This window comes from Rhizobium sp. CB3171, from assembly GCF_029714265.1.
Lineage (GTDB): Bacteria > Pseudomonadota > Alphaproteobacteria > Rhizobiales > Rhizobiaceae > Rhizobium.
In genome coordinates this window covers 2,935,001-3,159,171 of sequence record NZ_CP121652.1, presented here as the reverse complement: position 1 = coordinate 3,159,171, position 224,171 = coordinate 2,935,001, and the positions used below count along the sequence as shown (strand labels likewise).

General features: G+C 60.8%; 226 protein-coding genes, 2 tRNA genes and 1 pseudogene (2 of these 229 running past the window's edge). 134 read left to right on the top strand and 95 right to left on the bottom strand.

Features of this window, described 5'->3' with window-relative positions:
- A protein-coding gene (locus tag QA648_RS15395) for an NCS1 family nucleobase:cation symporter-1 (protein WP_104824667.1) crosses the window boundary here: on the top strand, positions 1–1,235 show its 3' portion. It extends 220 nt beyond the left edge of the window; only the last 1,235 of its 1,455 coding nucleotides appear in the window; its start codon lies off the left edge, out of view; the stop codon is at positions 1,233–1,235.
- Between the two features lie 90 nt (positions 1,236–1,325).
- Here QA648_RS15395 and QA648_RS15390 read toward each other — a convergent pair whose 3' ends face one another.
- The 6 genes from QA648_RS15390 to ffh form a co-directional block, all read right to left on the bottom strand.
- Entirely contained in the window at positions 1,326–1,976 is a 651-nt protein-coding gene (locus QA648_RS15390; protein WP_283047862.1) for a VOC family protein, read from the bottom strand.
- A gap of 191 nt (positions 1,977–2,167) precedes the next feature.
- Positions 2,168–2,860: a tRNA (guanosine(37)-N1)-methyltransferase TrmD gene (trmD, locus tag QA648_RS15385; RefSeq protein WP_283047860.1), complete on the bottom strand. Its 693-nt coding sequence runs from the start codon at positions 2,858–2,860 to the stop codon at positions 2,168–2,170.
- A 7-nt stretch (positions 2,861–2,867) separates the two neighbouring features.
- Positions 2,868–3,440: a ribosome maturation factor RimM gene (rimM, locus tag QA648_RS15380; RefSeq protein ID WP_104825250.1), complete on the bottom strand. Its 573-nt coding sequence runs from the start codon at positions 3,438–3,440 to the stop codon at positions 2,868–2,870.
- 121 nt (positions 3,441–3,561) lie between these two features.
- Entirely contained in the window at positions 3,562–3,921 is a 360-nt protein-coding gene (rpsP, locus tag QA648_RS15375; protein WP_004107969.1) for a 30S ribosomal protein S16, read from the bottom strand.
- A 48-nt stretch (positions 3,922–3,969) separates the two neighbouring features.
- On the bottom strand, positions 3,970–4,278 hold the full coding sequence (locus QA648_RS15370; RefSeq protein WP_104824664.1) for a chorismate mutase: 309 nt from the start codon (positions 4,276–4,278) through the stop codon (positions 3,970–3,972).
- 18 nt (positions 4,279–4,296) lie between these two features.
- Positions 4,297–5,859, bottom strand: coding sequence for a signal recognition particle protein (ffh, locus tag QA648_RS15365; RefSeq protein ID WP_283047857.1), 1,563 nt, complete (start codon positions 5,857–5,859; stop codon positions 4,297–4,299).
- Positions 5,860–6,184: 325 nt separating this feature from the next.
- Between ffh and QA648_RS15360 the strand changes: the two genes are divergently transcribed.
- The 7 genes from QA648_RS15360 (at position 6,185) to QA648_RS15330 (ending at position 12,778) form a co-directional block, all read left to right on the top strand.
- Positions 6,185–7,207 carry an MBL fold metallo-hydrolase gene (locus tag QA648_RS15360; protein ID WP_283047855.1) on the top strand — a complete coding sequence of 341 codons (1,023 nt, stop codon included), beginning with the start codon at positions 6,185–6,187 and terminating at the stop codon, positions 7,205–7,207.
- A gap of 75 nt (positions 7,208–7,282) precedes the next feature.
- Entirely contained in the window at positions 7,283–8,188 is a 906-nt protein-coding gene (gene dapF, locus QA648_RS15355) for a diaminopimelate epimerase (RefSeq protein ID WP_283047854.1), read from the top strand.
- Complete coding sequence (gene mtaB / locus QA648_RS15350; RefSeq protein WP_283047853.1) at positions 8,185–9,459, top strand: tRNA (N(6)-L-threonylcarbamoyladenosine(37)-C(2))-methylthiotransferase MtaB; 1,275 nt, start codon at positions 8,185–8,187, stop codon at positions 9,457–9,459. Before dapF ends, mtaB begins: the two co-directional genes overlap by 4 nt.
- A 23-nt stretch (positions 9,460–9,482) precedes the next feature.
- Complete coding sequence (ftsY, locus tag QA648_RS15345) at positions 9,483–10,958, top strand: signal recognition particle-docking protein FtsY (protein WP_283047852.1); 1,476 nt, start codon at positions 9,483–9,485, stop codon at positions 10,956–10,958.
- Positions 10,955–11,671: a septation protein A gene (locus QA648_RS15340; protein ID WP_283047850.1), complete on the top strand. Its 717-nt coding sequence runs from the start codon at positions 10,955–10,957 to the stop codon at positions 11,669–11,671. Before ftsY ends, QA648_RS15340 begins: the two co-directional genes overlap by 4 nt.
- A complete protein-coding gene (locus QA648_RS15335) occupies positions 11,671–12,261 on the top strand; it encodes a DUF2585 domain-containing protein (RefSeq protein WP_283047849.1) in 591 nt (196 codons plus the stop codon). The genes QA648_RS15340 and QA648_RS15335 overlap by 1 nt, the downstream gene beginning before the upstream one ends.
- Before the next feature lie 121 nt (positions 12,262–12,382).
- Positions 12,383–12,778, top strand: a complete 396-nt coding sequence (locus QA648_RS15330; RefSeq protein WP_283047848.1) for a Rap1a/Tai family immunity protein — start codon at positions 12,383–12,385, stop codon at positions 12,776–12,778.
- 153 nt (positions 12,779–12,931) lie between these two features.
- Here QA648_RS15330 and QA648_RS15325 read toward each other — a convergent pair whose 3' ends face one another.
- The 5 genes from QA648_RS15325 to ccmA all read right to left on the bottom strand — a co-directional run bounded on the left by QA648_RS15325 (position 12,932) and on the right by ccmA (position 16,035).
- Positions 12,932–13,543: a DsbE family thiol:disulfide interchange protein gene (locus tag QA648_RS15325; protein ID WP_104824657.1), complete on the bottom strand. Its 612-nt coding sequence runs from the start codon at positions 13,541–13,543 to the stop codon at positions 12,932–12,934.
- Entirely contained in the window at positions 13,540–13,713 is a 174-nt protein-coding gene (gene ccmD, locus QA648_RS15320; protein WP_104824656.1) for a heme exporter protein CcmD, read from the bottom strand. The genes QA648_RS15325 and ccmD overlap by 4 nt, the downstream gene beginning before the upstream one ends.
- A 1-nt stretch (position 13,714) precedes the next feature.
- Positions 13,715–14,476 (bottom strand): heme ABC transporter permease, encoded by a 762-nt coding sequence (locus QA648_RS15315; RefSeq protein ID WP_283047847.1) that lies wholly within the window; start codon positions 14,474–14,476, stop codon positions 13,715–13,717.
- Positions 14,477–14,534: 58 nt separating this feature from the next.
- Entirely contained in the window at positions 14,535–15,194 is a 660-nt protein-coding gene (gene ccmB / locus QA648_RS15310; RefSeq protein ID WP_283047845.1) for a heme exporter protein CcmB, read from the bottom strand.
- A gap of 193 nt (positions 15,195–15,387) precedes the next feature.
- Positions 15,388–16,035, bottom strand: a complete 648-nt coding sequence (gene ccmA, locus QA648_RS15305; protein WP_283047843.1) for a heme ABC exporter ATP-binding protein CcmA — start codon at positions 16,033–16,035, stop codon at positions 15,388–15,390.
- Between the two features lie 263 nt (positions 16,036–16,298).
- Here ccmA and acnA point away from each other — a divergent pair, with 263 nt between their 5' ends.
- From acnA to QA648_RS15290, 3 genes are all read left to right on the top strand, one after another.
- On the top strand, positions 16,299–18,989 hold the full coding sequence (gene acnA / locus QA648_RS15300; protein WP_283047841.1) for an aconitate hydratase AcnA: 2,691 nt from the start codon (positions 16,299–16,301) through the stop codon (positions 18,987–18,989).
- A 262-nt stretch (positions 18,990–19,251) separates the two neighbouring features.
- Positions 19,252–19,995: a thioredoxin family protein gene (locus tag QA648_RS15295; protein WP_104824651.1), complete on the top strand. Its 744-nt coding sequence runs from the start codon at positions 19,252–19,254 to the stop codon at positions 19,993–19,995.
- A gap of 328 nt (positions 19,996–20,323) precedes the next feature.
- Positions 20,324–20,725, top strand: coding sequence for a DUF2794 domain-containing protein (locus QA648_RS15290; RefSeq protein WP_104824650.1), 402 nt, complete (start codon positions 20,324–20,326; stop codon positions 20,723–20,725).
- Between the two features lie 15 nt (positions 20,726–20,740).
- Here QA648_RS15290 and QA648_RS15285 read toward each other — a convergent pair whose 3' ends face one another.
- The 4 genes from QA648_RS15285 to QA648_RS15270 all read right to left on the bottom strand — a co-directional run bounded on the left by QA648_RS15285 (position 20,741) and on the right by QA648_RS15270 (position 25,640).
- Positions 20,741–21,298 (bottom strand): GNAT family N-acetyltransferase, encoded by a 558-nt coding sequence (locus QA648_RS15285; RefSeq protein WP_283047838.1) that lies wholly within the window; start codon positions 21,296–21,298, stop codon positions 20,741–20,743.
- Positions 21,299–21,420: 122 nt separating this feature from the next.
- Positions 21,421–22,161: a Bax inhibitor-1/YccA family protein gene (locus QA648_RS15280; RefSeq protein WP_104824648.1), complete on the bottom strand. Its 741-nt coding sequence runs from the start codon at positions 22,159–22,161 to the stop codon at positions 21,421–21,423.
- A gap of 225 nt (positions 22,162–22,386) precedes the next feature.
- Positions 22,387–24,930, bottom strand: a complete 2,544-nt coding sequence (locus QA648_RS15275) for an ABC transporter permease (protein WP_283051360.1) — start codon at positions 24,928–24,930, stop codon at positions 22,387–22,389.
- Positions 24,930–25,640: an ABC transporter ATP-binding protein gene (locus QA648_RS15270; protein ID WP_283047837.1), complete on the bottom strand. Its 711-nt coding sequence runs from the start codon at positions 25,638–25,640 to the stop codon at positions 24,930–24,932. Before QA648_RS15270 ends, QA648_RS15275 begins: the two co-directional genes overlap by 1 nt.
- Positions 25,641–25,714: 74 nt before the next feature.
- On the opposite strand from QA648_RS15270, the gene QA648_RS15265 reads away from it, so the two are divergent.
- The gene (locus QA648_RS15265; RefSeq protein WP_104824645.1) at positions 25,715–26,365 is read left to right on the top strand and encodes an arylesterase; all 651 of its coding nucleotides are present in this window, start codon (positions 25,715–25,717) and stop codon (positions 26,363–26,365) included.
- A gap of 68 nt (positions 26,366–26,433) precedes the next feature.
- On the top strand, positions 26,434–27,030 hold the full coding sequence (gene thpR, locus QA648_RS15260; RefSeq protein WP_104824644.1) for an RNA 2',3'-cyclic phosphodiesterase: 597 nt from the start codon (positions 26,434–26,436) through the stop codon (positions 27,028–27,030).
- Here thpR and QA648_RS15255 read toward each other — a convergent pair.
- Positions 26,961–27,443 carry a low molecular weight protein-tyrosine-phosphatase gene (locus QA648_RS15255; protein WP_283047835.1) on the bottom strand — a complete coding sequence of 161 codons (483 nt, stop codon included), beginning with the start codon at positions 27,441–27,443 and terminating at the stop codon, positions 26,961–26,963. The genes thpR and QA648_RS15255 overlap by 70 nt on opposite strands.
- A 36-nt stretch (positions 27,444–27,479) precedes the next feature.
- On the opposite strand from QA648_RS15255, the gene QA648_RS15250 reads away from it, so the two are divergent.
- The 5 genes from QA648_RS15250 to QA648_RS15230 all read left to right on the top strand — a co-directional run bounded on the left by QA648_RS15250 (position 27,480) and on the right by QA648_RS15230 (position 31,070).
- A complete protein-coding gene (locus tag QA648_RS15250; RefSeq protein WP_104824642.1) occupies positions 27,480–27,785 on the top strand; it encodes a 4a-hydroxytetrahydrobiopterin dehydratase in 306 nt (101 codons plus the stop codon).
- Between the two features lie 66 nt (positions 27,786–27,851).
- On the top strand, positions 27,852–28,241 hold the full coding sequence (locus tag QA648_RS15245; protein WP_104824641.1) for a YkvA family protein: 390 nt from the start codon (positions 27,852–27,854) through the stop codon (positions 28,239–28,241).
- Between the two features lie 332 nt (positions 28,242–28,573).
- Positions 28,574–29,137, top strand: a complete 564-nt coding sequence (locus QA648_RS15240; RefSeq protein WP_104824640.1) for an invasion associated locus B family protein — start codon at positions 28,574–28,576, stop codon at positions 29,135–29,137.
- 263 nt (positions 29,138–29,400) lie between these two features.
- Entirely contained in the window at positions 29,401–30,636 is a 1,236-nt protein-coding gene (rlmN, locus tag QA648_RS15235; RefSeq protein ID WP_283047832.1) for a 23S rRNA (adenine(2503)-C(2))-methyltransferase RlmN, read from the top strand.
- Positions 30,637–30,641: 5 nt separating this feature from the next.
- Complete coding sequence (locus QA648_RS15230; RefSeq protein WP_283047831.1) at positions 30,642–31,070, top strand: hypothetical protein; 429 nt, start codon at positions 30,642–30,644, stop codon at positions 31,068–31,070.
- On the opposite strand, the gene QA648_RS15225 is transcribed toward QA648_RS15230, so the two are convergent.
- Both QA648_RS15225 and QA648_RS15220 read right to left on the bottom strand, forming a co-directional pair.
- Complete coding sequence (locus QA648_RS15225) at positions 31,054–31,695, bottom strand: LysE family translocator (protein WP_104824637.1); 642 nt, start codon at positions 31,693–31,695, stop codon at positions 31,054–31,056. The two genes, QA648_RS15230 and QA648_RS15225, sit on opposite strands and share 17 nt — an antisense overlap.
- A 65-nt stretch (positions 31,696–31,760) precedes the next feature.
- Positions 31,761–32,615, bottom strand: coding sequence for an SDR family NAD(P)-dependent oxidoreductase (locus tag QA648_RS15220; RefSeq protein WP_104824636.1), 855 nt, complete (start codon positions 32,613–32,615; stop codon positions 31,761–31,763).
- Between the two features lie 122 nt (positions 32,616–32,737).
- Between QA648_RS15220 and QA648_RS15215 the strand changes: the two genes are divergently transcribed.
- The 3 genes from QA648_RS15215 (at position 32,738) to QA648_RS15205 (ending at position 34,602) form a co-directional block, all read left to right on the top strand.
- On the top strand, positions 32,738–32,947 hold the full coding sequence (locus QA648_RS15215; protein ID WP_283047828.1) for a type II toxin-antitoxin system ParD family antitoxin: 210 nt from the start codon (positions 32,738–32,740) through the stop codon (positions 32,945–32,947).
- Entirely contained in the window at positions 32,944–33,255 is a 312-nt protein-coding gene (locus QA648_RS15210; RefSeq protein ID WP_283047827.1) for a type II toxin-antitoxin system RelE/ParE family toxin, read from the top strand. Before QA648_RS15215 ends, QA648_RS15210 begins: the two co-directional genes overlap by 4 nt.
- A gap of 123 nt (positions 33,256–33,378) precedes the next feature.
- Positions 33,379–34,602, top strand: coding sequence for an argininosuccinate synthase (locus QA648_RS15205; protein ID WP_104824634.1), 1,224 nt, complete (start codon positions 33,379–33,381; stop codon positions 34,600–34,602).
- A 76-nt stretch (positions 34,603–34,678) separates the two neighbouring features.
- On the opposite strand, the gene QA648_RS15200 is transcribed toward QA648_RS15205, so the two are convergent.
- Positions 34,679–35,161 (bottom strand): MarR family winged helix-turn-helix transcriptional regulator, encoded by a 483-nt coding sequence (locus QA648_RS15200; protein WP_104824633.1) that lies wholly within the window; start codon positions 35,159–35,161, stop codon positions 34,679–34,681.
- Positions 35,162–35,320: 159 nt separating this feature from the next.
- Between QA648_RS15200 and QA648_RS15195 the strand changes: the two genes are divergently transcribed.
- Together QA648_RS15195 and QA648_RS15190 are read left to right on the top strand one after the other, a co-directional pair.
- On the top strand, positions 35,321–35,962 hold the full coding sequence (locus QA648_RS15195) for a LysE family translocator (protein WP_104824632.1): 642 nt from the start codon (positions 35,321–35,323) through the stop codon (positions 35,960–35,962).
- 100 nt (positions 35,963–36,062) lie between these two features.
- Positions 36,063–38,126: a M3 family metallopeptidase gene (locus QA648_RS15190; protein WP_283047825.1), complete on the top strand. Its 2,064-nt coding sequence runs from the start codon at positions 36,063–36,065 to the stop codon at positions 38,124–38,126.
- Positions 38,127–38,221: 95 nt separating this feature from the next.
- On the opposite strand, the gene QA648_RS15185 is transcribed toward QA648_RS15190, so the two are convergent.
- Entirely contained in the window at positions 38,222–38,686 is a 465-nt protein-coding gene (locus QA648_RS15185; protein ID WP_283051359.1) for a MarR family winged helix-turn-helix transcriptional regulator, read from the bottom strand.
- 119 nt (positions 38,687–38,805) lie between these two features.
- Between QA648_RS15185 and QA648_RS15180 the strand changes: the two genes are divergently transcribed.
- From QA648_RS15180 to ppa, 4 genes are all read left to right on the top strand, one after another.
- Positions 38,806–39,489 carry a glutathione S-transferase family protein gene (locus tag QA648_RS15180; protein WP_283047823.1) on the top strand — a complete coding sequence of 228 codons (684 nt, stop codon included), beginning with the start codon at positions 38,806–38,808 and terminating at the stop codon, positions 39,487–39,489.
- A gap of 238 nt (positions 39,490–39,727) precedes the next feature.
- Entirely contained in the window at positions 39,728–41,545 is a 1,818-nt protein-coding gene (typA, locus tag QA648_RS15175; protein ID WP_104824628.1) for a translational GTPase TypA, read from the top strand.
- Between the two features lie 207 nt (positions 41,546–41,752).
- Positions 41,753–42,259: a GNAT family N-acetyltransferase gene (locus tag QA648_RS15170; protein WP_104824627.1), complete on the top strand. Its 507-nt coding sequence runs from the start codon at positions 41,753–41,755 to the stop codon at positions 42,257–42,259.
- Positions 42,260–42,370: 111 nt separating this feature from the next.
- Positions 42,371–42,904, top strand: coding sequence for an inorganic diphosphatase (gene ppa / locus QA648_RS15165; protein WP_028751314.1), 534 nt, complete (start codon positions 42,371–42,373; stop codon positions 42,902–42,904).
- Here the strand turns inward: ppa and QA648_RS15160 are convergent, their stop codons facing one another.
- Both QA648_RS15160 and QA648_RS15155 read right to left on the bottom strand, forming a co-directional pair.
- Positions 42,905–43,219: a DUF167 domain-containing protein gene (locus QA648_RS15160; protein WP_283047820.1), complete on the bottom strand. Its 315-nt coding sequence runs from the start codon at positions 43,217–43,219 to the stop codon at positions 42,905–42,907.
- Complete coding sequence (locus QA648_RS15155) at positions 43,216–43,509, bottom strand: YggT family protein (RefSeq protein WP_028751312.1); 294 nt, start codon at positions 43,507–43,509, stop codon at positions 43,216–43,218. The genes QA648_RS15160 and QA648_RS15155 overlap by 4 nt, the downstream gene beginning before the upstream one ends.
- A 136-nt stretch (positions 43,510–43,645) precedes the next feature.
- On the opposite strand from QA648_RS15155, the gene QA648_RS15150 reads away from it, so the two are divergent.
- Genes QA648_RS15150 through QA648_RS15135 form a run of 4 tightly spaced genes read left to right on the top strand, consistent with a single transcriptional unit; the run spans position 43,646 to position 47,057 of the window.
- Positions 43,646–44,902 carry an MFS transporter gene (locus QA648_RS15150; protein WP_283047819.1) on the top strand — a complete coding sequence of 419 codons (1,257 nt, stop codon included), beginning with the start codon at positions 43,646–43,648 and terminating at the stop codon, positions 44,900–44,902.
- 48 nt (positions 44,903–44,950) lie between these two features.
- A complete protein-coding gene (locus QA648_RS15145; protein WP_283047817.1) occupies positions 44,951–45,961 on the top strand; it encodes an HlyD family secretion protein in 1,011 nt (336 codons plus the stop codon).
- Entirely contained in the window at positions 45,958–46,356 is a 399-nt protein-coding gene (locus QA648_RS15140) for an FUSC family protein (RefSeq protein WP_283047815.1), read from the top strand. Before QA648_RS15145 ends, QA648_RS15140 begins: the two co-directional genes overlap by 4 nt.
- Complete coding sequence (locus QA648_RS15135) at positions 46,353–47,057, top strand: FUSC family protein (RefSeq protein ID WP_283047813.1); 705 nt, start codon at positions 46,353–46,355, stop codon at positions 47,055–47,057. Before QA648_RS15140 ends, QA648_RS15135 begins: the two co-directional genes overlap by 4 nt.
- A gap of 27 nt (positions 47,058–47,084) precedes the next feature.
- Here the strand turns inward: QA648_RS15135 and QA648_RS15130 are convergent, their stop codons facing one another.
- From QA648_RS15130 to hemC, 6 genes are all read right to left on the bottom strand, one after another.
- Entirely contained in the window at positions 47,085–47,816 is a 732-nt protein-coding gene (locus QA648_RS15130; protein WP_283051358.1) for a glutamine amidotransferase, read from the bottom strand.
- Positions 47,809–48,294 carry a TerB family tellurite resistance protein gene (locus QA648_RS15125; RefSeq protein WP_104824622.1) on the bottom strand — a complete coding sequence of 162 codons (486 nt, stop codon included), beginning with the start codon at positions 48,292–48,294 and terminating at the stop codon, positions 47,809–47,811. Before QA648_RS15125 ends, QA648_RS15130 begins: the two co-directional genes overlap by 8 nt.
- Positions 48,295–48,306: 12 nt before the next feature.
- Entirely contained in the window at positions 48,307–49,911 is a 1,605-nt protein-coding gene (locus QA648_RS15120; protein WP_283047809.1) for a heme biosynthesis protein HemY, read from the bottom strand.
- 13 nt (positions 49,912–49,924) lie between these two features.
- On the bottom strand, positions 49,925–51,196 hold the full coding sequence (locus tag QA648_RS15115; RefSeq protein WP_283047808.1) for a mitofilin family membrane protein: 1,272 nt from the start codon (positions 51,194–51,196) through the stop codon (positions 49,925–49,927).
- A 79-nt stretch (positions 51,197–51,275) separates the two neighbouring features.
- Complete coding sequence (locus tag QA648_RS15110) at positions 51,276–52,007, bottom strand: uroporphyrinogen-III synthase (RefSeq protein ID WP_283047807.1); 732 nt, start codon at positions 52,005–52,007, stop codon at positions 51,276–51,278.
- A gap of 6 nt (positions 52,008–52,013) precedes the next feature.
- A complete protein-coding gene (hemC, locus tag QA648_RS15105; RefSeq protein WP_104824618.1) occupies positions 52,014–52,943 on the bottom strand; it encodes a hydroxymethylbilane synthase in 930 nt (309 codons plus the stop codon).
- Positions 52,944–53,027: 84 nt separating this feature from the next.
- Here hemC and tsaD point away from each other — a divergent pair, with 84 nt between their 5' ends.
- The 7 genes from tsaD to QA648_RS15070 all read left to right on the top strand — a co-directional run bounded on the left by tsaD (position 53,028) and on the right by QA648_RS15070 (position 57,363).
- On the top strand, positions 53,028–54,125 hold the full coding sequence (tsaD, locus tag QA648_RS15100) for a tRNA (adenosine(37)-N6)-threonylcarbamoyltransferase complex transferase subunit TsaD (RefSeq protein WP_283047804.1): 1,098 nt from the start codon (positions 53,028–53,030) through the stop codon (positions 54,123–54,125).
- Positions 54,122–55,111 (top strand): NAD(P)H-dependent glycerol-3-phosphate dehydrogenase, encoded by a 990-nt coding sequence (locus QA648_RS15095; RefSeq protein ID WP_283047803.1) that lies wholly within the window; start codon positions 54,122–54,124, stop codon positions 55,109–55,111. The genes tsaD and QA648_RS15095 overlap by 4 nt, the downstream gene beginning before the upstream one ends.
- A gap of 60 nt (positions 55,112–55,171) precedes the next feature.
- A complete protein-coding gene (locus QA648_RS15090) occupies positions 55,172–55,471 on the top strand; it encodes a hypothetical protein (RefSeq protein WP_104824615.1) in 300 nt (99 codons plus the stop codon).
- Positions 55,468–55,902 (top strand): PIN domain-containing protein, encoded by a 435-nt coding sequence (locus QA648_RS15085; protein ID WP_283047800.1) that lies wholly within the window; start codon positions 55,468–55,470, stop codon positions 55,900–55,902. The genes QA648_RS15090 and QA648_RS15085 overlap by 4 nt, the downstream gene beginning before the upstream one ends.
- 67 nt (positions 55,903–55,969) lie before the next feature.
- Positions 55,970–56,263 (top strand): YciI-like protein, encoded by a 294-nt coding sequence (locus tag QA648_RS15080; RefSeq protein ID WP_283047798.1) that lies wholly within the window; start codon positions 55,970–55,972, stop codon positions 56,261–56,263.
- A 2-nt stretch (positions 56,264–56,265) separates the two neighbouring features.
- Positions 56,266–56,697: an EVE domain-containing protein gene (locus QA648_RS15075; protein ID WP_104824612.1), complete on the top strand. Its 432-nt coding sequence runs from the start codon at positions 56,266–56,268 to the stop codon at positions 56,695–56,697.
- A gap of 15 nt (positions 56,698–56,712) precedes the next feature.
- On the top strand, positions 56,713–57,363 hold the full coding sequence (locus QA648_RS15070) for a methyltransferase (RefSeq protein ID WP_283047796.1): 651 nt from the start codon (positions 56,713–56,715) through the stop codon (positions 57,361–57,363).
- Positions 57,364–57,369: 6 nt separating this feature from the next.
- Here the strand turns inward: QA648_RS15070 and QA648_RS15065 are convergent, their stop codons facing one another.
- On the bottom strand, positions 57,370–57,873 hold the full coding sequence (locus QA648_RS15065; protein WP_245463904.1) for a hypothetical protein: 504 nt from the start codon (positions 57,871–57,873) through the stop codon (positions 57,370–57,372).
- Between the two features lie 311 nt (positions 57,874–58,184).
- On the opposite strand from QA648_RS15065, the gene sdhC reads away from it, so the two are divergent.
- From sdhC to QA648_RS14970, 19 genes are all read left to right on the top strand, one after another.
- Positions 58,185–58,583 carry a succinate dehydrogenase, cytochrome b556 subunit gene (gene sdhC / locus QA648_RS15060; RefSeq protein ID WP_104824610.1) on the top strand — a complete coding sequence of 133 codons (399 nt, stop codon included), beginning with the start codon at positions 58,185–58,187 and terminating at the stop codon, positions 58,581–58,583.
- 64 nt (positions 58,584–58,647) lie between these two features.
- Positions 58,648–59,028, top strand: a complete 381-nt coding sequence (sdhD, locus tag QA648_RS15055; protein WP_283047794.1) for a succinate dehydrogenase, hydrophobic membrane anchor protein — start codon at positions 58,648–58,650, stop codon at positions 59,026–59,028.
- A 6-nt stretch (positions 59,029–59,034) separates the two neighbouring features.
- Positions 59,035–60,891, top strand: coding sequence for a succinate dehydrogenase flavoprotein subunit (gene sdhA / locus QA648_RS15050; RefSeq protein WP_283047793.1), 1,857 nt, complete (start codon positions 59,035–59,037; stop codon positions 60,889–60,891).
- A 17-nt stretch (positions 60,892–60,908) separates the two neighbouring features.
- Entirely contained in the window at positions 60,909–61,688 is a 780-nt protein-coding gene (locus QA648_RS15045; protein WP_104824606.1) for a succinate dehydrogenase iron-sulfur subunit, read from the top strand.
- Positions 61,689–62,076: 388 nt separating this feature from the next.
- A complete protein-coding gene (locus QA648_RS15040) occupies positions 62,077–62,595 on the top strand; it encodes a protease inhibitor Inh/omp19 family protein (RefSeq protein WP_104824605.1) in 519 nt (172 codons plus the stop codon).
- 61 nt (positions 62,596–62,656) lie between these two features.
- The gene (gene zapE, locus QA648_RS15035) at positions 62,657–63,820 is read left to right on the top strand and encodes a cell division protein ZapE (protein ID WP_104824604.1); all 1,164 of its coding nucleotides are present in this window, start codon (positions 62,657–62,659) and stop codon (positions 63,818–63,820) included.
- 180 nt (positions 63,821–64,000) lie between these two features.
- Complete coding sequence (gene mdh, locus QA648_RS15030) at positions 64,001–64,963, top strand: malate dehydrogenase (protein ID WP_283047790.1); 963 nt, start codon at positions 64,001–64,003, stop codon at positions 64,961–64,963.
- Between the two features lie 27 nt (positions 64,964–64,990).
- Entirely contained in the window at positions 64,991–66,184 is a 1,194-nt protein-coding gene (sucC, locus tag QA648_RS15025; protein ID WP_283047788.1) for an ADP-forming succinate--CoA ligase subunit beta, read from the top strand.
- Between the two features lie 5 nt (positions 66,185–66,189).
- Positions 66,190–66,681, top strand: a complete 492-nt coding sequence (locus QA648_RS15020; RefSeq protein WP_283047786.1) for a DUF1579 family protein — start codon at positions 66,190–66,192, stop codon at positions 66,679–66,681.
- A 12-nt stretch (positions 66,682–66,693) separates the two neighbouring features.
- Positions 66,694–67,596, top strand: a complete 903-nt coding sequence (gene sucD, locus QA648_RS15015) for a succinate--CoA ligase subunit alpha (protein ID WP_104824600.1) — start codon at positions 66,694–66,696, stop codon at positions 67,594–67,596.
- A gap of 176 nt (positions 67,597–67,772) precedes the next feature.
- A complete protein-coding gene (locus tag QA648_RS15010) occupies positions 67,773–70,757 on the top strand; it encodes a 2-oxoglutarate dehydrogenase E1 component (protein ID WP_283047784.1) in 2,985 nt (994 codons plus the stop codon).
- A 26-nt stretch (positions 70,758–70,783) separates the two neighbouring features.
- Positions 70,784–71,146, top strand: coding sequence for a YciI family protein (locus QA648_RS15005; protein ID WP_283047783.1), 363 nt, complete (start codon positions 70,784–70,786; stop codon positions 71,144–71,146).
- Entirely contained in the window at positions 71,136–72,365 is a 1,230-nt protein-coding gene (gene odhB, locus QA648_RS15000) for a 2-oxoglutarate dehydrogenase complex dihydrolipoyllysine-residue succinyltransferase (protein WP_283047782.1), read from the top strand. Before QA648_RS15005 ends, odhB begins: the two co-directional genes overlap by 11 nt.
- Positions 72,366–72,379: 14 nt before the next feature.
- Positions 72,380–73,129 (top strand): DUF4241 domain-containing protein, encoded by a 750-nt coding sequence (locus QA648_RS14995; RefSeq protein ID WP_283047781.1) that lies wholly within the window; start codon positions 72,380–72,382, stop codon positions 73,127–73,129.
- Between the two features lie 20 nt (positions 73,130–73,149).
- Entirely contained in the window at positions 73,150–73,656 is a 507-nt protein-coding gene (locus QA648_RS14990) for a hypothetical protein (RefSeq protein ID WP_283051356.1), read from the top strand.
- Positions 73,653–74,408, top strand: coding sequence for an SDR family oxidoreductase (locus tag QA648_RS14985; protein ID WP_283047780.1), 756 nt, complete (start codon positions 73,653–73,655; stop codon positions 74,406–74,408). Before QA648_RS14990 ends, QA648_RS14985 begins: the two co-directional genes overlap by 4 nt.
- Positions 74,409–74,426: 18 nt before the next feature.
- Positions 74,427–75,065, top strand: coding sequence for a LysE family transporter (locus QA648_RS14980; protein ID WP_283047777.1), 639 nt, complete (start codon positions 74,427–74,429; stop codon positions 75,063–75,065).
- A gap of 29 nt (positions 75,066–75,094) precedes the next feature.
- Positions 75,095–76,501 carry a dihydrolipoyl dehydrogenase gene (lpdA, locus tag QA648_RS14975; protein WP_283047775.1) on the top strand — a complete coding sequence of 469 codons (1,407 nt, stop codon included), beginning with the start codon at positions 75,095–75,097 and terminating at the stop codon, positions 76,499–76,501.
- A gap of 23 nt (positions 76,502–76,524) precedes the next feature.
- Entirely contained in the window at positions 76,525–77,172 is a 648-nt protein-coding gene (locus QA648_RS14970) for a DUF2867 domain-containing protein (protein ID WP_349254294.1), read from the top strand.
- Here the strand turns inward: QA648_RS14970 and QA648_RS14965 are convergent.
- Entirely contained in the window at positions 77,150–78,241 is a 1,092-nt protein-coding gene (locus QA648_RS14965) for a TraB/GumN family protein (protein ID WP_283051352.1), read from the bottom strand. The genes QA648_RS14970 and QA648_RS14965 overlap by 23 nt on opposite strands.
- A 117-nt stretch (positions 78,242–78,358) precedes the next feature.
- Positions 78,359–79,294 (bottom strand): tyrosine recombinase XerC, encoded by a 936-nt coding sequence (locus QA648_RS14960; RefSeq protein WP_283051350.1) that lies wholly within the window; start codon positions 79,292–79,294, stop codon positions 78,359–78,361.
- Positions 79,295–79,539: 245 nt separating this feature from the next.
- Here QA648_RS14960 and QA648_RS14955 point away from each other — a divergent pair, with 245 nt between their 5' ends.
- From QA648_RS14955 to QA648_RS14920, 8 genes are all read left to right on the top strand, one after another.
- Positions 79,540–80,496 carry a 1-acyl-sn-glycerol-3-phosphate acyltransferase gene (locus QA648_RS14955; protein WP_104824590.1) on the top strand — a complete coding sequence of 319 codons (957 nt, stop codon included), beginning with the start codon at positions 79,540–79,542 and terminating at the stop codon, positions 80,494–80,496.
- Between the two features lie 137 nt (positions 80,497–80,633).
- Positions 80,634–82,865, top strand: a complete 2,232-nt coding sequence (locus QA648_RS14950) for a primosomal protein N' (protein WP_283047773.1) — start codon at positions 80,634–80,636, stop codon at positions 82,863–82,865.
- Between the two features lie 108 nt (positions 82,866–82,973).
- Complete coding sequence (locus QA648_RS14945) at positions 82,974–83,357, top strand: DUF4345 family protein (protein ID WP_104824588.1); 384 nt, start codon at positions 82,974–82,976, stop codon at positions 83,355–83,357.
- A 262-nt stretch (positions 83,358–83,619) separates the two neighbouring features.
- Positions 83,620–84,186, top strand: a complete 567-nt coding sequence (locus QA648_RS14940; RefSeq protein ID WP_104825243.1) for a F0F1 ATP synthase subunit delta — start codon at positions 83,620–83,622, stop codon at positions 84,184–84,186.
- On the top strand, positions 84,186–85,715 hold the full coding sequence (gene atpA, locus QA648_RS14935; RefSeq protein ID WP_104824587.1) for a F0F1 ATP synthase subunit alpha: 1,530 nt from the start codon (positions 84,186–84,188) through the stop codon (positions 85,713–85,715). Before QA648_RS14940 ends, atpA begins: the two co-directional genes overlap by 1 nt.
- Positions 85,716–85,744: 29 nt before the next feature.
- Positions 85,745–86,629: a F0F1 ATP synthase subunit gamma gene (locus tag QA648_RS14930; protein ID WP_104824586.1), complete on the top strand. Its 885-nt coding sequence runs from the start codon at positions 85,745–85,747 to the stop codon at positions 86,627–86,629.
- A gap of 23 nt (positions 86,630–86,652) precedes the next feature.
- Entirely contained in the window at positions 86,653–88,083 is a 1,431-nt protein-coding gene (atpD, locus tag QA648_RS14925; protein WP_283047771.1) for a F0F1 ATP synthase subunit beta, read from the top strand.
- Between the two features lie 75 nt (positions 88,084–88,158).
- On the top strand, positions 88,159–88,566 hold the full coding sequence (locus QA648_RS14920; protein WP_104824584.1) for a F0F1 ATP synthase subunit epsilon: 408 nt from the start codon (positions 88,159–88,161) through the stop codon (positions 88,564–88,566).
- A 75-nt stretch (positions 88,567–88,641) separates the two neighbouring features.
- Here the strand turns inward: QA648_RS14920 and QA648_RS14915 are convergent, their stop codons facing one another.
- Positions 88,642–89,547: a LysR substrate-binding domain-containing protein gene (locus QA648_RS14915; RefSeq protein ID WP_283047770.1), complete on the bottom strand. Its 906-nt coding sequence runs from the start codon at positions 89,545–89,547 to the stop codon at positions 88,642–88,644.
- Positions 89,548–89,615: 68 nt separating this feature from the next.
- Between QA648_RS14915 and QA648_RS14910 the strand changes: the two genes are divergently transcribed.
- From QA648_RS14910 to QA648_RS14900, 3 genes are read left to right on the top strand one after another with little or no spacing between them, the layout of a single operon-like run.
- The gene (locus QA648_RS14910) at positions 89,616–90,809 is read left to right on the top strand and encodes an iron-containing alcohol dehydrogenase (protein WP_245463996.1); all 1,194 of its coding nucleotides are present in this window, start codon (positions 89,616–89,618) and stop codon (positions 90,807–90,809) included.
- A gap of 1 nt (position 90,810) precedes the next feature.
- On the top strand, positions 90,811–92,310 hold the full coding sequence (locus QA648_RS14905) for an aldehyde dehydrogenase (protein WP_283047768.1): 1,500 nt from the start codon (positions 90,811–90,813) through the stop codon (positions 92,308–92,310).
- 19 nt (positions 92,311–92,329) lie between these two features.
- Complete coding sequence (locus QA648_RS14900) at positions 92,330–93,451, top strand: mandelate racemase/muconate lactonizing enzyme family protein (protein WP_283047766.1); 1,122 nt, start codon at positions 92,330–92,332, stop codon at positions 93,449–93,451.
- A gap of 40 nt (positions 93,452–93,491) precedes the next feature.
- On the opposite strand, the gene QA648_RS14895 is transcribed toward QA648_RS14900, so the two are convergent.
- A complete protein-coding gene (locus QA648_RS14895; protein WP_283047764.1) occupies positions 93,492–94,742 on the bottom strand; it encodes an acyltransferase in 1,251 nt (416 codons plus the stop codon).
- Between the two features lie 192 nt (positions 94,743–94,934).
- Positions 94,935–95,510, bottom strand: coding sequence for an NAD(P)H-dependent oxidoreductase (locus QA648_RS14890; RefSeq protein ID WP_104824580.1), 576 nt, complete (start codon positions 95,508–95,510; stop codon positions 94,935–94,937).
- Between the two features lie 74 nt (positions 95,511–95,584).
- On the opposite strand from QA648_RS14890, the gene soxR reads away from it, so the two are divergent.
- The gene (soxR, locus tag QA648_RS14885) at positions 95,585–96,043 is read left to right on the top strand and encodes a redox-sensitive transcriptional activator SoxR (protein ID WP_104825240.1); all 459 of its coding nucleotides are present in this window, start codon (positions 95,585–95,587) and stop codon (positions 96,041–96,043) included.
- A 109-nt stretch (positions 96,044–96,152) separates the two neighbouring features.
- Here the strand turns inward: soxR and glpD are convergent, their stop codons facing one another.
- Entirely contained in the window at positions 96,153–97,664 is a 1,512-nt protein-coding gene (gene glpD, locus QA648_RS14880) for a glycerol-3-phosphate dehydrogenase (RefSeq protein WP_283047762.1), read from the bottom strand.
- 117 nt (positions 97,665–97,781) lie between these two features.
- A complete protein-coding gene (locus QA648_RS14875) occupies positions 97,782–98,555 on the bottom strand; it encodes a DeoR/GlpR family DNA-binding transcription regulator (RefSeq protein WP_104824578.1) in 774 nt (257 codons plus the stop codon).
- A 98-nt stretch (positions 98,556–98,653) separates the two neighbouring features.
- Between QA648_RS14875 and QA648_RS14870 the strand changes: the two genes are divergently transcribed.
- The 10 genes from QA648_RS14870 to QA648_RS14825 all read left to right on the top strand — a co-directional run bounded on the left by QA648_RS14870 (position 98,654) and on the right by QA648_RS14825 (position 109,321).
- The gene (locus QA648_RS14870) at positions 98,654–99,424 is read left to right on the top strand and encodes an SDR family oxidoreductase (protein ID WP_104825239.1); all 771 of its coding nucleotides are present in this window, start codon (positions 98,654–98,656) and stop codon (positions 99,422–99,424) included.
- Between the two features lie 101 nt (positions 99,425–99,525).
- On the top strand, positions 99,526–99,864 hold the full coding sequence (locus QA648_RS14865) for a metalloregulator ArsR/SmtB family transcription factor (RefSeq protein ID WP_104824577.1): 339 nt from the start codon (positions 99,526–99,528) through the stop codon (positions 99,862–99,864).
- A 179-nt stretch (positions 99,865–100,043) separates the two neighbouring features.
- Positions 100,044–100,259: a hypothetical protein gene (locus QA648_RS14860; RefSeq protein ID WP_104824576.1), complete on the top strand. Its 216-nt coding sequence runs from the start codon at positions 100,044–100,046 to the stop codon at positions 100,257–100,259.
- A 225-nt stretch (positions 100,260–100,484) separates the two neighbouring features.
- Positions 100,485–101,381 (top strand): LysR family transcriptional regulator, encoded by an 897-nt coding sequence (locus tag QA648_RS14855; RefSeq protein ID WP_104824575.1) that lies wholly within the window; start codon positions 100,485–100,487, stop codon positions 101,379–101,381.
- A gap of 117 nt (positions 101,382–101,498) precedes the next feature.
- On the top strand, positions 101,499–101,978 hold the full coding sequence (locus QA648_RS14850; RefSeq protein WP_283047758.1) for a formate dehydrogenase subunit gamma: 480 nt from the start codon (positions 101,499–101,501) through the stop codon (positions 101,976–101,978).
- Positions 101,975–103,531 carry an NADH-quinone oxidoreductase subunit NuoF gene (locus tag QA648_RS14845; RefSeq protein WP_283047756.1) on the top strand — a complete coding sequence of 519 codons (1,557 nt, stop codon included), beginning with the start codon at positions 101,975–101,977 and terminating at the stop codon, positions 103,529–103,531. The genes QA648_RS14850 and QA648_RS14845 overlap by 4 nt, the downstream gene beginning before the upstream one ends.
- Before the next feature lie 6 nt (positions 103,532–103,537).
- Positions 103,538–106,417, top strand: coding sequence for a formate dehydrogenase subunit alpha (fdhF, locus tag QA648_RS14840; RefSeq protein WP_283047754.1), 2,880 nt, complete (start codon positions 103,538–103,540; stop codon positions 106,415–106,417).
- A 52-nt stretch (positions 106,418–106,469) separates the two neighbouring features.
- On the top strand, positions 106,470–107,297 hold the full coding sequence (gene fdhD, locus QA648_RS14835) for a formate dehydrogenase accessory sulfurtransferase FdhD (protein ID WP_283047753.1): 828 nt from the start codon (positions 106,470–106,472) through the stop codon (positions 107,295–107,297).
- The gene (locus QA648_RS14830) at positions 107,287–107,544 is read left to right on the top strand and encodes a formate dehydrogenase subunit delta (RefSeq protein WP_104824570.1); all 258 of its coding nucleotides are present in this window, start codon (positions 107,287–107,289) and stop codon (positions 107,542–107,544) included. Before fdhD ends, QA648_RS14830 begins: the two co-directional genes overlap by 11 nt.
- A 118-nt stretch (positions 107,545–107,662) precedes the next feature.
- Complete coding sequence (locus QA648_RS14825) at positions 107,663–109,321, top strand: OFA family MFS transporter (RefSeq protein WP_283047749.1); 1,659 nt, start codon at positions 107,663–107,665, stop codon at positions 109,319–109,321.
- 85 nt (positions 109,322–109,406) lie between these two features.
- On the opposite strand, the gene QA648_RS14820 is transcribed toward QA648_RS14825, so the two are convergent.
- The 3 genes from QA648_RS14820 to rocF all read right to left on the bottom strand — a co-directional run bounded on the left by QA648_RS14820 (position 109,407) and on the right by rocF (position 112,175).
- Entirely contained in the window at positions 109,407–109,883 is a 477-nt protein-coding gene (locus QA648_RS14820) for a chemotaxis protein CheW (protein ID WP_104825238.1), read from the bottom strand.
- Positions 109,884–110,017: 134 nt separating this feature from the next.
- A complete protein-coding gene (gene rocD, locus QA648_RS14815) occupies positions 110,018–111,220 on the bottom strand; it encodes an ornithine--oxo-acid transaminase (protein WP_260303182.1) in 1,203 nt (400 codons plus the stop codon).
- Positions 111,221–111,239: 19 nt separating this feature from the next.
- Positions 111,240–112,175: an arginase gene (rocF, locus tag QA648_RS14810; protein WP_283047746.1), complete on the bottom strand. Its 936-nt coding sequence runs from the start codon at positions 112,173–112,175 to the stop codon at positions 111,240–111,242.
- A 197-nt stretch (positions 112,176–112,372) separates the two neighbouring features.
- On the opposite strand from rocF, the gene QA648_RS14805 reads away from it, so the two are divergent.
- On the top strand, positions 112,373–112,801 hold the full coding sequence (locus tag QA648_RS14805; protein ID WP_028751246.1) for an Lrp/AsnC family transcriptional regulator: 429 nt from the start codon (positions 112,373–112,375) through the stop codon (positions 112,799–112,801).
- A 222-nt stretch (positions 112,802–113,023) separates the two neighbouring features.
- On the opposite strand, the gene QA648_RS14800 is transcribed toward QA648_RS14805, so the two are convergent.
- The 3 genes from QA648_RS14800 to QA648_RS14790 form a co-directional block, all read right to left on the bottom strand.
- Positions 113,024–117,214 (bottom strand): translocation/assembly module TamB domain-containing protein, encoded by a 4,191-nt coding sequence (locus QA648_RS14800; protein ID WP_283047742.1) that lies wholly within the window; start codon positions 117,212–117,214, stop codon positions 113,024–113,026.
- Between the two features lie 63 nt (positions 117,215–117,277).
- The gene (locus QA648_RS14795; protein WP_283047739.1) at positions 117,278–119,203 is read right to left on the bottom strand and encodes an autotransporter assembly complex family protein; all 1,926 of its coding nucleotides are present in this window, start codon (positions 119,201–119,203) and stop codon (positions 117,278–117,280) included.
- A gap of 367 nt (positions 119,204–119,570) precedes the next feature.
- Positions 119,571–119,867 carry a glycine zipper domain-containing protein gene (locus QA648_RS14790; protein ID WP_104824564.1) on the bottom strand — a complete coding sequence of 99 codons (297 nt, stop codon included), beginning with the start codon at positions 119,865–119,867 and terminating at the stop codon, positions 119,571–119,573.
- Between the two features lie 301 nt (positions 119,868–120,168).
- Between QA648_RS14790 and QA648_RS14785 the strand changes: the two genes are divergently transcribed.
- The 4 genes from QA648_RS14785 (at position 120,169) to hemA (ending at position 125,326) form a co-directional block, all read left to right on the top strand.
- On the top strand, positions 120,169–120,657 hold the full coding sequence (locus QA648_RS14785) for a (2Fe-2S)-binding protein (RefSeq protein WP_283047738.1): 489 nt from the start codon (positions 120,169–120,171) through the stop codon (positions 120,655–120,657).
- Between the two features lie 83 nt (positions 120,658–120,740).
- Positions 120,741–123,086, top strand: a complete 2,346-nt coding sequence (locus QA648_RS14780) for a xanthine dehydrogenase family protein molybdopterin-binding subunit (RefSeq protein WP_283047736.1) — start codon at positions 120,741–120,743, stop codon at positions 123,084–123,086.
- A 19-nt stretch (positions 123,087–123,105) separates the two neighbouring features.
- Positions 123,106–123,900 (top strand): xanthine dehydrogenase family protein subunit M, encoded by a 795-nt coding sequence (locus QA648_RS14775; RefSeq protein WP_283047734.1) that lies wholly within the window; start codon positions 123,106–123,108, stop codon positions 123,898–123,900.
- 214 nt (positions 123,901–124,114) lie between these two features.
- Positions 124,115–125,326, top strand: coding sequence for a 5-aminolevulinate synthase (hemA, locus tag QA648_RS14770; protein ID WP_104825237.1), 1,212 nt, complete (start codon positions 124,115–124,117; stop codon positions 125,324–125,326).
- 129 nt (positions 125,327–125,455) lie between these two features.
- Here hemA and QA648_RS14765 read toward each other — a convergent pair whose 3' ends face one another.
- From QA648_RS14765 to dxr, 3 genes are all read right to left on the bottom strand, one after another.
- Positions 125,456–126,085, bottom strand: a complete 630-nt coding sequence (locus QA648_RS14765) for a LysE family translocator (protein ID WP_283047732.1) — start codon at positions 126,083–126,085, stop codon at positions 125,456–125,458.
- Positions 126,086–126,245: 160 nt separating this feature from the next.
- Positions 126,246–127,160 carry a pyridoxal-phosphate dependent enzyme gene (locus QA648_RS14760; protein WP_283047730.1) on the bottom strand — a complete coding sequence of 305 codons (915 nt, stop codon included), beginning with the start codon at positions 127,158–127,160 and terminating at the stop codon, positions 126,246–126,248.
- 38 nt (positions 127,161–127,198) lie between these two features.
- On the bottom strand, positions 127,199–128,392 hold the full coding sequence (gene dxr, locus QA648_RS14755; protein WP_283047728.1) for a 1-deoxy-D-xylulose-5-phosphate reductoisomerase: 1,194 nt from the start codon (positions 128,390–128,392) through the stop codon (positions 127,199–127,201).
- A gap of 205 nt (positions 128,393–128,597) precedes the next feature.
- Between dxr and QA648_RS14750 the strand changes: the two genes are divergently transcribed.
- Positions 128,598–128,864, top strand: a complete 267-nt coding sequence (locus QA648_RS14750) for a BON domain-containing protein (protein ID WP_283047727.1) — start codon at positions 128,598–128,600, stop codon at positions 128,862–128,864.
- Positions 128,865–128,914: 50 nt separating this feature from the next.
- Here QA648_RS14750 and QA648_RS14745 read toward each other — a convergent pair whose 3' ends face one another.
- From QA648_RS14745 to QA648_RS14725, 5 genes and pseudogenes are all read right to left on the bottom strand, one after another.
- Positions 128,915–129,415, bottom strand: coding sequence for a flagellar protein FlaR (locus tag QA648_RS14745; RefSeq protein ID WP_283047725.1), 501 nt, complete (start codon positions 129,413–129,415; stop codon positions 128,915–128,917).
- Positions 129,416–129,508: 93 nt separating this feature from the next.
- Positions 129,509–129,823, bottom strand: a complete 315-nt coding sequence (locus QA648_RS14740; protein ID WP_283047723.1) for a BrnA antitoxin family protein — start codon at positions 129,821–129,823, stop codon at positions 129,509–129,511.
- Positions 129,817–130,067, bottom strand: a pseudogene (locus QA648_RS14735) (BrnT family toxin). Before QA648_RS14735 ends, QA648_RS14740 begins: the two are co-directional and overlap by 7 nt.
- A 594-nt stretch (positions 130,068–130,661) precedes the next feature.
- Positions 130,662–130,738, bottom strand: a tRNA-Arg gene (locus QA648_RS14730).
- 118 nt (positions 130,739–130,856) lie between these two features.
- Positions 130,857–132,017 carry a M20 aminoacylase family protein gene (locus QA648_RS14725; RefSeq protein WP_283047722.1) on the bottom strand — a complete coding sequence of 387 codons (1,161 nt, stop codon included), beginning with the start codon at positions 132,015–132,017 and terminating at the stop codon, positions 130,857–130,859.
- A 265-nt stretch (positions 132,018–132,282) separates the two neighbouring features.
- Here QA648_RS14725 and QA648_RS14720 point away from each other — a divergent pair, with 265 nt between their 5' ends.
- Both QA648_RS14720 and QA648_RS14715 read left to right on the top strand, forming a co-directional pair.
- On the top strand, positions 132,283–133,401 hold the full coding sequence (locus tag QA648_RS14720) for a D-alanyl-D-alanine carboxypeptidase family protein (RefSeq protein WP_283051349.1): 1,119 nt from the start codon (positions 132,283–132,285) through the stop codon (positions 133,399–133,401).
- Between the two features lie 13 nt (positions 133,402–133,414).
- Positions 133,415–134,602 carry a GTP-binding protein gene (locus QA648_RS14715; protein WP_283047719.1) on the top strand — a complete coding sequence of 396 codons (1,188 nt, stop codon included), beginning with the start codon at positions 133,415–133,417 and terminating at the stop codon, positions 134,600–134,602.
- A gap of 221 nt (positions 134,603–134,823) precedes the next feature.
- Here QA648_RS14715 and QA648_RS14710 read toward each other — a convergent pair whose 3' ends face one another.
- The 5 genes from QA648_RS14710 to QA648_RS14690 form a co-directional block, all read right to left on the bottom strand.
- Positions 134,824–135,057, bottom strand: a complete 234-nt coding sequence (locus tag QA648_RS14710) for a sulfurtransferase TusA family protein (protein ID WP_283047718.1) — start codon at positions 135,055–135,057, stop codon at positions 134,824–134,826.
- Positions 135,050–136,327 (bottom strand): murein L,D-transpeptidase family protein, encoded by a 1,278-nt coding sequence (locus QA648_RS14705; RefSeq protein ID WP_283047717.1) that lies wholly within the window; start codon positions 136,325–136,327, stop codon positions 135,050–135,052. Before QA648_RS14705 ends, QA648_RS14710 begins: the two co-directional genes overlap by 8 nt.
- Positions 136,328–136,558: 231 nt before the next feature.
- Positions 136,559–137,512, bottom strand: coding sequence for an acetyl-CoA carboxylase carboxyltransferase subunit alpha (locus QA648_RS14700; RefSeq protein WP_104824547.1), 954 nt, complete (start codon positions 137,510–137,512; stop codon positions 136,559–136,561).
- 63 nt (positions 137,513–137,575) lie between these two features.
- Positions 137,576–138,532: a site-specific tyrosine recombinase XerD gene (xerD, locus tag QA648_RS14695; protein WP_283047714.1), complete on the bottom strand. Its 957-nt coding sequence runs from the start codon at positions 138,530–138,532 to the stop codon at positions 137,576–137,578.
- A gap of 14 nt (positions 138,533–138,546) precedes the next feature.
- Positions 138,547–138,714: a hypothetical protein gene (locus QA648_RS14690; protein ID WP_028754795.1), complete on the bottom strand. Its 168-nt coding sequence runs from the start codon at positions 138,712–138,714 to the stop codon at positions 138,547–138,549.
- A gap of 160 nt (positions 138,715–138,874) precedes the next feature.
- On the opposite strand from QA648_RS14690, the gene QA648_RS14685 reads away from it, so the two are divergent.
- Genes QA648_RS14685 through QA648_RS14675 form a run of 3 tightly spaced genes read left to right on the top strand, consistent with a single transcriptional unit; the run spans position 138,875 to position 141,902 of the window.
- Positions 138,875–139,465, top strand: coding sequence for a shikimate kinase (locus tag QA648_RS14685; protein ID WP_283047712.1), 591 nt, complete (start codon positions 138,875–138,877; stop codon positions 139,463–139,465).
- The gene (gene aroB / locus QA648_RS14680) at positions 139,462–140,595 is read left to right on the top strand and encodes a 3-dehydroquinate synthase (protein ID WP_283047711.1); all 1,134 of its coding nucleotides are present in this window, start codon (positions 139,462–139,464) and stop codon (positions 140,593–140,595) included. Before QA648_RS14685 ends, aroB begins: the two co-directional genes overlap by 4 nt.
- On the top strand, positions 140,592–141,902 hold the full coding sequence (locus QA648_RS14675; RefSeq protein WP_104824544.1) for an HlyC/CorC family transporter: 1,311 nt from the start codon (positions 140,592–140,594) through the stop codon (positions 141,900–141,902). The genes aroB and QA648_RS14675 overlap by 4 nt, the downstream gene beginning before the upstream one ends.
- 4 nt (positions 141,903–141,906) lie before the next feature.
- Here the strand turns inward: QA648_RS14675 and QA648_RS14670 are convergent, their stop codons facing one another.
- Positions 141,907–142,194, bottom strand: a complete 288-nt coding sequence (locus tag QA648_RS14670; protein WP_104824543.1) for a BolA family protein — start codon at positions 142,192–142,194, stop codon at positions 141,907–141,909.
- 105 nt (positions 142,195–142,299) lie between these two features.
- Here QA648_RS14670 and QA648_RS14665 point away from each other — a divergent pair, with 105 nt between their 5' ends.
- The 4 genes from QA648_RS14665 to QA648_RS14650 all read left to right on the top strand — a co-directional run bounded on the left by QA648_RS14665 (position 142,300) and on the right by QA648_RS14650 (position 147,333).
- Positions 142,300–142,920: a J domain-containing protein gene (locus QA648_RS14665; protein WP_104824542.1), complete on the top strand. Its 621-nt coding sequence runs from the start codon at positions 142,300–142,302 to the stop codon at positions 142,918–142,920.
- Positions 142,921–143,229: 309 nt separating this feature from the next.
- Entirely contained in the window at positions 143,230–144,219 is a 990-nt protein-coding gene (gene cobS, locus QA648_RS14660) for a cobaltochelatase subunit CobS (protein WP_104824541.1), read from the top strand.
- Positions 144,220–144,237: 18 nt separating this feature from the next.
- The gene (gene cobT / locus QA648_RS14655; protein ID WP_283047707.1) at positions 144,238–146,130 is read left to right on the top strand and encodes a cobaltochelatase subunit CobT; all 1,893 of its coding nucleotides are present in this window, start codon (positions 144,238–144,240) and stop codon (positions 146,128–146,130) included.
- A gap of 186 nt (positions 146,131–146,316) precedes the next feature.
- On the top strand, positions 146,317–147,333 hold the full coding sequence (locus tag QA648_RS14650; protein WP_283047706.1) for an esterase-like activity of phytase family protein: 1,017 nt from the start codon (positions 146,317–146,319) through the stop codon (positions 147,331–147,333).
- 25 nt (positions 147,334–147,358) lie between these two features.
- Here the strand turns inward: QA648_RS14650 and QA648_RS14645 are convergent, their stop codons facing one another.
- Entirely contained in the window at positions 147,359–148,135 is a 777-nt protein-coding gene (locus tag QA648_RS14645) for a zinc-binding alcohol dehydrogenase family protein (protein ID WP_283047704.1), read from the bottom strand.
- A 236-nt stretch (positions 148,136–148,371) separates the two neighbouring features.
- Between QA648_RS14645 and QA648_RS14640 the strand changes: the two genes are divergently transcribed.
- Both QA648_RS14640 and QA648_RS14635 read left to right on the top strand, forming a co-directional pair.
- Positions 148,372–148,866: a MarR family winged helix-turn-helix transcriptional regulator gene (locus QA648_RS14640; protein WP_283047702.1), complete on the top strand. Its 495-nt coding sequence runs from the start codon at positions 148,372–148,374 to the stop codon at positions 148,864–148,866.
- Positions 148,867–148,873: 7 nt separating this feature from the next.
- Positions 148,874–149,068 carry a hypothetical protein gene (locus tag QA648_RS14635; RefSeq protein WP_283047700.1) on the top strand — a complete coding sequence of 65 codons (195 nt, stop codon included), beginning with the start codon at positions 148,874–148,876 and terminating at the stop codon, positions 149,066–149,068.
- Between the two features lie 78 nt (positions 149,069–149,146).
- On the opposite strand, the gene QA648_RS14630 is transcribed toward QA648_RS14635, so the two are convergent.
- Positions 149,147–149,797 carry a queuosine precursor transporter gene (locus QA648_RS14630; protein ID WP_283047698.1) on the bottom strand — a complete coding sequence of 217 codons (651 nt, stop codon included), beginning with the start codon at positions 149,795–149,797 and terminating at the stop codon, positions 149,147–149,149.
- A gap of 117 nt (positions 149,798–149,914) precedes the next feature.
- Entirely contained in the window at positions 149,915–150,217 is a 303-nt protein-coding gene (gene rpmB / locus QA648_RS14625; protein WP_104824537.1) for a 50S ribosomal protein L28, read from the bottom strand.
- Positions 150,218–150,454: 237 nt separating this feature from the next.
- Between rpmB and QA648_RS14620 the strand changes: the two genes are divergently transcribed.
- Both QA648_RS14620 and QA648_RS14615 read left to right on the top strand, forming a co-directional pair.
- The gene (locus tag QA648_RS14620) at positions 150,455–151,231 is read left to right on the top strand and encodes a DUF3108 domain-containing protein (protein WP_283047695.1); all 777 of its coding nucleotides are present in this window, start codon (positions 150,455–150,457) and stop codon (positions 151,229–151,231) included.
- A gap of 48 nt (positions 151,232–151,279) precedes the next feature.
- Positions 151,280–152,179: an EamA family transporter gene (locus tag QA648_RS14615; RefSeq protein ID WP_283047694.1), complete on the top strand. Its 900-nt coding sequence runs from the start codon at positions 151,280–151,282 to the stop codon at positions 152,177–152,179.
- A 21-nt stretch (positions 152,180–152,200) separates the two neighbouring features.
- On the opposite strand, the gene QA648_RS14610 is transcribed toward QA648_RS14615, so the two are convergent.
- The 3 genes from QA648_RS14610 to gloB form a co-directional block, all read right to left on the bottom strand.
- Positions 152,201–153,313 (bottom strand): esterase, encoded by a 1,113-nt coding sequence (locus tag QA648_RS14610; protein WP_283047692.1) that lies wholly within the window; start codon positions 153,311–153,313, stop codon positions 152,201–152,203.
- 174 nt (positions 153,314–153,487) lie between these two features.
- On the bottom strand, positions 153,488–153,913 hold the full coding sequence (locus QA648_RS14605; protein ID WP_104824533.1) for a cupin domain-containing protein: 426 nt from the start codon (positions 153,911–153,913) through the stop codon (positions 153,488–153,490).
- On the bottom strand, positions 153,913–154,683 hold the full coding sequence (gloB, locus tag QA648_RS14600; protein ID WP_104824532.1) for a hydroxyacylglutathione hydrolase: 771 nt from the start codon (positions 154,681–154,683) through the stop codon (positions 153,913–153,915). Before gloB ends, QA648_RS14605 begins: the two co-directional genes overlap by 1 nt.
- A 53-nt stretch (positions 154,684–154,736) precedes the next feature.
- Here gloB and QA648_RS14595 point away from each other — a divergent pair, with 53 nt between their 5' ends.
- From QA648_RS14595 to QA648_RS14585, 3 genes are all read left to right on the top strand, one after another.
- Positions 154,737–155,516 (top strand): class I SAM-dependent methyltransferase, encoded by a 780-nt coding sequence (locus QA648_RS14595; protein ID WP_104825233.1) that lies wholly within the window; start codon positions 154,737–154,739, stop codon positions 155,514–155,516.
- 103 nt (positions 155,517–155,619) lie between these two features.
- Positions 155,620–156,729, top strand: coding sequence for a histidinol-phosphate transaminase (hisC, locus tag QA648_RS14590; RefSeq protein WP_104824531.1), 1,110 nt, complete (start codon positions 155,620–155,622; stop codon positions 156,727–156,729).
- A complete protein-coding gene (locus QA648_RS14585; RefSeq protein ID WP_283047690.1) occupies positions 156,726–157,655 on the top strand; it encodes a prephenate/arogenate dehydrogenase family protein in 930 nt (309 codons plus the stop codon). Before hisC ends, QA648_RS14585 begins: the two co-directional genes overlap by 4 nt.
- Positions 157,656–157,699: 44 nt before the next feature.
- Here QA648_RS14585 and QA648_RS14580 read toward each other — a convergent pair whose 3' ends face one another.
- Positions 157,700–158,713 carry a DUF2125 domain-containing protein gene (locus QA648_RS14580; protein ID WP_283047689.1) on the bottom strand — a complete coding sequence of 338 codons (1,014 nt, stop codon included), beginning with the start codon at positions 158,711–158,713 and terminating at the stop codon, positions 157,700–157,702.
- A gap of 51 nt (positions 158,714–158,764) precedes the next feature.
- Between QA648_RS14580 and QA648_RS14575 the strand changes: the two genes are divergently transcribed.
- A complete protein-coding gene (locus QA648_RS14575) occupies positions 158,765–159,298 on the top strand; it encodes a gamma-glutamylcyclotransferase (RefSeq protein ID WP_283047687.1) in 534 nt (177 codons plus the stop codon).
- Here QA648_RS14575 and QA648_RS14570 read toward each other — a convergent pair.
- The 4 genes from QA648_RS14570 to ftsE form a co-directional block, all read right to left on the bottom strand.
- Entirely contained in the window at positions 159,295–160,095 is an 801-nt protein-coding gene (locus tag QA648_RS14570; RefSeq protein WP_283047685.1) for a 1-acyl-sn-glycerol-3-phosphate acyltransferase, read from the bottom strand. The two genes, QA648_RS14575 and QA648_RS14570, sit on opposite strands and share 4 nt — an antisense overlap.
- A 99-nt stretch (positions 160,096–160,194) precedes the next feature.
- Entirely contained in the window at positions 160,195–160,917 is a 723-nt protein-coding gene (locus tag QA648_RS14565) for a YdcF family protein (protein ID WP_104824527.1), read from the bottom strand.
- 69 nt (positions 160,918–160,986) lie between these two features.
- The gene (locus QA648_RS14560; RefSeq protein ID WP_104824526.1) at positions 160,987–161,934 is read right to left on the bottom strand and encodes an ABC transporter permease; all 948 of its coding nucleotides are present in this window, start codon (positions 161,932–161,934) and stop codon (positions 160,987–160,989) included.
- A gap of 91 nt (positions 161,935–162,025) precedes the next feature.
- The gene (ftsE, locus tag QA648_RS14555) at positions 162,026–162,685 is read right to left on the bottom strand and encodes a cell division ATP-binding protein FtsE (RefSeq protein ID WP_199773495.1); all 660 of its coding nucleotides are present in this window, start codon (positions 162,683–162,685) and stop codon (positions 162,026–162,028) included.
- Positions 162,686–162,895: 210 nt separating this feature from the next.
- Here ftsE and QA648_RS14550 point away from each other — a divergent pair, with 210 nt between their 5' ends.
- From QA648_RS14550 to QA648_RS14540, 3 genes are all read left to right on the top strand, one after another.
- A complete protein-coding gene (locus QA648_RS14550; protein WP_283047683.1) occupies positions 162,896–163,561 on the top strand; it encodes a hypothetical protein in 666 nt (221 codons plus the stop codon).
- Positions 163,562–163,648: 87 nt separating this feature from the next.
- Positions 163,649–164,191, top strand: a complete 543-nt coding sequence (hpt, locus tag QA648_RS14545; RefSeq protein WP_104824523.1) for a hypoxanthine phosphoribosyltransferase — start codon at positions 163,649–163,651, stop codon at positions 164,189–164,191.
- A gap of 186 nt (positions 164,192–164,377) precedes the next feature.
- Positions 164,378–164,737: a response regulator gene (locus QA648_RS14540; RefSeq protein ID WP_104824522.1), complete on the top strand. Its 360-nt coding sequence runs from the start codon at positions 164,378–164,380 to the stop codon at positions 164,735–164,737.
- A 59-nt stretch (positions 164,738–164,796) separates the two neighbouring features.
- On the opposite strand, the gene QA648_RS14535 is transcribed toward QA648_RS14540, so the two are convergent.
- From QA648_RS14535 to argH, 4 genes are all read right to left on the bottom strand, one after another.
- Complete coding sequence (locus QA648_RS14535; RefSeq protein ID WP_283047681.1) at positions 164,797–167,574, bottom strand: TIGR02302 family protein; 2,778 nt, start codon at positions 167,572–167,574, stop codon at positions 164,797–164,799.
- Between the two features lie 250 nt (positions 167,575–167,824).
- Positions 167,825–169,096: a diaminopimelate decarboxylase gene (gene lysA / locus QA648_RS14530; RefSeq protein ID WP_283047680.1), complete on the bottom strand. Its 1,272-nt coding sequence runs from the start codon at positions 169,094–169,096 to the stop codon at positions 167,825–167,827.
- Between the two features lie 13 nt (positions 169,097–169,109).
- On the bottom strand, positions 169,110–169,304 hold the full coding sequence (locus QA648_RS14525; protein WP_028754825.1) for a lipoprotein: 195 nt from the start codon (positions 169,302–169,304) through the stop codon (positions 169,110–169,112).
- 100 nt (positions 169,305–169,404) lie between these two features.
- Entirely contained in the window at positions 169,405–170,805 is a 1,401-nt protein-coding gene (argH, locus tag QA648_RS14520; protein ID WP_283047677.1) for an argininosuccinate lyase, read from the bottom strand.
- 23 nt (positions 170,806–170,828) lie between these two features.
- Between argH and QA648_RS14515 the strand changes: the two genes are divergently transcribed.
- Together QA648_RS14515 and QA648_RS14510 are read left to right on the top strand one after the other, a co-directional pair.
- The gene (locus tag QA648_RS14515; RefSeq protein ID WP_104824518.1) at positions 170,829–171,494 is read left to right on the top strand and encodes a TlpA disulfide reductase family protein; all 666 of its coding nucleotides are present in this window, start codon (positions 170,829–170,831) and stop codon (positions 171,492–171,494) included.
- Positions 171,495–171,614: 120 nt separating this feature from the next.
- Entirely contained in the window at positions 171,615–173,468 is a 1,854-nt protein-coding gene (locus QA648_RS14510) for a tetratricopeptide repeat protein (RefSeq protein ID WP_283047674.1), read from the top strand.
- Between the two features lie 174 nt (positions 173,469–173,642).
- Here the strand turns inward: QA648_RS14510 and QA648_RS14505 are convergent, their stop codons facing one another.
- The 3 genes from QA648_RS14505 to QA648_RS14495 all read right to left on the bottom strand — a co-directional run bounded on the left by QA648_RS14505 (position 173,643) and on the right by QA648_RS14495 (position 176,388).
- The gene (locus QA648_RS14505; protein ID WP_104824516.1) at positions 173,643–174,521 is read right to left on the bottom strand and encodes a 3-hydroxybutyryl-CoA dehydrogenase; all 879 of its coding nucleotides are present in this window, start codon (positions 174,519–174,521) and stop codon (positions 173,643–173,645) included.
- 148 nt (positions 174,522–174,669) lie between these two features.
- A complete protein-coding gene (locus tag QA648_RS14500) occupies positions 174,670–175,611 on the bottom strand; it encodes an electron transfer flavoprotein subunit alpha/FixB family protein (protein ID WP_283047672.1) in 942 nt (313 codons plus the stop codon).
- Positions 175,612–175,638: 27 nt separating this feature from the next.
- Positions 175,639–176,388, bottom strand: a complete 750-nt coding sequence (locus tag QA648_RS14495) for an electron transfer flavoprotein subunit beta/FixA family protein (RefSeq protein ID WP_283047671.1) — start codon at positions 176,386–176,388, stop codon at positions 175,639–175,641.
- Between QA648_RS14495 and QA648_RS14490 the strand changes: the two genes are divergently transcribed.
- Positions 176,387–176,521 (top strand): hypothetical protein, encoded by a 135-nt coding sequence (locus QA648_RS14490; protein ID WP_260303174.1) that lies wholly within the window; start codon positions 176,387–176,389, stop codon positions 176,519–176,521. The genes QA648_RS14495 and QA648_RS14490 overlap by 2 nt on opposite strands.
- A 65-nt stretch (positions 176,522–176,586) precedes the next feature.
- Here the strand turns inward: QA648_RS14490 and QA648_RS14485 are convergent, their stop codons facing one another.
- Genes QA648_RS14485 through QA648_RS14475 form a run of 3 tightly spaced genes read right to left on the bottom strand, consistent with a single transcriptional unit; the run spans position 176,587 to position 178,235 of the window.
- The gene (locus QA648_RS14485; RefSeq protein ID WP_283047668.1) at positions 176,587–177,165 is read right to left on the bottom strand and encodes a cob(I)yrinic acid a,c-diamide adenosyltransferase; all 579 of its coding nucleotides are present in this window, start codon (positions 177,163–177,165) and stop codon (positions 176,587–176,589) included.
- A 13-nt stretch (positions 177,166–177,178) separates the two neighbouring features.
- Entirely contained in the window at positions 177,179–177,382 is a 204-nt protein-coding gene (locus tag QA648_RS14480; RefSeq protein WP_283047667.1) for a twin transmembrane helix small protein, read from the bottom strand.
- A gap of 19 nt (positions 177,383–177,401) precedes the next feature.
- Positions 177,402–178,235 (bottom strand): SDR family oxidoreductase, encoded by an 834-nt coding sequence (locus QA648_RS14475; protein WP_283047666.1) that lies wholly within the window; start codon positions 178,233–178,235, stop codon positions 177,402–177,404.
- 98 nt (positions 178,236–178,333) lie between these two features.
- Between QA648_RS14475 and QA648_RS14470 the strand changes: the two genes are divergently transcribed.
- Positions 178,334–179,266 carry a YihY/virulence factor BrkB family protein gene (locus QA648_RS14470; RefSeq protein ID WP_283047664.1) on the top strand — a complete coding sequence of 311 codons (933 nt, stop codon included), beginning with the start codon at positions 178,334–178,336 and terminating at the stop codon, positions 179,264–179,266.
- On the opposite strand, the gene gluQRS is transcribed toward QA648_RS14470, so the two are convergent.
- Complete coding sequence (gene gluQRS, locus QA648_RS14465; protein WP_283047662.1) at positions 179,231–180,112, bottom strand: tRNA glutamyl-Q(34) synthetase GluQRS; 882 nt, start codon at positions 180,110–180,112, stop codon at positions 179,231–179,233. The two genes, QA648_RS14470 and gluQRS, sit on opposite strands and share 36 nt — an antisense overlap.
- A gap of 43 nt (positions 180,113–180,155) precedes the next feature.
- On the opposite strand from gluQRS, the gene QA648_RS14460 reads away from it, so the two are divergent.
- Positions 180,156–180,800, top strand: a complete 645-nt coding sequence (locus QA648_RS14460) for a DNA-3-methyladenine glycosylase (RefSeq protein WP_283047660.1) — start codon at positions 180,156–180,158, stop codon at positions 180,798–180,800.
- Positions 180,801–180,911: 111 nt separating this feature from the next.
- Positions 180,912–181,469, top strand: coding sequence for an HNH endonuclease (locus tag QA648_RS14455; RefSeq protein ID WP_104824507.1), 558 nt, complete (start codon positions 180,912–180,914; stop codon positions 181,467–181,469).
- A 103-nt stretch (positions 181,470–181,572) separates the two neighbouring features.
- Here the strand turns inward: QA648_RS14455 and QA648_RS14450 are convergent, their stop codons facing one another.
- Both QA648_RS14450 and QA648_RS14445 read right to left on the bottom strand, forming a co-directional pair.
- Entirely contained in the window at positions 181,573–182,082 is a 510-nt protein-coding gene (locus tag QA648_RS14450; protein WP_283047658.1) for a disulfide bond formation protein B, read from the bottom strand.
- 15 nt (positions 182,083–182,097) lie between these two features.
- The gene (locus tag QA648_RS14445; RefSeq protein ID WP_104824505.1) at positions 182,098–182,691 is read right to left on the bottom strand and encodes a YqaA family protein; all 594 of its coding nucleotides are present in this window, start codon (positions 182,689–182,691) and stop codon (positions 182,098–182,100) included.
- Between the two features lie 229 nt (positions 182,692–182,920).
- Here QA648_RS14445 and QA648_RS14440 point away from each other — a divergent pair, with 229 nt between their 5' ends.
- Complete coding sequence (locus tag QA648_RS14440) at positions 182,921–183,364, top strand: YbjQ family protein (RefSeq protein WP_245463902.1); 444 nt, start codon at positions 182,921–182,923, stop codon at positions 183,362–183,364.
- A gap of 64 nt (positions 183,365–183,428) precedes the next feature.
- On the opposite strand, the gene QA648_RS14435 is transcribed toward QA648_RS14440, so the two are convergent.
- A tRNA-Leu gene (locus QA648_RS14435) sits at positions 183,429–183,513 on the bottom strand.
- Positions 183,514–183,673: 160 nt separating this feature from the next.
- Positions 183,674–184,972, bottom strand: coding sequence for an MFS transporter (locus QA648_RS14430; protein ID WP_104824503.1), 1,299 nt, complete (start codon positions 184,970–184,972; stop codon positions 183,674–183,676).
- Between the two features lie 235 nt (positions 184,973–185,207).
- Here QA648_RS14430 and QA648_RS14425 point away from each other — a divergent pair, with 235 nt between their 5' ends.
- Complete coding sequence (locus tag QA648_RS14425) at positions 185,208–185,777, top strand: TetR/AcrR family transcriptional regulator (protein ID WP_283047655.1); 570 nt, start codon at positions 185,208–185,210, stop codon at positions 185,775–185,777.
- A gap of 14 nt (positions 185,778–185,791) precedes the next feature.
- Here QA648_RS14425 and QA648_RS14420 read toward each other — a convergent pair whose 3' ends face one another.
- Positions 185,792–186,586, bottom strand: coding sequence for a methyltransferase domain-containing protein (locus QA648_RS14420; protein ID WP_283047653.1), 795 nt, complete (start codon positions 186,584–186,586; stop codon positions 185,792–185,794).
- 334 nt (positions 186,587–186,920) lie between these two features.
- On the opposite strand from QA648_RS14420, the gene QA648_RS14415 reads away from it, so the two are divergent.
- Positions 186,921–188,594, top strand: coding sequence for an arylsulfatase (locus QA648_RS14415; RefSeq protein WP_283047651.1), 1,674 nt, complete (start codon positions 186,921–186,923; stop codon positions 188,592–188,594).
- Between the two features lie 77 nt (positions 188,595–188,671).
- Here QA648_RS14415 and QA648_RS14410 read toward each other — a convergent pair whose 3' ends face one another.
- Positions 188,672–189,652 carry an aldo/keto reductase gene (locus QA648_RS14410; RefSeq protein ID WP_283047650.1) on the bottom strand — a complete coding sequence of 327 codons (981 nt, stop codon included), beginning with the start codon at positions 189,650–189,652 and terminating at the stop codon, positions 188,672–188,674.
- Positions 189,653–189,893: 241 nt separating this feature from the next.
- On the opposite strand from QA648_RS14410, the gene lepB reads away from it, so the two are divergent.
- Together lepB and QA648_RS14400 are read left to right on the top strand one after the other, a co-directional pair.
- Entirely contained in the window at positions 189,894–190,838 is a 945-nt protein-coding gene (lepB, locus tag QA648_RS14405; RefSeq protein ID WP_283047648.1) for a signal peptidase I, read from the top strand.
- 104 nt (positions 190,839–190,942) lie between these two features.
- Complete coding sequence (locus QA648_RS14400; RefSeq protein WP_283047647.1) at positions 190,943–192,589, top strand: AMP-binding protein; 1,647 nt, start codon at positions 190,943–190,945, stop codon at positions 192,587–192,589.
- Positions 192,590–192,618: 29 nt separating this feature from the next.
- On the opposite strand, the gene QA648_RS14395 is transcribed toward QA648_RS14400, so the two are convergent.
- The 3 genes from QA648_RS14395 to QA648_RS14385 all read right to left on the bottom strand — a co-directional run bounded on the left by QA648_RS14395 (position 192,619) and on the right by QA648_RS14385 (position 195,702).
- Entirely contained in the window at positions 192,619–193,890 is a 1,272-nt protein-coding gene (locus QA648_RS14395) for a GNAT family N-acetyltransferase (protein ID WP_104824496.1), read from the bottom strand.
- 2 nt (positions 193,891–193,892) lie between these two features.
- Positions 193,893–195,308 carry a lipopolysaccharide biosynthesis protein gene (locus QA648_RS14390; RefSeq protein ID WP_104824495.1) on the bottom strand — a complete coding sequence of 472 codons (1,416 nt, stop codon included), beginning with the start codon at positions 195,306–195,308 and terminating at the stop codon, positions 193,893–193,895.
- Positions 195,309–195,492: 184 nt separating this feature from the next.
- Positions 195,493–195,702 (bottom strand): 4-oxalocrotonate tautomerase, encoded by a 210-nt coding sequence (locus QA648_RS14385; protein ID WP_283047644.1) that lies wholly within the window; start codon positions 195,700–195,702, stop codon positions 195,493–195,495.
- Between the two features lie 124 nt (positions 195,703–195,826).
- Here QA648_RS14385 and QA648_RS14380 point away from each other — a divergent pair, with 124 nt between their 5' ends.
- Positions 195,827–196,720, top strand: coding sequence for a LysR family transcriptional regulator (locus QA648_RS14380; RefSeq protein WP_104824493.1), 894 nt, complete (start codon positions 195,827–195,829; stop codon positions 196,718–196,720).
- Positions 196,721–196,806: 86 nt separating this feature from the next.
- On the opposite strand, the gene secA is transcribed toward QA648_RS14380, so the two are convergent.
- On the bottom strand, positions 196,807–199,527 hold the full coding sequence (gene secA, locus QA648_RS14375) for a preprotein translocase subunit SecA (protein ID WP_104824492.1): 2,721 nt from the start codon (positions 199,525–199,527) through the stop codon (positions 196,807–196,809).
- 244 nt (positions 199,528–199,771) lie between these two features.
- Here secA and QA648_RS14370 point away from each other — a divergent pair, with 244 nt between their 5' ends.
- The 6 genes from QA648_RS14370 to QA648_RS14345 all read left to right on the top strand — a co-directional run bounded on the left by QA648_RS14370 (position 199,772) and on the right by QA648_RS14345 (position 204,244).
- The gene (locus QA648_RS14370; protein WP_104824491.1) at positions 199,772–200,674 is read left to right on the top strand and encodes a peptidylprolyl isomerase; all 903 of its coding nucleotides are present in this window, start codon (positions 199,772–199,774) and stop codon (positions 200,672–200,674) included.
- A gap of 163 nt (positions 200,675–200,837) precedes the next feature.
- Complete coding sequence (gene argJ, locus QA648_RS14365) at positions 200,838–202,079, top strand: bifunctional glutamate N-acetyltransferase/amino-acid acetyltransferase ArgJ (RefSeq protein WP_283047643.1); 1,242 nt, start codon at positions 200,838–200,840, stop codon at positions 202,077–202,079.
- Positions 202,060–202,869 carry a GNAT family N-acetyltransferase gene (locus QA648_RS14360; protein ID WP_283047642.1) on the top strand — a complete coding sequence of 270 codons (810 nt, stop codon included), beginning with the start codon at positions 202,060–202,062 and terminating at the stop codon, positions 202,867–202,869. The genes argJ and QA648_RS14360 overlap by 20 nt, the downstream gene beginning before the upstream one ends.
- A complete protein-coding gene (gene mutT, locus QA648_RS14355) occupies positions 202,866–203,279 on the top strand; it encodes an 8-oxo-dGTP diphosphatase MutT (RefSeq protein WP_104824488.1) in 414 nt (137 codons plus the stop codon). The genes QA648_RS14360 and mutT overlap by 4 nt, the downstream gene beginning before the upstream one ends.
- Before the next feature lie 396 nt (positions 203,280–203,675).
- Positions 203,676–203,990 carry a hypothetical protein gene (locus tag QA648_RS14350; protein ID WP_028754944.1) on the top strand — a complete coding sequence of 105 codons (315 nt, stop codon included), beginning with the start codon at positions 203,676–203,678 and terminating at the stop codon, positions 203,988–203,990.
- 77 nt (positions 203,991–204,067) lie between these two features.
- Positions 204,068–204,244: a Flp family type IVb pilin gene (locus QA648_RS14345; protein ID WP_104824487.1), complete on the top strand. Its 177-nt coding sequence runs from the start codon at positions 204,068–204,070 to the stop codon at positions 204,242–204,244.
- 37 nt (positions 204,245–204,281) lie between these two features.
- Here the strand turns inward: QA648_RS14345 and QA648_RS14340 are convergent, their stop codons facing one another.
- Positions 204,282–205,166, bottom strand: coding sequence for a methyltransferase domain-containing protein (locus QA648_RS14340; protein ID WP_283047640.1), 885 nt, complete (start codon positions 205,164–205,166; stop codon positions 204,282–204,284).
- A 95-nt stretch (positions 205,167–205,261) separates the two neighbouring features.
- Between QA648_RS14340 and QA648_RS14335 the strand changes: the two genes are divergently transcribed.
- From QA648_RS14335 to QA648_RS14315, 5 genes are read left to right on the top strand one after another with little or no spacing between them, the layout of a single operon-like run.
- Positions 205,262–206,038: a ComF family protein gene (locus tag QA648_RS14335; protein ID WP_283047639.1), complete on the top strand. Its 777-nt coding sequence runs from the start codon at positions 205,262–205,264 to the stop codon at positions 206,036–206,038.
- A gap of 31 nt (positions 206,039–206,069) precedes the next feature.
- Positions 206,070–206,327 (top strand): glutaredoxin 3, encoded by a 258-nt coding sequence (grxC, locus tag QA648_RS14330; RefSeq protein WP_104824484.1) that lies wholly within the window; start codon positions 206,070–206,072, stop codon positions 206,325–206,327.
- A gap of 23 nt (positions 206,328–206,350) precedes the next feature.
- On the top strand, positions 206,351–207,208 hold the full coding sequence (locus QA648_RS14325) for a carbon-nitrogen hydrolase family protein (RefSeq protein WP_283047637.1): 858 nt from the start codon (positions 206,351–206,353) through the stop codon (positions 207,206–207,208).
- Complete coding sequence (locus tag QA648_RS14320; RefSeq protein WP_283047636.1) at positions 207,205–207,633, top strand: DUF1178 family protein; 429 nt, start codon at positions 207,205–207,207, stop codon at positions 207,631–207,633. The genes QA648_RS14325 and QA648_RS14320 overlap by 4 nt, the downstream gene beginning before the upstream one ends.
- On the top strand, positions 207,633–208,217 hold the full coding sequence (locus QA648_RS14315; RefSeq protein ID WP_283047634.1) for a DUF3291 domain-containing protein: 585 nt from the start codon (positions 207,633–207,635) through the stop codon (positions 208,215–208,217). The genes QA648_RS14320 and QA648_RS14315 overlap by 1 nt, the downstream gene beginning before the upstream one ends.
- Positions 208,218–208,251: 34 nt before the next feature.
- Here the strand turns inward: QA648_RS14315 and ubiG are convergent, their stop codons facing one another.
- The 4 genes from ubiG to QA648_RS14295 form a co-directional block, all read right to left on the bottom strand.
- Positions 208,252–208,998, bottom strand: a complete 747-nt coding sequence (gene ubiG / locus QA648_RS14310) for a bifunctional 2-polyprenyl-6-hydroxyphenol methylase/3-demethylubiquinol 3-O-methyltransferase UbiG (RefSeq protein ID WP_283047632.1) — start codon at positions 208,996–208,998, stop codon at positions 208,252–208,254.
- 134 nt (positions 208,999–209,132) lie between these two features.
- Complete coding sequence (locus QA648_RS14305; protein ID WP_283047629.1) at positions 209,133–209,630, bottom strand: cytochrome b/b6 domain-containing protein; 498 nt, start codon at positions 209,628–209,630, stop codon at positions 209,133–209,135.
- 87 nt (positions 209,631–209,717) lie between these two features.
- Positions 209,718–210,962 carry a YbfB/YjiJ family MFS transporter gene (locus tag QA648_RS14300; RefSeq protein WP_283047627.1) on the bottom strand — a complete coding sequence of 415 codons (1,245 nt, stop codon included), beginning with the start codon at positions 210,960–210,962 and terminating at the stop codon, positions 209,718–209,720.
- 82 nt (positions 210,963–211,044) lie between these two features.
- Positions 211,045–211,662: a TetR/AcrR family transcriptional regulator gene (locus QA648_RS14295; protein WP_283047624.1), complete on the bottom strand. Its 618-nt coding sequence runs from the start codon at positions 211,660–211,662 to the stop codon at positions 211,045–211,047.
- A gap of 335 nt (positions 211,663–211,997) precedes the next feature.
- On the opposite strand from QA648_RS14295, the gene QA648_RS14290 reads away from it, so the two are divergent.
- The 5 genes from QA648_RS14290 to QA648_RS14270 all read left to right on the top strand — a co-directional run bounded on the left by QA648_RS14290 (position 211,998) and on the right by QA648_RS14270 (position 218,649).
- The gene (locus QA648_RS14290) at positions 211,998–213,272 is read left to right on the top strand and encodes an aspartate kinase (protein WP_283047621.1); all 1,275 of its coding nucleotides are present in this window, start codon (positions 211,998–212,000) and stop codon (positions 213,270–213,272) included.
- A gap of 98 nt (positions 213,273–213,370) precedes the next feature.
- Complete coding sequence (gene ptsP / locus QA648_RS14285) at positions 213,371–215,638, top strand: phosphoenolpyruvate--protein phosphotransferase (RefSeq protein WP_104824475.1); 2,268 nt, start codon at positions 213,371–213,373, stop codon at positions 215,636–215,638.
- Positions 215,639–215,670: 32 nt separating this feature from the next.
- On the top strand, positions 215,671–216,750 hold the full coding sequence (gene prfA / locus QA648_RS14280; RefSeq protein WP_283047619.1) for a peptide chain release factor 1: 1,080 nt from the start codon (positions 215,671–215,673) through the stop codon (positions 216,748–216,750).
- Positions 216,747–217,622: a peptide chain release factor N(5)-glutamine methyltransferase gene (gene prmC / locus QA648_RS14275; protein ID WP_283047617.1), complete on the top strand. Its 876-nt coding sequence runs from the start codon at positions 216,747–216,749 to the stop codon at positions 217,620–217,622. The genes prfA and prmC overlap by 4 nt, the downstream gene beginning before the upstream one ends.
- Positions 217,623–217,968: 346 nt before the next feature.
- Positions 217,969–218,649: a DUF4167 domain-containing protein gene (locus tag QA648_RS14270; RefSeq protein ID WP_283047615.1), complete on the top strand. Its 681-nt coding sequence runs from the start codon at positions 217,969–217,971 to the stop codon at positions 218,647–218,649.
- 167 nt (positions 218,650–218,816) lie between these two features.
- Here QA648_RS14270 and QA648_RS14265 read toward each other — a convergent pair whose 3' ends face one another.
- Complete coding sequence (locus QA648_RS14265; RefSeq protein ID WP_104824471.1) at positions 218,817–219,317, bottom strand: GNAT family N-acetyltransferase; 501 nt, start codon at positions 219,315–219,317, stop codon at positions 218,817–218,819.
- Positions 219,318–219,602: 285 nt separating this feature from the next.
- On the opposite strand from QA648_RS14265, the gene clpB reads away from it, so the two are divergent.
- Positions 219,603–222,203, top strand: coding sequence for an ATP-dependent chaperone ClpB (clpB, locus tag QA648_RS14260; protein ID WP_283047613.1), 2,601 nt, complete (start codon positions 219,603–219,605; stop codon positions 222,201–222,203).
- Positions 222,204–222,370: 167 nt separating this feature from the next.
- On the opposite strand, the gene QA648_RS14255 is transcribed toward clpB, so the two are convergent.
- Positions 222,371–224,171 carry the 3' portion of a M23 family metallopeptidase gene (locus QA648_RS14255; RefSeq protein WP_104824469.1) on the bottom strand. 149 nt of this gene lie beyond the right edge of the window, so the window shows 1,801 of its 1,950 coding nt (coding positions 150–1,950); the start codon falls outside the window, past its right edge; the stop codon is at positions 222,371–222,373.

Genomic DNA, 224,171 nt, shown 5'->3' with positions numbered 1-224,171 from the left:
GCCTAGTGGGCAACGCTGGCGTCAAGACCGGCGTACCGTTCCCGGTGCTGGCGCGTGCTTCGTTCGGCACATTCGGCGCCAATCTGCCGGCGCTCGTGCGCGCCGTCGTCGCCTGCTTCTGGTATGGCGCGCAGACAGCCGCCGCCTCGGGCGCGATCGTCGCGCTCCTGATCCGCAATGACACTATCCTGGCCTTCCATCAGAACAGCCATATGCTCGGCCACTCCACGCTCGAAGTCATCTGCTATGTCGTCGTATGGGCCTTGCAATTGCTGATCATTCAGCATGGCATGGAGACCGTGCGCAGGTTCCAGGATTGGGCCGGTCCTGCGGTCTGGGTGATGATGCTTATCCTCGCCGTCTATCTGGTGGTGAAGTCCGGCACTTTCTCCTTCGGTGCAGAAATTCCGCGGGATGTGCTGCTCGACAAGACCAAGGACGCCGGCGTACCGGGTGAACCCGGCAGCTTTGCCGCGCTCGCGGCGGTCGCCGCGACCTGGATCACCTATTTTGCGGCGCTCTATCTGAATTTCTGCGATTTCTCGCGCTATGCCACGGACACGAAAACCCTGCGCAAGGGCAATCTTTGGGGTCTGCCGATCAACCTTTTGGCTTTCTGCCTCGTTGCGGGCGTGACGACGACGGCAGCATTTGCCGTCTATGGCGACGTGCTGCTGCATCCGGAAGCGATCTCGGCAAAATTCGACAGTTGGTTCCTGGCCTTGCTGGCGGCGCTCACCTTCGCGGTGGCGACGCTCGGCATCAACGTCGTGGCGAATTTCGTCTCGCCGGCCTTCGACTTCGCCAATGTCTTCCCCAGGCTCATCAGCTTCAAGCGCGGCGGTTATATCGCGGCCTTGATTGCGCTGGTGCTTTATCCCTTCGCACCGTGGGAGACGGGTGCCGCGCACTTCGTCAACTTCATCGGCTCCACCATGGGCCCGATCTTCGGCATCATGATGGTCGACTACTATCTGATCCGCAAAGGTCAGCTAAACGTCGAGGCGCTCTATCAGGAGAATGGCGAGTTCGAGTTCCAGGGCGGTTGGCACGTCAACGCTTTGATCGCCTTCGTCATAGGCGGCCTGTTCTCATCGATCCTGCCGACCTTCACTAGCATTCTGCCGGATTGGTGGGGAACCTATGGCTGGTTCTTCGGCGTCGCTATCGGCGGAGCGGTCTACTACGTGCTCAGGATGCGCAGCGCGCCGGCCGCCGCCGCCTTGCAGAAGTAGCATCGGATGCCATGAAGCTTCGATCCGCCACTCCTGAAGTGGCGGATCAGGCAATCCGGCCGCACGTTTTCGCCGAGCTGTAACCGCAACTCACGTCGGTAGCGGTCTGCCGGCCTGTTCGCTGATCATGTACTCGGCGTACCAATTCGGCCAATCCTCATCACGCTGGCCGCCGGTCCGCTTCTCATGCTCGCCATGCGCCATCTCGGCACGGCGGAGCGCGCTGGCAAGCTCAGTCTGTGAAATGAACGTCGTGGCGTTCGCATCCACGCGTCCGGGCAATCTCGCCGTGATCTCCTGCAATAGCCAGCCGTTGCCGTCCGGATCGTTGAACGAGGCGAACGAGCGGTAGCTGCGATGCTCGGGATCCCGACCGCCGACCCGGAGCCGCCCGAACAGGTAGGGCTCGTCCGCGCCTGTGTAGACGCCGCCAGCATCGTGGAACACCTCGCTGACTTCGGCGCCGCGGTCGAGCAGCTCCTTGCGGGCGGCCTCGATGTCGGAGACGATCAGGTACAGTCCCTTAGCGGAACCGGGTGCCGCTGCGGTCACGTTCTTGCCGAAGATGACAGAACATCCGGAGCCCGGCGGCGTAAACTGGATGACGCGGTAGCCGCCATCGTCGGAGGCGAAATCGGCGTCGAGCCTCCAACCCAGCCCGCCATAAAAGCGCTTGGCCCGATCGACATCTGACACAGGGATGACGACAATCTCGAACTTCATGTCAACGGTATTGCTCATGCTCAGCTCCTTAGGTTTGGATGCCTTGAGGGTAGTGACACATGTACAAATGAAGCGCGGGGATCATAGCGGGGACAGGCAGTCGGATCAATTATCCCGATGTATTAGCGAGAAATATGCTACCTTTGATTGTGTAAAAATTCAAATGTTCGACGAGGTTTGGCTAGGCGCCTTTGTCGCTTCCGTAGCCGCTATTTCTTAGGGGTCTGATCAAGCAAATCCGGCCGGCGTTCCCGGGTCAGTGTCTCCGCCTCTTGCCTCTGCCATTTGGCGATGGCGCCATGGTTGCCTGACGTCAGTACCGCCGGAATCTCGTGTCCTTCCCAGACCTGCGGCCGCGTGTACTGCGGATGTTCAAGCAGGCCGCCTTCGAAGCTCTCGTGCAGGCCGGAAAGATCGTTGCCCATGACGCCGGGCAGGATGCGGACGACGGCGTCGAGCAGGATCAGCGCTGCCGGCTCACCGCCGGAGAGAATGTAATCGCCGATCGAGACCTCTTCGAGATTGCGCCCGTCGATCACCCGCTGGTCGACGCCCTCGAAACGGCCGCAGACGATGATGACGCCGTTGCCGGCGGCGAGTTCCCGAACGCGGTTCTGTGTCAGCGGTTTTCCGCGCGGGCTCATCAGCAGGCGCGGGCGGTCGTCGTTTTCGGAGGCGTGGTCGATGGCGCGGGCAAGCACATCCGGCTTCAGCACCATGCCGGCGCCGCCGCCGGCGGGCGTGTCATCGACGGTGCGGTGCTTGTCGGTGGCGAAATCGCGGATCTGCACGGTGTCCAGCGACCATTGCTCGCGCTCCATCGCTTTGCCGGCGAGAGAGACGCCGAGATGGCCGGGAAACATCTCGGGGTACAGTGTCAGGATGGTTGCCCGGAAACTCATGGCCGGGTCATTTCTTTGTCTTGCCGGGCCGCTTCGGTGGCTTGCCGGTGAAATCATCGGGGTTGTCGATCAAGCCTGCAGCCATCGGGTCGATCAGGATCTTGCCGCCTTCAAGGTCGATTTCCAGCACGGCGGCTTCGGAAAAGGGGATGAGCACGGGGCGTTTGCCCGGCCCCTTAAGCTCGAGCAGGTCGCCGGCGCCGAAATCATAGATGCCGCTGACCGTGCCGTAGCCGGTGCCTTTGTCGTCCACCGCTTCCAGGCCTTCGAGATCGGCATAGAAGAACTCGTCGTCCTCCAGCTCGTCATCGGGCAGGTTGTCGCGCTCGATATAGAGTTCCAGCCCATTCAGCGCCTCGGCGGCATTGCGGTCGTTGACGCCGCGAAAGCGGACGATCACCACGTTCTTGGCTTCGCGGATTTCCAGTACCTCGAAGCTGCGGCCGTCGAGGCTGTGCAGATGGCCGTAATCACCGAGCGCTGTGGGATCGGAAGTAAACGCGCGGGCGCGCACTTCGCCTCTCAGGCCCTGCGCGGCGCCGATGGTGGCCATCAATACCGGGTTTTCAAGTTTCGTCATGGTCCTGTGCCGACTGCAGAAGATCGATTGCGTTCTCTCATAAGGTGAACGCTCGCCGATGGAAACAAAAAACGGGCGGCATGTTGCCATGCCACCCGTTTCAAATCGTCGTTACGGCCGATTATTCAGCAGCGGCGGCGGCGTCAGCGGCCTTCTGTGCCTTTTCAGCGGCACGCTCCTGGGCGCGCTTGCCCGGCTTTGCCTTTTCCGGGTTGTTCTTGGCTTCGCGCGTTGCGATGCCGGCTTCGGCGAGGAAGCGCAGAACGCGGTCGGTCGGCTGGGCGCCGTGGTCGAGCCAATGCTTGATGCGCTCGGCCTTGAGTTCAACGCGCTTGGCGTCGTCCTTGGCGAGCATCGGGTTCCAGGAGCCGAGGGTCTCCAGGAAACGGCCGTCGCGGGGCGAGCGGGCGTCGGCTACGACGACGTGGTAGTACGGGCGCTTCTTGGAGCCACCGCGGGCGAGACGAATTTTCAGTGCCATGTTAATTCTCCTTAGGCTTTTCTTGACCGCTTCGTTTGGGCGGTATGGTCATTTGCCGTTGCTGAGATCAGCAGCGATCTGTTCATGATGCCGGATGACTTCCTTGATGACGAAGTTCAGGAACTTCTCGGCGAAATCCGGGTCCAGATTTGCGTCCTTTGCCAGGTGGCGTAGGCGTTCGATCTGGTATTCCTCGCGCGCCGGATCGGCCGGCGGCAGATTGTACTTGGCCTTCAGCACGCCGACTTCTTTCGTGCAGCGGAAGCGTTCGGCCAGCATGTGCACCAGTGCTGCATCGATATTGTCGATCGACTGGCGGTAGTTGCCCAATTGGGCTTTGACGTCTGGATCAATCATGGGGCTCTGCGATCCTTCTCACTTCTTCTTCGGCAAACCGGGCAGTCCTGGGAAACCACCGCCAAGGCCGGGGAGCTTGGCGCCGCCGAGACCGGGCAAGCCACCCGGCATGCCGCCGCCCGGCTTGAGGCCGGCTGCTTCGGCCTGCTTCTGTAGGGCTTCGAGCTGCTTGGGATCAATGTTCGACAGATCGGGCATGCCGCCCATTCCACCCATGCCGCCGCCGAGGCCCATCTTGCCGGCAAGGCCGCCCATGAGCTGCTTCATCATGCCGCCTTTGCCCTTGCCGCCCATCATCTTCATCATGTCCGCCATCTGGCGGTGCATCTTCAGAAGCTTGTTGATGTCGGCGGCGTCAGTGCCGGAGCCGGCGGCGATGCGCTTCTTGCGGGAGTGTTTCAGGAGATCGGGATTGGCGCGCTCCGCCTTGGTCATCGAGGAGATGATGGCGAGCTGGCGACCGAAAAGCTTATCGTTGAGGCCTGCGGCGGCCATCTTGTCCTTCATGCCGGCCATGCCGGGCATCAGGCCCATGATGCCGCCCATGCCGCCCATCTTCTGCATCTGCTTGAGCTGGTCGGCCAGGTCGTTCAGATCGAATTTGCCCTTGGCCATCTTGGCAGCCATGGCGGCTGCCTTCTCGGCGTCGATATTCTCCGCGGCCTTTTCAACCAAAGAGACGATGTCGCCCATGCCGAGAATACGGTCGGCGATACGGCGCGGATGGAATTCCTCCAGCTCGCCCATCTTTTCGCCGACGCCGATCAGCTTGATCGGCTTGCCGGTGACGGCGCGCATTGAAAGGGCGGCGCCGCCGCGGCCGTCGCCGTCCATGCGGGTCAGCACGAGACCGGTGATGCCGACGCGCTCATCGAAATTGCGGGCGAGGTTGACGGCGTCCTGACCGGTCAAGCTATCGGCGACCAGCAGGATTTCGTGCGGGTTGGATTTCTTCTTGATGTCCGCCATCTCGACCATGAGCGGCTCGTCGATATGCGTACGGCCGGCGGTATCGAGGATGACGATGTCATGGCCGCCGAGCCTTGCTGCCTGTACGGCGCGGGCGGCGATATCGGTCGGTGACTGGCCGGCGATGATCGGCAGGGTGTCGACGCCGGTCTGCACGCCAAGCTGGCGCAACTGTTCCTGTGCTGCCGGGCGGCGCGTGTCGAGCGAGGCCATCAGGACCTTCTTGCGGTCGCGGCTCGTCATGCGGCTGGCGATTTTGGCCGTGGTGGTCGTCTTACCGGAGCCCTGCAGACCGACCATCATGACGACGACGGGGGCCGGCGCGTTCAGGTCGATGCCGACGCCCTCGCCGCCGAGCATTTCGATCAGCTCGTCATGGACGATTTTGACGACCATCTGGCCGGGCTTGATCGACTTCAGGATTTCGGCGCCAACGGCCTTTTCACGGACGCGATCGGTAAAGGAGCGCACGACGTCCAGCGCCACGTCGGCTTCCAAAAGCGCGCGGCGAACCTCGCGAAGTGCTGCGGAAACATCGGCTTCCGAAAGCGCGCCGCGGCCTGTCAGTCCATTCAGAATGGAACCAAGACGGTCCTGGAGGTTTTCAAACATCAGTTCTTCCTTATCGATCGCTTGGGATTTGGACTTGCGCAACTTGCGCGGTTCCTCGCCCGAAAACGTCGTGCTTTTCCATGACGAAAACAAGACGCAAAGCCAAAAAGCACCCGAGGGCGCATCGCGCTGTCGGGTGTTGACCTCCGGGATCTCTTTATACCTTAACGGGTCCCGGTCGGTGGCTCGGAGGCTTGTGCTCGTCGCAGATGGCGGGGATAAACAGGAAACGGGTGGGAAAGTCAAGCCGAGAGGGCGGAAAGGCTTTCAAAAGCCTGATGTTTGACCCACATCTGGGCAAACAGAAAAATCCAACGGCGCATTCATGACAGACAAATCCGGCTCCCGGAAGGCATCGAACCCCTATTATCAAGGTCCAACCTCCGATCATTTTGACGGGCTACGCTTCTTCAATCCGGACGGCGTGGAGCCGGGCAGTTTCGGTGACCTGTTGAAATGGAAACTCGGCGGCGGTCGCGCGCGCTGGCCTCGTCCGGTCGTCAGCCTGTTCCCGCCGGCGAGGCCCGACAAACGTGTCTTCGGCGACTCATTGCGGGTGACCATGATCGGACACGCCTCGATTCTGATCCAGGCGGCCGGTCTCAATATATTGACCGATCCGGTGTGGTCTGAGCGCGTGAGCCCTTTCACCTTCATCGGACCCAAGCGAGCGGTTCCGCCCGGCATCCGGTTCGAAGACCTGCCGCCAATCGATCTCGTGCTGGTCTCGCACAATCATTATGACCATCTCGATCTCGCAACGCTGAAGCGGCTGCACGAGGCACATGAGCCGAAAATCCTGACGCCGCTCGGCAACGATGCCATTATCCGGCGTAGTGTGCCCGACGCCCGGATCATGACAATGGATTGGGGCGATCGCATCGCCGTCACCAACGGGGTAACCGTCGACGCCGAGCCCTGCCATCACTGGTCGGCGCGCGGCGCCGGCGACCGCCGCATGGCGCTCTGGGCCGCATTCGTCATTACGACTCCTGCTGGGAAGATCTACCATATCGGCGACACCGGCTTTCATCGCGGCGTCAACTATGAGGCGGCGCGGCAAAAACATGGCGGCTTCCGCCTCGCCATCCTGCCTTTCGGCGCCTACGAGCCGCGCTGGTTCATGAAAGGTCAGCATCAGAACCCGGCGGAAGCGGTGCAAGGCATGAAGCTCTGCAACGCTGCCCACGTCGCCGGCCACCATTTCGCGACCTTCCAGCTCACGGACGAAGCGATCGATGCGCCGGTGAAGGCGCTGGATGCGGCGCTCCGGGAGTACGGCGTGGAGGCGGATCGGTTCAGGCCGCTGAGGGCGGGGGAAGTATTTGATGTGCCCCCGATATTTTGAGGAATAGCTTGCCCACTGGTAATTCCCCCGCATTTCCGCCATATACAGCTCGAAAACACGGACGGACCTACCACAATGAGCAATACGGTCGAATTCGCGCGGATGAACGGGCTTGGCAACAAGATCCTGGTTGTCGACATGCGCGGCCGGAAAGATGTGGTGACGGCGGCGGCGGCGATTGCGCTGAATGCCGATCCGGCCACTGAGTTCGACCAGATCATGGCGATCCACGATCCGAAGGCGCAGGGAACCGACGCCTGGATCGATATTCTGAATTCCGACGGCACCAAGGCGCAGGCTTGCGGCAACGGCACGCGCTGCGTCGTGCAGGCGTTGGCCGCCGAGACCGGCAAGAAGATGTTCACCTTCCAGACCGTCGCCGGCATCCTGAATGCCGTCGAGCATGAGGACGGCACGATTTCGGTCGACATGGGCAAGCCGGTCTTTGCGTGGGACAAGATTCCGCTCGCGGAAGAATTTGCCGATACGCGCCGCATCGAGCTGCAGATCGGGCCGATCGACAATCCTGTCCTGCATTCGCCCTCCGCCATGTCGATGGGCAATCCGCATGCGATCTTCTGGGTGGACAAGGATCCGATGTCCTTCGATCTCGCCCGCTTCGGGCCGCTGCTCGAAAACCATCCGATGTTTCCCGAGCGCGCCAATATCACGCTGGCACAGGTGCTTTCGCCGACCACGCTGCGCACGCGCACCTGGGAACGCGGCGCGGGCCTGACGCTTGCCTGCGGCTCGGCTGCCTGTTCGGCCGCCGTCAGCGCGGCGCGCACGGGCAGAACAGGCCGCAAGGTGACGATCGATGTCGCCTCTGCCCCGGCGCCGAGCCAACTCACCATAGAATGGCGGGAAAGCGACGATCACGTCGTCATGACCGGCCCTGCGGAATGGGAATGGTCTGGCTCTGTCGATCCTACGACGGGGAGCTGGCGGCGCGATCCGGAGCAGGGGGCTCAGGCGCGGTGAGCGGGGTCGAGGTCATCACCTTCGGCTGCCGTCTCAACACCTATGAATCCGAAGTGATGAGGTCGCAAGCAGAAGCCGCCGGGCTCAACAATGCCATCCTGGTCAATACCTGCGCCGTTACCGGCGAGGCCGTGCGCCAGGCGCGCCAGGCGATCCGCCGGGCCCGGCGCGACAATCCGCATGCCCGCATCATCGTCACCGGCTGCGCCGCGCAGACGGAAAAGCAGACCTTTGCCGAGATGGCCGAAGTGGACGCCGTTCTTGGCAATGAGGAAAAGCTGACGAGCGCTTCCTATCGCGCGCTGCCGGATTTCGGCGTTTCGGCCGAAGAGAAGCTGCGCGTCAACGACATCATGAGCGTGCGGGCGACCGCGCCGCAGATGATCAGGTATATCGACGGGCATGTGCGCGCCTTCATCCAGGTACAGAACGGCTGTGACCATCGCTGCACCTTCTGCATCATCCCCTATGGGCGCGGCAATTCCCGATCCGTGCCGATGGGCGCGGTGGTGAGCCAGGCGCGCAGTCTGGTCGAAAGCGGTTACCGCGAAATTGTCCTGACCGGCGTCGATGCCACCAGCTACGGCGCCGACCTGCCAGGCCAGCCGACGCTTGGCCTTCTGGCGAAGACGCTGCTAAAGCAGATCCCCGAGATCCGCCGCCTGCGGCTGTCCTCGATCGACAGCATTGAGGCCGACCAGCATCTGATGGACCTGATCGCCGACGAGCCGCGTTTCATGCCGCATCTGCATCTGTCGCTGCAGCATGGCGACGACATGATCCTGAAGCGGATGAAGCGGCGGCACTCACGCGCCGATGCTATCAGTTTTATCGAGGATGCCCGTCGCCTCCGGCCGGAGATGAGCTTTGGTGCCGATATGATCGCCGGTTTTCCGACCGAAACCGAAGCGATGTTCGAAAATGCCGTCAGCCTGGCGGAAGAAGTGGGCATTGCGCATCTGCATGTCTTTCCCTACAGCCCGCGTCCCGGCACGCCGGCCGCGCGGATGCCGCAGCTCGACCGCGGACTGATCAAGGAACGCGCTGCACGGCTGCGCTTGGCTGGACAAAAACTGCATCAGTCCCATCTCGACACTATGGTCGGCACGCGGCAATGGCTGCTCGTAGAGAATAACGGGCTGGCGCATACGGAAAACTTCACGCTTGTCGCAGCCCCAAGCCTCAGGCCGCGCGACCTTGTGCAGGTGGCAATCACCGGCCACAATGGCAAGCATCTCGACATGCAACTTGCGGCCGCCGACGCGGCCTGATCCTACTCGCTCACGGAATTTTCATGGCGCTCAATTTCATCAAAAAAGTCTTCACCTTCGGCCGCGAAAAGTCGGCGGAAGAGCAGGCGCCGGAAGAGGTTTTGCCGAAGGTTGAAACGACCGTTCCGGAGCCTGAAGTACTACCTGCTGCGGACATTTCACCGGCTTCGGAGTTTGCCGAACCTGCGCTACCCCCCTCTGTCCCTACGAGTCATCTCCTCGTCAAGGGAGGGGATTGGTTGGAGGACGCCGCGCCGCAGGAGCAAAAAGAGCAGACTGACCGTCAAGCAGACGTTAGCGCTGAGCTGAATGCGCAGGTGATTGAAGCCGAGGAAGCTTCGTCGGCAGAGTATCCTGTCGCGACCGAAGCCAGTGATGTACTGGATGAGACCGCCTCCGAAACAATCTCCCCCTTTGAGGGGGAGATGTCCGACAGGACAGAGGGGGGTGAGGAAGCCCCGGCAAACTCGGAACCTTCGTCGGAAAGCGCCGAAACTTCCGTCGCCACTCCCATCCTCCCCAAAGGTTTCACCAGCGCCGCCGACGCCCCCGTACCAGCCCCCGAAGCTCCAAAGCAAAAGCTGTCCTGGTTCCAGCGCCTGCGCGCCGGTCTTGCGCGTACCTCGTCGCAGCTCACCGGCCAGATCACGGCGCTTTTCACCAAGCGCAAGCTCGACGACCAGACCCTGCAGGATCTGGAAGATCTCTTGATCCAGGCCGATCTTGGCGTCGAGACCGCGATGCGTGTCACCGATACGCTGGCCTCGGAACGCTACGGCAAGGATGTGACCGGCGAGGATGTCAGCCGGATCATGGCGCAGGAAATCGCCAAGGTGCTGAAGCCGGTCGCCAAGCCGTTGCAGCTCGATCTCAGCCATAAGCCGCATGTCATCCTCATCGTCGGCGTCAACGGCACCGGCAAGACGACGACGATCGGCAAGCTGGCGTCGAAATTGTCCGGTGCCGGGCTGAAGGTCATGGTGGCTGCCGGTGACACGTTCCGTGCCGCGGCGATCGAGCAGTTGAAGATCTGGGCCGACCGCACCAAGTCGGAATTCATCGGCACCAAGCTCGGTGCCGACGCCGCCGGACTTGCCTATGATGCCTTCCAGCAGGCCAAGGCCAGCAAGAGCGATGTGCTGATCATCGACACCGCCGGTCGGCTGCAGAACAAGGCGGAGCTGATGGCGGAGCTGGAAAAGATCGTCCGCGTGCTCGGCAAGCTCGATCCGGACGCGCCCCATACCGTGTTGCAGACGCTGGATGCGACCACCGGCCAGAATGCGTTGAACCAAGTGGAAATCTTCCGCAATATCGCAGGGGTCAACGGGCTGATCATGACCAAGCTTGACGGCACGGCGCGCGGTGGCATCCTCGTGGCCATCTCGGCCAAGCACAAGCTGCCGGTCTATTTCATCGGTGTCGGCGAGGGTGTAGACGATCTCGAGCCCTTCGAGGCCGAGGATTTTGCCCAGGCCATCGCCGGGATCACTCAATGAACGACAAGACCAAATTCGATGATAGTGAAAGTGCCGCGATGACGACCAGCGACAGTGATCTCACCCCAAGTGCTGCCGACAAGCATCATCCGTTGTTGAAGCTGGTATTGGAGCTCGGGCCGCTGCTGATCTTCTTTTTCGGCAATCTGCGCGGCGAGTGGCTGGTGCAGCATTTTCCGCAGCTCGCAGCGCTCGGTGGTCCCCTCTTCGTCGCCACCGGCCTGTTCATGGCGGCAACGGTGATCTCGCTTATCGTCTCGAAGGTCATGCTCGGCCATCTGCCGCTGATGCCCTTCGTCTCTGGCATCGTCGTCGTCACTTTCGGCGCGCTCGGCATCTATTTGCAGAACGAGACCTTCATCAAGATGAAGCCGACCATCATCAACGCGCTGTTTGGCGTGGTGCTGCTCGGCGGGCTCGCGTTCGGCAGATCGCTGCTCGGCTACGTCTTCAACGCCGCCTTCCAGTTGGACAGCGAGGGCTGGCGCAAGCTCACGATGCGCTGGGGCATCTTCTTCCTGTTTCTCGCCGTGCTCAATGAAATCGTCTGGCGTGGGTCGAACTGGTATTACCTGCCGGATGTCAAAGCCGCGGACAATCTCTGGGTGCTGTTCAAGGTCTGGGGTACGATGCCGATCACCATCCTCTTTACCCTGTCGCAAATGCCGTTGATCATGAAGCACACGGTCAATCCACCGGCGGAAACCGAATAATGACGGCGCTTGCGGACGCCAAAAATCGTTATCGGCAACAGAGCTTCTGGTTCATTGCCTGCGCGGTGGTTCTGCTCGTCCAGATCGTCGCGGAATATATGATGGGCCGCGTGCCGATTTGCACCTGCGGCTATGTCAAGCTTTTTGAGCCGGTCGTGAAATCCAGCGGCAATTCGCAGCATATCGCCGACTGGTATACGCCGTCGCACCTCATTCACGGCTTCCTGTTCTTCGGGCTGACGCATCTGATCATGCGCCGCAAGCCGCTGTCGATGCGCCTATTCGTTGCCATGCTGATCGAGTCTGGCTGGGAGCTGCTTGAGAATTCGCCCATCATCATCAATCGCTACCGCACGGCGACGATCTCGCTCGATTATTTCGGTGACAGCATTCTGAATTCGGCGATGGACGCGGTGTTCATGGTCGTCGGCTTCCTGTTCGCGTGGCGCGCGCCGGTCGCGCTGACCATCGTGATCGCCATCTTCTTCGAGCTGCTCACCGGCTGGCTGATCCGCGACAATCTCACGCTGAATATCATCATGCTGGTCTGGCCGGTCGAGGCGATCAAGACCTGGCAGGGCGGGTTTTAATTCGCCGCAGATTTGATGAATTCTACACGCAATTCCCGCCAAAAATCGCCATAAAGTTGCATCTAAATACCTGTGGTGCTGCAGTGAATGGGCGCATCAATCACGATCTTGCGGGGGCTGGATGTCGGGCATTGTCGTTGCAACTTTATTGGCGGTGATCTCGTCGAAGTCACCGGTGGGCTTTTCCGATGGCAGTCAGTTGCTGGCCGATTGCCGCGGCTCACGGCAGTTTGCCAACGGCTATGTGATCGGCTGGTTGGATAAATGGAATCGTGATGAGTACATCGCGCGCCGGGGCATCGCAGAGTCGATCCCCAATGCGCGCGCCATGACCAACTGGGCGTATTTCGGCGGTTCGGTCGGTATAGACGTCTGCATTCCGGCCAATGTCGATACCAAGAAAATCAGCAATATGATTTGCGATTTCCTCATTCAAAACCCGTCGCTTCAGGATGTGCCAGCGGAGGACATCATGAATACGTTCACCGGACTGAATTTCCCCTGCGACAGGAAATAGCTTCCTTCATCGCCGGGTGAGGTAATCCAGACCTGGCAGGACGGGCTTTAACCAATTTCGGATTCGGCGACACGTTCGAGGCGAGCTGGCCTCGTGGCCCCCCGTGGTTCGAGGCCTTGTTTCCTGCTGCCTCTCCTTGACGAGGTGAGGTGTTTATAGCGCAGCCCTTCCCTGAGCTTTCGCTATGGCCGGATAGAGCCCCTCTTTGAGGCTGGTGGCGGTAAACGGGCCGACCTGCTTGTAGAGGATCGTGCCGTCGGGGGCGACGAGGTAGGATTCGGGAATGCCGTAGACGCCCCAGTCGATGGCGGCCGAACCGTTCGGGTCGATGCCGATGGCGCTATAGGGATTGCCGAGTTCGCCGAGGAAACGCAGGGCGTTTTCACCCGTGTCCTTGTAGTTGATGGCGACGATATTCAGTCGTCCGTCCTTGGCAAGGTCTTTCAAGACAGGATGTTCTTCGCGGCAGGGGAGGCACCAGGAGGCGAAGACGTTGACCAGCGTCAGCTTGCCCCGGATAGCGCTGTCGGTCAGTGCGGGTAGATTGGAGCCTTCGAGCGGCGCCAGCGCCAGCGTCGGGGCTTTTGTGCCGATCAGGGCCGAGGGGATCGCGGAAATATCGGTGCCGTGGACTTCCTGGTCGTACATCACCTTGCCGACGGCAAAGGCGATGCAGGCAAAGACGATCAGCGGAATGAGAGCCAGCAGATAGCGGCCGCTGCTACCCGATTTCGCCTTGTTGCCTTCTTCGGTTTCCAGGCTCATTTCGTCTTGCCTTCCGGTGCGCGCTGCGACCGGCGACGGATGCCGGAGGCTTCGAGCGCGGCGATTTCCTTGCGGCGCAGGCGCCCGTCGAACCATGTCCAGGCGATGACGGCGATGATCATGGCGGCGGTAAAGCCATAGGAGCCGTAGACGTAGAAGGGATGTGTCATGCTATTCCTCCTGGGCGGCCATGCGGGCGGCGAGACGGCGTTGCGCGGCAATGCGGCGACGCCAGATCTCGTTGCGGATCGCCATCAGATGCAGCGTGAAGAACAGCAGCGTGAAGGCAAGCGCCATGGTGAAGAGCGGCCATAGGAATTCTGCATCGATGGTCGGGCCACCGAGCCGCATAACGCTTTCGGACTGATGCAGCGTGTTCCACCAGTCGACCGAGAATTTGATGATCGGAATGTTGATGAAACCGACAAGGATCAGCACGGCGCTGACGCGCGCTGCCTTCGACGGATCGTCCATGGCGCGGTTCAGCGCGATCAACCCGAGATACATCAGGAAGAGGATGAAAACCGAAGTGAGCCGGGCATCCCAGACCCAATAGGTGCCCCACATCGGCTTGCCCCAGAGCGAGCCGGTGACGAGGGCAACAAGGGTAAAGGCGGCGCCGAGCGGCGCGGCGGCCTTGGCAGCGACGTCCGCAAGCGGATGGCGCCAGACCAGCGTGCCGATCGCAGACATGCTCATGATCGTATAGCACATCATCGACAGCCAGGCGGCCGGCACGTGGATATACATGATGCGGACGGTATCGCCCTGCTGGTAATCGCCTTCGGTCGAGAAGGAGAGATAAAGGCCGATTGCGAAGAGTATGGCTGATATGGCCGCCAGCCACGGAATAAGACGCGCCGAAAACGCCAGGAACCGGGTCGGGTTGGCGAGGTCGGAAAATCGGCTGATCGCGGGGCTCATATCGCTCATTTCGCCTGTTTAAACCGATATCGTTTATACGGCAATCGATCGCATTGTCTCGGGCCGATCAATCCGTCGTGTGGCGTATGGCGAGGGCAGCCGCTGCCGGGCCGAGCACGGCGAAGAATAAGGTCAGTGCCATCAGGATCAGAAAGGGCGGCAGGAAGGGCTGAGGACCTTCGACCGCGGCATAGGTGGCGCTGACGCCGAAGATCAGCACGGGAATGGTCAGCGGCAGCACCAGGATCGACACTAGCAGCCCACCACGCGGCAAGGCGACGGCGACGGCAGCGCCGACCGCGCCGATAAAGGTGATGGCCGGCGAGCCGACGAGCAGGGTCAGGGCCGTCGCGCCGATCGCCATCTCGTTCATATTCATGAAGAGGCCGAGCAACGGCGAGGCGATGACCAGCGGCAGGCCGGTCGCCGTCCAGTGCGCGGCGCATTTGGTGAGTACGGTCAGCACTAGCGGCGTTTCCTGCATGACCAACAAATCGAGCGAACCGTCATCGCGTTCGGCCTGAAACAGGCGGTCGAGGCCGAGCAGGGCTGACAGCAGCGCGCCGATCCAGACGATGGCCGGGCCGATGCGCGACAGCAGCTTGAGGTCGGGCCCGACACCGAAGGGAATGACGGCGACCACTGTCAAAAAGAAGAGAATGCCGATGAGGGCGCCACCGCCGGCGCGGACCGAAAGTCTTAAGTCGCGGAGGAAGAGGGCGGTCATACGGCGATTCCCTTGATTTCATTGTCAGTGGAGACGCCAGTTTTGCCCCTCACCCTAGCCCTCTCCCCGCAGGCGGGGAGAGGGGACGACGCAGCCTGCCGAACCCCTTCGTCCCGTAAAACGGGGAGAAGGTGGACTCGAGCGGTTACGCGTCGCGAAAAAGGACGGATGAGGGGCCGTGAGGGACGTAAAATCATCCCCACACCCCTTCGCTCACCCCGGCAAACCCCGTCATCCGCATTTCCTGTGTATTCGTAAGCCCCAGCGGCTGATGGGTCGCCGCCAATACGATCCCTCCCGCCTTCTGATGCGATGAGATGAGTTCCGCAAGCAGCCGGTCCGCCGCGGCATCCAGCGCGGCTGTCGGTTCGTCGAGGATCCAGATCGGGCGATAGGCGACGAGGAGTTTGGCGAAAGCGATTCGCCGCTGCTGGCCGGCCGAGAGATAGCCGAAGGGCAGGTGGGTAATGCCGGCAAGGCCGACGGCATCCGCGGCTTCATCGATATCCAAACCAGAGCCGCCGGCCATGTCCCCGAGGAAGGTTTTCCAGAAGGCGAGATTTTCGGCCACGGTGAGCTCGGATTTCATCGCATTGCGGTGGCCGAGATAGTGGCTGGCCTCGCCCGCCGGCCGGTCCGATTCGCCCTTGGAATCGGTGAAGGTGACGCGGCCTTTTTCCTGTTTGAGGAGGCCTGCGACGACCCGCAGAAGCGTTGATTTTCCCGAGCCGTTGCGGCCGGTCAGAATCAGGGCCTCGCCATTACTCAAGCTAAAGGAAACATTCGCGAAAATCAGGTCTTCGCCCCGCCTTGCGGCCAGGTTTTCAGCGCTTAGATGCATCCGCTCAGGCTTTCCCCGTTTTCGTTGCCGCAGTGCGCAAAAAATTGTCCAAATTTGCGCTCCGCCACTCTGGCAAGTCTTTACGAAATTATCTATAAGACCCGCAACCACGCCAGCGGTCGGCGTGAATTTCATCCTTGCGCCGAACATAAGGTTTTCTGCCTTACGTGCGGACAGCGGAAATGGCCGTACCCGCATCCTGATGTGCATAAAGTGCATAGGCGTTCGCACGACTGTGTTGGCTATCAGAAACGGGGTATCTCGTGTCTAAATCTCTTGACAGTTTCAATTGTCGTTCCACGCTGACCGTGGACGGGAAAGACTATGTCTATTTCAGCCTGCCCAAGGCTGAGGCCAATGGTCTGCCCGGCGTTTCCAAGCTGCCTTACTCCATGAAGGTGCTTCTGGAAAACCTGCTGCGTTTTGAAGACGGGCAGTCGGTCACCAAGGATCATATCGTTGCGGTCGCCGAATGGCTGACCAACAAGGGTACCGTCGAGAACGAAATCGCCTATCGCCCGGCGCGCGTGCTGATGCAGGACTTCACCGGCGTTCCGGCCGTTGTCGACCTTGCTGCCATGCGCGACGCGATGGTCTCCCTCGGCGGCGATCCGGAAAAGATCAACCCGCTCGTCCCCGTCGACCTCGTCATCGACCACTCTGTTATCGTCGACGAATTCGGCACGCCGCAGGCTTTCGCCAAGAACGTCGAGCTGGAATACCAGCGCAATGGCGAGCGTTACCGCTTCCTGAAGTGGGGCCAGCAGGCATTCAAGAACTTCCGCGTCGTTCCTCCCGGCACCGGCATCTGTCACCAGGTCAACCTCGAATATCTCGGCCAGACCGTCTGGACCAAGGAAGAAGACGGCGAAACGATCGCCTATCCCGACACCTGCGTCGGCACCGATTCGCACACGACCATGATCAACGGTCTTGGCGTTCTCGGCTGGGGTGTTGGCGGTATCGAAGCTGAAGCCGCCATGCTCGGCCAGCCCGTGTCCATGCTGCTGCCGGAAGTCATCGGCTTCAAGCTGACCGGCAAGCTCAAGGAAGGCGTCACCGCGACCGACCTCGTTCTGACCGTCGTGCAGATGCTGCGCAAGAAGGGCGTCGTTTCCAAGTTCGTCGAATTCTTCGGCCCCGGCCTCGACAACATGCCGCTCGCCGACCGCGCCACCATCGGCAACATGGGTCCGGAATACGGCGCGACCTGCGGCTTCTTCCCGGTCGACAAGGAAACGTTGAACTATCTCAACATGTCCGGCCGTGCGAAGGATCGTATCGCACTGGTCGAAGCCTATTCCAAGGCACAGGGCATGTGGCGCGACAATGACGGTTCCGACCTCGTCTTCACCGACACGCTGGAACTCGACCTCAACGACGTCGTGCCGTCGATGGCCGGCCCGAAGCGTCCGGAAGGCCGTATCGCGCTGGAAAACATCGCTTCCGGTTTCGCCACTTCGATGGACACCGAATACAAGAAGCCGGGCCAGCTTTCGAACCGCTATGCCGTCGAAGGCACGGATTTCGATCTTGGCCATGGTGACGTTGCGATCGCCGCCATCACCTCCTGCACCAACACCTCCAACCCGTCGGTGCTGATCGCTGCCGGCCTTCTTGCCCGCAACGCCGTTGCCAAGGGCCTGAAGACCAAGCCGTGGGTCAAGACCTCGCTGGCACCGGGATCCCAGGTCGTCGGCGAATACCTCGCCAAGTCTGGCCTGCAGGCCGATCTCGACAAGCTCGGCTTCAACCTGGTCGGCTTCGGCTGCACCACCTGCATCGGCAATTCCGGCCCGCTGCCGGCGCCGATCTCGAAGACGATCAACGACAAGGGCTTGATCGTTTCCGGCGTTCTCTCCGGTAACCGTAACTTCGAAGGCCGTATCTCGCCTGACGTCCAGGCGAACTACCTGGCGTCCCCGCCGCTCGTCGTCGCCTACGCGCTCGCCGGCACGGTGCAGCTCGACCTGACGAAGGAGCCGATCGGCGAAGACCAGAACGGCAAGCCGGTCTATCTGAAGGACATCTGGCCGACCTCGCAGGAAGTCCAGGAATTCATCCTGAAATACGTCACCCGCGAGCTGTACGAAACCAAGTATGCCGACGTCTTCAAGGGCGACGCCAACTGGCAGGCCGTGCAGGTTCCTCCGGGCCAGACCTATGCCTGGGACGACAACTCGACCTATGTGCAGAACCCGCCATACTTCGTTGGCATGGGCAAGACCGGCGCTGGTGTTTCCGACATCAAGGGCGCTCGCGTTCTCGGCCTCTTCGGCGACAAGATCACCACCGACCACATTTCCCCGGCCGGTTCGATCAAGGCTGCCTCGCCGGCCGGTTCCTACCTCATTGGCCATGGCGTCGGCGTTGCCGACTTCAACCAATACGGTACGCGCCGCGGCAACCATGAAGTCATGATGCGCGGCACCTTCGCCAACATCCGCATCCGCAACCACATGCTCGGCCCGAACGGCAAGGAAGGTGGCTACACCATCCACTATCCGTCCAAGGAAGAGACCTCGATCTACGATGCGGCCATGCAGTACAAGGCCGAGGGCGTTCCGCTCGTCATCTTTGCCGGCGTCGAATACGGCAACGGCTCGTCGCGCGACTGGGCTGCCAAGGGCACGAACCTGCTCGGCGTGCGCGCCGTGATCGCCCAGTCCTTCGAGCGCATCCATCGCTCGAACCTGGTCGGCATGGGCGTCATCCCCTTCGTCTTCGAGGACGGCACCACCTGGGCCAGCCTCGGCCTGAGGGGCGATGAGACCGTGACCATCGAAGGTCTGGAGCACATCAAGCCGCGCGAGCGCAAGATCGCCAAGATCACCTACGGCGACGGCACGGTGAAGGACATTCCGATCATCTGCCGCATCGATACGCTGGATGAAGTGACCTACGTCAACAATGGCGGCATCCTGCAGACCGTTCTGCGCGATCTCGCCGCCTAATTGACGTTTAGACCACCTATACACGCCGCCGGAGCATCTCTCCGGCGGCGTCTTGTTTTTCACGCTGATGTGTACGACGCTAATGGCTCCGGGCCTTCGTCTCACCCCTTCGTGACTTTGCGTCATCGTGGTTAGCTATTATCTCTTGTTTCAGATTTATCAGGCTTGATGAGGCCTTACGGATACCTTGAAATTGCGCGAAGCGTTTTCGGGGTCTGCGCCAGCACATGGCTTTCAAGGTCTGAGAAAGAGGTACAACGGCATGCGCTTACGGTTTTTGGTTCCACTTCTAGCAGGCATCGCGCTCGCAAGTTCGCTGCATGCGCAGGAGCTTGCCAAAATCAAAGGCGTCGTCGAACTCTTCACGTCTCAGGGCTGCGCCTCCTGTCCGCCGGCCGATGCTGCATTTGAGAAGCTGATCCGCCAGGGCGACGTCGTCGCGCTCGCCTATCACGTCGACTACTGGAATTATCTCGGCTGGAACGACACGATGGCCTCCAAGGACAATACGGCCCGGCAATATGCCTATGCCCGTACGCTCGGCCGCAGTGGGGTTTATACGCCGCAGGCGATCATCAATGGCCGTGATCACCTAAACGGTGCGGATCTAAACGCCATCAACTTCAAGCTCGACGATTTCCAGCGCCAGGGCAAGGGTCTGACGGTTCCCGTCAGTGCCGCCATGAAGGGTGACGAACTGGAGATCAAGATCGGCGCAGGCCAGGGCCGGGCAAATGTGGTCGTCGCCTATTTCGATAGGGAACAGCAGGTTTCGCCGAAGGCCGGCGAGAACAACGGCCAGCAGATCACTTATCTGCACGCGGTTTCGGACATTGAAACAGTCGGCATGTGGGACGGCAAGGCCTTGAATGTCGTGTTGCCCGCCAATGTGTTGGATAAGGCCGGTCGGCGCGGCCTGGCGGTTCTGTTGCAGTCGTCGACGCCATCGGGCGACCCGGCGGCGATCATCGGCGCGACCGTCCTGACGGCCGGGACCGACGGCTGATCTGCATTTTTCCGACGTCAGTCGAAAGGCTCCATTTCGGCTGGCGCCAAAGTTCTGTTTCGGCTTTGCCGAAAGGAGGAGAGTGCCCGGCGAGGGCGCATTCGGGGCTGGGGTTCGGTCGATACGCCCCGGCCGGGCCGTTTGGCGCGGCGGCGCCAAACCGATCCCTATAGTTCCGGTAAATGGGGCTTCGTTTTGACTGAAATGCGGCGCAGCCAAGATGCTTTGCTCGAAGCGCAAGAAATTGTGAGTGCCTCTTGGTCTTGCAATTTGCCGTGGCTGAGGCAAACTGTCATCTTCTTGTCATGACACAACCCCTGGGGGATTGATGACTGATCAGCCGGAATTGCGACACGGCGAAAGCCGTTCCGTCGACACCACTTCTTCCGTCGTCGTTGATCTCAGAGAATATAAACAAAGCAAGGACCCGCTGCCGGTGACTTTCCACCGCAGGGAGCTGGACGCAATTCTGTGGATCTACGGCCGCATGGTCGGCGAGGGTGAATGGCGTGACTACGCCCTCGACCATCTCAGGGAAAAGGCGGTTTTCTCGGTCTTCAAGCGCTCGGGCGAGCTGCCGCTCTTCCGCATCGAGAAAAACCCGAAGCTCGCCGCCAAGCAGGGCGCATTTTCCGTAATCAGTACCAATGGCATGATCCTGAAGCGCGGCCACGACCTGACGCAGGTGCTGAAGGTTTTTGATAAGCAGCTCAAGCTGGTGGAGAAGTGATCTTCGCCTGCCGCGCTACTCGCTGAATAGCGTCCCCGGATAGACCGAAGGGTCGGGATCCGTTTCCGCACCCTCGCCGAGCACCTTCTGCATCAACATCGTGTCCAGCCAGCGGCCGTGCTTGTAGCCGGTACCCTTCAACAGGCCTGTCTCGGTAAAGCCGGCGGCGCGATGGAGGGCGACGGAGGCCGGGTGGGCGCCGCCAATGACGGCGATCATCTGGCGGAAGCCGAGGCTCTGGCAGGTTTCCACCAGATTTGCCAGCAGCGCCTTGCCGATGCCGCGGCCACGGGCTTCGGGCGCGAGATAGATTGAATCCTCCACCATCCATCGATAGGCCGGCCGCGTGCGGAACGCGGAGGCGTAGGCATAGCCGAGGAAGGCTCCGTCTTCGCCTTCGGCGGCGATATACGGGTAGCCCTTGTCACGGATCGCCTGGAAGCGGCCTGCCATCTCCTCTTTGCCCGGCGGAACGATCTCATAGCTTGCGGTGCCGTTCAAAACGGAGTCGCGGTAGATGGCGGTGATGAAGGGAAGGTCGGCTGATGTGGCGTTGCGAAGGCGGAAGGACATCTGGGTTTTATTGCCTGATCTGCGATTTCAATGGCGGATAATAAAGCCGTGTCCGAAGCAGCAAGGCAAACAGAAAAGGCGGCCGGAGCCGCCTTTTCGAAGGATCATTCATGTCGCAGCAGTTATTTGCGGTTGCCCATGAACTGCAGCAGGAACATGAACAGGTTGATGAAGTCGAGGTAGAGCGTCAGCGCGCCCATGATCGCCTTGCGGCCAGCAACGGCAACGTCGTCGGCTTCATAGTACATTTCCTTGATCCGCTGCGTATCCCAGGCGGTCAGGCCTGCGAAGATCAGCACGCCGATCACCGAGATGGCGAACTGCAGAGCGGACGAATGCAGGAAGATGTTGACGAGCATCGCGATGATCAGGCCGAAGAGACCCATCATCAGGAACGAGCCCATCGCCGAAAGGTTACGCTTCGTCGTGTAGCCGAACAGCGACAGCGCGCCGAAGGAGGCGGCGGTCACGAAGAAGGTCTGCACGACGCTCTGGCCGGTGTAGATGATGAAGATCGACGACAGCGACAGGCCCACCAAAGCGGCATAGACCCAGAAGGTCGTCGTCGCGGCGGCCACGCTCATGCTATTGATCCTGAAGCTCAGGAAGAACACCATCGCCAAGGGAGCGAGGATGACGACCCAACGCAGCGGGCTCAGGTAGATCGCCTGGCCGAAAGCTGTGATCTGCCCGTCAGCGAAGGCGAGCGAAAATGCGAAATAGGCGGCCAAACCCGTGATCGCCAGACCCAGCGCCATCAGGTTATAGACCTTGAGCATGTAAGCTCGAAGGCCCTCATCTATCATCGCACCGGTTTGCGCGCCGCTGGGCGCCCGGTTTTGGTAATTGCGAAAGTCAGCCATGTTTTCCTCTTTCAAGCTCCGATGTGAGTAGCGTGTCGGGCACTTGGTCCCAGGCGCCGCTGCGGAGCTCCAGCATGCCTGCACAGAATATGAGGCTTTCACGCCCCATGCACAAGGGCTAAGCGGCGGCGGCAGGGTTAAATCGGCGTAATATCGGGCTATTTCCCGACGCTCGGTTAATGCTCCAGGCGCCTTGGCGGCGCAGGCTTTTTCGGGTTCATACGCTCAGAGTTCACGCAGGACAGGCGCTGCTTTCTGGCCAAGAATGCGCCAAGTGCCCACCAGCCCGATCCCGACCGTCAACAGCAGAGCAATGATGAGGGTCGAGAAGGCGACATCCGGGAGGAAGGTCGATGGCAGGTGCATGATGTGACTGACAATGTACCAGGCCGCGACAGAACCGGCGAGCAGCGCGAAGACGGCGGTCGCCGCTCCCAGCATCAGATATTCATAGCTGAAGGCGCGGATCAGCATGGCTCGCGTCGCGCCGAGCGTCTTCAGCACGACCGCGTCATGCGTGCGTGCGCGGTTTCCCGCAGCAAGCGCGCCCGCAAGCACCAGCACGGAGGCGATCAGCGCCACCGACGCCGCGGCACGGATAGCGGCGGCAAGCTGGCCGACCAGAGTGTTGACGATATCGAGCGCATCCTTGACGCGGACGCTGGTGATCGTCGGATAAGTGTTGGTGACGTTCTTCAGGATCGCCGCTTCCTGCGCCGACGTAGCAGTGGGATCGGTGAGGGTAGCGAGCCAGGCATGCGGCGCGCCCTTGAAGGTGTTCGGCGAGAAGATCATCACGAAATTGATGGACAGCGACTGCCACTGGACCTTGCGGAAGCTGGCGATCTTGGCCGTCACGTTGCGGCCGAGCACGTTCACGGTCACGGTATCGCCGAGCTTCAGGCCGAGCGCCTTGCCTTCCTCATCGGAGAAGGAGACGAGAGGTTCGCCGCTATAATCCTTGCCCCACCATTGGCCTTCGGTAAGGGCGGCGTTCTCCGGGAGGGTCTCGGCATAGGTGATGCCGCGGTCGCCGCGCAACACCCATTGACCGGCCGGCGGCACCTTCCTCTTGGTCACGTCCTCGCCATTGAAGGCGACGATGCGGCCGCGCAGCATCGGCACTTCGACGAGCTTGCCTTCGGGCGCCTGCGCCTGCACGACCTTGCGGAAGCCGTCGAGCTCCGAACCCTGGATATCGACGAAGAAGAAGTTCGGCGCCTGCTCGCTCATGCGTCCGGTCAGCTCCTGGCGCATATTGCCGTCGATCAGCGTCAAGGTCACAAGGAGCGCCAGGCCAAGGCCGAGCGAGAGGACGACGGAGGCGGTGAGCGCACCCGGCCGATGGATATTGCCGATCGCCAGGCGGAGTGCCGGCGAGTGGACGCGCGGGCTGCGGCGGGCGAGCCACGACAGCAGGGCCGCGACGGCGCGCAGCACGACGAAGGCGACGGCGATGGAAACGACGAAGACGACGGCGATGAAGCGGTCATAGGCGGTGTATATCGCAAGCGCCGACAGTGCTGCCATCAGCAGGCCGGCGGCGAGCAGGTAGGGCCAGCTTGGCAGGCGGCGGGCCTCAAAGCCCTGTTCGCGGAAGAGCGCCGTCGCCGGCACTTCGCGGGCATGGCCGAGCGGCAGGATGGCGAAGGCGAGTGTCGTCAGCAGGCCGAAAAGCGCTGCCAGCGTCAACGGGCCGGGATAAAGCCGCGGCGCGGTCGAAATCGGCAGGAATTCGGCCATGAATTGCGAGGCGAGCAACGGCGCGATGGCACCAAGGATCAGGCCGACGGCTATGCCGGCCAGCGCAAGCAGGGCGATCTGGATCAGGTAGATCATCACCACGACCAATGCCGGTGCGCCAAGGCATTTGAAAGTGGCGATGGTGGTGCGCTTGGAATCGAGGAAGGCGCGCACAGCATTGGCAACACCGACGCCGCCGACGATGAGCGCGGTCAGGCCGACCAGGGTCAGGAATTGCGAGAAGCGGGTGATGTTGTCGGCGAGCGCGGGTGCTGCCCGGCTGCTCGTTCGGATCGACCAGCCGGCCTGCGGAAAAGCGGTATTGGCGCGGGCGGCGATGTTGCTCAGGCCATTGGCGGGATCGTCCATGCGGATCTTGTAGACCTGTTCGACAAGACTTCCGGTCGTGATCAGGCCTGAGGCGACCAAAGCGTCACGGCTGGTGAGCAATCGCGGCGCAAAGCCGAAACCTTCGGATACCGAATCCGGCTCGGTCTTCACCGTGCCTGTGATCCGGAGCCTGGTGTTGCCGAGCAGCAGTTCGCTCCCGATTTTGAGGTTCAGCCGTTCCAGCAGCAGGGGAGCGACGACGGCGCCATAGGCTCCGTCCTTGGCAGCGAGCAGCGTTGATAGCGGCTGATCCAGATCGGCCACGAAGGTACCGTAGAGCGGGTAGGCGCCGTCAACCGCCTTGACTTCGACCAGCGCCTGATCGGAGCCGTCGGGCAGTCGGGCCATGGAGCGCAGGCCGGTGGATTGGGAGAGCTGGCCGAGGCTGTTGAGATAGGCGAGTTCGTCCGGCGTCGCCGCGCGATTGTTGAGTTCGAAGCGGACGTCGCCGGCAAGCAGCGACTGGCCCTGCGTGGAAATCGCGTCGGTGATCGAGCGCGAGACGGAGTTGACGGCGGCGATTGCGCCGGTGCCGAGGGCGATGCAGGCGAGGAAAATATAGAAACCGCCGAGACCGCCGCGCAATTCGCGCAGCGCCAGGCGAAAGGCAAGCGTCAGGCGCGCTCCCGCCGCCATCACGCTATCGCCGCCTGATTGGTCCGCGCGCGGGCGCTGTCACCCTCGATTTCGCCGGAGCGAACGTGGATCTGGCGGGAGCAGCGGGCGGCAAGCGCCGGATCATGGGTGACGAGCAGCAGCGTTGTGCCGCGCTCGGCCTGCTGGGCGAAAAGCAGGTCGGCGATCTGCCGGCCGGTATCGGTATCGAGATTGCCCGTCGGCTCGTCGGCGATCAAAAGGGCGGGTGACGGGGCGAGCGCGCGGGCGATCGCCACGCGTTGCTGTTCGCCGCCTGAAAGCTGGCCGGGATAATGGCTCAGCCGCTCGCCGAGGCCGACGGCCTGCAATTCGCGCTTAGCGATGTCGAAGGCATCACGCACATTGGCCAGCTCCAGCGGCACGGCGACATTTTCCAGCGCCGTCATATTGGCGATGAGATGGAAGGACTGGAACACGATGCCGATATTGCGACCGCGGAAATCGGCGACGCGGTCTTCGCTCAGGCTATGCAGGGGCGTGTCGCGGATCAGGAGTTCGCCGCTATCGAGTTTTTCGAGGCCGGCGAGTACCATCAGCAGCGTGGACTTGCCAGATCCGGAAGGGCCGACAATGCCGACAGATTCGCCTTCGGCAACGGTGAGGTCGATGCCTTTCAGTACATGGACGGAGGCGGCGGCGTTGCCGAGCGTCAAATCCGCCTTCTTCAGCTCGATGATGGTTTTTGCCAATGCGAACGCCCTATATACGTCAGAGACCACGGCGGGCGCGATTTGGCCCTCACGGCGAATTTAGGGAATGGATCATGAGTTTTAAAGTTGCCGCGTTTCACTTCGCTGTCATTGTTTTCGGTCTTTTCTTTGGCGCGGCCGGTGCAGCCGATGCACGAACGATCCAACTGGTTGGTCTCGGTGACAGCCTCATGGCCGGCTATCAACTGCCGCCGGGCGATGGATTTCCCGCCAAGCTGGAGGCGGTGCTGAAGGCCAAGGGGCTGGATGTGGTGATTGCCGATGCCGGCGTGTCCGGAGATACCAGCTCCGGCGGCCTGTCGCGCATCGACTGGTCGGTACCGGACGGAACCGACGGCGTGATCCTCGAACTCGGCGCCAACGACGCCTTGCGCGGCATCCCGCCCGAACAGACGGAAAAGAACCTCGACACCATCATCAGCCGGCTGAAGGAGCGCAACATTCCCGTCCTGCTCGCCGGCATGCTGGCGCCACCGAACATGGGTCCGGACTATGCGGCCAAGTTCAACCCGATCTACAAGCGGCTTGCCGACAAGTATCAACTGCCGCTCTATCCATTTTTTCTCGATGGCGTCGCGACGCATGCCGACTTACAATTGAGCGATGGCATGCATCCGAACCCGCAGGGTGTCGATGTGATGGTGCAACGTTTCCAGCCTGCGGTGACGAGTTTCATTGGGACGATTGTCGCACATGCGAAATAGGTGCTTGCACCGGCTGCAATTGCATGATTCCCTGTTGTTATCTGCAAGAGATTCGGGGAGTGCTCGTTATGCCGAGACTTTTTACCGCCCTCGAAATTCCGCGCAACGCGGCGATGAGCCTTTCGTTGTTGCGCGGCGGTCTTCCCGGAGCCCGGTGGATCGACGTTGAAAATTATCACATCACTTTGCGTTTCATCGGCGATGTCGACGGTCGTACCGCCGATGAAATCGTCGAGCGACTGGACCGCATCGACCGGCCGGAATTCCAGCTCCGGTTGGAAGGCATCGGTTCCTTCGGCTCGAAGAAGCCGCATTCGGTCTGGGCCGGCGTCACCCAGACGCCCGATATGTACGCACTGCAGGGCGAAATCGAACGCATTTGCCAGCGCATCGGCCTGCCGCCGGACCCGCGCAAGTTCACACCGCATGTCACGCTCGCGCGGCTGAAGTCGTCGCGGGTCGATGATGTCGTGCACTATCTCTCCGGTCGCGGTAACTTCTACACCGCGCCGTTCACGGTAGGACGCTTCGTGCTGCTGTCATCGCGCGAATCGGTTGGCGGCGGTCCCTATCTCACCGAAGAGGTCTTCCCGCTTCACGAGGCTCGCAGCGCTTTTCCCGCCAAGGGCAACAGCGCGTTGCAGCCAGCCAAGAGCATGGTGTAGGTCGCTTCGAAGTCCTCGTGACCTCCGTAGTAAGGGTCCGGGATGTCTTTGCTGCTGCCAAGCGTGTAGGCGTTGAAGAGGTGCAGCTTGCCGAGTGTATCGGCAGGCGCGATCTTGCGCAAATTCTTCAAATTGTCTTGATCCATTGCCAGGATCAGGTCGAACCGATGAAAATCGGCTGCCTCGATGCGGCGTGCGCGTTGAGCGGAAATATCGACGCCGTGGTCCGACGCGACTTCCATGGAGCGGCGGTCCGGCCTCTCGCCGTGATGCCAGCCGCCGGTGCCGGCCGAATCGACCTCGAACTCGGAGCCTCGCCCGGCTTTGATCGCAAGATGCCGGAAGATGCCTTCGGCAAGGGGTGAACGGCAGATATTGCCGGCGCAAACAAACAGAATTTTGTGACGGTCCATAGTATCGTTCAACCGATAAAGAGGAGTGATATTGCCATGAAATACGAAAAGCTCGAACCGGCGGCAATCGATGAAAACCTGGCTGGCCTTAGCGGTTGGACCCTGGCGGCCGATCGCCTCTCCATGTCGAAGAGCTTCAAATTCCGCAATTTCGTCGAAGCCTTCGGCTTCATGACAGAGGCGGCCTTGGCGGCGGAAAAATTCAATCATCATCCTGAATGGTTCAACGTTTATTCCCGCGTCGACGTGAAACTGACGACGCATGACGCCGGTGGCTTGACGGAGCATGACATTAAACTCGCCAAGGCGATGGAAAAGGCAGCGGCCCGGCGCGCCGATTGAATCGCAGGGGCCGATCACCATATGTCTGATGCGGCCCGGGAAGGGCTTCCTATAGGGATGAGTGGAATGGATGACATCAAGTATGGGGAAATCCTGATGCCTGGTGACGAGGAGACCCAAGATCGGCAGGAGAAGACGGTGCGCAGCAAGTTCTGGCCGACCTTGCGCAAGGCAGCACGGTATATCCCGTTTTCCCGCGATGTCGTCGCGGCTTTCTATTGCGCGCTCGATCCGCAAACGCCGACGCGCGTCCGTGGCATTCTGCTGGCGGCACTCGGCTATTTCGTCATGCCGGTCGACATCATCCCGGATTTCTTCGCCGTCATCGGCTTTTCGGATGATGTCGCGGTGCTGACGCTCGCCTTCGGCATGATCAAAGGCCACATCCGCCAGGAGCACTATGACGCCGCCGACCGGGCCTTGGCCGACGAGCCCGAGGCCGCAAAAGCGGCTTGATCCGCGTCCGATCGATGGCGACGGGATTCCTGCCGGGTTTCCAGACCTTTATGAGGTCTTCCTGATTTTAGAGAGGTCAAACTCTTGCCCGAATCTTTCTGTCTTAAATCGATCCCATAGGATGGTGTTCCGCCATCCGGGTTTTCCAATTCCTCCTGATGCATTTCAGGCCCGGCTCCACATGGGCTGAAACGGCACAGATCAGGGGCAATTACCGCCCCGTTGACGGTTTGGTAACCTAAATAAAGTCAAAATAGGGCAGCTCACGAGCATAGGCGTGCGTTACTTGAAATCGCCTTGAGCTCTGGACCGCAAGAAATCGGCAGGAAACCATGTTTGTAAAAAGCTTCGCAATCGCCCTCTCTCTCGTTCTGGCCGGCACCGGCATCGCATCGGCGCAGACCAAGACCAAGAAGCAGGCAGCAGCGCCCGCACAGGCGCAGGCGGCGGCACCGGTGGCTCCGACGCGCATTCAGCAGTTCGACGCCTGGGGCGCTTATTCCTACCAGTCCGGGGCTGGCAAGGTCTGCTACGTTCTCTCCGTGCCGACAGCCAAGTTGCCGGCTTCCGGTATCGATCACGGCGACAACTTCTTCATCGTTTCCCAGCGTCCGGGTCAGAACATCTCCTATGAACCGCAGGCGATGATGGGCTATCCGCTCAAGGAAAATTCCAAGGTCGACGTCGTCATCGACAACAAGACCTTCGTGATGTTCACCAAGGACAAGGCGGCCTGGGTCGAGAATGCCGCGCAGGAGCCGGCGCTGGTCGCAGCGCTCAAGTCCGGCCATTCGCTCAAGGTCACCGCGACCTCGAAGAAGGGCACCGGCACCTCCTACACCTACTCGCTGAAGGGCGTCAGTGCCGCACTGAAGCAGATCGAAAGCTGCAAATAAGATCGATGATGCCGCGATCACGTCAAAGTGATCGCAGGTTCTGTCGAAACCGAAGCGATGAGGCCGGCCTGATGGCTGGCCTTTTGCTTTTCTTCAAGAGGGATGACGCGGGCTGAAATTAATGCTAAAGGCCGCCCCAACGAGCGGTGTATTCGCAATTTCTTGCCCCGCTACCAGATGAACCTTCTGATCTCAATGCCTTGCCCGCGCCCGCAGCTTTCCGGCTTTGGGGCATCGCCGATATGAACCATTGGAATGATCCTATGTCCGCGATCGATGTCATGACCCCATCCAAGCTGAAGCCGATGCCCGTGTCGCAGCCGGTCGAGCTTTCGCCGAAGCCGTCGCTGATTGGCCTGACCCGCGAGGAAATGGGTGCGGCGCTCAAGGAAAAGGGCGTCGCCGACAAGCAGATCAAGATGCGCGTCAGCCAACTCTGGAACTGGATCTATGTGCGCGGCGTCTCCGATTTCGATGCCATGGCGAATGTCTCCAAGGACATGCGCGAAATGCTGAAGACGCATTTCACCATCGCCCGGCCGGAAATCGTCGAGGAGCAGGTTTCCAATGATGGCACCCGCAAATGGCTGTTGCGCTTCCCGCCGCGCGGCGCCGGACGGCCGGTTGAAGTGGAGACCGTGTATATTCCGGAAGAGGGCCGTGGCACGCTCTGCATTTCCAGCCAGGTCGGCTGCTCGCTCACCTGTTCGTTCTGTCACACCGGCACGCAGCGCCTCGTCCGCAACCTGACGGCGGAGGAGATCCTGTCGCAGCTACTCCTGGCGCGCGACCGGCTCGGCGATTTCCCGGATCGCGAAGCGCCGCAAGGGACGATCATGCCCGCCGAAGGCCGCAAGGTCAGCAATATCGTGATGATGGGCATGGGCGAGCCGCTCTACAATTTCGACAGCGTCAAGACGGCGCTGCTGATTGCCTCCGATGGTGATGGCCTGTCGCTCTCCAAGCGCCGCATCACGCTCTCCACCTCCGGCGTCGTGCCGGAAATCTACCGCACCGGCGAGGAGATCGGCGTTATGCTGGCGATCTCGCTGCATGCGGTGCGCGACGATCTGCGCGACATGCTTGTGCCGATCAACAAGAAATATCCGCTGAAGGAATTGATGGACGCCTGCCGCGCCTATCCCGGCCTTTCGAACGCCCGGCGCATCACCTTCGAGTATGTGATGCTGAAGGGCGTCAACGACAGCCTCGAGGATGCCAAGGGGCTGATCCAGCTCCTGAAGGGCATTCCGGCCAAGATCAATCTCATCCCCTTCAATCCTTGGCCGGGCACGAACTATCAGTGTTCGGACTGGGAGCAGATCGAGAAGTTTGCCGATTTCATCAATTCGGCCGGCTACGCCTCGCCGATCCGTACGCCGCGCGGCCGCGACATTCTCGCCGCCTGCGGCCAGTTGAAGTCGGAATCGGAGCGTATGCGCAAGACCGAACGGCTGGCCTTCGAGGCCATGATGATCGCCAACCATGGCGAGGATTGAGATCGATGCTTCTCGGATTGCGCAGGCCGATGCGGCTCCTTTGGGGCTATCTCGGCGCCTGTGTTCTGATGGGCTTCGTGTTGGCTTGCGTCGCCGCCTGGACCATGCCGGGAACGGCCGCCCCTGAGCTCTTCGCCCTCACCGTCATGCTGACCAAGCTCGCGATGATCGTCAGCATCCTGCCATCGCTTGTCGTCATTGCGATTTTCGAATGGCGCGGCATGCGCCGCTGGTACGGTTACGCCATTTACGGCGCCTTGCTGTCAGCGTCGGCATCGGTTCTGATCTCGGGGAGCGTGGAACGGCCGCAAACCCTCAATCTGATCACCATCGTCGTTTGTTTTGCCTTTCTCGGAGCCGTCAGCGCCACCGTCTACTGGTGGATCGCCGGCCGGTTCGCAGGGCGCGGCCCTGTTCTCAGCGAGAATGGGTGAGGAAGATCTTCACTGCGAAGACCGAAAAGACGCTCGCAAAGGCGTAATCGAGGCCGCGCATGACGCCGCGATTCTTCTGCAGCCAGGTCGACAGGCGGTCGGCGGCAAGCACGACGAGTGCGTTGACCGGCATGCCGATCATGATGAAGAAGAAGCCCAGGAACAGGAGCTTTTGCGTCACCGCCGGATCGCCCGCAGTGACGAACTGCGGCAGGAAGGTCATGAAGAAGATGATGACCTTCGGGTTCAGCAGATTGACCCAGAAGCCGGTGGAGATATTGGCGAGCGGAGTGCCCTTTGCCATATCCACCTTCTTGACCGACAGGCTGGAGCCGAAGCGGATCGCCTGGATCGCCAACCACAGCAGATAGCCGGCGCCACCGGTTTTCAGGATCGTGAAGGCGAGCGGCGAGGCGGTAATCAGTGCCGAAACGCCAAAAGCCACCAGGAATGTATGGACGACGATACCGAAGCTGGTGCCGAGGACTACGAAAAGCGCTGCCTTCTTGCCCTGCGCCAATGCACGGCTGATCGACAGGGTCATATCGGGGCCGGGGGTTGCCGCAAGCAGCAGGCTGGCCGCCGAAAAAGCCAGAAGGGTCGTCAGGCTGGGTATGAAGTCCATGACATGCTCCGAAAGCCGGAAAAGAGTATCAGCGCTTTCTTATTCGGCTTTCGAGTATTTGCAAATCAATCCTTGTTTTCCAGGAATGCCTTGAATTTGTCGGCGTAGTCAGGATGCCAACGGGACAATGGCGGGCGGTTTTCGATGATATCGCCTGCGGCCCAGAGCATGCGGCGTTCGTCCGTCGACCGAGCAACATCATTGTCCGGGCAGAGGATGTAGAAATCGCCCCGCTCGAGGCTCTCCACCATGAAATCGACCGTCTGCTCCGGCGTCCAGGCTGCTTCAGGCTTTTCCTGGCGGTCGCCCTTGGTCAGGCCGGTAAAGACGAATCCGGGGATCAGGAGATGCGCCGATATCTTGGCGCCTGCGGTGTTGCGCAGCTCGTGCTGCAGCGCCTCGGTGAAGACCTTTACGCCGGCCTTGGAGACGTTATAGGCGGGATTGCCCGGCGGCGTGGTGATGCCCTGCTTCGAACCGGTGTTAATGATCAGGCCGGGCTTTCCATGGGCCAGCATGCCGGGTCCGAAGACGCGCGTGCCGTTGATGACACCCAGGAGATTGACGCCGAGAATGTTGTCCCAACCGGCCTGCGGGCTGAAGATCGAGGTTTCCGGCCCGATGCCGGCATTGTTCATCAGCACATGCACCCGGCCGAAATGCTGCAGGACGGCGCGTTCGAGAGCTTCGAGCTGTTCCTTATGGGCAACGTCGGTCTCGACGGCCATGATCTGGTCCACCCCGGCGATCGCTTCGAGCTCGGCGCGTGCGGCGGCCAGCCGGTCGCGGCCAAGATCGGCGATGGCGACGCTCATGCCGAGCTTTGCGAAATATTTCGCGGCCGCAAAGCCAATACCGGACGCGCCGCCGGTGATGACGGCGACATTGGATTTCTTGAAAATCTGTTGAATATCGGTCACGGACGGACGCCCTCCCAGGCATTGTTTGCTCGCAGCCGAATATGGTATTTTCCGAAACCAAGTCAAACCGGCTGGAGGTCGTGTCCGTGACAAAACATATGTCCGTAGAAATCGACGAGCAGATGGATGCGTTCATCGGCGAACAGATCAGCCACGGCAATTACGATTCGCCGAGCGAAGTCATCGACGCCGCGCTGAAACTGTTGCGTAGTAGGGCGGAAATAGAAGCAATCGCGGCTGCCATCGCGGAGGGGGAGGCATCGGGAGAGCCGGAGGAATTTGATTTCAACGGCTTTATCGAAAGAAAGCGAATGTTGCGCAATCAGCGATGAAGAAATTGATCTTTTCGCCCAAGGCAGCGTCCGATATCGATCAAATCTATGACTACACCGAGGAAAAATGGGGTTACCAGCAAGCGGAGGATTACGTCTTCGCCATGCGCGATCGTTGCCATGCCCTGCTCAACGGCACCGCGCGCGGTCGCAAAGTTGGCGGCATCAGATCGGACTACCTCGCTTTGGCCTACGGCTCGCACTTCATTATCTACAAAGACGGCGTCCAGATCTACAAAGACGGCGTCCAGACACTCACGATCGTCCGCATCCTTCATCGGCGAATGAATATCGGCGCGCACCTGTGACGCTGCTCCCGTACCACTCTGCCGCACTTCCCCTTGCGCCTCGCGATAATCTCGCTAAAAGTGCCGCGATACAGGGTTTGCGGGGCCTTTCCGCAGGCTCGCATTGAAACGGACCTCATCACCATGGCATCACATAAAGACGTGAAGAAAGTCGTTCTCGCCTATTCCGGCGGTCTCGACACCTCGATTATCCTGAAGTGGCTGCAGACGGAGCTTGGCGCAGAAGTCGTCACTTTCACCGCCGATCTCGGTCAGGGCGAAGAGCTGGAGCCGGCGCGCAAGAAGGCCGAGATGCTCGGCATCAAGGAGATCTACATCGAGGATGTGCGCGAAGAATTCGTGCGCGATTTCGTCTTCCCGATGTTCCGTGCCAATGCCGTCTATGAAGGCGTCTACCTGCTCGGCACGTCGATCGCTCGTCCGCTGATCTCCAAGCACCTGATCGATATTGCTCGCAAGACCGGCGCCGATGCGATCGCCCATGGCGCGACCGGCAAGGGCAACGACCAGGTTCGCTTCGAGCTTTCGGCCTACGCGCTGAACCCGGACATCAAGATCATCGCGCCGTGGCGCGATTGGTCGTTCAAGAGCCGCACCGACCTGCTCGAATTCGCCGAGAAGCATCAGATTCCGGTTGCCAAGGACAAGAAGGGCGAGGCGCCGTTCTCGGTCGATGCCAACCTGCTGCACTCCTCGTCCGAGGGCAAGGTTCTGGAAGATCCGTCGCAGGAAGCGCCGGAATATGTGCACATGCGCACGATTTCACCGGAGTCCGCTCCCGACAAGGCAACCGTCATCAAGGTCGGCTTCGAAAAGGGCGATGCCGTCTCGATCAACGGGCAGCGCATGAGCCCGGCGACGCTGCTCGCAACGCTCAACAATTACGGTCGTGACAATGGTATCGGTCGCCTCGACCTCGTCGAGAACCGCTACGTCGGTATGAAGTCGCGTGGCGTCTACGAAACCCCCGGCGGCACCATCCTGCTCGCCGCCCACCGCGCCATCGAATCCATCACGCTCGATCGCGGCGCAGCTCACCTCAAGGACGAGCTGATGCCCCGTTATGCCGAGCTGATCTACTACGGCTTCTGGTTCTCGCCGGAACGCGAAATGCTGCAGGCGCTAATCGACAAGAGCCAGGAGCATGTCGAAGGTGAAGTGACGCTGAAGCTTTACAAGGGCAACGTCATGGTCATCGGCCGCGAAAGCCCGAAGTCGCTCTATTCCGACAAGCTTGTCACGTTCGAAGACGATCAGGGCGCCTACGATCAGAAGGACGCTGCCGGTTTCATCAAGCTCAACGCGCTGCGTCTGCGCACGCTCGCCAAGCGCAATCTGTCGAAGTAATCAGCTTTGCGAATAAATACGAACCCGCTTCCGGTTGACGGAGGCGGGTTTTTCTTGCGCGCGCATAGGGCTGGATTTACTCCACGGGCCTTAATTCGCGCTCCATCTCCGCCGGCAGCTCCGCATTCTGCAGATTGCTGCGGAAGGTCCGGAGCGCATGATGGAGTTCGTCCTGCAGGCAATGATCGACGCCCTGTAGCGCGTCCTGCTCTACCGCGTAGATCTCGCAACCGATCTGCTTCAGCTTGGCGCTGGCTGTTTCCGACAACACGATGCGCTTGGCGCGGCGGTCGAGCGGATCGGGCTGACGCTCGATCAGGCCACGCGCCTGCAGCTTGTCGAGGAAGGCGCTGACCGTCATCGGCTCCAACCCCATGCGAGTGGCAATATCGAGTTGCCGGCTGCCGTTGACGGCGGCGACCTGGATCAGCGTGCGCGCTTCCCCTGCCGTCAGACCTAGCCCCGCGACCATGATGCGCCGCTCGAAGGCCGCTCGCATTAGTCGGGCGCAATCCGCCACAAGAAAGGCAAGCGAATCCGTATCTATCCTGCTGCTCATAAGCGCTTCCCTACTTACGCTTGTTTTTAGGCCCCGATCAATCTTTATTGATTTCGCCCCCCGAATTCAACGGATTCTTGCCCTTTCAAGGGACTTGTTTAACTTGACCCGGTTAGATGCGTTGCTAATCTGTGCTGATAATCAGCGGGAACTTCCAATATGACGCAATCACTTATCGTCGGCGCCTTCCTGGCGGCGCTGTTCTATGTGCTCATTCCCGGGCCGGCTTTTTTGGCTCTGCTCGGCATCGGCGCGGGGCAGGGGCGCAAGGCCGGCGCTTTCTTCATGAGTGGTCATCTCGTCGGGGACATCATTTGGTCGTCGCTCGCCTTGGTTGCAATCGTGGGGGCAAAAACTATCGGCACCGTCGTATTCGATCTGCTCGGCTTGCTCTGCGGTTTCTATCTGGCGTGGATCGGCTGGAGTGCCGTCACCGCCAAGCCCAAGAAGGATGGCAAGGCCTTGCTCAATGTCGACCGTCCCTTCCGCCGTGGCCTGATCTTCGGCGTCACCAATCCGAAAGGATATCCCGTGGCGCTGGCAACCTTTACCGCGCTGGTGGCCGGTTCGGCCGGCGCATTGACGTTCAGCGCGTTGCCGCTGCTGCTCACCGTTTCTTTCGTCGGCTTCGTCACCGCCGACCTTATTCTCATTGGCATTATCGGCGCGGGCGCGGTCCGGCGGTTCTACCGCGCTCACGAGCGGCTGATCGTACGCTGCTCCGGCGTGCTGTTTATGGGTTTTGCGGCCCAGGCGCTGTGGCATGCGACGCCCGGCTTGCTCGGCTGGCGTAAGGCCTGACCATCATTCCTCATTATTTGTTCCGCCCTCGCCATACCAATTTGGCAGAGAGGGTCTTATATCGTGCTTCGATCAGATGCCTGCCGAAAGGATGCCTTGCATGTCTTCCCCAACCGCCGTCAACCCAGCGCTCGTCGAATGGACCGGACATCAGGGCCTGCCGCGGTTCGATGCCGTGAAAGACGCCGATTTTGCGCCTGCCTTTGACGCAGCGCTTGCGGCTCATGAGGCGGAAATCGATGCGATCGCTGATAACAGCGAGGCGCCGACCTTTGTCAACACCGTCACTGCGCTCGAAATCGCCGGTGACGAGCTGTCGCGGGTCTCCTCTCTATTCTGGAATCGGGCTGGGGCACATACCAATGAGGTGATCCAGGCCTTGGAGCGAGAGATCGCGCCGAAGATGTCGCGGCATTATTCGAAGATCGGCATGAATGCCGCACTATTTGCCCGCATCGATGCGCTATGGGAAGCGCGAGAGGAGCTTGGCCTGAGTGTGGAAGAGACCCGCGTGCTGGAACGGCATTGGAAGGGTTTCGTGAAGTCGGGCGCCAAGCTCGCCAAGCCGGAGCAGGAACGGCTCGCCGCGATCAACGAGAAATTGGCGGGCCTCGGCGCGCAGTTCGGGCAGAATGTGCTTGCCGACGAAAAAGGCTGGGCGCTGATCCTCTCTGAAGAAACTGACCTCGCCGGTCTTCCAGATTTCCTGAGGGACGCGATGGCCGCGGCGGCGCGCGAGCATGGCGAAGAGGGCAAATTTGCCGTCACTCTATCGCGCTCGATCATAGAGCCGTTCCTGACGTCGTCCGAGCGCCGGGATCTGCGCGAACAGGCTTTCAAGGCATGGGTAGCGCGTGGCGCCAATGGCGGCGAGACTGACAATGGCAAGATCATCAAGGAGACGCTGGCGCTGAGGGCTGAGAAGGCCGAGCTGCTCGGCTATGGCAACTTTGCCGAACTGAAGCTCGACAACACCATGGCGAAAACGCCGGAGGCGGTGAACGAACTTCTAAGGGCGGTCTGGGCGAAGGCGGCGGAGCGCGCTCGCGAGGAAGAGGACGATATCGCCGCGCTGATCGCGGAGGAGGGCCGCAATCACGAGGTCATGCCCTGGGATTGGCGGCATTATGCCGAGAAGATCCGGACGCGGAAGTTCGATTTCTCTGAGACGGAACTGAAGCCCTATCTGCAGCTCGAAAAGATCATCGCCGCCTGCTTCGATGTCGCCGGCCGCCTTTTCGGCATCCGCGCCGTCGAGCAGAAGGGCGTTCCCGCTTATCATCCAGACGTGCGCGTCTTCGAGATTCGCGATCGCTCCGACAGACTGATAGCGCTCTTCCTCGGCGATTATTTCGCCCGCAATTCCAAGCGCTCGGGCGCCTGGATGAGCTCGTTCCAGTCGCAGCACAAACTGCCGCTGAAGAACGGTCATGTCGGCGAACTGCCGATCATCTATAACGTCTGCAATTTCGCCAAGCCGGCCGAGGGCAAGCCGGCGCTGCTGTCGCTCGATGACGCCCGCACGCTGTTCCACGAATTCGGCCATGCTCTGCACGGCATGCTCTCCAACGTCACCTATCCTTCGGTATCCGGCACCGGCGTTTCCCGCGATTTCGTCGAGCTGCCATCGCAGCTCTACGAACACTGGCTGACCGTGCCGGCCATCCTCAGGGAATATGCCATCCACTACGAGACCGGCGCGCCGATGCCGCAAGCTCTGCTCGACAAGGTTCTGGCCGCCCGCACCTTCAATGCTGGCTTCAACACGGTGGAGTTCACCTCCTCGGCGCTGGTCGATATGGCCTTCCATACCCGCGGCGCCGTCGAGGACCCGATGGTGGTGCAGGCGGAAGTGCTCTCGGAAATCGGCATGCCGAATTCGATCGTCATGCGCCACGCCACGCCTCACTTCCAGCATGTGTTTTCCGGCGACGGCTATTCGGCCGGCTATTATTCCTACATGTGGTCGGAAGTGCTGGATGCCGACGCCTTCGCCGCCTTCGAGGAAACCGGCGATGCCTTCGATCCGGATATGGCCGGGAAACTGAAGGCCAATATCTATTCCGTCGGCGGCTCGATCGATCCGGAAGACGCCTACAAGGCCTTCCGCGGCAAGCTGCCGAGCCCGGATGCGATGCTACGCAAAAAGGGATTGGCGGCCTGATTTTGGCCTTGGGTATGCAGCAAAAATCGGTCGCGAAAGGTCAACTTTTGCGACCGATTTATGCGGCGGCGTTTGGATTGATTTTGTCTGGTCAATCAGGTTGCGCGCGAAAGCACAGCTAACAGCTCGGCTAGTTGATCGGCCTGGGCGTCATCTAGCTTATCGCCGAGGTGGCGTTGAAGGGCCGACGCATAGACGGCCCACATGCGGCTCCGCATGGCACTTCCTGCCTCGGTGATAACGACCCAGCGGCCTCGGCCGTCCTCGGAAAATATCTCGCGGTGGACAAAACCAGCCTTTTCCATCCGGTCGAGAAGGCGAGACAGGTTATGTTGTGCCAGGAGCGTGCGCTCCTCAATCTCATAGGGTCGCAACCTGCCGCCCGTGGCCCGCGACAGCTCCAGCAGTACGTCATACCAACCAAGCGGTGGCAGGTCTGCCGCCTTCAAGTCTTGCTCAATCGCCGCAAGGACGACTTGCTGAGTCCGCATGAGGCGTACCCACGCTCGCGTGACGGCGGGCGAGGGCATTGGGGATTCGAAATCTGATTTATCCGACATAGATGCAATTACATCTATATTGACCAATTTGGCAAGTGCGGATTTAGATGCAATTACATTTATCTTGGATGAAGATATTTCCAGCCCATTTGCTGGGTCAGACAATAGGAGATCTGATCATGTCCGACGCAAAGCTGATCCTCGTCAGCCACTACCTTTGCCCCTACGTTCAGCGGGCCGTCATCACGCTTGCTGAAAAGTCTGTGCCGTTCGAGCTCCGTTATGTCGATCTGTCGGCGAAACCCGACTGGTTCCTCGCCATTTCTCCCCTCGGCAAGGTTCCCCTCCTTATCGTGCGGCAGGGCGATGGGGCAGAAACGGTTTTGTTCGAGAGCGCCGTGATCTGCGAATATCTTGAGGAAACCCAATCCGGCGCTCCACTCCATCCGGCCGATCCGCTGGCGCGTGCCCGGCATCGCGGTTGGATCGAGTTCGGCTCCTCCATCCTTTCGGATTTGTGGGGGCTTGAGACTGCCAAAGACGAAGGGATCTATGAGACGAAGCGCAAAGCGCTGATCGACAAGTTCGGTCGTGTCGAGGCTGAATTGAAGGATGGACCGTTTTTCGCCGGCCGAGCATTCAGCCTGGTCGATGCGGTCTTCGCACCGATCTTCCGTTACTTTGACGTGTTCGATACCATCACTCAGACCGGCATATTTGATGCATTGCCGCGTCTCGTGGCGTGGCGCGCAGAACTGGCTTCGCGGCGAAGTGTGCGAGAGGCGGTGATGCAAGACTATCCCGATCGTCTCAAGGTATTCTTGAGGGATCATGAGGCGTGGCTGCTGAAACGCGCCGCCTGAAAGGCTGGAGGAATCCTGACTAAGGCGGCTGCCTACATCAGATATTGGCGACATCGCAGAACGAGGGTTTTTACCATCAGTTGGCGCAAGGTTGACATATTCGTGACGCGCTGGGGCGAGCTTGCCGTTGCTTTCTTGCCTCCCCCCTTTCGCAAACGCGAAAAAAAGGGTATGAGCGCGCCAAATGTAATTGGCGTGTTCACTTCATACCGCGCCCCAGCCTCAGAGATACAAGATTATGGCACTTCGCAACATCGCGATCATCGCGCACGTTGACCATGGGAAAACCACCCTCGTTGACGAGCTTCTGAAGCAGTCCGGCTCCTTCCGCGAGAACCAGCGCGTTGCCGAACGCGTCATGGATTCCAACGATCTGGAAAAGGAACGCGGCATCACCATTCTCGCCAAGGCGACCTCGGTCGTCTGGAAGGATACCCGCATCAACATCGTCGACACCCCCGGCCACGCCGACTTCGGCGGTGAAGTCGAGCGTATTCTGTCGATGGTGGACGGCGCGATCGTTCTCGTCGATGCTGCCGAAGGCCCGATGCCGCAGACCAAATTCGTCGTCGGCAAGGCGCTGAAGGTCGGTCTTCGCCCGATCGTCGCGATCAACAAGATCGACCGTCCGGATGCCCGTGCCGACGAAGTCATCAACGAAGTCTTCGATCTCTTCGCCAATCTCGACGCCACCGACGAGCAGCTCGACTTCCCGATCCTTTACGGTTCCGGCCGTAACGGCTGGATGAACTATTCGCCGGAAGGCCCGAAGGATGAAGGTCTGGCGCCGCTGCTCGATCTCGTCGTCAAGCACGTTCCGGAGCCGACCGTCGGCGAAGGTCCTTTCCGCATGATCGGCACGATCCTAGAAGCCAACCCCTTCCTCGGCCGCATCATCACCGGCCGCATCCATTCCGGCTCGATCAAGCCGAACCAGGCCGTCAAGGTTCTGGGCGCTGACGGCAACCTGATCGAAACCGGCCGTATCTCGAAGATCCTTGCTTTCCGCGGCATCGAGCGCCAGCCGATCGAAGACGCACAGGCAGGTGACATCGTCGCCATTGCCGGCCTTTCCAAGGGCACCGTCGCCGACACCTTCTGCGATCCGCAGGTCAATGAGCCACTGATCGCGCAGCCGATCGACCCGCCGACCGTTACGATGTCCTTCATCGTCAACGACAGCCCCTATGCCGGCACCGAGGGCGACAAGGTCACCTCGCGCGTCATTCGCGATCGCCTGTTCAAGGAAGCCGAAGGCAACGTTGCGCTGAAGATCGAGGAAGCCGAGGGCAAGGACTCGTTCTACGTATCCGGCCGCGGCGAATTGCAGCTTGCAGTTCTGATCGAAACCATGCGCCGCGAAGGCTTCGAGCTTGCCGTGTCGCGTCCGCGCGTCGTCATGCACAAGGACGAGAGCGGCCAGCTTCTCGAGCCGATCGAAGAAGTCGTCATCGACGTCGATGAAGAGCATTCCGGCATCGTCGTGCAGAAGATGTCGGAGCGCAAGGCCGAGATGGCCGAGCTGCGGCCTTCCGGCGGCAATCGCGTCCGTCTCGTATTCTTCGCACCGACCCGCGGCCTGATTGGCTATCAGTCGGAGCTTCTGACGGACACGCGCGGCACCGCCGTCATGAACCGTCTGTTCCATGACTACCAGCCGTACAAGGGCGAAATCGGCGGCCGCGTCAACGGCGTGCTGCTCGCCAACGAAGCCGGCGAAGCCGTGGCCTATGCCCTGTTCAACCTGGAAGACCGCGGCCCGATGATCATCGACGCCGGCGAGAAGGTCTATGCCGGCATGATCATCGGCATTCACAGCCGCGACAACGACCTCGAAGTTAACGTGCTGAAGGGCAAAAAGCTCACCAACATCCGCGCCGCCGGCAAGGATGAAGCCGTGAAGCTGACCCCGCCGATCCGCATGACGCTCGACCGCGCGCTCTCCTGGATCCAGGACGACGAGCTGGTCGAAGTCACGCCGAAGTCGATCCGCCTGCGTAAAATGTACCTCGATCCGAACGAGCGTAAGCGTTTCGAGAAGGCTCGCTACGCATAATAGCGCGACTTGTACCGCTTCGGACGAATTGACCCCGGCCCCTGTGCCGGGGTTTTATTTTGTGTGTTCGATTTTTGAGCCCTTGTCGCAAAGGTTAAAAATGCGTTAATTTTCAGCAGTCGTCCACAGGTAAAGACTGTGAACAAATCGTCTGTCCGCATGATTTGTGGATGGTTAATTTTCGCTGGCGGGACCAGAGTAGACGTTATGAAGACGTTGTCGATTGATGTTCGTCGGGCAGAACCGCATGATGCCCGAGCCATTTCCGAGGTGCACCGCCAGTCGTGGCAGTACACCTATACGGGCATCATTCCGCATCGCGCGCTCAGCCAGATGATCGAGCGTCGGGGCGAAGCCTGGTGGCGCAAGGCGACCAGCGGGCCGGCAACCCTTCTAGTCCTCGACGTCGCCGGCGAGATCGCCGGTTACGCCACGCTCGGCCTCAACCGCGCCCGCGCATTGCCTCAGGAAGGCGAGATCTACGAACTCTATCTTCGCCCGGAATATCAAGGCATCGGTCTTGGCCGGCTTCTCTTCGGTGAAGCGCGCCGGCTCCTGAAATCGCTGGGGTGCAAGGGATTGGTCGTCTGGTGCCTCGAGGAAAACGAGAATGCGGACCGCTTCTATCGCGGCCAGGGCGGTGCCGATTTCTGCGAGGGCATCGAGACCTTCGATCGCAAGCAGCTCAAGAAGATCGGCTTCGTCTGGCCCTAAGGTACCGGCTGCGACCGTCCATTAAAATCCCGCATCGTCCCAATGCCTTGTTGCGTTGCGTCATGATTCCGATTATCTGGCTGCAGCAACCATCCTTATTAGGGGAGACGCATGCGCATCGACGCGATTTCCATTGGCAAGAACCCGCCCGAAGACGTCAACGTCATCGTTGAAGTTCCGGTCGGCGGTCATCCGATCAAGTATGAAATGGACAAGGACGCCGGCACGCTGGTCGTCGACCGTTTCCTCTACACGCCGATGACCTATCCGGGCAATTACGGCTTCGTTCCGCACACGCTTTCCGAAGACGGCGACCCGATCGACGTGTTGATCGCCAGCACCCGTCCGCTGGTTCCGGGCTGCGTTATCAACGTGCGCCCGATCGGCGTGCTGATGATGGAAGACAATTCCGGCAAGGACGAAAAGATCATCGCCGTTCCTTCGCCGAAGCTGACGCTGCGCTACGAAAAGGTCCGGGAATATACCGACCTGCCGGAAATCACCGTGAAGCAGATCGAGCATTTCTTCGAGCACTACAAGGATCTGGAGCCCGGCAAGTGGGTGAAGATCTACGGCTGGAAGGGCTCGAAGGAAGCCGGCGAACTCATTCTCGAAGCGATCGAGCGCGCCAAGAAGGCGAAGTGATCAGTTCTTCGCTATAGCGTTCAGCTTGCCTATCAAATCCTCCGGGTCGGCATCGATCCGGAGGATTTTTTTACGGGCGGTGTCGCCGGAAATGAGGCTGACCGAGGATTTGGGGATGCCGAAGCTCTTGGCGAGAAGCGCGATCAGCGCCTTGTTGGCCTTGCCCTTTTCCGGCACGGCGGAGACCCGCGCCTTGAGATAGGCCTCGCCGTCGGCGCCGGTCTCGAACCCGTCGATCGCATCACGCCCGCCATTGGGCGTGAGCCGGACGGATAGTCTCACATGATCGGCAAAAACCTGCCAGGCTTCGCTCACCGGCCGACGAGCGGGTAAAGCGTGTTCCACATCAGGGAACGGAAGAAGAAGATGATCAGCAGCAGGATGATCGGCGAAATGTCGATGCCGCCGAGATCGGGCAGCACGCGCCGGATCGGACGAAGCGCAGGCTCCGTGACTGCATAGAGGAAACTTCCGACCGAGTTGACGAACTGATTGCTCGAATTGATAACATTGAATGCATAGAGCCATGAAAAAATAGCGCTGGCGATCAGCACCCAAGTATAAAGATTCAAAGCCAGATCAATGGTTTGAAATAAGGCGAGCATGTCCGTCTCCATTTCGCGGTTGACAGACATGTAGACATTGGCGACTTAACGGGCAAGTCCCATGCTTTGAAGCACGCTGAATCATGTTTAACAGGCCCGGGGTTCTTGCGCAGCTCCGGCCGGAAAGCCTCATCTCATGTCGTTGGTTTCCAGCGGAGACCGGTTTGCCGCGTTCAGGCATGTCGCCTACACCTATTTCTTCTTTGCCCGCTTTCTGACGGCGTTTGCCACGCAGGTGGTCAGCGTTTCCGTTGGCTGGCAGATGTATGACCATACCGGCAATCCGATCTATCTCGGCCTGATCGGTCTGGTGCAGTTCCTTCCCTCCCTACTTCTGATCCTAGTGACTGGCACCGTTGCCGACCGCTACAACAGGCGTATGGTGGCGGCCATCTGCATTTTCGTCGGCACGATCTGTGCCGCGGCATTGCTGTTCCTCACCGTTTCCGGCACCTTCGCGCCGCTTCCGGTTTTCCTGATCCTTACCGTCTTCGGCATCGAGCGCGCTTTCATGACGCCGGCAACGCAATCGCTGGCGCCCAATCTCATCCCGCCGGAAGATCTGTCGAACGCGGTGACCTGGAATTCTATGTCCTGGGATGCGGCCGCCATTCTCGGTCCCGTCGCGGGCGGCCTGCTCTACGGTATCGGCCCGAGCGTTTCCTATACCGTCGCCGTCCTGTTCTTCGCAGCCGGTTCGCTGCTGACCTTCCTCATTCCGAAACCGCAGCAACGTGTTGCACATGAATCGAGGAGCTTGAACGAGATCCTCGCCGGTTTCCATTTTATCTGGTCGGAAAAGGTGGTGCTTGGCGCCGTCTCGCTCGATCTCTTTGCGGTGCTGCTCGGCGGCGCCGTGGCGCTGATGCCTGTCTATGCGCGCGATATCCTAACGCTCGGTCCCTGGGGCCTCGGCCTGCTGCGCGCTGCTCCAAGCTTCGGCGCGATTGCCATGGGCCTGTTTCTGGCGACCTATCCCATCCGGCATCGGGCCGGGCTCTGCATGTTTATAGGCGTCGCAATGTTTGGGGTGGGAACGTTGGTCTTCGGCGTTTCGCATACGCCGTGGCTGTCGATCGCAGCCCTCGCCGTCATGGGGGCCTCCGATCTGATCTCGGTCTATGTCCGCGAAACTCTGATCACGCTCTGGACGCCGGATCATGTGCGCGGCCGCGTCAATGCCGTGAACATGGTCTTTGTCGGCGCGTCGAACGAGCTCGGCGAATTCCGGGCCGGCACCATGGCGCGCTATTTCGGCGCCGTCCCTGCCGTCGTCATCGGCGGCATCGGTACGCTGGCTGTGGCGATCATCTGGGCAACCGGCTTTCCGCAACTACGCAAGATCGACAGTCTGAACGCGCCGGACCGAGAGGGCGAGCCGCAGGTGGCGTGAGCCACAATTTTCTTGTCATGCTGGCAACTCCGCGCGCATGTTGTCGCCATGAGCAACACGACGAGCAACGAGCCGATCGAGCCAGACCCATCTGCGCCGCCGGATGTGCCAACCGAGCGACGGCGTGCGTTTCGGCTTGTCGTGGGCATAGCCAGTCTGCTGGCGCTTTTGGCGGTTTGGCAGGTTTTGACATCGTTCGTTGCCTATACCGACGATGCCTATGTCACCACGAATTTCGTGACGGTTGCGCCGCAGGTGACGGGCGTCATCGTGAGCGTCGATATCGCCAACGACCGGGAGGTACGGCGCGGCGATCTTTTGGCTGTCATCGACAAGCTGCCGTTCCAACTCGTCGTCGATCAACGCAAGGCAGCGGTTCAGGAAGCGGCTGCGAACCACAAGCTTGCCGATGATGAGCGGAAGGCCGCTCAGGATCGGCTGACGGCGGCGACGACTGCATTACAACAGGTCGGCAATGATCAGAAGCAGGTGGCCTTGACTGCCGCCGACGGGGATTCCGCGCAACAGCGGGCGGCCGCGGAACAGGCGGCGGCGCGTGAGGCGGTCGACAAGGCATCCCGGTCTGTCGCCAGCCAGGATGCCGTCGTCGCGCAGGCGCAGGCCGCGCTGGCCTTGGCGGAATGGCAGCTCAGCCAGACCGAAATCCGCGCGCCCGTCGATGGTACGGTCAACAATCTCTCCCTGAGCGTGGGCGATACGGCCTCGGCCGGAAAGGCGCTGCTCGGGATTGTCGATGCGGCGGGCTGGCGCATCGTTGCGAACTACAAGGAGAACTACATCAGGAAGCTTGAGCCCGGCAAAGCAGCATGGGTGTGGCTCGACACGCACCCGTGGCGCCTCTATCGCGCTCGCATCGAGGGTGTCTCGCGCGGCATCAGCAGAGGTCCCGATGAGGATGGGATATTGCCTTATGTCGCTCCCACCACCGATTGGATCAGGCTGAGGCGCCGCTTCCCGGTAACATTCAAGCTGGTCGATCCTCCATCCGACCTCACCCTTTATATGGGATCGGATGCCAGCACACTGATCTTCCCATGAGGCGGGCTCTTGCAGAGCTCGTCCATGCGATCCGCGGCGAGCTGGCGGAGCTGAGCCTTTCCGGTCCACGCTTGCTGCAAGCCAATATCGCCGCGCTGGCGGTCGGGCTCGCGCTCGTTTTCGCTCTGCTCCTGAGGCTCAACAATCCCTGGTGGGCCGCCATCAGCGCCTTCATATGCGTGCAGGCGAGCCATCCGCAATCGTGGCAGAGGGGCGGGCTGAGGATCGTGGGAACGCTGGTCGGCGCGGTGTTGAGCTTCGCCCTCGTGCCTTGGGCCGTCTATGATCCCGTGGCGACGGTGCTGCTTCTTTTCGCCACCGGCACGCTTGCCATCCTTGGTGCGTTGCTGAGCCCCACGGCTATGCTTGGCTCCTTGGCGGGATCACGGCGATGATAGTCACGCTCGGCTCGTTGGACGATCCGACACTGGCGCTTTCCATTGCCTTCTATCGTGCCATCGAGATCGTGCTCGGCACCGCCACGGCCTTGCTGGTGACATGGCTGCTGGCACCTGCGGAAGGCGAGGTCGTGGCGCCACCGCCCGGCTGGCATAGTCTGCTGGGTGGAAACTGGCATGTATTGTCACATGCCATGCGAACGGGCATGGCGGTTGCCGCCGTGCCGCTGGTCTGGCGGCAGTTGGAATTGCCCAACCTCAGCCAGATGGCGATTTCGATCGGTGCGGTCATGGCTGTTCCCACGCTCACCGGGGTCTCGGAGAAGGACCAATCGGCGATTGCTCAGCGCATGTTGCAACGGGTGGCCGGATGCATCCTGGGCGGCTGTTTTGGCACGATGGTGCTATTCTTGCCGATCAGCCAGTCCTTCGTGCCCTGGCTTCTGCTGCTGATGGCAGGCACCTGGCTCGCCATGCAGATTCAGAACGGGCCGTACGGCATCGCCGGCGTCGGTTCGCAGGCGGCCATCGCTTTGATCCTGACGCTCGTGCAGGATACCGGTCCCGCGGAAAGTCTGCTGCCGGCCATGAATCGCATCGCTGGCATGATGGGGGCCATAGGGCTTCTGGTGCTTATCAACCTGTTGCTCGGTCCGCCGATCGGCGCCCAATCCGTGGGGAAAGAAAAGGAAGGCTGACGCATAAGGGATATGATCGTGAGCCGATCAAGCCGCCATAGCCTGCTTGCCCTCGAAAATGAGATCGAGGAAATCGGATAGCCAGGCTCTGAGCGGGGAGTCAAAGATCATGCGACCCTCCAGATGCTCGCGACCCTTTTGGGCGTTCGGCATGCAAAAGCGATGCTCGCCATGCACGACCCAGCGCTGCATCATGGCGCGGGTGAGTTCCGCGTGGAATTGCAGGCCCCAGGCATTGGCGCCATAGCGATAGGCCTGGTTAGGGTAGGTCTCGCCGGTCGCCAGAAGATCGGCGCCATGCGGCAAGTCGAAACCTTCACGGTGAAAGTGATAGACCATTTGCGGCCAGTGGCGCATCAAAAGCCGGCCCTTTTCCGTCGGCTGCAGCGGATACCAGCCGATTTCGGTCTTGCCGTCGTCGCGGGCCTTCACCTTGGCGCCGAGGTGGCGGGCGAGCATCTGTGCGCCGAGGCAGATGCCGAGATAGGGGCGATTTTCCTTCAGCGGCACGTCGAGCCAGCTGATCTCAGTCTTGACGAAATCGTCGGGATCATTGGCGCTCATCGGCCCGCCGAAGACCACTGCGCCGGCGTGACCCTCTAGCGTCGGCGGCAATCGGTCACCGAGTACCGGCCGGCGGATGTCGAGATCGTAACCCTTGTCCAAGAGCATCTGGCCGACACGGCCGGAGCTGGAGCGTTCCTGGTGCAGGATGATCAATACAGGACGGTGTCCACCGCCCTGCGGCGCCTCAATCATCATCCGCACTTTCCCTTCTGTGACCCGGGGCGCGGGCGGCTGCCTCCTGGCGTTTGACAACGCGGTCACGGTCGGAGATGCCCATGAGGTCGGCAATGCGCCAGATCGCATGATCCTCCATCTCGCTGCGTTCGCCATCGGCATAGACGATATCCCAGAGGATGCCGAGAAGCTCGAGGCGCTGTTCGCTGTTGAGATGGCGCTTCAGATCGGAGGTGAAGCGATAATAATCGACCGCCTCACTCTCGGCCTCCTGGCCGGCGGCGATCAGAGCGTCGAGCTGACGGCCATCGAGACCGTATTGGCTCTTTAGCAGCTTGCGAAGCCGCTTCTTCTCGCTTTCCTCGATCTTGCCGTCCGCTTCCATCACCTGGAAACAGAGCGCCGCAACCGCGATACGCGGATCGTCGGGAGCAAAGCCGGATTTAGGGTGTTCCTTGGTCAGATTCTGAAAGAATTCCTGAAAGCGTTCGAACATTCGATTCCATTCTTAGAAGAGCTTCAGCCGTGTCTTGGGTTCCGGTTCAAGCTTGAGATCTTTTACGCCCGGATCGTCCGGCGCGCCGCCGAAGAAGGGCTTTGGTTCCGGCTCCTTCGCCGGCTCGGTTTTGGCGGCGGGTACGGGCGCCGGCTTTTTGGCGATCGGCTCCAATTCTATAACAGAGGTGCCGGCAGCCGGCGAAGCAACTGTTGGTGAAGCGGGTTTTGTCGCAGCAGTTGCGGGCGGAGCGGTCTCGCGCACCGGCGGCAGCGACCTCAGCGCGGCATCGACCGAGACGGTCGTGCCCTCTTCCACCGGCCCTTCGAGTTGGCCGAAGGGTGCCTTCCATTCGAAGGCGTCGAGGCGGCCGGTGATCGGCGACAGCGGCAGCCATTTGTCGGAGACGAAACCATCGGCGAGCCAGGCCGGATCGCGCGGCGCGCGCAATGCCTGCGCCATCCAGTGGCGGATGCGCCCCTGGTCTCCGGTTTCGGCCTCTTCGATGTCGGCCAGCAGCAGGAAGGCGCCTTCGCGGGCATCGATGCGAGCCGCGGCTTCCGCCTTGGCGCGGGCTTTGGCGAAGTCGCGGGCGTCGAGCGCTGCCTTTGCCGTGATCAGCAGCGCTTCGACATTGTTCGGGCGCATCGCTTCCAGCCGTTCGGCACGCTTCAGGCGATCGGAGACGGAATCGCCGCTGCGGGCGCGGACATAGGCCCTGCCGATCTCCGGATGCGGCTCTGCCTTCCACACCTGTTCGAGAATGGAAGCGGCCTTGCGCACCTTGTCTTCGCGAAACAACGCCTTGGCGGCTGTCAGCGCGGCCGGCACGAAATCGGGGGACAGCTTCAATGCAGCCAGCGCATCGTCCCGGGCGCCGGACGGATCGCCTTCGAGCTTTTCATTGGCGCGCGCGGTCAGCAATACGGCGCGCTGGCGGTTGGCGGTATCCTTATCGATGACGCGGGCGATCTTCTGCTGGTCGAGAAGCTTGATGGCGTCGTCCCAATGGCCTGCCTGGCTGCGGTATTCCAGCGTCGCCTGCGCTGCCCATGGCAGATAGGGCGCCTGGTCGGCAGCCTTTTCGGCATAGTGCCGCGCCGCCTCGTGCGCGCCAAGCCGTTTGGCTTCGAGATAAAGGCCGCGCAGACCCAGTTCGCGGGTTTCCGGGTCGTTGGCCATTAGCTCGAATTTTTGGCGGGCCTCGTCATGCTTGCCTTCGATTAGCGCGGCCTGTGCTTCCAGCAGGTTGATCAGCGGCTCCTGGTCGGCGCGGATCAGACCGCGGGTGCGCGCCGCCATCTTGCGGGCAAGCAGCGCGTTGCCGGCACCGGCGGCGATCAGCCCCGTGGACAAGGCCTGATAGCCGCGGTCGCGCTTGCGGGCGCGAAAATAGCGGGTGACGGAATGCGGCGAGGTCCAGATGAGGCGGATAAACCACCAGACCACCATGACGGCGGCGATCAGCGCAATTAGGATGCCGGCAGCGACGATGAGCTTGGTCTGATAGAGTTCGCCACCCCAGACCAGGGAAAGATCGCCGGGGCGATCCGCCAGCCAGGAAAAGCCATAGCCAAGCAGCAGGACGAGAACGGCGAAAATAAGCAGTCTGATCATTCTCTTCCCCGCCTCAGCTTTGTTTTCCGGTGTCGGCGATCGCCTTCGACAGCGCGTCGCTGACTAGGTCTTCGACCCGGATGCGAGCTTCCAATGATTGCTTGAAGGCGGCGGAGGCCGATTTGGCGGCGTCCGGCAGGCTGTTCCATTCGGTGATCGCTCCGGGCAGATCGCCGTTCTTCACCTTGTCCTCGAAGCGGGCGGTAATGGCCTCGACGCTATCGCCGGTGACGTTCCCGACCGGGCGCACCTGCACCAGGGATTTGGCGCTGCTCAGCAGCCGGTCGCTCCAGCTCTGGTTCGGATCGTCCTGCTGCGTCGAACTGACGATCGCCGTCGCAACATCGGAGACACGGCGAATGAGATCGGCGCGCGAGGGAATGCCGGTCTGGGCGAACGCCTTCAGATCGGCAACCGCAGGGTCATCAGGTGCGACATTGGCGTAGGTATCGAGTTCAGGCTGAAAGGGACCGCCGCGATCGATCGCCGCCTTCAGGGCCGCAGCCGCAATGGCGCGGGCGACAGCGCTTTCCTGGCTCGGCGCGTTCAGCTTCTTTTCAGCGTCATCAAGGCGTTTGCTGACATCGGCGTCGGATGAGGCCTGACTCTGCGTCGCCTGAGCAAGGCTCGCCTTCAATTGATCCACTTCGGCGCTGAGCGCTGCGATCTTCTGATCGGCATCGCCGCTGCTTGTACCGGACGATCCGCTTGCGGCCGTATTGTTGGCGGCGGTTGTCTCAAGGGCTGCGACGCGGGCTGCAAGGGTGGTGTCCGATGTTGCTGCGGGGTTGGCAGCGAGATTGGACACGGTCTGCTTCAGCCCGTCGATTTCGTCTGTGAGTGCGGCAATATCGGCGGAATGGTCTTTTGCCGGCCGGCCGCCGGGCAGGAGGCCGGCATATTGGATGGCGCCGACGCAGATGAGGGAGATCAGCCCGCCGACGATGCCCGCGGCGATCAGGCCAGACGTTGCCCCTTGCTGCCGCTGGGGCGCAGAAGGTTGCTCGGCATCGGAGCGGGGAGGTTCCGGTTCCCCCGCGGTTGCGGCTTTAGGATCTTCTGCCGCAGGCTCCGCGACCGGTTCGTCGGCCTCTTCCGCCACCGGTTCCTTTTCCATTTCCGGCGGTATTTCCACCTCATTGGCGGACGAACTGCCGGGGTCGCTGTGATTGCGCTCCGTCATCTCCTCGGAAACCGCGGTTCGAGCGGTTTCCTCAGCTTCCAGATCGATCGTGATCGGCTCGTCGTTGGGCTTCGAATGGTTTGGCGGATTTCCCGATACCATGAGGTCCTCTTTTCATGCGCTGCAGCGAAAGTAGACAGACAAGTCGATTATGGAAAGAGGTTAGATCAAAATTGCGACCTCACTTCGCTGCCAGAAGCGCCAGAAGGCTGTCTTCGTCCGGCACGGCGGCGATTTCCACAAGTGATTGCAGCGCCGCCGGCACCACCTCGGCAACTGCTCCGCTGAGACAGAGCATTCGCGTTTGAGCGAGGGTGTCAGAGTGCACGCGCAGAAAAGGCAGGGCGAAAAAGCGGCGGGCGGTCTCGCGGGAATAGAAGAGGATCGCATCCGCGGGATTATCGGCAAGGACGCGGGCCAGCGTGCCGATGTCGGGCATGACGTCCTCCATGCGGTAGCATTCGACCGTTCGGAACGCGATCCCGAGCTCCGCCAACCGCGCTTCGAAGCCGGCTGCGCGCGGGGAGCCGGCTAGATAGAGCAGTGGCAAATCTCCGAATTCGGCGCTTTGCTGGCTGATCAGCTCCGCTAGCTGCGCTCCGTTGCCGCCGCCAACTCCCACGGCACTCTTGAAGCCGATCTCCCGCGCAGCCTGCGCGGTCGCGTTGCCGACCGCAAAAAGCGGCCGATGGATAATCGACCGCAATGATGGCTTCACATGTTCCAAGACACGTATGATTTCGGCGCTGGTGACGGCGATGGCGCCGCTTGTTTCCTCAAGCCCCTTTAGAGCCGCCTCGGCATCATGCACGGGCTTTGTCAGCGGCAAGAGGATCGCCTCATGCCCCATCTCCGCAAGCCGTCGGGCGGTGCGTTCACCCGAATGCTCCGGACGGGTGACGACGACACGCATCGGATATCAGGTCCAGTCTTCGAAGAAGGTGCTGCCGGCTTCAGTGCGGATCGCCTGGCCGGCATTGGTGCCGAGCGCTTCGGCGTCACGACGGTGACCTTCGATGGTGGTGGTGTGCACTTGCTGGCCATCGGGCGTCAGGATCATGCCGAAGAACCTGATATGGTCGCCCTCGCAGACGGCATAGCCGGCGATCGGCGTGCGGCAGGAGCCGTCCAGTGCCGCCAGGAAGCCGCGTTCGCAGGAAACGGTGTCAAAGGTCGGTGCGTCGTTGATGGCGGCGAGCAGGTCGTTCGTCCTGTCGTCGCTGACGCGGCTTTCGATACAGATCGCACCTTGCGCTGGCGCCGGCGGGAATTCATCTGGGTCGAGAATGTCAGTGATCACATTCACCTTGCCGAGCCGTTTCAGGCCGGCGAGAGCCAACAATGTCGCGTCCGCTTGGCCTTCCTCCAGCTTGCGCAGACGCGTTTCGACGGCGCCGCGAAAGGTTATGACGTTGATATCTGGGCGCAGGCGCCGGATCAGCGCCTGGCGGCGCAGCGAGGCGGAGCCGACGGTTGCGCCATGCGGCAGGTCGATCAGCTTCGGCGCGGTGCGGCCGATAAAGGAATCGCGGATATCCTCGCGCGGCAGATAGGCCGATAGCGCCAGCCCTTCCGGCAGCTTTGTCGCCATGTCCTTTGCCGAGTGTACGGCAAAGTCGAGCTCGCCTTTGGTCAGTTTCTGTTCCAGCTCTTCCGTGAACAGGCCTTTGCCGCCGATCAGCGCCAGCGAACGGTCGGTAATGCGGTCGCCCTTGGTGCTCAGAACGACGATCTCGAACATCTCCTCCGGCAAGCCATGCGCCGCCATCAGGCGGTCGCGGGCCTCGTGTGCCTGCGCCAGCGCAAGCGGGCTGCCGCGCGTGCCAATCCGGAAAGGTTTTGTTTGCATCCGCTTTGATCCGTTGTTACCGACAGTTCCCGTAACCATATTTCCGCTTCATCGCAATCGACCAACAGGCAACGAACAGCTTCCATGGCGTCCTTTCTTCGCATTCTCGGCATCGAAACAAGCTGCGACGAAACCGCCGCGGCCATTGTCGAGCGCCGGGAAGACGGCACCGCCACGATTGCCTCCGACGTGGTTTTGAGCCAGTTGGACGAGCATAGCGCCTATGGCGGCGTCGTGCCGGAAATTGCCGCGCGGGCCCATGTCGAGGCGCTGGATACGTTGATCGACGAGGCCCTGAAGCGCGCCAATGTGTCGTTGTCCGATGTCGACGCCATCGCGGCCACATCCGGCCCCGGTCTGATCGGCGGCCTGTTGGTCGGGCTAATGACCGGCAAGGCGATTTCGAGGGCGACCGGCAAGCCGCTCTACGCCATCAATCATTTAGAGGGCCATGCATTGACGGCAAGGCTGACGGATGGCCTCACCTTTCCCTATCTCATGTTGCTCGTCTCCGGCGGCCACACGCAACTGATTTTGGTGCGCGGCGTCGGCGACTATGAGCGCTGGGGCACGACCATCGACGATGCGCTGGGCGAAGCCTTCGACAAGACGGCGAAGCTGCTCGGTCTTCCCTATCCCGGCGGCCCGGCGGTCGAAGCGGCGGCGCGGAACGGCAATGCGGACCGATTCGACTTTCCTCGGCCGCTGGTCGGCGAGACGCGGCTGGACTTTTCCTTTTCCGGCCTCAAGACTGCGGTGCGACAGGCAGCGACGGCGATCGCGCCGGTGAGCGAGCAGGATATCGCCGATATCTGCGCCTCCTTCCAGAAGGCGATTTCGCGCACCTTGAAGGACCGGATCGGGCGTGGCTTGCAGCGCTTCAAAAAGGAGTTTCCAAAGACGGCGGACAAGCCGGCGCTGGTGGTCGCCGGCGGTGTCGCCGCCAATCTCGAGCTGCGCCGCACGCTGCAGGAGCTTTGCGATCTCAACGATTTTCGCTTCATCGCGCCGCCACTGCACCTCTGCACCGACAATGCGGTGATGATCGCCTGGGCGGGGCTGGAGCGCATGGCGACAGGTGCGGCACCCGACGGCCTCGATGTGCAGCCGCGCTCGCGCTGGCCGCTCGATCAGAAGGCGGAAACTCTCTTGGGGCATGGCAAACGAGGAGCGAAGGCATGAGCGATAGTGAACGCATCGCAGTGGTTGGCGCCGGCGCCTTCGGCACGGCGCTCGCCGCCGTCATCGCCTTGACCGGCAAGAGCCAGGTGACGCTGGTCGGGCGCAAGGCGTCTCTGATGGCCGATCTCAGAGATGATCGTCTGCATGATACGGCTCTGCCGGGCATAGAATTGCCGGATTCGCTGCAATTTTCGGCCGAGCCGGACGCGATTTCGGACGCCGGCATCGTGCTTTTCGCCATGCCGTCGCAGGCGCAGGCGGATGCGGCGCGCCATTACGGGCCTTATCTCGCGGAGGATGCCGTCGTCGTCACCTGCGCCAAGGGCATCGACAAGGTCTCCGGCGATCTCTTGACCGACATGCTGGAGCGGGAATTGCCGCATCACGCCATTGCGGTTCTCTCCGGTCCGGGCTTTGCGACCGACATTGCCAAGGGCCTGCCGACGGCTATGGCGATCGCCGCCGGCGATATGGCTGTCGCCGAACGGCTGGCGCAGGCGATTTCAGGGCCGACATTCCGTCTCTATGCCTCCGACGATCGCGTCGGTGTGCAGCTTGGCGGCGCGCTAAAGAATGTATTGGCGATTGCCTGCGGCATTGTCGAAGGGCGCGGCATCGGCGATTCTGCGCGCGCGGCACTGATCAGCCGCGGCCTTGCGGAAATGTCGCGCTTCGTCGTCGCCAAGGGCGGCAAGGCGGAAACGGTGCGCGGTCTCTCCGGCCTCGGCGACCTCGTGCTGACCGCTACCAGCCACCAATCCCGCAATCTGCGTTTCGGCATCGCGCTCGGCCGCGGTGAGGCGGCGGATCCATCGCATGGCGACCTCGTCGAAGGCGCTTATGCCGCCTCGATCGCGGCGCGGCTGGCGCTTGGGCTGGGCGTCGACATGCCGATCACCGAAGCGGTCTCGGCCATCATCGATGGCAAGCTCGACATAGCGACCGCCATTGGGCAATTGATGACTCGGCCGATTACGACGGAATGACTTGAACTTGAATGCACCGCGATTACTGGATATATTACCGGTAATATCGCGGAGGCCATAATGGGCAGTTCACAGAAGCGTGCAATTCAAAATTACCGCTCACGTATCGAGGAGCGCGGCCTGGCTCGTTTCGAAGTGCTGGGCCTTGATAGTGATCGGGCGCTCATTCGTTCTGTGGCGCGGCGTCTGGCGGAAGGAGGGACCGAAGCGGCATATATCCGTAATGTCCTGAACCAGACGCTCTCCGGCGAGCCGCCGAAGAAAGGTGGCGTTTATGCCTGGTTGCGTAGTTCGCCCCTCGTCGGCGCGGATATCGATCTTGAACGAGTTCGTGGCAAAGTGCGCGAGATCGATCTTTGACCCGTTATTTGCTCGATACCAATATTATCAGCAACACGATCAAACCAGAGCCGTCACCTGATCTTGCCAGATGGCTTCAAGCCCAAATAGACGATGATCTCTTCATCGCAGCCTCCACGATCGCCGAGATTCAACGCGGCATCCTGATCATGCCGGCGGGACGTATGCGCGATGACCTCGAAACCTGGTTTCTCGGTGCACAAGGACCACTGGCGTATTTCGCCGGACGTATTCTTTCCTTCGATGAGAACGCGGCCTTGGTATGGGCGCAACTCATGGCGGAGGGGCGAGCAGCGGGGCGGCAGCGTGACCCGATGGATATGTTGATCGCTTCCGTCGCGATCGCGAATGAATGCATCATCGTCACGCACAATGAGGTCGATTTCTGGGGCGTCGATGTTATCAATCCGCTTCGCGCAGAAACAAGATGACCTTCGGTGGACGAGGCTTTATCCATCACCCCCGATGATCTGCTGATTTCCATAGGAGAATGAAACAATGCTGTTTGCCTTTGTCTGCAAGGACAAGCCCGGTCATTTGAATGTCCGCATGGACACGCGCCCTGCGCATCTCGAGCATTTGAACAAGCTCAATGCCGAGGGTACGCTGAAGATGGCGGGTCCCTTCCTCGATGCCGAAGGCAAGCCGAATGGGAGCCTGGTTGTCGTCAGTGCCGAAACGATCGAGGCGGCGAAGGCGATCGCCGATGCCGATCCCTACACCAAGGCTGGCCTGTTCGAGAGCGTCGAGATCAAGCCGTTCAACTGGGTCTTCAACAATCCGGAGGCATGAACATGGCGCACTGGCTGTATAAATCCGAGCCGTCCTCCTGGTCCTGGGAGGCACAGAAGAAGGCTGGCGAGAAGGGCACGGAATGGACCGGAGTGCGCAACTATCTCGCCCGCAACAACATGCGGGCGATGCAGATCGGCGACAAGGGCTTCTTCTATCATTCCAATGAAGGGCTGGAGATCGTCGGCATTGTCGAGGTCTGCGCGCTGTCGCATCCCGATTCGACCGCCAAGGACGATCCGCGCTGGGATTGCGTGGATATCCGCGCCGTGTGCGACATGCCGAAACCGGTGTCGCTGAAGGATATCAAAGCCAATCCGAAGCTCTCGCAGATGTCGCTCGTCACCTCGATGCGGCTTTCGGTGCAGCCCGTGACCGATGAGGAATATCTCGAAGTCTGCCGCATGGGCGAACTCGACAATCCGCCCGTCTGATAATTCGAGGACGCTTTGAAGACCGATCCGGAGAGTTTCATCCGTGCGAACACCAGTCTCATGGCGCCGCCGCATGTGCCGGAAATCCGATTGCATCTGGCGAGCGAGGCCCATGATCTCTGGCTGAAGACGGAGGAAGAACTCGAGGAGATCGGCCTGCCGCCGCCCTTCTGGGCTTTCGCCTGGGCGGGCGGGCAGGGGCTTGCGCGCTATGTGCTCGATCATCCCGACACGGTCGCCGGAAAACGGGTACTGGATTTCGCCAGCGGCTCCGGCCTCGTCGCGATTGCGGCAAAGCTCGCGGGCGCAAGCCATGTGCTCGCCGCCGATATCGATCCCTGGGCGGAAACCGCGGTAAGGCTGAATGCTGCGGAAAACGGCGTTGCGCTCGATTTTACAGGCGACAATCTCATTGACCAAGCTACGGATGCCGACGTCATTCTCGCCGGCGATGTCTTTTATGATCGCGATTTCGCCGATCGGCTGATTCCCTGGTTCCGGCAGCTCGCGGGAGAGGATCGCCTTGTGCTGGTCGGCGATCCGGGGAGGGCCTACCTGCCCAAGGATCGTCTGGAGCTTCAGGCGACCTATCAGGTGCCGGTGACGCGGGCGCTGGAGGATAGCGAGGTCAAGAAGACCACGGTCTGGCGATTTCTAGCCGGCTAACGACCGTCAGGGGCGAATCACACAGACGCCGGCCTCGTAGGAGCAGGCATTGCCGGCACGTTTGACGTTGATGATCTTGGCTCTCGGCTTCAATGCAGCCGGTTCGCCCTGATATTGATCATAGCCGCCGCCATAGCCGACAATATAAGTCCCATCGTCGGCCTGATACATATCGGCCGTGCCCGCATAGGTGCCGATGTCAGCGGCATATTGCCGATCCATGAGGATGATTCTGGTCGGTTGCGGCTGCGTGTAGTGCTGCGGCCAGGAGATTTGTTGCAACCGAACCGGGCCGCGATGATGGAACGGCCGATATCCATGGCGATAGCCGGTCGAAAAGGCGACCTCCGTGGCATAGGCACCGACGCGTCCGGGGTGCAGCGGAAATGGCCCATGATGCTGGAACGGGCGGTACCCATGGCGATAATCGCCTGCGGAGGCCGACATGGACGAAAGGGCGGCGGCTGCCGCTAAGACGAGCGTTGCTGCCTTGAAAAGATGCTGTCCCATAGGTTGCCTCGCTCTCCAAATGCTTAATAAAATATGAAGAACAGAGTGCCGCAAGAGCGACGCCAAGTCTACTCGGTTGGCGGGAAAATCGTGTGGAATGGCCAATCGGAGAATGTCGTTTCTGCGCACTCGCTAAAAGTGTCGGCTGATCCGAATCGATTAAATTCAAGGCAGACAGCAATTGTGCTTGTCGACGTGCCTTTCCGTGATTAATGGTCCAATTGATGCAACGCACACAGGACTTCCCCCAGGCGTGTGTTGCCCCGGAGATATTCCGGGATAGAAGCGTATCGTAACGCCGCGAGGTTCTGATGGCGAACGTCACACAAAACCGGCCCCTGTCGCCGCATCTGCAAGTCTACAAACTTATTCCCACCATGGTCATGTCGATCGTCCACCGCATCACCGGCGGCGCGCTTTATTTCGGCACGCTGCTGGTCGCCTGGTGGCTGATCGCGGCGGCGACCGGCCAGGGCTATTTCGATCTGGTCAACTGGATCATGGGCTCGATCATCGGCCGGCTCGTCCTGCTCGGTTATACCTGGGCGCTGCTGCACCACATGCTCGGCGGTTTCCGCCATTTCGTCTGGGATCTCGGATACGGCTACGACCCCGCTGTCTCGACCAGGATGGCCAAGGCGACGCTCGTCGGCTCGCTCTGTCTTACCGCGCTGGTCTGGATCATCGGCATTATCATCCGGCTGATTTGATTGGCATGACTGTTCTCGAAAGCGCTCGAACGCTTTCGGGATCATGCTTTAAAGGATATTTCTCATGGATATGCGCACTCCCCTGGGCAAAGTCCGCGGTCTCGGTTCCGCCAAGGAAGGCACGGAGCATTTCTGGCGCCAGCGCCTGACCGCCGTCGCCAACGTTCCTCTCATCATTTTCTTCGTCATCTTTCTGATGATCTATGCCGGCGCGCCCTACGCGGAAGTCGTGCACGCGCTGTCGAACCCGATCGTTGCCGTTATTTTCGGCCTGATGGTGGTCTCCGGCGTCATTCACATGCGGATCGGCATGCAGGTCATCATCGAGGACTATGTCCATAGTGAGATCAGCAAGATCGTCCTTCTTATGCTCAACACATTCTTCGCGATCATCGTGGCCGGGCTCTGTCTCTTCGCCATTCTGAAGATCGCGTTCGTAGGATAATTACCGATGGCACCGAATTCATCCGCTCAGAATGGGCCCGCTCAGAACGGGAAAGCCTATAAATATGTCGATCACTCCTATGACGTGATCGTTGTCGGCGCCGGCGGCGCTGGCCTGCGCGCCACGCTCGGCATGGCCGAGCAGGGTTTCCGAACCGCCTGCATCACCAAGGTATTCCCGACCCGCTCGCACACGGTCGCAGCTCAGGGCGGTATCGCCGCCTCGCTGCAGAACATGACGCCGGATAGCTGGCAGTGGCATCTCTACGACACCGTCAAGGGTTCCGACTGGCTCGGCGACGTCGACGCCATGCAGTATCTCGCCATGGAAGCGCCGAAGGCGGTCTACGAGCTCGAGCACTACGGCGTGCCCTTCTCGCGTAACGAAGAGGGCAAGATCTACCAGCGCCCGTTCGGCGGCCATATGCAGAACTACGGCGAAGGCCCGCCGGTTCAGCGCACCTGCGCCGCTGCCGACCGTACCGGCCACGCTATCCTGCACACGCTTTATGGCCAGTCGCTGCGCAACAACGCTGAATTCTTCATCGAATATTTCGCGCTCGATCTGATCATGTCCGACGATGGCAGCCGCTGCACCGGCGTCGTCGCCTGGTGCCTGGATGACGGAACGATCCATCGCTTCGCCGCCAAGATGGTGGTGCTGGCGACCGGCGGCTACGGCCGCGCCTATTTCTCGGCGACTTCGGCCCATACCTGCACCGGCGACGGTGGCGGCATGGTTGCCCGCGCCGGACTGCCGCTGCAGGATATGGAATTCGTGCAGTTCCATCCGACCGGCATCTATGGTTCCGGCTGTCTAATCACCGAAGGCGCGCGCGGCGAAGGCGGGTATCTCGTCAACTCCGAAGGCGAGCGCTTCATGGAGCGCTATGCGCCGTCGGCCAAGGACCTTGCCTCGCGCGACGTCGTTTCGCGCTGCATGACGCTGGAAATCCGCGAAGGCCGCGGCGTCGGCAAGAACAAGGACCACATCTTCCTGCATCTCGACCATCTCGATCCGGCCGTGCTGCATGAGCGCCTGCCGGGTATTTCCGAGAGCGCGCGCATCTTCGCCGGCGTCGATGTCACCCGCGAGCCGATCCCGGTCCTGCCGACCGTTCACTACAATATGGGCGGCATTCCCACGAATTATTGGGGTGAAGTGCTGAATGCCGACAGCAACAATCCGGAGCGTGTTCTGCCGGGCCTGATGGCCGTCGGTGAAGCCGGTTGCGCCTCGGTGCACGGCGCCAATCGCCTCGGCTCCAACTCGCTGATCGACCTTGTGGTCTTCGGCCGCGCCGCCGCCATCCGCGCCGGCCAGGTCATCGACCGCAACAGCCCGGTTCCGCCGGTCAATGTTGCCGCCTGCGACAAGATTATGGAGCGTTTCGACCGCCTGCGCCACGCCAGCGGCTCGACGCCGACGGCGGTGCTGCGCGAAAAGATGCAGCGCGCCATGCAGGAAGACGCCGCCGTGTTCCGCACCCAGGAATCGCTGGAATCCGGCTGCCGCCGCCTTTCGGAGATCTGGAAGGAAATGCCCGATATCAAGGTCACCGACCGTTCGCTGATCTGGAATTCCGACCTTGTCGAGACGCTGGAGCTGCACAACCTGATGGCCAATGCCATCACGACGATCTACGGCGCCGAAGCCCGCAAGGAAAGCCGCGGCTCGCATGCCCGCGAGGATTACACCGAGGGCAAGTTTGCCGGCCGCGACGACGAAAACTGGCGCAAGCACACGCTTGCCTGGGTCAGCGAAGCCGGCGACGTGAAGCTCGACTATCGTCCCGTTCACACCGACCTGATCGCCGAAGGCATCGATCCGCACAAGATCGAGCCGAAGGCACGCGTGTACTGATCTGAGAGGAACTGACCATGGTTGAACTCGCTCTCCCCAAGAACTCTCAGATGCGTGAAGGCAAGGTCTGGCCGAAGCCGGCCGGTGCCACGAACACCCGCGAATTCCGTGTCTATCGCTGGAGCCCGGATGACGGCCTTAACCCGAGCATCGACACTTATTACATCGATGTCGACGATTGCGGCCCGATGGTGCTCGACGGTCTGCTCTACATCAAGAACAAGATCGATCCGACGCTGACACTGCGCCGCTCCTGTCGCGAAGGCATTTGCGGCTCGTGCGCGATGAACATCGATGGCACCAATACGCTCGCCTGCACCAAGGGCATGGACGAGATCAAGGGCACGGTGAAAATCTATCCGCTGCCGCATATGCCTGTCGTCAAGGATCTCGTGCCGGATCTGACGAACTTCTACGCCCAGCATCGCTCGATCGAGCCCTGGCTGAAGACGGTGTCGCCGCCGCCGGCGAAGGAGTGGAAGCAGAGCCACGAGGATCGTCTGAAGCTCGACGGCCTCTACGAATGCATTCTCTGCGCCTGCTGCTCGACCTCCTGTCCGAGCTATTGGTGGAACGGCGACCGTTATCTCGGCCCGGCCGTTCTTCTGCAGGCCTATCGCTGGCTGATCGACAGCCGTGACGAAGCAAAGGGCGAGCGTCTTGATAATCTCGAAGATCCGTTCCGCCTCTATCGCTGCCACACGATCATGAACTGCGCCCAGACCTGCCCCAAGGGTTTGAACCCGGCCAAGGCGATCGCCGAAATCAAGAAGATGATGGTCGAGCGGCGGATCTGACCGCCGCCGACCGTTCGTCCCTGTTGCGGCGGGAATAGCCTGACCGCCATGATTACCGCTTCGACCACATCGGATCGGAGCGGGATCATTCTGTAGGCCGCTCTCGGTGAAGAGGCGGATGCCGCCGCTGCAGCTCACGGAATTTTTATCGGCCTCGCTTGCATGTTGTTCCGATTTCTCCAGCAAACTTCGCCAGGACGCGGACCTGCAGGAACTCGTCGGATGAGGTTTGTCTGGTTAAGCCTTGAAATGACCGGATTCTTGCGGAGCTATGCCCTCCAGCGATTTGTGCCCCGTAGCGACTTGATTAACCAAAGTGAAATAAGATAATCCCAACCTAACTAAGCGCCAGTGCAAACCTCGATGGTGGACAATTAGGAGTATGATGATGCAATTGAGATATGCAGCGACGGCTGCGGCGATAGGTCTGTCGCTTGCCGGTTGCCAGCGCACAGCATACAACGATGAATATTCTGCCGCGCCATTGCAGGCTCAACCCGTTCCTTCCGTCCAATCCAGCCAGCTTCCGCCGACCACCGGCGGCGCCTCGCAGTTCCCGGCAGCGCCGACGAATACGCCGAATGCTGCCAATCAGCAGCAACAGCAGGCGATGGCCGCTTCCGCGCAGGACGTGACCAAGGAATCCATGGTCGGTAGCTGGAAGGTCAGCAATGGCGGCGCGAGCTGCGACATGTTCCTGACGCTCACCAATCTCGGCAGCGGTTCGCGCGGCGGCACGCGCGGTTGCGCGGGCGAGCTGACGACGATGGGTTCCTGGGAAGTGTCCGGCAAGCAGGTCATCCTCAAGAATCGTGACGGCAGCCAGATCGGCTCGCTCTACAAGACGGCCGCTTCGCGCTTCGACGGTTCCACGGCATCCGGCCAGCCGCTCAGCCTCAGCCGATAAGCTCTTTTGAAGCGGCTGGGCCGTCCAGCCGCTTCCTCCTTGCACAGGCGGGTATTTCCCCATGCAGCCCATGCCCGACTATTCCATCAGCGTCGTCGAACATCTAAAGACGCTGACGGCTTCCGGATCGCTTCAGGTGGATTCGGCGCAGATGGATGTGGCAAAATCCCTCGATCGCGTGCTTGCCGATCTCAAGCGGAAGCGACCGGCGACCAAATCGAGCGCGCTTGGCTGGATGTTTGCCGCGCGCAAGAGGCCGACGGGGATCGTCCGTGGCCTCTACATCCATGGCAGTGTCGGGCGCGGCAAGACCATGCTGATGGACATGTTCTTCAATATGGCGCCCTGCAGCAAGAAACGCCGGGCGCATTTCCATGAGTTCATGGCGGATGTGCACAACCGCATCGCCGCTCACCGGCTGAAGTTCAAGAATGGCGAGACCAAGCAGGCCGATCCGGTACCGCCGGTCGCCGCCGACCTTTATGGTCAGGCGGAGCTGCTTTGCTTCGACGAATTCACCGTAACCGACATCGCCGATGCGATGATCCTGTCGCGGCTGTTTTCCGAATTGTTTTCGCTCGGCTGCGTACTGGTTGCCACATCGAATGTCGAGCCGGACAATCTCTATCGCGATGGCCTCAATCGCGGCCTGTTCCTGCCTTTCATCGATCTTTTGAAACGCCATGTCGATGTCGTCACGCTGGACTCGCCAACGGATTACCGCATGGAGAAGCTGAACAGCCAGCCGGTCTATCTGACCCCGATCAACGATCGCACCGATATGGCAATGGATGCGTCGTGGGTGCAGGTGCTGCACGGACGCAAGGCACAGCCGTCAGACATTCCGATGAAGGGGCGTTCCATCCATGTGCCGCTCGCCGTCGATCGCGCGGCGCGCTTCTCGTTCGCCGATCTCTGTGAAGCGCCGCTGGGCGCAGCCGATTTCCTGGCCATCGCCAATCGGTTCGACACGATATTTCTCGACCGCGTTCCGAAGCTCGGGCCGGAAAAGCGCAACCAGACCAAGCGCTTCATCATTCTCATCGACACGCTTTACGATCATGCCATCCGGCTTTACGTTTCGGCCGAGGCGATGCCGGAGGAGCTTCTGATCGAAAAACGCGGCACGGAAGGCTTCGAGTTCGACCGCACCGCATCGCGGCTTTTCGAAATGCGCAGCACGGAATATCTTGCCCAGACTCAGGCAAAACGCGCCGCCGAGTAACGTTTTGGTGACAAAATGTCTTACGTTTACGTAAGACATTTTCGATCTAACCGATTGAAATACCTGATCCAAAAATAATCAATTGCCAATTTCGACCTTTGGGTCTATGCGATTGGCGGCAATGGTGGATGCCTTGCAAGGTGTCCCGCCACGGATTTTGATCGCAAAGGATACACCGAAATGGCGCGCAACAAGATCGCACTTATTGGTTCTGGCATGATTGGTGGCACGCTGGCGCATCTCGCCGGCCTGAAAGAATTGGGCGACATCGTCCTGTTCGACATCGCGGACGGCATTCCCCAGGGCAAGGGTCTCGACATCGCCCAGTCTTCTCCTGTCGAAGGCTTTGACGCCAACCTCACCGGCGCCAGCGACTATTCCGCGATCGAAGGCGCTGACGTCTGCATCGTCACCGCCGGCGTTCCCCGCAAGCCGGGCATGAGCCGCGACGATCTTCTCGGCATCAACCTCAAGGTCATGGAACAGGTCGGCGCCGGCATCAAGAAATATGCCCCGGACGCTTTCGTGATCTGCATCACCAATCCGCTCGACGCCATGGTCTGGGCTCTGCAGAAGTTCTCGGGCCTGCCGACCAACAAGGTCGTCGGCATGGCTGGCGTGCTCGACTCGTCGCGCTTCCGCCTCTTCCTCTCCCAGGAATTCAACGTCTCCGTCGAAGACGTCACCGCTTTCGTTCTCGGCGGCCACGGCGACTCGATGGTGCCGCTCGCCCGTTACTCCACCGTTGCCGGCATTCCGCTGACCGACCTCGTCACCATGGGCTGGGTCACCAAGGAACGCCTCGAAGAAATCATCCAGCGCACCCGTGACGGCGGCGCCGAGATCGTCGGTCTCCTGAAGACCGGCTCGGCCTACTATGCTCCGGCCGCTTCCGCCATCGCGATGGCCGAATCCTACCTCAAGGACAAGAAGCGCGTCCTGCCTTGCGCTGCCTACCTCTCCGGCCAGTACGGCGTGAAGGACATGTATGTCGGCGTTCCCACCGTCATCGGTGCCGGCGGCATCGAGCGCGTCATCGAGATCGACCTGAACAAGGCCGAGAAGGAAGCCTTCGACAAGTCCGTCGCAGCCGTTGCCGGCCTCTGCGAAGCCTGCGCTACCATCGCGCCGTCGCTGAAGTAATTTCCGCGTTCCAATAGGGATAAATCCATGAACATTCATGAATACCAGGCCAAGGCTCTGCTGAAGACCTATGGCGCACCCGTCGCGGACGGCGTTGCCATTTTCTCCGCCGATGAAGCCGAAGCCGCCGCAAAGCAGCTTCCGGGCCCGCTTTATGTCGTCAAGAGCCAGATCCATGCCGGCGGTCGCGGCAAGGGCAAGTTCAAGGAACTCGGCCCCGACGCCAAGGGCGGCGTTCGCCTCGCCAAGTCGATCGAGGACGTCGTTGCCAACGCCAAGGAAATGCTCGGCCACACGCTGGTGACCAAGCAGACCGGCCCGGCCGGCAAGCAGGTCAACCGCCTCTACATCGAAGACGGCGCCGATATCGACCGCGAACTGTATCTCTCGATCCTGGTCGACCGCTCGGTCGGCAAGGTTGCCTTCGTCGTTTCGACCGAAGGCGGCATGGACATCGAAACCGTTGCACACGACACGCCGGAAAAGATCATCACCGTCGCCATCGACCCGTCGACGGGCGTTACGGCTGCCAACTCGGCTGCCCTGTCCGACGCGCTGAAGCTCGAAGGCGCTGCCCGCGAAGACGCTGCCAAGCTCTTCCCGATCCTCTACAAGGCCTTCGTCGAAAAGGACATGGCCCTGCTCGAAGTCAACCCGCTGATCGTCATGACCAATGGCAACCTGCGCGTCCTCGACGCCAAGGTATCCTTCGACGGCAATGCGCTGTTCCGCCACGAGGACATCGTTGCGCTGCGCGACACGACCGAAGAGGACGCCAAGGAAATCGAAGCACACAAGTATGACCTCGCCTATGTCGCCCTCGACGGCAACATCGGCTGCATGGTCAACGGCGCCGGCCTTGCCATGGCGACCATGGACATCATCAAGCTCTACGGCGCAGAGCCGGCGAACTTCCTCGATGTCGGCGGCGGCGCTACCAAGGAAAAGGTCACCGCGGCCTTCAAGATCATCACCGCCGATCCGGCTGTCGAAGGCATCCTCGTCAACATCTTCGGCGGCATCATGAAGTGCGATGTCATTGCCGAAGGCGTGCTCGCAGCCGTCAAGGAAGTCGGTCTGAAGGTGCCGCTCGTCGTTCGCCTTGAAGGCACGAATGTCGAGCTCGGCAAAAAGATCATCAACGAATCCGGTCTCAACGTCATCTCCGCCGATGACCTGGACGATGCCGCCCAGAAGATCGTGAAGGCAGTCAAGGGCTGATCGGGATGGCTGCTTCCTTCGCTCCAACGGCTGCTCATCTTCGCCTCGGTGCCTTCGCCGGCATCTGGGAAGGGGAAGAGCATGTCGCGGCCTCGGCCTGGACGAAGGAAGGAAAGGCAACCGCGCAGCTCACGGCCGAGTGTCTGTTCGGCGGATTTTTCGTCGAACAGCGCTACGTGCAGACACGGGACGGCAGCACATCGTTCGAAGCCCGGAACATTCTCGGCTTCGACGCTGCGGATCAGGCCTACAAGCTCTATCAGTTCGATACGGTCGGCTTCGTGCCCGCCGCGCCGGCTTCCGGCGAGTGGATCGACGACAAGCTTGTCCTGACCAAGGTCTCGCCGCGCGGTCAACAACGCACTCTCTTCCAGTTCGAAAATGAAGACTGCTACCGCATGGGCGTCACTTTCTCGCCCGCCGGCAGCGATACATGGCAGGAGGTCGTCAGCGGCGTCTATCGTCGCGTTGCCTCCGCGTCTTCCAACCTCTCGTAACAAAGGCCTCGCATGTCTATTCTCATCAACAAAGACACCAAGGTCCTGGTTCAGGGCCTGACCGGCAAGACCGGTACTTTCCACACTGAACAGGCGCTTGCCTATCACGGCACGAAGATGGTCGGCGGTATCCACCCTTCCAAGGGCGGTGAAACCTGGGCCGGCAAGGACGGCGAAAAGCTGCCGATCTTCAAGTCCGTCGCCGAAGGCAAAGAAGCAACCGGCGCCAACGCCTCGGTCATCTACGTGCCGCCGGCAGGCGCTGCGGCCGCGATCCTCGAAGCGATCGAAGCCGAGATCCCGCTGATCGTCTGCATCACGGAAGGCATTCCGGTCGCCGACATGGTCAAGGTCAAGGACCGCCTCATCAAGTCGAAGTCGCGCCTGATCGGGCCAAACTGCCCGGGTGTTCTGACCCCGAACGAATGCAAGATCGGCATCATGCCGGGCTCCATCTTCAAGAAGGGCTCCGTCGGCGTTCTCTCGCGTTCCGGCACGCTGACCTACGAAGCCGTGTTCCAGACCACCAATGAAGGCCTCGGCCAGACGACGGCTGTCGGCATCGGCGGCGACCCGGTCAAGGGCACCGAATTCATCGACGTCCTAGAAATGTTCCTCGCCGACGACGAAACCAAGTCGATCATCATGATCGGCGAAATCGGCGGCTCGGCGGAAGAAGACGCCGCGCAGTTCCTCAAGGACGAAGCCAAGAAGGGCCGCAAGAAGCCGATGGTCGGCTTCATCGCCGGCCGCACGGCACCTCCCGGCCGCACGATGGGCCATGCCGGCGCCGTAATTTCCGGCGGCAAGGGCGGCGCGGAAGACAAGATCGCAGCGATGGAATCGGCAGGCATCCGCGTGTCGCCGTCGCCGGCGCGTCTCGGCAAGACGCTGGTAGAAGTCCTGAAGGGCTGATCCTACCTATTGCAAGACCCGGACGGGAAGCGGCAGTCGCCAGCCCGTCCGGCCTTCGAATTCGTAAAAGCAGATATGTGATCCCAAGGGATCGCGGACGAAATATGGTCGCCGGATTTCCATAAGCCGGCAAAGCAAACAAGTCGGGAGGCGGACGAGAGCGTCCGCATATCACCATGGCAAGGCAAGAAGCCAACGAGCAATTTCAGATCACCTCGTTCCTGGACGGCGCCAACGCTGCTTATATCGAGCAGCTTTATGCGCGCTTCGAGGAAGACCCATCGTCGGTCTCGAGCGAGTGGCGGTCGTTCTTCAAGGCACTGGAAGACAGTCCTGACGATGTGAAGAAGGCGGCCAAGGGCGCCTCCTGGCAGCGCAAGAACTGGCCGATCCAGGCAAACGGCGAGCTCGTCTCCGCGCTCGACGGCAACTGGGGCATCGTCGAGAAGGCGATTGAGACCAAGGTGAAGGCCAAGGCCGAAGCCGCAGGTAAGCCGACAGACACCGCCGACATTCTGCAGGCGACGCGCGATTCTGTCCGCGCCATCATGATGATCCGCGCCTATCGCATGCGCGGCCACCTGCACGCCAAGCTCGACCCGCTGGGTATCGCCGCTGCGGTTGAAGACTACAAGGAGCTGTCGCCGGAAGCCTACGGCTTCACCGAGGCCGACCTCGACCGCAAGATCTTCATCGATAACGTGCTCGGCCTCGAATATGCGAGCGTGCGCGAGATGATGGAAATCCTCGAGCGCACCTACTGCTCGACGCTGGGCGTCGAATTCATGCATATCTCCAATCCGGAGGAGAAGGCCTGGATCCAGGAACGCATCGAGGGCGTCGACAAGGGCATCGCCTTCAGTGCGGAGCGCAAGAAGGCGATCCTGCAGAAAGTGATCGAATCCGAAGGCTACGAGCAGTTCCTCGATGTCAAGTTCAAGGGCACGAAGCGTTTCGGCCTCGATGGCGGCGAATCGCTCATCCCGGCGCTGGAGCAGATTCTGAAGAGCGGCAGCCAGCTCGGCCTCAAGGAAGCCGTGTTCGGCATGGCCCATCGCGGCCGTCTCAACGTGCTTTCCCAGGTCATGGGCAAGCCGCACCGCGCCATCTTCCATGAATTCAAGGGCGGCTCCTATGCGCCGGACGAAGTAGAAGGCTCGGGCGACGTCAAGTACCATCTCGGCGCCTCCTCGGACCGCGATTTCGACGGCACCAAGGTGCACGTTTCGCTGACGGCCAATCCGTCGCATCTGGAAATCGTCAATCCGGTCGTCATGGGCAAGGTCCGCGCCAAGCAGGATATGAGCGCCACCCTCTGGGACGGCGACATCATTCCGCTCTCCGAACGCGCCAAGGTCGTGCCGCTGCTGATCCATGGCGATGCCGCTTTCGCCGGTCAGGGCGTCGTGGCTGAAATCCTCGGCCTTTCCGGTCTGCGCGGCCATCGCGTCGCCGGCACGATGCACGTCATCATCAACAACCAGATCGGCTTTACCACCAATCCGGCCTTCTCGCGTTCGTCGCCCTATCCGTCCGACGTCGCCAAGATGATCGAGGCGCCGATCTTCCACGTCAACGGCGACGATCCGGAAGCGGTGGTCTATGCGGCGAAGATCGCGACCGAATTCCGCATGAAGTTCCACAAGCCTGTTGTGGTCGACCTGTTCTGCTACCGCCGCTACGGCCACAATGAAGGCGACGAGCCGTCCTTTACGCAGCCGAAGATGTACAAGGTCATTCGCGCCCACAAGACGGTGCTGCAGCTCTATTCTGAGCGGCTGGTCGCCGAAGGTGTCTTGAGCGAAGGCGAAGTCGAGAAGATGAAGGCCGACTGGCGCGCCCATCTCGAACAGGAGTTCGAGGCCGGCCAGTCCTACAAGCCGAACAAGGCCGACTGGCTGGACGGCGAATGGTCGGGCCTGCATACGGCCGACAATGCAGACGAGCAGCGTCGCGGCAAGACTGCCGTGCCGATGAAGACGCTGAAGGATATCGGCCGCAAACTGTCGGAAATTCCGGCCGGATTCCATGCGCACCGAACCATCCAGCGCTTCATGGAAAACCGCGCCGGCATGGTCCAGACAGGCGAAGGCATCGACTGGGCAATGGCGGAAGCGCTCGCTTTCGGCTCGCTCGTGGTCGAAGGCCACAAGATCCGTCTGTCCGGTCAGGATTGCGAGCGCGGCACGTTCTCGCAGCGTCATTCGGTTCTCTACGATCAGGAAACCGAAGATCGCTACATCCCGCTCGCCAACCTGTCGCCGACCCAGGCCCGCTACGAAGTCATCAACTCGATGCTGTCGGAAGAGGCGGTTCTCGGCTTCGAATACGGCTATTCGCTGGCCCGTCCGAATGCGCTGACGCTGTGGGAAGCGCAGTTCGGCGACTTCGCCAACGGTGCGCAGGTCGTGTTCGACCAGTTCATCTCGTCGGGCGAACGTAAGTGGCTGCGCATGTCCGGCCTCGTCTGCCTGCTGCCGCACGGCTATGAAGGTCAGGGTCCGGAACACTCTTCGGCCCGCCTGGAACGCTATCTGCAGCTCTGTGCCGAAGACAACATGCAGGTCGCCAACGTCACGACGCCGGCGAACTACTTCCATATCCTGCGTCGCCAGTTGAAGCGTGACTTCCGCAAGCCGCTGATCCTGATGACGCCAAAGTCGCTGCTGCGCCATAAGCGTGCGGTATCGGGCCTGGCGGAGATGGCGGGGGAAACCTCCTTCCATCGCCTGCTCTGGGACGATGCGGAAGTGATCAAGGACGGCCCGATCAAGCTGCAGAAGGACGCCAAGATTCGTCGCGTCGTCATCTGCTCGGGCAAAGTCTATTACGACCTGCTGGAAGAGCGCGAGAAGCGCGGCATCGACGATATCTACCTGCTGCGTATCGAACAGCTCTATCCGTTCCCGGCCAAGGCGCTCATCAACGAGCTCAGCCGCTTCCGCAATGCGGAGATGGTCTGGTGCCAGGAAGAGCCGAAGAACATGGGCGCATGGTCCTTCATCGATCCGTATCTGGAATGGGTGCTCGCCCATATCGACGCTAAGTACCAGCGGGTTCGCTACACCGGCCGTCCGGCCGCCGCCTCTCCCGCGACGGGCCTGATGTCCAAGCATCTGGCGCAGCTCGCTGCATTCCTTGAGGATGCGCTCGGCGGTTAAGGCATGAGCCGGAAAGGGGGTGCGCGATGGCTTATTTTCATCTGAAACTTGTGCCGCCGCGCCCCAGCTTCCCGCATGACGCCACAGGGGAGGAGATGGCCGCCATGCAGAAGCACGCCGCTTATTGGCGCGAGCATGCAAGTGCCGGAACGGCTGTTATCGTCGGTCCGGTCTTCGCCGCCGATGGTGCTTTCGGCATGGCTGTCGTCGACGTCGAAGACGCCGATGCCGCCAAGGCGCTTGGCGATGCCGATCCCGTCCTTCTCGCCGGGCTCGGTTTCCGCATCGAAATCTCGCCGATGCCCTCACTCATTCTCCGGCCGTCCGTCGCCGGTAATTCTATCTCAGTCATAACGACGAAAAATCAGGATCTGAACAATGGCCACTGAAATCCGCGTTCCTACCCTCGGCGAATCCGTCAGCGAAGCGACCGTCGGTACCTGGTTCAAGAAGGTCGGCGATGTCATCAAGGCTGATGAGCCGCTTCTCGAACTCGAAACCGACAAGGTGACGATCGAAGTCCCTGCGCCTTCGGCCGGCACGCTTTCCGAAATCGTTGCCCAGGCCGGCGAAACCGTAGGCCTCGGCGCGCTGCTCGGCCAGATCTCCGCCGGCAACGGTGCTGCGGTTGCTCCGGCCCAGGCTACCGCACCGGCCGCTGCTGCCGCGTCTGCACCGGTCGCCGCTGCTCCAGTCGCCGCACCGGCTTCCGCCATGCCGGCTGCTCCGGCCGCCGCCAAGCTGCTCGCCGAAAACAATCTTTCCGCCGATCAGGTCGATGGCAGCGGCAAGCGCGGCCAGGTCCTGAAGGGTGATGTCATCGCCGCCGTCGCCAAGGCTGCCTCGGCGCCTGCCGCCGCACCGGCTGCTCCGGTTGCCGCCCGCGCCCCGACCACCGTCGAAGATGCCGGCCGCGAAGAGCGCGTGAAGATGACGCGCCTGCGCCAGACGATCGCCAAGCGCCTTAAGGATGCGCAGAACACCGCCGCCATGCTCACCACCTATAACGAGGTGGACATGAAGGCCGTCATGGACCTGCGCAACAGGTACAAGGACATCTTCGAGAAGAAGCATGGCGTGAAGCTCGGCTTCATGGGCTTCTTCACCAAGGCAGTCACGCATGCGCTGAAGGAACTCCCGGCCGTCAACGCCGAGATCGACGGCACCGACATCATCTACAAGAACTACTGCCACATCGGCGTTGCCGTCGGCACGGACAAGGGCCTCGTGGTTCCGATCGTGCGTGATGCCGACCAGATGTCGATCGCCGGCATCGAGAAGGAAATCGGCCGCCTCGGCAAGGCAGCCCGTGACGGCCAGCTCTCCATGGCCGACATGCAGGGCGGTACCTTCACCATCTCCAACGGCGGCGTCTACGGCTCGCTGATGTCCTCGCCGATCCTGAATGCGCCGCAGTCGGGCATTCTCGGCATGCACAAGATCCAGGAGCGTCCGGTCGCCATCGGCGGCCAGGTCGTCATCCGCCCGATGATGTATCTGGCGCTCTCCTACGATCACCGCATCGTCGACGGCAAGGAAGCGGTTACCTTCCTCGTGCGCGTCAAGGAAAGCCTGGAAGATCCGGAACGTCTGGTTCTCGATCTCTAAGGGAGCGCTGGCTCATGTCGAAATGGCCCATGCGGACGATGCGCGGACTCTTGTGCGCTGTCGCCGCGTGGATGCCATTTTCCGCCGCCGCGGATGATTTCGACGTTGCCAAGCTCAGCAGCAATCTCGATCTGGCGTCGCTGAGAGACGCCGATCTCGCCGCCCGGTCGATCACTGTCTTTCACATGGGCGATGTTGAATTGACGTCCGGCCGCATCGTCGCCAGCGATCCTCTGGTTGGGCCGGATCGTCCGGCCTTCACCAGGACGGTTGCGCCCGGCAACTATCCGGTGACCATCTACAAAGCCTTCGGCCGCGTTGCTGCAGCCAGCCTGCGCTTTGCCGGTGGCAAGCCCACGCGCTGGGAGCTGGCGCTCATTCCCGGCCAGGATATCAAGTCGCTGAAGAACGACGAGTTCTTCGGCTATCCGGTCGATGCCGGTCTCGGCTGCTATATGGATGCGGAAACATACGCCCTGATCCAGGAACGGGAGCAGCAGGTCCGCACCCAGAAGTCCGCCACCGACATCAATTACTACGATGATGTGCTCGCTCCCGAGATCGAGGCGAATGACGACAAATATGTCATGCATCGGCCGGTGACCGGCAAGCGCGGCAATGTCGCGGTGTTCTGGAGCGGATGGGGCGATGGTTTCTACCCGGTGTTCTGGGGCCTCGATGCGAAGGATCGCCCGCTTGTTCTCTTTACGGATTTCGGGGTGACTGAAAATGCAGACGGTCGGCACGAACCAGGGGGAGGGTGATCATGCTGGCGAACCGAGGGATGGCACGACTAGGCCCCGTGCACTGGGCGATGATGGCGTTTGCGGCCATTCCGGTGCCGGCGCTTGCGGATGAATGCGTACAGGAAAGGGCTGTTTATGGCGACATGGACGATGCCTACGAGCTGCGTTTCGAACCGGTCGATTCCGAGGCGGCAGCCACCAGCAACAAATTCAAATTCTCTGTGCGGAACACGCCGATCGTGGCGGATGGCGTGGTGATGCGCTCGGATGATCAACTGCGCGCCAACGGCCTGATCATGTTCAACTGCCCGGAAGGCGATGTGACCGGCGCCGATCTCCGCGCCTGCACCGTCTGGCAGGGCATGATCTACGCTTCCGACCTGAAGGGCAATATCGGTGTCTTGCCGGCGGAGGGCGCAGGCGCCGCGGCGCGGCTGTTCCTGCCGGCGCTCGGACCTTCGATCCGTGAATCCTCCATCTGGGGCAAAGGCAAAGCGACCGTCGCCCCCTGGGATGTCCTGACCTTGAAAGGATGCGGCGAATGACTGGCAAATCCCCTGTTCTTCTCGTCACCGGCGGCAGCCGCGGCATCGGGGCGGCAGTGTCGATTGCGGCTGCCCGGCAAGGCTGGGCCGTGGCTGTCAATTACGCTTCGAACAAGGCGGCTGCTGAGGCGGTCGTAACCGCGATCCGGGATGCCGGCGGCGAGGCGGTTGCGGTCGCCGGCGATGTCGGCTCGCCTGATGATATCAGGTCCATTTTCTCCACCGTCGACCAGCATTTCGGCCGGCTGGACGGTCTCGTCAACAATGCCGGCATCGTCGATCGCGTGCAGCGTCTGGACGAGATGACGCCGGAACGCCTCGACCGGATGTTTCGCATCAACATCACCGGCTCGATGCTGGCCGCCGCGGAAGCCGTTCGCCGCATGTCCACTCGCCATGGCGGCAAGGGCGGCGCGATCGTCAACCTCTCCTCCGTGGCAGCCACCCTTGGTGGCGGTGGGCAATATGTCGATTATGCGGCTTCCAAGGGCGCGATCGATACGTTCACGCTCGGCCTGGCGCGCGAGGTGGCGGCCGAGGGCATAAGGGTCAATGCGGTGCGGCCGGGCATTATCGATACGGAAATCCACGCGGCGGCAGGCCTGCCAGACCGTGCGCGCGAGATCGCTCCGCAACTGCCGATGAAGAGGGCGGGGACCGCGGAAGAGGTGGCGGACGCCATCCTCTACCTCTTGGGGCCACAGGCATCCTATATAACGGGCGCCGTCCTCGATGTGAGCGGCGGCCGCTGATCGGAAAGGGCAGAAATCATGCAATATGTCTTGGAATTCCTCGGCCTGATGGCGGTGTTTTCGATTTTCATCGTCGCACCGGGCGCTGACTTCGCCGTCATCCTGCGCCAGAGCATCGTGCATGGCCGCCGCGCGGCCGTCATGACCGGCCTCGGCATGGGCTTCTCGCTGCTTTTCCACGTCAGCTATACCATTCTCGGCCTCGGTCTCATCGTCTCGCAATCGCTGATGCTCTTCAGCCTGATCAAATGGGCCGGCGTCCTTTATCTCGTCTATCTCGGCATCAAGTCTTTCCGGGAGCCCGGCTTCAAGGTGAAGGAGATCGAGATCGGCGAGGAGGATCGCAAGCCGGTTTCCATCTGGCGCTGCCTGGCAAAGGGTTTCATCACCAATGCGCTCAATCCGAAGCCGGTGCTGTTTTTCCTGTCGCTGTTTTCGACGCTCGTGCATCACGACACGCCGGCGCTCATTCAGTTTTCCTATGGCATCGGCATGGCGACGGCGCTTGTCGCCTGGTTTGCCGGCGTCTCCGTCTTCTTCACCGTCAAGCCGGTCCGCGATCGCTTCATCGCCGGCGGCAAATGGTTCAACCGCATCACTGGAGCGGCACTTGTCGGCTTCGGTATCCGCCTCGCATTGGCGCGGGCGACTGACTAACAGAGATACAAAACAAGGAAATTAAAACCATGTCCTACGATGTGATCATTATCGGAACCGGCCCCGGCGGCTATGTCTGCGCTATCAAGGCGGCGCAGCTCGGCCTCAAGGTGGCAGTCATCGAAAAGCGCGCCACGTTCGGCGGCACCTGCCTCAACATCGGCTGCATCCCGTCCAAGGCGCTGCTGCATGCCTCCGAAATGTTCCATCATGCCGGCCATGGCATGGACGCGCTCGGCGTCGAAGTCGCAGCACCGACGCTCAATCTTTCGAAGATGATGGCGCACAAGGATGCGACGGTGAAGGCGAACACCGACGGCGTCGCTTTCCTCTTCAAGAAGAACAAGATCGATACCTTCCAGGGCACCGGCAAGATCGTCGCTGCCGGCAAGGTTTCCGTCACGGCCGAGGATGGCAAGGTGACCGAGATAGAGGGCAAGAACATCGTCATCGCCACCGGCTCCGACGTTGCCGGCATTCCGGGCGTGTCGCTCGAAATCGATGAGAAGGTGATCATTTCGTCCACCGGCGGCATCGCGCTCGACAAGGTGCCGGCCAACATGATCGTCGTCGGCGGCGGTGTCATCGGCCTCGAGCTCGGCTCGGTCTGGTCGCGCCTCGGCGCCAAGGTCACGGTCGTCGAATATCTCGACACCATTCTCGGCGGCATGGACGGCGAAGTCTCCAAGCAGTTCCAGCGCATGCTGGCCAAACAGGGCATCGACTTCCATCTCAGCGCCAAGGTCACCGGCGTCGAGAAGGTCGGCGACGGCGCCAAGGTCACCTTCGAGCCGGTCAAGGGCGGCGACAAGGTGGTGCTCGACGCCGATGTCGTGCTGGTATCGACCGGCCGCAAGCCCTACACGGCCGGTCTCGGCCTGGAAGAGGCAGGCGTTGTCCTCGATGTCAGGGGCCGCGTCGAAATCGATGGCCATTTCAAGACCAATGTTCCCGGCATCTATGCCATCGGTGACGTGGTGAAGGGCCCGATGCTGGCGCACAAGGCGGAAGACGAGGGCGTGGCGCTTGCCGAAATCCTCGCCGGTCAGGCTGGCCATGTGAATTACGATGTCATTCCGAGCGTGGTCTACACGCAGCCCGAAGTCGCCTCCGTCGGCAAGACCGAGGAAGAGCTGAAGGCCGCGGGCATCGCCTACAAGGTCGGCAAATTCCCCTTCACCGCCAATGGCCGCGCCCGCGCCATGCTGGCGACGGACGGTTTCGTCAAGATCCTGGCGGACAAAGAGACTGACCGCGTTCTCGGCGGCCACATCGTCGGCTTCGGCGCTGGCGAGATGATCCACGAGATTGCCGTGCTGATGGAATTCGGCGGCTCGTCGGAAGATCTCGGCCGCACCTGCCATGCGCATCCGACCATGTCGGAAGCCGTAAAGGAAGCCGCGCTCGCGACCTTCTTCAAGCCGATCCATATGTAAATTATAGAGACGTATCCTTTGATGTGAGCGGCGGCGGTGATGACGGCCGCCGTTTCCTTTTGCGGGTTGTCGTGAGCGAATTGCCGCAGCCGTCGTTTGTATGTCTGGCTATACGTTGGCTGTGCTACTTTGCAGAGAGTGAAACAGCAGACGACAAAATGCCGGCAAAGCCCATAATGGTTAAACCAAATATGCCGCATCCCGCATTGCCGGGCGCGGACTGGGCTGATTGTTACGAGCTACAGGTACAGGAATCGGATTTTACGGCAGTCGCTGCCGCGCGCACAATGTTCGGCAAATTTCCTTTTTGGGTGCGGTCACTGCTAAAGCTGCGCGATACAGTCGTCAGTGTCTTCGGCCTGAAATCTACGGGACATCACTCCCTAAATACGTCGGAAACAATCGGCTTCTTTCCGATCGTCAGCAAATCAGAGAACCAAGTTGTTCTCGGCTTCGACGACAAGCACCTTGATTTCCGTGTCGTAATCGATGTGCGGGATGATGGTCAGGGGCGTCGACTCATCGATATAACGACGCTCGTGAAACGGAAAATCTTGCTCGGCCAGATCTATATCGCTGTGATCACGCCGTTCCATCGGTTGATTGTCGAGACAGTGCTGACTGACTTCGGCAAACGAATGGGCGCACTCAGTTCGCCGCCGTCACCGTAAAACCCTGCTTGCGCAGCAGTTCCACCAGACCTTGATCGCCGACCAGATGCAGTGCGCCGACGGCGATGAAGGCGTTGCCCTTGGCGAGGATCGGCGCGGCGCGCTCGGCCATTACCTTGTTGCGGTCCAAAATGATGCGCTGTTCGAAGGCGGCGGTATCATCGTCGGACAGGTTCTGATCCGGCACGATGTTCTTCAGCATCGGGACGATCGCGCCGATATTGCCGGCGAGATAGAGATCGGTCATGGTTTCGTTGACGTCGTTGATCTTGTCGCCGAGTTCCAGCGTCTGGATCAGCGATTTCACGTGAAGTTCGATCGGCAGATCGCTCATGGCCTTGGCCTGTTCGGCCAGTGTTTCCAGCCCCTTCACCTGTTTGCCGCTAGCGATCGCGTCGCTCGCAAGCTTCTGATCGAGGAATTTCATGCCGGCCGTCTTGCGGCGGACTTCACAGCCGGTCATTTCGAAAGAGCTCGAAATCAACCAAGGTTGCATGTGGGCGACGGTGGCGAGCGACACGCCGCGCTGTTTCAGGCCCGCTTCCAGCTTGGTGTTCTCTTCCGGCGACAGATGCTGGCTGATGGTCGAGCCGTCGGTCAGCATCATCAAAGACGGATTGCTGAAAAGAGCTGCCATCGCCTTCTTGTCGTCGAGGATTTCATCGGATTCGACGACGATCGTATCCGCCCCGGCACTTGCTTCGGCTGCGCCCTTCGGCATGGTCACCACGCGCGCGTCGCTGACATGCATGGTGCCGAGCAGCCAGGAGGGTTTTAGGCCGGACTTTTCGATCTTCCAGAAGATGCCCTTGCCATTCGCCACCTTGTCACCCTCGGCGAGGATCGAGGCATATTTGGCGGGGTCGCTCTTTTGCAGTTCAGCCATCAGATCTTTGCCGCCGCAGCTATCGGACGCGGCCTCTTCGGCATGCGCAGGCGCCAGCGACAACAGAGCCACGATCAATGCCGTCATCAGCATCCAGGGAAAGGCCGTCGCCAGCCAGAGGAGAATGTCACCGAATCTCGACGCTGTCAGCCGCGCTGTCTTGATTCCGAGAGCAGACATTATCTCAACCTTCCGAAAGCAGGGGACATGATCGCGACTTTGGCCGGGATCATGCCGAATTAGCTTCTGCTCTATCCGCCTGAAACGCATATTCCCTTAACGCGAGAGGTTAACACTTTCTTACGCCCGCGGGTGAGCCCGGTCATAGACCTCCAGCAGCCGCGATGAATCGACCCCAGTATAGACCTGTGTTGTCGAAAGGCTGGCATGGCCGAGTAATTCCTGGATCGTACGCAGGTCGCCGCCACCTGCGAGCAGATGCGTGGCGAAAGAATGGCGCAGCGCATGGGGCGTCGCCGTGTCGGGTAGGCCGAAGGCGCTACGCAGCTTCTGCATGCCGCGCTGGATGAGGCCGGCATGCAGCTTGCCGCCGCGCGCGCCGCGAAAGAGCGGAGCATCTGCGTCGAGATGATAGGGGCAGAGCGCACGGTATTTCTCGACCGCTTCGACGACAATGGGCAGCAGCGGCACTAGGCGGGTCTTGTTGCCCTTGCCGGTGATCCGCAGCGCTGTTGCACCGGGGTGCACGTCTTCCGGCGTCAGATCCAGCGCTTCGGAGATGCGCAGGCCACAGCCATAGAGCAGGGTCAGCACGGCCGTGTCGCGCGCGGCGATCCAAGGCTCGTCATGCATCTGCGCCTCGTCGCTGACGACGGTGATCGCCTGGGTGTCCGACAGCGGCTTCGGCAGCGATTTCGGCTGCTTCGGCGAGCGTACCGCTCCGGCGCCGGCCGCGTTCACCAGGCCTTTCTTTTCAAGATAGCGCAGCAGCGAACGAAGGCCGGCGAGGTTGCGCCCGAGCGAACGCGCACCTGCGCCATCCTTGCGGCGCGCAGCCAGAAAACCGCGGAAGTCGGCGGGGCGTAGCGCATGGATATCCTTGATTGTCGCCGGGCCACCGAGATGGCCTGTCAGAAACGTCAGGAATTGCCGCGTGTCACGCTCGTAGGCATCCAGCGTATGGGCCGAAAGCCGCCGCTCCTGGCCGAGCGTATCCAACCAACGGCTGCGCTCAGCCATTAGCTCGGGATCGGCGATAATCAGCAACTCGTTCAGTGGAAAACCCCTTGAAATTCAAATTCCTTCTGCCACTTTGAAGGAGGGAAGGTTATGGAATCGCTAACATTCCTACTGTGCCGTGTCTCTCCTTTGCGTACGGAAAGATCGCAGTAGTTCTTTTCAACTGCGTATAGGCTGCGCCTTGAATCAAAATCGATTTAAGCGGTTATACGCGAGGCGCTTGTCATGCTTCGATCATATTCGATTGCAATAGAGTACAACCCAACTATCCAGGGCATTTCATGGCACGTCGCGGTTCGATAACTGCATTGGGACAACTTGCAGAAGCAATTGCTTTGGTGTCCCAGGGCCAGCCCGGACATATCGTCGATACGCTGATCGCCGAGCGCGGCCAGAAGATCGTTCGCAACCCGCTCTGGCCCTTGATGCGGCCCTTTCTCTACACGCTGCTGCGCTACAACAAGGCGATCGAATTTGCCAACGACATCGCCAAGCTGCCGGGTTTCCAGTGCTTCGAATATATGAGCGATCTGCTGCGGCTCGATATAGGGGTAACCCATGCCGAACGCATCCCGGCTTCCGGCGGCTTCATTCTCGTCAGCAACCATCCGACCGGCATTGCCGACGGCGTCGCCGTCTTCGATCTCCTGAAGACGCGCCGGCCCGATATGATGGTTTTCGCCAATCGCGACGCTGTCCGCGTCAATCCGCGATTCGCCGAGATGATCATCCCGGTCGAATGGCGTGAGGAATATAAGAGCAAACTGAAGACGCGCGAAACGCTGCAGATCACCAATCGCGCTGTTGCCGAGGGCAAGGTCACCGTGCTCTTCCCCTCCGGCCGCATCGCCTATTGGGCAAACGGCAAGCTGAACGAGCGGCCTTGGAAGACATCGGCCGTGGGGCTGGCGCGCAAGTACAATCTGCCGATCCTGCCGGTGCATCTGACGGCACGCAATTCCGGGCTGTTCTACTGGTTCGCCAAATGGTCGACGGAGCTGCGCGACATGACGGTGTTCCACGAGCTCCTCAACAAGCGCGGCGACCGCTTCGATTTCCTGATCGGCAATCTCATCCCGGTCGAGCATCTGGACGGCGACGTCAACGAAGTGACGAAGGCGCTGGAGAAGCATACGGTGTTCGATCTGGCAGCCGACGGAAATACGACGTTTGCGCCGGTCGGTCCTCCGGCTGCGGTCCAGGATATGGCAGCCGCCGTCGCGGAGCATTCCGTTTGACGGCTGTTGGCAGCTCATTGCTTCGGCATCCTGTGTCAAAAGACAACAGCGGTGAAAGTTTGAAGTGGCTTCGGACAATATGATGCCGAACCACCCCGGGTTTCTTTTTGTCGCCGCTCGGGGCATGGTCTGGCGCGATGACTAAAGATTCGTCCGATCTGTTCGGCGCGCTGTTTGAAGCTGCGCCCGCACACCCGACCATGAGCCGCACGGTCCCGGTTCTGGTGCCGATGCCGGCGCCGAAGCCCTATTCCTATGCGGTTCCGGAAGGCATGGCGGTTGAGCCCGGCTCGGTCGTGCAGGTGCCGCTCGGACCGCGGCAGGTGATCGGCGTCGTCTGGGATGGCGGCGACGAGGGCGGCGTCGATCCGAAGAAGCTGCGGCCGATCAGCCATGTCTTCGATTGCCCGCCGCTGACCAAGGAGATGCGCGATTTCATCGACTGGGTGGCCGCCTATACGCTGTCGCCGCCGGGACTGGTGGCGCGCATGGCGCTGCGTGCGCCCGCAGCCTTCGATCCCGAACCGATGGTCGAGGGCCTTCGTTTTGTCGGCGGCGCACCGGAACGGCTGACACCCGCCCGCACCCGGGTCATGGAGACGGCAAAGGACGGCCTCTCGTGGACGCGGAGCGGGCTGGCGCACGCTGCCGGCGTTTCGACTGGAGTCGTCGACGGGCTGATCGCGCAGGGCATTTTCGAAACCATATTCCTGCCGCCGCCGCCCGTCGTCGCCAGGCCCGATCCGGATTTCACAGCCTCGCGGCTCGAAGGCCCGCAGCGCGAAGCGGCCGATGAAATCCTTGCCGAGGTGCGCAAGGGCGAGTTCTCCGTTTCGCTGATCGATGGCGTCACCGGCTCGGGCAAGACCGAGGTCTATTTCGAGGCGATCGCCGAGACGCTGAAGCGCGGCAAGCAGGTGTTGATCCTGCTGCCGGAAATCGCGCTGACGGCGAGTTTCCTCGAGCGCTTTCAGGATCGCTTCGGCGCCAAGCCGGCCGAGTGGCACTCGGACCTGGCGCCGCGCATGCGCGAAAAAGTCTGGCGGCAGGCGGTGACCGGCGAGGTCCGGGTCGTTGCCGGCGCGCGCTCGGCGCTGTTCCTGCCCTTCGAAGACCTTGGCCTGATCATCGTCGACGAAGAGCACGATCCCGCCTACAAGCAGGAGGATCGGGTCTATTACAATGCCCGCGACATGGCGGTCGTGCGCGGCCGGATCGGCGATTTTCCGGTAGTGCTGGTGTCGGCGACCCCTTCGGTCGAGAGCCAGGTCAACGGCCAGAGCGGGCGTTACAGCACCATTCATCTGCCGACCCGCTACGGGGATGCGGCTCTTCCGGACCTGCATCTGATCGACATGCGCCGGCATGCGCCGGAGCGCGGCGGGTTCCTCTCGCCGCTGCTAATTCGGGCGATCGGCAAAACGGTGGAAAAGGGCGAACAGTCGCTGCTGTTCCTCAACAGGCGCGGCTATGCACCGTTGACGCTCTGCCGCGTCTGCGGGCATCGCTTCCAATGTCCGCAATGTTCGAGCTGGCTGGTGGAACACCGTTTCCGTGGACAGATCCAGTGCCATCAATGCGGCTATGCCGAACGGACGCCTGAAGCCTGCCCGGAATGCGGCACGCTCGACCATCTCGTCGCCTGCGGTCCGGGCGTCGAGCGCATTGCCGAGGAGGTCGAGCGGCATTTTCCCGAAGCGCGGACCATCGTGCTCTCCTCCGACATCATGGGCGGCGTCAAGCGGCTGCGGCTGGAGCTAGAGGCCATTGCCAAAGGCGAGGCGGATATCGTCATCGGCACGCAGCTCGTCGCCAAAGGACACAATTTCCCGCTGATGACGCTGGTCGGCATCGTCGACGCCGATCTTGGTCTTGCCAATGGCGATCCGCGTGCAGCCGAGCGGACATTCCAGCTTCTGTCGCAGGTGACCGGCCGCGCGGGGCGAACCGGCCTCAAGAGTCACGGCCTGTTGCAGACCTATCAGCCGCAGCACCCCGTCATGCAGGCGATCGTCTCCGGCGATGCCGGCGCTTTCTACGAGCGCGAGATTTCGGAGCGCGAAAGAGCCATATTGCCGCCCTTCGGCCGGCTCGCCTCGATCATCGTCTCGGCCGATACCCGGCAGGATGCGGAAACTCATGCCCGCGGCCTGCGCAATGCGGCGCCGCAGGTCCAGGGCATATCGGTGCTCGGCCCGGCTGAAGCGCCGCTCGCCCTGGTGCGGGGCCGCCATCGTTTCCGCCTGCTTGTGCACGGCCGGCGTAATTCAGATATGCAGGGATTCCTTCGCGCTTTGCTGGCACAATCGCCGAAGGAGCGCGGCTCCGTGCAGGTGCAGCTCGACATCGATCCACAGAGTTTCCTGTAGTTTCGCGAAACGGTGCCTTTCCGGCGTCTTCCCCTGTTTCGCCTGTTCATGCCATAAGTCAGCCTCTTGATATGATTGATTTGGTTTAGGTTGATTTGGGGACGACCGATGGAGCTTTATTTTCCGACTGACCTGGGCGAGCAGCTTGCCTATTGCTCGGCTGCGTTTACGGCGCTCATCGGTTTCCTCGCGATGTTCGCACCCGGCTACACCTATCGTTTCCTGAAGCTGCAGGTGCGCGAAGGGCGGCCGGAAGCCTATGCCGAGGGGCGTTCGGCTGGTGGCTTCTATCTGGGCTTCGGGCTGGTCGCTATCCTGCTGGCGCAGCCGATGGTCTACCTGGCGCTCGGAGCGTCCTTTGCCGTTGCCGCCTTCGGTCGCATCCTCTCGATCATGTCGGATCGGGGAAGCGTTCTCGTGAATTTGTTACTTCTGGTTGTCCAGGCGATTTTGGCGGCTCTACCGCTTCTTTACGGATTGGGCTATATTTGATCGAAAATGATCCCGCTTCGGCTGCAATTGCCCGCGCTATCCCCATGGTTTTGAACTTTTTGCCATCATAAATTCACCCGAATAGCGTATTCGGCTATTACGCGTGTTGCGAGTCTCAATATCCTATGTTAGACGAACCCCGAATTTCGGATGAGGTAGGGGGAAGCCCCTGCTGATTTCTGGGGGAAATCAAAACGAATTCAAGAACATGTGGCTTCCGTCTCCCGGAAGCCGGATTCTTGGGTTGAAATCAGGGAATTTTGTGCCCGTGGCAGACACATCCCAGCATATTTCTGGTGTCGCAGAGCGATATGCCTCGTCATTGTTCGAGCTGGCCCTCGAAGAGGGTGCTGTTCCGGCAGTGACCGCCGATCTCGATCGGTTTCAAGCCATGCTGGATGACAGCGAAGATCTGAAGCGTTTCGTCTCGAGCCCGGTCTTTTCGGCCGAAGAGCAGGTCGGTGCAGTCCAGGCGCTGGCAACGAAGGCGGGCTTCGGCAATTACGTCACCAATTTCCTCAAGGTCGTGGCAGGCAACCGGCGCCTTTTTGCGCTGCCGGGCATGATCAAGGCTTTCCGTATCATTGCCGCGAAGCATCGCGGTGAAGTTTCCGCCGAGGTCACCTCGGCGCATGCGCTGACCCCGGCGCAGGAAGATGAATTGAAGGCGGCGCTGAAGGGCGTCACCGGCAAGGACGTGGCGATTGCCGTCACCGTCGATCCGTCGATTCTTGGTGGCCTGATCGTCAAGGTCGGTTCGCGTCAGATCGATACGTCCCTTCGCACCAAACTCTCCACCCTTAAGCTTGCATTGAAAGAGGTCGGCTGATGGATATCCGCGCCGCGGAAATTTCCGCAATTCTGAAAGATCAGATCAAAAACTTCGGCAAGGAAGCTGAAGTCTCCGAAGTCGGCCAGGTTCTCTCCGTCGGTGACGGTATCGCCCGCGTCTACGGTCTGGACAATGTTCAGGCCGGCGAAATGGTCGAATTCCCCGGCGGCATCCGTGGCATGGCGCTGAACCTCGAATCCGACAACGTCGGCGTGGTTATCTTCGGCTCCGACCGTGACATCAAGGAAGGCGACACCGTCAAGCGCACCGGCGCGATCGTTGACGTTCCGGTTGGTCCGGAGCTTCTCGGCCGCGTTGTCGACGCGCTCGGCAACCCGATTGACGGCAAGGGCCCGATCAATGCGACCCGCCGCGCTCGCGTCGACGTCAAGGCTCCGGGCATCATTCCGCGCAAGTCGGTTCATGAGCCGATGTCGACCGGCCTGAAGGCCATCGACGCTCTGATCCCGGTTGGCCGCGGCCAGCGCGAGCTTGTCATCGGCGACCGCCAGACCGGCAAGACCGCCATCATTCTCGACACGATCCTGAACCAGAAGGCCATCCACGATGCCGGTCCGGACAGCGAAAAGCTGTACTGCGTCTACGTCGCTATCGGCCAGAAGCGTTCGACCGTTGCCCAGTTCGTCAAGGTGCTCGAAGAGCGCGGCGCGCTGAAGTACTCGATCGTCGTCGCCGCAACGGCTTCCGACCCGGCCCCGATGCAGTACCTGGCGCCGTTCGCCGGTTGCGCCATGGGCGAATATTTCCGTGACAACGGCATGCACGCCCTGATCGGCTACGACGACCTGTCGAAGCAGGCTGTTTCCTATCGTCAGATGTCGCTGCTGCTTCGCCGCCCGCCGGGCCGCGAAGCCTATCCGGGCGACGTTTTCTACCTGCATTCGCGCCTTCTCGAGCGCGCCGCCAAGATGAACGACGAACAGGGCGCCGGTTCGCTGACCGCTCTTCCGGTCATCGAAACGCAAGGTAACGACGTTTCGGCGTTCATCCCGACCAACGTGATCTCGATCACCGACGGCCAGATCTTCCTCGAAACCGACCTGTTCTATCAGGGTATCCGCCCGGCCGTTAACGTCGGTCTGTCGGTTTCGCGCGTCGGTTCGTCCGCACAGATCAAGGCGATGAAGCAGGTTGCCGGCTCGATCAAGGGCGAACTCGCCCAGTATCGCGAAATGGCCGCCTTCGCTCAGTTCGGTTCGGACCTCGATGCCGCAACGCAGCGCCTGCTGAACCGCGGCGCCCGCCTGACCGAGCTCCTGAAGCAGCCGCAGTTCTCGCCGCTGAAGACGGAAGAGCAGGTTGCGGTGATCTTCTCCGGCGTCAACGGCTATCTCGATAAGATCGGCGTTGCCCTGGTCGGCAAGTTTGAGCAGGGCCTGCTTTCCTACCTGCGGTCGGAAGGCAAGGACATCCTCGACGCGATCCGCACTGAAAAGGCCATCAGCGATGCGACCAAGAGCAAGCTCATCGCTGCTCTCGACAGCTACGCCAAGTCTTTCGCCTGATCGGACCTCACTTCTAGGACGGATACCGGATGCCTTCACTTAAGGATCTGAAAAACCGGATCGCCTCCGTCAAGGCGACGCAGAAGATCACCAAGGCGATGAAAATGGTCGCCGCGGCGAAGCTTCGGCGCGCCCAGGAGGCGGCCGAGGCCGCACGGCCCTATTCGGAACGCATGAGCGCCGTTCTTGCCAATATCACGGCTGCCGTCAGCGACGCGGACGGTGCGCCGCCGCTGATGACCGGCACCGGCAAGAGCGATGTGCATTTGCTCATCGTCTGCACGGCTGAGCGTGGCCTTTGCGGCGGTTTCAACTCGCAGATCGCACGTTTTGCCCGCGATCACGTCCGCAAGCTGCTGGCCGACGGCAAGACCGTGAAGATCTTCACGGTCGGCAAGAAGGGCTACGACATCCTGCGCCGTGAATATGCTTCGCTGATCGTCGAGCGCAAGGAACTGCGCGACGTCAAGCGTATCGGTTTCGACAATGCCGATGCCATCGGCAAGCGTGTCATCGAAATGTTCGAAGGCGGCGAGTTCGACGTCTGCACGCTGTTCTATTCCGAGTTCAAGTCGGTGATCAGCCAGGTGCCGACCGCGTTTCAGCTCGTCCCGGCTTCGGCTCCGACCGTTGTCGAAGAGGATGCTGAGCATAAGGGTGCCGTTTACGAATACGAGCCGGATGCGGCTTCGATCCTCGCGGACCTGATCCCGCGCAACATCTCCGTCCAGATCTTCCGCGCGCTCCTCGAGAACGTCGCCGGCGAGATGGGCGCCAAGATGAGCGCGATGGACAATGCGACGCGCAACGCTGGTGAGATGATCAACAAGCTGACGCTCAATTACAACCGTCAGCGCCAGGCACAGATCACCAAGGAATTGATTGAAATCATTTCGGGCGCGGAAGCGCTCTGAGGTTAGGAAAAGAGGGTAAGAATATGGCTGACGCAGCTACCCCCGCAGGTTCTGTCGGTAAGGTTACGCAGGTTATCGGCGCCGTTGTGGACGTTGCTTTCGAAGGCGAACTCCCGGCGATCCTGAACGCGCTTGAAACCGACAACAATGGCAATCGTCTGGTTCTCGAAGTCGCACAGCACCTCGGCGAAAATTCCGTCCGCACCATCGCCATGGACTCGACCGAAGGTCTGGTTCGCGGCCAGTCCGTCAAGGACACGGGCGCGCCGATCTCGGTTCCGGTCGGACATGAAACGCTTGGCCGTATCATGAACGTTATCGGCGAGCCGGTCGACGAAGCAGGTCCGCTGAATACCCAGAAGAAGCGCGCCATCCACCAGGATGCTCCGTCCTACGTCGAGCAGTCCACGGAAGCGCAGATTCTCGTCACCGGCATCAAGGTCGTCGACCTGCTCGCTCCCTACGCTAAGGGCGGCAAGATCGGCCTCTTCGGCGGCGCAGGCGTCGGCAAGACCGTTCTCATCATGGAACTGATCAACAACGTCGCCAAGGCGCACGGTGGTTACTCGGTGTTCGCAGGCGTGGGTGAACGTACCCGCGAAGGCAACGACCTCTACCACGAAATGATCGAATCTGGCGTCAACAAGCATGGCGGCGGCGAAGGCTCCAAGGCTGCGCTCGTTTACGGCCAGATGAACGAACCGCCGGGCGCTCGTGCTCGCGTCGCTCTGACCGGTCTGACCGTTGCTGAAAACTTCCGCGATGAAGGCCAGGACGTTCTGTTCTTCGTCGACAACATCTTCCGCTTCACCCAGGCTGGTTCGGAAGTGTCGGCTCTGCTCGGCCGTATTCCTTCGGCCGTGGGCTATCAGCCGACGCTCGCCACCGACATGGGCCAGATGCAGGAACGCATCACCACGACGACGACGGGCTCGATCACCTCGGTTCAGGCCATTTACGTTCCGGCCGACGACTTGACCGACCCGGCACCGGCAACCTCGTTCGCCCACTTGGACGCAACGACGGTTCTGTCGCGCTCGATCGCTGAAAAGGGTATCTACCCGGCCGTCGACCCGCTCGACTCCACCTCGCGCATGCTCGACCCGATGGTCGTCGGCGAAGAGCACTATGAAGTCGCTCGTAAGGTTCAGTCGACCCTGCAGCGCTACAAGGCTCTCCAGGACATCATCGCCATCCTCGGCATGGACGAACTGTCGGAAGAAGACAAGCTGGCCGTTGCCCGCGCCCGCAAGATCGAGCGCTTCCTGTCGCAGCCGTTCTTCGTCGCAGAAGTCTTCACCGGTTCGCCGGGTAAGCTCGTCGCTCTCGAAGACACGATCAAGGGCTTCAAGGGCCTAGTCAACGGCGAATACGATCACCTGCCGGAAGCCGCTTTCTACATGGTCGGCTCGATCGAAGAGGCGATGGAAAAAGCCAAGAAGCTGGCTGCCTGATAAGACCAATCGAACGGCGCGCGAGGTTTCGTGCGCCGTTGCCTTGAAATAAAGACAATCGAGAAGAGACCGGTCATGCCTGACAATTTCAATTTCGAACTGGTATCTCCGGAGCGTCTGCTTCTGTCGGAGCAGGTTATCGATGTCGTCATTCCCGCCAGCGAAGGCGAGATGACCGTCATGGCCCATCATGCGCCGACGATGACCATGATCAAGCCGGGCGTCGTCAAGGTGCATGCCGCATCGGGCAAGAAGCAGGATTACGTCGTGTTCGGCGGCTTCGCCGACATCCTGCCGACCGGCTGCACGCTGCTGGCCGAATCCGCAATTCCGGTAGAAGATCTCAACCAGGATGAGCTGACGCGTCGTATCGATATCGCCAGGGCAGAACTCGAAGATGCCGAGCATCACGAGCACAAGTCGCGCCTTGAGCACTACATCATGGAAATGACGCGGCTGCGCGGCGCAATCGGCCAAGATTGATCCGGTACCTAGTCTCAGGTTTTGAATGAGAGCGGCCTTTGGGGGCCGCTTTTTTGTTGGGTGGTTCGGTTTGCGTCAGCCCTGATAGCCGCCGAGCAAATGCCGATGCAACTGGCTTGCTTCCGGCGAGAGCGCACGGAAGCGGGGGGCGCCCAGATAATAACCGAAGCCGCTTTCGACCCGGTCGTTGCCGATGGTAATCAGTGCGCCCGAGCGCAGATGTTCCTCGATAAGTCCGAGGCTGCCGAGCGCGATACCCTCGCCGCGCAATGCCGCCTCGACCGCCATGATGTAGGTGGAGAAGGATAGCCGCGGTCGGGGCAGTTTGCTCCTCAATGGGTTGCCGATGCGGCCGAACCATTGGCGGAAGCTGATCCAGTGGGCGTTGAAGCGCTCGTAATCGATGAGATCCAGCCCGGCTATGTCAGCCGATGTCAAAGCCTGCGGCTCCAGGCCGCGGCTGGCGAGATAATCGGGCGAGGCGATCGGAACCAGCACTTCCTTCATCAATAGCGTCAGGTTCCAGCGCGGATGTTCGCCGGTGGAATAGAGAATGACGAGGTCGTTGGTTTCCGATGCAAGTTCCGAAGGCGAGTCCGTCGTCAGCAGGCGGACGGAGATGCCGGGGCTCTCCTTGCCGAAATCCTTGAGCCGCTGCCCGAGCCAGAGATGCGAGACCGAGCCGCTGGCAGCGATCGAAATGATCTCGCCTGTGCCGGCGCGGAAAGGCTCCAGGCTCTCCTCGAGATATTCCAGCGTGGCGCGGACGCGCTGAAACAGCCGTTCGCCTTCCGGCGTCAGCGCCAAGTTCCGGCCGCGCCGGGTAAAGAGCGCGGCGCCCAGATGATCCTCCAGCCCCTTGATACGTCGGCTGACGGCCGCTTGCGTGATGTTCAATTCGCGGCCGGCGCCGGAAAAGTTCATCGCGCGCGCCGCGGCATCGAACACGCGAAAGGCTTCCAGCGGTATCTTCTCCAGCATTGTCTCTCCATAACTTCAAGTCATCAATATTCCCGATAAATGGCCAGATTTGAAGAGCTGAAATTGTGATGCAGGATTGCGGCATCGAATCTGCTGCGCTTTTCCTGGTGATCCTCGTGTCCTTTTCCATTTCCGCCATTCCAGACATCCACTTTGGCAGCGGCGCGCTGTCCGGCCTTGCCGGTGCCGCCAAATCCTTCGATGGTGTTTCCGCCGCTTTCTTGGTGATCGATGCCTTTCTGGCTCAGTCGGGTCTTGCGAATAAAATCAGAAGCGATCTGACGGAAGCGGGCATCGCCACGCAGGTCTTCTCGGATTTCTCCGGCGAGCCGAAACTCGCGCATATCCGCTCGGCGATAGAAGCGGCGAAGGGCGCGGATCTGGTAATCGGCGTCGGCGGCGGTTCGGCGCTGGATATCGCCAAGATCGTCGCCTGTTGCGCAGCATCGGGCGAAGACCCGATGTTTTATGCACTGGCCGCCAATCCCCTACCGAAGAGCCCGCTGAAGAAGATCATGGTGCCGACGACGGCCGGTACTGGCTCGGAGACCTCGGCCACCAATATTTTTGCAGGCCCCGAGGGCAAGAAGCTCTGGATCTGGGGGCCGGAAACCAAGGCAGATCTCGTCATCCTCGATCCGGCTCTGACGACCACGCTGCCGGCGGGTCTCACCGCCTGGTGCGGCCTCGATGCCTTCATCCATGCTTTCGAGGCGGCGACGAACCGCAACACGCATCGCGGTGCGCAGCTCTACGCCTATCAGGCACTGCGGCTGATCACCGGCGCGCTGGAAACGGCGGTGAAGGAGCCCGGCAATATCGAGGCGCGGGGTGACGTGCTGCTCGGCTCCTGCTTCGCCGGCATCGCCATCGACAATTGCGGCACGGCGATTGCCCACAATATCAGCCACGCGCTGGCCGGCCTTGCGCCGGTCCACCATGGGCTTGCAACCGCCCTCGGCTTTGAAGCGACGCTGCCCTGGCTGGTCGAGGCGGATACGGTTGATCTCAACGCTGCCGCAAGGGCTTGCGGCCTCGAAGGTGCGGCGGCGCTGCCCGCCTTCCTCTCCGATTGGATGGACCGTTGCGGTATTGTCCACGCTTTGCCGGCAGCGTTCATACCTTTCGATACGACCGATCTCGCGCGCGAAATGCGCGCTCCGGAAAACCAGCCGATGCGGCGTTCGACCGTACGCGATGTCACGGATGCCGACATCGACCGCTTCGCCGCCACCGTCATGGCGCTGCCGAAAGGAATTTGAGATGACCAAGAATTATACGCGCGACTATTGGGAAGGCGTTCTATCCGGCCTCAAGCTCGAAGGGCGGCATTTCATCGATGGCGCCTATCGCGCCTCTTCCTCCGGCGCGACCTTCACCCGCGTCCGGCCGATGGATGGCAGACCAGGTGCGGAACTGGCCCGTGGCAACGCGGCCGATATTGACGCTGCCGTGGCTGCCGCGCGTGCCGCCTTCGAAAGCGGCATTTGGCGCAGGAAGGAGCCGCTGGAAAAGAAGCGGATCATGCTGAAATGGGCCGAACTCATCCGCGCCCATGGCGAAGAACTCGCCATGCTGGAAACACTTGATGTCGGCAAGCCGGTCATGGCCTCGCTCACCGTCGATGTGCGCCTCTGCGCCGACGGCATCCAGTTTTACGGTGAGATGATCGACAAGATGTATGACGAGATCGCGCCGACCGGGCAGAATGCCCGCGCTTTGGTGCGCAAGGTACCGCTCGGTGTCATCGGGGCGATTACGCCTTGGAACTATCCGATGATCATCGATGCCTGGAAACTCGGCCCGGCCATCGCGGCCGGCAATTCCGTGGTGCTGAAGCCGGCGGAGCAGTCCTCGCTATCCGCCATCCGCCTGGCCGAACTTGCGTTCGAAGCAGGGCTGCCCGCCGGTGTCTTCAACGTCGTCACCGGCTATGGCGAAGAGACCGGCAAGCCGCTGGCGCTGCATATGGATGTCGACATGATCGCCTTCACCGGCTCGACCGAGGTCGGCAAGCTGATCATGGGCTATGCGGCGCAGTCGAACGTCAAGCGCGTGGCGCTGGAACTCGGCGGCAAGTCGCCGTTGGTCGTCTTCGAAGACGCCAATCTCGATGCGGCGGCGAGTGCGGCCGCCTGGGGCTGCTTCTACAATTCCGGCGAAACCTGCCATGCCTCGACGCGGCTGATCGTGCAGCGCTCGGTGCAGGAGAAGCTGATTGCGAAGATCGAGGCAGTGACCCGCTCCGATATCGCGCTCAAGCATCCGCTGGACCCCACGGCGCAGATCGGCGCGCTGATCGAGGAGGAGCATATGAACAAGGTGCTGTCGATGATTGCCGCCGGCGAGAAGGAAGGCGCGCGCCGCGCCTTCGGCGCCGAGCGTGTCTTGAGCGAGACTGGTGGCTATTATGTTTCGCCCGGCGTCTTCGTCGACATGAGCAACGACATGAGCCTGGCGCGGCAGGAGATTTTCGGGCCCGTGCTCGCCGCTATTCCCTTCGATACCGAGGAGCAGGCCCTAAAGATCGCAAATGACACCATCTACGGCCTCGCCGGCGCCGTCTTCACCAAGGACATGGATCGTGCTCACCGCTTTGCCGAGGCGATCCATGCGGGCACCGTATGGATCAACACCTATGATATGTCGAATTTTGCCACGCCCTTCGGCGGCTTCAAGCAGTCTGGCTTCGGCCGCGACCGCTCGGTGCATGCGATCGACAAATATTGCGACTACAAGACCATCTGGCAGCAGTTCGGCTAAGGTTTGGGGGGGCATGACCATGAGCAAGATTGTTTCCATCGAAATCACCCATCACCGGCTGCCGCTCGATCCGCCGTTCAAGGCGAGCTGGGATGGGCGGCCGCGCTGGCATTTCGATGCGACGATCGTCCGCGTTCGGGATGACGAGGGCCGCGAGGGCATCGGCTCCGGTGACCTAATGAAAGGGTTCGAGGGGCACGAGGATCTGTTCATCGGTCAGGACCCGCGGCATCTGGAGCGCCATTACGAGGTCCTGTCGCATATTAATTTTCACTACGGCCGCTGCTGGCCGATGGATCTGGCGCTCTGGGATCTCTCCGGCAAGATCACTGGCGAGCCGGTTTGGCGGATGCTTGGCGGCCGGGCCAGCCGTGTGCGCCTCTACGCTTCCTCCGGCGTGTTGCGAGAGCCGGCTGCAATGGCGGAGCAGGCGGAACGTTATCTCGAAGAAGGCTTTCCGGCGATGAAGGTGCGTTTCTCTTCGTCTGCGGGCGGGCGCGGCAGTTGGCGGGACGATGTGAAGGCCCTGGAGGCGATCCGTGCGCGTGTGGGCACCAGGCTGGAACTGATGGTCGACTGCAACCAGGGTTGGCGCATGCCGTGGGATACGACATTACCATGGACTTTCAAGGATGCGCTGGCGGTTGCAAAAGAGCTGGAGCGGCTCGGCATCTATTGGATGGAGGAGCCGTTGCATCGTTCTGACCGCAAGGGCATGCAGGAGCTGAAGCAGGCGACCTCCGTGCGCATTGCCGGCGGCGAGATGACGCGGGAGCTGTATGAGTTCCGTGACATCATCGAGGAACGCGCCTTCGATGTCATTCAGCCGGATGTGGCGCTGGTCGGCGGCATCACCGGCTGCCGGCGGCTGGTCTACCAGGCGCGTGAGGCGGGTGTCCAATTTACGCCGCACTCATGGACGAATGGTATCGGTGTGCTGGCGAACGCGCATTTGACCGCGGGTGTCGGGGATGCGCCTTGGCTCGAATATCCGTATGACAATCCGGAATGGAGCGAGGCCCGTCGTGACTATCCGATGGCGATGCCGCTCAAGCACGATGAGGGCTGGCTGGATTTGGGGCTATCTCCCGGCCTCGGTGTTGTTCTCGATGAGGAGCGACTGAAAGCCACTCGCATCTGACATGATGCTCGGCCTTCCCGGTCGAGTTTCGTTTCCCACCTTATCTGCCGCCCAATGGTTTCCCTTGGGCGGCTTTTTTGTCGGATGTGGGCATCGTCCGTGTCGCCTGCTCGCGGGTGCGCGCCCAGCGAATGATTGGGCGTTCCAGGCAGAAATAGCTGAAGGTGCCGATCGCGAAAATGATGAGGATTGCGACGAGGCTCGATGTGATCCATCCGCCAAGCACATCGTCGGAGCCGGTGCCGAAGGTCCAGGGGAAGAGCGTCTTCATCAGCGTCAGCACGATATCCTGCCAGATATAGACGCCGAAGGAGACGGTGGCGACATAGCGGATGAGACTGAAGTCGACAACTCTTCCCAGAAAGACCGACTGCGGCAGAACGCAGAGCGCGACAGCGGCCGCCAGGGGAAGCAGCGGGAATTGATAGGGAATGCCAAGCCAGGCATAGCCTTCCGCTGGGCCGCCGATGGATTGCGGCAACTGCCATGCGCCCATGACGATCATAAGCGCTCCGATGACATCGTAGATTGCCGAGCGGCGGGCAGGAAGGATGGTCTGGATTCCGGCAGCCAGCGCGCCGATCGCGAATATCGCGAAGAAACCGATGGGATTGTAGCGCGGCATCCATTCCTTGGCGCCGCCCTCGAAGCCATATTGCCATCCCTTCCCGATGTTGTCTGTCGGGAGATAGCTCACCACCAGCCAATGGCCTACCAGCGCCGCCGCGATGATGCCGATCCAGAGCAACCGGCTGACGAGAACGGAGCGTGATCTCGGCGTTGCATGGAACAGCAGCAGGAAGCCGATCGGCAAAAGGACATAGCAGGTTGTCTCGAAGGGGATCGACCATAGGGGGCCGTCACCCTGCACCGGAAAAAAGGTGCGCCAATGCCATTGGCTCATCAGGAAGAAGCCGGCGACGTAGCGGCCGATCAGCTCTCCATCGAGCGGAAATTCATAGATGGTGAAACTCAGCACGAAGCCGACCGTCAGGGCGACCCAGAAGCCCGGCAGGATGCGTGCAGCGCGGCGCATGGTGTAAATCTTCAAAGACGGTAACGGCTGGGCTCTATCCAGCGCCAGCCAGAAGGGACGGGAGAGAAGAAAGCCGCTGAGAACGAAGAAGACCGAGACGCCGTGATTGCCGAAGCGCGCCAACATGAAGGTCAAGTCCAAGGTCGGGGGGATCTTGTTGAAATCCATCCGGAGCGCGAGATGGTGGGCGAGCACCATCAGACATGCGACGGCGCGCATGAAATCCGCTCCCCCAAGACGTTTCTCGTTCTCCATCGCAATACCGCCGAAACTGTCTTCCTATTGGGTTAGGTCATCGAGGCGACTTCGGCAAGCGCAGCTTTGCGGCAAGGTAAACTTCTGGGTGTATAACAGACGTCCGGACCTGGGGTACCAGGTCCGGACGTCAAACCGGTCTTTCGCACCTGCCAGAAACGAAAGACCGTGTTCGGATATTGCAGAAGGCGCTCAGGCGGCGACGGAGCGATAGGGGCGCGTTGCGTGAGCCGGTTTCAAGGCCGCGCTCCACCAATGCAGCTTCGCCATCATCCGCACCAGCGATTGACGTGCCTCGATCGGGTTTTCAAGGGAGCCATCTTCGGCGAACCGGCCCCAGGGATTGGCGAAGCTGACGGTGTCGCGCACGGTTACGGCATGCAGCTCGGCAAAGACCAGCCGCAATTGTTCGACGGCACGAAGCCCGCCGGAAATGCCGCCATAGGAAACGAAGGCGACCGGCTTGCCCTGCCATGGCTCATAAACGAGATCGAGCACGAATTTCAGCGAGGCGGTGAAGCTGTGATTGTATTCCGGCGTGACGACGATGAAGGCATCGGCCTTGGAGAGCCGCTCGGCGAGGGCCGCGACGGCCGGATGCTCGCGGTCGTGCTGCGCCGGCAGGTCGAATTCAAGGGGATCGATAATGTCGATGTCGATCAGCGGATAGTTTTCCAGCTCACGGACGACCCAATTGACCACGCGGTCACATAGTCGGCCCTTGCGGGTGCTGCCGTAGAGAATTGCCAGCTTGGTAGGTCCAGTCATGCGTTGCTCCTGCTTTACGCGCTTCGGAGCAGGAGCTATAGAACCTCAAGTAAAGTTGAGGTCAAGGACGTATGATGGAAAAAATCGAATCCGATCAATTTTCCAAATTGCTGACGGTCGGCGAGGTGGCGGCGCGCAGCGGCGTCGCGGTCTCGACGCTGCATTTCTACGAGGCAAAAGGGCTGATCGAGAGCCATCGCAGCCGCGGCAATCAGCGGCGTTACGCCCGCGAGGTCCTGCGCCGGGTGGCGGTCATCAAGGTGGCGCAGCGTGTCGGCATTCCGCTTGCTGAGATTCAAGCGGCACTCGACACGCTGCCGCAAAGCCGGACGCCGACAGGCGCCGATTGGCGGGCGCTCTCGGCACACTGGAAGGATGATCTCGACAAAAGGATCAAGCGGCTGCAGGGCCTGCGTGATCAACTCGACGGCTGCATCGGCTGCGGCTGTCTCTCGATGCAGACCTGCCCCTTACGCAATCCCTGGGATGTGCTGTCAGAAGAGGGGCCTGGGCCGCGTCTGCTGGATCCCTAGAGTATCCGTGTTTCTTCGAACCACGGAAGTACTCTATCTCTTTGTTTTCAAGCAGGATGCAACACCGTTTCGCACTTTTGCTGGAATTGCTCTGGAGCGCCGTGCCTGCCTAAGCATGAACGCGCGTGCCGGCCATATAATCATCCAGCGCGGCGGCTTCATCCTTCGAGAGATAGAGGCCTTTCTTCGAACGACGCCAAAGGACGTCGGCGGCGGTGTAGGCCCATTCATGCGCCATGAGATAGCGGACTTCCGCTTCATAGAGATCGCTGCCGAAGCTGCGGCCGAGATCGGCCACGGCCTTCGCCTCTCCAAGGAGCATGGCGGCGCGGGTGCCATATCGGCGCACCAGCCGGCGGGCATGCGGGTCGGCGAGGAAGGGATAACGTGCCTTCAACTTAGCGACCTCGGCCTCATAGCCGCGAACCGGAAAATCGCCGCCCGGAAGGGAGCTCTTGGCCGTCCATGGTGTGCCCTTGAGGCCGATGACCTCTCCGATCTTTTCCAGCGCATGTTCGCTAAGGCGGCGATAGGTGGTGAGCTTGCCCCCGAAAACGTTGAGCAACGGCGCCTGTCCCTCGGCGCCTTCGACCTTCAGCACATAATCGCGCGTCGCTTCCTGCGCCTTGGAAGCGCCGTCGTCATAGAGCGGACGTACGGCGGAATAGGACCAGACGATGTCCTCGCGCCGGACCGGCTCCTTGAAATATTCGCTGGCGGCGTTGCAGAGATAGGTGGTTTCCTCGTCGGAAATCTTCACATCCTTCGGATCATCCTTGTAGTCGCGATCCGTCGTGCCGATCAGGGTGAAATCCTGTTCATAGGGGATGGCGAAGATGATACGGTTATCCGGATTCTGGAAGAAATAGGCGCGGGGATCGTCGAACTTCTTGCGGACGATGATATGGCTGCCCTGCACCAGGCGGACATTGTGCACCTGGTTCTTGCCGAAGGCGTCGGACAGGACATGGTCGACCCAAGGACCGGCGGCATTGATGAGCATGCGCGACTGGAACGTGCGCTTCTCGCCGGTGACGGTGTTCTGTGTTTCAATCGTCCAGGTGACCCCTTCGCGACGAGCGGAAATTACCTTGGTCCGCGGCATGATCGTGGCGCCGCGATCGGCCGCGTCGCGGGCGTTGAGCACGACCATGCGCGCATCGTCCACCCAGCCGTCGGAATATTCGAAAGCCTTGGTAAACAACGCCTTCAGCGGTTTTCCCGCCGGGTCCCTCTTCATGTCCAGCGTCGCGGTCGGCGGCAGCAGCTTGCGGCCACCGAGATGATCATAGAGGAAGAGGCCGAGGCGGATCAACCAGGCCGGGCGGATGCCGCCCTTGTGGTAAGGCAGGACGAAACGCATCGGCCAGATGATGTGCGGCGCCATCGCCCAGAGCACTTCACGCTCCATCAGCGACTCGCGCACCAGGCGGAATTCATAATGTTCGAGGTAGCGCAGGCCGCCGTGGATGAGCTTGGTCGCCCCGGACGATGTGCCGGAGGCGAAATCATTCATTTCCGCAAGCGCTACCTTGTAGCCGCGTCCGGCAGCGTCACGAGCTATGCCGCAGCCGTTGATGCCGCCGCCGATAACGAAAATGTCGTAAATCTGCTCGCTCACCCGCCCCTCCGAAAAGGTCTGCCATTTTGGGAAATGGAAAATTCGAAAATTGATTCATCTAAAACGAAATCAATCCGAATGTCAAACGAACGTTTCGTGACGAAAGCGATGTGAGGATCAATTCTGGCGGCGCGAGGTTTCCAACAGGCGAACGCCGTGTTCCGCCGCGGCGGCGCGGACGGATTCGACGCGACATTCGTCGGTAACGAAAGTATGGACTTGCGAGAGATGGCCGATGCGCACCGGAGCGGTGCGTTCGAACTTGGTGCTGTCGGCCACCAGTATGACATGGCGGGCATTGGCAATGATTGCCTGCGCCACTTTCACTTCGCGGAAATCGAAATCCAAAAGCGCGCCGTCGGCGTCGACGGCCGAAGTCCCGATGATGGCGTAGTCCACCTTGAATTGCCTGATGAAATCGACCGCGGCTTCGCCGACGATGCCGCCATCCGAGCCGCGCACGACGCCGCCGGCTATAACCACTTCGATCGATGGGAAAATACGTAACTTATTGGCAACGTTGATGTTATTGGTGATTACCATCAGTTCGTGATGGCCGAGGAGCGCCTCGCCGACCGCTTCCGTGGTGGTGCCGATATTGATGAAAAGAGAGGTGTTGTTGGGGATCAAGCCGGCGGCGGCGCGGCCGATCGCCTGCTTTTCAGGGGCGGCAATGGAGCGGCGCGCCTCGTATTTGACGTTTTCCGTCCCGCCGGGAAAGATCGCGCCACCGTGGACGCGCGATAGAACGCGGCCGTCACAGAGATCGTTCAAATCCTTGCGGATGGTTTGTGGCGTTACCGAAAAACGCAGCGCCAGTTCCTCCACCAGCACGCGCCCCTCAGCCTTGGCGATTTCCAGAATCTCCGTCTGGCGTCCGGATAGGAACATTGTCGACGCTCCCTTTCTTTCGTTTTTTCGTCATCATATGATAAAGTGAAAATTCCGCAATTGCCGACGCGCGGATTCTGCACATTGGGGAGGTCATGGTGTTTCATCCGAAGCTATTCGAAAATCGCAATGTCGTCGTCACCGGCGCCGGCCGTGGCATCGGGCTGGAGGTGGCGCGGCAGTTTCTCGATTGCAGTGCGCGCGTTCTCGTCCATGTCGGCCGCGACCCCGGCCGTGAGCTGCCGGATTTTCTGTTGGAGGCCGAACTCGATCGTCGCGCCTTTCTCGTTCCCGCTGATTTCACCAGTGAAAGCGGCACCAGGGACTTTGCTCTCGCCGCCGCTGATGTGTTCGACCGCATCGATGTGCTGGTCAACAATGCCGGTACCATGGTCGGCCGCTTTCCGGCCGGCGAATTGACCGACGAGTGGTATGACCGGATTGTCCAGCTCAACCAGACCTCGGTCGTCGAGGTGACCAGGGCGCTGTTGCCGCTGTTGCGGGCGGCCGGGCAGGCGGCGATCGTCAATACGGTCTCGATCTCGGCTTTGACCGGCGGCAGTCCTGGGTCGGCGATCTATTCCGCCTCCAAGGCTTTCGTTGCCACCTACTCGAAGGCTTTGGCGCGCGAGCTGGCGCCGGACGGGATCCGGGTGAATTGCGTATCGCCGGGAACCATCGCCACCGATTTCCACGAGCGGTATTCGTCGAAGGAAAAACTCGAACAGACCCGCCGGTCGATCCCGTTGCAGCGTCTGGGCACAGCGGAGGATTGCGCGCCTGCCTATCTCTTCCTCGCCGCGCCAACGCTCTCCGGCTACATCACCGGCCAGGTGATCGAGATCAATGGAGGACAGCTTATCTGCTGATAATCGGACCTTTTTTGGTGTTCTGCGACCTTTTGAACCAGCTTATGGATTCATAATATTATAAACATATCTCTATGTGAGTTATCACTAGAGGCCATCCTATGTCGCTGTCTCCACCGCCTGGCGGTGCTGCCGAGCATAATGTCGAGGAACTGACGGCGGAGGCCCGGCGGGCGAGCATTTTGTTGAAGGCTCTGTCGCACGAGACGCGGCTGATCATCCTCTTCATGCTGGCCACTGGCGAAAAGACCGTTACGGAGATCGAGGGGTTGCTCGGTCTGCAGCAGGCGGTGGTTTCTCAGCATCTGGCGCGGCTTCGCCTGGAAAAGCTGGTCGATACGCGTCGCGAAGGCCGGCTCATCTATTATGCTGTCGCCAGTTCTGAAATCTGCGCCGCAATCAATTCGCTGCAAAAAATCTTCTGCACGGGCGATTGCTGAAACGTCCTCCTCGGGCTGTCAGGCTTGAGCCGCGACTGCCGACTGGCCTCTGCGTTTATTCGGAAATTTCCGAAGCCTCGTTTTGGCCTTCAATTCATCATCGTATCGTCAACTGCCTGACATGACAGTGTTATGCAGGGCCGCTAATACTCCCTTATAAGATAAAAGGAGGATAGGCCGTGCAGAATAGTGAAATGACGATTTCGGAAGTTCTGCGAGATCCGATGATCCGCCAGATGCTCCGTGCCGATCGCGTATCGTTGAGCGACTTTGCGAAACTTCTGGAAAAAACGGCCCGTGCGAGAAATGCTGCCTCTGCCGAACAGGATGCGATACCGTTTATCCCTCGCGTTTTCATTGAGCGCTCATCGGCTGGTGGCGAGACCGCTCTCTAGGGAATTTTCGGAGGGGCACGATTTCCGACGACAGCAGTAGAAGCTAGTGAATGCAGCCGGATTTGGCGAAAGCCTTTCCGGCTGCATTCTTACTTGCGCCTTCAGAGGCAGGAACGGGGTGTGATTGCCGGAGGAGTGCGGTGAACCGCCCCAATGCCTCACTTCTATTTTCCAATGTTGCGCTGATGCCCTGGCCCGTTTAACTCTCGCATTCAGGAGAGTTAAATGATCGATAAGCTGGAATTCTTCATCGCGCTTGCCAACCAGAAGCATTTCGGCCGTGCTGCGGAGGAATGCGGGGTGACGCAGCCGACATTGTCGGCGGCGATCAGGCAGTTGGAGGATCAGCTCGGCGTCATGCTCGTCAGCCGCGGCTCGCGCTTTCAGGGGCTCACGCCGGAGGGCCAGCGGGTGCTGGAATGGGCGCGACGCATCGTCGGCGATACCAGAACCATGCGCGAGGAAATGCGGGCTGCGCGCAAGGGGCTTGCCGGCCATCTCCGCATCGCCGCCATTCCGACGGCGCTTGCCATGGTGCAGAAGATCACCGCGCCGTTTCAGGAGCGGCATCCCGACGTCACCTTCTCCATTACCTCGCGCAATTCGCTGCAGGTGCTGAGCCTGCTTGAAAACCTCGAGATCGATGCCGGCATCACCTATCTGGAAAACGAGCCGCTCGGCCGCGTCACCAGCGTGCCGCTTTATGCCGAGCGCTATCATCTGATAACGGCGGCCGGCAGTCCGCTGGCGGAGCGCACAAGCGTAACGTGGAAGGAAGTGGGCGATCTTCGGCTTTGTCTATTGACGGCCGATATGCAGAACCGCCGGATCATCAACCGGCATCTCGGCGAAGCCGGCGCGACCGCCCGGCCGACGCTGGAATCCAATTCGATGATCGTGCTGTTTTCCCATGTCCAGACCGGACGCTGGGCGAGCATCATGCCGAAGAATATCGCCGATTCCTTCGGCTTTCCGGCCGATATTCATAAGATCCCCATCACGGAGCCGGAGGCGGAGCATCTCGTCGGCCTGGTGGCCACCCATCGCGAACCGTTTACGCCGCTTGTCTCCGCTTTGCTGCACGAGGCACGATTGCTGGCCGAAGGTAATAAGAGTCGATAGGAGTTTTCTATCGACTGACGGGATTACCTTATTGATCCCCCGCCTCTTCCTTGCGATTTTTGTTTGGTGAGCACGCGTCGACGCCTGTTTACGGAGGAAAGCCTGGGAGGGCTGCATATGAATTTGCATCTTGGTTCGGGCGAGATCGCGGCCCGCGCCGGCGTTATCATCGACAGCATGAAGTCGATGGAAGGTCCGCTCCTGCCGATCCTGCACGGGATCCAGGAGGAATTCGGTTATGTGCCGCAGGATACGCTTCCGTTGATCGCCCAGGCCCTGAACCTATCGCGCGCCGAAGTGCATGGCGTGATGACCTTCTACCATGATTATCGCGATCATCCCGCTGGCCGTCATGTCCTGAAGCTCTGTCGTGCCGAAGCCTGTCAGTCGATGGGCGGCGATGCGCTGGCCGAGCACGTCAAGCGGCTGCTTGGTATCGATTTTCACCAGACGACGTTGGATGGCAGCGTGACGCTGGAGCCGGTCTACTGTCTCGGCCTCTGCGCCTGCGCGCCGTCGGCGATGCTGGACGGCGAGCTGCACGGCCGCCTGGACGATGAGGCCGTCGAAGATCTCGTGAAGGAGGCGCGCCGATGACGGTGAAGATTTACATTCCCCGCGATGCTGCCGCTCTTTCCCTCGGTGCCGAAAAGGTGGCGAAGACGGTCGCGCAGGAGATCGCCAGCCGGGGTCTTGATGCGCAGATCGTGCGCAACGGCTCGCGCGGCATGTTCTGGCTGGAGCCGCTGGTCGAGGTTGAAGTCGACGGCAAGCGTATCGGTTATGGGCCGGTGAAGGCCGAGGACGTGGCTGATATTTTCGATGCCGGGCTGATCACCGGCGGCGCTCATCCGCTCTGTCTTGGGGAGGTCGAAAACCTCCCATTCCTCAAGGAACAGACCCGTCTCACTTTCGCCCGTTGCGGCATCACAGATCCTCTTTCACTGGAAGACTATGAAGCCCATGGCGGTCTGAAGGGGTTGCGTCGCGCCGTCGACATGGCGGCAGGCGATATCGTCAAGGAAGTCACCGATTCCGGCCTGCGCGGTCGCGGCGGTGCAGGTTTCCCGACCGGTATTAAATGGAAGACGGTGCTCGACGCGCCGGGCGACCGCAAATACATCGTCTGCAATGCTGACGAGGGCGACAGCGGCACCTTCGCCGACCGTATGATCATGGAAGGCGATCCCTTCGTGCTGATCGAGGGCATGGCGATCGCCGGCCTAGCGACCGGCGCGACCAAGGGTTTCGTCTACACGCGCTCGGAATATCCGCATGCGATTGCCGTCATGACCGAGGCGGTCGAGATCGCCAGAGCTGCCGGCATTCTCGGCGCCTCGGTGCTTGGCTCCGGCAAGGCCTTCGATATGGAGATCCGCAGCGGTGCCGGCGCCTATGTTTGTGGCGAGGAAACGTCGCTGCTCAACAGCCTGGAAGGCAAGCGCGGCGTTGTGCGCGCCAAGCCGCCGCTGCCGGCGCATAAGGGCCTGTTCGACTGTCCGACCGTCATCAACAATGTCATTTCGCTCGCCTCCGTCCCAGTCATCATGGACAAGGGGGCTGCCTTCTACCGCGATTTCGGCATGGGCCGTTCGCGCGGCACCATTCCTCTCCAGATCGCCGGCAACGTCAAATATGCTGGCCTCTATGAGACGGCCTTCGGCCTATCGCTTGGCGATATCGTCGACAGGATCGGCGGCGGCACGAGGTCTGGCAGGCCGGTGAAGGCGGTGCAGGTCGGCGGGCCTCTAGGGGCTTATTTCCCTCGCAAGCTCTTCGATACGCCTTTCGACTATGAAGCCTTTGCGGCCAAGGACGGGCTGATCGGCCATGCCGGCATCGTCGTCTTCGACGATACGGCCGACATGTTGAAGCAGGCGCGTTTCGCCATGGAATTCTGCGCGGTGGAAAGCTGCGGCAAGTGCACGCCCTGCCGTATCGGCTCGATCCGCGGTGTCGAGACGGCAGACAAGATCGCACGCGGCATCGAGCCGGAACAGAACCGGGCGCTGCTTGCCGATCTCTGCAACACGATGAAATTCGGCTCGCTTTGCGCACTCGGCGGGTTCACGCCCTATCCGGTCATGAGCGCGATGACGCATTTTCCGGAGGATTTCTCTCCGGTTCCCCTGATTGAAGCGGCGGAGTAAGACCAGATGTCCCTTGTTTCCGAAATCGATTACGGCACTCCAGCCTCCCGCTCCGAAAGTATGGTGTCCTTGACCATCGACGGGCAGCAAATCACCGTGCCGGAAGGCACCTCGGTCATGCGCGCGTCGAGAGAAGCCGGGATCATGGTGCCGAAGCTGTGCGCCACCGACATGATCGATGCCTTCGGCTCCTGCCGCCTCTGTCTGGTGGAGATCGAGGGAAGGGCAGGCACGCCGGCTTCCTGCACGACGCCGGTGGTGCCGGGCATGGTGGTACACACACAGACAGGCCGGTTGAAGGATATTCGCCGCGGCGTGATGGAGCTTTATATCTCCGACCATCCGCTCGACTGCCTGACCTGCGCCGCCAATGGCGATTGCGAATTGCAGGACATGGCGGGCGCTGTCGGTCTGCGCGACGTGCGCTATGGCTACGACGGCGACAATCACGTCAAGGCACGCAACAACGGCGACATCAATCAGAAATGGATGCCGAAGGACGAGTCCAATCCCTATTTCACCTATGATCCGTCGAAATGCATCGTCTGCTCCCGTTGCGTGAATGCCTGTGAGGAGGTGCAGGGCACCTTCGCGCTGACTATCGAGGGCCGCGGTTTTGGCTCGCGCGTCTCGGCGGGCATGCACGAGCATTTCATCGATTCGGAATGCGTTTCCTGCGGCGCTTGCGTGCAGGCTTGCCCGACCGCGACTCTGACCGAGAAATCGGTGATTTCGATCGGCCAGCCGGAACACTCCGTCGTCACCACCTGCGCCTATTGCGGCGTCGGCTGCTCGTTCAAGGCGGAAATGCGCGGCGAGGAACTGGTACGCATGGTGCCCTGGAAGGACGGCCAGGCCAATCGCGGCCATTCCTGCGTCAAGGGCCGCTTCGCCTATGGCTATTCGACCCACAAGGACCGCATCCTCAATCCGATGGTTCGCGAGAAGATCAGCGATCCCTGGCGGGAAGTCACCTGGGATGAGGCCTTTGCCCACATCGCCACGGAGTTCAAGCGCCTGCAATATCAATACGGCCGCGACTCCATCGGTGGCATCACCTCGTCGCGCTGCACCAATGAGGAGACCTACCTCGTGCAGAAGCTGGTGCGCGCCGGCTTCGGCAACAACAATGTCGATACTTGCGCCCGCGTCTGCCATTCGCCAACCGGCTACGGCCTGGGCCAGACCTTCGGCACTTCGGCCGGCACGCAGGATTTCGACAGCGTCGAACATTCCGATGTCGTCGTCGTCATCGGCGCCAATCCGACGGACGGCCATCCGGTCTTCGGTTCGCGGCTGAAGAAGCGGCTGCGCCAGGGCGCCAAGCTTATCGTCATCGATCCCCGCCGCATCGATCTGGTGCGCACGCCGCATGTCGAGGCGAGCTATCACCTGCCGTTGAAGCCGGGCACCAATGTCGCCATGCTGACGGCGCTCGCCCATGTCATCGTCACTGAAGGCTTGTTCGACGAGAAATTCATCCGCGAACGCTGCGACTGGTCCGAATTCGAGGATTGGGCTGCCTTCGTCGCCGAGCCGCAGCATAGCCCGGAGGAGACGGAAAAGTTCACCGGCGTTCCCGCCGATCTCGTGCGTGGCGCGGCCCGCCTCTATGCCAAGGGCGGCAATGGCGCGATCTATTACGGCCTTGGCGTCACTGAGCACAGCCAGGGCTCGACGACCGTTATGGCGATCGCCAATCTCGCCATGGCGACGGGCAATATCGGCCGTCCGGGCGTCGGCGTGAACCCGTTGCGCGGCCAGAACAATGTGCAGGGCTCCTGCGACATGGGGTCCTTCCCGCATGAGCTGCCGGGCTATCGCCACATCTCCGACGATGCGACGCGTGACATCTTCGAAAAGCTCTGGGGCGTAAAGCTCAACAACGAGCCCGGTCTGCGCATCCCCAACATGCTTGATGCCGCCGTCGATGGCACCTTCAAAGGCATCTACATCCAAGGTGAGGATATTCTGCAGTCCGATCCGGACACCAAGCATGTCGCCGCCGGCCTTGCCGCCATGGAATGCGTCGTCGTTCACGACCTCTTCCTGAATGAGACGGCCAACTACGCCCACGTCTTCCTGCCGGGCTCGACCTTCCTCGAAAAGGACGGCACCTTCACCAATGCCGAGCGTCGCATCAATCGCGTGCGCAAAGTCATGACCCCACGCAACGGCTATGGGGATTGGGAAGTGACGCAGAAGATGGCGCAGGCCATGGGCCTTGCCTGGAACTATACGCATCCGTCCGAGATCATGGACGAGATCGCCGCGACCACGCCGAGCTTCGCGCTTGTCTCCTATGACTATCTGGAAAAGATGGGCTCGGTGCAGTGGCCATGCAACGAGAAGACGCCTCTTGGCTCGCCGATCATGCATGTCGATGGTTTCGTGCGCGGCAAGGGCAAGTTCATCCGCACGGAATATGTCGCGACCGACGAACGCACCGGCCCGCGCTTCCCGCTGCTGCTCACCACGGGGCGTATTCTCAGCCAGTACAATGTCGGCGCACAGACGCGGCGGACGGACAATGTTGTCTGGCATGCGGAGGACCGGTTGGAGATCCATCCGCACGATGCCGAACAGCGCGGCATTCGCGACGGCGATTGGGTCAAGCTCGCCAGCCGCTCGGGCGACACGACGCTGCGCGCGCTGATCACCGATCGCGTGGCCCCCGGCGTCGTCTACACGACCTTCCATCATCCGGACACGCAGGCGAATGTCATCACTACCGACTATTCCGACTGGGCGACCAATTGTCCGGAATACAAGGTGACGGCGGTGCAGGTCTCGCCCTCCAACGGCCCGTCGCAATGGCAGATCGACTATGACGAACAAGCGCGGCAATCGTGCCGGATTGCTGGGAAGCTGGAGGCAGCGGAGTGATATCCGATGGATTGACCCCTTCTCCCCGTCGGGGAGAAGGAAGGGTCGCCACATGACCCGTTTCACCCCCACCACGACCGTCCCCGAAACTGCCCGCCGCAATGGCCTGGTACGCTCGGGTACGCGCACCGTGCCGGAAGAAGTTCCGATTGCCTTTTCCTATGGCGGCACGTCGCATGCGGTGATGATGGGTACGCCTGCCGATATCGAGGATTTTGCGGTCGGCTTCAGCCTGACCGAGGGCATCATTACCAATGTCGATCAGATAGCCGCGATCGAGCCGATAGAGGACGAGCGGGGGATCGATATGCAGATCACTCTGGTCGATGACGCGGCCGATGCGCTGCGCGTCCGGCGACGGCATATGGCCGGGCCGGTCGGCTGTGGGCTCTGTGGCATCGAATCGATCGAGCAGGCGGTGCGCGAGGTGCCGGATGTTTCAAAGGTCGCTCTGACAATCTCGTATGGGGATATCGTCAAAGCGGTCGCTCTTTTGAGCGACGCGCAGGTGTTGAACCATGAGACCCGCGCCGTGCATGGGGCGGGCTTTTATATTGCGGCCGAGGGATTGATCGCCGTGCGTGAAGATGTCGGGCGCCATAATGCGTTGGACAAGCTCTGCGGCGCCGTCATCCGTTCCGGCCATAAGGGATCCGACGGCGTCGTTGCCGTCACCAGCCGCTTGTCGGTCGAGATGGTGCAGAAGGCTGCGATACTGGGCAGCTCCGTCCTCATTGCCATTTCCGCGCCGACCGCACTTGCCATCCGCACCGCCGAAGAAGCCGGCATGACGCTGGTAGCACTGGTGCGCGGCGACGATTTCGAGATTTTCACCCATCCGCAGCGCATTACCCCAGGGAGCATAGCCGATGTCGCCTGACGAAACACCCCACGGCAAAACGTCAGCCAAGCTCGTCTATATGGCGAACCAGATCGCCACTTTCTTCAAAACGCAGCCAGCCAACGAGGCGGCACAGGGCGTTGCGACGCATATCAATAAATTCTGGGATCCGCGGATGCGGCGGCAGTTTTTCGAAATAATTGATAATGGAAATAGTGGATTGGATCCCTTGGTGCTGGAGGCAGCCCCATTGATCCATAGGCCGGAGCCAGTCAAGCAAGACTGATCCGGTCAAATATTAGATATTCTGAATAAGAAGGGAGGATGGCGGAGTCTGCCTGTTAATACAATTTAAAGTAGAATACTTTGGAAGTTCCAGTCTCTGAATCAAGGAGGAGTTGTTCATGACGACTGCGGAAACAGATATTTCAAGAGAACAGATAACTTCAGGTTTGCTCGATCGCGAGCGGATTATCGCCAAACCCGGTTTCAATCGATGGCTGGTGCCGCCGGCAGCTCTGGCGATCCATCTTTGCATTGGCATGGCTTATGGTTTCAGCGTCTTCTGGCTGCCATTGTCGAAAGCGCTCGGCATTTCGACGCCGCCGGCCGAATGCGCTGGCCTCAATCTTCTTTCCGCCCTCGTCACCACGAGCTGCGATTGGCGCGTCAGCGATCTCGGCTGGATCTATACCTTGTTTTTCGTATTGCTGGGCTCTTCCGCTGCCATTTGGGGCGGCTGGCTGGAGCGGGTCGGGCCGCGCAAGGCAGGTGTCGTCTCCGCTTGCTGCTGGTGCGGCGGCATTCTGGTTGCCGCGATCGGCGTCACCTTCCATCAGCTTTGGCTGATGTGGATCGGCGCCGGCGTCATCGGCGGCGTCGGTCTCGGTCTCGGCTACATCTCGCCGGTATCGACGCTGATCAAATGGTTTCCCGATCGGCGCGGCATGGCGACGGGCATGGCTATCATGGGCTTCGGGGGAGGAGCGATGATCGGCGCGCCGCTCGCCAACCTGCTGATGACCAGCTTCCGCAGCGACGGTTCAGCCGGAGTCTGGCAGACATTCGTCGTCATGGCGGCGATCTACTTCGTCTTCATGATGGGCGGCGCCTTCGGCTACCGCCTGCCGCCGGCCGGCTGGCGCCCGGATGGATGGACGCCGCCCGCCGCCAAGAGCACGATGATCACGACCAAGCACGTGCATCTGCGCGACGCCCATAAGACCAAGCAGTTCTGGCTGATCTGGGCTGTGCTATGCCTCAACGTCTCTGCCGGAATCGGCGTCATCGGCATGGCTTCGCCGATGCTGCAGGAGATCTTCGGTGGTGCGCTGATCGGTCTGCCGGATGTGAAATTCGCCGTTCTCAGCAAGGATCAGGTGGCCGCCGTCGCTGCGATCGCCGCGGGCTTTGCCGGTCTCCTGTCGCTCTTCAATATCGGCGGTCGCTTCTTCTGGGCATCCTTGTCCGATAGAATCGGCCGCAAGAACACCTATTATTGCTTCTTCGTTATCGGCATCGCGCTCTATGTCCTTGCGCCGTGGGCAGCGGGCATTCACAGCAAGGTTCTGTTCGTGGGTGCCCTTTGCATCATCCTGTCGATGTATGGCGGCGGCTTCGCCACGGTTCCCGCCTATCTCGCCGATATCTTCGGCACGCAGTTCGTCGGCGCGATCCATGGCCGGTTGCTCACCGCCTGGGCGACGGCCGGCATCATCGGTCCGGTGGTGGTCAACTATATCCGCGAGGCGCAGAAGGCCGCCGGTGTCGAAGGCGCGCAGCTTTACAGCTTCACCATGTATATCCTCGCCGGCATGTTGGCGTTGGGTCTGATCGCCAACTCGCTGGTGAAGCCGCTTTCGGACAAATGGTTCATGTCGGATGGCGAGGTTGCTGCCTTGCAGGCGAGAACCGCCGCCGCGAACGCCGGCCCCACCGGTTCCTTCGGCATCGGCACGGGCGGCCTCGACGCCAAGGCACTGATCGCCTGGGCGATCGTCGGCATCCCGCTGCTCTGGGGCGTCTGGGTGACGATCAAGAGCACATACGCGCTGTTTGGCTGAACCCCGGCACGGCGACTATATGCAGAAGCCGTCCCGGAAAACCGGGGCGGCTCTATTCATAGAGAATGGTATGAAGAACGAGCGTTTAGGCGGCGAGTTCTTCCGTTTCGTTTTCCTTGAACATCTTGGCGAGGTTCAGGAAGCAGATCATGCCGCTTTCGGTGGCGATGATGCCTTCGCAGAAGGCGCGATCGAAGGAAGCGGTGACTTCGGGGACCGGCTGGACCTGACTCGAGGAGATCGTCAGGATGTCGGAAACGCGGTCGACCAGCATGCCGATGACCATGTTGTGGACTTCGGCGACGACGATGGCGCTGCGCTCGTTTGCGACCGTGCTCTTCATGCCGAGCTTGTAGGCGAGGTCGATGATCGGAATGACCGAGCCGCGCAGGTTCATGACGCCGATGACATCGGCCGGCGCATGCGGGATCGGCGTCGACGGCGCCCAGCCGCGGATTTCGCGGATCGTGGTGGTCTTGACGCAGAACTCCTGATCATGAAGCCGGAAGGCAATGATCTCCAAGGTGTCGCCGCTGAAGCTGGTGGAATTGATCGTGGCCATGAACATTCTTCCCATTCAAGTATGGCGCCAAAACTGACGCGTTATCATGAGAATAACGCAAGAATGTTGCTCAAACCTAAACCTGCCGAAGAGATTTCGGCAGGATATACTTTAGGTACTTCTCAAGATCTCGCCTATCGGGCCAGGACCTTGTCGATCTGTTCCAGTGCCCAATCGACCTGATCGCGGGTGATGACCAGGGGCGGCGCAAGGCGGATCGTGTGGTCGTGCGTGTCCTTGGCGAGCAGGCCGAGATCCTTGAGCTGGTAGCAATATTGCCGCGCGCCGCCGGCTTCCGGCACCAGCTCCACCGCCATCATCAAGCCACGGCCGCGGACGTCCTTGACGATATTCGAGCGGATCGAGCGCAGCCCCTCGAGGAAATAATCGCCCATAACAGCGGCGTTCTCGATCATGCCCTCCTCGGTCAGGACGCGCAGTGCGGCGCGAGCGACGGCGCAGGCCAGCGGATTGCCGCCGAAGGTGGAACCATGCTGGCCGGGCTTCAGGACGCCGAGCACTTCTGAATTGGAAAGCACGGCGGAAACGGGATAGAAGCCACCCGACAGAGCCTTGCCGATCAGCGTCACGTCGGCCTCGATGCCCTCATGCTCCTCGGCGAGCAGCTTACCCGTGCGGCCGAGGCCGGTCTGGATCTCATCGAGGATGAGGGTAACGTTGTTGACGGTGCAGAGTTCGCGCACGCGGGTGAAGTAGCCGGGCGCGGGAATGATGACACCGGCCTCGCCCTGGATCGGCTCGATCAGCGCTGCGACGGTGTTTTTGTTGATCGCGGCAGCAAAGGCCTCAGCATCGCCGAAAGGAACGGTGCGGAAGCCCGGCGTATAGGGGCCGAAGCCGGTGCGGGCATCCGGATCGGTCGAGAAGCTGATGATGCTGAGCGTCCGGCCGTGGAAATTGTTGGAGCAGACGATAATCTCGGCCTGGTTTTCCGGAACGCCCTTCACCTCATAGCCCCATTTGCGCACCGCCTTGATCGCGGTTTCGACGGCTTCGGCGCCGGAGTTCATCGGCAGGATCTTGTGCGAGCCGGTCAGCGCCGCCAGCTCCTCGTAGAGATAGGCGAGCTGGTCGTTGCGGAAGGCGCGGGAGGTGAGCGTCAGCTTGCCGGACTGCTCGATCATCGCCTCGCGGATTTTCGGATGGCAATGCCCCTGGTTGACCGCGGAATATGCTGACAGGCAATCGAGGTAGCGCTTGCCGTCGGTGTCCCAGACATAGACACCTTCGCCGCGGGTCAGCACGACATCGAGCGGCTTGTAATTATGGGCGCCGAGGCGCTGTTCAGTGGCGATAAGATCGGTTGATGCGCTCATGGTAAGTTCCCCCCGAGAATTATGCCGCCCGTGTCGGGCGATCGAAAATGCGTCGTCCGAAGAGGCTCGCCGCCATCTCCACCAGGACGCGGGCGCTCTTGCCGCGGTCGTCGAGGAAGGGATTGAGCTCGACCAGATCGAGCGACGAGACGAGGCCGCTGTCGGACAGCATTTCCATGATGAGATGGGCTTCGCGGAAGGTCGCGCCACCCGGCACCGTCGTCCCGACACCGGGCGCGATGTCCGGATCGAGGAAATCGACATCGAAGCTGACATGCAGCAGGCCGTTGGCAGCGCTGATGGTGTCGAGCACCTGGCGCATGATGGCTGCCACGCCCTGCTCGTCCAACGAGCGCATATCGAAGACGTTGACGCCATGCTCGCGGATTTCCTGGCGCTCGTGCGGGTCGACGGAGCGTATGCCGACCTGGAATACCTTCTTCGGATCGACCAGCGGACGGGAGGCCGGGAGGATATCGGCAATCTCCGCTTCGCCGCAGAAGAAGGCGACCGGCATGCCGTGAATATTGCCCGATGGAGATGTGGCCGGCGAATTGAAGTCCGAATGCGCGTCGAGCCAGAGCACGAACAGCGGCCGGCCGACCTCAGCCGCATGGCGCGCCATGCCGGAGACGCTGCCCATGGAAAGGCTGTGATCGCCGCCGAGGATCAGCGGGAAGCCGCCCGATGAGGCAACTTCGTAAACCTTGGCTTCCAGAGCGCGGGTGAAGGCGCCAACGGTCTTCAGATTATGCGCTTTCGGATGGTCCGGCAGGTCGGCGGCGGGGGCCGGATGCAGGTCGCCGCTGTCGGTGACGCGATGGTCGAGCTCGGTCAGCATCGTCTCGATGCCGGCGATGCGCAGAGCCGTCGGGCCCATGCCGGCGCCGCGGCGGCCGGAGCCTTCCTCGAGCGGAACGCCGATCAGCGTGATGGATGTGGATTCTACGTTCATCGGCGGTCCTCCGTTCAGCGCATAAACCCGAAAAGTGCAGAGCGACTTTCGAAAGGGCTTATGCGCGATCCAAGATATATGTTGGCTGTCGGTGTCGATTATCAGCGACGGAGATGACAGCAAAAAGATGGAAAATTGTCAAAAATTGAGTAGTCTTCGACAGTTTGACAAATGCCATTTAGCAGAATGATAAGTCCATGGATGATCTCGATCGTGACCTCCTGAGTGCCTTGCGCCACAACGCCCGCACCTCCGTCTCGTCGCTTGCGGCAGCGACCGGCGCCTCACGCGCCACGGTGACGGCGCGCATCGAACGGCTGGTCGACAATGGCACCATCACCGCCTTTACCATCAGAACCGGCCACGAGGCCCGCTCCGCCGGGGTGCGCGCCATCGTCATGATCGAGGTGCTCGGCAAATTGGCGGATAAGGTCGCCGATCAGCTTCGCGGCCTGCCGCAGGTGAGGGCACTGCACAGCACCAACGGAAAATGGGATTTCATCGCCGAACTGGAAGACCGCGACCTCGCCTCCTTCGACGAAACGCTGCGCCGGATCCGCTTGATCAACGGCATCAACACGACGGAGTCCAATATCCTGCTGAAGACGAGCAAGATGGGATTTTAAACATTCTTTCCAAGGAGGCACCACCCGCCCTCGCCCTTTGAGGCTCCAGCCCTCTTCGACAAGCCCAGGAGGCTTGCGGGTGAGGACTGATCTCTTGCGCGCCCCAAAACTCTCTCAACCTCACCCTGGGGTACTTTGACGTTTAAGCGTCAGCGAAAGCGACAAGGCCTCGAAGGGCGAGGTGGCCGCGGATTGGCTTGAGCAGAAAGTCGTGTGATCTCCTCAATACTCATGCTCATAAACGATCCCGGCTTCGCCCGCGCCGTCCGAGCCGGCTGCGCCCCGTAGCTTAACGCCGCGGCCTACGTCGAGGTTGATGATCGCCTTGGTGTTGTTGGAGGCGCCCTGCTGCAGCTCGATATAGGTGCGTTTGTTCAGATATTTGCCGGCGCCAACCTGGGCCTGGCCTTTTGAGTCCGTCGTGATGTCGAGATCGTCGACCCCGAGATGGCTGCGCAGGCCCTCGAACAAGGAGGTGGAGCGACCGCCGGCGAGCTGGCTTGCGGCATCGGCGAGCTGGGCGATCTGCAGCGCTGAAAGCTTCGACATCGACTGGCCGAAGATCAGTTGCGCCAGCACCTCGTCCTGCGGCAGGGCAGGCGAGGAGGAAAAGCTGATCTTCGGGTCGGTGGCCAAACCCGTGACGTCGACGGTGATGGTTGTGGAATTCACGGTCGACGTGGCTTCCATGTCGAGGGCAGGCGTCAGGTCGCCACCGAAGGTGATCTTGCTGCTGTTGGTGAAATCCAGGCGGCGGCTGAGGATGGTCAGGCGCCCGCGCCGCATGGTGAAGCCGCCGGAGACGATCGGATTGGCGGCCGTGCCGCGAACGGTGATGTTGCCGCCGAGTTCCGCGTCGATGCCGCGGCCGCGGACGAAAATCTGCGCGGGTGCGTCAAGCTGCAGGTCGATGCCGAGCGTGGTGGACTTATCGCGCGGGCCTTGAGGCTTCTGGTCCCTGAACTGGGCGCTGACGGCGGCGGGTGCGTTCTTGTGTTTGATATTGATCTCGGAGAGCGAGGCCGGCAGCTTTTCCGGCACGGTGATTGATGCCTTGTTGAGCCTCAGACTTCCGGTGAGCGCCGGTGCGGTCAGCAACGGCCCCTTGATGTTGAGGGTGCCATTGATGGTTGCGGTCACCAGCGTGCCGTCGACATAGGTGGCATCGTTGAATTTCAACTGGATGTCGGCGGGAAAGCCGCTGTCCGGAACAATGCCGACCGTGCCGCTTGCCGATACGCTGCCGCCGCTGGCGAGATTGCCGTTGAGCCGCGAGATCACCGCCTGCCTGCCGTCGAGCGTGACGGTGACGGCGAGGCCGTTGAGGGTGAGATTGCGACGGACATCGACGAGTTTGGAGCCGTCGGTGGTGATCGTGCCTGTGACGGCAGGTGCGGCGGTCGTGCCGGCGATCCGTATGTCGATCTTCGCCGTGCCGGTCATGCTGAGGCCCTGCGCGGCAAGCTGCCCGGCCACCGCGTCGAAGGGCAGGGTGCCGGAGAATCTCATCCCCAGGGCCTTGCTGCCGGCAATGGCGACGGTGCCGCCGCCGTTGAGCGCCAGGCCATTCTGGCCGGTAAGGTTCGTGTCGATGGTGACGGTGTTGTTGGCGAACTGGCCGTTCGCCTTGATGCCGAGCGGGCCGAGCCCGGCCGATTTCGTCTGGCTGGTCGCCGCACCGGACCAATTGGTCTGAAAGGCGACGACGGGTGCTGCCGGCTTGCCGGTCACCGTCACCTTGCCGGAGATCGCACCTTCGGCGGCAAGCGTCGGGGCGAAGACATTGGCGAGGCTGGCGGGCAGGTTGGCGATCTCGGCGGTGATATTCAGCGCTTGTCCAGCCGTGCCGTTGACCGTCACCGAACCGCCGCCGGTCTGGATGGTCAGGCCGCTCAGCGATGCCGTGCCGTCTTTGACGACGATCTTGGTCGGCGATGCCAGCTTGACCGGAATGGTGCGCGGCGCGCCGGTGAAATTATCGAGGCTGACGACCGTCTGGCCACCGCCGGTTTCGACATTGCCATTGGCTGTCAGCGGCGCGTTGTCGTAGTTCGATTTGAGATCGAAAACCGTGCGGTTGCCCTGCTGCGTGAAGGTCAGCCCGAGATTGGCAATACGGTTGGCGCCGGAGGCGATGGCGTCGGCGCGGATGCTGCCATTGGCGGAAAAAGCCTTGAGGTCGTCGACGGTCAGCGCGATGGCCGGCTTGTCGATCGAGAGATCGTCGCGGCGAATGCCGCTGCCGTTGGCGTTGACCTTCAGGCCGATCTTGCCATTGGCGTTGGAGAGATCGATTGAGCCTTTGAGATCGCCGTCAGCCTTCTGCCCGGCGAGGGCTGCAAGCAGGCTGAGGTCAGGCAGATCGAAGTTCAACGCGCCTGACGGTTCGAAACTTGGCGAAAGATCCAGCTTGCCCTGCAGCTTGTTGGCGCCGACTTCGACGGCGAGCTTCGGAATGCTGGTGCGGCCGTTCTGCGAGGTCGCATCGGCGGTAATGCTGATCGGTTTGCCCTCGATTGCGCCGCTTGCCTGTATGCTCGCTTGCGGCGCATTCGGATCGGCGGTTCCGGTCAGCGCCACATCGAGCGTGTCCAGCAGGCGGCCGGCCAGCTTGACGTTGACCGCTTTCAGCGTCGCATCGATGCCGAGCGCGGCCAGCGGGCCCTTGGCTTTCAGGCCAATATCCGCTTGTCCTTCGGCATTGGGGACGAGCTTGGAGAGATCGAGCAGTTTGCCGGTGATATCCGATGTCAGCGCCTGGCCATCGAGCGCGGCACTGCCGCTGATTTCGGCAACATTCGATTTCAGGGCCAGGTTGGAGAGGTTCATTTTCGTCGGCACGGTGCCGGCGACCTGGCCCTCAAGCGAGATCGTCCCCTCGAACTTGTCGGACACACCGTCCGGCAGTACGGCGGGCAGCGCAAAGATCTTGAAGTTGCCGGTGAGCGACTTCGATGACAGCGTGTATTTGCCGTTGATGGTGCCGCCGATGCTGGCGCTTTCCAGCGTCGTGTTGTTGAAGCCGATCATGTCGGGCGAGAGTTGCAAGGGCGCCGTCAGCGCGACCGGCGCGCGGATAAGGCGGTTGAGGTCGGGGCTGATGAAGGCCGTCTGGCCGATCACGAGGCGAAGCTGCAGCGGGCCGGAGCCGTTGGTCAGGTTGAAGGCGTCGCTCTTGGCGCTAAGATTCACCTGACCGATCTGGCCCTGCGGCGTGCTGACCCTTTCGAGCGAGGCCTTGGCATCGATCTTCACGGACGGCGCAGCGCCCGTCAGCGCGACATCGACACGCGAAATCATCGCCCGCACTTCGCCGTCTTCCATCGGCCAGCGGAAATCCACAGGCCCCGATGTGCCGAGCAGGTTGGCGTTTAGGCTGTTATTGCCTGAGGGATCGAGCGTGCCGGAAGCGGCGATGACGACGCTGCCGGTGGCGAGATTGCCGGTCTGGATATCGATCTTGCCCTTGCCGTCGAAGGTCGCCGCAAGGTCGATCGTCGTCTGGCCGGCAAAGAGGGGCCGGAAGGTCGGCGGCAGCAATGAATCGACGTCGCCGCCGCCCTTTACGTCGATACGGTGCAGCCCTTCGGCGGAAAGGGCATGATGGCCATTGATCGATACCGTCGGCTTGCCGTCGAGTGCTGCCTGCAGCTTGCCGGTCCAGTTCGATAACGGGCCTTCGCCGGAAAGATTGATATTGATCGCCGGGCCGCCCGGCAGATGCAGCATCCCGGCCAGCATTCCGTCACGCGGTTCGGCGATTTCGGCCTTCAGGTTCAGGCGGTTTTCAGCCGGTGCAAAAGCGATATCGGCGGAGAGCTTGGCGTCCGGAACGTCCTGGCGATTGGCATCGAGGATGAGGTCGACGCTGCTGCTGTTCGCCTTGACGCTGCCGTTGGCGGCAAGCGCGAAATCCTGGCCGGCAACGGCCTGCCCGATGCGAAGATTCGGCAATGCGATGGCGCCGATATCGACGGCGATGGGCAGCGAGAAGCCTTTGCCTTCGTTCGCCGCTGCCTGCTGTTCTGTCGCCGGTTTTGCGGTTGACACCGGCAGGCGTTGAAAATCGACGGCGTCGGCGGCAACGCGGTCGGCATGGAAAGTGCCCGTCAGCAGCGAGACCGGCGACCAGTCGATGGCGAGATTCTGCACCTTCGCGAACGTGCCCTTGGTGTCGGCAACCGCAATCGAGCCGACGCGGAGGTTGCCGGTCAGGAGACCCGACGGCGCGGCGATCGTGATGGTCTGGTCCGGTGTCGAGACGAGCTTCGCCACCTGATTGACGGCATAGTCGGTCGCGGCGGGTACAAAGCCGACAATGAGCACGGCGGCGATCGCAAGCACGAGAATTGCCACGAACGCATAGGCGATGAGGCGCACCAATCTCCCGACAATTCGAATCAACATGCTCATGAGAGCGACAGTAACCTCAATTTTTGTAACCGCGTGCTGAACCGTCTGCGATCGTACGGCGTGTCAGAAGGCTTGACCGATGCCGGCATAGATGCCGTATGCCGTACCATTCTCATATTTCTTGAGCGGGACGGCGACGTCGAGCCTGATGGGACCGAAGGGTGTAGCGTAGCGCACACCGACGCCCGCGCCAATGCGAAGATCGGAAAAGTCAGGAAAAGTGCTGTCGGTGACGCTGCCCATATCGACGAAAGGCACGATGCCGATCGTATCGGTGATCTTGATACGGGCTTCAAGAGAGGCGGTGGCATAGGAGCGGCCGCCGAGCGCGTCGCCATTGGAATTGTAGGGCGTGATTTCCTGGTAGGCGTAGCCGCGTACCGAGCCGCCGCCGCCGGCATAGAAACGCCGGGTCGCCGGAATGTCCTCTATACTGTTGCAGCCGATCAGCGAGCCGAGAGAAAGCTTCCCGGCGAAGACGACATTATCGTTGGCGCCGACGCCTTGATAGCCGGAAATCGAGCCTTCGAAGGAGCTGAACACCCCGCCGCCTATTGCTTCATAGCTGGGCTTGGCGCTGATCGAGGCGCGGTAGCCCGCAGTCGGGTCCAGCTTGTTGTCGCGTGTATCCCTGACATATTCGAGCGGGATCGCCAGCGTCAGATAGTTTTGATCGCCATAGGCGTCGGTGCTGTCCTGCTCATAGCTGACTTCGCCGCCGCCGGAGACGGTATCCTGATCGGAGAGCTCGTAGGCAAGGCTCCCGCTCGCGGTGATGGTATCGGCATCATAGGCATCCGGATGCAGGCTTTGCATCTTCAGGCCGGCGGTAAAGGTTGCCGAGGGATACCAGGTCGCTGGCCGGACATAGGTAATGCCGGCGCTATAGTCGAGCTGTCCGACATCAGTGGTTTCGCCGATCCGGGAGACCGATCCTTCGATGCGCAGCGAATCCGCCCGGCCGGTCAGGTTGCGATGGCCCCAATAGCCCTGCACGCCGAAACCGTCGATGGTGGAATATTGCGCGCCGACACCGAAATAGCGCTGCTTGCCTTCAGCCACTTCGATGGTCATGGGAATGCTGCCGTCCGGGGCAAGCTTGTCGGCCTCGCGGATGGTGACGCTCGAAAAGACCCCGAGCTTACGCAGGCGGTCGGAAGCTTTCTTCAGCTCATCCGGCGAATAGGGCTTGCCCTCGTTGATGCGGGCATAGCGCTTGATGAAATCCGGGTCGACCGATTTCTGGCCGCTGACGCCGACATTGCCGATCGGCGCCATGGGCCCGCTTTCGACGCTGAGCGCCACGTCGACCCTGTTGGTCTCGTGATCGGCGACGACATCGCGCTTGATCAGCTTGGCGAGCGGATGGCCTTGGTTCTTGAAGTCGACGACGATCTTGTCGCCGGCTTTCAGGATCGTCAGCGAGCCGGCGTCACCGCCCGGCACAAGCCCATAACCGGCAGGGTCGAGATTGCGGGCATCGCCGAGCAGCTTGATCTTGCCTAGCGTGAAGACCGGGCCCGGATCGACGCTGATGGTGACTGCGACGGGCTTCGAACGGCCAAAGGTGGGATTCGGCGACAGCGCATCGATATCGGTGCCGTTGACTGTGATGGTGACCACGCCGCCATAGCGCGCTTTTTCATAGAGGGTGGCGATCAGCCGGTCGCGATCATCGCGCGCCTTGATGACGACGCCGAGGTCGCCGGAGACGGGCTTTTTCTTGTCCGAAACCAGCATGGAGCTGTCGGTCAAGGCCTCCTTGAGATCCTTGTCGAGATTGTCCGTCTTGAAATCGACGGTGTAATGAACGGGATCGGAAACCTGGTCTGTCGTATCGTCTTCGCCCCAGAGCGTCATGCCGAACAGTTTGAAAGCAAACGCGTTTCCGGCATGGAGTGGGCCGAGCGCAATCGTTGCCGCAACCGCCATTACGGTGCCTGCTCGCCGATACGCAATACTCTTCCTCGGACCAGTTCTTTTATGCATACGCCGCTTTACGGTTATATAAGAACTTTCTCAGTTTGGCGTTTCCCCCGGGTTAACGCGCGGGCCACCATAGAGGCAAAACCGTCCCGCGTGTACCTTTTTAGACTCAAAAACCTGCAAAAGACCGCGGCGGAAATGAAAAATCCCGGATTTTCGTCCGGGACTTAGGGCTATTTCAGCGCTCTTTAGGGAGCAAATGGCGGTCGTCGCTCCCATGGTCATTGCTTCGATCCAGCGTTGAAATTGGCGTCATTTCCCTTGGGGCGACACCAGTTTTGCACCTCTTACAGATGAAAAGACGAGGAGCCGGAATCAAAAAGTCCCGGACCTCAGGCCCGGGACTTCGGTATCTCAAATCCGTATTGGATCAGTAACCGCCGCCATCATAGTAGCTGCGACGATAGCCGCCACGCGGGCAATCGTCGATGTAACGGCGGCCATAGCGGTCACGGTAGTAGCACTGGCCCGGCTGTTCGGCGACGCTGCCGATCACTGCACCCGAAACACCGCCAATCGCGGCGCCGACGGCTGCACCACGGACATTGCCGGTAACGGCGCCGCCGATGATGGCGCCAGATGCCGCGCCGATGCCGGCGCCTTGTTCAGTCGGGGTGCAGCTTGCGATAGACAAGCCGACCAATGCGAGCATAAGAGCTTTCTTCATATATTCTCTCCAACGTTAGTTAAGCCGGTACCCCCGGCCAACGCCGTCCCAATTTTTTCAGCTCCACCACGATGGGCTGTCCTTGCAGTCCCTGCAGCTACGAAGAAATATCGTGCAAAATATGTTTGTCCATTGGGCAGTTGCAGTTTTTTTGGTGCTAAACTCGAGAGATCAACATTTGGCAAAGAAAAGGAACTAGACGGAGAGAAAAATCCACCGTCTTTCTAAAGTAGAGGTTGATTGCACTACAAAAAAGTCAAATGATGACTGTTGCCTCTGGAGGAGAGGCGAGGAGGAAAATATGTCAAAAGTGACTTTGACGGTGAACGGCCGGACGGTCGGCGGCGAGTGCGAGGATCGCATGCTGCTCGTCCATTTCATCAGAGAAAAGCTTGGCCTGACAGGAACGCATGTCGGCTGCGACACCACACAATGCGGCGCCTGCGTCATTCACATGGATGGCAAATCGATCAAGAGCTGCTCGGTCTTGGCCGTGCAGGCATCCGGCTCCGATATTACAACCATCGAGGGTCTGGCTGCCAATGGCGAACTGCATCCCGTTCAAGCCGCCTTCAAGGAGCATCACGGCCTGCAATGTGGCTTCTGCACCCCCGGCATGGTGATGACAGCCGTCGACATGATCAATCGCCATGGCGGCGCGCTGGACGAAAAGACTGTGCGGGCCGAACTTGACGGCAATATCTGTCGCTGCACCGGCTACCACAATATCGTCAAGGCAGTCCTTGCTGCCAATGCTGAGATGCATGCCGCCAAACAGGCGGCCGAATAAGATTTCACCGAGATTGTCTGGCGAACGCCAACGACCGTTATCTTGGCGGATTGCCGACCCCGGAACCCCAATGGGAGGATGTCATGGGCGTTGAAGGCATTGGCGCGCGCGTCGCGCGCAAGGAAGATAAGCGATTTCTGACGGGCAAGGGGCGCTATACCGACGACATGGTGGCGCCGGGCATGAAATATGCCTATTTCGTCCGCAGCCCGCATGCGCATGCGAAGATCACCGGCATCGACGCCTCGGCTGCCTTGGCCATGCCGGGCGTGATCGGCGTGCTGGACGGTAAGCAATTGCTGGCCGATGGCATCGGCAATCTGATCTGCGGCTGGATGATTCATTCCAAGGACGGCTCGCCGATGAAGATGGGCGCGTGGCGGCCGCTGGCGGTCGATACCGTGCGCTATGTCGGCGACGCCGTCGCGATCGTGGTTGCCGATTCGCTTGGCGAGGCTCGCGATGCGGCCGAAGCGGTCGTGGTGGATTATGAAGAGCTTCCTGCCGTGATCGAGGCGGTCGAGGCGCTGAAGCCCGGCGCGCCGCAGCTTCATCCGGAAGCGGCCGATAATCTGATCTTCGACTGGGAGCTCGGCGATGCTGCCGCGACCGACAAGGCAATCGCCGAGGCGACCCATGTCACGGAACTTGAAATCCACAACAACCGGCTCTCGCCGAATGCCATGGAGCCGCGCGCGACCCTCGGCATCTATGATGCTGGCGACGATCATTATACCTGCTACACCACCAGCCAGAACCCGCATGTGGCGCGGCTGGTCATGAGCGCTTTCTACAATGTCGCCCCGGAAAACAAGCTGCGCGTCATTGCGCCTGATGTCGGCGGCGGTTTCGGCTCCAAGATCTATATCTATCCCGAGGAGATCGTCTGTCTCTGGGCGTCGAAGAAGACCGGCGTGCCGGTCAAATGGACGGCGGACCGTACCGAGGCATTCCTGACCGATGCTCATGGCCGCGATCATGTCTCGAAGGTGAAGATGGCTTTCGACGCGCAAAACCGCATTGTCGGACTGAAGGTCGACACGATCGCCAACCTCGGCGCTTATATGTCGCTCTTCTCTTCGGCGGTGCCGACCTATCTCTACGCGACGCTGCTTTCGGGCCAATATGCGATCCCGGCGATCCACGCCAATGTCCGCACTGTCTATACCAATACGGTGCCGGTCGATGCTTATCGCGGTGCCGGGCGTCCGGAGGCAACCTATCTGCTGGAACGTACCATGGAAACGGCGGCGCGCGAGCTCGGCGTTTCACCGGCGGAACTCAGGCGAACCAACTTCATCCGCTCCTTCCCCCATCAGACGCCGGTGATCATGAATTATGACGCTGGTGACTATGAGGCCTCTCTCAACGCCGCCATGCAGCAGGCCGATTGGGACGGTTTCCCGGCCCGCAGGGCGGCCGCGGAGGCGCGCGGACTGAAGCGCGGTATCGGCATGAGCTGCTATATCGAGGCCTGCGGTATCGCGCCATCACAGGCGGTGGGGTCGCTCGGCGCCGGCGTCGGCCTGTGGGAATCGGCCGAGGTTCGGGTCAATGCGGTCGGCACCGTCGAGGTGCTCACCGGTTCGCATAGCCATGGCCAGGGTCATGAGACGACCTTCGCTCAGCTCGTCGCAGACCGTTTCGGCGTGCCGATCGATAGCGTGTCGATTGTTCATGGTGACACCGACAAGGTGCAGATGGGCATGGGCACCTATGGCTCACGTTCCGGCGCGGTCGGCATGTCCGCCGTGGTGAAGGCGCTCGACAAGGTGGAGGCCAAGGCGAAGAAGATCGCCGCGCATCTGATGGAAGCCGACGAGAGCGATATCGTCATCGAAAACGGCGAAGTCAAAGTCGCCGGTACCGACAAGTCGCTGCCCTGGTTCCAGGTGGCGCTGGCCGCCTATACGGCGCATAACCTGCCCGCCGGCATGGAGCCGGGCTTGAAGGAAACCGCCTTCTACGATCCGGCCAACTTCACCTTCCCGGCCGGCTGCTACATCTGCGAAGTCGAGGTCGATCCGGAAACCGGCAAGACCGACATTATCCAGTTCGTCGCCGCTGACGACTTCGGCAATATCATCAATCCGATGATCGTCGAGGGACAGGTGCATGGCGGTATCGCCCAGGGGGTCGGGCAGGCGATGCTCGAAGGCGTGCATTACGATGCCAGCGGCCAGTTGCTGACGGCAAGCTTCATGGATTACGCCATGCCGCGCGCCGACGACTTGCCGTCCTTCAACCTGTCGCACCAAAACACTCCTTGCCCGAACAATCCGCTGGGGATCAAAGGCTGCGGCGAGGCGGGCGCCATCGGCTCTCCGCCGGCGCTGATCAACGCCATCACCGATGCGATCGGCAACAATGCCCTGACAATGCCCGCCACGCCACTCAAGGTGTGGGAAGCGGCGCGGGCCGTCGTCTGAGACAAGAGGAGGAAAAGCCATGTATGCAACCAACTATCACCGCGCCTCCTCGGTCGACGAAGCCGTCAAGCTTCTGTCCGATGCGTCGGAGGGAAAATATGTCTCCGGCGGCATGACGCTGATTGCCACCATGAAGCAGCGTCTGGCTTCGCCGAGCGATCTCGTCGATCTCCGGCATATTCCGGCGCTGAAGGGCATCCGCGTCGACGGACGCAGGGTCACGATCGGGGCTGCGACGACGCATGCGGAGGTCGCCTCCTCGGCGGCGATCCGCGCCGTCTGTCCGGCGCTCTGCGATCTTGCCGGCATGATTGGCGATCCGCATGTCCGCCATATGGGCACGATCGGCGGCTCGGTCGCCAACAACGACCCGGCGGCGGATTATCCTTCGGCCATGCTGGGCTTGGGCGCCACCATCGTTACTGACAGGCGTCAGATCGCTGCCGACGATTTCTTCACCGGCCTGTTCGAGACGGCGCTGGAAGAGGGCGAGCTGATCACCGCCATAACCTTCGAGGCACCGGAAAAGGCCGGCTACGCCAAGTTTCCCAATCCGGCCTCGCGCTACGCCATGACCGGCGTGTTCGTCACCAAGGGAACGGGAGGTGTGCGGGTCGCAGTCACCGGCGCGGGTGCCGATGGGGTCTTCCGTCATGACGGGATGGAGCAGGCGCTTGCGGCGAACTGGTCGCCGGATGCGCTCGCCAACGTGGCGATCGATTCGTCGGCGCTGCTCTCCGATCTGCATGCCACGGCAGAATATCGCGCCAATTTGATCAAGGTCATGGCCAAGCGCGCCGCGGCGGCGGCATAAAGCCTCGTGAAAACTGCCGGAAGGGCGGCTTAGCTGCCTTTCCGGCTTCGAGGTTCCAGAAAGGTTCGATTGTCAATTCTCGGTGATTGACAATTGTTGTCTGGAATTGTTCAAAATTAAGGGCCATTTGCCGCAGCGAGTGCGAAAGCGATGCGGAGGGGTTGACGTGCAGACCGGCAATCATGAAAACGGTCGCATGGTTCTGGAGCAGATGATGGATTTCGAAGCATTTTTCAAAGGTGAACTGGACGGTCTACACAAGGAAGGCCGCTATCGCGTGTTCGCCGATCTGGAGCGTCAGCGCGGCAGCTTTCCGCGCGCGACCTGGCATACGCCCGAAGGCTCCAAGGACGTAACCGTCTGGTGCTCGAACGACTATCTCGGCATGGGCCAGCATCCCAAGGTGATCGAAGCCATGAAAGAGGCCATCGATCACTGTGGCGCGGGTGCGGGAGGCACCCGGAATATTTCTGGCACCAACCACTACCATGTTCTCCTGGAGCAGGAACTCGCCGATCTGCACGGCAAGGAAGCGGCGCTGATCTTCACCTCCGGCTATATTTCCAACTGGGCGACGCTCGGCACGCTCGGCGCGAAGATTCCTGGCCTGATCATCTTCTCCGACGCGCTGAACCACGCTTCGATGATCGAAGGTATCCGCTACGCCAAGTGCGACAAGGTCATCTGGAAGCATAATGACCTGCATGATCTCGAAGCCAAGCTGAAGGCTGCCGATCCGAAGGCGCCGAAGCTCATTGCTTTCGAGAGCGTCTATTCGATGGATGGCGATATCGCTCCGATCAAGGAGATCTGCGATCTCGCCGACAAATACGGCGCCATGACCTATCTCGACGAAGTGCATGCTGTCGGCATGTACGGCCCACGCGGCGGCGGCATTGCCGAACGCGAAGGCCTGATGGACCGGCTGACGGTGATCGAGGGCACGCTCGGCAAGGCCTTCGGCGTCATGGGCGGCTATATCGCCGCCTCGACCGCACTTTGCGATTTCATCCGGTCCTTCGCGTCCGGCTTCATCTTTACGACATCATTGCCGCCGGCATTGGCGGCAGGCGCAGTCGCCTCGATCCGACACCTGAAGGTCAGCCAGTTCGAACGCGCCCGCCATCAGGATCGGGTTCGCCGGTTGCGCGCGCAGCTCGATGCCTCAGGCATTCCGCATATGCCGAATCCGAGCCATGTCGTGCCGGTTTTGGTTGGCGATGCCGCCAAGTGCAAGTGGATCTCGGATCTGCTGCTTGATATGGGCGTCTACGTCCAGCCGATCAACTATCCGACCGTGCCGAAGAAGACCGAACGGCTGCGCATCACGCCGACGCCGCTGCATTCCGACGCCGATATCGACCATCTCGTCGGCGCGCTGCATGCACTCTGGTCGCGCTGTGCGCTGGCAAGAGCTGTCGCGTAAGAGGTGACTTTCTCACCATGCCGCGCGCCGGGATTGACGGGCGCGGCTTTCGGCACAATTGAAGCGGTTCTCATTGCGGAAATGTCGGCGTGCAGCCCATTTCCGCGATGATCTTTTATACTGCAGAGGTTAGCTGCGGCTTCCCAGGGCCAGGCGGCATGCAAGGCCGGCAAAGACTGTCGCCAGCAGATATTGCGGCAGCTTCGGAATACGCTTGATCGCCGAGAGTCGAGCTCGGATGTGGCTGCCGAGCACTATGACGGAACCGTTTACTAGGAAGCCGATCCCATTCAGGATGGTAGCCAGTAGCGCCATCTGGATGACCATCGAGCCGTTCGGATCGACGAATTGCGGGAACAGGGCGAGCACGAACAAGGCCATCTTCGGGTTTAGAATATTGGTCGCGAGACCCTCGATGAAGATGCGCTGGCCCGAAAGCCGTTTGAGTCCGGCCGAGGGCGCGAAGGCAGGGCCCTGCGAACGTAGGGTCTTGAAGGCCAGATAGAGCAGATAGGCGCAGCCCGCCCAGCGCACGATCTCATAGGCAATTGGCACGTTCAGGAAAAGCCGTGATAGGCCAAGTGCTGCGGCCAGGGCGTGGCAATAGGTGCCGAGCGCAATACCCGCATAGGTCAGGAAGCCGGCGGATCGGCCCTGGCTGACGCTCCGCGAAGCAATAAGAAGCATGTCTGGGCCGGGCGTGGCGGTTAGCACCAGCGCCGCAGCGGCGAATACAATGAGCGTTGAGAGATCCGGCATCTTGATTCCTTTGAAAGTAAGGCCGGAATTCCTCTCTAGCATCATTATCAGGAATGGCAATAACCAGAACCAATAGGTAAGTTTATGCCTACATGTTGGCGCTTTCGTGGGCCGATGACGGCCCTATCGAAAAGCATCGTCGCCCAAGAGGCTACATCGATCAGGAGGTTTGCCAGGCTTGCAACTGCGTGAGGGTTGCGGTTGCTCCGCCGCAAGCGATCATCAGCACGCGCTCGAAGCGTGCCAACTGATCGGCATGGGCGTAGGCGACGGCCAATGCGGCGCCGCAAGCCGGCTCCACGAGGACGCGATGATCGTCGAGGAAGCGCATGCATGCGTCGACGGCGACTAGGTCATCGACAACAACGCAATCGACCGGCCTATTCCGCGTAATCTCAAAGGCGCGTTCGGCGACTTTTCGTGCACCCAATGATGTCGCAATGCTGGTGATAGCGGGCAATTCCACCGGTTTGCCGGCTTTCACGGCGGCTGCGAGCGAGGCGGCGCCTTCCGTTTCGGCGGCGATGATCGGAACATGCTGAAGACCGTTACGATCAAGTCCTTCCGAAATGCCGGCCAGCAGCCCGCCGCCGCCGACCGAAAGAACGACGGCGTCGAACGGCACGCCGGCCCTGACGACCTCGTCGATCAACGTTGCGTGGCCTGTCCAGACGAGCGGATCATCGAAGGGGTGGATGAACGCCGTTCCCGCGTCGACCGCCTGCAGCGCGTGTTCGTTTGCCTCCTGCCAGGATGCCCCGTGCACGAAAACCTCGGCGCCCTCCTGGCGGATCAACGATTTTGCCCGTTCGGTCGTTGTTTCGGGAACGAAGACCGATACGGGGATCGAAAGGCGACGACCGGCATAGGCCACCGCAATGCCGGCATTGCCGCCGGAGGAGGATACGAAGCGCCGCTTACCGCTTCTGGCATGATGTTCGCAGGCCGCCCCTATGCCACGGATCTTGAAGGAGCCGGGCGGCTGGAGCGCATCCATCTTCAGCCAGATGGAGCATCCGGAAACCTGGCTGAGTGGGCGGGATTCGAGGAGCGGAGTTTCGAGGTGAAGTGCCATGGAGTGATCTCTCCGCAAAAGCGCTGTTGGCGAGGATGTTAGGCTGCCTTGTCGCGCTGGGCAACAAGGGCGCTGGCGCGGTTGCGTGCCTCCTCATCGGCGGCAAAGACTGCATCCATCGTTTCGGCGCTGCCGATGCCGATCATCTGGTCCATGACCGCTTCGGCAATATCGGCCATTTCGAGGAAGCCGATGCGTTCGTCCACGAAGGCTTGGAAGGCAATCTCCTCGGCGGCATTCATGACGGCGCCCTGCAGCCCGCCGCGTTGCAGTGCGGTGCGGGCAAGACGCAGTGCGGGGAAACGAACCTCGTCCGGCGCTTCGAAATCCAACCGGGCCAGTTTCGCAAAATCCAGCCGGTCGACATTGAGTTTTGTTCGGGACGGATAGGTCAGCGCATAGCCGATCGCCGTGCGCATGTCCGGACAGCCGAGCTGCGCCAGCACCGAGCCGTCGGTATAGCCGACCATCGAATGGACGATGGATTGCGGATGGACGATAACCTCGATCTGATCCGGGCCGACATTGAACAGATGTTTGGCCTCGATCATCTCCAGCGCCTTGTTGAACATCGAGGCGCTGCCGATGGAGATCTTCAGGCCCATGGACCAGTTCGGATGCGCGCGCGCGGTCGCTGCCGTGACATTGGCCATCTCGTCGCGCGACCATGTGCGGAAGGGACCGCCCGAGGCGGTCAGGATGATACGCTCGACCGCATGCTGCTGGTCGTCCTCGAGCGCCTGGAAAATCGCGCTGTGTTCGCTGTCCACCGGGATCAGCCGGCCGCCGCCTTCGCTGACGGCACGGACGAAGAGTTCGCCGGCGGAGACCAGGCATTCCTTGTTGGCAAGCGCGATATCGGCGCCGCGGTGCGCGGCCGCAAGCGTCGGCGCAAGGCCGGCGGTGCCGACAATCGCCGCCATCACCCAGTCGGATGGAATGGAGGCGGCCTCGATGAGAGCGTTTCTGCCGGCGGCCACGGCAATGCCGGTGCCGGCAAGCGCATCCTTCAGAGCCTGATACCGGTCTTCATTGGCCGTGACGGCGAGAGCGGCGCCACAGGCTTTCGCCTGGCTCGCCAGGAGATCGATATTGTCGTGCCCGGTGATTGCGGCGATATCGAACGCCTCGCGCCCGCCCAATTGGGCGATGACGTCGAGCGTGTTTTGCCCGATCGAGCCGGTCGAACCCAATATCGTCAGGCGGCGCGGCGCCTTGCTCCCGGTTGTCATTCCAAGTGTCCGAATATTGCTGTAATCGCCCATGGCTCTACAGGGGATCGCGGGAGGCGGCAAGTCCGCAGCTATATTGGCGAGTGCCTCCCCCGGTCCCTCCCTGCTGAAATTTCTGGCTTTAGCGGCAATTTTCGGGCGGCTAATGAACCAATACGCAGATACCGCGTTTCCCATCCGGCAGAGGCGCAGGAGAAGGGCAAAAATGGTTTTTAAAGCGGCTACGTTTCACGGCGTAAGGCCTGAAGTAGAAAGCGAAAACGCCAAACGCTCGGCACTGGAATCCACCGTCGCCGATGCGCTTGCCGTCGCGGGCGGCCTCGACGCCTCCGACGTCACCGTGACCGCCGTCGGCCAGGAGATCCGCTTGGACGGAACCGCGGCAACACCCCAGGAAATCGAGCGGGCGACTGTGGTGGCAGAGGCCGTGCCGGGGGTGAGGCTGGTAAGGAATAGGATTTTGGTGGGGTGAGGGTCAGGGCACCCACCTTCCGACAACAGGGTTGGGGGACGCGCTGCTGCCTATCTTGGGTTGGCAGCGAACTCAGCAAGCTCTTTCGGTGATCGAATGTGGATGATCCGTGCGTGGCCGCGGTGAGCTTCGATTGCGGCGAGCAGTTTTGGACGCATTTCCCGATGCAGCCACCACATCATGTTGAAGAGACGAATGGTAACCGGAAACATCGGGCATCCGTCAGGTCCGTCCGGGCGGCCACGGAATAAAGACTTCACCTGGCGTTTGGTGGCCCACCAGTAATGAATCCATATCGGGTGATCCACGAAAACAATCGTATCGGCCACATCCATGCGACGTTCAACGGATTCCCACGGCCCGTAGCCATCAATCAGCCACCGTTCTTGCGAAAGCAAGGCTTCATGAGATGCCGCAAATTCCAACTTGGGCGTCTGGACCCAATTCGGTTTCCACTGAATCTTGTCGATTGCGAAATAAGGCAATGCATGTGCAGCGCTCAATGCCCTGCACATCGTCGACTTTCCGCCGCCCGCATTGCCGATCACCATCACCCGCGTCATGGGCGAAAGATAACCCGACAGGGCATCGAGGCAAAGGCTGCTGTGGTCGTTTTTGCAGGGGCCCCAGGTTCGAGATGAGGCTTATTTGAGCCCAGCAGCCTTGCGTAGCGCCTGCGTCATATCACTTCGCCAATCCTTTCCCTTGGACTGGAATTGCTCAAGGACATCCGGATCTATTCGCAGGGTGACGGCGACTTTCGGTGCATCCATTTTTGGCCGCCCTCTGGCGCGCTTGATGCTTCCCATCAGATCCGGAAAGGCTTCTGCGAAGGGTTTCGCCTGAGCAAGTTGCTCATCCGTTGCTTCTGGAGCATCTGGATCGGACGCGATCATCTTTTGAATTTCGGCTTCTTCTCTCTCATTTAGAGGGCGCCGCGAAGAGAACTTCGTCACCATAAGAGCTTCCTTTCCTTGCGGCTTGCGGGGCGCATCGAAATGACCGAGATGGCTTCTGAGCCAAGCGGCTTGAATACGACGGCTGCAACGATTTGCCCGTCCAATTCACCGATGGCCATGGAGCGCCATCATTCGCGGGAACGACGATAGAACCTGCAAAGAATTCAATATCGAGATCGGCGAAGTCCAGGCCATGCTTGGCCAAGTTTGTTTCGCGCTTCAGCTCGTCCCAGATAATCTCCACATGATTTTCGTACACGGAAATTCAACAGGCAGCTAGAATATTCGTACACGGAAAATAGAATAACCATGCACCTGACGATGCACTCATAAGCCGCTCCAAGCGAGTCAGGCGAACGGATTGTGGGATGTGCGTGCCTATCTTGGAGTGGCGGCGATGGCGATATCGGGAGGTTGCCGTTTGTCTTCAGCATAACCACATTTCCAGCGCTGCCGCTCTTATTCTCAATGATTCTTACAAGCCGCAGACGCTGAGGGACAGAATGCTAAGAATTTTGACGATCGTCTTTCGGTGCATCTGGGCGTTCGCAATAACTGCTATCGCTATAGGCATAGGTGCGGCATATGGTTGGGAAAAGCATGGTCTGGTTGCTGCCATCGCGCTTGGATTTGTTGGTTTCGTGGTTAGCTGGCCCGCCGCATACTCACCCGCAGCGTTCTTTGAATTGCTCTTTCAACTGTTGGGCGAATTGCTAATGAATCTAATTTGATGACGCTCGATCGTGATGCTGTCGTCGACAGGGTGAACAAAGTGGAAGCGAGGGTTGTCACCGTTCAAAGCGAGGAGCCGGAATGAACCTAAGCCTTTGAAAATCAATGGTGATCCCGACGCGATTCGAACGCGTGACCCTCAGATTAGGAATCTGATGCTCTATCCTGCTGAGCTACGGGACCACTGACATTGATCCATACAAAAGCAAGGGCCTGAAGCCAAGCCCTTTTACGTCCTGGAGGCAATCTGCTTTTGCTTGTCCGTGCGCCATGGTCAGGCGCACGGAAAGAGGGTGGCGTCTCAGGCGTTCAGGCGCTGTTCGGCGAGGCGGACCCAATAGGAGATGCCGTGGGCGATGGCTTCGTCGTTGAAGTCGTAGGCCGGGTTGTGCAGGCCGGCGGTGTCGCCGTTGCCGACGAAGATGAAGGCGCCGGGGCGGGCGTTCAGCATGTAGGAAAAATCCTCGCCGCCCATCATGGGATCGATGTTGGGGATGACATTGGCAGCGCCGGCGATGTCGCGTGCGGCGGCAATCGCGTGCTCGGTCTCGTCGGCGTGATTGACGGTGACCGGATAGTTGCGGTGGAACTGGATATCCGCTTCGGCATCGTGGCTGGCGGCAATGCCGCTGACGATCTGGCGGAAGCGCTGCTCAGCAAGATCGCGGATCTCGGCGTCGAGCGTGCGCACGGTGCCGACGAAGCTGGCATCGTTCGGAATGACATTATACGCGTTGCCGGCGTTGAACTTGGTGACGGAGACGACCACCGATTTCAGCGGATTGGCGCTGCGTGAGGCGATGAGCTGCAGGTTGGTGATGATCTGCGCGCCGATGGCGATGGGGTCGATCGTCGTGTGCGGCATGGCGGCGTGGCCGCCGCGGCCCTTGATCGTGACGGTGAATTCGTCGGTCGCCGCCATGATCGCGCCCTTGCGGATGGCGAACTGGCCGACCGGCAGGCCCGGCAGATTGTGCATGCCGTAGATTTCCTCGATGCGGAAGCGCTCCATCATGCCGTCCTTGACCATGGCGTCGCCGCCGGCGCCGCCTTCTTCGGCCGGCTGGAAGATCACGGCGATGTTGCCGTTGAAATTGCGGGTCTCGGCGAGATATTTCGCGGCGCCCAGCAGCATGGCGGTGTGGCCGTCATGGCCGCAGGCATGCATCTTGCCGGGTGTCTCGGAAGCCCAGGGCTTGCCGGTGATTTCGGTGAGCGGCAGCGCGTCCATGTCGGCGCGCAGGCCGACGGTGCGGCCTTCGCCTTTGCCGCGAATAAGGCCGACGACGCCGGTACGGCCGATGCCGGTGACGATTTCGTCGACGCCGAATGCCTTGAGCTTTTCGGCGACGAAGGCGGCGGTGTTTTCCACCGCATACATGAGCTCAGGCCTTGTATGGATATAGCGGCGCCATTCCGTCACTTCGTCCTGGAGTTCGGCGGCTCTGTTCAAAATCGGCATGCTGATTTTTCCTGCTGCTCAATATCGGATTCGGGTCTAGCAATTTCATCCGGCACACAGTCCTCCACATCACATCGCACTTTTTGATGCAGCACATGTGATCACAAGGCTGTGATCGGCTGGCAATAAACTCGTCAATCGCCTTTGCCTTCTCTTAGCCATATAGGTTAAATAGGGGGAGCTTTCGAGAAAATTCCGGACTTCTGAAGGATAGACCGTGCTGACGAAGCAGAATCGTTTGTATGCCGCCCTGCGGCTGGTTCCCATGGCCGCAGCCGCATCCATGCTTTTCCTGTCGACTGCGCATGTGGCCGAGGCCAATCCGCATATTCTCGTCGATGTCAGCACCGGCCGCGTGCTCGATCATGAAGACGCCTTCCGCAAGTGGTACCCGGCCTCGCTGACCAAGCTGATGACGGTCTATGTCGCTTTCCGCGCCCTCCAGTCCGGCCAGGTCACGCTCGACACGCCCGTCGTCATGTCGAAGCTTTCGTCTTCGCAGCCGCCGGCGAAGATGTATTTCAAGCCGGGGCAGAAGCTGACGCTCGACAATGCGCTGAAGATGATGCTGATCAAATCCGCCAATGACCTTGCCATGGCGATCGCCGAGACGGTTGGCGGTTCTGAGCCGGGCTTCGTCGCGCGCATGAATGCGGAAGCCGTCCGCCTCGGAATGCGTGACACGCATTTCATCAATCCCAACGGCCTGCCCGGCAAGGGTCAGTACACGACGGCGCGCGATCTTGCCGTTGTCAGCGTGGCACTACGCCGCGAGTTCCCGCAATATGCCGGCTATTTCTCGCTGGAAGGCTTCACCAACGGCGTCAAGCAGGTGCAGAACATCAACATGCTCATCGGCCGCTTCGATGGCGCCGACGGCATGAAGACCGGCTTCATATGCGCTTCCGGCTTCAACCAGATCGCCTCGGCCACCCGCAACGGCCGCACGCTGGTCTCCGTCGTTCTCGGCACCGACAGCCTTGCCGCACGCGCCGATGATTCCGCCAATTTCCTGGAAAAGGGTTTTGAGAACCAGTTCTCCGGGCGGGACACGCTGGCGAGCCTGCAGCCCTATGGAACGGGCCAAGACGAAGTTGCCGACATCACCGCCGATATTTGCAGCGCCAAGGGCGCACAACATCGAAGCGAAACCCGCGATCCCACCGGCCGCACGAAGGTGCAGTCGCCCTACATCCATGAAATGGATCACGAGCCGAATTTCGTCTATGCCGGCCTGATCGGCGGTCAGGACGTTGCGACCGCGAGCAAGGGCGACAAGGACGATGTGACGGCAAAGGGCGATAAGGCCGTGAAGGGCGACAAGATTGCCGCCACGGGCGATGTCACCGGCATACCCATTCCCATGCCGCGTCCCACTTACTGATCGGACCTGAACCATGAGCGTTCCGCAGGAGAGGGTGCCGGTTTCGATCCTGACCGGTTTTCTCGGAGCCGGTAAATCGACATTGCTGAACCGCATCCTCAAGGATCCGGAGATGCGGGACGCCGCAGTCATCATCAACGAATTCGGCGATGTCGGCATCGACCACCTGCTGGTCGAAAGCTCCGGCGATTCCATCATCGAGCTCTCCGATGGCTGCCTCTGCTGCACGGTGCGCGGCGAGCTGGTGGATACGCTCGCCAATCTGATGGACGCCATGCAGACCGGCCGGATCCGCCCGCTGAAGCGCGTCGTCGTCGAAACGACCGGCCTTGCCGATCCGGCGCCGGTGATGCAGTCGATCATGGGCAATCCGATCATCGCCGCCAATTTCGATCTGGATGGCGTGATCACCATCGTCGATGCGGTCAATGGCTTGCAGACGCTCGACAACCACGAAGAGGCGCGCAAGCAGGTGGCGGTCGCCGACCGGCTGATCGTCTCCAAGACCGGCCTGGAAGGCGCTGCTTCCGTCGACATGCTGGAGAGCCGGTTGCGGGCGCTCAATCCGCGGGCGCAGATCTTGAACGCCGACAGCGAAGAAGCGGGCCGCGCCGCCATTCTCGTCAACGGCCTTTACGATCCGGCCTCCAAGATCGCCGACGTTGGCCGTTGGCTGCGAGACGAGCTTGAGGCCGATGATGACCATGATCATCATCACGACCATGAGCACGACCACCATCATCACGAGGGGCACGGCCATCACCACCATGGCCACCATCATCATGGCCATCGGCATCAGCACGCCCATAATGTGAACCGTCACGACGAGTCGATCCGCTCTTTCTCGATCGTCGAGAGCCAACCGATCGATCCGATCGCGCTGGAAATGTTCATCGACCTCCTACGTTCCGCGCATGGCGAAAAGCTGCTGCGGATGAAGGCGATCGTTGCCATGTCCGACAGGCCGGAGCGTCCGGTCGTGCTGCATGGCGTGCAGAATATCTTCCACCCGCCGGTGCGCCTGCCCGCCTGGCCCAATCCCGAAGACCGGCGCACGCGCATGGTGATCATCACCAAGGATCTGCCCGAAGATTTCGTGAAGGGCTTGTTCGACGCGTTCCTGAGCAAGCCACGCGTCGATACGCCGGATCGCGCCGCACTTCAGGACAATCCGCTGGCCGTACCGGGGATGCGATTTTAGTTTCACCCCGATGAGATCAAGCAACCCGCCTCGCCCTTCGAGGCCCCTGTGGGCCACCTCAGGGTGAGCCTGATCTGTGGGCATTGCCGCCCATAATCAGAGTGCAGTGTCAGGTGTGCCCAAGGAAAGCCGGACTCCCCCCATCCTCATGGTGAGGTGGGAGGCCTGAGCTTGTCGAAGGGCGACCCTCGAACCACGAGGATGGCCCTGACTGCGAACGATCAACCCTTGCGAATAATGAAGCGATGACCGCTGTCGGTCTTCTCGCTTGTGAGCAAGGTATGGCCTTGCTCGTTGCAGAGATGGGGAATGTCGATAACAGCAAGCGGGTCCGTCGTCTCCACCGTCAAAACCGCGCCGCTCGACATGCCGCGCAGGCGCTTTTCCGTTTTGATCGCCGGATACGGGCATTTCAGCCCGCGCAGATCGTAAACCGCGTTGGTCGGGCTATTCACTCTTGGCCCAGAACTTCCAGAAGGGCGGCTTCTTGGCCGGCTCGGTCTGTGCGGTTTCGACGGGCGGGGGTGCATAGGCGAGCGGATTGACCATGGGGTTTGCCGTCGGGATCGGCACGTTCACCGGCACGGCCGTGGCGACCACGGGGCCGCCGGCCGGAGCCGCCGGCTGCGCGGCAAGGCCGTTACCGGCCACGCGGATGCTTGCGGTCGTCGGATTGGCGACGGTGGTGCCGCGGGCAACCTGCTGTGCCGACTGATTGGACATCATCGTCTCCAGATCGGCCACTTTCATCATCTTGCCGGCCGCAAGCGCGGTGCCGGTCGGGGCATAGGCGAGATCGTGGCCCTTGCGCTGCTTGGCGACGATAGCCTTGCGTTCGGCTTCGGTCGGGTCATACCAGGCCATGCCGTCATATTTCTTCAGAGCGGCGCTGTAGTCGGCGTCATACTGCTTGTCGTGGCTCAGCAGCGCGGTCTGCAGGGCCGGCGGGGTGGTCATGACGGGGCATTTGCCACCGGCGTTGAAGGGGCCGGTGGCCTGCTGGTTGAAGACGTATTTCTTCTCGCAGACCTCAACTTCCGGCGGACGCTTCGTCACTTCGAAATTGTCGTAGCCGACCTTCAGCATCTTCCAGAATTCGATATTGGGGCTGAGGCGATGCTTGACCATGTTTTCCGCGGTCATGCGGAAGGGGAAGGCCTCGAGTTGGATCGCCTTCTGGCCGCCTTTGAACGCGTCGCGCGCGAAGGCATAGATTTCCAGCACCTGCTGGTCGGTCATCGAATAGCAGCCCGATGACGAGCAGGCGCCATGGATCATCAGATTGGCGCCGCTGCGTCCATTGGCCGCGTCATAACGGTTCGGAAAACCGGTGTTGATGGCGAGATAATATTTGGAATTCGGATTGAGGTTGGCCGGCGTCAGCATGTAGAAGCCTTCCGGCGCTTGCCGGTCGCCTTCCTTCACCTTCGGGCCAAGACGGCCAGACCAGGCGCAGATCTTGTAATCGGCGATGACCTCGAAGCGATTGCTCTGGTTCGCCTTGAGGATCTCCATCACGCCTTCTTCCTTGAAGATGCGGATCATGATCGGCGAATTGCGGTCCATGCCCTTTTTCGTCATGTCGGCAAGGATGTGGCTCGGAAGCGGCTGCTCGACCTTGTTTTTCACCGTCGACAGATCGACCGACGCGGATTCCAGCGTGTCGTTACAGCCGGCGAGAGCCAGCGCCATCAGGGAAACATAGGCGAGGTGACGGAAGCGCATTCTGACTTAGCCCATAGACACGAAGAGCGGCTGCACGATCTGTTTCGCCGCCCCCAATCGAAACATGAAACAGAATCATAGACGGCTTATACTTGACAATTCCTTACCAGCCTATGACGCGCCCGCGGCATGGCCGCAAGCTTTTCTTTGTCATAAGCGTTTCGATAACAAGAATGTGGCCAAGATTTGGCCTCATTCCCGTTTTGAGAGATCACGAGTCTCTAACTGAAGTTAGAGATTGCGACCCATATTGAGGAATTTCTGGCGGCGGTCGCTGCGCAATTGTTCGCCCGAACGGCTGGAAAGTTCGCCGAGCGCGTTGGAAATCATGTCGCCCGTCGCCGCAATCACGGTCTGCGGATCGCGATGCGCGCCGCCGAGCGGTTCGGGGATAATGCCATCGATGATGCCGAGCCCCCTCAGATCCTCGGCCGTGATTTTCATATTGGTGGCGGCTTCCTTGGCACGGGTGGAATCGCGCCAGAGGATCGAGGCGGCACCTTCGGGTGAAATCACGCTGTAGATCGAATGTTCGAGCATATAGACGCGGTTGCCGGTGGCAATCGCGATTGCGCCGCCCGACCCGCCTTCGCCGATGACGACCGAGATGATCGGCACCTTGACGCCCAGGCACATTTCCGTGGAGCGGGCAATTGCTTCCGCCTGGCCGCGCTCTTCGGCGCCGACGCCGGGATAGGCGCCGGCCGTGTCGACCAGGGTAACAACCGGCAATCCGAAGCGATCGGCCATTTCCAGGATGCGGATCGCCTTGCGGTAGCCCTCGGGACGGGCGCTGCCGAAATTGTGCTTCAGGCGCGTCTTGGTGTCATTGCCCTTTTCCTGGCCGATGATGGCGATCGGCTGGCCGCGGAAACGGGCAAAGCCCGCTTGGATGGCGGCATCCTCGGAAAACTTGCGGTCGCCGGCGAGCGGCGTGAATTCCGTAAACAGCGCGCCGGCATAATCGACGAAATGCGGGCGCTGCGGATGACGGGCGACCTGCGTCTTCTGCCAGGCATTGAGCTTCGAATAGATATCGGCCATGGCTTCGCGGACGCGAATTTCGAGCCGGCCGACTTCGTCGGACGTATCGATGCTCTCGTCTTCGCTTGCCAGTTTCTTCAGCTCGTGAATCTTGCCTTCGAGATCCGAGATGGGTTTTTCGAAGTCGAGATAATTGTGCATGAGGTGCGTTTCCGATCCTTTTGCCCGTGACGAGAGACGGCACGTATAGCCTGTGTGCCGGTCCTATTCCCGTTTTTTGGCCTGTTTGGCAAGGGGGTGATGCGTTTGCACCAGTTGGTGAAGCCGTTCTTCCAGCACATGTGTGTAGATTTGTGTGGTCGAAATGTCGGAATGGCCAAGAAGTTCCTGCACCACACGGAGGTCCGCGCCATTGGCGAGCAAGTGGCTGGCGAAGGCATGGCGCATGACATGCGGTGAGATCAACGAGGGCGTCAGCCCGGCGCGAATGGCAAGATCCTTCAAATCCCGCGCAAAGACCTGGCGCGGCAGATAGCCCTGCTTGGAGGCCGCGGGGAAGAGCCATGGGCTTTCTGGAGCGGGCTGCTTGGCCTTTGCCGCCTCCAGCGCCTGTCGGCGGCCATAGGTCTTCAGCGCAGCGATCGCCGATTGCGACAGCGGCACCAGCCGCTCCTTGTTGCCCTTGCCGCGGATCATCAGGAAGCGCCCTTCCTGGTCCAGGACTTTCGCCGGCAGGGAAACGAGTTCGCTGACGCGCATGCCGGTGGCATAGAGCAGCTCCAGCAGAACCAGCATGCGCAGACGCTGCAATTGATCGGGACCTTCGACGGCAGCTTCGTGTTCGGCTTGGGCGAGAAGGCGCGTCACCTCGTCGACACCCATGGTCTTCGGCAGGGCGCGGCCTTTTTTCGGCGCGTCGAGAATGCCGGTGGGATCATCGGTGCGCAGACCCTCGGCATAGAGAAATTTATAGAACTGGCGCATGGCCGACAGGCGGCGGGCCTGCGACGAAGGCTTGAAGCCCTGGCGGGAAAGACCGGAGAGATAGGCGCCGAGATCGTTCGATGTCGCTTCCGTCAGGCGGACATTGCGCTCGGACAAAAAGGAATGGAGATCGTCGAGGTCGCGCTCGTAGGACTGCAGCGTGTTGACCGCCGCGCCGCGTTCGGCGCTCATCATTTCGAGGAAGGCTTCCATATGGACGCGGCCCAGGTCCTTCACGGCAAACTCCGCGCTCACGGCTTCACCGAACCGGTCGCCGGCGGGTTGACGCGCTCAGACGGTATGCGGATCGTCACATCACGCGGCTGCGGATCGACGAAGAGCACAAGGGCCCACATTGCTCCATAGACCGATCCGGCGATCACCGCACAGATGACAAGGAAGCGAAACAGGGTCGGCATTCAGAAACTCTCCTCGTCCCAATCATTGGTCCGACGCTATACTGTAATCATATCCGACAAGCGTTAGCCGAAGGATATTGCAGACATGTTTATGTTGCGGCGTCTTGACGCTACAGGCGCATTTGACGATACCGTTTCCAAACAAATTGTGAATGGGCCGATGAGTGAACAAGTACTGACTCTTGCAGAAAGCCTTAGAGACAGAGCGCGTGCCGCATTGGGTACGCGCAATCTTGTCCTCGTCGGGTTGATGGGGGCCGGAAAATCCTCGGTCGGCCGGCTGGTCGCGCATCAGCTCGGCATTCCCTTCGTCGATACGGATATCGAGATCGAGCGCGTGTCGCGCATGACGATCGCCGAGCTGTTCGAGGCCTACGGCGAAGACGAATTCCGGGCGCTGGAGACGCGGGTGATCAAGCGGCTGCTTAAGGGCGGCCCTCGCGTCGTTTCCACCGGCGGCGGCGCCTTCATCAACGACCGCACGCGCCGGCACGTCAAACGCAGCGGCCTGTCGGTCTGGCTGAAGGCCGATCTCGACGTGCTCTGGGAGCGGGTCAACAAGCGCGATACGCGACCGCTGCTTAAAACCGAAAATCCGAAGCAGACCCTCGAAAAGCTGATGAATGCGCGCTATCCGATCTATGCGGAAGCCGATCTCACGGTTTTGTCCCGCGATGTGGGCAAGGAAGTCATGGTCAAGGAAGTCCTTGCTGCCATCGTCGAGGGGAAAGAAGAAAGCAAGACACCATGAATGCGATCCCATCGGCATCGGCCGAGCGTCTCGTCCGCGTGCCCCTCGGCGAGCGCGCCTATGACATTCTGATCGGCCCTGGCCTGATTGCGCGCGCCGGCAAGGAAATCGCAGCAAGGCTGAAGGGCCGCAGAGCGGCTGTCATTACGGACGAAAATGTCGCGCCGCTCTATCTCGATGCCCTGATTGCGAGCCTTCAAGAAGCCGGTATTCAGCCGTCGAAGCTGGTGCTGCCGGCCGGCGAGAAGACCAAGAGCTTCGAGCATCTGATGGCCGTCTGCGATGCCGTGCTGACCGCCCGTGTCGAGCGCAACGATGCCGTCATCGCGCTTGGTGGCGGCGTGATCGGCGATCTCGCCGGCTTTGCTGCCGGCATCGTGCGCCGCGGCGTTCGTTTCGTGCAGGTGCCGACATCGCTGCTGTCGCAGGTGGATTCTTCTGTCGGCGGCAAGACCGGCATCAACACCCATCACGGCAAGAACCTTGTCGGCGTCTTCCACCAGCCCGATCTCGTGCTCGCCGACACCGACGTGCTGAATACGCTCAGCGAACGCGAATTCCGCGCTGGCTATGCCGAGGTTGCCAAATACGGCCTGATCGACAAGCCGGATTTCTTCGCCTGGCTGGAGGCCAACTGGAAAGAGGTGTTCTCCGGCGGCGAGGCGCGAATAGAGGCGATTGCTGCGAGCTGCCAGGCAAAATCCGACGTCGTCGTTGCCGACGAGCGCGAAAACGGTCCGCGGGCGCTGCTCAATCTCGGCCACACCTTTGGCCATGCGTTGGAGGCGGCCACCGCCTATGACAGCCGGCGGCTGGTGCATGGCGAGGGTGTTTCGATCGGCATGGTGCTGGCGCACGAGTTTTCTTCGCGCCTCAATCTGGCGAGCCCCGACGACGCGAACCGAGTCGAGACGCACCTGAAGGCGGTCGGCCTGCCGACGCGGATGGGCGACATTCCGGGCGAGCTGCCGCCGGCCGAGGTACTGATGGACGCGATCGCCCAGGACAAGAAGGTCAAGAGCGGCGAGCTAACCTTCATCCTGACCCGCGGCATCGGGCAATCCTTCGTCGCCGATGACGTTCCTTCCTCCGAAGTTCTCAGTTTCCTAAGGGAAAAACATCCGCAATGACGGTCGAAAGCACCCTGGCTGTTCTGTGGGAATATTGGCCCGAGATCATCTCGATCATCGCGCTGGTGCTGCTTTCGGCCTTTTTCGCCGGCTCGGAGACGGCGCTGACGGCGGCTTCGCGTAGTCGCATCCACACGTTGGAAGCCAACGGCGACAGCCGCGCCGGCATCGTGCGGCTGCTGATCGAGCGTCGCGACCGGTTGATCGGCGCGCTGCTGATCGGCAACAATCTCGCCAACATTCTGTCGTCGTCGCTTGCGACCAGCTTGTTCCTCGGCCTGTTCGGCAACTCCGGCGTAGCGATCGCCACCGCCGCCATGACGGTCATCCTCGTCATTTTCGCCGAGGTTCTGCCGAAGAGCTGGGCCATAGCGACGCCGGACCGCTTCGCGCTGAATGTCGCCGGTGCGATACGTCTCTTCGTCATCGTCGTCGGGCCGGTGTCGAGCGTCGTCAACGCCATCGTGCGTCAGATCCTAAGCATCTTTGGCGTCAATCTCTCCAGGGAAGTGTCAATGCTGTCGGCGTATGACGAGCTGCGCGGCGCCGTCGATCTGCTGCATCGCGAGGGTTCGGTGGTCAAGGCGGACCGCGACCGGCTGGGCGGTGTGCTCGATCTCGGCGAGCTGGAGCTCTCCGACATCATGGTCCATCGCACGGCAATGCGCGCCATCAATGCCGACGATCCGCCGGAAGTCGTGGTGCGGGCCATTCTCGACAGCCCCTACACGCGCATGCCGCTCTGGCGCGGTACGATCGACAATATCATCGGCGTCGTGCACGCCAAGGATCTGTTGAGGGCGCTGGCGGAGCGGAATGTCGAGCCGGAAAACCTCGATATCGTCAAGATCGCCCAGAAGCCCTGGTTCGTGCCCGACAGCACCAATCTTGAAGATCAGCTCAATGCCTTCTTGCGCCGCAAGCAGCATTTCGCCGTCGTCGTCGACGAATATGGCGAAGTGCAGGGCATCGTCACCCTGGAGGATATTCTGGAGGAGATCGTCGGCGATATTGCCGACGAGCACGATCTCGATATTCAGGGCGTGCGGCAGGAGGCCGATGGTTCGATCGTCGTCGATGGCGTCGTGCCGATTCGCGATCTGAACCGCGCCCTCGATTGGGATCTGCCGGACGAGGAGGCAACGACGATCGCCGGCCTCGTCATTCACGAATCAATGACCATTCCGGAAGAGCGCCAGGCGTTCACCTTCTACGGCAAGCGCTTCATCGTCATGAAGCGGGAGAAGAACCGCATCACCAAGATCAGGATCAGGCCAGCGGAAACGGAAGAGGGGAAGCCGGAGTAGCTGGTTACCACCGCACCGCTTCGCCCGGTGCTGCCGGCTCCACGGCCAGGGCATGGAGGCCGGCATCGAGTTCCGGCTTCAAAAGCTCGGTTATTGCCCTATGGCGGGCAAGGCGTGTCATGCCGGCGAACTTGGCGGAGACGATGCGAACCCTTATATGAGTTTCGCCCGTTCCGGTCATATCGGGCTGATGGCCGGCATGCATATGGCTTTCGTTAATGACAGCGAGACGCTCGGGCGCGAAGGCGTCGTTGAGCTTTTTCTCAATGCGGGATTGAAGCGTCGTTTCCATATTCCCGCCGTCACCTCGTTCGCGAAAAAGGTTTCACAAAGCCTGCAACATTCCCATTTGTCAATTCTTGTTGTGGGGTGGCTGAGGCCCCATAATTAGGGCGCCATGAGACTCGATTCAAAATATTTCGATCGCATTCGAACCCGCCGCAAGCGCGAGCCGGAGGCCGAACAGGCTCCGCCGACGTGCCAATGGGACGGCTGCGACAAAAAGGGTACGCATCGTGCGCCGGTCGGGCGCAATGCGGAAGGGCAGTTCTTTTTGTTCTGCTTCGAGCACGTCAAAGATTACAACAAGGGCTACAATTATTTCTCCGGCCTCTCGGACGGTGAGATCGCGCGTTACCAGAAGGAAGCCATCACCGGTCATCGCCCGACCTGGACCGTCGGCGTCAACAAGTCGGCGCGCAACAGCCCGCTGCAATCCGACATCCGCTCCGGTTCCTATTCCCGCGTTCGCGATCCCTTCGGTTTCGTCAAGGACGGGCAGGGGCAGGGACGCGGTCCGCGCTTCCCCCAGGAGCGCAAGTTGAAGACGCTCGAGGCGAAAGCCTTCGACACGATGGGGCTGGGTGCCAATGCCACAAGCGCCGAGATCAAGAGCCGTTACAAGGAGCTGGTGAAAAAGCACCATCCGGACGCCAACGGCGGCGATCGCGGCTCGGAGGAACGGTTTCGCGCGGTCATTCAGGCCTATCAATTGTTGAAGCAAAACGGTTTTTGTTAATTCCTGTCCTTGCTCTCCGTCTTCAATCAGGTATGGTCCAAATCGGCTGAGGCCGCAGGCGACTGCGGCAAGGTGCGCTTTTGGCTGGCTGCACCTCGGCCAACTTTCCGGGCGCGGCGTTTCTTGTCCGGGACTCAGTTCCAGAATGCTCGTAAGCGATCATTTCATCGCGCCGAGGTTTCGCTTCAGTCCCGGAGAAGTATCGCCGATGTCCCGAACGGACGGATGCGGACAATAAGCTGCGGCGTCACGGATGAAAAAAGCTGAGATTGATATGGCTGGGTGACAGTCGCCCGCCTTGGAGACATGATGAGCAAGATTGACCTTGATATTTCCGAGCTTCCCGACACTACCGTTTCGGTCCGTGAAGTCTTTGGAATCGATTCCGATATCCGCGTTCCGGCGTACAGCAAGGGCGATGCCTATGTGCCCGACCTCGATACCGACTATCTGTTCGATCGCGAGACGACGCTCGCCATCCTCGCCGGCTTTGCCCATAACCGCCGCGTGATGATCTCCGGCTATCACGGCACCGGCAAGTCCTCGCATATCGAGCAAGTCGCAGCCCGCCTCAACTGGCCGTGCGTGCGTATCAACCTCGACAGCCATGTCAGCCGTATCGACCTCGTCGGCAAGGATGCCATCGTCGTCAAGGACGGCCTGCAGGTCACCGAATTCAAGGACGGCATTCTGCCCTGGGCCTATCAGCACAATGTCGCGCTCGTCTTCGACGAATACGATGCCGGCCGCCCGGATGTCATGTTCGTCATCCAGCGCGTGCTGGAATCGTCCGGCCGCCTGACGCTGCTCGACCAGAGCCGTGTTATCCGTCCTCACCCGGCCTTCCGCCTGTTTGCGACCGCCAACACCATCGGTCTCGGCGATACGACCGGCCTCTATCACGGCACGCAGCAGATCAACCAGGCGCAGATGGACCGCTGGTCGATCGTGACGACGCTGAACTACCTGCCGCACAACAACGAAGTCGATATCGTACTGGCGAAGGTAAAGTCTTTCCGCACGGAGAAAGGACGCGATACCGTGTCCAAGATGGTGCGCGTCGCCGATTTGACCCGCGCGGCCTTCATGAACGGCGATCTTTCCACCGTCATGAGCCCGCGTACGGTCATCACCTGGGCGGAAAATGCGGAAATCTTCGGCGATGTCGCCTTTGCCTTCCGTGTGACCTTCCTCAACAAGTGCGATGAGCTGGAGCGGCCGCTGGTCGCCGAGCAATATCAGCGCGCTTTCGGCGTCGAGCTGAAGGAAAGCGCCGCCAACATCGTGCTCGAAGCCTAAGAGAAGAGCCAGCAAGTCATGGCAGGTCGCGGAGACAATTCCAAAGCGAAGCCGGGCGCTCCGGTGGACATGGAGCCGTTGCGTCGGGCGATTACCGGCTGTGTGCGCTCGATCGCCGGCGATGCCGAGGTCGAAGTGGCCTTCGCCAACGAACGCCCGGGGATGACGGGCGAGCGCATTCGCCTGCCGGAGCTTTCGAAGCGGCCGACGGTGCATGAGCTGGCGGTGACGCGCGGCCTTGGCGATTCCATGGCGCTGAGGCTTGCCTGCCACGACGCCCGCGTCCACGCCACCATGGCGCCGCAGGGCGCCGAGGCGCGCTCCATCTTCGACGCTGTCGAACAGGCGCGCGTGGAATCGATCGGCGCGCTGCGCATGAGTGGCATGGCCGCGAACCTCAATTCGATGAATTCGGAGAAATACGCCAAGGCGAATTTCTCCGGTATCGAGCGGCAGGAAGACGCGCCGATCGGCGAGGCCATGGCGATGATCGTGCGCGAGAAGCTGACGGGTCAGCGGCCGCCGGAAAGCGCCGGCAAGGTGCTCGACCTCTGGCGTCCTTTCATCGAGGACAAGACCGGCGGCGAACTCGACAATCTGCTTTCTGCCATCAACGACCAGCAGAGCTTCGCCCGCGTCGTCCGCAATATGCTCACGGCCATGGACATGGCCGAGGAATACGGCGACGAGGACATGGAGCCGGATTCCGATGAGGAGTCTGCCGAGGAGGACAAGCCGAGCGGCGAAGATCAGGATGATCAGGACGTCGAGAGCGACGACGGTTCCGACTCCGCGCCCGCCGAGGACAGCGAAGCTTCCGATGAGCAGATGGACGACGGCGAGATGGATGGCGCCGAAATCTCCGACGACGACATGAGCGAAGAGGGCGAAGAGGATTCGGAGACTCCGGGAGAGACCCGCCGTCCGAATACGCCCTTCGCCGACTTCAACGAAAAGGTCGACTACCACGTCTTCACCGAGGAGTTCGACGAGACGACCACGGCGCAGGAACTCTGCGACACGGTGGAGCTCGAGCGCCTGCGTGCCTTCCTCGACAAGCAGCTCGCGCATCTTCAGGGCGCCGTAGGGCGGCTGGCGAACCGCCTGCAGCGCCGGTTGATGGCGCAGCAGAACCGCGCCTGGGATTTCGACCTGGAAGAGGGCTATCTCGATCCGGCGCGCCTGACGCGCCTGATCATCGATCCGATGCAGGCGCTCTCCTTCAAGATGGAGCGCGACACGCAATTCCGCGATACGGTCGTGACTCTGCTGATCGACAATTCCGGTTCGATGCGCGGCCGGCCGATTACCGTCGCCGCGACCTGCGCTGATATTCTGGCGCGCACGCTGGAACGCTGTGGCGTCAAGGTCGAAATCCTCGGCTTTACCACCAAGGCCTGGAAGGGCGGACAGGCACGTGAGAAATGGCTCGCCGGCGGCAAGCCGCAGACGCCCGGCCGGCTCAACGATCTCCGCCACATCATCTACAAATCGGCCGACGAGCCCTACCGACGGGCGAGAACCAATCTCGGCCTGATGATGCGCGAAGGCCTGCTCAAGGAAAATATCGACGGCGAGGCGCTGATCTGGGCCCATAACCGCCTGCTCGGCCGCCGCGAGCAGCGCCGCATCCTGATGATGATCTCGGACGGCGCGCCGGTCGATGATTCGACGCTGTCGGTTAATCCGGGCAACTATCTGGAGCGGCACCTGCGCGCCGTGATCGAGCAGATCGAGACGCGGTCGCCCGTGGAGCTGCTGGCAATCGGCATTGGCCATGATGTCACGCGCTATTATCGCCGCGCCGTGACGATCGTCGATGCCGACGAGTTGGCTGGCGCCATGACCGAACAGCTCGCGTCGCTGTTTGAGGATCAGGCCAGCCTGCCGCGTATGCGTCGCGCAAGCTGAACAGCCTATAGTCCAACCTGTATCGGCCTTCCGGCCGGTGCTTCCGCCGATTTTCCGCCTAGAGCTGTTCATCGCTTCACGGAATCGCTGAACTGCTCCATCTCTTTGTTTTCACGCAATTCCGGACGGAAAACCGCTACGCACTTTTCCTGGAATTGCTCTAGTTGCAAGGCCCCGTGAGAGCCCATGAAACGCCTTTGCCGCGCGACCATGCTTGTGATGCTGCTCGCCGGCTGCGGCTCTATGGATACGTCGGAAGGTGGGCCGGCGGAAATACACGCGACGGCGATAACGGCATTCAAGCCCGGTTCCGAACAGACACGGTTCGGTGCGCTCGAATTTCTCGGCGGTCTTGAACTCAGCTCCGGCAACGCACTTCTCGGCGCCCTCTCCGCCATCCGCTTCCGTCCTGATCAGCGTCATTTCGTTTCGGTCCTGGATACCGGTCATTGGCTGACGGGGGCCATCGAGCGCGATGAGGACGGCAGGCTGAGGCGCATTGTCGATGCCCACATCATGCCGATGATCGATCGCTTCGGCGAGACGGATGCCGGCAAAGGCGCGATGGATGCGGAAGGGCTGGCGCTGCGGGGAAACCATGTGCTCGTCAGCTATGAGCAGAATCATCGCGTCGACACCTATCCCGATCCTGGTTTCGAGACTTCTCCGCCCGACGGCAGCGTTCCGATCCTGATTCCGAAGAAACTATTGCGCGGCAACCGCAGCCTGGAAGCCCTGATGATTGCACCGCAATCGAGCCCGCTTGCGGGAGCAGCGGTGATCGTCGCGGAGCGCAGCCTGGACGATCAGGGGAACATGCTGGCGGCGATTCTGGACGGACCGTTGAAGGGCCGCTTTACCGTGCGCCATTATGACGATTTCGATGCCAGCGACGGTGTTTTCCTACCCGACGGCGATCTACTGCTGCTGGAGCGGCGCTTCGATCTGGCGCACGGTATCGGCGTACGTATCCGCCGCATCGCGGGCGGCGACATCAAGCCGGGCGCGGTCGTCGACGGCAACGTCATCTTCCAAGCAGGGTCCAATCTTCAGATCGACAATATGGAAGGGCTGGACGCCTTCCGGGCTGCCGATGGTACGATCCACTTGATCATGGTCTCCGACGACAACCATTCGATCCTGCAGCGAAGCCTAATGCTGGAATTCCGGCTGAGGGATGATACGGCAGTCAGCATGAAATAGCGGCCCGCGCCTTTGACCTGGTTCCTCAGGACATCCCGGCATTCATCGTGAAGACGGTGCGCCGCGCGCTGTCATCCTCCGGCCATGCCCGTTCGACGTCGGAGAGGGGAACGGGCTTTGCTGCGACCGTGAAGCCAGCCGAAGTGGTTGCCCGCAACAGCTCGCCGACGGCCTGGATGAGCCGGTCGACCGATATACTGCCGATGCCGCTGCCCATCAGCTCGATTGCGGAAGAACGCAGCACCGCGCTCGGCAATGTTATATCCGCCCCGCTGCTGGAACCGATCTGCACGAATCGCAGGGGCACGGCATCTCGGCCGAATTTGGCGGCGGCGATCAGGAGGCGTTCGGCGCTTCTCCCCCAGAGGTAGTCGATGACGACGTCTACGCCCTCGGCGAATTGTTGCTTGAAGGTCTCCTCCAGAGCGGCGTCGTTTTCCACCAGGGGGATCGTCACATCGGCGCCAATCGCCGCGAGCGAGCGTAGGGTGTCGATGTTGCGGCCGGTGGCGATCACCTTGCTTGCGCCGAGATGTTTGGCGATCTGTACGGCGAGGCGGCCGGCGGTGCCGGTGGCGCCGTTGATCAGTACGGTCTCGCCGGCCTTGAGTTTGGCGCGTTCGGTATAGGCGGCCCAGGAGGACATGCCGGGATTGGCAATGGCGGCAGCGGTGATGTCGTCGATATCGTCGGGCATGGCTATGCAATGGGCCGGGGACACCACGGCGTGTTCCGCCATGCTGCCGAACGGCGCTTTCGGCACGACGAAATAGACCCGACGTCCGTCGTCAAGCCGGCCCACGCCGTCGATGCCGACGACAAAGGGGAGCTGGCCGTGCGAGCTGTAGTGCTTGCCTGAGGCCCGGCCCTTGACGACATGGCTGATGGCAGCGGCGGTAACGGTGACGCGAACCTCACCCGCCGAAATCTCCGTAAACGGGCGCGTGCCCTGCTTCCCTGACGATTGCAGCTTTCATGACATTTATCCTTTTGGATTTCGATGATACGTGTATAATGCACATATATGGGGAGTCAGGAATGTCGTCAACAAAAAAAGTGCAAAATACACATATTGCCGATCAACTGCGCCAACTGCATGGGGCGGTTCTCGATATCGTCGCGGTGATAAATCGACCGCAGCGCGATGAAGTGCTGATCAAGGAGGCGGGAATTCCGCTGGACCGGGCACTATTTCCGTTGCTTGTCGGTATCGAGCGGTTCGGGCCGATCGGCGTGGTGGAAATGGCCGATCGCGTCGGGCGGGATTACACCACCGTCAGCCGCCAGGTCGCAAAGCTGGAAAGCCTCGGGCTGGTCGAGCGAAAGGGGAGTGCTGCCGACCGTCGTGTCCGTGAGGCCGTCATCACCGAAAAAGGCAAGGCGATGACCGATCTGGTCGACGCGGCGCGCGAAAGGATCGGGCGCGCCATCTTCGAAAGCTGGAATCCGGACGAGATCGACGAATTGGTGCGGCTTATGCGCAAATTCGCCGATGCGGTGAAGGAAGAGCCGCCGGTCGTTCCTCGCTTGTGACGAAGCCTTGATCGCCGCGAGCTCGGGCGAGCGCAATCGTGCTCGTGCTCGTGATGAGGTGGCGGGGCGGATGCTCGCCGCCGCCATCGAAGGGGGCATCGATACCGCCCCGAATCGCGATGAACTTGGGTGGGAGGTCTTGAGGATAGAACTTGGCGATCTCGTCCGCGCCTATCTGTGGCACCGCCAGCAAATGGCTTGAGATAGGGTAAAAGATGTCGATGGGCGAGGCCGCATGAAAAGAGCCGGGAGGAGTTTCGGTCGCTCCGGCCGCCTTAATTCAGGTGCTTGCGGTCACTCGTGCCTGCCGCTGCGACATCGGCTTCAACACGTTCATCAGCGCGCCATAGGGCAGCAGCATGACCAAGCCGACGGTCATCTTCACCGAGAAATCGCCGATCGCCCAGGAAATCCAGCGCGGCGCCGAGGTCGAGAAAGTGCCGAGAATTGGCGCCCAGTCGATTGCGAAGGGATCGTTGGGGCCGAAGAAGACGAAGAAGGGCGCGAAGGCGAAGGAGAAGAACATCACCGTGTCCAGCATCGAGCCGATCAGCGAACCGAACAGCGGCGCGCGCCACCAGGCCATACGGCGCAGGCGGTTGAAGACCGAGATATCGAGAAGCTGGCCAGCGAGATAGGCTGAGCCGGAGGCGATCGCGATACGCGGCTGTGCGGTGAAGAAAGATAGCGTAACGCCGACGACGAAGCCGGCGAAGACCACCTTGCGCGCGGCCTTCGGCCCGAACTGGCGGTTGGTCAGGTCGGTGATCAGGAAGGCGACGGGATAGGTGAAAGCGCCCCAGGTCAGGATGTCGGCGAGATTGATACCGGCGAGCTCAGCCTGCAGCGGATACTGCACGAGGATGTTGGAGGCGACGACGACGAGCGTCATCAGCAGAACGTAGACAAGCGTATAGCGTGACGTCAGCATTTTTTTATCCTGGGTGATGCCACCAGTTCGAGGAACAAACCGGGCATGGAAAAAGGCTTGTCCGGAGGTTATCCGTGCAAGCCTTTCAGCCCGTATTATTTCTAGAAGCGCGGAAGCTTAGGCTGCTACGGCAGCAGCTTCAGCGGTCTTCTTGACGATCTGGCGACGCAGCAGGCGGGCGCGCATGCTGAGCTCGTTTTCGCTTGCCTTGATCAGGAAAGCGTCGAGACCGCCGCGATGCTCGACCGAGCGGAGTGCTGCAGCGGAAACGCGCAGACGATAACGCTGGCCAAGAACGTCAGAAATCAGCGTGACCTGGCAGAGGTTCGGCAGGAACCGACGCTTGGTCTTGTTGTTGGCGTGGCTGACATTGTTGCCCACGAGGACGGCCTTGCCGGTCAATTCGCACATGCGGGACATAGTACACCTACTTTTGTTTTTCTTGGCCATCGGATAGTCATCCCGGGCAAAACCCGGCGCGCAATCCAACAGGCCATAATTGGAAAGTTGCGGTTCTATAGTCAGAGCGACCGGCTACGTCAAGCCAAACCTTGAGCTTTCCCGCAATTCCGTCAAAAAGCTGCTGTTTTCTGATTGTCGCAGCAAGGGCATAAAGCGCCTATATATGCTGTCTGCTCTTTGTTGAAGGCTTTGGTCATGGTTCATTTTGGAAGGTGGCTTTTTGTTTCGGCCCTGCTGGCGTCGATGCCCTTGGCGGCATCGGCCGAGGAACTGCGGCATGAAACACAGTATCGCGTGTCGCTCGCCGGTTTTCCGATCGCGAGGGCGGATTTCAAGACCGAGGTCAAGGATAAGCAGTTTACCATCCGGGGCGATATTACGTCGGCGGGCCTCGCCGATCTCGTCACGTCGATCGATGCGAAAACCGATGTGACCGGCACCGTCGGCGATAACAAGCTGCAGGCGACGCATTACACGCTCTATTACAAGAGCGGAAAGAAGGAACGCACCTATGATGTCGCCTATACCGACGGCAATGTGACGTCGAATACGATCACGCCGGAGCCGAAGCGGCCGCAAAGCTGGATTCCGCTCAGCAACGGAGATCTGCACTCGGTACTCGATCCGATTTCCGGCATGATCTTTCCGGCGACCGCCAATCTCAACTTCTGCAATCAGACCTTGCCTGTCTTCGACGGCGAGATGCGCATGGATCTGAAACTGTCGCCGAAGGGATCGCACCCGTTTTCGACGGATGGTTTCAAGGGTAAGACGATTGCCTGTGGTGTACGCTTCACGCCGAAGAGCGGCTATAAGGGAACGCGCAAGGATTATCTCTATCTCGCCAAGAGCGACGGCATGGAGATCTGGTTTGCCAAGGCCGATGCCATGAATGTATATGCGCCTGTCTATGTCCGTATCCCGACGCAATACGGGACGGTGACGATTACTGCCGTGAAATACGGCAGCTAGCGGGCTTTCGATGCAGAAGCAGCCCGCGGTGACAGACTGGGGGCCGACTTGAAGTTTCGCGCAACATTGACGGGATTTGCGGCCATCGTGATGTGGTCGTTTCTGGCGTTGCTGACGGTGGCATCGGGTAAGATGCCGCCGTTTCAATTGCTTGCCGTCTGTTTCGCCATCGGCAGCATTCCCGGCATCGTTGTTCTCGCAGTGAGGCCGGAGCGCCTGCAGTTGCTGCGCCAGCCGGCCAAGGTCTGGATCACCGGCATCGCCGGGCTGTTCGGCTATCATTTCCTCTATTTCACCGCGCTGCGCCATGCGCCGGCGGTCGAGGCGGGGCTGATCGCCTATCTCTGGCCACTGTTGATCGTGGTCGGCTCAGCGCTCCTGCCGGGCGAGCGGCTGCGCTGGTACCATATCGTCGGCGCGCTGATGGGTCTTGCCGGCACGGTGCTGATCGTCGGCCGCAACGGGTTTCACTTCGAGGGAGCCCATGCCATCGGCTACGGTGCGGCATTTCTCTGCGCCTTCACCTGGTCCGGCTATTCGTTGATCACCCGCCGATTCGAGGCGGTATCGACCGATGTCGTCACTATCTTCTGTCTGGCGACATCAGCCCTTTCCTTCGTCTGCCATCTTGGCCTGGAGGATACGATCTGGCCGGAAGCGGCGTCGCAATGGATTGCGGTATTCGGGCTCGGGCTTTTTCCGGTAGGCGCTGCCTTCTATGCCTGGGATTACGGCGTCAAAAACGGCGATATCCAGATTCTCGGCGCGGCGAGCTATGCTGCACCGCTGCTCTCGACGCTGATCCTCACTTTGTTCGGCTTTGCCGAACCTAGCTGGAGCATCGCGCTTGCCTGCATTCTGGTCACCGGCGGGGCGGTGCTGGCAGCGCACAGGATGATCCTGCGCCGGGACAATACCGGCCCGGCACAGGCGGAAGCGGCGCAATAGCTCCGCTCCGGTCGTTGCCGCCTATTCCTTGAAGACTTTTTGCAGGAATGCGATCAGCGACGGCCGCCAGACATCCATCTCATGCCCGAGGTCCGGGTATTCTTGATAGTCGTGTTTGATTTTCTTCTCTTCGAGCATCGCCTTCAGGCCGGCGACGTCCTTGCCGACGACCTGGTCCTTGCTTCCAACCGTCACCGTGAAGTTGCGTAGCTTGTTGACCTTGTCAGGGCCGCTCAAGGCTGCGTCAACGGCCTTGTTCGACACGGTGGTCGTGCTCACCCCGCTGAAGGTCGCGACCCAGCCGAAGGTGCCGAGATGCGAGAGGCCGGAAACGAGCGCCTGGTATCCGCCCTGCGACAGGCCTGCGACCGCACGTCCGTCAGCATCGCTGCGCACCTGGTAATGGTTTTTCATATAGGGGATGAGATCCTCGATGAGTTCTCGATCCGCTGCTTCGGCATTTGCCGGATAGAAGTTTTTCCGGCGTTCGGCGGCGGGGAAATTCTCCGCAACCGCATCCGGCACGTCGGTTTCCGTGTCCGGAATGACGACGATCATCGGCTCGATCTTCTTTTCCGCCAGCAGATTGTCGAGAATCTGGGGTGCCCGTCCCTGCGCAATCCAGGATGCGGCCGTGTCGCCGAAGCCGTGATAGAGATAGAGCACGGGTAGTGGCTTCGTCGGATTGCTATAGCCGGGCGGTGTGTAGACATACATCTGGCGCTCCGAATCGAGCGCTTTGGAATGTAGTGTCACCAATCGCAGGTCGCCGTGCGGAACATTGCGAATATCGAGGATGCTGCCGGGCACGAGGATGAGGCTGGTATTCACCTGCCGCTGCGGCTTGGGCGAATTTGTGCCGGGATCGATGCTGCGAAAGCCGTCGACGTTGAAATAGTATTCATAGAGGTTGGGCTTCATCGGCTCGGTTTTGGCAGCCCATATGCCGTCATCGCCGCGTTGCAGCGCGATCGGATCGTGCGAGCCGAGAACGACGGTGACGGCTTTTGCCGAAGGAGCGTAGAGGCGGAAGGTGATCGATCCGTCTTTGCCGACGGAGGTGACGAATTCCTTCAGCGGACGTTCCGCCGGCGGTGCGGCGGGAGCGTCAAGGGCAGCGGCGGGAAGGCTCATGACACAGCCCGCCAAAACAAACACGGGGAACAACAAGCGCACGAAAAAATCTCCTCCACATCAACCAATTTCTCTCTCCCCGTGTAAAGCTGCGGCAGCGTGAAGGTTTTTCAAGGCGGCTGCGCGCAAAGCAGCCACCTTGGGTCGTACGCGATATCAATGAACGGGAAAAGCTCAGTCTGATGAAGGCTTCCAGCCGGGAGCGGCCATTTCGAAGCTGGAAAATTCGAAGCCCGGCGCGACCGTGCAGCCGACGAGGGTGAAATCGCCGAGAGTTTCGGCCGCCTGCCACCAATCGGCGGGGATGATCGCCTGCGGACGCTCGCCTTTTGCAAGGTCGACGCCGAGGACGATCGTCTCGCTCGTTTTGCCGTCGGCGGAGCGATACAGCGCAAGCGGTGCGCCGGCATAGTAGTGCCAGACCTCCGCGGCGTCGCGCACCCGATGCCAATGCGAGCGTTCGCCCGCCTGTAGCAGATAGTAGATCGCGGTCGAATGGCCGCGGTTGCCGCCATGCTCGTCGCGGAACGTCTGTACATACCAGCCGCCTTCCGGATGCGGCTGCATGGAAAGTGCCTCGATGATCTCTTCCGGCCGCATCAGAAATTGTCTTTGCGCTTGCGGATTTCGGCAAAGACTTCCTCGTTGCTGCGGCTTTCCATCAGCAGATTCCTGCGGATCGATGGATCGGCGGCGCGCAGGAAGGGATTGGTTTCTTTCTCCAGCGCGAGCGTCGTCGGAATGGTGAATTTGCCTTCGGCCCTCAGCGCCTCGATATCGGCGGCGCGCGCCTTCAGCCTTTCATTGTCGGGATCGATGGTAACGGCAAAGCGGGCGTTGGACAGCGTATATTCATGGCCGAAATAGATTGCCGTTTCGTCCGGCAATACGGCAAGCTTCTGCAGGGATGCCCACATATCCGCCGCCGGCCGCTCGAACAGCCGGCCGCAGCCGAGCGCAAAGAGCGTGTCGGCGGCAAAAAGCAGCTTGTCATCCTCGAAGTGGTAACAGACATGACCAGCCGTATGGCCCGGTGTCTCGATGACGTTGACGGTATGATCACCGAACTCGAAGGTGTCACCGTCGCTGACGGCGCGGTCGAGGCCGGGAATGGCGACTGCTTCATTGATCGGGCCGATGATTTCGCAGCCGAATTGCTCCTTCAGCGCCAGATTGCCCTCGACGTGATCGGTGTGGTGATGGGTGGTGAGGATGTGGGTAATCGTCCAGCCCCGACGCTTGGCGGCTGCCAGGATAGGCTCTGCTTCAGGCGCGTCGATCGACGCCGTGTAGCCGCTTTCTGGATCATGGACGAGCACGCCGAAATTGTCTGAGCGGCAGATAAATACCTCTAATTCCAAGGGTTTCATGGTCGAAATAGTCCTTATCGATGCGCTTGAATCGGAATGTAGGCGGTTCGGCCTTGAAGTCCAACGGGTGGCTGATAACATTTGTGGCGATGCACGCCGATATCGTCGATCTCCGCCAATTCTATCATTCCGAGCTTGGGCGCTTGGCCGAGCAGTCTATCGCCATGGCGCTTTCCTCGATCTGGTCGCGGCTGCCGGAAGAACGGCTTGTCGGCCTTGGCTATGCCGTTCCCTATCTCGATCGTTTCCGCGCCGACACCGAACGCACTTTCGCCTTCATGCCGGCCGGGCAGGGCGCCGTGAACTGGCCGGTGGATTCGGTTTCGGCGACAGCATTGATCTTCGACGAGGAATTGCCGCTGCCGGACAGTTCCATCGACCGGGTTCTGATGGTGCATTCGCTGGAATTCGCCGAAAGCCCGCGCGAGACGCTGAAGGAGCTTTGGCGAGTGCTGGCGCCTGGCGGCCGGCTCGTCATCGTCGTGCCGAACCGCACGGGCGTATGGGCGCGCATGGAGCATACACCCTTCGGCTCCGGCCGGCCCTATTCGCGAGGGCAGCTTACTTCACTGCTGCGAGAGACCAACTTTACGCCGGGTGCGACCGCCGAGGCGCTGTTCTTTCCGCCCTCGAAGCTGCGCACCGTCCTGCGGCTCAGACGCGCCTTCGAACGGATCGGGCGTACGCTCTGGCCGGCTTTTTCCGGCGTCATCATCGTCGAGGCGCAGAAGCGGCTTTACCAGGGCCTGCCGGTCGCCGTCCGCGCCTCGCGCCGCGTCTTCGTGCCGGTGCTGGCGCCGCGCGGCATACCGACGACGCGCGACGGTGCATGAGCAGGCTTGCCAACTGGCAAACACTCGACAAATTCGTCAATCCGCATTAATGCCACGAGATGTCTAAAGCCGGAATTTTCCGGCCCTTCCCAAGGTCGATCCCATGAGCATGGAAATGAGCAAGCCCGTCCCGCGCCCCGGCATTCTCGATATCGCCGCCTATGTGCCGGGCAAGGAGCATGCGCCGGGCGTGGCGCGGGTGTTCAAGCTCTCCTCGAACGAGACGCCGTTCGGTGCAAGCCCCAAGGCCATCGAAGCCTTCCGCGCAGCCGGCGAGCATTTGGAACGCTACCCGGACGGGCAGGCCACGGAGTTGCGTCAGGCGATCGCCGACATTCACGGCCTGAACACCGCCAATATCCTCTGCGGCAACGGTTCCGATGAGCTGCTCGGCCTGCTCTGCCATGTCTATCTCAGCGCCGGAGATGAAGGCATCATCACCGAGCACGGCTTCCTGATCTACAAGATCCAGATCCTGGCCGCAGGCGCAACGCCGGTGACGGTCAAGGAGAAGGATCGTACTGTCGATGTCGACGCGATTCTTGCCGCTGTAACCGACAAGACCAAGATCGTCTTCATCGCCAATCCGGCCAACCCGACGGGCACTTATGTGCCGGTCAGCGAAATCCGCCGTCTGCAGGCGGGCTTGCCGAAGCATGTTATCCTCGTGCTTGACGCTGCCTATGCCGAATATGTCCGCCGCAACGATTATGAAGCCGGCCTCGAGCTTGTCTCCTCTAATCCCAATGTCGTCATGACCCGTACCTTCTCGAAGATCTACGGGCTTGCGGCGCTGCGCGTCGGCTGGCTGTATGGGCCGGCCGATGTGGTGGATGCGCTGAACCGTGTGCGTGGCCCGTTCAATATGAACGCGGCCGCCATTGCCGCCGGTGCGGCCGCCATCCGCGACCAGGCCTTCACCCAGAAGGCGGTGGCGCACAATACGCTTTGGATCGAGAAAGTGACGAAGGCCTTCGAATCGATCGGCCTCGAGGTGACGCCGTCGGTCGCCAACTTCGTGCTCGTTCACTTCCCCGATATCGAGGGCAAACGTGCTGCCGATGCCGACGAGTTCCTGACCAGCCGCGGCTATATCCTGCGTGCGGTGCGTGCCTACGGCTTCCCGAATTCGCTGCGCATGAGCATCGGCACGGAAGAGGCCAATCTGGGCGTCATCGATGCCCTGACCGAATTCATGGGGCGCAAGGCATGAGCAGCGTGCAGTTCGACCGTATCGCGCTGATCGGCATCGGCCTGATCGGCTCGTCGATCGCCTATGATATCAAGCGGCTCGGCCTCGCCAAGGAAGTAGTAATCTCGACGCGGAGCGCCGAGACGCTGAAGCGTGCCGAAGAACTCGAACTCGGGGACCGCTATACGCAATCGTCGGCCGAAGCCGTTGGGGATGCCGATCTCGTCATCGTTTCCGTGCCGGTCGGCGCATCGGGAAGCGTTGCGGCGGAAATCTCCGCGCATCTGAAGCCCGGCGCCATCGTCACCGACGTCGGCTCGACCAAGGCGTCCGTCATCGCGCAGATGCAGCCGCATATGCCGGGCAATGTGCATTTCATTCCCGGCCATCCCATTGCGGGCACGGAGAAGTCCGGGCCTGATGCCGGTTTTGCCGGGCTGTTCGAGGGTCGCTGGTGCATCTTCACGCCGATCCCCGGCACCGACGAGGCCGCCGTCAAAAGGCTTCGCCATTTCTGGGAAGCGCTCGGCTCGCGCGTCGATGAGATGGACGCCGCCCATCACGACAAGGTGCTGGCGATCGTTTCGCATCTGCCGCATCTCATCGCCTATAACATCGTCGGCACGGCCGATGATCTGGAGACGGTGACGGAATCGGAAGTGATCAAATATTCCGCCTCCGGCTTCCGCGATTTCACCCGTCTCGCCGCGTCCGACCCGACGATGTGGCGCGACGTCTGCCTGCACAATCGCGATGCCATTCTGGAAATGCTGGCGCGTTTCTCGGAAGATCTTGCCTATCTGCAGCGGGCAATCCGCTGGGGAGAGGGCGACAAGATTTTCGATCTCTTCACCCGCACACGCGCCATCCGCCGCTCGATCGTCGAGGCCGGCCAGGACGTCGACGCCCCGGATTTCGGGCGTCACGCGCTGGATGTGAAGAAGTAGGTATCGACATAACCTTCGCCCCCCTGAGGCGAAGGTGTTGATTCTCAGATCGGCGGGATCTTGCCGAGCGGAATGAAGCCGCTGAGCGAGAGGCGGCCGCGATCGGCGGTGAGATCGACGGAGACCTTGTCACCGCCTGCCGCGAGCGACTTCAGGAGCTTGGTGGCGGTATCGATCATGTTTTTGGCCGCCGGGATCGTTGCTTTCAGGCTGTCGCCCCATGGTCCGATCTGATTGATCTCCAGTTTGAACTGACCGGACAGAAAGCCCTGATCGTCGAAATTGAAGGGGCCGGAAAGGGTCATGACGCGGCCGTCGCCGATATCGATCACCACCTTGCGAAGAACGCCTGCAGCACCATAAAGGCCGTGTCCGTCGCTGCCGTCGAGCAAGCCTGCCTTGCCGGTCAAGGTGATATCGGCGCTTGTCGATGCCGTCGGCAGCGTCTGCGGAAAATCCTTGATGACGGCATTGGCATTTTCGATGCCGATCGCCAGTTCCAGGTCGTCGCCGTTCTGGCGCGCGTGCATTTCGGTGTGCGCGGCGGTCACGTCGGCGCTCTGGCCGGTGAACGAGGAGACGATGCCAGCCTTTAGCCCATCGATGACGGTCTCGCTCTGCGCCACGCCACGGCCCTTGGCGACGAGGTTCGATTGCAGATCCGTCCATTCGGCCGACACCGTCAAACCCTGCGCGGTGCGGATCTCCGCTGGCGATTTCAGGCTCCAGCCGACATGGTTCGGCTGATAGACCGGCGCCGAGGCATGCAGATTGTCGAAGGAGGCGGAAACGCCCTTCACATGATCGTCGACGGTCACCTTGGCGCAGGAGAGGCCGATGGAGAAGGGAAAGCCGCTGAAGGCCATGTCGCTGCATTCGCCCGAAATGCCTGCGTCTTTCTGCTCGCCGAGCGCCTTCAGCACGGTCGTCTTCACCATCGTGGTCGCATAAAACCAACCGCCGGTATAAAGCCCGGCAAGGATCACGATCAGCCCCAGCCCGATGAGCCACATGCGTTTGCCTCTGCCGGATGCTACGCTCTGGCTTGACGCTGCCATGTTGTTCTCCAATGGTTGAACCTATGTGTTCACAATGATTTGGCGTTGGATATGGACGAATTTTGGGTATTTGGCTACGGATCACTCATGTGGAATCCGGGGTTTAGCTATGTTGAAAAAGCAGAGGCCTTGATTTTCGGCTACCGCCGCTCCCTTTGCGTCCATTCCTGGGTCCATCGCGGCACGGAGGCAAATCCCGGCCTGGTGCTCGGCCTCGATCACGGCGGCTCCTGCCGCGGCATGGCATTCAGCATAGCAGCCGCCGAGCGGGACGAGGTGCTGAGCTATCTGCGCGAGCGGGAGTTGGTCACCAACGTCTATCTGGAAAGGACGCTGCCCATTCGTCTCGCGGATGGCCGAAGGGTAGCTGCCGTCGCCTATATTGTCGACCGCAATCATCAGCAATATGCCGGCACGCTCGATGCCGTAGAGGCGGCCCATATCGTCGATTCCGCCGTCGGACAGTCCGGACCGAACGATGCCTATGTCTTCAATACGTTGACGCATCTGCGCGAGATGGGCATTCGCGATCAATGGCTGGAGCAGGTGGCGGGCGAGATCGAGCGGATGCGGGAGGCGTCCTAAACCGCGGTCGCCATCTTCGCTTTTGCGATCTCGGCCAGGCGCCGCGCGGCCGTCGGCGGGACCGGCAGATGCGGATTGTTGGCGATGGTTTCGACCAGCAATTCGTCGCTAGCCTCTTCCGTCTCCTCAAGCAATCGCGCGAAGAAGGCGTCCGGATCCAGGCCCGGCGGGATCGGCGGCAGGATGCGCACCTTGAAATGGCCGGGATACTTGCGGAAGGTGCGGCGCGGCCAGAACAGGCCGGGATGCATGGCCACGGCGACGACGGGAATGTCGAGATCACGATACATGCGGGCGATGCCGTATTTATAGACCGGCTCGGCCCCCGGCGGACGGCGAGTGCCCTCGGGATAGATGATCAACTGGCGGCCGGTAGAAAGCTCTTCCCGCGTGCGCTTCAGCACGTCGAACATCACCTTGCCGCGGGCGCTGCGGTCGACCGGGATCATGCGCTGTTTCTTCGCATACCAGCCGAACAGCGGAATCCACATCAGCTCGCGCTTCAGAATGTAGACCGGATCATCGAGATAGGGCAGCAGTGCGAAGGTATCCCAGAAGGATTGATGCTTCGGGGCGAAGATGTAGCTGCCGGCGGGAATATTCTCCAAGCCCTCGATCTCGAAGGTGGTGCCGACGATCTTCTCCATCAGCCAGACGCTGGATTTCGCCCAGGCCTTGGGGATCGCGTAGCCGGCCTTGCGCGGCATCAGGAAATAGATCGGTGAAAGCACGATCATGCGAATGATCAGGTTGGCATAGAAGGTCGTATTGAACAGGATCGAACGCAAGGTGATCATCAAAGGCTTTCCCAACACGCCGGCTTTCGCCAGCATCTGAAGCTTTGCCTACACGATTACGCTGTCAATAAAAAGTCGGTCCATGTGTCGCCAAGTATCTTAGTCCGGATCATCGTCCGTCTCCCGCGAGCGCAGGCCGAGCGGGCGTCCGAGACCCGTGAGATTGCGGGCGCCGGCGAGAAGAACCTTGGCATATTCGGAGAGCATGGTGCGCAGCGCATTGGGGTCGGTGAACCAGTTCTTGGTCTTGAGATCGGAATTGACCACCGGATAGGGAATGAAATCCGTGGCCGGATCGACATATTTCAGCTCGGCCAGGCTGCGCGGCATGTGATAGTTGTTCGTCACCACCAGTATGCTCTTGTAGCCTCTGGCGTGGATCCATTTCGCGGCCTCGCGGGCATTGCCGATGGTGTCGAGGGCGTCATAACCGACATCGACGCAGCAATTGAAGAGACTGACGGGGCTTTGGGTCAGCCTGCGGATTTGCGACGGCGTCGTGGTCGGATGGACGCCGGAAATCAACAACCTGTTGCCGGCGCCGGTGCGCAGCAGTTCCACGGCCTGGCCTATGCGCTGATAGCCGCCAGTCAGCACGACAATGGCATCCGCCTTCGGTTCCGGCGGCGGCTTCAGCGTGGTGATCGAATCGGCGAAATGCAGGAAGCCGCCGAAGACAACGGCGACAAGGATGATGAAGCCGAAGCCGCCCCAGCGCAAAAACCTTCGGAAGAGGCTGCGCCGCACAGGCCGGTCGCTGCGGGATTGCTCTCGCAACGTCTGCGAACTCACGGTCTTGCGAGTCGTCAGGTCCATGCTCATGATTCGCTATTATGCGCCAATTGCGGCAAGGAACAGACCATTAGATCGAAAAAAATCATCGCCCTAGCGTCAATTTTGCACAGTTTCGGTTCTTCCGGGGTCGGAGCGGATCAAATCGATCTCGTAAATGGTGCGCATGACGGTGAAGCGCGCCGTGACCGTGGTGAGCAGGGCAATGATGATCATGGTGGCGAGGATGCCGAGATAGCCGAGCGCGCCGACCGAGAATGTGCCGAACAGGGCGGTTGCCTGGTCGGTCTGCGGCGTCGCGATCGTGCGGCTTTGCAGAAAGCCGGCGCTGGCGAAAAACAGGGCGGCGAGCGCGCTGCCGGCAGCCGAACCCTTCAGGCTGATCTTCAGGAAATGCTTCTGGAATTCGGTGGCAACAAAGGTGCTCTCGGCGCCGACGAAATGGAGCACCTCGACGATGTGGCGATTGCTCGAGAGCGCGCCGCGCGTGGCAAACACCACGGTCAGCACCATGGCGGTGAAAACCAGGAGCAGGACGCCGGTGCCGATCAAAACGGTAGTGTGCGCCATGGAGACGAGCCGATCGACCCAGGTGCGGTGATCATCCAGCGTCGCCTGCGGAATCTGATCCTTGAGGAGGTTGCGCATCGCCTCGAAATCGGGGGGATGCGTTTCGTCGATCGTGATGATCACCAGGCGCGGGACGGGCAGCTCCTTGAGGTCGAGGCCGGCGCCGAGCCAGGGTTCGAGCAGGCGAGCGGTCGCCGCCTCGTCGACGATCTGGCCGGACTTGGTGCCGACGAAACCGAGCGCGATGTCGCGGGCGCTGGCCAGCGCCTTGTCCATATCGAGATTGTCGTCCGGCTTGATCTGGATGGTGATCTCGCGGGAAATCTGGCTCTCCCAGCTTGCCGCCGTCGAGCGCACCATGCTGACGGCGCCGAGCGTCAGGCAGGCGAGGAAGGCCATGATGGCGATAACGACGATCAGCGCATTGCCCTGGATGTTGGAGGACGGCACGATCGGTCCGGTCGGGCGCACGCGCATTTCCGGCCGCCTCTTCTCCGGCGGAGATGCGACGGGTCTTTCCTGGTTGTTGGCAGCCCCGGCATTCGAGGCTTTCCTGCGGGGAGCGGGCTCAGTCATAGATATCGAGATGCCCTCCCGATAAAATCATGCGCCGGGCTTCGATCTGATCCATGAGGGTGAGGTCGTGCGTGGCAATGACGACCGCCGTGCCGAGGCGATTGAGTTCGAGGAACAGGTTCAGCAGCCGCCGTGCCATGGGTGGATCGACATTGCCGGTCGGTTCGTCGGCGAGCAGGATCTCGGGGCGGTCGATCAGGGCGCGGGCAATGGCGGCGCGCTGCTTCTCGCCGCCCGACAGCACCGGCGGCAACACATTGATGCGTTCGCCGAGGCCGACCCATTTCAACAGTTCCAGCACGTCGGTGCGATAGGAACTTTCCTCCTTGCCGCGCACGCGCAGCGGCAGGGCGACGTTTTCGTATGTCGTGAGATGCTCCAGCAGCCGGAAGTCCTGAAAGACGATGCCGACGCGGCGGCGCAGCAACGGCAGCTCGTTGCGCGGGATCGAGGAAATCTCGCGGTCGAACATGCGGATCAGTCCGCGGGTCGGCTGCAGCGACATGAAGAGAAGCCGAAGCAACGTCGTCTTGCCGGCGCCGGAAGGTCCCGTCAGGAACTGGAACGATTTTCGCGGAATGTCGAAGGTCAGGTCACGGAGGATTTCCGGACCCATACCATAGCGCAAACCGACGTTCTCAAAATGAATCAACGGGCAGTCCACTCTTCCGCAGTGTTCAATCAGGCGACTTGTTAACCAAGGGCGTTAACAGCCGGTAAATTTTGCTGGAAAGGCGCCCGATTCATGGCGATCTTTGCGAAGCATTAACTATTAAAATTTACGACTGGGCAGGATTCGTTTCAATGCCCAGAATTCAGGTGGGCGTTGAAACCATGTGGATCACCGGAAAGGGAGATCGTCATGGGCACTTTTCGCCACCGCCAACAACAGGCGGGATTGATCTATGACCTGCTGCCGCCCGAACGCGCATTGGGTTCGGGACTATCGCGCCGCTTTGGGCCGAAGCCGGATGTCGTCGACGCCGAGTTCGTGACGGTCATTCCCAGCCGCATCAGAACCGCCTCGGGCAGCAACGCTCGCGACGGGGCTTTCCGCCCCAGCCAATCGCCGCGGCCGGCTCCCAAGGGAACTTTCCTGCATGCGCTCACGGGCCTGCGCCTTGCCGAAGGCTGGCTGCAGCAAGCCTCGCGGCGCAGCTTCGTGGCGCTCATCGTTGCTCTGGCCATCCTGGTCTTCGGGCTTGCCGGCGGCTTCTCGGGATTGTCGGGTACGCCGGCACAGGCCACCTCGGAGCCGCTACAGTTTTCCCATGTGACGCTGACGCCGCGCGACGAGAACGGCATGCGGGTGCTCACCGTCAACGGTATCATCGAGAACGAGACCGGCGCCACGCTCTCGGTGCCGCCTGTCCGCGCCGATATCTTCTCCGGCGGTCAATTGCTGACAAGCGTGGTGGTGAACCCGCCGGTAAACCGTATCGGGCCGCATGAGAGCCGCGGATTTTCCACGCGATTGCAGCATCCCGGTGGAAAAATGCCGGATGTTCGCCTCTCCTTCATGCCTTAGGGGGTGTGTCGGCCCTCAGGTTTGTGCTACGGGCTAGAGCTTGATCGGCGGACAAGCGCCGAAAATAGCCATGGAGCATGCCAATCAATGCCTGTCGTACGCGGGAAGAATATCGAGCCGCTTTTCACCGCCGAGCAGATCGCCGAGCGCAATCGCGCCATGGCGAAGGAAATCGCCAGCGGACCGACGAAGGATCTCCTCGTCATCGCCATTCTCAAGGGCTCGTTCATCTTTGCCGCCGATCTGCTGCGTGCGCTGCATGAGACTGGACTGGCGCCAGAAGTCGAGTTCATCACGCTCTCGAGTTACGGCGCAGGCACGGTCTCCCAGGGCGTGCGCATCGTCAAGGACATCGACAGCGATGTCAGGGATCGCGATGTGCTGCTGATCGACGACATTCTGGAATCCGGCCGCACGCTGCGATTCGCAAAGGAATTGCTCTACGAGCGCGGCGCCCGCCACGTCACGCTTGCCGTGCTGCTCGACAAGAGCGTGAAGCGCCAGGAAGAGCTGGAGGCCGATTATGTCGGCTTCGAATGCCCCGATTATTTCGTCGTCGGCTACGGCATGGACGTTGCCTATGCCTTCCGCGAGTTGCCCTTTGTTGGCGTGGTAACCGGGGACGCCTGACGTATCGGGAGCCAAGTATGGCTGCCGTTTTGGGACAATCCGGCGCTCATCTGAGCTGTCCCAATATGCTCCAGCGATGACGACTCATTAACCACGGAGCCGCATCGCACCGCCGTCGTTTACCGATCGCAAACGGAATTCTGGTGATTTCGGTCGCGGAACATGACGGACCACGGAGCATAGACCATGGCAAAAATTCTGATCACCGAAGACGAAGATTCTCTTCGCACCTTTGTCGCGCGCGCCCTGCGCTTGGACGGACACGAGACCGAAGAGGCGGCCGATGGCGCCGAAGGTCTGGAAAAGCTGAAGCAGGGGGCTTACGACCTGCTACTCTCCGATATTCGCATGCCGGTGATGGACGGTATCGAACTGGCGCATCAGGCTGCCTCGACCTGCCCTGGCATGAAAATCCTCTTAATGACCGGCTATGCCGAGCAGCGCGAACGCGCCGACGACCTCATGGAAAAGATCGTCGACGTCGTCGCCAAGCCTTTCGCTTTGCCGGATATCCGCAAGGCCGTTGCCCGCGCGCTGGCGGCTTAAGCAGTTATGTCAGACAATGACCTTCGCCCGTGGCGGCGAAGGTGGCGTCAGCTCTTCTCTTACTGGCCAAGATCGAGCAGGCGCTCCAGATAGCGCCGTTCTTCCGAAAATGACGGGTTGTTGCTCAACCGCTCGCGGATCGCATCGAGGATTTCGCGGGCGCGTTGCGGATCGATGATGTTCGGTATCTTGTTTTCGTTTGCATCATCAAAGAAGTTGCCATCGTTGCGTTGACGGCCGAGAGGATCGCGGCCGTTCTGATTACCTTGGCCAACTTGTCCCTGCTGCTGACCTTGGCCCTGACCCTGCTGTTGCTGCATCTGCGCCATAAGCTGGTTCATCATATCGCGCGTGCCCTTGCGTAGGGCGTCCAGCGCGCGGCCCTGGCCCTGTACGGCGGCTTCGCCATTGCCCTGGGAGAGGTCGCCGGAGGCGCCCTTCATTTCCTGTTGAGCCTTGCCGTAATTCTGGTTCGGCTTCATGCCCATGGAGCCGAGGTCCTTTTGCAGTTCGCCGAGCTGCTTGCCGAGTTCATCCTGCTGCTTGCGCAATTGCTTCAGCGCATCACGCAGTTGATCGGCAGTCATATTATCAGTCTGATTGTCGCCCTGCTGCTTCTGACCCTTCTGCTGGCCTTGCTGTTCCTGGCCCTGCTGCCGATCCTGCTGCCCCTGATCCCGCTGCCCCATATCCGGCTGTGTCGGATCGGTCAGATCCGGCATGGGCTGGTTCAGCGCATCGTCACCATCTTCGTTGGGATCGCCGCGCTGCATGCGGTCGCGCATGGCCTGGTCGAGCTTGAAGGTCTGCTCCATCAGCTTCTGCTGGTCGCGCAGGATGCGGCCGAGCTTGTCCATCTGCTGGCGCATCTTGTCGTTGGCTTCGTTCTGCTGCTGGTTCTGACCGCGTTGCGGCCGTCCGGCCTGGAGGCTGTTCATCATCTGCTGCAGTTCGGACAGCATCTGCTGCGCCGCCTGGCGGTTGCCGGAACGGGCCAGATTTTCGATCTGATCCATCATCCGCTGCAGGTCCTGCTGGCGCAGGATATTGGCCGACTTCTGGTTTGGCTGCGCCGGCATGTTCTTCATGCGCTCGGCGAGCTCCTTCATATAGTCGTTCATTGCCTTGCGCAGTTCGTCCATCAGCTTCTTGATCTCGGCATCGGACGCATTGCGCTGCAGGGCCTCGGAGAGCTTCTGCTGCGCGTCGCGCAGCGCCTTTTCCGCATCGGTCAACTGTGCGTCTTCCATGCCGAGCGCGATCTGCCACAGATAGTCGGCAGTATCCTTCAGCGCGATATCGCCCCGAGCGAGTTTCATACGGGTCAGCGCCGATTCGAGCAGCAGGTAGTTGCCGAGATCCGGGATCGTCTCATTCGGCCGGATCGTCAGCGACCGATTGAGTTCAATCGCCTCCGGCATTTTGCGGGTGTCCAGCGCGAAAACCTGGCGTTCCTCGGCAACGGCGGCAGCGAGCGGCTCGGTGAAATTGCGCGAGGGCAGGGTCATTTCATAGGGTGCGCTGCGGCCGGTCTGGCCCGCGCCGTCGCGGGCGACGAGGGTAATGCGCACCTGCCTGCCGGCAAGCGGGTCCTGCGTCAGGTCGTGGCTCGCCAGCCCTTTGCCGTTACGGCGATCCCGGCGCGAAATCTCCAGCTTGTATTCCGGCAGGCCGTAAAGCGGCGTGGCTTTGGGATCGGTCTCCACAGGCACGATTTCGGCATGGGCCTCCTCGATGCCGTAGTCGTCCTTGACTTTGAAGCCCATTTCGAGCGCGCCGTTGGGGTTGCCGTGCGGAATACCGTCGAAGGCGATTTCCGGCGGCTTGTCGGTGACCACTTTGAAGGACCAGGATTTGCCGTTGACGGTGAGCTTGCCGCCTTTTTCGAGCTTCAGCACATGGGTGCGGGCGACCATGGCGTCGGCGCCAGCCGGAGCGGCGGCGTTGTTGGACACCGGTTGTACGGCCGGAGGCGTGGCGGCATTGCCGTTCGCCGGCGGCTGCTTGCTCGCATCCGCCGCCTGCTCGGGGATTTCGGCGCCGGTGTCGCTGCCGCTGCCGCTGCCGGCAGCCTGAAACAAGACCTTCTCATCCGTCGAAGCGCCGGTGACGCGCACGGTAAGTTCGGAGAATTGCGGTACGTTGACGCTGTCGCCCGTGTTAGCAGCACTGCCCGTCAGGTAGACGGGGGCTTCCCCGGTATAGTAGGGCGGCGTTACCCAGGCATCGACGCGCAGGTCCGGATTGATCGACGTCTCGGCCGGAGCAGTGAAGGCATCGCTGAGCGCGCCGCCGCTGTTGGACATGGAGAAGCTGAAAGCAGTGACCAGCAGCAGGGCCGGAATGGTGCGGAGCGCGAAGCGGTCGTAACGGGCGATGTCAGGACGCGGCAGGCCGGCGTCCAGAGCCGCAATCCGCGCTGCCATGCGCTCCTGATGCTCCCGCCACAACGCCCGGGCAAAGGGTGTATCAAAAGCCGGCTCGTCCTCCTGTACGGTGACAGGCTGGTGGGCAAGGCCGTTGCGCTCCTCCAGCATCCGATCGGCTTCGGCGACCGTCGGCCAGCGCAGGCGGCGGAAGGGGAAAACGGAGACGGCAAAGGCGAGCGCGAAAACGGCAAGCAGGACGAGGCGCAGAGCATCCGGCGCGATGCGGAAAATGCCGAACCAGGCAGCCGAGAGGAAAAGAGCCAGGATCGAAAGCGGCACCAGCAGCAGGGGCAGGATCTGTTCCGAGATCAGTACCACCCGAGCAAAGAGACGCTTGACCGCAACCAGCCGCGCCAGCGCCGGACGGGTGGCGAGAGCGCCCTTCTTGAGGTTGCTGGGGCTGGTCATCGGTCCGGTTTTCTCCCCGCTCTGACGTTGATGGCTATCTCTCCCATGGAGATGGCGGGGCGTCGCATACGCCCGCAGTTACGGCGTCCGGCGAGACGCCTTTCACAGGAAGATAACATTCTTTGTGGCGAAGACGAGGGCAAGCGGCGGTAAAGGCCGCTTTTTCATCGGATTTCGCCGAAACGTGATCAAGCTGCTTGGTTGGGCGCGGCGCATGAATTCCATCCGAAAATCGCTTCGGATTTTCGAATTATGCGTCGAGCCAGGGCGGGATCGAATCGAGGCCAATCAGCTCTTCATAGGTCTTGCGTGGGCGAACGACGTGGAAATCGCCGCCCTTGACCAGCACTTCCGGCACCAGAAGCCGGCTGTTATAGGTGCCGGCCTGGACCGCGCCGTAAGCGCCGCCGGAGCTGATGGCGAGCAGATCGCCGGGCTTCGGCATCGCCATTTCACGATCGAGAGCCAGGTAGTCGCCGGTCTCGCAGACAGGGCCGACAACATCGGCCTTGATGCGCGGGGCGTTGGCGGCGGTGATCTCGACGGCGCGGATTTCGTGATAGGCCTCGTAGAGCGTCGGGCGGATCAGGTCATTCATCGCGCCATCGACGATAACGAAGGTCTTGTTGCCGCCGTCCTTCACATAGATGACTTCGGTCACCAGGATGCCGGCATTGCCGACGATCAGGCGGCCGGGCTCAGTGACGATCTTGCAGTTCAGACCGCTCAATTGGTTCTTGACGATGTGGGCATAGGCTTCCGGCACCGGCGGCGGGTTGTTGTCGTCGCGGTAAGGAATGCCGAGGCCGCCGCCGATATCGACATGATGAATATCATGGCCATCGCCACGCAGCGTCTCGACGAGATCACGCAGCAGCTTGAAGGCGTCTTCGAAAGGCTGCAGCTCGGTGATCTGGCTGCCGATATGCATGTCGATGCCGGTGACCTTGATGCCCGGCAGGCTGGCGGCACGGCCATAGACGGCGCGGGCACGTTCCCAGGAGATGCCGAACTTGTTTTCCTTCTTGCCGGTCGAAATCTTCGCATGCGTGCGAGCATCGACGTCCGGATTGATGCGGAAGGAGACGGGGGCGACCTTGCCGGCGCGGACGGCGCGCTGGTTCAGCACTTCCAGTTCCGGCTCGGATTCGACGTTGAAGCAGTAGATGCCGGCTTCAAGCGCCACGTCCATCTCCTCAGCGGTCTTGCCGACGCCGGAGAACATGATGCGGCTTGCCGGAATACCGGCCGCCAAGGCGCGATGCAATTCGCCGACGGAGACGACGTCGACGCCGGCGCCGAGCCGGCCGAGCGTCTTCAGCACCGCCTGGTTGGAATTGGCCTTCATAGCGTAGCAGACCATCGCGTCGACATCGCCGAATGCTTCGGAGAAGACGCGGTAGTGACGCTCGAGCGTCGCCGTCGAATAGACGTAGAAAGGCGTGCCGACAGCCTTGGCGATCTCGGGAACGGGAACGTCCTCGGCGTAGAGAATGCCGTCGCGATACTGAAAATGGTTCACGGTCGATGCCTGTTTAGAGGAGGGGGTCGAGGAGGAACTTCTTGTCCTCGGTGCCCGGCTGTTTCGTCGGCTTGTTGACGTCGCCGCCCTTGGTCGCCGCTGCACTCGGCGGATCGAGATCGCCTTTGCGGCCACATCCGACGACGGCAAGGCCGATGACCGAAAGCACGACGGTCAGGCGGATGATATGCGGCATGTTGATCTGCATCGAAATCCTCTTGGGCGGCAAACGCGGAAAGCAGTCCTTCATAGCGAAGTTTCCGGGGCTTGTGCACCCTGATTGTTTGATTGTGGTTTCGGCGATTTTCTCAGTTGCGGGCGCGCCAATAGGCGATCTGCTTGCGCACTTCCGACGGCGCCGTGCCACCGTAGCTCTTGCGGCTGGCGACCGAGGCCTCGACGGTCAGAACGTCGAAGATCTTGGCCGTGATGTCAGGGTGGATCGCCTGCAGCTCTTCGAGCGACAGTTCGGCGAGATCGCAGGACTTGCTTTCTGCAAGTGCGACGGCACGACCGGTGACATGATGCGCGTCGCGGAAGGGCAGGCCTGCTTCGCGCACCAGCCAGTCGGCAAGATCGGTCGCGGTCGAATAGCCGGAGCCGGCGGCGGCCTTCATGCGAGCGGTATTGATCGTCATATCGCGCACCATGCCGGTCATGGCGGCGACGGCCAGCTCCAGGCTTTCGGCGGCGTCGAAGACCTGTTCCTTGTCTTCCTGCATGTCCTTGGAATAGGCGAGCGGCAGACCCTTCATGATCGTCAGCAGCGCGACCAGCGAGCCGTTGATGCGGCCGGTCTTGGCGCGCACCAGCTCGGCGGCATCCGGGTTCTTCTTCTGCGGCATGATGGATGAGCCGGTCGAGAAGGCGTCCGAGAGGCGCACGAAGCCGAACTGCGGCGTCGACCAGATGACGATTTCCTCGGCGAGCCGCGACAAGTGCATGCCGGCGATGGCGGCGATCGACAGGAACTCGATGGCGAAATCGCGGTCGGAGACAGTGTCGATCGAATTGCGGGTCGGCTCGCGGAAACCGAGCGCCTTGGCCGTCATGTGACGATCAATCGGAAAGCCCGTGCCGGCAAGCGCCGCGGCCCCGATCGGCGACTCGTCCATGTGCTCGATAGCGTGGCGCACGCGCGAACGGTCGCGGCCGAACATTTCGACATAGGCCATGCAATGATGGCCGAAGGTGACCGGCTGCGCCGTCTGCAGATGGGTGAAGCCGGGCATGACGGTTTCAGCGTGCTCTTCGGCGCGGTCGAGGAAGGCTGATATCAGGTCGGTCAGCGCCTGCTCGCATTTCTGCAGCTCTTCTTTCACCCAGAGGCGGAAATCGAGCGCCACCTGGTCGTTGCGCGAGCGGGCGGTGTGCAGGCGTCCGGCAGCCGGTCCGATCAGGGTCGCGAGCCGCGCTTCGACATTCATGTGAATGTCTTCGAGGCGGCGGGAAAATTCGAAATTGCCGGCTTCGATCTCTGACAAAATCGTGTTCAGCCCGTGAACGATCTTGTCTTTATCCTCGGTTGAAATGATGCCCTGATGGGCGAGCATGCCGGCATGGGCGATGGAGCCGCGGATATCCTGTGCAAACAGCTTCTTGTCGAAACCGATCGATGCATTTATCTCCTCCATGATTGCCGCGGGGCCGGAGGCGAAACGTCCGCCCCACATCTGGTTGGAGGATTTGGTGTCCTTGCCGTCAGCCATGAGATGCCTACCTGGAGAATGTAATGACAGCAAAGAAGCCGTTCGGTCTGCCGTCCGTGAAACTCGTTCTGCTTGCCGCCGTCGCCGGGGTCGTCGCCGGTGCGGCAGCGGTATACGTGAAGGAGATGGGGTATGGCAATGGCGTCCTTGAAATGGCCTCATCCGGACAATGCGAAACGGCGAAGGATCGCGCCGCGGCTCTGACACCCTTTGCCAAGGGTCAGGTCGCCGCCATGGCCGCACCGCAGACGCCGATCTCGCTGCAGGACGTAGCCTTCAAGGGTCCGGACGGTCAGTCGCTCTCGGTGGGCAATTTCTCCGGCAAGACCCTGCTGCTTAATGTCTGGGCGACGTGGTGCGTGCCCTGCCGCGAGGAGATGCCGGCATTGAACGCGCTGGAGAAGAGCGTGGGCAGCGACAAGTTCGAGGTCGTGGCCGTCAATATCGACACGGGTGACGACGAAAAGCCGAAGGCGTTCCGCAACGATTACGGCATAGACAAGCTCGGCTACTATCGCGACAACACCATGGGCGTCTTCAATGCGTTGAAAAAGCAAGGTCTCGCCTTCGGCCTGCCGGTAACCCTGCTGATCGACGGCAAGGGCTGTCTCATCTCGGCCATGAATGGCCCGGCGGCCTGGGACAGTGACGACGCGAAGAATTTGGTGAAGGCTGCGGTCGCGTTGTGAGGCCGTTTGCGTGAAACCCGAGATTTGGAACTGAGCGAATACGGGGTCATCCTCGGGCAAGGCTGAGATGAGAGGCTGGAATAATCGCCCAGCCGATTCTCTGTTTGAAAATCGATCCCGATGACCCAATCTCCAGCCTACGCCCTGTCCGATGCATCAGCGCTGCCCTCCATCCTAGTCCAGGCTGCGACCTTGATGGATGCCGGTCGTTATGAGGATGCAATCAATGTGTTCCTCTCGGCTGGCGAGCTTGTCAGCCGTGAACCGATCGCGTGCAACACGCTGGGTTTTTTGCTGCTGAAAGTCGATAGGCCTCAGGATGCCATCTTGTGGTTCGAAACAGCGCTCAGCCTCAAACCCGATTATGTGCATGCGATGTCCGGCCTTGGCATAGCATGTCAGGACGCCGGCGATTTTGCACGGGCGCTGTCGTGTTACGAGCGAGTGGTTGCCGCGCAGCCGGGCGATGCGGTCTCCTGGTATCATCAGGGAGTCGTGCTTCAGGAGCTGGGCCGATCGATCGAAGCGCTTTCAAGTCTCGAGCGGGCAATCTCCCTCAAGGGCGACTACGGTTTGGCTCTTTCCAAGCGCAGCCAGGTTCTCGAGTCGCTGCGCAATGTGCCGGACGCCATACAAGAAGCTTTGCGCAACTGCCATCAGTCGCCAGAGGACCCGACATCATGGGCACGGCTTGGAGATCTTCTTCAGAAATCCGGCGATTTCGATCGGGCAATAGCAGCCTATGACAAAGGATTGGCGCGTTTCCCCGAGGACTTTCGCTGCCTTTGCAACAAGGCGCAGGCGCTGGAGGCGACCGGACGCTGGCGTGAGGGCCTGGCCACGGCTCAACGGGCGCTGCGTGTCGATCCGACCGATCGCGAAGCGCTGATGCTCTGCGGAAAGTTTGAGCTCAAGCTCGGAAATCCGGCGGCTGCGCATATTTGTTTTCTGGCGGTCGCCGAGATGGGCGTGGTCCGCAACTATCCGGCGGCGAAGAAGCCTGCAAAGTTTCGCGTGCTCCTGCTCTTCTCACCCGAATCTGGCAATACGCCTTATGAGGATCTGATCAGAGACAGTTGCTTCGACACGGAAGTGATCTTCGTCTTGCGTGGTTATCGCAATGACCCGCGGGTCCGCAGCGATAAAGTAGATGTCGTCGTCAATCTCGTTTCGGAAACCGACTTTGGGCTTGATGTGATGGCATCCGCCATCGACGTCGCCGATTCCCTGCTACGGCCGGTCGTCAATCACCCGCGGCTGATGCTGGCGACGGATCGCGAATCCATCTCACGGCGTCTGAGCGGCGTTGCGAACGCGGTCATGCCGGCGACGATTCGTATCGAGGCAAAAGACCTGCGGCGCCGGGTGCGCGACGGCGATACCGGCGCCTTTCCAATAATCGTGCGCCATACGGGCAAACATGGCGGCGATATGATGGAACTGGTGGAGGATGCCGACGCCCTGCTGGGCTTTGCCGAGGAGGCCGGAGAGCAGACCCTCTATCTGACGGATTTCGTCAACTACAGTTCACCCGACGGGCTTTTCCGCAAGTACCGCTTCGTCTTCGTCGGAGATGAGATACTTCCTTATCACCTGGCCATCGGCGATGGCTGGAAGGTGCATCATGTCTCGACACGCATGGCCGACGTCGAATGGATGCGCAAGGAGGAAGAGGCCTTTCTCAACGACCCCGGCAGCGTCTTCGGGCCAGAGGGCATGGCCGCCCTCGATGCCATCCGCCGCCAGGTCGGCCTCGATTATTTTGGTATCGACTGTTCACTCGATTCAGAGGGCAGGGTAGTAATTTTCGAGGTCAACGCGTCGATGCTGATTCACCTTCACAATGAGCGCTTTGAGTATAAGACGCCGCATGTGAAGAGAATCAAACAATCGTTTGAGCTGCTTCTGGAGCGGCGAGCGCGCGAGTACCGCGCATCGGTTTCCGCAGCCGGCGCGCTATCGAATAAGCTCTGAGTCAGTTACCGGCTCACCACCCGCCCTCGTGGTTCGAGACGGCCCTGCGGGCCTCCTCACCATGAGGACTGATCATCTTCACCCGACATAGCCTACTCCGACCTCGTCCTGACGTGCACAGGCCAAAGCCAAAGCCTCGAAGGATTAGGGTCGGCCCCCAGGTTGCCGAAAAGATCAGCGTGTCGGAACGGGCGTCTCGCCGCGATAATCATAGAAGCCGCGGCCGGATTTGCGGCCGAGCCAGCCGGCTTCGACATATTTCACCAGCAGCGGGCAGGGGCGGTATTTCGAATCCGCCAGGCCGTCATGCAGCACCTGCATGATCGACAGGCAGGTGTCGAGGCCGATGAAATCGGCGAGCTGCAGCGGTCCCATCGGATGGTTGGCGCCGAGCCGCATGGCGGTGTCGATGGCATCGACGGTACCGACGCCCTCGTAAAGCGTATAGATCGCCTCGTTGATCATCGGCAGCAGGATGCGGTTGACGATGAAGGCCGGAAAGTCTTCGGCCACGGTGATCGTCTTTTCCAGCGAGGTGACGAATTCCTTTGCGGCGGAGAAGGTCGATTCCTCGGTGGCTATGCCGCGCACCAGCTCGACCAACTTCATCACCGGCACGGGATTCATGAAGTGAATGCCCATGAAGCGCTCCGGCCGATCGGTCGCCGAAGCGAGCCGGGTGATCGAGAGCGATGATGTGTTGGTGGCGAGGATCGCTTCGGGCTTCAGGATCGGACAGACCTGCGCGTAAATCTTGCGCTTCACGGTCTCGTCCTCGGTTGCTGCCTCGATGGCGAGATCGACCTGGGCGAGGTCGTTGAGATCGGAGGAACCGGTGATGCGCGACAGCGCCGCCTTGCGGTCCTCGTCACTCATCTTGCCGGAGGCGACGTGGCGGGCGAGGTTGCCATTGATGGTGGCAAGGCCGCTCTCGATGCGATCCTGCGACAGATCGTAGATGTGAACCTTGTAGCCGGCCATGGCGGATACATGGGCGATACCGCAGCCCATTTGGCCCGCGCCGATAATACCGATCGTCTTCAGCGAACTCATTGCCCAACTCCCCGGCGGCGCGTTCTTGGTGGCGCGCCATGCTCTTCATCATAAATTTGCCGGACTATTCCTAGCCCGGCAAGATTGATAGCTCTATAAAGGACAATTTTCCAGTCTTTCGCAACTGCGAAAAGACCTATCGGCGCGATCACAGCGCCTTTTCGAGTTCCGGCAGGGCCTCGAAGAGATCGGCGACGAGGCCATAGTCGGCAATCTGGAAGATCGGGGCCTCTTCGTCCTTGTTGATGGCGACGATGACCTTACTATCCTTCATGCCGGCGAGATGCTGGATGGCACCGGAGATGCCGCAGGCGATATAGAGCTGTGGTGCCACCACCTTGCCGGTCTGGCCGACCTGCCAGTCGTTCGGCGCATAGCCGGCATCGACGGCAGCGCGGGATGCGCCGACGGCCGCCCCGAGCTTGTCGGCGACGGGAAGGATGACTTCCTTGAACTTCTCCGCCGAACCGAGGGCGCGGCCACCGGAGATGATGATCTTCGCCGAGGTGAGTTCCGGACGGTCCGAGGTCGACAATGCATCGGCGACGAAGCTGGACAGGCCGGGATTGGCGACCGCCGGGATCGCTTCGATGCTGGCCGAACCACCGTCTGCGGCAGAGGCGAAGGAGGCGGTGCGTACGGTGATGACCTTCTTGGCATCGGTCGACTGCACCGTCTGGATGGCATTGCCGGCATAGATCGGCCGCTTGAAGGTATCGGCGGAGACGACTTCGATGATCTCCGAGACCTGGGCGACATCCAGCAAAGCGGCAACCCGCGGCATGACATTCTTGCCGACCGAGGTGGCCGCCGTCAGGATGGTGTCATAGGAAGCGGCGAGCGACACGATGAGATCGGCAAGCGGCTCGGCGAGATTGTTGGCAAGGCTCGCATCGTCGGCAACCAGCACCTTGGAGACGCCGGAGAGTTTCGCTGCCTGCTCGGCCGCAGTGTTGGCGCCAGCGCCGGCGACGAGGATGTGCATGTCGCTTCCCGTTCCCTGGGCAATCTGTGTCGCCGCCGTCAGCGCCTTGGCGGTCTGGTCGGAAAGGTGGTTGCTGTCATGATCAGCCAGAAGAAGAATGGCCATGGTGTCTAACTCCTCGTTCGGACTGGATTAAAGCACGCCGGCTTCGGTCTTGAGTTTTTCGACCAGCTCGGCCACCGACTTGACCTTGACGCCCGCCTTGCGGCCCGACGGCTCCTCGGTCTTCAGCACCTTCAGGCGCGGCTCGGTGGAGACGCCGAAGTCGGCAGGTGCCTTCTTGTCGAGCGGCTTCTTCTTCGCCTTCATGATGTTCGGCAGCGAGGCATAACGCGGCTCGTTGAGGCGCAGGTCCGTCGTGACCACCGCCGGCAGCTTGACCTCGATCGTCTGCAGGCCGCCATCCACTTCGCGGGTGACCTTGGCGCTTCCCTCACCGATCTCGATCTTCGAGGCGAAGGTTGCCTGCGCCGAACCGAGCAGCGCCGCCAGCATCTGGCCGGTCTGATTGCTGTCATCATCGATCGCCTGTTTGCCGACGATGATCAGACCGGGCTGTTCGGCCGCGGCGATACCCTTCAGGATCTTCGCCACCGCCAGCGGCTCGACTTGATCGTCGGTCTCGACCAGGATGGCACGATCCGCCCCCATGGCGAGCGCCGTCCTCAGCGTCTCCTCGGCCTTGGCCGGACCGATCGACACCACCACCACCTCCTCGGCCTTGCCGGCTTCCTTCAGCCGCAGCGCTTCCTCGACCGAGATCTCGTCGAACGGGTTCATCGACATCTTCACATTCGCAAGCTCGACACCCGTGCCATCCGCCTTCACACGGATCTTCACGTTGTAATCAACCACCCGCTTCACCGGGACGAGAATCTTCATGGAAACCTTCCTTCAACACTGCGCTCAAGAACATGGCCTGTTCAGCGCCGCTCCGTTTGTCGAATGGCGACATGGATACGCGTTTTTCCCCCAATTTCAACGCTTCCATGCCGCAGAATGGCAAATTGCCTGAGGGACATAAATGACGCTTACGTCAACGTCAATATCCTTAAAATGCTGCTCAAATAATTTGAGTCACTATCGATTCTTCCCCGGAACCCACAGCACATCGGCGCGCCCCTGATCATTTGCATGGCGGGCAGCGACGAACAGGAAATCCGAGAGGCGGTTGATGTATTTCAAAGCCGCGGGACTGACGCGCTCGCCTTCGCTGCGTGAAAGCGCCACCATCAGCCGCTCGGCGCGCCGCGCGACCGTGCGGGCAAGGTGGAGATGCGCGGAAGCGGGGCTGCCGGCAGGCAGAATGAAGGAACTCAGCGGTTGGAGACCGGCGTTGAGCGCATCTATATCCTGTTCGATGCGCTGGACCTGGCCGTCAATGATACGCAGCGGCTCGTAGGAGAGCGGTTCGTCCGTTTCCGGCGTCGAGAGATCGGCGCCGAGGTCGAACAGATCGTTCTGGATGCGCATCAGCATGGCGTCGAGTTCAGGCATATCGGCGGTGTGCAGCCTGGCAACGCCGATGATGGAGTTGGTTTCGTCGATCGTGCCGTAGGCCTCGACGCGCAAATCATGCTTCAGCCGGCGGGGACCGGCAACGAGGCCGGTCGTGCCGTCATCGCCGGTCTTGGTGTAGATCTTGTTGAGCTTGACCATTGTGATCCCGCCGTCAGGTCGGACGGCCGCCGCCGGTCAGCCACAGCGTCAGCATGATCAGGATGACCGCGATCGCCTGCAGCAGCACGCGAAGCTGCATCAACCGGTTGGAGAGATTCGGATTGTCGCCCTTCATCATGTTGAGCAGGCCGCGAATGAGGACGATTGCGACCAGGCCCATGACGATAATGGCGGCGATATAGGTAACGGTAGACATTGCTTCGGGCCTTCGTCTTTCAATCCAACCGGCGCATCAGACGATAGAAAAGGTTAGCCGGCAACAGCCTTTTCAGAAGAACGCCCTGTTTTGCAGGGGTGGTCACAAGATAATGCGGGCGGGGATTTTTGGCGTTCAACGCAGATTTTAACACGTCATAGACCGCTTCGGGTCCCAATTTGTGCCGGTTGACCGGGCCTGTGCCATTCAGCCGCGCCAATTGCCGTTGGTATTCGACCGCATGAACCGAATGTTCGAGATCGATATGCTCCTTGATCTTGGCGAGCGCATTGGCGGTAAAGCGCGTGGCGATCGGCCCGGGCTCGATCAGGCTGACATGGATGCCACTGCCCTGCAGCTCCATCCTGAGCGTGATCGTCAAGCCCTCCAGCGCGAATTTCGAGGCCGTGTAGGCGCCGCGGAAACGATAGGGGATCAGGCCGAGAATGGAGGAGACATTGACGATGCGGCCCTGGCCCCGCCTGCGCATCAGCGGGATTACCTGCCGCGTCAGCTCGTGCCAGCCGAAGAAATTCGTCTCGAATTGTTCGCGAAGCACATCTGTGGAAAGGTCCTCGACCGCGCCCGGCTGGCCATAGGCGCCGTTGTTGAACAAAGCGTCGATGCGGTCGCCGGTCCGTTCGCGCACGGTTGCGACCAGAGCCGAGATCGTTTCCGGCTGGGTATAATCCATCAGCAGCGTTTCGATCCCCTCGGCCTCGAGGGAGGCGCGGTCCGCCTCCTTGCGCACGGTCGCGAAAACCCGCCAGCCATCGGCCTTCAGCGCCCGGGCGCAGAAAGCCCCGATGCCGGAAGAGCAACCCGTAACGATGATGATGCGTTGATCTGCCATGGAATGATTCCTGTACAAACGCGGAGACGTTTCCCATATTCAAGGACCCGACACAATCGACAACCGGCGGACGAGAACCGGGCTCAAGCGGAGATGGAATGCCGACATTCGTTCGTACGCTCTATAGGGTCGTCTACGACGCGGTGTTCCATTTCGTCGAGGATGACGGTTTTGCGATGGCAAGCCATGTGGCGCTTTCGACGCTGCTGGCCGTTTTTCCCTTTTTGATCTTCGGCACGGCGCTTGCGAGCTTCCTCGGCGCGAGCCAGTTTTCCTCGACGGCGGTGCATCTGATTTTCGATACCTGGCCGGAGGCGATCGCCAAGCCGGTGGCGGATCAGGTGGTGCAGGTTCTGACCATTCCGCGCGGCGGGCTGCTGACAATCTCCGTGCTGGCGGCCGCCTATTTCGCTTCCAATGGCGTCGAGGCATTGCGCATCTCGCTCAACCGGGCCTATCGCGTGCCGGAAAACCGGCCCTGGTATTTCAACCGTCTCGCAAGCCTCGGTTATGTGCTGATGGCGGTTTTGATCTTTGCCATGCTCAGCATCATGCTGGTCGCCGTGCCGCTGGTGCTGAACTATACGCGCGAGTGGGTGCCGCGGCTTGCCGATATCCTGGATGTGGTCTTCAGTTGGCGCATCTACGGCACTGTCCTGCTGCTGCTCGCCGGACTGCTGATCCTGCATCTGTGGCTGGCGGCGGGGCGGCGGCGGCTGTTCGATGTCATCCCCGGCGTGTTCCTGACCTTGCTCTTCTGGTCGCTCGGCGCGCTAATCTTCGCCTATTACCTTGCGACTTTCGCCAACTACACGGCCACCTATGCCGGTCTGGCCTCGGTGATGATCGTGCTCGTCTTCCTCTACATGCTCGCGGTGATCTTCATCCTCGGCGCGGAGTTCAATGCGGCGCTGATGAAGTTCAAGGTGCGGCGCATGCTCTTCGGCAAGGGAGCGGGTGCCCCCGAAGCGATTAGACAAGAGGCAGACAAACAATCAGAGGCCGATGCGGCGACGAAGCTCCGCCGGTGACCAGCCCTGCCTGCGCCATTCGGCAATGCCGGTATCGCCCTGGCTCTTGGAGAGCTTCTTGCCGTCTTCGCCGAGAACCAGCCGATGGTGATGGTAGAGCGGCTGCGGCAGATCGAGCAGAGCCTGCAGCAGGCGGTGGACCGAGGTGGCGTGAAAAAGGTCGAGACCGCGCACGACATGGGTGACGCCCTGCGCGGCATCGTCGACGACCACGGACAAGTGATAGCTCGACGGCGCATCGGAGCGCGACAGCACGACGTCGCCCCAGGCGCGGGGATCGGCGGGGATTTCGCCCGTCTCGCCATCGCCGTTTTCATGCCAATGAAGCGGCGCCCCGACGGTGGCGATGGCTTTTTCCATGTCGAGCCGCCAGGCGTGCTTGAGGCCCGCGTCGAGCAGGCGCTTTCTCTCTGTGTCGCTGCGCAGGCGGTCGTCGGGGGGATAGAGCGGCGTGCCGTCCGGATCGCGTGGCCATGGGTCTCCCCGAGCTTCACCGGCTGCAACCCGTGCCTTCACCTCGCCGCGCGTCTGAAAGGCGGGATAGACGAGGCCGCGGGCGATGAGCGACTGCAGGGCGGTCTGGTAGGCCGGAAAATGCAGGGATTGCCGGCGCACCGGTTCTTCCCAGGTGAGGCCGAGCCAGGCGAGATCGGCAAATATGCCTGCTTCGAATTCGGGTGTGCAGCGGGCCTGATCTATGTCTTCGATGCGCAGCAGGAAACGGCCGCCGGCCTCTCTCGCCATGTCGTGATTTAGGATTGCCGACAGAGCATGGCCGAGATGCAGCGGGCCATTCGGGCTCGGCGCGAAACGGAATATCGGCTTTTGACGGGGAATCGCGATCATGCTTTCTTCTGCCACGAATTTTAATCCCGGACTACGAGAAGCCATGCACATCATCCGCGCTGAAGACGATATCAGGCAGGGGCTGGCGGCGCTGGTCGAGCTCGATCCGCGCCTGCGGCAGATTGTCTCCGAGGCCGGACCCGTGCCGCTGCGCCTGCGGGAACCGGGCTTCGAGGGGCTTGCCCATATCATCGTGTCGCAGGTCGTGTCGCGGGCGAGCGCCGATGCGATCTGGGGGAAGATGATCGCTGGGATGGGTCGGGTGACCGCCGAGGGCTATGTCGGGCTGGCGCTGGAGGCATGGCGAACCTTCGGCCTCTCGCGAATCAAGCACGAGACGCTTCACCGCGTTGCCGAAGCAGTTGCCGGCGGCAGCCTCGATCTTCATTCGCTGAGTGCCGAAAGCCCGGAAAAGGCGCTTTCCGAGCTTACCGCCATCAAGGGAATCGGCCCCTGGACGGCGGAGGTCTATCTGATGTTCTGCTGTGGTCACGCAGATGTGTTTCCGGTCGGCGACGTTGCCTTGCAGGCGGCTGTCGGCATGGCGTTTGGGCATGATGTCAGGCCCCTGCCCAAGGCCTTGGCCCGGGAAGCGGCGGTGTGGATGCCCTGGCGCTCGGTCGCGGCCCGGCTCTTCTGGGCCTATTACGCCGTCAAAACCCGCCGTGAGGCGCTGCCCATCGATTGATCGACTGCCCTCATAGATTGGCCGCTATGCACTGAATTTATTGGACTTCACAATCCTGTAACAACCGGCCTAATATACAGATACAGATGCCGAATCGATCAGGAGGGTTCCTTGACGATTGCAGTCTCACCGCAGTCCTTGCCAGCGCTCGTGCTGAACGCTGACTATCGGCCGCTGAGTTATTACCCCTTGTCGCTCTGGTCCTGGCAGGACGCGATCAAGGCGGTTTTCCTTGACCGTGTAAACATCATCGCTGAATACGATCAGTCGGTATCGTCGCCCAGCTTCTCGATGCGGCTGCCAAGCGTCGTCTGCCTCAAGACCTACGTCCAGCCCTCCCGCAACCCTGCTTTCACCCGGTTCAACGTCTTCCTGCGCGACCGGTTCGAATGCCAATATTGCGGCGCTCATGACGATCTGACCTTCGACCACGTCATCCCGCGCGCCCATGGCGGCGAAACGACCTGGGAAAACGTGGTGGCCGCGTGCTCGCCCTGCAACCTGCGCAAGGGCAGCAAGCTGCCGAAGCAGGCGGGCATGTTCCCGGCGCAGAAGCCTTATCAGCCGACCGTGCAGGACCTGCACAATAACGGCCGCCTGTTCCCGCCGAACTATCTGCACGATAGCTGGCTCGACTATCTCTACTGGGATACGGAACTGCAGCCGTAAAATTGATTGCCTGGGAAGCTCGGGCGAGTTCCGCTTTGCCGCGCTTATATGCACGGCACGTAGCTGCGGCAGCCGTTCGCTCGCCTGACAGATCTCAGTTCAATCAACCAGCCTTCTTCACGCCCGCAAACGCGATCGCCGCCAGAATGACGCTGGCGATTACATTCCAGCCGGCCATCGACAAGCCGAGGACGCGGAGTGCGGCTTCGGTGCAGGACGGACCTTTGATGGTGCTGAGTTCGTTCAGCAGGTCGCCGGCGTTCTGCGTCATGCTGCTGGCGGATGTGGAGCAGGTCGTCGGGCCGGCCCAGAAGTGCCATTCGACGCCGGCGTGATAGACGCCGATGCCACCGCCGACCACCATCATGATGCCGGCAATGGCCAGCAGCGCGCGGGTGATCCAGGAGGGCAGGCCGAGGGCTGCCGTCAGAGCGGCAGCGATCGCGACGGGAATGCCATAATAATAGGGCTGGCGCTGCTCAAGGCAGAGCGCGCAGGGAATATAGCCGCCGATATATTGGAAGCCGAGCGCCGAGCCGATGACGATGATCATGCCGATGGCAAGCAGCGCGGAATAGGTGAGGCCGGCGCGAGAAGTCAAAGTCTTAGACATGCAAGGGCTCCGTGCTCAGTGCGCCAGGACATAATGGAAGAGAATGTAGAGAAGAATGAGGACGGCGGCCGCCGCCATGGTGATCTGGCCGAGACGCTTCTCGATGAAATGCCGGATCGATTCGCCATAGCGGCGGAGCAGAAAGGCCAGGAAGAAGAAGCGGGCGCCACGGGCGACGATGGCCGAGATGATGAACAGGCCGAGATCGATATGGGCGACGCCGGAAAGGATGGTCACCACCTTGATCGGCGGCAGATGCGCCAGCCCCGAGGTGACGAGCAGCAGAACGACCCATCCGTAGGTGACGCCGGCGCTCATCTGGTTGAAGGCGTCGAGCTTGCCGTAGAAGATCAGGATCGGCTTGGCGATGGTCTCGAAGGCGTAATAACCGAACGCCCAGCCCGCAATGCCGCCGAGCACGGAGGCAACCGTCGCCGTCAGCGCATAGCGCCAGGCGCGTTCGGGCTTGGCAAGCGACATCGGCAGGAACAGGACGTCGGCGGGCACGAGGAAGATCGAGCTTTCAACGAAGGCGATAATGGCCAACCAAACTTCCGCCGATTTGCGACGGGCGAGCGACATGGTCCAGTCGTAAAGTCTACGAAGCATTCTGCCCCCTTTTGCTGCGTTGCACACCTTTAGGGGGGAGGATTATGGCTGTAAATGGTCGGGGGATGACGGAAGTGGAACAAAATCAAAAATTTTCGTGATGGTTGGATTTCGAAGGGTGCCGAATTTATTGCTGAGATGAGGGCACTCCATCTTAAAGATGGTTTAGTTTTCTCCCTATATGTCAGTCTCCACAACGTATGGTGGTTGGCGGCTTAGGAGGGCGAACGTGCCAAAGTGTAATAGATGCGGGCAAGACGTTTTCATCGCTTCGCGTGATGGATACTGTGGAGACTGTGAAGGTATTGTCAGGAAGCAGGAGAGGGAGCAGAGGCTTCAAGGTATAATATTGACGACATCTGTAGACGTGCCGAATAGAGATATCGAGAATATTCTTGGAATAGTTGCCTCTGAGGCCGCTATAGGTCAAAATTTTCTCAAAGATATTGGCAATAGTATTAGAGATATTGTGGGTGGGCGAAGCGGCAACGTACAGAATACACTTAAGCAAGCCCGGAACTCTTGTTTGGCCGAACTAAGACAGGAAGCGCTTGAACTCGGAGCCGATGCGGTCATTGCTGTGGATCTGGATTACAACGAGGCATCCACAGGAAGCGGTGGGGGCATTTTATTTGTGACAGCTAGCGGAACGGCAGTAAAACTCAAAAGCTAATTTGTCGCTTTCGTTAGTAGCCCGGGCTTAGAGTCACATTATCAAAATCTTTAGGTTTCGAGAGTGGTGCCCCATGCCGGAGTCGAACCAGCACTTCTTTCGAAACTCGATTTTGAGTCGAGCGCGTCTACCAATTCCGCCAATGGGGCAACGGATCCTGACGAGGCGGGTGTCTAACATGTGATTGGCCGGACGCGCAAGACGGGTTGCGAAGGAATGCGTCTTGTTTTCCGGGACTTGTCATTCGACCCATGGCGGCCCATGGCGGCAGCGGACGCCATGGGCCGTTTGTCTTTCAAGGGGCTGGCCTCAGTGCGCCATTGCCGGGGCCTTGTCCGTCGAGGTGGAGCGGCTGATCGTCAGCGCCAGGATTGCGGCGAGCACGCAGAAGGCGCCGGCGATGAAGAAGGCGGGCAGGTAGGTGCTGAGTTCGGTGCGCGACAGGCCGGCGCCATAGGCCGCCGTGGCGGCGCCGAGCTGGTGGGCGGCGAAGACCCAGCCGAAGACGAGGCCGGCTTTTTCGCGGCCGAAGCGGTCGGCGGCGATCTTGACGGTCGGCGGCACGGTGGCGATCCAGTCGAGGCCGTAGAAGACGGCGAAGATCGATAGGCCGTAGAAGGTGAAATTGCTGAAGGGCAGGTAGACGAGCGACAGGCCGCGCAGGCCGTAATACCAGAAGAGCAGCCAGCGATTGTCGAAACGGTCCGACAGCCAGCCGGAGCCGATCGTGCCGAAGAAATCGAAGATGCCCATGACGGCGAGCACGCTGGCGGCGGCCACCGGCACGATGCCGAAATCGCCGCAGAGCGTCACGAAATGCGTCTGGATCAGGCCGTTAGTCGAAAGACCGCAGATGAAGAAGGTGGCGGCGAGAATCCAGAAGGTGGAGCTGGTGGACACTTCCTTCAGGATGAGGAGGGGCGAGGCCAGGGCTGCCTTGAGGTTCTTGGTGGCGGGCGGCGTCGGCGAGACATGGATTTCACCGACGAGCGGCAGATTGACGTCGGCCGGCCGGTCGCGCATCAGCAACAGCACGACCAAGGCGGCGACAACGATCATGCCGCAGACGAAGAGCACGGTGGTGCGCCAGCCATAGCGTTCCGTCAGCTCCGCCATCAGTGGCAGGAAAACGAGCTGGCCGGTGGCCGAGCTTGCCGAGAGCATGCCGACGACGAGGCCGCGATGCTTGGTGAACCAGCGCGTCGACACCGTGGCGGCCAGCACCATGGCGGTCAGCCCGGTGCCGAAGCCGATGATGATGCCCCAGCAGAGCAGCAACTGCCAGACCTGCGTCATGAACAGCGAGCCGATAAAGCCGACGCAGATGGTGATCAGCGCGAAGACGATGACCTTGCGGACACCGAAATGATTCATGAAGGCGGCGGCGAAGGGACCCATCAGGCCGAAGAGCACGAGGCGCACGGCAAGCGCGGAGGAGATGGAGGATGTGCTCCAGCCGAACTCGTCTTCCAGCGGCTTGATGAGCACGCCGGGCGCGCCCATGGCGCCGGCGGTGACGAGCATGGTGAGGAAGGTGGCGCCGACGACGACCCATCCATAGTGAATGTTGCGCCGGGCAAGCGTCGAAGCAAGGACTGTGGAGACCATGAGGAGCGTTCCGATAAAGTTGCGTGTCTTGCCATCAGGATCGGGAGGGCTGCAAAGGCGCTCGATCGCGGACGGCCAAGGGTGCCGTAGCCACGTTTAGCGCCCTGCCGTTCTCCCGGCTTGAACGTTTGTGTAAAGGCATTTAGATGATTGCGATCATATTTGTTGCGTATTGATGATGGTCGTCATATAAATTGTCAATACAGAATTATTGATGCTCTGATGGAGTTTTTTGATGAGAGTGAGCCGGGAGAAATTCGCGGAGAATCGCGAGAAGATCCTTGCCGTCGCAGGGGAGCTTTTCCGCGAGAAGGGTTTTGACGGCATCGGCGTCGCCGACATCATGAAGGCGGCCGGGCTGACGCATGGCGGCTTTTACGGCCATTTCGAATCGAAGGACGAGCTGGCTTGCGAAGCCAGCAAGGCGCTGGTGGCGCGTGCGCAGGAGCGTTGGCAAGGGGTGGTCGAGGGGGCGTCGGAGGCGCCGCGCGACGCGCTGCTCGCGCATTATCTCTCGCATCGCAATGTCGTTGAGCATGGCACCGGCTGCGTCTTCGCGGCCCTGACGCAGGAGGTCAGCCGCTACGGCCCCGAAATGCAGTCCACCTTCACCAACGGCCTGATGGGAATGGCGGCGATCCTCGAAGAGATCACGCCCGGAGAAACGCAGGAGGAGCGGCGGCGCAAGGCGCTTGCCGATCTCTCCACCATGGTCGGCGCGGTCATTCTCGCCCGCGCCATGGATACGCCTGCGCTTTCCGAGGAGCTTCTGGCGGCAACCCGGCAGGAGCTCGCTTCGCGCTGAGGCGGCTGCTTCGATCAGTTACGGAAGGCGAGTAGCCCCTGGGATTCGACGATCTCCATGATCTTGCCGTCGGGAGCCAATTCCAGCAGCTCGGCGCGCAAAGCAGCCTCGAAATCGGCAAGCTTGTCGCCAAGCGCCTGCGGCGAGGTGGACGACATCGAAAAGATGCGGCCGACGATATCCTCGATATCCCTCTGATATTGGTTGACGATGCCGATGCGCTCGAGGTTGCGGAAGGGCGAGGCAAGCAGCATGGCCTCATGCGGCGCCCAGGCCTTGCTCTTGCGCAGCAGGCGCTCTTCATGGCGCTCCGGCGCAAAAGTTTCCGTCAGCTTGTCGACAATGCTGCGCCAATCCGGGGTCGCCAACACCTGTCGATCGTGGAACAGCACGACCGCGCCACCGGGCTCGATCAGCCTGTCGAGGGCAGCGAGTGTCGCTGGGCGATCCATCCAATGGAAGGAGCGGCCCATGACGCAGAGATGCAGCTTGCCGATATCCGGCCCGAGATCATAGGACGAACCCTGACGCACGGTGATCTCGACGCCGGCGCTGCTGGCGCCCTCTTCGGCGGCGGCGAGCATTTCCGGTTCCGGGTCCATGGCAGTCACGGTCGCGCCCTCTAGCCGCGCAAAGGCGATGCCGAGCTGGCCGGGGCCGCAGCCGAGGTCCAGCACATGATCGCCAGCCTTCAGGCCGCTGCGCTCGGCGACGCGGGCGATAAGCGTATCCGGATAGGGGATGCGATAGCGCAGGTAATAGGCCGCGGTGGACTGGAAGCGCCGCGCGTTGAAAGGGACTGTGATCATGGATTGTCATCCTCGGGGCTAAGGAACCTTGACCTGTTAAGCCTCAACTGCGACCGACTAGTGAAGTAACTTTTGCGCGATTTCCCGCAGGCTCGAAAGCTTCGGCATTGTCTGCGACGCAACGCCACAGCGAAGGGCGGAACAAGGGTGCCGACTGCCGCCCAAACTACCCTTGGCGGCCAGAGCGGCGCTCGCAAATTGCCGCCTACGATTTTACCGCGAGTTTTACAGTAACGTACTTACACATTCGCGATCTTTGTGCCTCGATCGAGCTTCCGCGGTGCATCTCAGCACCGCGCGATATTGGTTCAACGTTCGACGGGAGACACATAACATGGCTTACGACGACCGCGAGAAATCATCATCCATCGACCTCAACAGCATCACGCGACGCAATCTGCTGATCGGATCGACAGCGCTTGCCGCCGGTGCAGCCACGGTGGCGAACATGGTCGGTTCCACAACGGCCAACGCCCAGACGACGACGCCCGCAAACAACCAGACGGCGGCATCCTCCGACAAGAAGCCGAACATCCTGGTGATCTTTGGCGACGATATCGGCGTTCCGCAGATCAGTGCCTATACCATGGGGCTTATGGGCTATCGCACGCCCAATATCGATCGGATCGCTGCCGAAGGGGCGATTTTTACGGATTCCTACGGTCAACAGAGTTGCACCGCCGGACGCGCATCGTTCATTCTTGGCCAGGAACCTTTCCGCACCGGCCTGCTGACAATCGGCATGCCCGGCGATCCGCATGGCATTCAGGATTGGATGCCGACCATTGCCGATGTCTTGAAAACCCAGGGCTACGCGACGGGTCAGTTTGGCAAGAACCATCTCGGCGACCATGACGAACATTTGCCGACCAATCACGGTTTCGACGAGTTTTTCGGAAACCTTTATCACCTCAATGCCGAGGAAGAACCCGAGGGTTACTTCTATCCGAAGGATCCGGAGTTTCGGAAGAGATTCGGCCCGCGCGGTGTCATTCACTCAAAGGCCGACGGCAAGATCGAAGACACAGGTCCGCTCACGATAAAACGCATGGAAACAATCGACGCAGAGTTCCTTTCCGCAGCAAAGGATTTCATCGATCGCCAGCATAAGGCCAATACACCCTTCTTCGTCTGGTTCAACTCGACCCGGATGCATGTTTTCACCCACCTCAAGAAGGAATCGCTGGGTAAGACCGGCAAAGGTATCCATGCGGATGGCATGGTCGAGCATGACGGCATGGTCGGCGAACTGCTCAAGCAGCTCGACGATCTCGGCATCGCCGACAATACCATCGTGCTCTACACGACCGATAACGGCGCAGAGATCGCTCTATGGCCGGATGGTGCCATGACCTCGTTCCACGGCGAGAAGGGCACGACATGGGAAGGCGGTTTCCGCATTCCGATGATGGTGCGCTGGCCAGGCGTCGTGAAGCCTGGGACGCAGATCAACGACATCGTCACGCTGATGGACTGGATGCCGACTTTGACCGCGGCAGCGGGCGTTCCCGATATCAAGGAAAAGATGAAGACCGGATTCTCCGCTGGGGCGAAGAACTTCAAGGTTCATCTCGACGGCTACGATCTGACGTCCCTCCTGAAAGGCGAGTCGGAAAAAACGCCGAGGGATACGGTCTACTATTTCGACCAGGGCGGAAATCTCAACGCCATCAGGTGGAATGATTGGAAGCTGAGTTTTGCGGTGGCGCACGGGAATATTGCAACCGGCGTGCGCGAGACGCCGGCCTGGGCCCTGATCGCCAATCTGCGGATGGATCCCTACGAACGAGGGCTAGAGGAAGGAGGCGGGGCGATCGAATTTCTGGCGCGAAACATCTGGCTGCTCGTGCCGATCCAGGGGAAGATCAAGGAGTTCTTCGCCGATTTCGATCAGTTCCCCTCTCAATCCGGCAGTTCGCTCAATGCGGGAGAGATCAACTATGCAATGTTGCGCCAGCAGGCGGCTATGAAACGGCTCAGTGAACTGGAAAGCTTGATGCCGCAATAAAGCTGACTGTCATTCCCAGTCCCGCCATTAGGTCAGGCGTGCAGTAACGGAACGCGCGCCTGACCCATTCGGGATGCCTATTTAAATCCCGCAACCGCATGCGGGATATAGGGCGATTCCAGTGCTTCGATCTCCTCCGGCGTCAGCTTGACCGACAGTGCAGCGACGGCGTCGGCGATATGGCCTGGCTTGGAGGCGCCGATGATCGGGGCGGTGACGGCGCTCTTCTGCAGGATCCAGGCGGTGGCGACCTGGGCGCGGGCGATGCCCCGGGCCTTGGCGACGGCACCGACGGCTTCGACGACCTTACGATCGGCCTCGATCGCCTGTGTGTAGAGCGTCTTGCCGAATTCGTCGCTTTGCGTGCGCGCTGTCGCCTCGTCCCAGTCGCGGGTGAGACGGCCACGGGCAAGCGGGCTCCAGGGAATGACCGCGATCTTCTGATCTTCGCAGAAGGGCAGCATTTCGCGCTCTTCCTCGCGATAGAGCAGGTTCACGTGGTTCTGCATGCTGACGAATTCGGTCCAGCCGTTGAGGCGCGAAGTGTAGATCGCCTTGGCGAATTGCCAGGAATACATGGAGGAGGCGCCGATATAGCGGGCCTTGCCGGCCTTGACGATATCGTGCAGCGTTTCCAGTGTTTCCTCGATCGGCGTCGTATAGTCCCAGCGGTGGATCTGGTAGAGATCGACATAGTCGGTGCCAAGGCGGCGCAGGCTGTTGTCGATCTCATCGAAAATCGCCTTGCGTGACAGGCCGGCGCCATTCGGGCCGGGACGCATGCGGTTGAATACCTTCGTTGCCAGAACGATATCCTCGCGGCGCGCAAAATCCTTGATGGCGCGGCCGACGATCTCCTCCGACGAACCGTTGGAATAGGTGTTCGCCGTATCGAGGAAGTTGATGCCGGCCTCGATCGCCTGCTTGAGCAGCGGGCGGCTGTCCTCTTCCTTCAGCGACCAGGCATGCGTGCCCTTGCCGGGATCGCCATAGGTCATGCAGCCCAGGCAGATGCGGGACACTTCAAGGCCGGTTTTGCCAAGCTTTACGAATTCCATCGATAGTCTCCATCCTGTTTTGGATATTCGATAGGTTCCGCTCATGGGAGTGCAAGCGGATGAGCATCAAAACGCAGACTAGCAGAGCGAGTGGTCGCCGATTAATTCAATAATTTGCGATTGATTTAGAAGTCACGGGAAGACTCGATCCTAGCCCAGGCTGGGGATTGTCATATCCTGTCAATTCAAATGCATTTACTGGTTGTGTAACGATGGCGGTCCGATCAGTTCGAGGCTTCCCATGCGCTTTTTCCGCTTCTTCCGAGACCGCCGTCCGCTTGCCGTCATTATCATTGGTCTACTTCTGGGACCTGCCGTTGTCATGGCCTATCTCGGCAGGGGGCGTATAGCGATATCCTATCTGCTTTTGACCAATCTTGTTGGTGCTCTGGCGGTGCTTGCCATGCCTCAGCTTGCATTGGTTACGGTTGCCGGTTTGGTAGCGGTTCCCTTTAATTTGATCGGCTGCATTCATGGCTATTGGCTGATGCGACGAGGAGCTGTTGCCTGGCAGCATCGCTGGTTCTCGCGTTGGTATAATATAGCCTTGCTTTTCTGGCTTTTACCCCTCGTCGTTGCGTTCACCATTCGCACATTCATTATCCAACCGTTTTCGATCCCCTCCGGCTCGATGATGCCTACGCTGATGCCCGGCAGCTATGCTTTCGTGACGAAGTTTAATTATGGCTACGGTCGCTACTCCTTCTCGTTTCGGCCCAATTGGGTGCCGCCGAAATTGTTCGGGTCCAAGCCGCAGCGCGGAGATGTTGTCATGCTGGTGCCTCCCACAACGCCAAATGTGGACTACGCGAAGCGTGTCATCGGGTTACCCGGTGACCGCGTCCAGATGAAAAACGGCATTGTTTTCATCAATGGACAGTCCGTACCGCGCGATGCCGAAGGTAATATCGTGTCACACTATAGTTTAGACCCTGGCGAATTCCCCGTTTTCGGCGAAGTATTGGACAATGGGGTTCGCTACCAGACCTTGGACGAATTGCCAAACTCGCGAGGCGACAACACGCGCGAGTACTCGGTGCCTGAGGGTTACTACTTCGTCTTGGGTGACAATCGCGACAATTCCAATGATAGCCGTTTCGATGTCGGCTTTGTGCCGGAGGCGAATATATACGGTAAGTTCTGGCTAGTGTTTCGCCCCGAGGGAGGATGGTCCTTCGTGCACTAGATACTTGCGGCCAGAGAGGGCGAGTAGCCGCAACTTAAATGTTTCCTTGAATCCCGGGGGCGACAGGTGTTAGCTGCACTGCAGCATTTTTCCTGGATTTTGGTATGAAACTGCCCCCGCGTGACAATTATGAGGCCCTTTATCGCGATTTTCGCTGGGAGATTCCGGCGAAATTCAACATCGGACGCGCGGTCTGCGACGATTGGGCCGAGCGGGAGCCGGACCGGGTCTGCGTTGAGCATTTCAGCCCGGACGGAAATCATCTGGCGATGACCTATGGTGCGCTGCGGGATCGTTCCGCCGCTTTTGCCAATGCGTTGACGGCGCTCGGCGTGCGGCCGGGCGATCGGGTGGCGCTGCTTTTGCCGCAGAGTTTCGAGACGGTCATCGCGCATGTCGCTATCTACAAGATGGGAGCGATTGCCCTGCCGCTGGCGCTGCTGTTCGGCGCTGAGGCATTGGAATACCGGCTGGCGATTTCGGGCACCTCGGCGATCGTTACCAATCAGTTCGGTCTTTCACGGCTGCGGCCGATCCGGGATCGCCTGCCGGATCTCGCGCATGTGATCAGCATCGATGGCGGCGAGGAGGGTGTCGCCGGTTTTGCCGAGCTGGTCGCCGCCCATCCGCCGCTTTTCGAAGTGGCCGATACCGGGCCGGACGATCCGGCGCTGATGATTTTCACCTCGGGTACCACCGGGCCGCCGAAGGGGGCGCTGCACGGCCATCGCGTTTTGCCGGGGCATATTCCCGGCATGCAGTTCGCCCATGAAGGTTTTCCACAGGCGGGCGACAAGCTCTGGACGCCGTCGGATTGGGCCTGGGCGGGCGGGCTGCTGAACGCGCTGCTGCCGAGCCTGATGCTCGGCGTGCCCGTCGTCTCCTCGCCTGCGCAGAAGTTCGACGCGCATATGGCTTTCCGCATCATGGCCGAGATGGGCGTGCGCAATGCCTTCATTCCGCCGACGGCACTGCGGCTGCTGAAATCGGTCAGCAATCCCCGGGCGCTTTATGATCTCAAGCTGCGCACCATCGGCTCGGCCGGCGAGGCGCTCGGGCGAGAGACCTATGAATGGGCGCGGTCCGCCCTCGGGGTCACCGTCAACGAATTCTTCGGCCAGACCGAGTGCAATTTCGTTCTGTCCTCCAGCGCTGCCTTCGGCGTGAGCCGTGGCGGGTCGACGGGTAAGCCGGTGCCCGGCCATCGCGTAGCGATCGTCGATGCGGATGGCAGGGAGATGCCGGTCGGCGAGAGCGGGCAGATCGCCATTCGACGGCCCGATCCGGTGATGTTTCTCGGCTATTGGCAGGACGAAAAGGCGACGGAGGCGAAATTCGCCGGCGACTGGCTGCTGACCGGCGATCTCGGCCGGCAGAATGCGGATGGCTATATTTCCTTTATCGGCCGCGATGACGATGTCATCACCTCCTCGGGCTATCGCATCGGCCCGAGCGAAATCGAGGACTGTCTCGGCGGTCATCTGGCCGTGCAACTCGCCGCCGCCGTCGGCAAGCCGGATGCGGTGCGCACGGAGATCGTCAAGGCCTATGTGGTTCTTGTGCCCGGCTTCGAGCCGAGCGAGGCGCTGGCGGCTGAAATCCGCGATTGGGTGAAAACGCGGCTTTCCATGCATGAATATCCACGCGAGATCGAGTTTGTCGACGCCCTGCCGCTGACGACATCGGGCAAGGTCATCCGCAGATTGCTGCGCGACCGCGCGGTGGCCGAGACTCTGGACTCGAAAGAATAGAGCGCCGCGCTACGGAGACTATAAGGGCTCTAGCGCTTCGTCAGCGACAATATCTTCTCGCGCAGCAGTTTCGCCATGTTGCGGGTGCTGCGGTACATATGCAGTTGCGCTGCCACCTGCCGGACGTCGCGGTCGCCGTTCTGCGTCAGGCCGATGATCAGCGTGCCCATGTCTTCGCGCTCCTGCCAGAAGCGGCTCATGATCGGATGATCCGGCACGGCGCAGGAATCGGAGCGGACAATATTGGCGTCGTCGAGATGCCATTCGGTCAGCTCGCCCATCAGCAATTTGCCAGGCGAATAGCGGGCGTAATCCTCGTTATAGGCGGTCTTCCAGGTATAGGCCTCGCCGCCCATTATCAGCACGATCATCGAGGCGATTGCCCGGCCGTTGAGGTCGATGGTGTGTATGCGCACGGCGTCAACGGCAGCGAGATTGGAGATGGCTTCGCGGGCGAAGGCAGCATGGTGACGGTCCGTGACCAAGGCGCTGCGCTTCTTGCCCTTCCAGCCGCTCGCTTCCAAGGCCAGAAATTCTTCCATGCGCACATGAATGTCGCGAGGCTGGCGGGCAACGCTATAGACGACATCGCCCTGATTTTCCAAAAGGCGCCATTGGCGGCGCATTTCGCGCAGATGCGAGTTCGAGATCGTTCGCTTCAGATAGGCGAGCGCATCCTCGCTGCTGTCAAGCATTGGCCGCTGATAGGGATTGGCGACAGTGAGGGGCAGGTTGCGGCCGATGGCGACTGCCTTTGCCATCTGGGCGAAACGGCCGTTCAATCGGATATCCGGCAGCACCAGCGTGGTCGGCAGGTGCAGTTCGCGCCGGGTCAGCGCCTCGAAGAGATTGTCGAGCGTCTCGCCGGCCTCTTCGGCGTCCACCAGCGGCGTGCCGAGCGGACCGAAGGAATTCGACCAGACGCGGATGATCGAAGGACCGATCGCAAAACCCGGCTTGTCGACGGTAAAGGGCATCAAGAGGCGCATGCGGCTGCGGGAGCCGTTGTCGTCACGCATCAGGGCGAGGCGGATCTGCCGGTCCTCCAGGCGCGGCATGGCAGGCGCCAGGAAGCGACCGGAGAAGAAGACATTCGGCTCCATAGCGCGATTGGAGAGAAAGTCCAGTTCGTCCTGCAGCTCGTAGCCGAGCTTGCCTGGATAAAGGCTGAGATCGCGGCCAGGCCGGCCGACCTCGACGCGCGCCTCGGCCTTGGGTGGATCGAAATGCAGCGCTGCGAGCGTGTGCGTCAGAGCGTTCACTTGGCTGTCGGTGCTTTCGGTAAAAGGAGGGCGCGCCATGGTCAGAGTGCCCCCCTCGTTGCTGTCGTCGTCGGCCGACGGACAAGGGCGAAGAGCACGATGCCGAACGCGCGGCGGACGGCGATATGCAGCAACGCGGCCTCGATCGTCATGGCGCTTGCCGCAGCAATGGCCGCGCCTTCGATGCCGAAATACGGAATGAGCGCGACGTTGAGGCCGATATTGGCGATCAGCGCAGCGGCATAGAGATAGACGCAGAGCATTTGCCGATCCGCCATCAGCAGCAGCACCTCGGCCGGGCCGACGAGCGCCTTGGCGAGAACGCCGGCAAGCAGGATAGCGATGACCACCTGGCCTTCGGTAAAGGACGCGCCAAAGAGCGAGAGCAAAAATTGCCCGGCCGCGAATACGCCAAGACCGACGGCAAGGGCCGGGAAGAAGGTCCAGCGCGCGGCCTCCGTGGCGAAGGCTGCGAGTTTTGCCGGGTCGTTCTCGGCGATGATGGCGGCAAAACGCGGGCCGATGGCGGCTTTGACGGCGAAATAGACGAAATGCACCAGCGCCATGATCTTGGCAGCGGCGAAATAGACGGCGACCTCGGCGGGGTCGAGGAAAATGCCGACTACGACGACATCGGAATTGGTCAGGAGATAGCCGACACCCTCAACCAGAAAGACCGGAAAAGCGACGGCAAGCCAGGTGTGGAATTCGACCTTTTTCGGACCGTCGGGATAGTGGCGGCGCAGCCGGAAGGTGACGGCGAGATATTGGCAGCAGACGGTGACGAAAGCGGCGGCAAGGGCAGCCGCCATCGCCGTCACTGCACTATGGGCCGCGCCGGAAAGGATGGCGGCCAACATGAACAGCAGGATCAGCGTCGGGCGGATGAGGAAGGTCGGGCTCAGCGCCATGACCGGCCAGTGGTTGGCGCGCGCCGTTCCGTCCAGCACATCGCCAAGCGCGATCATCGGCACGGCGATCAGTCCGAGAAAGATCGGCATGACGTAATAGTTTTCGACCAAGCCGCTGAAGGCATAGAGCGCCGCCATGCCGATCAGCGCCAAGCCGCCGGCAACCCCCAAGACGAAACGGCGCGCCGTGGCGGTCACACCGCGAATGGCATCGTGATCGCCGCTCGCATCATATTGCGGCAGGAAGCGGATGATGGCGGTCGGGAAACCGAGGCAGGCGAGATTGCCAAACAGGATCATCAGCACCCAGACGAAGACGAAGACGCCATATTCGAAGCGGCCCATCATCCGGGCCAGAGCAATCTGTGAAACGAAGGCAAGGCCGGCGCCGGCGATGCGGATGGCGAAAGCGACCAGCGCCATGCGCTGCGAGACGGCCTTTTCGTCCTTACCGGTGAAGAGGGAGGCGAGTTTGCGCAGATATGGCGACAGCACGGTCCGCAGCCCGGACGGCAGCATTTTTTCTGCTGTTTGAAACACCGCCATGATCGATACGCAATACTTAAAACATCAACTAACCTAGCGATAGTTTTCGCAGAGGGGGGTTAAAAATCGGTTCCCCGCGTAAACGAAAAATGGCCAGTGGCAGGGACGGCGCATCAACAAAAATGCCGCCCGAAGGCGGCATCTTGTGGATCGATAGGAAGGAATGCGAAGCCTTGGAGCCGCGTCATCGTGCGACTGTCTGAGGCGCGCCCTTATCCGATACGAGTTGGCCGCCCTTGGCCCAGTGTTCGCGAGAAATCTCGCTGATCAACACGTCCACGCTATCCGTCGGGCAGGCAAGTGCCTCAGCGGTAACCTGAGTGACCTTGCGGACGAAATCACGCTTTTGTTCGAGGGTTCGGCCTGGATGCATTTCGAGGTGAATTGTTGGCATTGGAAAGCTCCTGTTTCGCTGCCCTCTCGAATTGAGACGGCTGAGGCAAAGGAACTATGGCCGCTAGCTTCGCCCGGATAAACATACTCTACGTTCATTCATTTAGAACCGATAGGTTTATAATATGGACAAATTATCCGCCATGACGATGTTTGTGCGGGTGGTCGAACACGGCAGCTTTAGCGCCGCCGCCGACGCTGCCGGAGTGACCCCCACCATGGCGGGCAAGCAGGTGCGGGCCATAGAGGAGCGCCTGGGAGCCCGCCTACTGCATCGAACCACCCGCCGCCAGCAGCTAACCGAAATCGGCCGTCTCTATTACGAACGCTGCAAGCAGGTGTTGGCCGATGTGCAACTGGCTGACGCAAGCGCGAGCGAGCTGCAGGCCGAGCCTCGTGGCCTCCTGCGCATCGTCTCTCCCGTCACATTCGGAAGTCATCGCCTGATGCCGGCACTTTCCGATTATCTCGCCATGTATCCGGCAGTGAGCGTGGACGTCGTGCTGGACAATGGGGTGCCGGACCTGTCGCGAGAAGGGTGCGAACTCGGAATTCGGATCGGCGAGGTCGCCGAGGCTGATCTGGTGGCGCGCCCTCTGCAGCCCTATCGAAGAATAATGGCTGCATCTGCCGCCTATCTGGAGCGGCGGGGGAGGCCGATGCACCCCAGGGATCTATCCTCGCATGACTGCCTCGGCCTCTCCTATTGGCGCCGGCGCGACCAATGGTATTTGTTCGGTCCGGATGGCGAATGGCGGCCGGATGTGAGAGGACGATTATCCGCCGACAATGGCGATGCGCTGCGAGTCGCGGCCTTGAATGGCGCGGGTATCGTCCTGCAGCCGGAAGTCATGCTCGCCGATGATCTTGCTAGAGGTCGCCTTGTGCAGGTTCTGCCCGAATGGACGCCCATCGCTTCGCCGATGTACATGCTCTATGCGCTGGACCGTCGGCCCACCGCGAAACTGCGCAGCATGATCGATTTCCTGCTGAAACGCTTTGGCGCATCTGCAAAATAGCGATCTCTGCGCATCCGGCAAAAATCGCGCATAAAAAATGCCGCCCGAAGGCGGCATTTTGATCATTGCCGAGAGATTGCGAAATCTCAAACCACTTCGCTGCTCTCGAACGCCCCGTGGCAATGCTTGTATTTCTTGCCGGAACCGCAGGGGCAGGTTTCGTTGCGGCCGACGCGGCCCCAGGTTGCCGGATTTTGCGGATCGCGGTTTTCCGGGGCGACGACGTTTTCGTTGACGAGGCTGAGCGGCGCGAATTCGTCTTCGCCGGTCGTGGCATCGATATGGCGCGCCTGCATAGGCAGCGTCTGCGGCTCGGCCGGCTGCTGCACCAGTTCGACGCGCGACAACTGACCGGTGACGGCCTGGCGCAGGTTGTTCAGAAGCGACTGGAAGAGTTCGAAGGCCTCGGCCTTGTATTCCTGCAGCGGATCGCGCTGGGCATAACCGCGGAAGCCAATGACGGAGCGCAGATGGTCGAGGTTGACGATGTGCTCGCGCCAGAGATTGTCCAGCGTCTGCAGCACGATGGAGCGCTCGACGTAGGTCATGATTTCAGGACCGAAACGCTCGGCCTTTTCCGCGGCGGCCTTGTCGGCGGCTTCCGTCAGGCGGGCGCGGATATCGTCTTCGCCGATACCTTCTTCCTTGACCCAGTCATGCACCGGCATGTCCATGTCGAAGAAGTTGGCGACGCCGGCCTTCAGGCCGTCGGCATCCCACTGCTCGGCATAGGCGCGCTCGGGGATGTGCTTGGAAACCAGATCTTCGATGACCTCGTGGCGCATATCGCCGACGGTTTCGGAAAGATCCGTTGCATCCATGAGCTCGACACGCTGTTCGAAGATGACCTTGCGCTGATCGTTCAGCACGTCGTCGTACTTCAGAACGTTCTTGCGGATATCGAAGTTGCGGGCTTCGACCTTCTTCTGGGCGCGTTCGAGGGCCTTGTTGATCCAGGGATGGACGATCGCTTCGCCTTCCTTGAGGCCGAGCTTCTGCAGCATGCCGTCCATGCGGTCGGAGCCGAAGATACGCATCAGGTCGTCCTGAAGCGACAGGTAGAATTTCGAACGGCCGGGGTCGCCCTGACGGCCGGAACGACCGCGCAACTGATTGTCGATGCGGCGGCTTTCATGGCGTTCGGTGGCGATGACGTAGAGACCGCCGGCGGTCAAAGCCTGCTGCTTGAGCTCCTTGATCTCTTCGGCGATCTTGGCGACAGCCGCATCGCGCTCCGGACCGGGCTCCATCTCGTCCAAATCGCGTTCGACGCGCATTTCGAGGTTGCCGCCGAGCTGAATGTCGGTACCGCGGCCGGCCATGTTGGTGGCGATCGTCACGGCGCCGGGAACGCCGGCCTGCGCAACGATATAGGCTTCCTGCTCATGGTAGCGAGCGTTCAGAACCTGGAAGTTGCTGAAGCCCTGCTTGCGCATGCGGTCGGCAAGAAGCTCGGATTTTTCGATCGAGGTGGTACCGACGAGCACCGGCTGGCCGCGCTTGTGGGCGTCCAAAATCTCGGTGATGATCGCCTTATACTTCTCGTCGTGCGTACGATAGACCTCGTCGTCCTCGTCGAGACGCTGGATCGGCAGGTTGGTCGGCACTTCAACCACGTCGAGGCCATAGATGTTGCCGAATTCTTCCGCTTCCGTCGATGCCGTACCGGTCATGCCGGCGAGCTTGCCGTACATGCGGAAATAATTCTGGAAGGTGATCTGCGCCAAGGTCTGGTTTTCCGGCTGGATCTGTACCCGTTCCTTGGCTTCCAATGCCTGGTGCTGGCCGTCCGAATAGCGGCGGCCCGGCATCATGCGGCCGGTGAATTCGTCGATGATGACGACTTCGCCGTTGCGGACGATATAGTCCTTGTCGCGCTGGAAGAGCTTGTGGGCCTTGAGCGCGTTGTTGACGTGGTGGACGATCGCGACGTTTTCGACGTCGTAGAGCGATTCAGCCTTCAGCAAGCCGGCGTCACGCAGCATGTTTTCCAGCTTTTCGGTGCCGTCTTCGGAGAAGTTGGCCGAGCGCTGCTTTTCGTCGATCTCGTAATCGTCCTTCGACAGGCGCGGAATGAAGGCGTCGATCGTCGTATAGAGATCGGAGCGGTCGTCGAGCGGGCCGGAAATGATGAGCGGCGTGCGCGCCTCATCGACGAGGATCGAGTCCACTTCGTCGACGATCGCGAAATTATGACCGCGCTGCACCATCTGGCCACGATCGTATTTCATATTGTCGCGCAGATAGTCGAAGCCGAGTTCGTTGTTGGTGCCGTAGGTGATGTCGCAGGCATAAGCGTCACGGCGCTCTTCATCCGACAGGCCGTGAATGATGACGCCGGTGGTCAGGCCGAGAAAGCCATAGATGCGGCCCATATTGCCGCTGTCGCGCTGTGCCAGGTAGTCGTTGACGGTGACGACATGAACGCCCTTGCCGGCAAGCGCGTTCAAGTAGACAGGCAGGGTCGCGACCAGCGTCTTGCCTTCGCCCGTCTTCATCTCGGCGATCGCATTCGAATGCAGGATCATGCCGCCGATGAGCTGTACGTCAAAAGGTCGCATACCGAGAACGCGCCGCGAAGCCTCGCGCACGACGGCAAATGCGGGTACGAGAAGGTCGTCCAGCGTCTTGCCGTCGGCAAGCTGCTGGCGGAACTCTACCGTCTTGGCGGCCAAAGCTTCGTCAGACAAGGCGCGCATCTTTTCTTCGAGCGCGTTGATCGCAACGACATTCGGCTGGAATGACTTAACGCGGCGGTCGTTGGACGAGCCAAACAACTTGCGGGCAATTCCACCTATGCTGACCATATGACTGGTCCTTTCTGAGATTTCATCCTGTCGTTTTCTGCTTCATCCGTCCCTGAAAAAATCGGGAGTATAGCACAAAACGCCCGGAAACTGTTCTGGACGCGAGGTTGCGTGACAGATAAGAGGGGGGTCGATTGATGTCAACGGGAATTGGCCGATACAGAAAGGCCACATTCTCCTGCTGAAGGCTTTTCCTACCGGATTCATTACTGTGAGCCGGTCAAGACCACCGAAAGGTTATTTTATGCTGAGTTACAACAAACTTGCTGCGGTTGCCTTTGCAACAATCGTTACCTTCCAGGCGCCGGTCTTTGCGGCGGATGCCAAGGACCCAGTTGTCGCCAAGGTCGGCGATGTTGAAATCCATCAATCCGAGCTTGATCTGGCGATCGCCAATCTCGACCCGCAGCTCGGCCAGCTTCCCGACGAGCAGAAGAAGGTCGCGGCACTTTCGGCTTCGATCGATGTCAAGCTGCTCGCCAAGGACGCGGCTGCCGAAAAACTCGACCAGACGCCGGACTTCCAGTCGCACATGGCCTATCTGCGCGATCGCGAGCTGCACAACGCCTATTTTAAGGCCCATGTCGCCGACGCGATCAAGGACGATGAGGTCAAGGCTCGCTACGACAAGGAAGTCGCCGCCCTGCCGAAGCAGGAAGAGGTCCACGCACGCCACATCCTGGTGAAGACCGAAGATGAAGCCAAGGCAATCATCAAGGAACTCGACGCCGGCAAGGATTTTGCCGAACTTGCCAAGGAAAAGTCGACCGACCCGAACAAGGCCGACGGCGGCGATCTCGGCTATTTCGCCCGTGGCCGCATGGTCAAGGAATTCGAAGACGCAGCCTTCGCGCTGCCGGTCGGCACCTACACCAAGACCCCGGTGAAGTCCGATTTCGGCTGGCACGTCATCAAGGTCGAAGACAAGCGCGTCGCTCCGCCGCCGCCGTTCGACCAAGTGAAGGATCAGGTTCGTCAGCTCGTCATGCGCGACAAGTATCTTGAGCTCCTGAACAAGGCCAAGCAGGAATCGAAGGTCGTCATCAATGACCCGGCGCTGAGCAAGGCCTATGATGATGCGCAGAAGCAGCAGGACCAGGCGCCGGCAGACGACGCAGTCGCCCCTGACGCTCAGCCGCAGCAGTAAGTCGCAGCAGTCAAATCATCAAGGCCCGGTTTTTCCGGGCCTTTCACTGGAGCCGGATGATTTTAGGTCGTATCGACCCAAAATCTGAATCCGCTCCAGAATCAAACATGATGTCATCCGAAAACCGCCTACTTTTCGGCATCATGCTCGTTCAGGTGGTCTCATGTCCGGTTCCGTCTCTCCGCTCGCTCCCAAATCCTTCGTGTCCATGCCGGCCTTGCGTGGCGTGCGCATGACCACGGCATCCGCCGGTATCAAATACAAGAACCGGACAGACGTCCTTCTCATGGTTTTCGACAAGCCGGCTGCCGTCGCGGGTGTCTTCACCCGCTCGAAGTGCCCTTCGGCCCCCGTCGATTTCTGCCGCTCGAACCTGCCGCACGGCAGCGCCCGCGCCGTCGTCGTCAATTCCGGCAATGCCAATGCTTTCACCGGCCTTAGGGGTCGTCAGGCGACCGAACTCACTGCAAAGTCAGCGGCTGCTGCCGTCGGTTGCGGCGAAAACGAAGTTTACCTTGCCTCGACGGGCGTGATCGGCGAGCCGTTGGACGCGACCAAATTTGCTGGCGTGCTCGACACCATGGCGAAGGATGCGACCAGCGATTTCTGGTTCGAGGCCGCGAAGGCGATCATGACGACGGATACCTATCCGAAGGTCGCCACCCGCAGTGCCGAGATCGGCGGCGTCAAGGTCACCATCAACGGTATCGCCAAGGGTGCCGGCATGATCGCGCCCGACATGGCGACCATGCTCTCCTTCGTCGTCACCGACGCCGATATTTCCTCCGCCGCACTGCAGACGCTGCTTTCCGAAGGTGTTGATCCGAGCTTCAATTCGATGACGGTGGACAGCGACACCTCGACATCGGACACGCTGATGCTGTTCGCCACCGGTGCTGCCGCCGCTGACGGCCAAGCACGGATCGAGCGCGCCGACGATCCCAAGCTTGCCGCTTTCCGCACGGCACTGAACGAGCTTTTGAAGGATCTCGCCATCCAGGTCGTTCGCGACGGTGAAGGCGCCACCAAGATGCTCGAGATCACCGTGACCGGCGCCGAGAATGATGCTGCCGCCAAGCGCATTGCACTCTCGATCGCCAATTCGCCGCTGGTCAAGACCGCGGCTGCCGGCGAGGACGCCAATTGGGGCCGTGTCGTGATGGCCGTCGGCAAGGCCGGCGAATTGGCCGATCGTGACAAGCTCGCCATCTGGTTTGGCGATGTCCGTGTCGCCGTCAATGGCGAACGCGATGCCTCCTATTCCGAGGAGGCAGCCTCCAACGTGATGAAGCAGCAGGATATTCCTGTGAAAGTCGACCTTGGACTTGGCAATGGCCGAGCAACGGTCTGGACCTGCGACCTCACCAAGGAATATGTTGCCATCAATGGCGACTACCGGAGCTGATACCGTTCCCATGCATGCGCAGTCCACGATGAACAAGCTGCCTTTGGTGCGCAGGCTCGAAGCCGTTGGCTTTCGGGCATGGCCTGCCTCGTCCGTGCAGTATGATGGCAGTTGGCAGGTGCGGTTGACAGCGGGCCATCCGTCGAAGCGGCTGAACTGCGTCGTGCCGCTCGATCCCTCCGACTGCCGCGATCTGGACATCCGGCTGACGAAGGCGCAGCGCAAGTTCGAAGCCTATGGCCGGCCGATGGTGGTGCGCGAGACGCCGCTGGCCTCGCCGATGCTGATCGAGCTGTTGCAGCGCCAGGGCTGGACGCGGTTCGAAGAAACCATTGTCATGACCGCCGATCTCATCGATCTCGAACTGCCGGATACGCTGGATCATCTGCCCAGCCATGATGTCGGCCGCTATGTCGACGCGAGCCTTTTGGTGGATAAAGCCGATCTCGCTCTCAAGCCTGCCTTGGCCGAGGTGGTCAGCGGGATCAAGCCGCCGTCGGGCCTTTTCGTCATCGAGAATGACGAGGCCGGACCGGTGGCGACGACGCTTTGCGTGCAGGATAACGACCTCGCCGGCATCATGTCGGTGTCGGTGGCGGCCGAGCACCGGCGCAAGGGATTGGCGATCGAGATCCTGACGTCGGCGCTTCGTTGGGCGCGCATGCGCAGCGCCCGGACTGCCTGGCTTCAGGTCGGCGCCTCCAACGAACCGGCGCTGGCGCTCTATGCCCGATTTGGTTTCCGCGAGGCCTATCGCTACTGCTACTGGCGCTCTCCGGGGGAAGCATGAGCGAGGCGGGCCGCAAGATCATTCTCGTCGCTGCTTGCGCGCTGATCGACACCGACGGCCGCATTCTTCTGGCGCAGCGGCCGGAGGGAAAATCGCTTGCAGGCCTCTGGGAGTTCCCCGGCGGCAAGGTCGAGGCAGGCGAGACGCCCGAAGAGACGCTCGTGCGTGAACTCGAGGAAGAGCTTGGCATCCAGACGAAGATCGCCTGCCTGGCGCCGCTGACCTTTGCCAGCCATACCTACGAAACCTTCCACCTGCTGATGCCTCTTTATATTTGCCGGCGCTATGAGGGCATTGCGCATGGCCGCGAAGGCCAAGCGATCAAATGGGTGCGGCCACAGGCGCTGCGCGACTATCCGATGCCGCCGGCCGACGAGCCATTGATCCCGTTCCTGCAGGATCTTCTCTAAAGCCTTCCTGAGCGATGGCTCGCTCTGGTGCCTTTGCCTGTAAACCTGTCTCAGTGTATTCCGGCGACGGCAAATCGCGTGTGAAGAGCTTTGTGAGCTAGGGTAGCGAAAGCCCTCGCATGGGCACGCTAAAGGCGGGTATGGGGGAAGCCGTGGCGGATCTCATCCCATAACGGGATCGTTACCGCAGTTGCTGTTTGCAAAATCACAACCAACCAAACGTGGTTAATTGAAATTAATTTCGCGATATCAATTAGTTGGTTCCCGTCAAGCCTTGCCCCGCGACTCAATGCATATCTAATTTACATGTGGATATTAAGGGATCGTTTATGACCTTCTGGCATTGAATGATCTCAATCAAGCGGTTGGTGTGTGCGTTAAAGAAGGCTTGACATTATGGACGACGATTTCTGGAAAGCTGTTCAGGAAAAAGAACAGTCCTATTCCTCGTCGCGCAAGACGGGCGCGTTGAATATCGCCTTGCTGTTCGGAACGGCGGCGGTCGCGCTTTCGCTTATCCTGACGCCGATGCTTTCCGACAAATCCAAGTCTAGCGTGCTCGCCAGTGCGCCCGATTTCGACAATATTACTACCGGCTCCATCCCGCAGACGGAAAATGGCAAGCGTTACACGATCCGTCGCAGCGTGCTGCAGCAGGAGCCCGGTTCAGTCTGCATCGTTCAAGGCTATGGCGCCGACAGCGGTTGCTGACATTATACTGGTAAAGCCTATTGGGTGCATGAAGGCGCCGGATACGCTCGTTTTCAGATGTTGGGAGTTTGAAGCGTATGCGTTCCGTACGGCGTTTTTTTCGTGACAAGACCGGTGCCACGGTCATCGAATATGGCCTGATCGTCGCGCTGATGTCGGTGGCGATCATCAGCGGCGTCGGCGCTTTCGGCGGCAGCCTGTCGACGATGTTCAATTACATCTCCAACACGGTCACTAATTCGCCGGCTAATTGACGGGGTCGCCTGGGTAAGCGAACCGGCTCTCATTCGATCACTGTTTCAGTTTGTGCTCCTCGACCCTTAGCGCGTCGGCAAGCCGTGCCTTGGCTGAGCCGGGCTGCAGCGGTTTCTGCTGGCTTTCATGCGGCGTCCAGCCGGATGCGTAGATGATCGAGAAGGTCGCCCGTATTCTCCCGTCGGGATCGGAATAGCGTTCGGCATAAAGTTCGGCGGCGCGCAGGAAGAAGGCGCGCGTCAGCGGCTTGCGGCTGCGGTCGGCCAGCGGATTGGTCATGCCCATGGCACGCAAATCGCGCATCAGCGCAAAGAGATTGTCGTAGCGCACTGTATAGGTTTCGGCGTCGATCACAGGCAGGGTAAACCCTGCGCGCTGCAGCAGCCCACCGACATCGCGAACCTCGGCAAAGGGAATGACGCGTGGGCTGGCGCCGCCGGTCAGCTCGATCTCGGTCGCGAGCAGCACGTCGCGCAGTTCCCGCAATGTGCCGAAGCCTGGGATCGCGGCCAGAAACAGGCCGTCGGCCTTCAGCGCGCGGCGGATCTGGATGAAGACGCCCGGCGTATCGTTGGTGATATGCAGGCTGAGCGGCGATAGCACGAGGTTTACCGAGTCCGCCTCCAGCGGCACTTCCTCCAATGGTGCTTGGATCAGCTCTTCGCCATGGGCAGCAAAGCCCGTCTCGCTTTCGATGCGCCTGAGATGGCCGATCTTGCCGGTCGCCATGGCTTCACGCGCGGCAATCCCGGTTGCGCCGTGCAGTTCGACCGCCTCGTTGAAATGCCGTTCGATGACAGCAAGCCGTTCCGCCAGTTCGCGGGCGGCGATCTCCAGCAGGAAAGCCGCCTTTTGGTCCCCCTGGGCAAGCGCGCGACGCCTGCGGGCGGCGAGCAACGATTGGTCGAAGACGATTTCCATGACGGTTTCCTGCGATCACTATTTCATTGATGGGGCCGAGCGGCCACGCGCGTTTTCCTTCGCAAAGGCGCCGGGAAAAAGCTAGTGTCAACCATATGGGGATGATGGGACGCGAAATCACGGTATCGATGCTGCGGGCCGGCTTGATAAAGCCGTGGTCGGCGCTGGCCGATCTCATCTATCCGCCGGCTTGCGCCGGCTGCGGCACGTCGACGGGCGCGCATCGCAGCCTTTGCCCCGCCTGCTGGTCCGGCATCCGCTTCATCGAGCGGCCCTATTGCGAGGTGCTGGGCAGTCCGTTTTCGCATGATCTCGGCACGGGGATTTTGAGCGCCGAGGCGATCGCCGATCCGCCGGTGTTCGACCGGTTGCGCTCGGCTGCCATTCACGACGGGGTGGTTCGCGATCTTGTGCTCGGATTGAAATATCGAGACCGCACCGATCTGGCGCCGATGATGGCCGGTTGGATGCTGCGCGCCAGTGACGGCACGGTCGCCGCCTGTGATGCCATCATTCCGGTGCCGCTGCATCGGGCACGGCTATTTTCGCGCAAATATAATCAGGCGGCGGAACTTGCCCGCCACTTGGCGCGGCTTTCGGGCAAACCGCTCCTTGCCGCGACACTGTTGCGCGTCAAGCGGACGACCCAGCAGGTCGGTCTCGGGGCGAGGGCACGCCAGGACAATGTGCGTGGCGCTTTCGCCATCCCCGAAGGCCGTGCCGGCGATGTCTTCGGTCGTCGCATCGTGCTGATCGATGACGTCTATACGACCGGCGCAACGGTTGCGGCGGCGACGAAAGTGCTGAAAAAAGCCGGTGCGGCTGACGTGACGGTTTTGACCTTTGCAAGGGCTGTCGGTGATCTTATATGACAGTAACCCTGTCTTTTTTCTGGAGTGAAGCATGGCATCCGTTGTCATCTATACGCGTGAATTCTGCGGCTATTGCGCCCGGGCAAAATCGCTGCTCGATTCCAAGGGCGTCGACTACGTTGAGCACAATGCCACCTATTCGCCCGAGCTACGCCAGGAGATGATTTCGAAGGCCAAGGGTCGTTCGACCTTTCCGCAGATCTTCATCAATGGCGAGCATGTCGGCGGATGCGACGATATTCATGCGCTCGACCGGGCCGGCAAGCTCGATCCGCTGCTCGCTGCCTGAACCAAGTCAAACGGGAGAAAATGATGACCTTCAAAGCCGCCGCCATTCAGATGTGCTCCGGTGTCGATCCGGTGAAAAACGCCGCCGACATGGCGCGGCTGGTCCGCGAGGCATCGGCAAAAGGCGCCGTCTATGTGCAGACGCCGGAAATGACCGGGGCGGTGCAGAAGGATCGGCCGGGCCTGCGGGCGGTGCTGCGTGACGAAGCCGATGATATCATCGTCAAGACGGCCGCGGAGCTGGCCCAGGAGCTTGGCATCTACGTGCATGTCGGCTCGACCGCGATCGCGCTCGATGATGGCAAGATCGCCAATCGCGGCTTTCTCTTCGGCCCCGACGGCAAGCTGCTCAGCCGTTACGACAAGATCCACATGTTCGACGTCGATCTCGACAATGGCGAGAGCTGGCGCGAAAGCGCGGTCTATCGTCCCGGCTCAGAGGCGCGCATCGTGTCGCTGCCCTTTGCCGAGCTCGGTTTCTCCATCTGCTACGACGTGCGCTTCCCGCAGCTCTTCCGCGCCCAGGCCGTTGCCGGCGCCGAAGTGATGACGGTGCCGGCCGCCTTCACCAGACAGACAGGCGAGGCGCATTGGGAAATCCTGCTCAGGGCGCGCGCTATCGAAAACGGCATGTTCGTCATTGCCGCCGCCCAGGCGGGATTGCATGAGGATGGCCGCGAGACCTTTGGCCACTCGATGATCATCGACCCCTGGGGCAAGATACTGGCATCGGCTGGAGGCACGGGCGAGGCAGTTGTCATCGCCGAGATCGACGTCGCCGCTGTCAAATCCGCCCACGACAAAATCCCCAATCTAAAGAATGCGCGCGAATTCTCGCTGGAGAAGATCGCGACGCCGGCGGCTGGAGGCGTCGCTGCTTGATCCGTTATTCGCTGAGATGTGACAGTGCCCATGAGTTCGAGGGCTGGTTTTCGGAAAGCGCCGACTTCGACCGTCAGGTCGCAAGCGGTTTCCTGACCTGCCCCGTCTGCAATTCGGGTGCGATCTCCAAACTTCTGATGGCGCCGTCGGTTTCCACCGCGCGCAAGAAGGAGGAGGTGCAGACGCTTGCCATGGACACTGCGCGCAAGGAAGCCTTGAACAAACTCAAGGAGGCCGTCGACGCCATCAAGGCGAATGCCGAGGACGTCGGCACGAAATTCCCGGAAGAGGCCCGCAAGATCCACTACGGCGAGGCGGATGCGAAGGGCATTATCGGCAAGGCGACGCCGGACGAGGCGCAGTCGCTGGTCGAAGAGGGCATCGAGATCGCCGCTATCCCGGTATTGCCGGACGATATCAACTGATGCCGCAGCACGGCAAACATCTCGCAATGTATAATTTCGGGCTGCATGTCGCGCCCTATAACAGCCCCGCGGTCGAAGGATTTCGCCTGCGGGAAGCGGCAAACTTTGATGCCGCCGCGCGCGCCCATGGCTTTATCGGCCGCTCCGGCTACGATGGCGACCCGGGACCGGCATGCTGGGGCAGGCAGGTTTTCCCACGCTTCATCGAAGGCAGTGGCTTTACGACGGCCCCGTCTTCCCTGTCTCTTTGGACCGATATCGAATCCCTGATGGCTTTCAGCTACAACGGCGTCCACGCCGATGCGCTGAAGCATGCGCGGCACTGGAACGTGAAACAAGATTGGCCGCCGCTGGTGCTATGGTGGGTGGATGCCGACGTCTTTCCGGAATGGAAGGATGGAGTCGAGCGGCTGGAGCGGCTTCACGACGAAGGGCCGAGTGCGGCCGCCTTTTCGTTCAAGCAGCCCTACCTTGCCGATGGTCACACGGCGACGATCGATCGCGGCAGAGTGAAGGAGATCGCGGCGAAAAATGCTGAGCGCCAGAGTGATTTGCTGGCGCATGTCCTGGCGCTGAAAGCCTAACGCAAAACTCCCAGCTTCCGGCGAGAAGACGATTTCACCCCGCCCGCTTCGCCAGCAGCATGTAGTTCACATCCATGTCCTTCGACAGGTTCCATCGGTCCTGCAGCGGCGAATAGAAGACGCCGGTGCGGGCGATGATGTCGAGTCCGTTTGCGGCGAGCGGTTTTTCGATCTCTTCCGGGCGGACAAGCTTCTCATATTGATGCGTGCCGCGCGGCAGCCAGCGCAGGACGTTTTCGGCAGCGAAGATGGCGAGCGCCGCCGCCTTCATGGTTCGGTTGATGGTGGCAACGAACATCAGGCCGCCGGGGCGCACCATCTTGGCGCAGGTCGAGAGAAAAAATTCGACATCGGCAACATGCTCGACCACTTCCATGTTCAGCACGATATCGAAGGTCTCGTCGGCTTCGGCCAGTTGTTCGGCGGTGACGGCGCGATAGTCGACGGGAACGCCGGAGGCTTTCGCATGTGTTGAGGCGATGCCGATGTTCTTTTCGGAAGGGTCGGCGCCGACGACCGAGGCGCCCATGCGTGCCACGGGCTCCGAGAGCAATCCGCCGCCGCAGCCGATATCGAGCACGCGCAGGCCCTCCAGCGGCCGAGCGCTCTTCGGGTCGCGGCCGAAATTCTCGCAGGCATGGTCGCGGATATAGGCGAGCCGCACCGGATTGAACTTGTGCAGCGGCTTGAACTTGCCGGTCGGGCTCCACCATTCCGCCGCCATTGCGGAAAAGCGATCCACTTCGCTCTGGTCGATCGTGCTTTTCGCCGCTTCGGTCATGGTCTCGCTCCTTGGTCTACGCTGCGTCACCTGCCTGCACAATTATGCAGGTGACACCCTGGTAGATGTGAAGTCGGACGATCGGAAGCCGATGTCAAGGGTCGGACTGTCTCAGCGGCTATGGGCCGCTATCGTCAGCGCGCTGGAACGAGCATGCGGCGCAGCGTTCCATCTTTCAGCAGAAACTGATGGTAGAGGGCGCCGGCGGCATGCAGGCCGATGAGGATGATGAATGCGGGCTTGCCCAGGCCATGAATATCGCCAAAGGGATCGGAGAAATAATAGGCGAGCAGGCCTGTCAGAGGAACGAGCAGCAGAAGCGCGTAGAATAGCCAATGCGCCGCAGCAGCAAGCTTTACCAACAGCGCGGAGGCGCCGGCAGGCTTGGGCGTTCCGAACACGACGCGCAAGACAAGGCGCAGAAGAACGAGCAATAGAACTGTGATTCCCACCCAATAATGCGCCGTACCCATCGACACGTCCGCCGACGAAACTTTGGCACCCGTTGCCTGCGCATCGACTACCGTGGTCATGCTCTCTCCAAACAGGAGCTGAAACAGAACCAATGCGGCAATGATCCAATGCAATGAGATTTGAATGGTGGAATAGCCAAGGGCACGATTTGAAGTCATGAAAGTTGCTCTCTGAAGTTAACGTGCGCGGACTATCCTTTTCCTGTCTGACATGGGCCTGAAGCAGGCATTGCCAGGTTCAATTTTTCATTGTGCCCGGTTTTTGCGACGTTTCACGCCGTTCAAGACGTCAGCCAGCAAAGCAAGGACGAGTGCTACCGCACCGCAAAGGAAGATGATGCTGTAATCTTCGCCGGTATGGATGAAGAGATAGGAATAGCCATAGCCGCCGAGCGCCTGGCAAAGAGCGAAAGCCGTCGTTGCCCGGCTCCAGGCTGCGCGTTGGGCGACATGGCTGTGCGGCAGGATTTCGTGGATGCGGCCGAGCACCAAGGGTACGATGCCTGGCGTAAAGACGCCGAGCAGCACCGTGGCAAAGCCGACCAGCCAGGGATTGCCGGATGCCGCCAGAATGGCATCGCCGACCGCCTGAAGCAGGAGAGCGCCGCGATAGGCGGAGGCGAAGCCGATGCGGTCGGCCGCATAGCCGGTCAGGACCGGACCGGTGATGGCGGCAACGCCATAGAGCACCCAGCAGGCCGCGCCGATATCGGCACCGCGGCCGAGACCGCGAGCGATATAGTCGACCAGCAGAACCATGACGGGCACGAGGCCGAGGGCATTGGCGGCATATTGGCCATAGAGGATGCGCAGCGACCATTCAGTCTTTGCGGCGGGATGATGGTGGGTCGCAGCATGTGAAGCCGGCAGCGGCGGATTGGTCGCAGGCCAACCGAACCAACTGACGGCGGTCAGGATGAGCGAAAGGACGCCCAGGCCGATCCAGGTTTCGCGAAGACCGAGACGCAGCAATGCGGGCACCAGGGTACCCGAGGCGGCGATGCCGAGACCGAGGCCGAGGAAAATCATGCCGCTGACAAAGCCGCGGCGGGCGACCGGAATGTGCGGCAGGATGCTGGTCGCGACGAGCACCATGATGGCGCCGCCGGCAAGACCGGAGAGGAAACGCCAGGCAAAGAACCAGGTGACGGAAACTGGGAAGGCACAGGCGAAAAAGGCGGCCGTCGCGGCGACCATCAGTAGCCGTAGCGCCAGACGATTACCAAGGCCGGCAGCTAATGGCCGCCCGAGCAACGCACCGGCGAGGTATCCGGCAAAATTGGCAGCGCCGAGCGTCACCGTATCGCCAGCCGAAAACCAGTGCGCGCTAATGAGCGGCGGGATGAGCGGCGTATAGGCGAAGCGGGCGAGACCGATGGCGACGAGGCTGCCGCAGAGGCCGGCGATGGTGGCATACCAGGCGCCTGCGGTAAGGGACGCTGGCTCGGTAGTGGAAAGAGACTGGCTCGAATGACGTAAGGGGGCGGACATGGCGCAAAAGCTTCCCTGTTCGGAGCGGGCTTTGCCGCCTCCGGTTTCGATGTTTCCTAAAGAGGGGGGTTATGGAGGAGGCTTATCCATCCGGATTGCTTCCAGGCAGCGGCCAGGGCAAGGTCAGCATGGCCATTGCCGGCCGCAGGATGCCGTCCAGCAATTCGCGCTCGGGACGGACGCGGACAAGGGCGCGCAAACCGAACTGTACGGAGAGCAGCAGTTTGGCGACGTCCTCCGGCGGCAGGTTTGCGGGAATTTCACCGTTTTTCTGGGCGGCGATGATTGAACGAAGAAAAAAGGCTTCGATCTCGGCCGTCTCGTCGGCAACGACACGCCGCATTTCCGGATCGTCGGAACGCGCCTCCAGGGTCGTGTTGACCAGCATGCAGCCGCGATGTTCGGTATCGGCAAGGGAACGCTCGACGACTTCCTGGAAGTAGCCGACAATGCTAAAGCCCGGCGAATAGGCTGCCTCCATCCGTGCGATGCGGGCATGCAGGTTCCGGTCGAGATAGTGCTTCAGTGCCCTCAGATAGAGGCCGCGCTTGTCACCAAAAGCATTGTAGAGGCTCGCATGCGTCAACCCCATGCGGTCGGTCAGATCGCGAGTCGAGGTTGCCTCGTAACCCTTCGACCAGAATACCTCGCCGGCCGCTTCCAGAACGTTATCCTCATCGAATTGCCGGGGTCTCGCCATCGGAGTTCTCGCAATCTGCTCGCGGTCGAATAATTCTGGAGCGCTTGCTCCAGAACGGGATATAGAGCATACGCTCTAAAATGACAAGTGGATCAGTCATCCTGCATTACCGAGGAGGGTGAGCTCCTCAACAGGCTCTAGTCGAGCCTGAAGGTGAACTATTAAGTGCGAAGGCGTGAAAGCCGACTGACCCGCACTATTGCACCCGCCCGCCAAACTCGTTAAGAGACGCCCCCATTGGGATCAGGCTTTTCCGGCTAATGGACCGGAAGGGCGATTTTGCATGCCGGGCCTACACCATTTCGACCGCCCGGCGCTGGTACTGGTAGAGGCACATGGCACGTATCGTGATGAAATTCGGCGGGACATCCGTCGCGGATCTGGACCGTATCAAGAATGTCGCCCGCCATGTAAAACGCGAGGTCGATGCGGGCCACGAGGTCGCAGTCGTCGTTTCCGCAATGTCCGGCAAGACCAACGAACTGGTCGGCTGGGTGCAGAACACGCCCAAGGTCGCCGGTGCCGACCACTCGATCTATGATGCTCGCGAATATGATGCTGTCGTCGCTTCCGGCGAGCAGGTGACCTCCGGACTGCTAGCGATCGCGCTGCAGGCGATGGGCATCAATGCCCGCTCCTGGCAGGGCTGGCAGATCCCGATCCGCACCGACAACGCCCATGGCGCGGCGCGCATTCTCGAAATCGACGGCAGCGAGATGGTCCGCCGCATGCAAGAGGGCCAGGTAGCCGTCATTGCCGGCTTCCAGGGTCTGGGGCCCGACAATCGGGTTTCGACGCTCGGTCGCGGCGGTTCCGATACATCGGCGGTGGCGATCGCCGCGGCCGTGAAGGCTGATCGCTGCGATATCTATACCGATGTCGATGGCGTCTACACGACCGACCCGCGCATCGAGCCGAAGGCGCGGCGTCTGAAGAAGATCGCCTTCGAAGAAATGCTGGAAATGGCCTCGCTCGGCGCCAAGGTGCTGCAGGTGCGCTCGGTCGAGCTGGCCATGGTCTTTAAGGTTCGCACCTTTGTGCGCTCCTCTTTCGAAGATCCCGATGCTCCGGGCATGGGCGATCTGCTCAACCCGCCCGGAACGCTGATTTGTGACGAGGAAGAAATCGTGGAACAGGAAGTAGTCACCGGCATTGCCTATGCCAAGGATGAAGCCCAGATCTCGCTGCGCCGTCTTGCCGACCGGCCGGGCGTCTCCGCTGCGATCTTCGGGCCGTTGGCCGAAAGCCACATCAACGTCGACATGATCGTTCAGAACATCTCCGAGGACGGTTCCAAGACCGATATGACCTTCACGGTTCCTTCGGGCGATGTCGAAAAGGCGTTGCGCGTTCTCGGCGAAAACAAGGACAAGATTGGCTACGACGTTATCCAGAACGAATCAGGTCTCGTCAAAGTCTCGGTCATCGGCATTGGCATGCGTTCGCACGCTGGCGTTGCTGCGACCGCTTTCCGGGCACTTGCCGAAAAAGGCATCAACATCAAGGCTATTACGACGTCGGAAATCAAGATTTCCATCCTAATCGACGGTCCTTATGCAGAACTGGCAGTCAGGACTTTGCATTCCTGCTACGGTCTGGATAAGAGTTGATTCAGGACTGCTGACGACGGACCGCAACGGAGGCGAGTTTCGGCCGGCCCTGACGTGGGCAAGTCTGGCAATATCTTGATTCAGGAGCTAGAGACGCAATGAGAGACCTATCCGGCGGTCCACGCGTTCTGCTCAAGCGGCTGCGCGAACTCATGGCGGAGCCGCTGGAGCCGCAAGAGCGTCTTGACCGGATCGTCCGCCAGATCGCCAGCAACATGGTCGCGGAAGTCTGCTCGGTGTACGTGTTGCGCGCCGATGGTGTGCTCGAGCTTTACGCCACTGAAGGTCTGAAAAAAGAAGCCGTCCACCTGTCGCAACTGAAGATGGGCCAAGGTCTCGTCGGCACGATCGCCGCTTCCGCTCAACCGCTCAATCTTTCCGACGCGCAGTCGCATCCCGCCTTCCGCTACCTGCCGGAAACCGGTGAAGAGGTCTACCACTCCTTCCTCGGTGTGCCGATCCTGCGCACGGGCCGCTCGCTCGGCGTTCTCGTCGTCCAGAACAAGGCGAGCCGCAACTATCGCGAAGAGGAGCTCGAAGCGCTCGAAACGACGGCGATGGTGCTGGCGGAAATGATCGCCACCGGTGAGCTGAAGAAGATCACCAAGCCGGGCCTCGAACTCGATCTCACCCGCTCCGTCACCATCGACGGCGATAGCTATAATGAAGGCATCGGCCTCGGCTATGTCGTGCTGCACGAGCCACGCATCGTCGTCACCAATCTCCTGAACGAGGATACCGAGAAAGAAATCCGCCGTCTCGCGGATGCGCTTGGCTCCCTGCGCATCTCGATTGACGACATGCTGTCGCGCCGTGACGTTTCGATGGAAGGCGAGCATCGCGAGGTGCTGGAAACCTACCGCATGTTTGCCCACGACCAGGGCTGGGTGCGCAAGCTGGAAGAGGCCGTCCGCAACGGCCTGACCGCGGAAGCCGCGGTCGAGAAGGTGCAGAGCGATACCAAGGCGCGGATGATGCGCCTGACCGATCCTTATCTGCGCGAGCGCATGCATGACTTCGAGGATCTGGCGAACCGGCTGCTCAGGCAGTTGATCGGCTATTCCGGCCGCACCGCGGCCGAGGGTTTCCCGAACGATGCGATCATCTTTGCGCGCGCCATGGGTGCCGCCGAGCTGCTTGACTATCCCCGCGCCAATATTCGCGGTCTGGTGCTGGAAGAGGGCGCCGTCACCAGCCATGTCGTCATCGTCGCCCGCGCCATGGGCATCCCGGTCGTCGGCCAAGCGGCAGGGGTGGTGGCGCTTGCCGAAAACGGCGATCCCGTCATCATCGACGGCGATGGCGGCCATGTGCATCTGCGGCCGATGGCCGATCACCAGCGCTCCTACGAGGAAAAGGTGCGCTTCCGCGCCCGCCGGCAGGAGCAGTTCCGGGCGCTGCGTTCGGTCGAGCCGGTTACCAAGGACGGGCAGCGCATTTCGCTGCTGATGAATGCCGGTCTGCTGGTCGACCTGCCGCAGCTTGCCGAATCCGGCGCGGAAGGCATCGGCCTCTTCCGTACCGAATTGCAGTTCATGATCGCGTCGACCATGCCGAAAGCGGAGGAGCAGGAAGCTTTCTACCGCAATGTCATGAAGCAGGCGGGTGGCCACGTCGTCACTTTCAGGACGCTCGATATCGGCGGCGACAAGGTCGTGCCCTATTTCCGCGCCCATGAGGAAGAGAATCCGGCGCTCGGCTGGCGCGCCATTCGCCTGTCGCTCGATCGGCCCGGCCTGCTGCGCACGCAGTTGCGCGCCATGCTGAAGGCGGCCGCTGATAGCGAATTGAAGATGATGGTGCCGATGGTCACGGAAGTTTCCGAGATCGAAGCGGTGCGCGAGCTCGTGCAGAAGGAAGTGCAGCATCTGTCGCGCTTCGGCCATAGCTTGCCGCGGAAGCTGCAGTTCGGCGCGATGCTGGAGGTGCCGGCGCTGTTGTGGCAGTTGGACGAGCTGATGGCGGCGGTCGACTTCGTCTCGGTCGGCTCCAACGATCTCTTCCAGTTTTCGATGGCGGTCGATCGCGGCAATGCACGCGTCGCGGACCGTTTCGATCCGCTTGGACGCCCGTTCCTGCGCATCTTGCGGGACATCGTGCGTGCCGGCGAGCGCAACAAGACGCCGGTGACGCTTTGCGGCGAACTTGCCGGCAAGACGATTTCGGCCATGGCGCTGCTGGGCGTCGGTTTCCGCTCGGTGTCGATGTCGCCGGCATCCATCGGTCCGGTCAAGGCGATGCTGCTGGGTCTCGACCTCCAGGCATTGACCGAGGTGATGGAAGAGGCGCTGAACGACACGCGTCCGACAACCTCTATGCGCGATATCCTTGCCCGCTTCGCCGAGAGCCACAATATTCCATTGTAGAACAGAACGAATAAGAAGAATCGGAGCGTGGGGTGGCGAATCTTCCCATTGAAAAAATGCGCGAATTGGAGCGCCGTTTCGGCGAGATCGAAGCGCGTATGTCGGCGGGGCCGTCAGCGGACGTCTATGTGAAGCTTGCTTCTGAATATTCCGAATTGCAGCCGGTCGTCACCAAGATCCGCGACTACGAGAAGGCGATCGCCGAGGCTTCGGATCTCGAAACCATGCTTGCCGACAAGTCGGTCGACCGCGAGATGCGGGATCTTGCCGAGATGGAACTGCCGGAGGTCAAGGAGCGGATTGAGATGCTGGAGAAAGACATCCAGATCCTGCTGCTGCCGAAGGATGCCGCCGATGAGAAGAGCGCGATCCTGGAAATTCGCGCCGGCACTGGCGGTTCCGAAGCAGCCCTTTTCGCCGGCGATCTCTTCCGAATGTATGAGCGCTTCGCGGCGAACAATGGCTGGAAGGTCGAAATTCTCTCGGCCAGCGAAGGTGAAGCAGGCGGCTATAAGGAAATCATCGCGACGATTAGCGGCAAGGGCGTATTCTCGCGGCTCAAATTCGAATCCGGCGTGCATCGCGTTCAGCGTGTTCCGGAAACCGAGGCGGGCGGTCGCATCCATACATCGGCGGCGACCGTGGCCGTGCTGCCGGAGGCCGAGGAAATCGACATTGAAATCCGTCCCGAGGATATCCGCATCGATACCATGCGCTCCTCCGGTGCCGGCGGCCAGCACGTCAACACGACGGACTCGGCGGTGCGCATCACCCATCTTCCCTCGGGGATCGTGGTGACGAGTTCGGAAAAATCGCAGCATCAAAACCGCGCCAAGGCGATGCAGGTGCTGCGGTCGCGCCTCTTCGACATGGAGCGCCAGCGCGCCGACAGCGAAAGGTCCGCCGACCGCAAGAGCCAGGTCGGTTCCGGCGACCGCTCCGAGCGCATCCGCACCTATAATTTCCCGCAGGGCCGCGTCACTGACCACCGCATCAACCTGACACTCTATAAGCTCGATCGCATGATGGAGGGCGAGATCGACGAGGTGGTCGACGCGCTTCTGGCGGATTATCAGGCGAGCCAGCTCGCCCAGCTCGGCGAACAGGCATGACGAGCGGGCAGGGGCCGACCGTCGCTGAGCTTTTCCAGGAGGTGCGTGCCCGGTTTATCGAGGCCGATCTCGATGATCCCGCCACCGAGGCGCGCATCCTCGTCGGCGGCCTTCTCGATCTTTCGTCGACCGAGCTCGTCACCCGCGGTTCCGAGAGGGTGGCACCGGATCGCGTGGAAACGGCGCGGGCGGCGGTGGTGCGGCGGCTCAATCACGAGCCGGTGCATCGTATCCTGGGCGAACGGGAATTCTACGGCCTGCCGTTGAAGCTCTCGCCGGCAACGCTCGAGCCGCGGCCCGATACGGAAATCTTGGTCGATACCGTACTTCCGTATGCGCGACGTCTTGCATTAGAGCTCGGGAATATCCATATACTCGACATCGGAACGGGAACCGGGGCCATCTGCCTCGCTTTGCTCCACGAATGTCCGCAGGCGACAGGCATAGGTTCCGATATTTCTGGCGAAGCTTTGGAAACGGCGCGGGCGAATGCAGCGCGTAATGGCTTGGCAACACGGTTTGAAACTGTGCAGGGAAGTTGGTTTGAAGCCATCCACGGTCGATTTCACGTGATTGTCTCAAATCCGCCCTATATTGAGTCCAGGATTATTTCCACCCTCGCTCCAGAAGTAAAGAATTTCGATCCTCCGGCAGCTCTCGACGGTGGCCTAGATGGGCTCGATGCATACAGAGCAATCGCAAAGGATGCGGCGCGGTTTCTACACCGAGATGGTATTGTCGGAGTTGAAATCGGTCATGATCAGCGCAAAACGGTGACTTCGGTTTTTGAAGGAGCAGGATTTTTCCTAATCGACGCAGTTCGGGACTACGGTCATAACGACCGAGTTCTCGTGTTTAAACATCAAGATTGACGCGACAATTTGCTGCAGGTCCAAGGGACCTTGTTGTTATCGCAAAGAAAAGGCTTGGATTTCCTGAGGAAGCAATATAGGTTGCGCTCACGCGTTGGGCGGCTGGGAATAGGCGAGACGATTCGCCTCTCTTGGACAGCCTCGGGGATCCACTCTCTGATAAGAGTGTCAAAGGTTGAAGATAACCCAATGCGTGATCAGTTAATCTGACGTAGTCGAGCGGCAGACGGGCGCTTAAGGCGCGGTTTGCTTGCGGCACGCAGGCCCTGGCTTGGAAGGTTCCGGCCACGGCGGCAGGTGCCGTGCATAATTTCATCCCAACGAAGAGAATTCAGGTGAAGGATCTATGAGGCCAGGACAGCAGAACAAGCGCGGTCGGGGGCGTGGCAACAACGGCGGCGGCGGAAATAACAATAACAATAATTTCAACCGCAAGGGCTCGAACCCGCTGACCAGGACTTACGACAGCTCCGGTCCAGATGTGAAAATCCGCGGAACCGCGCAGCATATTGCCGAGAAGTATTCAGCTCTCGCCCGCGATGCGCAAAGCTCCGGCGACCGCGTCATGGCGGAAAACTATCTCCAGCACGCTGAACACTATAATCGGATCATTGCCAGCGCCCAGGCGCAGATGCAGGAGCGCTATCAGCGCGATGAGCATCATAACTACAACGATCGTGACAACGCCGATCGCGACATCGATGACATCGATGCGAACGAGATGGACGACCAGCCGCAGATGGCTCAGCCTCAGGCGCGTCAGCAGCCTGCCCCCGCCGTTGCCGCGGCTCCAGCTCCCGAGCCGGAAGTCATCGATGGCACCGGCCCGCAGCCGGTGATCGAAGGCATTCCGGCCGAGGTGGCGATCGAAGAAGAGACGCCTGCCGCTGCCACCGAGCGCCAGCCGCGCCGCCGCAACGCCGGCAACCGCCCCCGCCGCCAGCCGCGCCGCAGCGCCGATGGCGAAGGCAAGGGCGAAGCCGCTCCGAGCGATGCGCCGGCTTTGGCAGACGCTGCCTCGGAATAAGAACTGCTTGAATGAACAGGTGGCTGCGACATCAGTCCCAGCCCCTAATCAAAATGTGGAATACCAACAGTCGCAAAGTCGGTCGCAGAACCTCGACTTTGCGACTGTTTTTTTGTTTTGCGCTACCGGTCGGCCTTGCCCCGCATCCTCTGCGAGGACGCTATCCGTTAGATTTGTCTTTCCATGAAGATGGTAATGGGCTGCAGGCTCGGTGGAACCGAGCGGAAGTGGCCGCTTCTTTTAAAGCCAAAGGCATCGTACAAGGCTATGGCCTCGCTCATAAACGTCACCGTCTCCAGACGCACAGTCGTGTATCCATCATTGCGGATCGCGGCCAAGCAGGCCGTCATCAGGCTCCTTGCAACGCCTTTGCCGCGTGCCTCCGGGCGAACATACATTTTCTGCAGTTCTGCAATGCCGTCATCTGATTTCGAGTAGCCGGCACACCCTGCAATGCTTTCGCCCATGCGCGCCAGAAAGAAACCCGCATCGCGGTCGTTGAACTTTTTCATCAGGGTTTCGGGTGTGTGCCCATAGATATATTCGATCAGCTCGGAATCTGGCACCCCGAACTTACGAGACTGTTCCGCGTCCCATTTACTCATGGCATCGATAAGCGCGTGTGCTTCTTCGAAATCGGCCAAGGAATTTATCGTGCGGATTTCCATCAACTTGTCCCCCAGGTGTTAGACGTACCTCTTCTGAAAAATGCTCGGCATGCGAAATTCACTCAGGCTTTTCCAAAAGGCAAGTTGGCGGGGTTAGTAGCGGGGATGAGTGCGGGCTTTTTCATTTCTGCTGCCCTTTAAACTTTTCAAATCTCCTCCCATATTCTTCCCAGTTGCTTCGCCGCAAATCCCAATAAGCGGCGGGCGGGGTCTGCCTTTTCAGGGGGCTCAATCTCAGTCATCGGTCTGCGCCATTAAGGGCAGGGCGATTCATGGAGGTCCGATATGAATATTGAAAAATACTCCGAGCGGGTGCGTGGCTTTTTGCAATCCGCGCAGACCAATGCGCTGGCGCAGGGTCACCAGCAATTCACTCCCGAACATGTGCTGAAGGTGCTTCTGGACGACGACCAGGGCATGGCTGCGTCGTTGATCGAACGTGCCGGAGGCGATGCCAAGGCCGCGCGTCTTGCCAATGACGCAGCACTTGCCAAATTGCCGAAAGTGTCCGGTGGCGATGGCCAGGTTTACCTTTCTCAGCCGCTCGCCAAGGTGTTCACCACGGCCGAAGATGCCGCAAAGAAGGCCGGCGATAGTTTCGTCACCGTCGAACGCCTGTTGCAGGCCTTGGCGATGGAGCCTTCGGCATCGACGTCAGCCGCTTTGAAGAAGGCCGGCGTTACACCCCTCGGGCTCAATCAGGTCATCAATGACATTCGCAAGGGCCGCACCGCTGATTCCGCCAATGCGGAACAGGGCTTCGACTCCTTGAAGAAATATGCCCGCGACCTCACTGGCGAGGCTCGCGAGGGCAAGCTCGATCCGGTGATCGGCCGCGACGACGAAATCCGCCGCACCATCCAGGTCCTCTCTCGCCGCACAAAGAATAATCCGGTTCTGATCGGCGAACCCGGCGTCGGCAAGACGGCGATCGTCGAAGGCCTGGCGTTGCGCATCGTCAACGGCGATGTGCCTGAATCGCTGAAGGACAAGAAGCTGATGGCGCTCGACATGGGCGCGTTGATTGCCGGTGCGAAGTTCCGTGGTGAATTCGAAGAGCGGCTGAAGGCCGTGCTCAACGAGGTGCAGTCGGAAAACGGCGAGATCATCCTCTTCATCGACGAGATGCATACCTTGGTCGGTGCCGGCAAGGCCGATGGTGCCATGGATGCGTCGAACCTCTTGAAGCCCGCGCTTGCCCGCGGCGAGCTGCATTGCGTCGGCGCGACCACGCTCGATGAGTACCGCAAGCATGTCGAGAAGGATCCGGCGCTTGCCCGTCGTTTCCAGCCGGTCATGGTCGAAGAGCCGACGGTCGAAGACACGATCTCGATCCTGCGTGGCCTGAAGGAAAAATACGAGCAGCATCACAAGGTCCGCATCGCCGATGCCGCCCTGGTGGCCGCCGCAACCTTGTCGAACCGCTATATCACCGACCGCTTCCTGCCGGACAAGGCCATCGACCTGATGGACGAAGCCGCCGCGCGCCTGCGCATGCAGGTGGATTCGAAGCCCGAAGAACTCGACGAACTCGATCGCCGCATCATCCAGCTCAAGATCGAGCGCGAAGCGCTGAAGAAGGAGACCGACCAGTCCTCGGCCGACCGGCTGAAGCGGCTGGAGACCGACCTGGCTACGCTTGAAGAGGAGGCCGATGCGCTGACCGCACGCTGGCAGGCCGAAAAGCAGAAGCTGGGCCTTGCCGCCGATCTGAAGAAAAAGCTCGACGAAGCCCGCAACGAACTGGCAATCGCCCAGCGCAAGGGTGAATTCCAGCGCGCCGGCGAGCTTGCCTATGGCGTGATCCCGAACCTGGAGAAGGATCTCCAGGCTGCCGAAGAGCAGGACGGAGGTCGCGATTCCATGGTGCAGGAAGTCGTCACCGCCGACAATATCGCCCATGTCGTCTCCCGTTGGACCGGGATTCCCGTGGACAAGATGCTGGAAGGTGAACGCGACAAGCTGCTTAGGATGGAAGACGAACTGGCGAAGTGGGTCGTCGGGCAGGGCGATGCCGTTCAGGCGGTATCGCGCGCCGTTCGCCGCTCGCGTGCGGGTCTGCAAGATCCGAACAGGCCCATCGGCTCGTTCATCTTCCTCGGCCCGACCGGCGTCGGCAAGACGGAGCTTACCAAGGCGCTTGCCCGCTTCCTCTTCGACGACGAGACGGCGATGGTGCGCATGGATATGTCTGAGTACATGGAGAAGCACTCCGTTGCCCGGCTGATCGGCGCTCCTCCCGGCTATGTGGGCTATGAGGAGGGCGGCGCGCTGACCGAATCCGTCCGCCGCCGGCCCTATCAGGTCGTGCTGTTCGACGAGATCGAGAAGGCGCATCCCGATGTCTTCAACGTCCTGCTCCAGGTTCTGGACGACGGGCGCTTGACGGACGGCCAGGGCCGCACGGTCGATTTCCGCAATACCATGATCATCATGACCTCGAACCTCGGCGCCGAATACCTGACCCAATTGAAGGAAGGGGATGACAGCGACCTGGTGCGCGAGCAGGTGATGGATGTGGTGCGGTCGCATTTCCGGCCGGAGTTCCTGAACCGAGTCGACGAGATCATCCTGTTCCATCGCCTGAAGCGCGAAGAGATGGGGGCGATCGTCAACATCCAACTGGAGCGGCTCTTGAAGCTGTTGTCGGAGCGCAAGATCGCGCTTGAGCTCGACGACGATGCCCGCAATTGGCTCGCTAACAAGGGGTACGATCCGGTTTACGGCGCACGGCCGCTGAAGCGCGTGATCCAGAAATATGTCCAGGACCCGCTCGCCGAACAAATCCTCTCGGGTCAAGTGCCGGATGGATCGGTGGTCAAGGTCACCAGTGGCTCCGACCGATTGCTCTTCCGAGCACGCCAGGCGGTCAGCGAAGCGGCGTAAGCGGCTGCTTCAGAATATAAACTCATGAGATGGCGGCTTTCGGGTCGCCATTTCGTTTTTGAGACAAGGCCGCGGACGATGCCGTTGGTGAGCTGATTGGTCTGCTGAGACGCAGCGTCACTTGAAATTCCCGGTTGCCATCGCGATGGCCGAAGGGCGGTTAAGGATCAATCCTTGCTTGCGACCTGATTCGATTTCTCGTCACTCAGGAGCGTGTCGATACGCTTGCGCTCGTCCTCGAATTTGGCGAGCGCCTCGCCGTCCAAGGACTTGCCGCCGGGCAGGCGGACGCGCAAGGGATCGACCTTGGTGCCGTTGACGATCAGCTCGTAATGCAGGTGCGGCCCGGTTGCGAGACCGGTCGAACCGATGAAGCCGATGACCTGGCCCTGTACCACCTTCGCGCCCGGTACGATGCCTTTGGCTATTGCGCTTTGGTGGTTGTAGGAGGAGACATAGCCGTTGGCGTGGCGGATCAATGTCTGGTTGCCGAAGCCGCCGGAATCCCAGCCGGCCTTTTCAACGACCCCGTTGCCGGCGGCGATGATCGGGGTGCCGCGCGGTGCGGCCCAATCGGCGCCGGTGTGCATGCGCGCAAACCCGAGGATCGGGTGGCGTCGCATGCCGAAGCCGGATTTGAAGATGCCGGTCGGGACGGGATTGCGCAGCAGGAATTGACGGATGCTCTTGCCGTTTTCGTCGAAATAATCGATCGAGTGATCGGCCGGATCTTCGAAACGATAGAAGCGGGTGACAGTGTCGCCGAATTTGGCGTTGACGTAGAGCAATTCGGAATCAGCGCTTGCCTGGCCGTTTTCGTCGGCAACGGAGAAGAAGGCTTCGAGCGAATCCGTCGGCTTCAACTGTGCCTGGAAATCAACGTTGCTGGCGAGCAGTTTGATGATCTGCGCCACCATTTCCCTGGTCATGCCATAGGAGAGGGCGGCACGATACACGCCGTCATAGACGCTCGGCAGGTCCCGGCCGGCGGCTGCTGCCGGTGCGTCATTGTCGAAGGCGGTGGCGATAGCATCGAGCATCGGCGGCTCGCTGCCGGCGACGAAATCGCCATGATCATTTTCGGCGATGGTCAGGACATGCTTGGTACCGCGATAGATGCTGGCGCGAATGATCTTCGCGTGCTCGCCTTTCTGCAGAATTCCGATGCGCAGCACGTCGCCGGCGGAAAGATCGGACGAGCCGAACAGCGGCTCGATCTTGGCCGTAATGTTGTCGGCATCCGCTTTCAGGTAGCCGGCATTGGCGAGTACCGTCCCGATCGGCGTATCCTCGCGCACCGGGATGATGTCGTCGGCGAATTCCTGGGTCTGCGGCGTGACCGCTTCGGGAGAGGATACCGACATGTTTTCTTCGACGACGCGGGCCGCAAGCCCCGCCGTCAGGTCGACATCGGTATCGTCAGTCGCAAAACGGCGCGGATCAACGTAATAGAGCGCGGAAAGCTGGGTATTGTCATCAACCAGCACGGAGCCGTTGGAGCGCACATTCGCCTCGACTTCATCGAGCGACATCGAACCGGCAAGCGGGAAGGGCACATCCTTGGCCGGAAACGGCACGGTCTTGAGGCTGACCTCAGATTCCACATCGGAACCATAAATCGCGCCGGTGCGGTTGGCGGCCGGCGGGATATTCTCATCGGCGGAAAAGATCGCCAGCGGGTCGAAGGCGGGATAGTTCTCTGGAGCGACGCGGTTGGTGGCGAGCGCGATCTTTACATGCGCGAAAGGCTGGCGACGCACCACTTCCTTGTCGCCGTCACGCACGACCGTCGAGACTTCCAGGATATTCCGGTCGGAAGGCTTGGACGCGATCGCGGTGGGCACAAGACGGCCGCCGCGCGTCACCTGGTCCTCTGCGCTGTCGTGGTTGCCGCTGTCTGTTGTTGCATAGGCTTCGGCGGGTATGGCGAGTTGCTGGCGCCCGTCTAGGGCCGCAAACAGGGCAACG

Excerpts from the sequence above, each read along its gene's own strand:
- QA648_RS15390 (WP_283047862.1), bottom strand. The coding sequence starts at position 1,976 with ATGAGCAATACCGTTGACATGAAGTTCGAGATTGTCGTCATCCCTGTG.
- trmD (WP_283047860.1), bottom strand. The coding sequence starts at position 2,860 with ATGAGTTTCCGGGCAACCATCCTGACACTGTACCCCGAGATGTTTCCC.
- rimM (WP_104825250.1), bottom strand. The coding sequence starts at position 3,440 with ATGACGAAACTTGAAAACCCGGTATTGATGGCCACCATCGGCGCCGCG.
- rpsP (WP_004107969.1), bottom strand. The coding sequence starts at position 3,921 with ATGGCACTGAAAATTCGTCTCGCCCGCGGTGGCTCCAAGAAGCGCCCG.
- QA648_RS15370 (WP_104824664.1), bottom strand. The coding sequence starts at position 4,278 with ATGATTGATCCAGACGTCAAAGCCCAATTGGGCAACTACCGCCAGTCG.
- ffh (WP_283047857.1), bottom strand. The coding sequence starts at position 5,859 with ATGTTTGAAAACCTCCAGGACCGTCTTGGTTCCATTCTGAATGGACTG.
- QA648_RS15360 (WP_283047855.1), top strand. The coding sequence starts at position 6,185 with ATGACAGACAAATCCGGCTCCCGGAAGGCATCGAACCCCTATTATCAA.
- dapF (WP_283047854.1), top strand. The coding sequence starts at position 7,283 with ATGAGCAATACGGTCGAATTCGCGCGGATGAACGGGCTTGGCAACAAG.
- ftsY (WP_283047852.1), top strand. The coding sequence starts at position 9,483 with ATGGCGCTCAATTTCATCAAAAAAGTCTTCACCTTCGGCCGCGAAAAG.
- QA648_RS15340 (WP_283047850.1), top strand. The coding sequence starts at position 10,955 with ATGAACGACAAGACCAAATTCGATGATAGTGAAAGTGCCGCGATGACG.
- QA648_RS15335 (WP_283047849.1), top strand. The coding sequence starts at position 11,671 with ATGACGGCGCTTGCGGACGCCAAAAATCGTTATCGGCAACAGAGCTTC.
- QA648_RS15330 (WP_283047848.1), top strand. The coding sequence starts at position 12,383 with ATGTCGGGCATTGTCGTTGCAACTTTATTGGCGGTGATCTCGTCGAAG.
- QA648_RS15325 (WP_104824657.1), bottom strand. The coding sequence starts at position 13,543 with ATGAGCCTGGAAACCGAAGAAGGCAACAAGGCGAAATCGGGTAGCAGC.
- ccmD (WP_104824656.1), bottom strand. The coding sequence starts at position 13,713 with ATGACACATCCCTTCTACGTCTACGGCTCCTATGGCTTTACCGCCGCC.
- QA648_RS15315 (WP_283047847.1), bottom strand. The coding sequence starts at position 14,476 with ATGAGCGATATGAGCCCCGCGATCAGCCGATTTTCCGACCTCGCCAAC.
- ccmB (WP_283047845.1), bottom strand. The coding sequence starts at position 15,194 with ATGACCGCCCTCTTCCTCCGCGACTTAAGACTTTCGGTCCGCGCCGGC.
- ccmA (WP_283047843.1), bottom strand. The coding sequence starts at position 16,035 with ATGCATCTAAGCGCTGAAAACCTGGCCGCAAGGCGGGGCGAAGACCTG.
- QA648_RS15295 (WP_104824651.1), top strand. The coding sequence starts at position 19,252 with ATGCGCTTACGGTTTTTGGTTCCACTTCTAGCAGGCATCGCGCTCGCA.
- QA648_RS15290 (WP_104824650.1), top strand. The coding sequence starts at position 20,324 with ATGACTGATCAGCCGGAATTGCGACACGGCGAAAGCCGTTCCGTCGAC.
- QA648_RS15285 (WP_283047838.1), bottom strand. The coding sequence starts at position 21,298 with ATGTCCTTCCGCCTTCGCAACGCCACATCAGCCGACCTTCCCTTCATC.
- QA648_RS15280 (WP_104824648.1), bottom strand. The coding sequence starts at position 22,161 with ATGGCTGACTTTCGCAATTACCAAAACCGGGCGCCCAGCGGCGCGCAA.
- QA648_RS15275 (WP_283051360.1), bottom strand. The coding sequence starts at position 24,930 with ATGGCGGCGGGAGCGCGCCTGACGCTTGCCTTTCGCCTGGCGCTGCGC.
- QA648_RS15265 (WP_104824645.1), top strand. The coding sequence starts at position 25,715 with ATGAGTTTTAAAGTTGCCGCGTTTCACTTCGCTGTCATTGTTTTCGGT.
- thpR (WP_104824644.1), top strand. The coding sequence starts at position 26,434 with ATGCCGAGACTTTTTACCGCCCTCGAAATTCCGCGCAACGCGGCGATG.
- QA648_RS15255 (WP_283047835.1), bottom strand. The coding sequence starts at position 27,443 with ATGGACCGTCACAAAATTCTGTTTGTTTGCGCCGGCAATATCTGCCGT.
- QA648_RS15250 (WP_104824642.1), top strand. The coding sequence starts at position 27,480 with ATGAAATACGAAAAGCTCGAACCGGCGGCAATCGATGAAAACCTGGCT.
- QA648_RS15245 (WP_104824641.1), top strand. The coding sequence starts at position 27,852 with ATGGATGACATCAAGTATGGGGAAATCCTGATGCCTGGTGACGAGGAG.
- QA648_RS15240 (WP_104824640.1), top strand. The coding sequence starts at position 28,574 with ATGTTTGTAAAAAGCTTCGCAATCGCCCTCTCTCTCGTTCTGGCCGGC.
- rlmN (WP_283047832.1), top strand. The coding sequence starts at position 29,401 with ATGTCCGCGATCGATGTCATGACCCCATCCAAGCTGAAGCCGATGCCC.
- QA648_RS15230 (WP_283047831.1), top strand. The coding sequence starts at position 30,642 with ATGCTTCTCGGATTGCGCAGGCCGATGCGGCTCCTTTGGGGCTATCTC.
- QA648_RS15225 (WP_104824637.1), bottom strand. The coding sequence starts at position 31,695 with ATGGACTTCATACCCAGCCTGACGACCCTTCTGGCTTTTTCGGCGGCC.
- QA648_RS15215 (WP_283047828.1), top strand. The coding sequence starts at position 32,738 with ATGGATGCGTTCATCGGCGAACAGATCAGCCACGGCAATTACGATTCG.
- QA648_RS15210 (WP_283047827.1), top strand. The coding sequence starts at position 32,944 with ATGAAGAAATTGATCTTTTCGCCCAAGGCAGCGTCCGATATCGATCAA.
- QA648_RS15205 (WP_104824634.1), top strand. The coding sequence starts at position 33,379 with ATGGCATCACATAAAGACGTGAAGAAAGTCGTTCTCGCCTATTCCGGC.
- QA648_RS15200 (WP_104824633.1), bottom strand. The coding sequence starts at position 35,161 with ATGAGCAGCAGGATAGATACGGATTCGCTTGCCTTTCTTGTGGCGGAT.
- QA648_RS15195 (WP_104824632.1), top strand. The coding sequence starts at position 35,321 with ATGACGCAATCACTTATCGTCGGCGCCTTCCTGGCGGCGCTGTTCTAT.
- QA648_RS15190 (WP_283047825.1), top strand. The coding sequence starts at position 36,063 with ATGTCTTCCCCAACCGCCGTCAACCCAGCGCTCGTCGAATGGACCGGA.
- QA648_RS15185 (WP_283051359.1), bottom strand. The coding sequence starts at position 38,686 with ATGTCGGATAAATCAGATTTCGAATCCCCAATGCCCTCGCCCGCCGTC.
- QA648_RS15180 (WP_283047823.1), top strand. The coding sequence starts at position 38,806 with ATGTCCGACGCAAAGCTGATCCTCGTCAGCCACTACCTTTGCCCCTAC.
- typA (WP_104824628.1), top strand. The coding sequence starts at position 39,728 with ATGGCACTTCGCAACATCGCGATCATCGCGCACGTTGACCATGGGAAA.
- QA648_RS15170 (WP_104824627.1), top strand. The coding sequence starts at position 41,753 with ATGAAGACGTTGTCGATTGATGTTCGTCGGGCAGAACCGCATGATGCC.
- ppa (WP_028751314.1), top strand. The coding sequence starts at position 42,371 with ATGCGCATCGACGCGATTTCCATTGGCAAGAACCCGCCCGAAGACGTC.
- QA648_RS15155 (WP_028751312.1), bottom strand. The coding sequence starts at position 43,509 with ATGCTCGCCTTATTTCAAACCATTGATCTGGCTTTGAATCTTTATACT.
- QA648_RS15150 (WP_283047819.1), top strand. The coding sequence starts at position 43,646 with ATGTCGTTGGTTTCCAGCGGAGACCGGTTTGCCGCGTTCAGGCATGTC.
- QA648_RS15145 (WP_283047817.1), top strand. The coding sequence starts at position 44,951 with ATGAGCAACACGACGAGCAACGAGCCGATCGAGCCAGACCCATCTGCG.
- QA648_RS15140 (WP_283047815.1), top strand. The coding sequence starts at position 45,958 with ATGAGGCGGGCTCTTGCAGAGCTCGTCCATGCGATCCGCGGCGAGCTG.
- QA648_RS15135 (WP_283047813.1), top strand. The coding sequence starts at position 46,353 with ATGATAGTCACGCTCGGCTCGTTGGACGATCCGACACTGGCGCTTTCC.
- QA648_RS15130 (WP_283051358.1), bottom strand. The coding sequence starts at position 47,816 with ATGATTGAGGCGCCGCAGGGCGGTGGACACCGTCCTGTATTGATCATC.
- QA648_RS15125 (WP_104824622.1), bottom strand. The coding sequence starts at position 48,294 with ATGTTCGAACGCTTTCAGGAATTCTTTCAGAATCTGACCAAGGAACAC.
- QA648_RS15120 (WP_283047809.1), bottom strand. The coding sequence starts at position 49,911 with ATGATCAGACTGCTTATTTTCGCCGTTCTCGTCCTGCTGCTTGGCTAT.
- QA648_RS15115 (WP_283047808.1), bottom strand. The coding sequence starts at position 51,196 with ATGGTATCGGGAAATCCGCCAAACCATTCGAAGCCCAACGACGAGCCG.
- QA648_RS15110 (WP_283047807.1), bottom strand. The coding sequence starts at position 52,007 with ATGCGTGTCGTCGTCACCCGTCCGGAGCATTCGGGTGAACGCACCGCC.
- hemC (WP_104824618.1), bottom strand. The coding sequence starts at position 52,943 with ATGCAAACAAAACCTTTCCGGATTGGCACGCGCGGCAGCCCGCTTGCG.
- tsaD (WP_283047804.1), top strand. The coding sequence starts at position 53,028 with ATGGCGTCCTTTCTTCGCATTCTCGGCATCGAAACAAGCTGCGACGAA.
- QA648_RS15095 (WP_283047803.1), top strand. The coding sequence starts at position 54,122 with ATGAGCGATAGTGAACGCATCGCAGTGGTTGGCGCCGGCGCCTTCGGC.
- QA648_RS15090 (WP_104824615.1), top strand. The coding sequence starts at position 55,172 with ATGGGCAGTTCACAGAAGCGTGCAATTCAAAATTACCGCTCACGTATC.
- QA648_RS15080 (WP_283047798.1), top strand. The coding sequence starts at position 55,970 with ATGCTGTTTGCCTTTGTCTGCAAGGACAAGCCCGGTCATTTGAATGTC.
- QA648_RS15075 (WP_104824612.1), top strand. The coding sequence starts at position 56,266 with ATGGCGCACTGGCTGTATAAATCCGAGCCGTCCTCCTGGTCCTGGGAG.
- QA648_RS15065 (WP_245463904.1), bottom strand. The coding sequence starts at position 57,873 with ATGGGACAGCATCTTTTCAAGGCAGCAACGCTCGTCTTAGCGGCAGCC.
- sdhC (WP_104824610.1), top strand. The coding sequence starts at position 58,185 with ATGGCGAACGTCACACAAAACCGGCCCCTGTCGCCGCATCTGCAAGTC.
- sdhD (WP_283047794.1), top strand. The coding sequence starts at position 58,648 with ATGGATATGCGCACTCCCCTGGGCAAAGTCCGCGGTCTCGGTTCCGCC.
- sdhA (WP_283047793.1), top strand. The coding sequence starts at position 59,035 with ATGGCACCGAATTCATCCGCTCAGAATGGGCCCGCTCAGAACGGGAAA.
- QA648_RS15045 (WP_104824606.1), top strand. The coding sequence starts at position 60,909 with ATGGTTGAACTCGCTCTCCCCAAGAACTCTCAGATGCGTGAAGGCAAG.
- QA648_RS15040 (WP_104824605.1), top strand. The coding sequence starts at position 62,077 with ATGCAATTGAGATATGCAGCGACGGCTGCGGCGATAGGTCTGTCGCTT.
- zapE (WP_104824604.1), top strand. The coding sequence starts at position 62,657 with ATGCAGCCCATGCCCGACTATTCCATCAGCGTCGTCGAACATCTAAAG.
- mdh (WP_283047790.1), top strand. The coding sequence starts at position 64,001 with ATGGCGCGCAACAAGATCGCACTTATTGGTTCTGGCATGATTGGTGGC.
- sucC (WP_283047788.1), top strand. The coding sequence starts at position 64,991 with ATGAACATTCATGAATACCAGGCCAAGGCTCTGCTGAAGACCTATGGC.
- QA648_RS15020 (WP_283047786.1), top strand. The coding sequence starts at position 66,190 with ATGGCTGCTTCCTTCGCTCCAACGGCTGCTCATCTTCGCCTCGGTGCC.
- sucD (WP_104824600.1), top strand. The coding sequence starts at position 66,694 with ATGTCTATTCTCATCAACAAAGACACCAAGGTCCTGGTTCAGGGCCTG.
- QA648_RS15010 (WP_283047784.1), top strand. The coding sequence starts at position 67,773 with ATGGCAAGGCAAGAAGCCAACGAGCAATTTCAGATCACCTCGTTCCTG.
- QA648_RS15005 (WP_283047783.1), top strand. The coding sequence starts at position 70,784 with ATGGCTTATTTTCATCTGAAACTTGTGCCGCCGCGCCCCAGCTTCCCG.
- odhB (WP_283047782.1), top strand. The coding sequence starts at position 71,136 with ATGGCCACTGAAATCCGCGTTCCTACCCTCGGCGAATCCGTCAGCGAA.
- QA648_RS14995 (WP_283047781.1), top strand. The coding sequence starts at position 72,380 with ATGTCGAAATGGCCCATGCGGACGATGCGCGGACTCTTGTGCGCTGTC.
- QA648_RS14990 (WP_283051356.1), top strand. The coding sequence starts at position 73,150 with ATGGCACGACTAGGCCCCGTGCACTGGGCGATGATGGCGTTTGCGGCC.
- QA648_RS14985 (WP_283047780.1), top strand. The coding sequence starts at position 73,653 with ATGACTGGCAAATCCCCTGTTCTTCTCGTCACCGGCGGCAGCCGCGGC.
- QA648_RS14980 (WP_283047777.1), top strand. The coding sequence starts at position 74,427 with ATGCAATATGTCTTGGAATTCCTCGGCCTGATGGCGGTGTTTTCGATT.
- lpdA (WP_283047775.1), top strand. The coding sequence starts at position 75,095 with ATGTCCTACGATGTGATCATTATCGGAACCGGCCCCGGCGGCTATGTC.
- QA648_RS14955 (WP_104824590.1), top strand. The coding sequence starts at position 79,540 with ATGGCACGTCGCGGTTCGATAACTGCATTGGGACAACTTGCAGAAGCA.
- QA648_RS14950 (WP_283047773.1), top strand. The coding sequence starts at position 80,634 with ATGACTAAAGATTCGTCCGATCTGTTCGGCGCGCTGTTTGAAGCTGCG.
- QA648_RS14945 (WP_104824588.1), top strand. The coding sequence starts at position 82,974 with ATGGAGCTTTATTTTCCGACTGACCTGGGCGAGCAGCTTGCCTATTGC.
- atpA (WP_104824587.1), top strand. The coding sequence starts at position 84,186 with ATGGATATCCGCGCCGCGGAAATTTCCGCAATTCTGAAAGATCAGATC.
- QA648_RS14930 (WP_104824586.1), top strand. The coding sequence starts at position 85,745 with ATGCCTTCACTTAAGGATCTGAAAAACCGGATCGCCTCCGTCAAGGCG.
- atpD (WP_283047771.1), top strand. The coding sequence starts at position 86,653 with ATGGCTGACGCAGCTACCCCCGCAGGTTCTGTCGGTAAGGTTACGCAG.
- QA648_RS14920 (WP_104824584.1), top strand. The coding sequence starts at position 88,159 with ATGCCTGACAATTTCAATTTCGAACTGGTATCTCCGGAGCGTCTGCTT.
- QA648_RS14915 (WP_283047770.1), bottom strand. The coding sequence starts at position 89,547 with ATGCTGGAGAAGATACCGCTGGAAGCCTTTCGCGTGTTCGATGCCGCG.
- QA648_RS14910 (WP_245463996.1), top strand. The coding sequence starts at position 89,616 with ATGCAGGATTGCGGCATCGAATCTGCTGCGCTTTTCCTGGTGATCCTC.
- QA648_RS14905 (WP_283047768.1), top strand. The coding sequence starts at position 90,811 with ATGACCAAGAATTATACGCGCGACTATTGGGAAGGCGTTCTATCCGGC.
- QA648_RS14900 (WP_283047766.1), top strand. The coding sequence starts at position 92,330 with ATGAGCAAGATTGTTTCCATCGAAATCACCCATCACCGGCTGCCGCTC.
- QA648_RS14895 (WP_283047764.1), bottom strand. The coding sequence starts at position 94,742 with ATGGAGAACGAGAAACGTCTTGGGGGAGCGGATTTCATGCGCGCCGTC.
- QA648_RS14890 (WP_104824580.1), bottom strand. The coding sequence starts at position 95,510 with ATGACTGGACCTACCAAGCTGGCAATTCTCTACGGCAGCACCCGCAAG.
- soxR (WP_104825240.1), top strand. The coding sequence starts at position 95,585 with ATGGAAAAAATCGAATCCGATCAATTTTCCAAATTGCTGACGGTCGGC.
- QA648_RS14875 (WP_104824578.1), bottom strand. The coding sequence starts at position 98,555 with ATGTTCCTATCCGGACGCCAGACGGAGATTCTGGAAATCGCCAAGGCT.
- QA648_RS14865 (WP_104824577.1), top strand. The coding sequence starts at position 99,526 with ATGTCGCTGTCTCCACCGCCTGGCGGTGCTGCCGAGCATAATGTCGAG.
- QA648_RS14855 (WP_104824575.1), top strand. The coding sequence starts at position 100,485 with ATGATCGATAAGCTGGAATTCTTCATCGCGCTTGCCAACCAGAAGCAT.
- QA648_RS14850 (WP_283047758.1), top strand. The coding sequence starts at position 101,499 with ATGAATTTGCATCTTGGTTCGGGCGAGATCGCGGCCCGCGCCGGCGTT.
- QA648_RS14845 (WP_283047756.1), top strand. The coding sequence starts at position 101,975 with ATGACGGTGAAGATTTACATTCCCCGCGATGCTGCCGCTCTTTCCCTC.
- fdhF (WP_283047754.1), top strand. The coding sequence starts at position 103,538 with ATGTCCCTTGTTTCCGAAATCGATTACGGCACTCCAGCCTCCCGCTCC.
- fdhD (WP_283047753.1), top strand. The coding sequence starts at position 106,470 with ATGACCCGTTTCACCCCCACCACGACCGTCCCCGAAACTGCCCGCCGC.
- QA648_RS14830 (WP_104824570.1), top strand. The coding sequence starts at position 107,287 with ATGTCGCCTGACGAAACACCCCACGGCAAAACGTCAGCCAAGCTCGTC.
- QA648_RS14825 (WP_283047749.1), top strand. The coding sequence starts at position 107,663 with ATGACGACTGCGGAAACAGATATTTCAAGAGAACAGATAACTTCAGGT.
- QA648_RS14820 (WP_104825238.1), bottom strand. The coding sequence starts at position 109,883 with ATGGCCACGATCAATTCCACCAGCTTCAGCGGCGACACCTTGGAGATC.
- rocD (WP_260303182.1), bottom strand. The coding sequence starts at position 111,220 with ATGAGCGCATCAACCGATCTTATCGCCACTGAACAGCGCCTCGGCGCC.
- rocF (WP_283047746.1), bottom strand. The coding sequence starts at position 112,175 with ATGAACGTAGAATCCACATCCATCACGCTGATCGGCGTTCCGCTCGAG.
- QA648_RS14805 (WP_028751246.1), top strand. The coding sequence starts at position 112,373 with ATGGATGATCTCGATCGTGACCTCCTGAGTGCCTTGCGCCACAACGCC.
- QA648_RS14800 (WP_283047742.1), bottom strand. The coding sequence starts at position 117,214 with ATGAGCATGTTGATTCGAATTGTCGGGAGATTGGTGCGCCTCATCGCC.
- QA648_RS14795 (WP_283047739.1), bottom strand. The coding sequence starts at position 119,203 with ATGCATAAAAGAACTGGTCCGAGGAAGAGTATTGCGTATCGGCGAGCA.
- QA648_RS14790 (WP_104824564.1), bottom strand. The coding sequence starts at position 119,867 with ATGAAGAAAGCTCTTATGCTCGCATTGGTCGGCTTGTCTATCGCAAGC.
- QA648_RS14785 (WP_283047738.1), top strand. The coding sequence starts at position 120,169 with ATGTCAAAAGTGACTTTGACGGTGAACGGCCGGACGGTCGGCGGCGAG.
- QA648_RS14780 (WP_283047736.1), top strand. The coding sequence starts at position 120,741 with ATGGGCGTTGAAGGCATTGGCGCGCGCGTCGCGCGCAAGGAAGATAAG.
- QA648_RS14775 (WP_283047734.1), top strand. The coding sequence starts at position 123,106 with ATGTATGCAACCAACTATCACCGCGCCTCCTCGGTCGACGAAGCCGTC.
- hemA (WP_104825237.1), top strand. The coding sequence starts at position 124,115 with ATGGATTTCGAAGCATTTTTCAAAGGTGAACTGGACGGTCTACACAAG.
- QA648_RS14765 (WP_283047732.1), bottom strand. The coding sequence starts at position 126,085 with ATGCCGGATCTCTCAACGCTCATTGTATTCGCCGCTGCGGCGCTGGTG.
- QA648_RS14760 (WP_283047730.1), bottom strand. The coding sequence starts at position 127,160 with ATGGCACTTCACCTCGAAACTCCGCTCCTCGAATCCCGCCCACTCAGC.
- dxr (WP_283047728.1), bottom strand. The coding sequence starts at position 128,392 with ATGACAACCGGGAGCAAGGCGCCGCGCCGCCTGACGATATTGGGTTCG.
- QA648_RS14750 (WP_283047727.1), top strand. The coding sequence starts at position 128,598 with ATGGTTTTTAAAGCGGCTACGTTTCACGGCGTAAGGCCTGAAGTAGAA.
- QA648_RS14745 (WP_283047725.1), bottom strand. The coding sequence starts at position 129,415 with ATGGTGATCGGCAATGCGGGCGGCGGAAAGTCGACGATGTGCAGGGCA.
- QA648_RS14740 (WP_283047723.1), bottom strand. The coding sequence starts at position 129,823 with ATGGTGACGAAGTTCTCTTCGCGGCGCCCTCTAAATGAGAGAGAAGAA.
- QA648_RS14725 (WP_283047722.1), bottom strand. The coding sequence starts at position 132,017 with ATGCCGATTTTGAACAGAGCCGCCGAACTCCAGGACGAAGTGACGGAA.
- QA648_RS14720 (WP_283051349.1), top strand. The coding sequence starts at position 132,283 with ATGGCCGCAGCCGCATCCATGCTTTTCCTGTCGACTGCGCATGTGGCC.
- QA648_RS14715 (WP_283047719.1), top strand. The coding sequence starts at position 133,415 with ATGAGCGTTCCGCAGGAGAGGGTGCCGGTTTCGATCCTGACCGGTTTT.
- QA648_RS14705 (WP_283047717.1), bottom strand. The coding sequence starts at position 136,327 with ATGCGCTTCCGTCACCTCGCCTATGTTTCCCTGATGGCGCTGGCTCTC.
- QA648_RS14700 (WP_104824547.1), bottom strand. The coding sequence starts at position 137,512 with ATGCACAATTATCTCGACTTCGAAAAACCCATCTCGGATCTCGAAGGC.
- QA648_RS14690 (WP_028754795.1), bottom strand. The coding sequence starts at position 138,714 with ATGCCGACCCTGTTTCGCTTCCTTGTCATCTGTGCGGTGATCGCCGGA.
- QA648_RS14685 (WP_283047712.1), top strand. The coding sequence starts at position 138,875 with ATGAGTGAACAAGTACTGACTCTTGCAGAAAGCCTTAGAGACAGAGCG.
- aroB (WP_283047711.1), top strand. The coding sequence starts at position 139,462 with ATGAATGCGATCCCATCGGCATCGGCCGAGCGTCTCGTCCGCGTGCCC.
- QA648_RS14675 (WP_104824544.1), top strand. The coding sequence starts at position 140,592 with ATGACGGTCGAAAGCACCCTGGCTGTTCTGTGGGAATATTGGCCCGAG.
- QA648_RS14670 (WP_104824543.1), bottom strand. The coding sequence starts at position 142,194 with ATGGAAACGACGCTTCAATCCCGCATTGAGAAAAAGCTCAACGACGCC.
- QA648_RS14665 (WP_104824542.1), top strand. The coding sequence starts at position 142,300 with ATGAGACTCGATTCAAAATATTTCGATCGCATTCGAACCCGCCGCAAG.
- cobS (WP_104824541.1), top strand. The coding sequence starts at position 143,230 with ATGAGCAAGATTGACCTTGATATTTCCGAGCTTCCCGACACTACCGTT.
- cobT (WP_283047707.1), top strand. The coding sequence starts at position 144,238 with ATGGCAGGTCGCGGAGACAATTCCAAAGCGAAGCCGGGCGCTCCGGTG.
- QA648_RS14650 (WP_283047706.1), top strand. The coding sequence starts at position 146,317 with ATGAAACGCCTTTGCCGCGCGACCATGCTTGTGATGCTGCTCGCCGGC.
- QA648_RS14640 (WP_283047702.1), top strand. The coding sequence starts at position 148,372 with ATGTCGTCAACAAAAAAAGTGCAAAATACACATATTGCCGATCAACTG.
- QA648_RS14630 (WP_283047698.1), bottom strand. The coding sequence starts at position 149,797 with ATGCTGACGTCACGCTATACGCTTGTCTACGTTCTGCTGATGACGCTC.
- rpmB (WP_104824537.1), bottom strand. The coding sequence starts at position 150,217 with ATGTCCCGCATGTGCGAATTGACCGGCAAGGCCGTCCTCGTGGGCAAC.
- QA648_RS14620 (WP_283047695.1), top strand. The coding sequence starts at position 150,455 with ATGGTTCATTTTGGAAGGTGGCTTTTTGTTTCGGCCCTGCTGGCGTCG.
- QA648_RS14610 (WP_283047692.1), bottom strand. The coding sequence starts at position 153,313 with ATGAGCCTTCCCGCCGCTGCCCTTGACGCTCCCGCCGCACCGCCGGCG.
- QA648_RS14605 (WP_104824533.1), bottom strand. The coding sequence starts at position 153,913 with ATGCGGCCGGAAGAGATCATCGAGGCACTTTCCATGCAGCCGCATCCG.
- gloB (WP_104824532.1), bottom strand. The coding sequence starts at position 154,683 with ATGAAACCCTTGGAATTAGAGGTATTTATCTGCCGCTCAGACAATTTC.
- hisC (WP_104824531.1), top strand. The coding sequence starts at position 155,620 with ATGAGCATGGAAATGAGCAAGCCCGTCCCGCGCCCCGGCATTCTCGAT.
- QA648_RS14585 (WP_283047690.1), top strand. The coding sequence starts at position 156,726 with ATGAGCAGCGTGCAGTTCGACCGTATCGCGCTGATCGGCATCGGCCTG.
- QA648_RS14580 (WP_283047689.1), bottom strand. The coding sequence starts at position 158,713 with ATGGCAGCGTCAAGCCAGAGCGTAGCATCCGGCAGAGGCAAACGCATG.
- QA648_RS14575 (WP_283047687.1), top strand. The coding sequence starts at position 158,765 with ATGGACGAATTTTGGGTATTTGGCTACGGATCACTCATGTGGAATCCG.
- QA648_RS14570 (WP_283047685.1), bottom strand. The coding sequence starts at position 160,095 with ATGATCACCTTGCGTTCGATCCTGTTCAATACGACCTTCTATGCCAAC.
- QA648_RS14565 (WP_104824527.1), bottom strand. The coding sequence starts at position 160,917 with ATGAGCATGGACCTGACGACTCGCAAGACCGTGAGTTCGCAGACGTTG.
- QA648_RS14560 (WP_104824526.1), bottom strand. The coding sequence starts at position 161,934 with ATGCGCGTGCGCCCGACCGGACCGATCGTGCCGTCCTCCAACATCCAG.
- QA648_RS14550 (WP_283047683.1), top strand. The coding sequence starts at position 162,896 with ATGGGCACTTTTCGCCACCGCCAACAACAGGCGGGATTGATCTATGAC.
- hpt (WP_104824523.1), top strand. The coding sequence starts at position 163,649 with ATGCCTGTCGTACGCGGGAAGAATATCGAGCCGCTTTTCACCGCCGAG.
- QA648_RS14540 (WP_104824522.1), top strand. The coding sequence starts at position 164,378 with ATGGCAAAAATTCTGATCACCGAAGACGAAGATTCTCTTCGCACCTTT.
- QA648_RS14535 (WP_283047681.1), bottom strand. The coding sequence starts at position 167,574 with ATGACCAGCCCCAGCAACCTCAAGAAGGGCGCTCTCGCCACCCGTCCG.
- QA648_RS14525 (WP_028754825.1), bottom strand. The coding sequence starts at position 169,304 with ATGCAGATCAACATGCCGCATATCATCCGCCTGACCGTCGTGCTTTCG.
- argH (WP_283047677.1), bottom strand. The coding sequence starts at position 170,805 with ATGGCTGACGGCAAGGACACCAAATCCTCCAACCAGATGTGGGGCGGA.
- QA648_RS14515 (WP_104824518.1), top strand. The coding sequence starts at position 170,829 with ATGACAGCAAAGAAGCCGTTCGGTCTGCCGTCCGTGAAACTCGTTCTG.
- QA648_RS14510 (WP_283047674.1), top strand. The coding sequence starts at position 171,615 with ATGACCCAATCTCCAGCCTACGCCCTGTCCGATGCATCAGCGCTGCCC.
- QA648_RS14505 (WP_104824516.1), bottom strand. The coding sequence starts at position 174,521 with ATGAGTTCGCTGAAGACGATCGGTATTATCGGCGCGGGCCAAATGGGC.
- QA648_RS14500 (WP_283047672.1), bottom strand. The coding sequence starts at position 175,611 with ATGGCCATTCTTCTTCTGGCTGATCATGACAGCAACCACCTTTCCGAC.
- QA648_RS14490 (WP_260303174.1), top strand. The coding sequence starts at position 176,387 with ATGGAAACCTTCCTTCAACACTGCGCTCAAGAACATGGCCTGTTCAGC.
- QA648_RS14495 (WP_283047671.1), bottom strand. The coding sequence starts at position 176,388 with ATGAAGATTCTCGTCCCGGTGAAGCGGGTGGTTGATTACAACGTGAAG.
- QA648_RS14485 (WP_283047668.1), bottom strand. The coding sequence starts at position 177,165 with ATGGTCAAGCTCAACAAGATCTACACCAAGACCGGCGATGACGGCACG.
- QA648_RS14480 (WP_283047667.1), bottom strand. The coding sequence starts at position 177,382 with ATGTCTACCGTTACCTATATCGCCGCCATTATCGTCATGGGCCTGGTC.
- QA648_RS14475 (WP_283047666.1), bottom strand. The coding sequence starts at position 178,235 with ATGGCAGATCAACGCATCATCATCGTTACGGGTTGCTCTTCCGGCATC.
- QA648_RS14470 (WP_283047664.1), top strand. The coding sequence starts at position 178,334 with ATGCCGACATTCGTTCGTACGCTCTATAGGGTCGTCTACGACGCGGTG.
- gluQRS (WP_283047662.1), bottom strand. The coding sequence starts at position 180,112 with ATGATCGCGATTCCCCGTCAAAAGCCGATATTCCGTTTCGCGCCGAGC.
- QA648_RS14460 (WP_283047660.1), top strand. The coding sequence starts at position 180,156 with ATGCACATCATCCGCGCTGAAGACGATATCAGGCAGGGGCTGGCGGCG.
- QA648_RS14450 (WP_283047658.1), bottom strand. The coding sequence starts at position 182,082 with ATGTCTAAGACTTTGACTTCTCGCGCCGGCCTCACCTATTCCGCGCTG.
- QA648_RS14445 (WP_104824505.1), bottom strand. The coding sequence starts at position 182,691 with ATGCTTCGTAGACTTTACGACTGGACCATGTCGCTCGCCCGTCGCAAA.
- QA648_RS14430 (WP_104824503.1), bottom strand. The coding sequence starts at position 184,972 with ATGGTCTCCACAGTCCTTGCTTCGACGCTTGCCCGGCGCAACATTCAC.
- QA648_RS14425 (WP_283047655.1), top strand. The coding sequence starts at position 185,208 with ATGAGAGTGAGCCGGGAGAAATTCGCGGAGAATCGCGAGAAGATCCTT.
- QA648_RS14420 (WP_283047653.1), bottom strand. The coding sequence starts at position 186,586 with ATGATCACAGTCCCTTTCAACGCGCGGCGCTTCCAGTCCACCGCGGCC.
- QA648_RS14415 (WP_283047651.1), top strand. The coding sequence starts at position 186,921 with ATGGCTTACGACGACCGCGAGAAATCATCATCCATCGACCTCAACAGC.
- QA648_RS14410 (WP_283047650.1), bottom strand. The coding sequence starts at position 189,652 with ATGGAATTCGTAAAGCTTGGCAAAACCGGCCTTGAAGTGTCCCGCATC.
- lepB (WP_283047648.1), top strand. The coding sequence starts at position 189,894 with ATGCGCTTTTTCCGCTTCTTCCGAGACCGCCGTCCGCTTGCCGTCATT.
- QA648_RS14400 (WP_283047647.1), top strand. The coding sequence starts at position 190,943 with ATGAAACTGCCCCCGCGTGACAATTATGAGGCCCTTTATCGCGATTTT.
- QA648_RS14395 (WP_104824496.1), bottom strand. The coding sequence starts at position 193,890 with ATGGCGCGCCCTCCTTTTACCGAAAGCACCGACAGCCAAGTGAACGCT.
- QA648_RS14390 (WP_104824495.1), bottom strand. The coding sequence starts at position 195,308 with ATGGCGGTGTTTCAAACAGCAGAAAAAATGCTGCCGTCCGGGCTGCGG.
- QA648_RS14385 (WP_283047644.1), bottom strand. The coding sequence starts at position 195,702 with ATGCCAACAATTCACCTCGAAATGCATCCAGGCCGAACCCTCGAACAA.
- QA648_RS14380 (WP_104824493.1), top strand. The coding sequence starts at position 195,827 with ATGGACAAATTATCCGCCATGACGATGTTTGTGCGGGTGGTCGAACAC.
- secA (WP_104824492.1), bottom strand. The coding sequence starts at position 199,527 with ATGGTCAGCATAGGTGGAATTGCCCGCAAGTTGTTTGGCTCGTCCAAC.
- QA648_RS14370 (WP_104824491.1), top strand. The coding sequence starts at position 199,772 with ATGCTGAGTTACAACAAACTTGCTGCGGTTGCCTTTGCAACAATCGTT.
- argJ (WP_283047643.1), top strand. The coding sequence starts at position 200,838 with ATGTCCGGTTCCGTCTCTCCGCTCGCTCCCAAATCCTTCGTGTCCATG.
- QA648_RS14360 (WP_283047642.1), top strand. The coding sequence starts at position 202,060 with ATGGCGACTACCGGAGCTGATACCGTTCCCATGCATGCGCAGTCCACG.
- mutT (WP_104824488.1), top strand. The coding sequence starts at position 202,866 with ATGAGCGAGGCGGGCCGCAAGATCATTCTCGTCGCTGCTTGCGCGCTG.
- QA648_RS14350 (WP_028754944.1), top strand. The coding sequence starts at position 203,676 with ATGGACGACGATTTCTGGAAAGCTGTTCAGGAAAAAGAACAGTCCTAT.
- QA648_RS14345 (WP_104824487.1), top strand. The coding sequence starts at position 204,068 with ATGCGTTCCGTACGGCGTTTTTTTCGTGACAAGACCGGTGCCACGGTC.
- QA648_RS14340 (WP_283047640.1), bottom strand. The coding sequence starts at position 205,166 with ATGGAAATCGTCTTCGACCAATCGTTGCTCGCCGCCCGCAGGCGTCGC.
- QA648_RS14335 (WP_283047639.1), top strand. The coding sequence starts at position 205,262 with ATGGGGATGATGGGACGCGAAATCACGGTATCGATGCTGCGGGCCGGC.
- grxC (WP_104824484.1), top strand. The coding sequence starts at position 206,070 with ATGGCATCCGTTGTCATCTATACGCGTGAATTCTGCGGCTATTGCGCC.
- QA648_RS14325 (WP_283047637.1), top strand. The coding sequence starts at position 206,351 with ATGACCTTCAAAGCCGCCGCCATTCAGATGTGCTCCGGTGTCGATCCG.
- QA648_RS14315 (WP_283047634.1), top strand. The coding sequence starts at position 207,633 with ATGCCGCAGCACGGCAAACATCTCGCAATGTATAATTTCGGGCTGCAT.
- ubiG (WP_283047632.1), bottom strand. The coding sequence starts at position 208,998 with ATGACCGAAGCGGCGAAAAGCACGATCGACCAGAGCGAAGTGGATCGC.
- QA648_RS14305 (WP_283047629.1), bottom strand. The coding sequence starts at position 209,630 with ATGACTTCAAATCGTGCCCTTGGCTATTCCACCATTCAAATCTCATTG.
- QA648_RS14300 (WP_283047627.1), bottom strand. The coding sequence starts at position 210,962 with ATGTCCGCCCCCTTACGTCATTCGAGCCAGTCTCTTTCCACTACCGAG.
- QA648_RS14295 (WP_283047624.1), bottom strand. The coding sequence starts at position 211,662 with ATGGCGAGACCCCGGCAATTCGATGAGGATAACGTTCTGGAAGCGGCC.
- QA648_RS14290 (WP_283047621.1), top strand. The coding sequence starts at position 211,998 with ATGGCACGTATCGTGATGAAATTCGGCGGGACATCCGTCGCGGATCTG.
- ptsP (WP_104824475.1), top strand. The coding sequence starts at position 213,371 with ATGAGAGACCTATCCGGCGGTCCACGCGTTCTGCTCAAGCGGCTGCGC.
- prmC (WP_283047617.1), top strand. The coding sequence starts at position 216,747 with ATGACGAGCGGGCAGGGGCCGACCGTCGCTGAGCTTTTCCAGGAGGTG.
- QA648_RS14270 (WP_283047615.1), top strand. The coding sequence starts at position 217,969 with ATGAGGCCAGGACAGCAGAACAAGCGCGGTCGGGGGCGTGGCAACAAC.
- QA648_RS14265 (WP_104824471.1), bottom strand. The coding sequence starts at position 219,317 with ATGGAAATCCGCACGATAAATTCCTTGGCCGATTTCGAAGAAGCACAC.
- clpB (WP_283047613.1), top strand. The coding sequence starts at position 219,603 with ATGAATATTGAAAAATACTCCGAGCGGGTGCGTGGCTTTTTGCAATCC.